This window comes from Paenibacillus sp. J22P143, from assembly GCF_059692035.1.
The window spans coordinates 1-230,686 of record NZ_JCAUAQ010000005.1 but is presented as its reverse complement, the minus strand read 5'-3'; the positions used below and the strand labels follow the sequence as shown (position 1 = coordinate 230,686).

Annotated in this window: 206 protein-coding genes, 4 tRNA genes, 3 pseudogenes and 2 other annotated features (1 of these 215 cut by a window edge); of the genes and pseudogenes, 177 read left to right on the top strand and 36 right to left on the bottom strand. The window is 42.7% G+C overall.

All coding sequences use genetic code 11. The annotated features are described in order from the left end of the window. The 13 genes from gltB to AC58PQ_RS11950 all read left to right on the top strand — a co-directional run. Positions 1 to 3,364, top strand: partial view of a glutamate synthase large subunit gene (gltB, locus tag AC58PQ_RS12010; protein ID WP_497242163.1) — the 3' portion only. The gene continues 1,229 nt to the left of window position 1, outside the view; the window shows 3,364 of its 4,593 coding nt (coding positions 1,230-4,593); its start codon lies beyond the left edge, outside the window; the stop codon is at positions 3,362 to 3,364. 106 nt (positions 3,365 to 3,470) lie between these two features. Beyond that, positions 3,471 to 4,955, top strand: coding sequence for a glutamate synthase subunit beta (locus tag AC58PQ_RS12005; RefSeq protein WP_477587886.1), 1,485 nt, complete (start codon positions 3,471 to 3,473; stop codon positions 4,953 to 4,955). A gap of 164 nt (positions 4,956 to 5,119) precedes the next feature. Then, positions 5,120 to 6,589: a S41 family peptidase gene (locus AC58PQ_RS12000; RefSeq protein ID WP_497242162.1), complete on the top strand. Its 1,470-nt coding sequence runs from the start codon at positions 5,120 to 5,122 to the stop codon at positions 6,587 to 6,589. Between the two features lie 5 nt (positions 6,590 to 6,594). Continuing rightward, the gene (locus AC58PQ_RS11995; RefSeq protein ID WP_497242161.1) at positions 6,595 to 7,761 is read left to right on the top strand and encodes a copper amine oxidase N-terminal domain-containing protein; all 1,167 of its coding nucleotides are present in this window, start codon (positions 6,595 to 6,597) and stop codon (positions 7,759 to 7,761) included. Positions 7,762 to 7,946: 185 nt separating this feature from the next. Then, the gene (locus AC58PQ_RS11990; protein ID WP_497242160.1) at positions 7,947 to 8,654 is read left to right on the top strand and encodes an HAD family hydrolase; all 708 of its coding nucleotides are present in this window, start codon (positions 7,947 to 7,949) and stop codon (positions 8,652 to 8,654) included. Between the two features lie 238 nt (positions 8,655 to 8,892). After that, positions 8,893 to 9,642 carry a hypothetical protein gene (locus AC58PQ_RS11985; protein WP_497242159.1) on the top strand — a complete coding sequence of 250 codons (750 nt, stop codon included), beginning with the start codon at positions 8,893 to 8,895 and terminating at the stop codon, positions 9,640 to 9,642. Next, positions 9,617 to 10,153, top strand: coding sequence for a response regulator (locus AC58PQ_RS11980; RefSeq protein WP_497242158.1), 537 nt, complete (start codon positions 9,617 to 9,619; stop codon positions 10,151 to 10,153). Before AC58PQ_RS11985 ends, AC58PQ_RS11980 begins: the two co-directional genes overlap by 26 nt. A 150-nt stretch (positions 10,154 to 10,303) precedes the next feature. Further along, positions 10,304 to 11,125 carry a helix-turn-helix transcriptional regulator gene (locus tag AC58PQ_RS11975; protein WP_497242157.1) on the top strand — a complete coding sequence of 274 codons (822 nt, stop codon included), beginning with the start codon at positions 10,304 to 10,306 and terminating at the stop codon, positions 11,123 to 11,125. 306 nt (positions 11,126 to 11,431) lie between these two features. Next, positions 11,432 to 11,665: a hypothetical protein gene (locus AC58PQ_RS11970; RefSeq protein ID WP_497242156.1), complete on the top strand. Its 234-nt coding sequence runs from the start codon at positions 11,432 to 11,434 to the stop codon at positions 11,663 to 11,665. Between the two features lie 150 nt (positions 11,666 to 11,815). Then, positions 11,816 to 11,989 (top strand): hypothetical protein, encoded by a 174-nt coding sequence (locus AC58PQ_RS11965; protein WP_497242155.1) that lies wholly within the window; start codon positions 11,816 to 11,818, stop codon positions 11,987 to 11,989. Further along, on the top strand, positions 11,974 to 12,183 hold the full coding sequence (locus AC58PQ_RS11960; protein WP_497242154.1) for a hypothetical protein: 210 nt from the start codon (positions 11,974 to 11,976) through the stop codon (positions 12,181 to 12,183). The genes AC58PQ_RS11965 and AC58PQ_RS11960 overlap by 16 nt, the downstream gene beginning before the upstream one ends. 432 nt (positions 12,184 to 12,615) lie before the next feature. Continuing rightward, the gene (locus AC58PQ_RS11955) at positions 12,616 to 13,740 is read left to right on the top strand and encodes a hypothetical protein (RefSeq protein ID WP_497242153.1); all 1,125 of its coding nucleotides are present in this window, start codon (positions 12,616 to 12,618) and stop codon (positions 13,738 to 13,740) included. A 94-nt stretch (positions 13,741 to 13,834) separates the two neighbouring features. Next, on the top strand, positions 13,835 to 14,296 hold the full coding sequence (locus AC58PQ_RS11950) for a hypothetical protein (RefSeq protein ID WP_497242152.1): 462 nt from the start codon (positions 13,835 to 13,837) through the stop codon (positions 14,294 to 14,296). Between the two features lie 69 nt (positions 14,297 to 14,365). Here the strand turns inward: AC58PQ_RS11950 and AC58PQ_RS11945 are convergent, their stop codons facing one another. Together AC58PQ_RS11945 and AC58PQ_RS11940 are read right to left on the bottom strand one after the other, a co-directional pair. Continuing rightward, positions 14,366 to 15,061, bottom strand: a complete 696-nt coding sequence (locus tag AC58PQ_RS11945) for a response regulator transcription factor (protein WP_497242151.1) — start codon at positions 15,059 to 15,061, stop codon at positions 14,366 to 14,368. Between the two features lie 64 nt (positions 15,062 to 15,125). Then, complete coding sequence (locus AC58PQ_RS11940) at positions 15,126 to 16,328, bottom strand: sensor histidine kinase (RefSeq protein ID WP_497242150.1); 1,203 nt, start codon at positions 16,326 to 16,328, stop codon at positions 15,126 to 15,128. 163 nt (positions 16,329 to 16,491) lie between these two features. Between AC58PQ_RS11940 and AC58PQ_RS11935 the strand changes: the two genes are divergently transcribed. Both AC58PQ_RS11935 and AC58PQ_RS11930 read left to right on the top strand, forming a co-directional pair. Continuing rightward, positions 16,492 to 17,427, top strand: coding sequence for an ABC transporter ATP-binding protein (locus AC58PQ_RS11935; RefSeq protein WP_497242149.1), 936 nt, complete (start codon positions 16,492 to 16,494; stop codon positions 17,425 to 17,427). Then, positions 17,420 to 18,358 (top strand): DUF2705 family protein, encoded by a 939-nt coding sequence (locus AC58PQ_RS11930; protein ID WP_497242148.1) that lies wholly within the window; start codon positions 17,420 to 17,422, stop codon positions 18,356 to 18,358. Before AC58PQ_RS11935 ends, AC58PQ_RS11930 begins: the two co-directional genes overlap by 8 nt. Before the next feature lie 63 nt (positions 18,359 to 18,421). Here AC58PQ_RS11930 and AC58PQ_RS11925 read toward each other — a convergent pair whose 3' ends face one another. The 3 genes from AC58PQ_RS11925 to AC58PQ_RS11915 all read right to left on the bottom strand — a co-directional run bounded on the left by AC58PQ_RS11925 (position 18,422) and on the right by AC58PQ_RS11915 (position 20,836). After that, a complete protein-coding gene (locus AC58PQ_RS11925; protein ID WP_497242147.1) occupies positions 18,422 to 19,156 on the bottom strand; it encodes an HAD family hydrolase in 735 nt (244 codons plus the stop codon). A gap of 89 nt (positions 19,157 to 19,245) precedes the next feature. Further along, positions 19,246 to 19,701, bottom strand: coding sequence for a bactofilin family protein (locus AC58PQ_RS11920; RefSeq protein WP_497242146.1), 456 nt, complete (start codon positions 19,699 to 19,701; stop codon positions 19,246 to 19,248). Position 19,702: 1 nt separating this feature from the next. Then, positions 19,703 to 20,836 (bottom strand): peptidoglycan DD-metalloendopeptidase family protein, encoded by a 1,134-nt coding sequence (locus AC58PQ_RS11915; protein ID WP_497242145.1) that lies wholly within the window; start codon positions 20,834 to 20,836, stop codon positions 19,703 to 19,705. Positions 20,837 to 21,030: 194 nt separating this feature from the next. On the opposite strand from AC58PQ_RS11915, the gene AC58PQ_RS11910 reads away from it, so the two are divergent. Then, positions 21,031 to 22,122 carry a ParM/StbA family protein gene (locus AC58PQ_RS11910; protein ID WP_497242144.1) on the top strand — a complete coding sequence of 364 codons (1,092 nt, stop codon included), beginning with the start codon at positions 21,031 to 21,033 and terminating at the stop codon, positions 22,120 to 22,122. 82 nt (positions 22,123 to 22,204) lie between these two features. On the opposite strand, the gene AC58PQ_RS11905 is transcribed toward AC58PQ_RS11910, so the two are convergent. The 4 genes from AC58PQ_RS11905 to AC58PQ_RS11890 are packed head-to-tail and all read right to left on the bottom strand — an operon-like array spanning position 22,205 to position 26,652. Continuing rightward, entirely contained in the window at positions 22,205 to 23,704 is a 1,500-nt protein-coding gene (locus tag AC58PQ_RS11905; RefSeq protein WP_497242143.1) for a GerAB/ArcD/ProY family transporter, read from the bottom strand. Beyond that, positions 23,601 to 23,831, bottom strand: a complete 231-nt coding sequence (locus AC58PQ_RS11900) for a hypothetical protein (protein WP_497242209.1) — start codon at positions 23,829 to 23,831, stop codon at positions 23,601 to 23,603. The genes AC58PQ_RS11905 and AC58PQ_RS11900 overlap by 104 nt, the downstream gene beginning before the upstream one ends. Positions 23,832 to 23,834: 3 nt before the next feature. After that, complete coding sequence (locus tag AC58PQ_RS11895) at positions 23,835 to 25,013, bottom strand: Ger(x)C family spore germination protein (protein ID WP_497242142.1); 1,179 nt, start codon at positions 25,011 to 25,013, stop codon at positions 23,835 to 23,837. Next, on the bottom strand, positions 25,000 to 26,652 hold the full coding sequence (locus AC58PQ_RS11890; RefSeq protein ID WP_497242207.1) for a spore germination protein: 1,653 nt from the start codon (positions 26,650 to 26,652) through the stop codon (positions 25,000 to 25,002). Before AC58PQ_RS11890 ends, AC58PQ_RS11895 begins: the two co-directional genes overlap by 14 nt. Positions 26,653 to 26,874: 222 nt before the next feature. On the opposite strand from AC58PQ_RS11890, the gene cls reads away from it, so the two are divergent. Beyond that, entirely contained in the window at positions 26,875 to 28,296 is a 1,422-nt protein-coding gene (gene cls / locus AC58PQ_RS11885; RefSeq protein WP_497242206.1) for a cardiolipin synthase, read from the top strand. A 20-nt stretch (positions 28,297 to 28,316) separates the two neighbouring features. On the opposite strand, the gene ligD is transcribed toward cls, so the two are convergent. Further along, complete coding sequence (gene ligD, locus AC58PQ_RS11880) at positions 28,317 to 29,213, bottom strand: non-homologous end-joining DNA ligase (RefSeq protein WP_497242141.1); 897 nt, start codon at positions 29,211 to 29,213, stop codon at positions 28,317 to 28,319. A 151-nt stretch (positions 29,214 to 29,364) separates the two neighbouring features. On the opposite strand from ligD, the gene AC58PQ_RS11875 reads away from it, so the two are divergent. The 3 genes from AC58PQ_RS11875 to AC58PQ_RS11865 all read left to right on the top strand — a co-directional run bounded on the left by AC58PQ_RS11875 (position 29,365) and on the right by AC58PQ_RS11865 (position 32,487). Beyond that, positions 29,365 to 31,050 (top strand): hypothetical protein, encoded by a 1,686-nt coding sequence (locus AC58PQ_RS11875; RefSeq protein WP_497242140.1) that lies wholly within the window; start codon positions 29,365 to 29,367, stop codon positions 31,048 to 31,050. A 143-nt stretch (positions 31,051 to 31,193) separates the two neighbouring features. Beyond that, positions 31,194 to 31,760 carry an RNA polymerase sigma factor gene (locus AC58PQ_RS11870; RefSeq protein ID WP_497242139.1) on the top strand — a complete coding sequence of 189 codons (567 nt, stop codon included), beginning with the start codon at positions 31,194 to 31,196 and terminating at the stop codon, positions 31,758 to 31,760. 4 nt (positions 31,761 to 31,764) lie between these two features. Beyond that, positions 31,765 to 32,487: an anti-sigma factor gene (locus tag AC58PQ_RS11865; RefSeq protein ID WP_497242138.1), complete on the top strand. Its 723-nt coding sequence runs from the start codon at positions 31,765 to 31,767 to the stop codon at positions 32,485 to 32,487. Between the two features lie 17 nt (positions 32,488 to 32,504). Here the strand turns inward: AC58PQ_RS11865 and AC58PQ_RS11860 are convergent, their stop codons facing one another. Next, positions 32,505 to 33,797 carry an arsenic transporter gene (locus AC58PQ_RS11860; RefSeq protein ID WP_497242137.1) on the bottom strand — a complete coding sequence of 431 codons (1,293 nt, stop codon included), beginning with the start codon at positions 33,795 to 33,797 and terminating at the stop codon, positions 32,505 to 32,507. A gap of 185 nt (positions 33,798 to 33,982) precedes the next feature. Here AC58PQ_RS11860 and AC58PQ_RS11855 point away from each other — a divergent pair, with 185 nt between their 5' ends. Then, on the top strand, positions 33,983 to 34,927 hold the full coding sequence (locus AC58PQ_RS11855) for an ATP-dependent DNA ligase (RefSeq protein ID WP_497242136.1): 945 nt from the start codon (positions 33,983 to 33,985) through the stop codon (positions 34,925 to 34,927). A 133-nt stretch (positions 34,928 to 35,060) separates the two neighbouring features. Here AC58PQ_RS11855 and ku read toward each other — a convergent pair whose 3' ends face one another. Continuing rightward, complete coding sequence (ku, locus tag AC58PQ_RS11850) at positions 35,061 to 35,942, bottom strand: non-homologous end joining protein Ku (RefSeq protein WP_497242135.1); 882 nt, start codon at positions 35,940 to 35,942, stop codon at positions 35,061 to 35,063. A 158-nt stretch (positions 35,943 to 36,100) separates the two neighbouring features. On the opposite strand from ku, the gene AC58PQ_RS11845 reads away from it, so the two are divergent. The 7 genes from AC58PQ_RS11845 (at position 36,101) to AC58PQ_RS11815 (ending at position 42,208) form a co-directional block, all read left to right on the top strand. Beyond that, positions 36,101 to 36,286 carry a hypothetical protein gene (locus tag AC58PQ_RS11845; protein WP_497242134.1) on the top strand — a complete coding sequence of 62 codons (186 nt, stop codon included), beginning with the start codon at positions 36,101 to 36,103 and terminating at the stop codon, positions 36,284 to 36,286. Then, on the top strand, positions 36,283 to 36,465 hold the full coding sequence (locus AC58PQ_RS11840) for a small, acid-soluble spore protein, H family (RefSeq protein WP_497242133.1): 183 nt from the start codon (positions 36,283 to 36,285) through the stop codon (positions 36,463 to 36,465). The genes AC58PQ_RS11845 and AC58PQ_RS11840 overlap by 4 nt, the downstream gene beginning before the upstream one ends. A gap of 180 nt (positions 36,466 to 36,645) precedes the next feature. Then, on the top strand, positions 36,646 to 37,152 hold the full coding sequence (tsaE, locus tag AC58PQ_RS11835; RefSeq protein ID WP_497242132.1) for a tRNA (adenosine(37)-N6)-threonylcarbamoyltransferase complex ATPase subunit type 1 TsaE: 507 nt from the start codon (positions 36,646 to 36,648) through the stop codon (positions 37,150 to 37,152). Beyond that, on the top strand, positions 37,133 to 37,942 hold the full coding sequence (tsaB, locus tag AC58PQ_RS11830) for a tRNA (adenosine(37)-N6)-threonylcarbamoyltransferase complex dimerization subunit type 1 TsaB (RefSeq protein WP_497242131.1): 810 nt from the start codon (positions 37,133 to 37,135) through the stop codon (positions 37,940 to 37,942). Before tsaE ends, tsaB begins: the two co-directional genes overlap by 20 nt. A gap of 2 nt (positions 37,943 to 37,944) precedes the next feature. Next, on the top strand, positions 37,945 to 38,448 hold the full coding sequence (gene rimI / locus AC58PQ_RS11825; protein ID WP_497242130.1) for a ribosomal protein S18-alanine N-acetyltransferase: 504 nt from the start codon (positions 37,945 to 37,947) through the stop codon (positions 38,446 to 38,448). A 64-nt stretch (positions 38,449 to 38,512) separates the two neighbouring features. Then, a complete protein-coding gene (gene tsaD, locus AC58PQ_RS11820) occupies positions 38,513 to 39,559 on the top strand; it encodes a tRNA (adenosine(37)-N6)-threonylcarbamoyltransferase complex transferase subunit TsaD (RefSeq protein ID WP_497242205.1) in 1,047 nt (348 codons plus the stop codon). Between the two features lie 129 nt (positions 39,560 to 39,688). Beyond that, positions 39,689 to 39,940, top strand: a binding site (T-box leader). Between the two features lie 61 nt (positions 39,941 to 40,001). Then, positions 40,002 to 40,265, top strand: a binding site (T-box leader). A gap of 365 nt (positions 40,266 to 40,630) precedes the next feature. Further along, positions 40,631 to 42,208, top strand: a complete 1,578-nt coding sequence (locus AC58PQ_RS11815; RefSeq protein ID WP_497242129.1) for a 2-isopropylmalate synthase — start codon at positions 40,631 to 40,633, stop codon at positions 42,206 to 42,208. 519 nt (positions 42,209 to 42,727) lie between these two features. On the opposite strand, the gene abc-f is transcribed toward AC58PQ_RS11815, so the two are convergent. Continuing rightward, the gene (gene abc-f, locus AC58PQ_RS11810) at positions 42,728 to 44,695 is read right to left on the bottom strand and encodes a ribosomal protection-like ABC-F family protein (protein WP_497242128.1); all 1,968 of its coding nucleotides are present in this window, start codon (positions 44,693 to 44,695) and stop codon (positions 42,728 to 42,730) included. A 282-nt stretch (positions 44,696 to 44,977) separates the two neighbouring features. On the opposite strand from abc-f, the gene AC58PQ_RS11805 reads away from it, so the two are divergent. The 10 genes from AC58PQ_RS11805 (at position 44,978) to AC58PQ_RS11760 (ending at position 56,925) form a co-directional block, all read left to right on the top strand. Further along, on the top strand, positions 44,978 to 45,610 hold the full coding sequence (locus tag AC58PQ_RS11805) for a 5-formyltetrahydrofolate cyclo-ligase (protein WP_497242127.1): 633 nt from the start codon (positions 44,978 to 44,980) through the stop codon (positions 45,608 to 45,610). A gap of 16 nt (positions 45,611 to 45,626) precedes the next feature. Continuing rightward, positions 45,627 to 46,121, top strand: a complete 495-nt coding sequence (gene moaC / locus AC58PQ_RS11800) for a cyclic pyranopterin monophosphate synthase MoaC (RefSeq protein ID WP_497242126.1) — start codon at positions 45,627 to 45,629, stop codon at positions 46,119 to 46,121. An 86-nt stretch (positions 46,122 to 46,207) separates the two neighbouring features. Next, on the top strand, positions 46,208 to 46,699 hold the full coding sequence (locus AC58PQ_RS11795; protein WP_477587845.1) for a MogA/MoaB family molybdenum cofactor biosynthesis protein: 492 nt from the start codon (positions 46,208 to 46,210) through the stop codon (positions 46,697 to 46,699). A 42-nt stretch (positions 46,700 to 46,741) separates the two neighbouring features. Continuing rightward, positions 46,742 to 47,755: a molybdopterin-binding protein gene (locus tag AC58PQ_RS11790; RefSeq protein WP_497242204.1), complete on the top strand. Its 1,014-nt coding sequence runs from the start codon at positions 46,742 to 46,744 to the stop codon at positions 47,753 to 47,755. A gap of 112 nt (positions 47,756 to 47,867) precedes the next feature. Beyond that, positions 47,868 to 48,413: a twin-arginine translocase TatA/TatE family subunit gene (locus tag AC58PQ_RS11785; RefSeq protein WP_497242125.1), complete on the top strand. Its 546-nt coding sequence runs from the start codon at positions 47,868 to 47,870 to the stop codon at positions 48,411 to 48,413. 91 nt (positions 48,414 to 48,504) lie between these two features. Continuing rightward, positions 48,505 to 49,245, top strand: coding sequence for a twin-arginine translocase subunit TatC (gene tatC, locus AC58PQ_RS11780; RefSeq protein ID WP_497242203.1), 741 nt, complete (start codon positions 48,505 to 48,507; stop codon positions 49,243 to 49,245). A gap of 241 nt (positions 49,246 to 49,486) precedes the next feature. Beyond that, complete coding sequence (gene groES, locus AC58PQ_RS11775; RefSeq protein ID WP_497242124.1) at positions 49,487 to 49,768, top strand: co-chaperone GroES; 282 nt, start codon at positions 49,487 to 49,489, stop codon at positions 49,766 to 49,768. A 75-nt stretch (positions 49,769 to 49,843) separates the two neighbouring features. Then, positions 49,844 to 51,472: a chaperonin GroEL gene (gene groL / locus AC58PQ_RS11770; protein ID WP_497242123.1), complete on the top strand. Its 1,629-nt coding sequence runs from the start codon at positions 49,844 to 49,846 to the stop codon at positions 51,470 to 51,472. Positions 51,473 to 51,811: 339 nt separating this feature from the next. Then, the gene (locus AC58PQ_RS11765; RefSeq protein WP_497242122.1) at positions 51,812 to 52,429 is read left to right on the top strand and encodes an InlB B-repeat-containing protein; all 618 of its coding nucleotides are present in this window, start codon (positions 51,812 to 51,814) and stop codon (positions 52,427 to 52,429) included. A gap of 98 nt (positions 52,430 to 52,527) precedes the next feature. Then, positions 52,528 to 56,925 (top strand): InlB B-repeat-containing protein, encoded by a 4,398-nt coding sequence (locus AC58PQ_RS11760; protein ID WP_497242121.1) that lies wholly within the window; start codon positions 52,528 to 52,530, stop codon positions 56,923 to 56,925. Between the two features lie 122 nt (positions 56,926 to 57,047). On the opposite strand, the gene AC58PQ_RS11755 is transcribed toward AC58PQ_RS11760, so the two are convergent. Further along, complete coding sequence (locus AC58PQ_RS11755; RefSeq protein WP_497242120.1) at positions 57,048 to 57,233, bottom strand: hypothetical protein; 186 nt, start codon at positions 57,231 to 57,233, stop codon at positions 57,048 to 57,050. Next, entirely contained in the window at positions 57,202 to 57,372 is a 171-nt protein-coding gene (locus tag AC58PQ_RS11750) for a hypothetical protein (RefSeq protein WP_497242119.1), read from the bottom strand. Before AC58PQ_RS11750 ends, AC58PQ_RS11755 begins: the two co-directional genes overlap by 32 nt. Before the next feature lie 400 nt (positions 57,373 to 57,772). On the opposite strand from AC58PQ_RS11750, the gene AC58PQ_RS11745 reads away from it, so the two are divergent. The 3 genes from AC58PQ_RS11745 to AC58PQ_RS11735 all read left to right on the top strand — a co-directional run bounded on the left by AC58PQ_RS11745 (position 57,773) and on the right by AC58PQ_RS11735 (position 62,725). Further along, positions 57,773 to 58,015, top strand: coding sequence for a hypothetical protein (locus AC58PQ_RS11745; protein WP_497242118.1), 243 nt, complete (start codon positions 57,773 to 57,775; stop codon positions 58,013 to 58,015). Between the two features lie 118 nt (positions 58,016 to 58,133). Next, a complete protein-coding gene (locus AC58PQ_RS11740; protein WP_497242117.1) occupies positions 58,134 to 59,723 on the top strand; it encodes an SWIM zinc finger family protein in 1,590 nt (529 codons plus the stop codon). Beyond that, positions 59,720 to 62,725 carry a DEAD/DEAH box helicase gene (locus AC58PQ_RS11735; protein WP_497242116.1) on the top strand — a complete coding sequence of 1,002 codons (3,006 nt, stop codon included), beginning with the start codon at positions 59,720 to 59,722 and terminating at the stop codon, positions 62,723 to 62,725. Before AC58PQ_RS11740 ends, AC58PQ_RS11735 begins: the two co-directional genes overlap by 4 nt. A 53-nt stretch (positions 62,726 to 62,778) precedes the next feature. Here the strand turns inward: AC58PQ_RS11735 and AC58PQ_RS11730 are convergent, their stop codons facing one another. Next, positions 62,779 to 65,307: an O-antigen ligase family protein gene (locus tag AC58PQ_RS11730; protein ID WP_497242115.1), complete on the bottom strand. Its 2,529-nt coding sequence runs from the start codon at positions 65,305 to 65,307 to the stop codon at positions 62,779 to 62,781. A gap of 245 nt (positions 65,308 to 65,552) precedes the next feature. Here AC58PQ_RS11730 and AC58PQ_RS11725 point away from each other — a divergent pair, with 245 nt between their 5' ends. The 23 genes from AC58PQ_RS11725 (at position 65,553) to AC58PQ_RS11615 (ending at position 89,095) form a co-directional block, all read left to right on the top strand. Next, positions 65,553 to 66,368: an ABC transporter permease gene (locus AC58PQ_RS11725; protein WP_497242114.1), complete on the top strand. Its 816-nt coding sequence runs from the start codon at positions 65,553 to 65,555 to the stop codon at positions 66,366 to 66,368. Between the two features lie 98 nt (positions 66,369 to 66,466). Next, positions 66,467 to 67,210 (top strand): ABC transporter ATP-binding protein, encoded by a 744-nt coding sequence (locus AC58PQ_RS11720; RefSeq protein ID WP_497242113.1) that lies wholly within the window; start codon positions 66,467 to 66,469, stop codon positions 67,208 to 67,210. A 56-nt stretch (positions 67,211 to 67,266) separates the two neighbouring features. After that, positions 67,267 to 69,552, top strand: coding sequence for a glycosyltransferase (locus AC58PQ_RS11715; RefSeq protein ID WP_497242112.1), 2,286 nt, complete (start codon positions 67,267 to 67,269; stop codon positions 69,550 to 69,552). A 56-nt stretch (positions 69,553 to 69,608) separates the two neighbouring features. Continuing rightward, a complete protein-coding gene (locus AC58PQ_RS11710) occupies positions 69,609 to 70,688 on the top strand; it encodes a DegT/DnrJ/EryC1/StrS family aminotransferase (protein ID WP_497242111.1) in 1,080 nt (359 codons plus the stop codon). Further along, positions 70,685 to 71,392 carry a WbqC family protein gene (locus AC58PQ_RS11705; protein WP_497242110.1) on the top strand — a complete coding sequence of 236 codons (708 nt, stop codon included), beginning with the start codon at positions 70,685 to 70,687 and terminating at the stop codon, positions 71,390 to 71,392. Before AC58PQ_RS11710 ends, AC58PQ_RS11705 begins: the two co-directional genes overlap by 4 nt. After that, on the top strand, positions 71,393 to 72,352 hold the full coding sequence (locus AC58PQ_RS11700) for a hypothetical protein (RefSeq protein WP_497242109.1): 960 nt from the start codon (positions 71,393 to 71,395) through the stop codon (positions 72,350 to 72,352). It begins immediately after the preceding gene. Beyond that, positions 72,345 to 73,628: an ATP-grasp domain-containing protein gene (locus AC58PQ_RS11695; RefSeq protein ID WP_497242108.1), complete on the top strand. Its 1,284-nt coding sequence runs from the start codon at positions 72,345 to 72,347 to the stop codon at positions 73,626 to 73,628. Before AC58PQ_RS11700 ends, AC58PQ_RS11695 begins: the two co-directional genes overlap by 8 nt. Before the next feature lie 64 nt (positions 73,629 to 73,692). Then, positions 73,693 to 74,583, top strand: coding sequence for a glucose-1-phosphate thymidylyltransferase RfbA (gene rfbA / locus AC58PQ_RS11690; RefSeq protein ID WP_497242107.1), 891 nt, complete (start codon positions 73,693 to 73,695; stop codon positions 74,581 to 74,583). Then, the gene (gene rfbC / locus AC58PQ_RS11685; RefSeq protein ID WP_497242106.1) at positions 74,580 to 75,125 is read left to right on the top strand and encodes a dTDP-4-dehydrorhamnose 3,5-epimerase; all 546 of its coding nucleotides are present in this window, start codon (positions 74,580 to 74,582) and stop codon (positions 75,123 to 75,125) included. The genes rfbA and rfbC (AC58PQ_RS11685) overlap by 4 nt, the downstream gene beginning before the upstream one ends. Before the next feature lie 18 nt (positions 75,126 to 75,143). Next, entirely contained in the window at positions 75,144 to 76,166 is a 1,023-nt protein-coding gene (rfbB, locus tag AC58PQ_RS11680) for a dTDP-glucose 4,6-dehydratase (RefSeq protein ID WP_497242105.1), read from the top strand. Further along, a complete protein-coding gene (gene rfbD, locus AC58PQ_RS11675; protein ID WP_497242104.1) occupies positions 76,163 to 77,008 on the top strand; it encodes a dTDP-4-dehydrorhamnose reductase in 846 nt (281 codons plus the stop codon). Before rfbB ends, rfbD begins: the two co-directional genes overlap by 4 nt. Positions 77,009 to 77,135: 127 nt before the next feature. Continuing rightward, the gene (locus AC58PQ_RS11670) at positions 77,136 to 78,101 is read left to right on the top strand and encodes a glycosyltransferase family 2 protein (protein WP_497242103.1); all 966 of its coding nucleotides are present in this window, start codon (positions 77,136 to 77,138) and stop codon (positions 78,099 to 78,101) included. Between the two features lie 100 nt (positions 78,102 to 78,201). Further along, complete coding sequence (locus tag AC58PQ_RS11665; protein WP_497242102.1) at positions 78,202 to 79,068, top strand: glycosyltransferase family 2 protein; 867 nt, start codon at positions 78,202 to 78,204, stop codon at positions 79,066 to 79,068. A gap of 6 nt (positions 79,069 to 79,074) precedes the next feature. Continuing rightward, on the top strand, positions 79,075 to 80,481 hold the full coding sequence (locus AC58PQ_RS11660) for an undecaprenyl-phosphate glucose phosphotransferase (protein ID WP_497242101.1): 1,407 nt from the start codon (positions 79,075 to 79,077) through the stop codon (positions 80,479 to 80,481). Between the two features lie 82 nt (positions 80,482 to 80,563). Continuing rightward, positions 80,564 to 80,689 (top strand): hypothetical protein, encoded by a 126-nt coding sequence (locus tag AC58PQ_RS11655; RefSeq protein ID WP_497242100.1) that lies wholly within the window; start codon positions 80,564 to 80,566, stop codon positions 80,687 to 80,689. 165 nt (positions 80,690 to 80,854) lie between these two features. Next, on the top strand, positions 80,855 to 81,400 hold the full coding sequence (rfbC, locus tag AC58PQ_RS11650) for a dTDP-4-dehydrorhamnose 3,5-epimerase (RefSeq protein WP_497242099.1): 546 nt from the start codon (positions 80,855 to 80,857) through the stop codon (positions 81,398 to 81,400). Between the two features lie 104 nt (positions 81,401 to 81,504). Further along, the gene (locus AC58PQ_RS11645) at positions 81,505 to 81,747 is read left to right on the top strand and encodes a hypothetical protein (RefSeq protein ID WP_497242098.1); all 243 of its coding nucleotides are present in this window, start codon (positions 81,505 to 81,507) and stop codon (positions 81,745 to 81,747) included. 168 nt (positions 81,748 to 81,915) lie between these two features. Continuing rightward, positions 81,916 to 83,094: a LolA family protein gene (locus AC58PQ_RS11640; RefSeq protein WP_497242097.1), complete on the top strand. Its 1,179-nt coding sequence runs from the start codon at positions 81,916 to 81,918 to the stop codon at positions 83,092 to 83,094. A gap of 173 nt (positions 83,095 to 83,267) precedes the next feature. After that, entirely contained in the window at positions 83,268 to 84,596 is a 1,329-nt protein-coding gene (locus AC58PQ_RS11635; RefSeq protein ID WP_497242096.1) for a YecA family protein, read from the top strand. An 81-nt stretch (positions 84,597 to 84,677) separates the two neighbouring features. Further along, positions 84,678 to 85,868, top strand: a complete 1,191-nt coding sequence (gene alr / locus AC58PQ_RS11630; protein WP_497242095.1) for an alanine racemase — start codon at positions 84,678 to 84,680, stop codon at positions 85,866 to 85,868. 216 nt (positions 85,869 to 86,084) lie between these two features. Further along, on the top strand, positions 86,085 to 86,366 hold the full coding sequence (locus tag AC58PQ_RS11625) for a CopG family ribbon-helix-helix protein (RefSeq protein WP_326072266.1): 282 nt from the start codon (positions 86,085 to 86,087) through the stop codon (positions 86,364 to 86,366). A gap of 3 nt (positions 86,367 to 86,369) precedes the next feature. Then, complete coding sequence (locus AC58PQ_RS11620; protein WP_028553893.1) at positions 86,370 to 86,720, top strand: type II toxin-antitoxin system PemK/MazF family toxin; 351 nt, start codon at positions 86,370 to 86,372, stop codon at positions 86,718 to 86,720. A gap of 194 nt (positions 86,721 to 86,914) precedes the next feature. Continuing rightward, positions 86,915 to 89,095 carry a Tex family protein gene (locus AC58PQ_RS11615; RefSeq protein WP_497242202.1) on the top strand — a complete coding sequence of 727 codons (2,181 nt, stop codon included), beginning with the start codon at positions 86,915 to 86,917 and terminating at the stop codon, positions 89,093 to 89,095. Between the two features lie 143 nt (positions 89,096 to 89,238). On the opposite strand, the gene AC58PQ_RS11610 is transcribed toward AC58PQ_RS11615, so the two are convergent. The 3 genes from AC58PQ_RS11610 to AC58PQ_RS11600 all read right to left on the bottom strand — a co-directional run bounded on the left by AC58PQ_RS11610 (position 89,239) and on the right by AC58PQ_RS11600 (position 90,500). Further along, positions 89,239 to 89,646, bottom strand: coding sequence for a hypothetical protein (locus AC58PQ_RS11610; protein WP_497242094.1), 408 nt, complete (start codon positions 89,644 to 89,646; stop codon positions 89,239 to 89,241). Between the two features lie 262 nt (positions 89,647 to 89,908). After that, the gene (gene cmpA / locus AC58PQ_RS11605; protein WP_477587801.1) at positions 89,909 to 90,073 is read right to left on the bottom strand and encodes a cortex morphogenetic protein CmpA; all 165 of its coding nucleotides are present in this window, start codon (positions 90,071 to 90,073) and stop codon (positions 89,909 to 89,911) included. Between the two features lie 73 nt (positions 90,074 to 90,146). Next, positions 90,147 to 90,500, bottom strand: a complete 354-nt coding sequence (locus tag AC58PQ_RS11600) for a hydrolase/acyltransferase (protein ID WP_497242093.1) — start codon at positions 90,498 to 90,500, stop codon at positions 90,147 to 90,149. A gap of 138 nt (positions 90,501 to 90,638) precedes the next feature. Between AC58PQ_RS11600 and AC58PQ_RS11595 the strand changes: the two genes are divergently transcribed. The 8 genes from AC58PQ_RS11595 (at position 90,639) to AC58PQ_RS11560 (ending at position 94,220) form a co-directional block, all read left to right on the top strand. Continuing rightward, positions 90,639 to 91,112, top strand: coding sequence for a SprT family protein (locus AC58PQ_RS11595; protein ID WP_497242092.1), 474 nt, complete (start codon positions 90,639 to 90,641; stop codon positions 91,110 to 91,112). Between the two features lie 19 nt (positions 91,113 to 91,131). After that, positions 91,132 to 91,207 (top strand) — tRNA-Asn (locus AC58PQ_RS11590). Positions 91,208 to 91,210: 3 nt separating this feature from the next. Beyond that, positions 91,211 to 91,299, top strand: a tRNA-Ser gene (locus AC58PQ_RS11585). Positions 91,300 to 91,444: 145 nt separating this feature from the next. Continuing rightward, complete coding sequence (locus AC58PQ_RS11580) at positions 91,445 to 91,939, top strand: hypothetical protein (RefSeq protein WP_497242091.1); 495 nt, start codon at positions 91,445 to 91,447, stop codon at positions 91,937 to 91,939. Then, positions 91,855 to 92,361, top strand: coding sequence for a methyl-accepting chemotaxis protein (locus AC58PQ_RS11575; protein ID WP_497242090.1), 507 nt, complete (start codon positions 91,855 to 91,857; stop codon positions 92,359 to 92,361). Before AC58PQ_RS11580 ends, AC58PQ_RS11575 begins: the two co-directional genes overlap by 85 nt. Positions 92,362 to 92,533: 172 nt before the next feature. Continuing rightward, positions 92,534 to 92,605 (top strand) — tRNA-Glu (locus AC58PQ_RS11570). 16 nt (positions 92,606 to 92,621) lie between these two features. After that, positions 92,622 to 92,703, top strand: a tRNA-Leu gene (locus AC58PQ_RS11565). Between the two features lie 851 nt (positions 92,704 to 93,554). After that, positions 93,555 to 94,220, top strand: coding sequence for a hypothetical protein (locus AC58PQ_RS11560; RefSeq protein WP_497242089.1), 666 nt, complete (start codon positions 93,555 to 93,557; stop codon positions 94,218 to 94,220). Positions 94,221 to 95,445: 1,225 nt separating this feature from the next. On the opposite strand, the gene AC58PQ_RS11555 is transcribed toward AC58PQ_RS11560, so the two are convergent. Further along, positions 95,446 to 95,913 carry a DL-endopeptidase inhibitor IseA family protein gene (locus AC58PQ_RS11555; protein ID WP_497242088.1) on the bottom strand — a complete coding sequence of 156 codons (468 nt, stop codon included), beginning with the start codon at positions 95,911 to 95,913 and terminating at the stop codon, positions 95,446 to 95,448. 296 nt (positions 95,914 to 96,209) lie between these two features. Between AC58PQ_RS11555 and AC58PQ_RS11550 the strand changes: the two genes are divergently transcribed. From AC58PQ_RS11550 to AC58PQ_RS11515, 8 genes are all read left to right on the top strand, one after another. Continuing rightward, positions 96,210 to 96,521, top strand: coding sequence for a hypothetical protein (locus AC58PQ_RS11550; protein ID WP_497242087.1), 312 nt, complete (start codon positions 96,210 to 96,212; stop codon positions 96,519 to 96,521). Positions 96,522 to 96,590: 69 nt separating this feature from the next. Next, on the top strand, positions 96,591 to 98,396 hold the full coding sequence (locus tag AC58PQ_RS11545) for a site-specific DNA-methyltransferase (RefSeq protein ID WP_497242086.1): 1,806 nt from the start codon (positions 96,591 to 96,593) through the stop codon (positions 98,394 to 98,396). Between the two features lie 197 nt (positions 98,397 to 98,593). Next, entirely contained in the window at positions 98,594 to 99,367 is a 774-nt protein-coding gene (locus tag AC58PQ_RS11540; RefSeq protein WP_497242085.1) for a hypothetical protein, read from the top strand. Further along, positions 99,351 to 99,935, top strand: coding sequence for a hypothetical protein (locus AC58PQ_RS11535; protein WP_497242084.1), 585 nt, complete (start codon positions 99,351 to 99,353; stop codon positions 99,933 to 99,935). Before AC58PQ_RS11540 ends, AC58PQ_RS11535 begins: the two co-directional genes overlap by 17 nt. A gap of 205 nt (positions 99,936 to 100,140) precedes the next feature. Beyond that, complete coding sequence (locus AC58PQ_RS11530) at positions 100,141 to 100,911, top strand: NUDIX domain-containing protein (RefSeq protein WP_497242083.1); 771 nt, start codon at positions 100,141 to 100,143, stop codon at positions 100,909 to 100,911. A 79-nt stretch (positions 100,912 to 100,990) separates the two neighbouring features. Continuing rightward, positions 100,991 to 101,656: a nicotinamide riboside transporter PnuC gene (gene pnuC, locus AC58PQ_RS11525; RefSeq protein WP_497242082.1), complete on the top strand. Its 666-nt coding sequence runs from the start codon at positions 100,991 to 100,993 to the stop codon at positions 101,654 to 101,656. Beyond that, positions 101,632 to 102,675, top strand: a complete 1,044-nt coding sequence (locus AC58PQ_RS11520) for an AAA family ATPase (protein ID WP_497242081.1) — start codon at positions 101,632 to 101,634, stop codon at positions 102,673 to 102,675. The genes pnuC and AC58PQ_RS11520 overlap by 25 nt, the downstream gene beginning before the upstream one ends. Further along, complete coding sequence (locus tag AC58PQ_RS11515; protein ID WP_497242080.1) at positions 102,675 to 103,559, top strand: ADP-ribosylglycohydrolase family protein; 885 nt, start codon at positions 102,675 to 102,677, stop codon at positions 103,557 to 103,559. The genes AC58PQ_RS11520 and AC58PQ_RS11515 overlap by 1 nt, the downstream gene beginning before the upstream one ends. 193 nt (positions 103,560 to 103,752) lie before the next feature. Here AC58PQ_RS11515 and AC58PQ_RS11510 read toward each other — a convergent pair whose 3' ends face one another. The 4 genes from AC58PQ_RS11510 to AC58PQ_RS11495 all read right to left on the bottom strand — a co-directional run bounded on the left by AC58PQ_RS11510 (position 103,753) and on the right by AC58PQ_RS11495 (position 107,765). After that, a complete protein-coding gene (locus AC58PQ_RS11510) occupies positions 103,753 to 104,985 on the bottom strand; it encodes an ATP-binding protein (protein ID WP_497242079.1) in 1,233 nt (410 codons plus the stop codon). A 418-nt stretch (positions 104,986 to 105,403) separates the two neighbouring features. After that, a complete protein-coding gene (locus tag AC58PQ_RS11505) occupies positions 105,404 to 105,604 on the bottom strand; it encodes a hypothetical protein (protein WP_497242201.1) in 201 nt (66 codons plus the stop codon). A 51-nt stretch (positions 105,605 to 105,655) separates the two neighbouring features. Continuing rightward, positions 105,656 to 106,468 carry a WYL domain-containing protein gene (locus AC58PQ_RS11500; protein ID WP_497242078.1) on the bottom strand — a complete coding sequence of 271 codons (813 nt, stop codon included), beginning with the start codon at positions 106,466 to 106,468 and terminating at the stop codon, positions 105,656 to 105,658. Next, entirely contained in the window at positions 106,455 to 107,765 is a 1,311-nt protein-coding gene (locus tag AC58PQ_RS11495; RefSeq protein ID WP_497242077.1) for a helix-turn-helix transcriptional regulator, read from the bottom strand. Before AC58PQ_RS11495 ends, AC58PQ_RS11500 begins: the two co-directional genes overlap by 14 nt. Positions 107,766 to 107,973: 208 nt before the next feature. Here AC58PQ_RS11495 and AC58PQ_RS11490 point away from each other — a divergent pair, with 208 nt between their 5' ends. From AC58PQ_RS11490 to AC58PQ_RS11455, 8 genes are all read left to right on the top strand, one after another. Further along, positions 107,974 to 108,756 carry a nucleotidyltransferase domain-containing protein gene (locus AC58PQ_RS11490; RefSeq protein ID WP_497242076.1) on the top strand — a complete coding sequence of 261 codons (783 nt, stop codon included), beginning with the start codon at positions 107,974 to 107,976 and terminating at the stop codon, positions 108,754 to 108,756. Positions 108,757 to 108,766: 10 nt separating this feature from the next. After that, the gene (locus tag AC58PQ_RS11485; protein WP_497242075.1) at positions 108,767 to 110,350 is read left to right on the top strand and encodes a limonene hydroxylase; all 1,584 of its coding nucleotides are present in this window, start codon (positions 108,767 to 108,769) and stop codon (positions 110,348 to 110,350) included. Positions 110,351 to 110,378: 28 nt separating this feature from the next. After that, positions 110,379 to 111,605, top strand: a complete 1,227-nt coding sequence (locus AC58PQ_RS11480) for an RtcB family protein (RefSeq protein WP_497242074.1) — start codon at positions 110,379 to 110,381, stop codon at positions 111,603 to 111,605. A gap of 109 nt (positions 111,606 to 111,714) precedes the next feature. Further along, complete coding sequence (locus AC58PQ_RS11475; protein ID WP_497242073.1) at positions 111,715 to 113,304, top strand: AMP-binding protein; 1,590 nt, start codon at positions 111,715 to 111,717, stop codon at positions 113,302 to 113,304. A gap of 492 nt (positions 113,305 to 113,796) precedes the next feature. After that, positions 113,797 to 115,104, top strand: coding sequence for a plastocyanin/azurin family copper-binding protein (locus AC58PQ_RS11470; protein ID WP_497242072.1), 1,308 nt, complete (start codon positions 113,797 to 113,799; stop codon positions 115,102 to 115,104). A 73-nt stretch (positions 115,105 to 115,177) separates the two neighbouring features. Next, positions 115,178 to 116,920: a stalk domain-containing protein gene (locus tag AC58PQ_RS11465; RefSeq protein WP_497242071.1), complete on the top strand. Its 1,743-nt coding sequence runs from the start codon at positions 115,178 to 115,180 to the stop codon at positions 116,918 to 116,920. A 32-nt stretch (positions 116,921 to 116,952) separates the two neighbouring features. Next, positions 116,953 to 118,011 (top strand): DUF4198 domain-containing protein, encoded by a 1,059-nt coding sequence (locus tag AC58PQ_RS11460; RefSeq protein ID WP_497242070.1) that lies wholly within the window; start codon positions 116,953 to 116,955, stop codon positions 118,009 to 118,011. A gap of 84 nt (positions 118,012 to 118,095) precedes the next feature. After that, positions 118,096 to 119,814: a copper resistance CopC/CopD family protein gene (locus AC58PQ_RS11455; RefSeq protein ID WP_497242069.1), complete on the top strand. Its 1,719-nt coding sequence runs from the start codon at positions 118,096 to 118,098 to the stop codon at positions 119,812 to 119,814. Between the two features lie 102 nt (positions 119,815 to 119,916). On the opposite strand, the gene AC58PQ_RS11450 is transcribed toward AC58PQ_RS11455, so the two are convergent. After that, the gene (locus AC58PQ_RS11450; RefSeq protein WP_497242068.1) at positions 119,917 to 120,636 is read right to left on the bottom strand and encodes a GntR family transcriptional regulator; all 720 of its coding nucleotides are present in this window, start codon (positions 120,634 to 120,636) and stop codon (positions 119,917 to 119,919) included. Between the two features lie 351 nt (positions 120,637 to 120,987). Here AC58PQ_RS11450 and AC58PQ_RS11445 point away from each other — a divergent pair, with 351 nt between their 5' ends. The 10 genes from AC58PQ_RS11445 to AC58PQ_RS11400 all read left to right on the top strand — a co-directional run bounded on the left by AC58PQ_RS11445 (position 120,988) and on the right by AC58PQ_RS11400 (position 136,490). After that, a complete protein-coding gene (locus AC58PQ_RS11445; RefSeq protein WP_497242067.1) occupies positions 120,988 to 122,322 on the top strand; it encodes a 6-phospho-beta-glucosidase in 1,335 nt (444 codons plus the stop codon). Between the two features lie 113 nt (positions 122,323 to 122,435). Next, positions 122,436 to 123,443 (top strand): BadF/BadG/BcrA/BcrD ATPase family protein, encoded by a 1,008-nt coding sequence (locus AC58PQ_RS11440; protein WP_497242066.1) that lies wholly within the window; start codon positions 122,436 to 122,438, stop codon positions 123,441 to 123,443. Then, positions 123,418 to 124,155: a sugar isomerase domain-containing protein gene (locus AC58PQ_RS11435; RefSeq protein WP_497242065.1), complete on the top strand. Its 738-nt coding sequence runs from the start codon at positions 123,418 to 123,420 to the stop codon at positions 124,153 to 124,155. The genes AC58PQ_RS11440 and AC58PQ_RS11435 overlap by 26 nt, the downstream gene beginning before the upstream one ends. Continuing rightward, on the top strand, positions 124,152 to 125,837 hold the full coding sequence (locus AC58PQ_RS11430; RefSeq protein WP_497242064.1) for a protein O-GlcNAcase: 1,686 nt from the start codon (positions 124,152 to 124,154) through the stop codon (positions 125,835 to 125,837). The genes AC58PQ_RS11435 and AC58PQ_RS11430 overlap by 4 nt, the downstream gene beginning before the upstream one ends. A 1-nt stretch (position 125,838) precedes the next feature. Continuing rightward, positions 125,839 to 127,107: an ABC transporter substrate-binding protein gene (locus AC58PQ_RS11425; RefSeq protein ID WP_497242063.1), complete on the top strand. Its 1,269-nt coding sequence runs from the start codon at positions 125,839 to 125,841 to the stop codon at positions 127,105 to 127,107. Positions 127,108 to 127,178: 71 nt separating this feature from the next. Beyond that, positions 127,179 to 128,060 carry a carbohydrate ABC transporter permease gene (locus AC58PQ_RS11420; RefSeq protein ID WP_497242062.1) on the top strand — a complete coding sequence of 294 codons (882 nt, stop codon included), beginning with the start codon at positions 127,179 to 127,181 and terminating at the stop codon, positions 128,058 to 128,060. Between the two features lie 19 nt (positions 128,061 to 128,079). Further along, the gene (locus tag AC58PQ_RS11415) at positions 128,080 to 128,949 is read left to right on the top strand and encodes a carbohydrate ABC transporter permease (RefSeq protein WP_497242061.1); all 870 of its coding nucleotides are present in this window, start codon (positions 128,080 to 128,082) and stop codon (positions 128,947 to 128,949) included. After that, entirely contained in the window at positions 128,946 to 130,112 is a 1,167-nt protein-coding gene (locus AC58PQ_RS11410) for an ROK family protein (protein ID WP_497242060.1), read from the top strand. The genes AC58PQ_RS11415 and AC58PQ_RS11410 overlap by 4 nt, the downstream gene beginning before the upstream one ends. Positions 130,113 to 130,137: 25 nt before the next feature. Then, positions 130,138 to 131,544: a nucleotidyltransferase family protein gene (locus AC58PQ_RS11405; RefSeq protein WP_497242059.1), complete on the top strand. Its 1,407-nt coding sequence runs from the start codon at positions 130,138 to 130,140 to the stop codon at positions 131,542 to 131,544. Positions 131,545 to 131,825: 281 nt separating this feature from the next. Continuing rightward, positions 131,826 to 136,490, top strand: coding sequence for an S-layer homology domain-containing protein (locus tag AC58PQ_RS11400; RefSeq protein WP_497242058.1), 4,665 nt, complete (start codon positions 131,826 to 131,828; stop codon positions 136,488 to 136,490). Positions 136,491 to 137,107: 617 nt separating this feature from the next. Here AC58PQ_RS11400 and AC58PQ_RS11395 read toward each other — a convergent pair. After that, complete coding sequence (locus tag AC58PQ_RS11395) at positions 137,108 to 138,094, bottom strand: N-acetylglucosamine kinase (RefSeq protein WP_497242057.1); 987 nt, start codon at positions 138,092 to 138,094, stop codon at positions 137,108 to 137,110. Positions 138,095 to 138,354: 260 nt separating this feature from the next. On the opposite strand from AC58PQ_RS11395, the gene ade reads away from it, so the two are divergent. The 6 genes from ade (at position 138,355) to AC58PQ_RS11365 (ending at position 145,809) form a co-directional block, all read left to right on the top strand. Next, positions 138,355 to 140,151 carry an adenine deaminase gene (ade, locus tag AC58PQ_RS11390; RefSeq protein ID WP_497242056.1) on the top strand — a complete coding sequence of 599 codons (1,797 nt, stop codon included), beginning with the start codon at positions 138,355 to 138,357 and terminating at the stop codon, positions 140,149 to 140,151. Between the two features lie 307 nt (positions 140,152 to 140,458). Next, positions 140,459 to 142,003 (top strand): spore germination protein, encoded by a 1,545-nt coding sequence (locus tag AC58PQ_RS11385; protein ID WP_497242200.1) that lies wholly within the window; start codon positions 140,459 to 140,461, stop codon positions 142,001 to 142,003. A gap of 55 nt (positions 142,004 to 142,058) precedes the next feature. Then, positions 142,059 to 143,159: a GerAB/ArcD/ProY family transporter gene (locus AC58PQ_RS11380; protein ID WP_497242055.1), complete on the top strand. Its 1,101-nt coding sequence runs from the start codon at positions 142,059 to 142,061 to the stop codon at positions 143,157 to 143,159. Between the two features lie 88 nt (positions 143,160 to 143,247). Continuing rightward, positions 143,248 to 144,411 (top strand): Ger(x)C family spore germination protein, encoded by a 1,164-nt coding sequence (locus tag AC58PQ_RS11375; protein WP_497242054.1) that lies wholly within the window; start codon positions 143,248 to 143,250, stop codon positions 144,409 to 144,411. A gap of 42 nt (positions 144,412 to 144,453) precedes the next feature. Next, a complete protein-coding gene (locus AC58PQ_RS11370) occupies positions 144,454 to 145,572 on the top strand; it encodes a GerAB/ArcD/ProY family transporter (protein WP_497242053.1) in 1,119 nt (372 codons plus the stop codon). Then, on the top strand, positions 145,573 to 145,809 hold the full coding sequence (locus AC58PQ_RS11365; protein ID WP_497242052.1) for a hypothetical protein: 237 nt from the start codon (positions 145,573 to 145,575) through the stop codon (positions 145,807 to 145,809). Positions 145,810 to 145,986: 177 nt separating this feature from the next. Here the strand turns inward: AC58PQ_RS11365 and AC58PQ_RS11360 are convergent, their stop codons facing one another. From AC58PQ_RS11360 to AC58PQ_RS11345, 4 genes are read right to left on the bottom strand one after another with little or no spacing between them, the layout of a single operon-like run. After that, positions 145,987 to 146,754: an ABC transporter permease gene (locus AC58PQ_RS11360; protein WP_497242051.1), complete on the bottom strand. Its 768-nt coding sequence runs from the start codon at positions 146,752 to 146,754 to the stop codon at positions 145,987 to 145,989. After that, on the bottom strand, positions 146,755 to 147,516 hold the full coding sequence (locus AC58PQ_RS11355; protein ID WP_497242050.1) for an ABC transporter ATP-binding protein: 762 nt from the start codon (positions 147,514 to 147,516) through the stop codon (positions 146,755 to 146,757). A 55-nt stretch (positions 147,517 to 147,571) separates the two neighbouring features. Beyond that, positions 147,572 to 148,438, bottom strand: a complete 867-nt coding sequence (locus AC58PQ_RS11350; protein ID WP_497242199.1) for a pentapeptide repeat-containing protein — start codon at positions 148,436 to 148,438, stop codon at positions 147,572 to 147,574. 16 nt (positions 148,439 to 148,454) lie between these two features. After that, a complete protein-coding gene (locus AC58PQ_RS11345) occupies positions 148,455 to 148,784 on the bottom strand; it encodes a PadR family transcriptional regulator (RefSeq protein ID WP_497242049.1) in 330 nt (109 codons plus the stop codon). A gap of 173 nt (positions 148,785 to 148,957) precedes the next feature. Between AC58PQ_RS11345 and AC58PQ_RS11340 the strand changes: the two genes are divergently transcribed. The 8 genes from AC58PQ_RS11340 (at position 148,958) to AC58PQ_RS11305 (ending at position 160,414) form a co-directional block, all read left to right on the top strand. Then, positions 148,958 to 150,784: an APC family permease gene (locus tag AC58PQ_RS11340; protein WP_497242048.1), complete on the top strand. Its 1,827-nt coding sequence runs from the start codon at positions 148,958 to 148,960 to the stop codon at positions 150,782 to 150,784. Between the two features lie 556 nt (positions 150,785 to 151,340). Next, complete coding sequence (locus AC58PQ_RS11335) at positions 151,341 to 151,418, top strand: potassium-transporting ATPase subunit F (RefSeq protein WP_436241965.1); 78 nt, start codon at positions 151,341 to 151,343, stop codon at positions 151,416 to 151,418. 47 nt (positions 151,419 to 151,465) lie between these two features. Continuing rightward, positions 151,466 to 153,136, top strand: a complete 1,671-nt coding sequence (kdpA, locus tag AC58PQ_RS11330) for a potassium-transporting ATPase subunit KdpA (RefSeq protein WP_497242198.1) — start codon at positions 151,466 to 151,468, stop codon at positions 153,134 to 153,136. A gap of 32 nt (positions 153,137 to 153,168) precedes the next feature. Beyond that, a complete protein-coding gene (kdpB, locus tag AC58PQ_RS11325) occupies positions 153,169 to 155,211 on the top strand; it encodes a potassium-transporting ATPase subunit KdpB (protein ID WP_497242047.1) in 2,043 nt (680 codons plus the stop codon). A 28-nt stretch (positions 155,212 to 155,239) separates the two neighbouring features. Further along, the gene (kdpC, locus tag AC58PQ_RS11320) at positions 155,240 to 155,803 is read left to right on the top strand and encodes a potassium-transporting ATPase subunit KdpC (RefSeq protein ID WP_497242046.1); all 564 of its coding nucleotides are present in this window, start codon (positions 155,240 to 155,242) and stop codon (positions 155,801 to 155,803) included. 70 nt (positions 155,804 to 155,873) lie between these two features. After that, positions 155,874 to 158,177 carry a histidine kinase gene (locus AC58PQ_RS11315; protein WP_497242045.1) on the top strand — a complete coding sequence of 768 codons (2,304 nt, stop codon included), beginning with the start codon at positions 155,874 to 155,876 and terminating at the stop codon, positions 158,175 to 158,177. Positions 158,178 to 158,181: 4 nt separating this feature from the next. Continuing rightward, complete coding sequence (locus AC58PQ_RS11310) at positions 158,182 to 159,750, top strand: DUF4118 domain-containing protein (protein WP_497242044.1); 1,569 nt, start codon at positions 158,182 to 158,184, stop codon at positions 159,748 to 159,750. After that, positions 159,716 to 160,414, top strand: coding sequence for a response regulator (locus tag AC58PQ_RS11305; protein ID WP_497242043.1), 699 nt, complete (start codon positions 159,716 to 159,718; stop codon positions 160,412 to 160,414). Before AC58PQ_RS11310 ends, AC58PQ_RS11305 begins: the two co-directional genes overlap by 35 nt. A gap of 71 nt (positions 160,415 to 160,485) precedes the next feature. Here AC58PQ_RS11305 and AC58PQ_RS11300 read toward each other — a convergent pair whose 3' ends face one another. Beyond that, positions 160,486 to 161,160 carry a hypothetical protein gene (locus AC58PQ_RS11300; protein ID WP_497242042.1) on the bottom strand — a complete coding sequence of 225 codons (675 nt, stop codon included), beginning with the start codon at positions 161,158 to 161,160 and terminating at the stop codon, positions 160,486 to 160,488. A gap of 254 nt (positions 161,161 to 161,414) precedes the next feature. Between AC58PQ_RS11300 and AC58PQ_RS11295 the strand changes: the two genes are divergently transcribed. The 31 genes and pseudogenes from AC58PQ_RS11295 (at position 161,415) to AC58PQ_RS11145 (ending at position 191,147) form a co-directional block, all read left to right on the top strand. Further along, positions 161,415 to 162,437 carry an HD-GYP domain-containing protein gene (locus AC58PQ_RS11295; RefSeq protein WP_497242041.1) on the top strand — a complete coding sequence of 341 codons (1,023 nt, stop codon included), beginning with the start codon at positions 161,415 to 161,417 and terminating at the stop codon, positions 162,435 to 162,437. Continuing rightward, a complete protein-coding gene (locus AC58PQ_RS11290; protein WP_497242040.1) occupies positions 162,434 to 162,736 on the top strand; it encodes a helix-turn-helix domain-containing protein in 303 nt (100 codons plus the stop codon). The genes AC58PQ_RS11295 and AC58PQ_RS11290 overlap by 4 nt, the downstream gene beginning before the upstream one ends. A 215-nt stretch (positions 162,737 to 162,951) precedes the next feature. After that, positions 162,952 to 163,707, top strand: a complete 756-nt coding sequence (locus tag AC58PQ_RS11285; protein WP_497242039.1) for a YveK family protein — start codon at positions 162,952 to 162,954, stop codon at positions 163,705 to 163,707. Continuing rightward, entirely contained in the window at positions 163,688 to 164,359 is a 672-nt protein-coding gene (locus AC58PQ_RS11280; RefSeq protein WP_497242038.1) for a CpsD/CapB family tyrosine-protein kinase, read from the top strand. The genes AC58PQ_RS11285 and AC58PQ_RS11280 overlap by 20 nt, the downstream gene beginning before the upstream one ends. A 46-nt stretch (positions 164,360 to 164,405) precedes the next feature. Continuing rightward, positions 164,406 to 165,689 (top strand): efflux RND transporter periplasmic adaptor subunit, encoded by a 1,284-nt coding sequence (locus tag AC58PQ_RS11275; protein WP_497242037.1) that lies wholly within the window; start codon positions 164,406 to 164,408, stop codon positions 165,687 to 165,689. A 22-nt stretch (positions 165,690 to 165,711) separates the two neighbouring features. Beyond that, positions 165,712 to 167,421 carry a hypothetical protein gene (locus AC58PQ_RS11270; RefSeq protein ID WP_497242036.1) on the top strand — a complete coding sequence of 570 codons (1,710 nt, stop codon included), beginning with the start codon at positions 165,712 to 165,714 and terminating at the stop codon, positions 167,419 to 167,421. Positions 167,422 to 167,433: 12 nt separating this feature from the next. Continuing rightward, positions 167,434 to 167,640 carry a hypothetical protein gene (locus AC58PQ_RS11265; protein ID WP_497242035.1) on the top strand — a complete coding sequence of 69 codons (207 nt, stop codon included), beginning with the start codon at positions 167,434 to 167,436 and terminating at the stop codon, positions 167,638 to 167,640. Between the two features lie 83 nt (positions 167,641 to 167,723). Beyond that, positions 167,724 to 168,506 (top strand): hypothetical protein, encoded by a 783-nt coding sequence (locus AC58PQ_RS11260; protein WP_497242034.1) that lies wholly within the window; start codon positions 167,724 to 167,726, stop codon positions 168,504 to 168,506. Then, positions 168,506 to 168,775 (top strand): PqqD family protein, encoded by a 270-nt coding sequence (locus AC58PQ_RS11255; RefSeq protein WP_497242033.1) that lies wholly within the window; start codon positions 168,506 to 168,508, stop codon positions 168,773 to 168,775. The genes AC58PQ_RS11260 and AC58PQ_RS11255 overlap by 1 nt, the downstream gene beginning before the upstream one ends. Beyond that, positions 168,762 to 169,217: a signal peptidase I gene (locus AC58PQ_RS11250; RefSeq protein WP_497242032.1), complete on the top strand. Its 456-nt coding sequence runs from the start codon at positions 168,762 to 168,764 to the stop codon at positions 169,215 to 169,217. The genes AC58PQ_RS11255 and AC58PQ_RS11250 overlap by 14 nt, the downstream gene beginning before the upstream one ends. Positions 169,218 to 169,240: 23 nt before the next feature. Then, positions 169,241 to 171,031: an ABC transporter ATP-binding protein gene (locus tag AC58PQ_RS11245; RefSeq protein ID WP_497242031.1), complete on the top strand. Its 1,791-nt coding sequence runs from the start codon at positions 169,241 to 169,243 to the stop codon at positions 171,029 to 171,031. Next, a complete protein-coding gene (locus AC58PQ_RS11240) occupies positions 171,000 to 172,073 on the top strand; it encodes a nucleotidyltransferase family protein (protein ID WP_497242030.1) in 1,074 nt (357 codons plus the stop codon). Before AC58PQ_RS11245 ends, AC58PQ_RS11240 begins: the two co-directional genes overlap by 32 nt. A 117-nt stretch (positions 172,074 to 172,190) precedes the next feature. Then, positions 172,191 to 174,128, top strand: a complete 1,938-nt coding sequence (locus tag AC58PQ_RS11235; protein ID WP_497242029.1) for a lasso peptide isopeptide bond-forming cyclase — start codon at positions 172,191 to 172,193, stop codon at positions 174,126 to 174,128. A 14-nt stretch (positions 174,129 to 174,142) separates the two neighbouring features. Beyond that, the gene (locus AC58PQ_RS11230) at positions 174,143 to 174,274 is read left to right on the top strand and encodes a paeninodin family lasso peptide (RefSeq protein ID WP_497242028.1); all 132 of its coding nucleotides are present in this window, start codon (positions 174,143 to 174,145) and stop codon (positions 174,272 to 174,274) included. Positions 174,275 to 174,367: 93 nt separating this feature from the next. Then, positions 174,368 to 175,303 (top strand): aldolase, encoded by a 936-nt coding sequence (locus tag AC58PQ_RS11225; RefSeq protein WP_497242027.1) that lies wholly within the window; start codon positions 174,368 to 174,370, stop codon positions 175,301 to 175,303. A gap of 12 nt (positions 175,304 to 175,315) precedes the next feature. Next, on the top strand, positions 175,316 to 175,609 hold the full coding sequence (locus AC58PQ_RS11220; RefSeq protein WP_497242026.1) for a lasso peptide biosynthesis PqqD family chaperone: 294 nt from the start codon (positions 175,316 to 175,318) through the stop codon (positions 175,607 to 175,609). A 48-nt stretch (positions 175,610 to 175,657) separates the two neighbouring features. Further along, complete coding sequence (locus AC58PQ_RS11215; protein ID WP_497242025.1) at positions 175,658 to 176,113, top strand: lasso peptide biosynthesis B2 protein; 456 nt, start codon at positions 175,658 to 175,660, stop codon at positions 176,111 to 176,113. Positions 176,114 to 176,173: 60 nt separating this feature from the next. Next, on the top strand, positions 176,174 to 177,955 hold the full coding sequence (locus tag AC58PQ_RS11210) for an ABC transporter ATP-binding protein (protein ID WP_497242024.1): 1,782 nt from the start codon (positions 176,174 to 176,176) through the stop codon (positions 177,953 to 177,955). A 34-nt stretch (positions 177,956 to 177,989) separates the two neighbouring features. Continuing rightward, entirely contained in the window at positions 177,990 to 179,093 is a 1,104-nt protein-coding gene (locus tag AC58PQ_RS11205; RefSeq protein ID WP_497242023.1) for a nucleotidyltransferase family protein, read from the top strand. 173 nt (positions 179,094 to 179,266) lie between these two features. Further along, positions 179,267 to 179,998 carry a glycosyltransferase family 32 protein gene (locus AC58PQ_RS11200; RefSeq protein ID WP_497242022.1) on the top strand — a complete coding sequence of 244 codons (732 nt, stop codon included), beginning with the start codon at positions 179,267 to 179,269 and terminating at the stop codon, positions 179,996 to 179,998. A 22-nt stretch (positions 179,999 to 180,020) separates the two neighbouring features. After that, a complete protein-coding gene (locus tag AC58PQ_RS11195; RefSeq protein ID WP_497242021.1) occupies positions 180,021 to 180,626 on the top strand; it encodes an acyltransferase in 606 nt (201 codons plus the stop codon). Further along, positions 180,619 to 181,818: a glycosyltransferase gene (locus AC58PQ_RS11190; RefSeq protein WP_497242020.1), complete on the top strand. Its 1,200-nt coding sequence runs from the start codon at positions 180,619 to 180,621 to the stop codon at positions 181,816 to 181,818. The genes AC58PQ_RS11195 and AC58PQ_RS11190 overlap by 8 nt, the downstream gene beginning before the upstream one ends. Then, positions 181,815 to 182,852, top strand: a complete 1,038-nt coding sequence (locus tag AC58PQ_RS11185) for a glycosyltransferase (RefSeq protein WP_497242019.1) — start codon at positions 181,815 to 181,817, stop codon at positions 182,850 to 182,852. The genes AC58PQ_RS11190 and AC58PQ_RS11185 overlap by 4 nt, the downstream gene beginning before the upstream one ends. Before the next feature lies 1 nt (position 182,853). Then, positions 182,854 to 184,014 carry a polysaccharide pyruvyl transferase family protein gene (locus tag AC58PQ_RS11180; protein WP_497242018.1) on the top strand — a complete coding sequence of 387 codons (1,161 nt, stop codon included), beginning with the start codon at positions 182,854 to 182,856 and terminating at the stop codon, positions 184,012 to 184,014. A 13-nt stretch (positions 184,015 to 184,027) separates the two neighbouring features. Beyond that, positions 184,028 to 185,233, top strand: a complete 1,206-nt coding sequence (locus AC58PQ_RS11175) for a glycosyltransferase (RefSeq protein WP_497242017.1) — start codon at positions 184,028 to 184,030, stop codon at positions 185,231 to 185,233. Continuing rightward, positions 185,230 to 186,432 (top strand): glycosyltransferase, encoded by a 1,203-nt coding sequence (locus AC58PQ_RS11170; protein WP_497242016.1) that lies wholly within the window; start codon positions 185,230 to 185,232, stop codon positions 186,430 to 186,432. Before AC58PQ_RS11175 ends, AC58PQ_RS11170 begins: the two co-directional genes overlap by 4 nt. A 108-nt stretch (positions 186,433 to 186,540) precedes the next feature. Then, positions 186,541 to 187,731 carry a glycoside hydrolase family 88 protein gene (locus tag AC58PQ_RS11165; RefSeq protein WP_497242015.1) on the top strand — a complete coding sequence of 397 codons (1,191 nt, stop codon included), beginning with the start codon at positions 186,541 to 186,543 and terminating at the stop codon, positions 187,729 to 187,731. Next, complete coding sequence (locus tag AC58PQ_RS11160) at positions 187,728 to 188,609, top strand: glycosyltransferase family 2 protein (protein ID WP_497242014.1); 882 nt, start codon at positions 187,728 to 187,730, stop codon at positions 188,607 to 188,609. The genes AC58PQ_RS11165 and AC58PQ_RS11160 overlap by 4 nt, the downstream gene beginning before the upstream one ends. An 11-nt stretch (positions 188,610 to 188,620) precedes the next feature. After that, positions 188,621 to 190,183 (top strand): lipopolysaccharide biosynthesis protein, encoded by a 1,563-nt coding sequence (locus tag AC58PQ_RS11155; RefSeq protein WP_497242013.1) that lies wholly within the window; start codon positions 188,621 to 188,623, stop codon positions 190,181 to 190,183. Between the two features lie 165 nt (positions 190,184 to 190,348). Further along, positions 190,349 to 190,948, top strand: a pseudogene (locus AC58PQ_RS11150) (GT-D fold domain-containing glycosyltransferase). Between the two features lie 31 nt (positions 190,949 to 190,979). Further along, positions 190,980 to 191,147, top strand: coding sequence for a hypothetical protein (locus AC58PQ_RS11145; RefSeq protein ID WP_497242012.1), 168 nt, complete (start codon positions 190,980 to 190,982; stop codon positions 191,145 to 191,147). 39 nt (positions 191,148 to 191,186) lie between these two features. Here AC58PQ_RS11145 and AC58PQ_RS11140 read toward each other — a convergent pair whose 3' ends face one another. Next, complete coding sequence (locus tag AC58PQ_RS11140; protein WP_497242011.1) at positions 191,187 to 194,432, bottom strand: fibronectin type III domain-containing protein; 3,246 nt, start codon at positions 194,430 to 194,432, stop codon at positions 191,187 to 191,189. Positions 194,433 to 195,395: 963 nt separating this feature from the next. Here AC58PQ_RS11140 and AC58PQ_RS11135 point away from each other — a divergent pair. The 14 genes and pseudogenes from AC58PQ_RS11135 (at position 195,396) to AC58PQ_RS11070 (ending at position 209,180) form a co-directional block, all read left to right on the top strand. Further along, positions 195,396 to 197,225 carry a polysaccharide biosynthesis protein gene (locus tag AC58PQ_RS11135; RefSeq protein WP_497242197.1) on the top strand — a complete coding sequence of 610 codons (1,830 nt, stop codon included), beginning with the start codon at positions 195,396 to 195,398 and terminating at the stop codon, positions 197,223 to 197,225. Positions 197,226 to 197,241: 16 nt separating this feature from the next. After that, positions 197,242 to 198,117 (top strand): UTP--glucose-1-phosphate uridylyltransferase GalU, encoded by an 876-nt coding sequence (galU, locus tag AC58PQ_RS11130; protein WP_497242010.1) that lies wholly within the window; start codon positions 197,242 to 197,244, stop codon positions 198,115 to 198,117. 11 nt (positions 198,118 to 198,128) lie between these two features. Further along, the gene (locus tag AC58PQ_RS11125) at positions 198,129 to 199,283 is read left to right on the top strand and encodes a glycosyltransferase family 4 protein (RefSeq protein WP_497242009.1); all 1,155 of its coding nucleotides are present in this window, start codon (positions 198,129 to 198,131) and stop codon (positions 199,281 to 199,283) included. Further along, positions 199,268 to 200,377, top strand: coding sequence for a glycosyltransferase family 1 protein (locus AC58PQ_RS11120; protein WP_497242008.1), 1,110 nt, complete (start codon positions 199,268 to 199,270; stop codon positions 200,375 to 200,377). The genes AC58PQ_RS11125 and AC58PQ_RS11120 overlap by 16 nt, the downstream gene beginning before the upstream one ends. 4 nt (positions 200,378 to 200,381) lie before the next feature. Beyond that, complete coding sequence (locus tag AC58PQ_RS11115; protein ID WP_497242007.1) at positions 200,382 to 201,266, top strand: glycosyltransferase family 2 protein; 885 nt, start codon at positions 200,382 to 200,384, stop codon at positions 201,264 to 201,266. Between the two features lie 21 nt (positions 201,267 to 201,287). Then, positions 201,288 to 202,361: an EpsG family protein gene (locus AC58PQ_RS11110; protein WP_497242006.1), complete on the top strand. Its 1,074-nt coding sequence runs from the start codon at positions 201,288 to 201,290 to the stop codon at positions 202,359 to 202,361. 23 nt (positions 202,362 to 202,384) lie between these two features. After that, positions 202,385 to 203,446: a UDP-glucose 4-epimerase GalE gene (gene galE / locus AC58PQ_RS11105; protein WP_497242005.1), complete on the top strand. Its 1,062-nt coding sequence runs from the start codon at positions 202,385 to 202,387 to the stop codon at positions 203,444 to 203,446. Positions 203,447 to 203,466: 20 nt separating this feature from the next. Further along, a complete protein-coding gene (locus AC58PQ_RS11100; RefSeq protein ID WP_497242004.1) occupies positions 203,467 to 204,063 on the top strand; it encodes a sugar transferase in 597 nt (198 codons plus the stop codon). Between the two features lie 16 nt (positions 204,064 to 204,079). Continuing rightward, positions 204,080 to 204,712: an acetyltransferase gene (locus tag AC58PQ_RS11095; protein WP_497242003.1), complete on the top strand. Its 633-nt coding sequence runs from the start codon at positions 204,080 to 204,082 to the stop codon at positions 204,710 to 204,712. 21 nt (positions 204,713 to 204,733) lie between these two features. Continuing rightward, complete coding sequence (locus tag AC58PQ_RS11090) at positions 204,734 to 205,903, top strand: DegT/DnrJ/EryC1/StrS family aminotransferase (protein WP_497242002.1); 1,170 nt, start codon at positions 204,734 to 204,736, stop codon at positions 205,901 to 205,903. Positions 205,904 to 206,318: 415 nt separating this feature from the next. Continuing rightward, positions 206,319 to 207,515, top strand: a pseudogene (gene glmS, locus AC58PQ_RS11085) (glutamine--fructose-6-phosphate transaminase (isomerizing)); the annotation flags it as partial. Positions 207,516 to 207,523: 8 nt separating this feature from the next. After that, positions 207,524 to 207,865, top strand: a complete 342-nt coding sequence (locus AC58PQ_RS11080; RefSeq protein ID WP_497242001.1) for a helix-turn-helix domain-containing protein — start codon at positions 207,524 to 207,526, stop codon at positions 207,863 to 207,865. A gap of 20 nt (positions 207,866 to 207,885) precedes the next feature. After that, entirely contained in the window at positions 207,886 to 208,686 is an 801-nt protein-coding gene (locus AC58PQ_RS11075) for a class I SAM-dependent methyltransferase (protein ID WP_497242000.1), read from the top strand. Positions 208,687 to 208,838: 152 nt separating this feature from the next. Then, positions 208,839 to 209,180 carry a helix-turn-helix domain-containing protein gene (locus tag AC58PQ_RS11070; protein WP_057312984.1) on the top strand — a complete coding sequence of 114 codons (342 nt, stop codon included), beginning with the start codon at positions 208,839 to 208,841 and terminating at the stop codon, positions 209,178 to 209,180. A 19-nt stretch (positions 209,181 to 209,199) separates the two neighbouring features. On the opposite strand, the gene AC58PQ_RS11065 is transcribed toward AC58PQ_RS11070, so the two are convergent. Further along, positions 209,200 to 209,373 carry an anti-repressor SinI family protein gene (locus AC58PQ_RS11065; protein ID WP_497242196.1) on the bottom strand — a complete coding sequence of 58 codons (174 nt, stop codon included), beginning with the start codon at positions 209,371 to 209,373 and terminating at the stop codon, positions 209,200 to 209,202. A gap of 197 nt (positions 209,374 to 209,570) precedes the next feature. Here AC58PQ_RS11065 and AC58PQ_RS11060 point away from each other — a divergent pair, with 197 nt between their 5' ends. Then, on the top strand, positions 209,571 to 210,437 hold the full coding sequence (locus AC58PQ_RS11060; RefSeq protein ID WP_497241999.1) for a metallophosphoesterase: 867 nt from the start codon (positions 209,571 to 209,573) through the stop codon (positions 210,435 to 210,437). 52 nt (positions 210,438 to 210,489) lie between these two features. On the opposite strand, the gene AC58PQ_RS11055 is transcribed toward AC58PQ_RS11060, so the two are convergent. Then, positions 210,490 to 210,903, bottom strand: a complete 414-nt coding sequence (locus AC58PQ_RS11055) for a hypothetical protein (RefSeq protein WP_497241998.1) — start codon at positions 210,901 to 210,903, stop codon at positions 210,490 to 210,492. Between the two features lie 251 nt (positions 210,904 to 211,154). Here AC58PQ_RS11055 and AC58PQ_RS11050 point away from each other — a divergent pair, with 251 nt between their 5' ends. Continuing rightward, entirely contained in the window at positions 211,155 to 211,661 is a 507-nt protein-coding gene (locus tag AC58PQ_RS11050) for a tyrosine-type recombinase/integrase (RefSeq protein WP_497241997.1), read from the top strand. 31 nt (positions 211,662 to 211,692) lie between these two features. On the opposite strand, the gene AC58PQ_RS11045 is transcribed toward AC58PQ_RS11050, so the two are convergent. After that, entirely contained in the window at positions 211,693 to 212,061 is a 369-nt protein-coding gene (locus tag AC58PQ_RS11045; RefSeq protein WP_497242195.1) for a helix-turn-helix domain-containing protein, read from the bottom strand. Positions 212,062 to 212,685: 624 nt separating this feature from the next. Here AC58PQ_RS11045 and AC58PQ_RS11040 point away from each other — a divergent pair. The 14 genes and pseudogenes from AC58PQ_RS11040 to AC58PQ_RS10975 all read left to right on the top strand — a co-directional run bounded on the left by AC58PQ_RS11040 (position 212,686) and on the right by AC58PQ_RS10975 (position 225,019). Then, complete coding sequence (locus AC58PQ_RS11040) at positions 212,686 to 213,699, top strand: LCP family protein (protein ID WP_497241996.1); 1,014 nt, start codon at positions 212,686 to 212,688, stop codon at positions 213,697 to 213,699. Between the two features lie 361 nt (positions 213,700 to 214,060). Continuing rightward, positions 214,061 to 214,237, top strand: coding sequence for a hypothetical protein (locus AC58PQ_RS11035; RefSeq protein ID WP_497241995.1), 177 nt, complete (start codon positions 214,061 to 214,063; stop codon positions 214,235 to 214,237). Positions 214,238 to 214,366: 129 nt separating this feature from the next. Continuing rightward, positions 214,367 to 214,813 carry a hypothetical protein gene (locus AC58PQ_RS11030; protein WP_497241994.1) on the top strand — a complete coding sequence of 149 codons (447 nt, stop codon included), beginning with the start codon at positions 214,367 to 214,369 and terminating at the stop codon, positions 214,811 to 214,813. Continuing rightward, positions 214,807 to 215,465, top strand: a pseudogene (locus AC58PQ_RS11025) (tyrosine-protein phosphatase). The gene AC58PQ_RS11030 and the pseudogene AC58PQ_RS11025 overlap by 7 nt, the downstream one beginning before the upstream one ends. 68 nt (positions 215,466 to 215,533) lie before the next feature. After that, positions 215,534 to 216,289 carry a YveK family protein gene (locus tag AC58PQ_RS11020; protein WP_497241993.1) on the top strand — a complete coding sequence of 252 codons (756 nt, stop codon included), beginning with the start codon at positions 215,534 to 215,536 and terminating at the stop codon, positions 216,287 to 216,289. Further along, complete coding sequence (locus tag AC58PQ_RS11015) at positions 216,270 to 216,959, top strand: CpsD/CapB family tyrosine-protein kinase (protein ID WP_497241992.1); 690 nt, start codon at positions 216,270 to 216,272, stop codon at positions 216,957 to 216,959. The genes AC58PQ_RS11020 and AC58PQ_RS11015 overlap by 20 nt, the downstream gene beginning before the upstream one ends. A 255-nt stretch (positions 216,960 to 217,214) precedes the next feature. Next, positions 217,215 to 218,108, top strand: coding sequence for a UTP--glucose-1-phosphate uridylyltransferase GalU (gene galU / locus AC58PQ_RS11010; RefSeq protein ID WP_497241991.1), 894 nt, complete (start codon positions 217,215 to 217,217; stop codon positions 218,106 to 218,108). A gap of 11 nt (positions 218,109 to 218,119) precedes the next feature. Then, a complete protein-coding gene (locus AC58PQ_RS11005) occupies positions 218,120 to 218,812 on the top strand; it encodes a sugar transferase (protein WP_497241990.1) in 693 nt (230 codons plus the stop codon). 92 nt (positions 218,813 to 218,904) lie between these two features. Further along, positions 218,905 to 219,363, top strand: coding sequence for a PssD/Cps14F family polysaccharide biosynthesis glycosyltransferase (gene pssD / locus AC58PQ_RS11000; RefSeq protein ID WP_497241989.1), 459 nt, complete (start codon positions 218,905 to 218,907; stop codon positions 219,361 to 219,363). Beyond that, positions 219,360 to 219,839: a PssE/Cps14G family polysaccharide biosynthesis glycosyltransferase gene (gene pssE, locus AC58PQ_RS10995; protein WP_497241988.1), complete on the top strand. Its 480-nt coding sequence runs from the start codon at positions 219,360 to 219,362 to the stop codon at positions 219,837 to 219,839. Before pssD ends, pssE begins: the two co-directional genes overlap by 4 nt. Before the next feature lie 15 nt (positions 219,840 to 219,854). Further along, complete coding sequence (locus tag AC58PQ_RS10990; RefSeq protein WP_497241987.1) at positions 219,855 to 220,913, top strand: glycosyltransferase family 4 protein; 1,059 nt, start codon at positions 219,855 to 219,857, stop codon at positions 220,911 to 220,913. Between the two features lie 53 nt (positions 220,914 to 220,966). Further along, a complete protein-coding gene (locus tag AC58PQ_RS10985) occupies positions 220,967 to 222,277 on the top strand; it encodes an O-antigen ligase family protein (protein WP_497241986.1) in 1,311 nt (436 codons plus the stop codon). After that, the gene (murJ, locus tag AC58PQ_RS10980; protein WP_497241985.1) at positions 222,258 to 223,814 is read left to right on the top strand and encodes a murein biosynthesis integral membrane protein MurJ; all 1,557 of its coding nucleotides are present in this window, start codon (positions 222,258 to 222,260) and stop codon (positions 223,812 to 223,814) included. The genes AC58PQ_RS10985 and murJ overlap by 20 nt, the downstream gene beginning before the upstream one ends. Then, positions 223,811 to 225,019 (top strand): polysaccharide pyruvyl transferase family protein, encoded by a 1,209-nt coding sequence (locus AC58PQ_RS10975; protein ID WP_497241984.1) that lies wholly within the window; start codon positions 223,811 to 223,813, stop codon positions 225,017 to 225,019. The genes murJ and AC58PQ_RS10975 overlap by 4 nt, the downstream gene beginning before the upstream one ends. A 118-nt stretch (positions 225,020 to 225,137) precedes the next feature. Here the strand turns inward: AC58PQ_RS10975 and AC58PQ_RS10970 are convergent, their stop codons facing one another. Continuing rightward, complete coding sequence (locus tag AC58PQ_RS10970; protein WP_497241983.1) at positions 225,138 to 225,566, bottom strand: DUF2621 domain-containing protein; 429 nt, start codon at positions 225,564 to 225,566, stop codon at positions 225,138 to 225,140. A 122-nt stretch (positions 225,567 to 225,688) separates the two neighbouring features. Between AC58PQ_RS10970 and AC58PQ_RS10965 the strand changes: the two genes are divergently transcribed. From AC58PQ_RS10965 to ppnP, 4 genes are all read left to right on the top strand, one after another. Continuing rightward, positions 225,689 to 226,816, top strand: coding sequence for a deoxyribonuclease IV (locus AC58PQ_RS10965; RefSeq protein ID WP_497241982.1), 1,128 nt, complete (start codon positions 225,689 to 225,691; stop codon positions 226,814 to 226,816). Positions 226,817 to 226,851: 35 nt separating this feature from the next. Then, positions 226,852 to 227,751 (top strand): formyltetrahydrofolate deformylase, encoded by a 900-nt coding sequence (purU, locus tag AC58PQ_RS10960; RefSeq protein ID WP_497241981.1) that lies wholly within the window; start codon positions 226,852 to 226,854, stop codon positions 227,749 to 227,751. Between the two features lie 185 nt (positions 227,752 to 227,936). Further along, on the top strand, positions 227,937 to 229,958 hold the full coding sequence (tkt, locus tag AC58PQ_RS10955) for a transketolase (protein ID WP_497241980.1): 2,022 nt from the start codon (positions 227,937 to 227,939) through the stop codon (positions 229,956 to 229,958). Positions 229,959 to 230,036: 78 nt separating this feature from the next. Beyond that, on the top strand, positions 230,037 to 230,354 hold the full coding sequence (gene ppnP, locus AC58PQ_RS10950) for a pyrimidine/purine nucleoside phosphorylase (RefSeq protein WP_497241979.1): 318 nt from the start codon (positions 230,037 to 230,039) through the stop codon (positions 230,352 to 230,354). The last annotated feature ends 332 nt before the right edge of the window (positions 230,355 to 230,686 follow it).

The following is a 230,686-nucleotide window of genomic DNA, read 5'->3' as shown; positions in this document are numbered from 1 at the left end:
GGGACGCATGCTGCTTGTAGATACCGTAGAAGGTCGCATCGTGACCGACGAAGAAATCAAGAGCGGAATCGCTAGTGAACAGCCATATCGAGATTGGTTGAATGACCATCTCGTTTCCTTAGAGGATCTGGAAGATGCGCCGATTGTACTTGGTTCGGACCATGACACGATTCTTCAGCGTCAGCAAGCATTTGGCTACACATTCGAACAACTGCGTAAGACCCTGGAGCCAATGGGCAAAACAGGTGTAGATCCGATCGGCTCCATGGGTACGGATGCTCCGCTTGCGGTGCTTTCAGACCGTCCGCAGTTGCTTTATAACTATTTTAAACAATTATTCGCGCAAGTAACGAATCCGCCAATTGATGCGAACTTTGAGGAAATTATTACGGCGCAGGGTACCACAATTGGACCTGAGCGCAACCTGATTAAGCCAGAGCCGGAGAGCTGCCGTCAAATTCGTTTGAAATCGCCGTTCCTCTCCAATGAAGAGTTGGCGAAGCTGCGTCATATTCAGCGTGATGGTTTCAAAACGGTCACGTTGTCGACGCTTTTCGAAGCATCAGCAGGCACGGCTGGGCTAGAGAGTGCGATGCAAGCGTTGTACACGGCTGCGGATCAAGCCATCGTGGACGGAGCTACACTGCTCATTCTGTCTGACCGTGGTGTAGATAGCGTAAGCGCACCGATCCCAGCGCTTTTGGCGACGTCAGGTTTACATCACCATCTGATCCGTCAAGGCACACGGACGAAGGTTAGCTTGCTCGTGGAGTCCGGTGAACCGCGTGAAGTGCATCACTTTGCGTTATTGCTCGGCTACGGCGCAGGCGCGATCAACCCTTATCTGGCGTTAGAAACGCTAGATGATATGATTCAGCGTAAGCAGCTTGTTGGCGTTGATCATGAAAAGGCGACTTATAACTACATCAAAGCTGTCACCAAGGGTGTAGTCAAAGTGTTAGCGAAAATGGGGATTTCCACCATTCAGAGTTATCGCGGAGCGCAAATTTTCGAGGCAATTGGCTTAAGCCAAGAGCTGATTGACAGCTACTTCACTTGGACGTATACGCCAGTTGGCGGTATCGGCATCGATGTGGTAGCGAAGGAAGCTCTCCTACGCCACAGCCGTGCGTTTTCCGAGCAAGAAGGGCGCGATCGTGTGCTCGATACAGGCGGGGACTTGCAGTGGCGCAGAGACGGGGAAGATCACATTTATACCCCAGAAACGGTGCATGCTCTGCAATCCGCAGTTCGTACGAACAATTATGCGCAGTACAAAAGCTTCTCCAAGCTCGTCAAGCGCGAAGACGAGAAATATATGGCTTTACGCGGACTGCTGAGCTTCAAGGCAGGACGCACACCGATTCCGATCGAAGAGGTTGAGCCGATCGAATCGATCTTCAAGCGCTTCAAGACGGGAGCCATGTCCTACGGCTCCATCTCGAAGGAAGCGCACGAAACCATCGCGATTGCGATGAACCGCATCGGCGGCAAGAGCAACACCGGCGAAGGCGGCGAGCATCCAGAGCGTTTCACGCCAGATGCGAACGGCGATCTTCGCCGCAGCGCCATCAAGCAGGTGGCGTCCGGCCGCTTCGGCGTCACGAGCCACTATCTCGTCAACGCGGACGAGATTCAGATCAAGATGGCGCAGGGCGCGAAGCCCGGCGAGGGCGGTCAGCTTCCGGGAACCAAGGTGTACCCTTGGGTAGCCGAGGTTCGCGGTGTTACGCCAGGCGTAGGCTTGATTTCGCCGCCGCCGCATCATGATATTTATTCGATCGAGGATCTTGCCGAATTGATCCACGATCTCAAGAATGCCAACCCACGGGCACGGATCAGCGTTAAGCTGGTATCCGAGGTCGGTGTTGGCACCATCGCTGCCGGTGTAGCCAAAGGGAAAGCGGACGTTGTCCTCATCTCTGGCTACGACGGAGGAACAGGCGCGTCACCGCAGACGAGTATTCGTCACGCGGGACTGCCATGGGAGCTCGGTCTGGCGGAGACACATCAGACACTCGTACTGAACAACCTGCGCAGCCGTATCGTCGTCGAAACGGATGGCAAGTTGATGACAGGGCGCGACGTGATCGTAGCTGCTTTGCTCGGTGCCGAGGAGTTCGGCTTTGCAACGACACCATTAATAACGATCGGCTGCGTGATGATGCGCGTCTGCCACTTGGACACTTGTCCGGTTGGAGTCGCTACGCAAAATCCGGAGCTTCGCAAGAAATTTGCTGGAGATCCACAGCATGTTGTTAACTTCATGACCTTCATCGCTAACGATGTGCGTGAGATGATGGCAGAGCTTGGCTTCCGCACGATTGAAGAGATGGTTGGACGCACCGATATCTTGGAGTCCAAGCCAGCTGTCGAGCATTGGAAAGCCAAAGGCGTCGATCTTTCGCCGCTGTTGCACCAACCGGATATGGGCGAAGAAGTCGGTCGCTTCTGCCAAATGGAGCAGGATCACGGATTAGATCGCTCGCTGGACATGACAAAGCTGCTCGATATTTGCGAGCCAGCGATTGAGCGCAAAGAACACGTACACGCGATTCTGCCAATTACGAATGTGAACCGCGTTGTCGGAACAATTGTCGGCAGTGAAGTGACACGTCGTCACGGCGTAGAAGGCTTGCCGCACGATACGATTCGTCTTCACTTTGAAGGCTCTGCAGGTCAAAGTTTTGGTGCTTTCGTACCGAAGGGGATCACACTCTCCCTCGAAGGAGATGCCAATGACTACGTAGGGAAAGGATTGTCCGGCGGTAAGCTGGCCATTTTCCCATCGAGCAAGTCGACTTTTGTACCGGAAGATAACGTGATTATCGGCAATACAGCCTTATATGGCGCAACAGACGGGGATGTTTACATCCGTGGTATCGCTGGCGAACGCTTCTGCGTAAGAAACAGCGGTGTGCGTGCCGTCGTTGAAGGTGTTGGCGATCACGGCTGTGAGTACATGACTGGTGGTCGTGTCGTTGTACTAGGTCCAACTGGGCGTAACTTCGCAGCAGGTATGTCAGGCGGTATTGCCTACGTATTGGATGTGAATGGTGACTTCCAAAACAAAGTGAATAAAGAGATGGTTTACCTTGAGCAGCTGGAAGAAACGTATGAAATGAATGAATTGAAAACGATGATTCAGCATCATGCCACATTTACGGATAGCAGCGTTGCCCACCAAGTTATTCAGCACTGGGATGAGTACGTTTGGAAGTTCGTGAAGGTTATACCGAAGGACTACAAACGGATGTTTGATGCCATCGAGAAGGTGAAACGCTCCGGTCTAAGCCAACAAGAAGCCATCATGGTTGCTTTCGAGGCGAATATGAGGGATGTTTCCCGCGTAGGCGGAAATTAACAAATCAGTGTAAGGCTAACGAAGGCGTTTGTGCTCAGGTACGAACGCGAGTTATGCTAGGATGCCAGCTTTTCTGGCCAACATGCTCAGGAGGGATTAAACGTAAATGGGTAAACCAACCGGTTTTATAGAACACGCTCGTGAAGTGGCATCCGAAGCTTCTCCTCTGGTCCGAATCGGCCATTGGAAAGAGTTTGCGACACCACTAACGCAAGATAAATTACAGACACAAGGCTCCCGCTGTATGGATTGTGGGATTCCTTTCTGCCACACAGGGTCATTAATCAGCGGCATGGCCGCTGGTTGCCCCGTGAACAACCTGATTCCAGAGTGGAATGATCTCGTGTATCGCGGTCAATGGCGCGAAGCCTTGGATCGTCTCCACAAGACGAATAATTTCCCGGAATTTACGGGCCGTGTTTGTCCAGCGCCTTGTGAAGGCTCTTGTACAGTAGGCTTGAAGGACACGCCGGTTACCATTAAAGCAATTGAGAAAGCGATCATCGATAAAGGCTTCGATGAAGGCTGGATCAAGCCTGAACCGCCGGAAACGCGCACTGGGAAGAAGGTTGCGGTTGTTGGCTCAGGTCCTTCCGGACTTGCGGCAGCAGCGCAGCTGAACAAAGCAGGACACTGGGTTACCGTGTTTGAGCGTGCTGACCGTGTCGGTGGCTTGCTGATGTACGGAATCCCGAACATGAAGCTGGACAAAAAGTATGTCCAACGTCGTGTGGATCTGCTTGAAGCCGAAGGCGTGGCGTTCGTAACTAATGCGCATGTGGGTGTGAACTATCCGATTGAGAAGCTGCAAGAGGAATTCGATGCAATCGTCCTGTGCGGCGGGGCTACGAAAGGCCGCGATCTACCGATCGAGGGTCGTGAGCTCGGCGGCGTGCATCTGGCGATGGAATTCCTGAGCAAGAACACGAAGAGCTTGCTTGATTCCGAGCATGCCGATCGTGAATTCATCTCTGCCGAAGGCAAAGACGTTATCGTTATCGGCGGTGGGGACACCGGAACGGACTGCGTGGGTACTTCCATTCGTCATAAATGTAAGAGCGTGACGCAGTTCGAGATCATGCCGAAGTCACCGGAAACACGTCCAGCGAACAACCCATGGCCGGAATGGCCAAAGGTGTTGAAAGTGGACTACGGTCAACAAGAAGCGGCTGCTATTCAGGGCGATGACCCGCGCACGTACTTGATCAACACGAAGAAATTCGTGGGTGATGAGAACGGCAACTTGAAAGAGCTGCATACGGTTCTGATCGAGTGGCAGAAGAACGAGAAGGGTGCGTTCGTACCGGTCGAAGTGCCAGGCAGCGAGAAGGTTTACCCAGCGCAGCTAGTGTTGATTGCCATGGGCTTCACGGGACCAGAAAACACAGTGTTAGATCAGCTTGGCGTTGCCAAAGACGAGCGCTCCAACGCGAAAGCGGATTACGGGAAGTTTGCTACGAACGTAGACGGCGTTTTCGCAGCTGGCGACATGCGTCGCGGGCAAAGCCTTGTAGTTTGGGCGATCAACGAAGGACGCGCGGTGGCGCGTGAAGTGGATCGTTTCTTGATGGGATCATCGAATTTACCATAAGACTTATGAGACTGCTTGCAGGTGGATCTTTACCTGCAGGCAGTTTTTTTTTTTCACAGTTAGCCCGACCAGTTTCTATATCCCATATAGGATATATCCATGTAGCAGAACATCTCGTATGATGAGTTTTAGTGTGTGTTTATCAGAGAAATGTGTGAGGGATGGTGAGTACCGTTAGGAAATATCCGAAGTTCGTCGTCACAGCTGGTCTGTCTTTAACACTTTTACTTGCTCCACTTTCCTTGAATGCCGCTGAGCCCAATGCTAAATCCAAGTCAGCTTATCGCTTTGACGAGGTATTGAGTCTTCTTAGCTCCTTGCATATAAGTGGTACGACGCAGGATGAGCTATTAGATGCTGCTCTACAAGGCATGATAGATTCGCTAGATGATCCGTATACGGAGTATTACGAACCTTCCGAAGCGAGTAAATTTCAGAAAGCGGTCAACGGCCAAGCAGTTGGACTAGGATTTCGTATCACATCCAATGACAAAGGTATTTACGTAAATCAAGTATACCCTGGCACGCCTGCCGAGCAGTCAGGACTTCAAGCAGGAGATTATTTGGTAGCCCTTGGTGAACAGCCGGATAAAGCGCTGACGATAGGTTCTCTAACGAAAGCGATGTTAGGCAAAAAAGAGGGCGACACCATTGCATTTACGATCTCGCGCGGCGATGAAAAGAAAGTGATTGCTCTCACATTTACAAATATTCAATTCCCTATTCTTAGCCACCACTTGCTTGACGGAAAAGTTGGTTATATCGCTTTATATACCTTTGCATGGAACACAGAAATCGAGTTTGCCAAAGCATTGACCGATCTGCAATCGCAGGGAATGACTTCATTAATCATTGATTTGCGTAACAATGGCGGCGGTTACGTTGAGGCAGCACAGAAATTAGCAGGGCTTTTTATTGAAAACGGGACTTTTATGTACGAAAAGAAGCAAGGCGTGTTAGAACTTCACCCGCTGGAGATCAAAGAAGGCCACAGCTTGGGTCTGCCTGCCACTGTTCTAATCAATGAGAATAGCGCAAGCGCTTCTGAAATGTTCGCAGGTTTTATGCAGGATCATGAGCTCGCAACGATCATTGGTACCCGCTCCTATGGTAAGGGCGTGGCGCAACAGATATTCCCGCTGATTAGCGGCGGAACGCTTAAAGTCACAAGTATGGAGTGGCTGACGCCCGATAAACACGAGGTCAATGATGTAGGGATCGAGCCAGACATAGAAGTTAGCGGAGAGATCGAGCCTCTGATACGGGCGATGCTAGCGCTTGGGGCTCCCCAATTGGATTTGGAGCTTACGGACACCTTAACGCAAGTCAATCAGATTGAGTTACCGGTGAATGTTCCTTTTAAAAAAATAGAAGAAAGTTACTACGTGCCAGCGCGTCTATTGGCGGCTTTGGCTGAAGCTGATATTCACTGGGACGAAGTTAAACGTGCGGTATCGATCAAATCCAAGATCATAGATATTAGCTATCCTATGTCCGCCACAATGACAGGGGATGCTTTCCTAAACAAGGGGACAAGTTGGATTGAGCTTGGAGCATTTCAGGAGCAGCTATCCGGTTTGACGTGGACGGCAGATGGCCACAGTTTGCAATTACATTATAAGAAAGAAGAGTGATGATTATGAAAAAGTGGATCGTAACAGGCATGTTGGCAATTTCATTGATTGCAGGAGCGGCAAGTGTTAGCGCGGCCGATGCGCAGGACATTAAGGTTCTCGTCGACGATAAGGCATTGTCTTTCGAGGTACAGCCTTTTATTACAGAAGGGAATACGTTGGTGCAGTTCCGTACGGCTTTTGAAGCACTTGGTTTGAAGGTAGAGTGGGACGCGACCAAGCAAGAAGTAACTGGCAGCAGCGACAAGCTCAGTGTGAAGCTCGTTATCGGCAGCAAGACAGTCTTGGTCAACGGCAAGGCATTCGAGCTAGAAGTAGCTCCAGTTATCAAAGACAACGTGACCTTCATCCCGCTCCGTTTCGTGGGTGAAGCATCTGGGCGTGAAGTCAGTTGGGATGGTCTGAGCCGAACGGTTTATATTGCGAACACGGCACAGCAGATCAAGCATGTCCTGCAAAGACAGGTGGATGCCAGTGTCCGTGAAGATGCAGATGCCATGGTAGCAACAATAGATCCAGCAACTCCTGGATATGAGAATGCCAAAGCTGGGGCTATACAATTGTTCACCTTGTATGATCTTGCCTATGATCTTAAAGTAAGCGATACAGTTCAAGTGGATAAAGACCAAGCCAGTGTTGCTTATAAACAAAAAACGACAAAGGTGAAGGGCCCCGCGTTCGAAAATAACGAAATTGAAGCCATTGCGCTGTTAAAACGCGTTAATGGCGAATGGAAAACTAGCCAATCGGTTGTGAACAAGATTGATTATTTAAAGGCGGATCAATATAAAGAAGAGACGATTACCTTATCCGCTGATGAGCAAGCTAAAATTTTAGCCGTGGTCGAGAAGGATCGGGTCCTTTCTGAAAAAGAAGATTTTGATACACTTCTACCCATCTATGACAGCACATACCCTAATCTATCTCAGAAGGTAGTTCAATGGAAGCAACTCACCGCTGTGTTTGACTTCAAGTTAACGAATACAAACGTAAGGATTACGAAAGCTAGTGAGAAGGAAGCATATGTGCGTTCCCTAAGCAAGACTGAAAAGGTAAGCGGACCCGAGTTTAGAAATAATAGTTCTGACTGCATTACCGTTCTTAAGAAACAAACAGATGGTACATGGAAAATAGCCGACAGTATTTCGTTATCGATAGAGTTTACCCAATAATGATTACCCAAAGATCAATTCCCCTCTTGGTGGAATTGATCTTTCTTTGTGTAAATTTTGTAAAAAATAACTTGCAAATGACAAATTTCGACAACATAAGGTTGTCATTATATGTATAATCTTTGTAAACCTCACATGGGTTTGTTGTTTACAAAGAGAAGATGACATTCGGAGGAACCATAGTTATGAAATACATAACCGATTTTAACCCAATCCAGGAAGCGATTGCCCAAGGAGCTACTGATGCTTTAATTGATATAGACAATACATTAGCAAAAGCAAGAATTACGGATCTCTATATGTGGATGAAAAGAAAAGAATTTAAAAGTACGCTCCTATGGCAAGTTTGGTTTGTTTATTTTGCGGTTTGCTGGGGGCCTTTTTATCTATTATTAGATTTTATTAGCCGTGACTGGTTTCAAAGAGTGTTCTACTACCGGTACCATCGATATGCATTGGAAGAACTAGAGTCTAATGCAGAAGAACTATTCGAGTCCAAGTATAAGAATAGCTTTATCTCGTACACGCATGACTTGATCTTCTATCTCAAAGAGAACAACATTAACGTCACCCTGCTTTCTACAAATTTTACGCCTGTTGTTAAGTTGTATGCACAATACTTTGATGTACCCTATATATGTCTTCCAGTTGAAAAGCGTAACTCAGGTATAATTGTAAATTTGGAAAAGCTACCAGATTTTAAATTCAAAGCAGCGAAGGAGTTCGATTCTCTAAAGACAATAGCTGTTGCAGATTCTAAACATGACTTGCCTGTGTTAAATCATGTGAAATATCCGTTCATTGTTTCTAATAAAAAGAAAAAGTGGATGGCTAGTCTGGGCTCTGAGATATGTTTAATATCAGAAGATCTCAAGGTGAGGGGGGCGTTATGACAAATGGTTTTTACGTTTATCGTACTATGGCTAATCACAATCATTCTCATCTTAAATAACCCACGTAATGAGTCTACCCGTTGGGTGGCTCTTGTAACTTTTTGTGGGGGGGCAGGTGGGTTTGGTCGGGCCGTAATTGAGAACTTTATGCCCTATTTATCGGATCATCAACTTATGACAGCGAATGTTGAGCACATATTTCCAAGGGTTTAAAGTGTAGGATCGTTCATTAACACGTATGGATTACCCTATTGTTTATTTCATATTTTGCCTCTGTTACTCGGAATTGTTTGGATCTAGGGCAAAAGCAATTTGGAAGTTTGCTCTACTTATCCCCGTTCTCCTTATGTTTTATTTCACGCCTATCTTCCCAAAAATCATTCATCATTACGGAGTTGCTGCTTTATGGGTTGCTCCTTATATCCTAATCGGAAGTGGTTTGTTGATATATACCTATATAAAAGAAATCAACCCCCATTTAAAGAAAAATAGATTACTTACCCTAATGATTGCGCTGCCACCTGTGTTATTCCATTTGATATCTAATTATATCTTGCGCTTGTATCACGTTCACGAAGCATGGAGATTGAACGCAGTGATGATGTTTATCTTATTAGTACTGTTACTCATATTTATGATCAAATTCGATTTTTTTGGAGTAAAACTTAAATTCGAGCGGCGTCGAATTGACAGCACGATGAAAGCTGTGACTTCGGGCACAAGTTTCCTCAACCATGCAATAAAGAATGAAATTGGCAAAATAAATATACTCTCAGAAAGTATTAAGCATATGACTTCAGAGTCTGGACAAGATGAAATAAGAACCAATGCCTCTCATATTCTGGCCTCTACGGATCATTTATTAGGAATGATTAATCGCATTCAAAATCAAATACAAGACGTTTATCTGCAAAAAGAATCAAGCTGTCTATCTAAATTAATTCAAGATTGGGGACGCACCTATGAACTTAAAAATTCTTGTCGTTGAAGATGATCCCATATGGCGAACATGTATTTCGGACTATTTGGAACGCGAACCAGATATGAAAGAGACGTATAAAGCAGCTAATAAAGAAGAAGCACTTCAGTTATGCAGAGAAATAAACCCTGACGTTGTTCTGATGGACATCCATCTTACGGAGGGACTAATGGAAGGTATTGATGCTGTCTCTGAGATAAAACTGTTTATGGAAACCAAAATTATCATGATCACTTCATTTAATGATAAAGAATTAATTATTAATTCATTGGCTGCTGGAGCTGTAAATTACGTAGCAAAAACGGATTACAGACGGTTACCTAGTGTCATTAGAGCGGCCATGTGTGAAATAACCCCAGTCCAAACCGTCATGAATGACTATTTGAGACTTAAGAGGGATGAGCTCTTAGCACCACTTACTCAAGCAGAGAAGGAAGTGTTTGAGTTGATACAAGAAGGGTTTACACACAAATTGAGAAGAAGTTATTCAAATCGGGAAGTACAATTAAGAATCAAGTAAATCAAATACTGAAGAAGTTAAATGTGCGAAACTCCAAAGAAGCTATTGAGAAGGTTAGAAATAGGTTTCATAAAATTTAGTACTTATGGCATATTTATGTAGGAATTATACTAGGTAAAGAGAACTATATCGTGGAGAGGAGTTTGATCCGTGAGTGTCTTTACAGTGGAGAATATCCGCCAAAAAACTTGGATTAACTATAATGATTTACCCGCGGAAGAAAAAAGTAGATTACAACAACTTGTAGATAGTTACGGGGTTGTTATATCTGCTACAACATTGCCTTATGATTTAAGAGTAGATGGCAATGGTATCAGTGCAATATGTGCAAATCTTGCAATAGAGGAAATGAGAGAGCTGTCTGCCTCAATTCCTTGCACTCACTTTTTTATACTTACAGATATAGCAGGCACAGCTATCCACATAGAGGGTATTGAGTCTCTTCTTCAGGCATTGGAGCGGTACAAGGTTGTACCTGGTTGTTCATTTGCTCTTCACGCAGTAGGAATTAATGGAATATCTTTAGCCATGGAAACTGGCTCTTCTGCAGTTGTAGAAGGGATAAATCATAGCTTACAGATATTCTCGGATTGGACTTGTATATGTCACCCAATAAAAGTTAACGGTGAAATTATTGGTTATCTGGACTTGTCGATGATGGAAGGGATGGAGGTTAGTTTTGCTTGTGTTTTGGTGGAGCGATTAGTGAATGCAATCGAAAATAAATATAAGCAATCTAATCCTGAGATAAAAAAGGAAATCATGGACAGGCAGTTCCAATTGTATAAGTTGACTCCAAGAGAAAGAGAAGTTGCTTATGCTTGGTTGTACAATCAGAGTGCACTACAAATTGCCAATAAGATGGGGATTACAGAGGGTACTGTACGTAATATGCTGAAGAAAGTTTATGCAAAGACAAAGGTTGGGGATAAGGGGCAGTATTTTAGGAAGTTTATGGAACTTATAAATTAACTCTATGTCCTAAATGAGGTATAGTCGCTTCTCAATTCCTATGTCGGGGAAGGAGCGGCTTTTTCTTTCCAAAAATGTTGGATACATTGGACAAATGATTGGCGTTTGAGCCGGGCGAGGAGAGGAGAGTAGCTACGGACAATAGGTTAAGTGAAAGTAACAATTAAAGCATTGTAATATTACAATGTCATTATCTTAACGGCTCATTAAAACAGAGGGTTTGATTATGTCCCATTTGGGATATATTTCTATATGGGAAAAATTTGATATTCTTTTTTTAGAGAGTTGAACAAAGGAGTGTTCAATATGAACCAGAAGACCCAAATTGAAAAAGATAAAAGCATTAGATTTGAAAATGTGGTTTCTTTTCGTAAGAAAATGAGAGCTATAGAAATAAATAATGAAGTTGGAGAATTTATAAACTTGCTCCACCGGAAGATTACAGTTGCTTATAATGTTCAAACGAATAGTGAAAAAATAATTCTTGGAGAAGAACCAATTATAGACATATATATCGGAGTTAACCCATCGTTGTTATAGAGCATATGCTCTAAAAATTTAAATCTATTCGTTGAATAGATACAATACGTATCCAATGTAGATAAGGATATCTATCATAGTCAGAGACCAATAGAATTACAAATCATTGATTGAGGAACAAATTGGTGGGCTATTGCTGGTGGTGCGGTAGTGATAGCTGCTACCATAACAGTAGCAGCATTGGTACCTGTATCTGTTGCAAATCCTGCTGGAATGAAGATTGCTGAATCAATAATAGCGGGTGGCGTAACTCTTATTGGATTTGGCGTTGCGATTAAAAAAAGTAATAAAAGTGAGGAGGAATTACAATGGAGTATACATTAAAAATGCAGGAATTAAATCTTAGTGAATTGTTCGATATTGATGGTGGCACAAATTGGTGGGCGATTGGTTCAGGCGCTGCACTTGTAGTCGCCTCAGTGGCAGTAGCAGTTGCACTACCTGCGGCTTCCCCATTAGTAGCATATACGCTTTCAAGAACTGGAGTCGCAGTTGTTATTGGCGGAATCTTAGATTAGGCTTTAAAAAAATAGTTTAGAGAGCTATTCTCTAAGCTATTTTTTACTAATTAACTTCTAGTAAACCATACATAATGTTGAGTATTTGTATTGGATTCGAAATTAACGGAGGGAATTAAAATCTATATATTAGCCATTTTTTGGATGCTACTTCTTTTGTTCGTACTTTTTTATAGTTACAAGAAAATCGATAAAGAAAAAAGAATTGCAATTTTTATTTTAGTTATTAATATCTTCGTTGGAATTTTTGCTATTGTTATGTCTCAGTTTAATGATAAGTATCCACTTAGTTTTAAAGGGTTCGTAGTATTAATGAGTTATTTTGTAATAACATTTTCATATATTTTTTATAAAGCGATGAAAAAGAAATAGCAGTTTTTTTCTGCTAGGCGGAGACGTCACGGGTGACAATTACATTGGGAAGACAAGGATTTGCTATCTGCGAATTTAGTTATTAGCAACCCAAGTAGCAAGCTACTGTCAGTGCCTCGAATGACGGGATATTTCATGCTGGATGACAAGGTGAAAATAGAAGCTGCTATTGTTCAAACGGATGATGTAACCGGACTCGCTGGTCATTCGGAAATCCATTTTCAAGCGGTTGGAAAGATTGCGTATCAATCATCTGTAACGAGTGTAAAGTTTGTACTCCAGGAGCTGGATGAAGATAAGGCAACAAATGACTTAGCTGAATTTCTGTATGAAGGTGAACTCTCCGCAATTCCAGTTTTGGCACAACAGCAAGGGTGGAAGGTAGCTGGCATTGGGAACAAAGCGATTTATTCAATTAGAAATGTTAGTACATACACGAGTGAAACTACGGATCTGTTTATTACGGAACTGCTTATGGAGAATAAAGAATCGAGATATATCTATGCTGGTAATTTGACGGCTTTTTTGAAGGATACGAATGGTACGATGTATGCAACAAACATTGCTGTACCAACTAAGAAAATTGTACCTGGCGGTAAAGCTATGCTCTCCATTGCTGCTGTAGTTCCCAAAGATTTGTCCAAGAAGGGACTGCAATTACTAGTAGGAAAATCCATTAAAGAAAGCACAGTGGCTGGGCTAGGGGATACCCCCGATGCTTACTATGATGTGTCAGCACTTAAATTACCTGAGGAAGAAGACGAAACGCAACATGTTTTGAAAAAAATTAATCTATACCCGTTTGAACTTAGTTTATCGTCATTTAAGACTCGTGCTAACTTGTATTCAGACGAAGTGAGTATTAGTTTCCGCACGGATCTCACCAAGGATGGGAGTGTGGAAGCCAGTACAGAAGGTCATAATCTTTTTATAGAAATTAATGATAGTAACTCTGAAGTGAATTTCTCTGAACGTGTCGTGCTTGAGTCAAGCAACAATGTGAATGCACAACCTGAAAGTAAAATCATTAAACTGGGGAGTGGCAAATACACAATGGGGACACGTGATGAGGACTTCTATTCATCCTTCTTTTCAGGTGAATATCAATTGAATATTTATGATGAATATTTGGGCCATAGAAGACTAATAACAACTAAACCTGTAAGCTGGTACGGCTCATTATAATAGATAAACGTGAACATTTCCGAAATCTCATGTACAATAAGAAAAAGCGCAGTCCAAGTATGGGCTGCATGATGTACGGGATGGAGGAATGCGCATGAAGAAAGAAGATCTCCTTACAGCTGCGGAATTGCAAGCATTGCTGGCAGGCAATGAGGAGAACTCAGAAGAACTTGAAGAGCCGCTCGGTCCGCAGGATCTGAATTCTTTGCAAAAGGCAGTAAAGCTACTGTCCAAGCAGGTAGAGGAGCTCCAATTGCAACTTCATGAGCAGTTTGAACTCCAGAATAGGCAGCAAGAGCAGTTTTTACGATTATGTAGACACGAGCTAGAGAATAAGCTGCATGAGCAGCTAGTCAATACGATCGTGATCCATCAGCATGCGACAAATCAAGAAGATCAAGTGGCACTTCATGGTGTTATCGAGGAAGCTGTACAAGATGTAGTAAGCGTAGCTGACACCAAAGAAGAGGAGACGCAAGCCACGTTCTCAAGAGTGAAGAGTTATAGTAAGATTCGCAAAAGAAAAAAAGGCTTTCTCGAGAAGCTATTCGAGTAATATAGCGTAAACAAAGACCGCTTCTTCCAAGGTGAAGAGCGGTCTTTGTTTGTATCATGGACTGCCAACCTATAGCATTCCTTCCTCATGCGCCTTCTTCGAAGCCTGAACCCGATCCCGAACGTCCATCTTCGAATAGATGTTGGAGATGTAGTTCTTAACGGTGCCTTCGGACAAGAATAGCTTCTCGGCAATTTCACGGTTGTTCAGGCCGTCGGCGATACTGTGCAGCACTTGTAATTCACGTTCACTGAGGCCGTAGGTCTCTGAACGAACGGGCGGCTCACCCTTATCTTCAGCAGAGAGAGTCCCTCCGCCCAACTCAACCCCGCCACGCGCCTGCTGCACGAGCATTTTGGCGATATCATGCGGGATTAGTGTGCCGCCTTGATGGACCCATTTGATTCCTGTGGCGAGGTCTTTAGGGTGAATAGCCTTTAGTAAGTAGCCTTCTGCCCCTGCACTTAGCGCGTCTACAACGTAGCTAATTTCCTGAAAGGTAGTCAAAATAATAACACGGATGTGCGGCCAAGCAGCCTTAATCTGGCGAGTGGCTTCGACACCATCCATGATTGGCATATGAATATCCATGAGCACGACATCAGGCTGCACCTCTGCACATTGATGAACCGCGACTTGTCCGTTCTCGGCTAAGCCAACGACATCAATATCAGGGTCCATACCGAGCACGATGTGCAAGCTTTCGCGTATTAAATCCTGATCATCGACCAGGAGTAGTTTGAGCGGAGCTTGGTTTACAGTCATTGGGAAACAATCCTCCTCACAGTGATATAGCCTCCGCATTTCGCCGAGGCAGATGGGACCTGATTTAATAGGTTGGGAACCGTTTGACGGGAATGAAACAATGGACAACTGTCCCTTGCTCAGGCAGGGAGCGTACCTGTAACGTACCTTGCAGTGCTGATATGCGTTCTTGCATGCTTTTAATGCCGAAACCTAGTGTAAGTTGCTCCGTTCCAACACCATCATCTTCAATTCGAAGGGAGATTTGGTCCTCGGCATATGTCAGCACAATATCGATAGAAGTTGCTCGCCCATGACGCTTCGCATTCGTCAAAGATTCCTGCAGACAGCGAATAAGTGAAAGTTTGGTTTGCTTGGGAATCTCGAATTCCTCACTAACCGTCGTGAAATGAATCTTGGTGCCAGTGTGCAAAGCGAATTCGTTAGCAAGCCGGGATAACTGCTGGGAGAGCAGTATATCTCCTTCTTTGGGAACCATCTGATGGATGCTGCGTCGCACCTCTTCGAGGCCGCCGCGTGTCACATTTCGCAGAACATCGAGCTTCTGTTTGGCCTTTTCAGGGGATGCTTCGATCAGATAAGAAACGGCATCCATCCCCATAATGACGGAGGTAAACGTATGGCCTACCGTATCGTGCAATTCACGAGCCATTCGATTGCGCTCTTCTACCAAAGTAAGCTGCTCGATCTGGTTAGCGTATTGCTCTAAGACGTTATTCTGCTCATGAATCAAATGATACTGACGTTGGTTTTCCTCTAGCAGCTTCTCCGTCTTCTCGTTGGAGGTGACGGCACGTTGTAAGCTTAATCCGATTGCGAAGAAGAGGACGGCATTCAGGATAAAACTAAATAATTGACCAACCCCCATGCCGCTGTGAAGAAGGAAAAAATAGGTTACAGGCATCCCCAACATGAAAATTGGGGCGGTCCACCAAGCATTTTTTCGGTCGGTGAGGAATCCAATGACCATAATTGGGCAATTAATGGTAAGTAAGGCGTCTTGCTCCATCCAAGCCAAGTAAATTTGCAGAGGGATACCGGTCAGTAGAACGGCAATTGGATACCCTGTCGGGTTAATATACTGGGGACGCCAGAATGAAAAAGGAACCCCGTAAGAGAGTAAAATAGCCAATATGGTTAACAGGATGTGGGAGAAGGGCTGTTCGTAGATGTGAAGGCAGCTATACAGCAAACCGAGCAATGCAGCACCAGTCAATACGATGAACAGTGACCACTCTACACCATGCCAAGGTCTTCTTTGGATCATAGATGAGGTGCTCCTTTACACACGGGTCTTATCCTTCTATTGTACATAAAATTAGGGGAAAGCCATAGTGAGCACAGTCATATGACTTATTTTATCAGTAGGCAAGACAGCGAAAGTAAGGTAAAATTGGATTATATTGGATTTAAAAGAGAGGGGAAGTCGAATGTCAGCAGCACAAGAGGCGAATATGCCCATCGTACAGGTGGATCATATTTCGAAACGCATTGGTTCCAAGACCATTATTGATAAGTTAAGCTTCGATGTACCGCGCGGCGAGGTGTTCGGTTTTCTCGGGCCGAATGGCGCGGGCAAAACGACAACCATCCGCATGATGGTTGGACTGATGTCGATCACAGAGGGGGATATACGCATTGGCGGGTATTCCATTCGTACGCATTTTGAACAAGCGATTCGTCATGTTGGGGCGATTGTTGAAAATCCGGAAATGTATAAATTTCTAAGCGGCTATAAGAATTTGGTGCATTATGCCAGGATGATTCCTGGGATAGAAGAGGATCGTATTCAAGAGGTGATTGATCTCGTAGGGATGACGAATCGCATTCATGACAAGGTGAAAACCTACTCCCTCGGGATGCGGCAAAGATTGGGTATTGCGCAGGCACTTCTACATAAGCCTTCGGTTCTTATTCTGGACGAGCCCACCAATGGCCTAGATCCAGCAGGTATACGGGAGCTTCGCGATCATTTGCGAAATCTTACCCGAGTAGAGGGGATATCTGTTATTGTTTCTTCTCACCTATTGGCAGAAATGGAGCTCATGTGTGACCGCGTTGCCATTATCCAAAATGGAAAATTAGTAGATGTTCGACTTATTAAAGAATTTGTCCCGGAGGATGGCAAACAGCGGGTCGTCTACGAAATAGATGCCGCCCAGCAAGCGGCGAAACTAGCCTCTGAACAAGGTCTACATGTAGAAGTCGTTGATAACGAACTTGTTATGAAACTGGACAAAGAAGAAACGGCGATCTGGAATAGGCGATTCGTCGAAGCTGGGATTGCTGTATATGGCATCCGTAAAACTGCGAAGTCGTTGGAAGATCAATTTTTAGAAATGACGGGAAGTGATCCTATTGCTTAATCTCATCAAGAACGAGCATATGAAAATTTATAATCGACTCCGAACATGGATTCTAGCAATCTTATTAATTGCAATTGTTGTGCTCACCGGGATATTATTTCATTCGGATACTCACAAAGACGATAGCTGGAAGCTAAGGGCCGCAGAAAGCATCGAGCATAATAAAACAGAACTTGCAAATCCAGATTTATCAGAAAAATTTAAGAAGAAAATGCGTGAGGATAATGCGCGTCATCAATATATGCTGGACCATAATTACCCGCCTGAGGAGAATACGCTGTGGGGTGGTATGATGACTGCCACAGCAATAATTGTGCTAGTAGTTACCTTATTCGCTGTCATTATTGCGGGTGATATGGTGGCAGGAGAATTTACTTGGGGGACCATTAAGCTGCTGCTCATTCGTCCCGCAAGCAGGTCGAAGATACTGTTGTCGAAGTACCTGACCACATTAATATTTGCGGCTACATTAGTGATTCTCTTAATTATTACAGCTCTGATTGTCAATGGCTTCTTATACGGCTTTGATCGGTTGAGTCTTCCGCATTTGACTGTCAATGCAGCCGGAGAAGTGCAGGAAAAGAACATGCTGCTCTATGTACTCTCAACGTATGGACTCAAGCTGATTGAGCTCGTCATGGTCGTCACGTTGGCCTTTATGATTTCAACGGTGTTTCGCAGCGCCTCACTTGCGATAGGTATTAGTATCTTCCTTATGTTCGCAGGTCAAATCATCACAATTGTGTTTATGCGTTACACATGGGGCAAATACTATCTATTCGCGAATACAGATCTTACACAATATCTGGATGGACAGCCGTTAATGGAGGGAATGACGCTGGGGTTCTCTATCACGATGATCGTTCTCTACTTCCTATTATTCAATGCACTTTCCTGGGGAATATTCCGCAGACGCGATATCGCGGCTTAACAACAAAAAGAACGATCCTGACGGTGCGACTTTCACCGATGGATCGTTCTTTCTCGTTCTTTGTCATTTCTGAAGATACGTGTGTATCGTATCTGGTACTTCCAGTAGCGACGGCAATTGGTAGAAGGCTCCCTTTGGCGCGATATCGATCGTTCCATTGTTAAATACCCAGTCATCCACAACAGGAATGTGAATCGCATGGATACCAGCATGCAGTGCTGGCAGGACATCTGTTGTGATTGAGTTTCCGATCATCCACGTATGCTGGCGGTCAAAGTTCTGCTCATGCATCAGCGTGTTCATAAACTCACGGGTCTTGTGCACCGTAACGAAGATCCGATCCTGGAAAAATTCATCGAGGCCTACAGCCTTGATTTTCTTCATTTGGATGGACACATCACCGCCTGTATACAGAAACAATTGGTGTCCAGCTTGCCCAAGCTTATGAAGGGTCTCGTTCATCAAAGGATAAGGCTCTACCGTGTAACTATAGACTGAGTGGCCGAGTTGCATGAGCCAATCCATTTCTTTGGCACTAACAGGACGGTTGTAGTGCTGTGCGAACCATTGATACGTCTCAACGAACGATTGTGGAAATCGCTCCGGCATAAAGCCATGAATTTGAATGCCAGCAAGGTCGATTTGAAGCTGTTTTTGCTTGATATCCTGCATGTGTAGTCCATGTCCGGCGTACCAAGTCAGCATCAGATCTACGAATTGCTCAATAACAAAGTCAAAATATTTATTGCAATGCACCAACGTGTCATCAAGATCAAATAGGATGGATTGTTCTCTCATAGTTCCATGTCTCCTGCATCAGTTAGAAATTAGAAATGAATTTCCAACTAGTATACCATGCAGCTAGCTTCAATCCTAGCAGAACGGAGTTACATGGCAACCGTGTTGCCTTTATACATAGGTTCTGGCGCAGCAACAGGTCGATTCCCAGTCTCAGGCTCGTTGTTAGGTACGGGCACAGGGGCGGTTGCTTTCGTTGTTTCCATTTTGCTGCTGCCTTGGAATACGCCGCCTTCCTCAATGATGAAAGAGGCTGCGCTAATATTGCCATGCAGGGATCCTGTAGAGGTAATAGTCAGCTTGCCCTTGGTCGTAATATTACCCTGTACACTTCCTGCCAAAACGACATCTCGCGCTGCGATATTGGACTTCACAACACCATGCTCGCCAATAATAACATCGCCAGCGCAATCGATATCTCCGGTAATTCCGCCCTCAATGCGAATGCTTGCCTCCGATTTAATACGGCCTTCAAAGCTAGTTCCCTCACCTATCAGCGTATCGGTTGTATTTGGATTCATGAGGTTTTTAGTTTTTTTGAACATGTTAGTTGTCATCCTTTCGAATCGATTTAAGATAAGGCTTGGGATCGACGCTTTCGCCGTTTTTGAGTACTTCATAATGGAGATGTGCCCCTGTGCTGCGGCCAGTGGATCCGACTAAGCCAATCTTGCTGCCTTTGTCTACGGAATCACCTTTGTTTACTAGAATTTTATTTAAATGCATATACCAGGTGCGTAAGCCCTTGGAATGCTCAATCACAATGTTGTTGCCGTGATAAATGTCTCTCCCTGTGCTGACGACTTTACCAGCCGCTGTTGCAAATACGGGATCATTCTCATGAGCACCGAAATCAATGCCAGAATGATAACTCGGTATTTTGGTAAATGGATCTGATCTGTATCCAAATGGCGATGTAACAACCTTTGTGCTAGTTGGCCACAGCGTTGGTGTTATGCGTAGCTGCTGCTGTTTGTCGGCAACCTTCTGCTTCGTTTCAGTCAAATTCGTTTGCAAGGTTTGAACTTCCCCATTAAGCGCAGTGAAGGAGGCAATTGTATCTTGACCCAGCTTGAGAATGACATCTTGTGATACGGGATTTGGACTTCCGCCCACACCTGTTGAAGCCGGAGTTGTATCCGCGATGGGTTGATTGGCATCTTTCTTAGCCTTATCTGCCGATGATTTACTTGCAACGGCGACGTTACTAGGTTCGTGATCGATCCCAGCTATAGTTTTGAGATCACTTTCGAGCTTTTTTACTTCTTCGACCTGAGTTTTCATTTGTTCGGCTTGCTGGGACAGTTGAATGACTTCATTTTGCAATTGTTCGATAGCTTCATCTTTAGAAGTTAGCGCTGCGCTCCATTGTTGATTGGCACCACTCAGCTTCGATTGCAAATCACTTGCCTGTTTCAAGGAATGTGTATGCAAAATATATATCGATATGGAAATCAGCATTAGCAAGGATAAGCATGCTGCAGCGATGTAGGCTGCTAAATGAGGAATACGAAACCTGACGACTGATTGATTAGCGTCTGGAATGATAACCAGTGTCAGTTTCTTGAAATATAAGGATTTATATGTTCCACCTAATAAGTTCGCTATATTTTTAGATAAACGCACCCGTCCTGGAAGGACGGCGGAGCCGTTTATTTCAGGTTTCCACTTAAGCTTCATAAGGGCTATATTATCTCCTGTCGTGGTTGAATTTGGTAAAGGTCTGTACATCATTCGTCACAATGTGCTAAAAACCTGCCTTCCTGCCTACTAGTCCTAGGAAATTGAGTCTGAAGTAGGAAGGAATCCTGTCGTATCTGATCGAATTTACTAATACAATTACAGAAAGCTGTAGATTTGGAGTGGAGGCACACATGATTAAGCTTGCAGGAATTGACATAGGGAACGATAGTATTAAGTTGGTGCTAGATGGGTCTAGAGAACCACTGGTGATACCGAATATCATTGCGCCTGGCTACGAAAGACACATTTTGCAGGAAGAAGATTCACCGTGGAAAGCGTTGGATGTTGTCATCTACAGTCCGAGTCTTTCACAAAGGAATCAGCGTTATTTCGTAGGGCAGCTTGCCCTGGAGCACGAAGATAACCTAGAGCTGGAAGATACGGATAATAAAGCGTTATCGGATCAATCCCTCATTGTTGCATTGACTGCACTTGCTTATCAGGGTCTCACGAACCAAGCAGCGGGCCCTGGCTACGCCAATGTTGACGAAGTTGAATATACATTGGGCACGGGTTTACCCGTTCGTTCTTTCCCGAAATACAGTCAGACCTTCGAGCATCGGCTTCTGGGTGAGCACGAAGTGACGTTCCTTTCGACACCGCAATTCCATAATCGTAAAATCAAAGTTTCGATCCGCAAAGTAGCTGTCTCCATTGAAGGTGCTGCGGCCATGTTCCACATGGCGACACATGATAGCTTGCAGGTCAAAGACGAAGAAATATACAACGGCTGCATAGGCGTTTGCGAAATCGGCGCATTGACGACAGATTTCCCAGTTATCAAACGCATGGCGATTGATAATCACTTTAGCCATGGCGAGCAAATCGGTATCGCTACTTACTTGGATGCCATCATTCGTGATGTCGAAGATGCGTATGGTCATTTGTTCCCAAGTCGTGCGAAGCTAGCACAACGCGTGAAGAATCGTCAATTTACGATTCAGCTTCCAGGGGAAGGCCAAGTGGATATTCGGCCGATCGTGGATCTGCATTTCCGCCGTGCTGCCGTACGCATGGTCGAGATGATCAAGAAACGCTGGCGTAAATGTCCAGATATCCAATGCTTCTATGTGATTGGCGGCGGTGCAACAGCACTGAAACCGTACATCCAAGACGCTGCAGGAGCGATGAAATTACGCTTCACGAACGATAGCGAATACTTAAACGTGCATGGCTACTTGAAAGTAGCAAAAAGCCGGTTAAACCAATCGGTTCCAGTATAAGGTTACGAGGCACCCGCTGAGGCGGGTGCTTTTCATTTATATAAGCATTCCTCCAAATTAAAATTCACGAAAGCAGCTCCCCTTAGTTACTGCTTTCGGCTTGCTTTAGCTTGGTAAGTTCCATGTAGGTAGTCAAGACCGAAAGAAGCAGACAACCCCCGAAGCCAACCGCACAAATCGAACCCATGAGGGGGGATTTCTCGCCAAACATGAAGCCTATTAGGATCCATATAAAACAACTGGCTAATAACGCATTTCCGCCCCACAACCAATGGGAATAGCTCAAACGTTGACTGAGTTTACCGGCTTTCTGTTCAGGCTCATTCTTGGGTTGCGTACCTTCTGGGGAAGGTGGGGATATGCTTTTGCTTTGTGATTTACGCCTCTTCATCAACCCTATAACAAACAGAAGAACGATGACGATCGGCTGATACGCAAGCACAATGACAGGTGAGCTGAAGTTGGAAAAGGCGAGCAGCTCGGTGGTGCTTTTAAAGGAAAAGCACGTACTCATGGTTATTAACAGGGCGATGGGCTTGTTGATCATCGGATAATTCCGATCCTTAAATAGGGAGGAGATTCCGATCAGAAGCGCCAAGTAAATAGCAATGATTTTGCACATAACGGTGGGATACCAGATCATGAGCATGACGAGATCAAGGCGATCTAGAAAGTCTGTTACATGAATCATTTGGACCAAGTTATAGCTGGGATATGAGAAATTTGCAGGCATTTTGGGTCCAAGTACAGCAATGATTAAGAATAGAACAAGGGTTAACAGGACAAAACCCAGTAAAGAGCCATGACGTATTGCGGATCGAATATGATTGGGATTGGACAGCAAATGCAGAAAGGCGCCAAGAATAAATACATCGCCAGCGCTTCCAAGTGTCAGAACGGAACTGGCCGTCCAGTTCTGGATCGGCATCGTCAGGATCGGCGTCGTAAGCCTTAAGAAAAATTCGTTCGATAAGAGCAGTGGCATAAGGGCAAGGGTAACGACAAAAAGCGGGTAGAACAGGTCATTGACTCTTGCGATGACCTCTATACTCGTTTTACCAAAATACATGAGTAAGAGGCAGCTCAGCAAAATTAAAACTTCTAAAGGTGTTTGATGCAGTAATAGGGTTGAACTAAATCTCGATATGGAGGAAATGTCCCGTATGACAATTTGCCAGAAATGGAACAAGATCAGCAAATTGACGCAGGTGCCTGCCCATGGTCCAAGTATTTCTTTGGATATTTCGAAAATATGCCTCTGCGGGTAGAGCATGACCATATAGGCGAAAAAGCCAGCAATCAGGAAGACGTAGAACATCGAGAGCAGATAACTGAACCATGCATCCATTTGCGTAATACGAATTAAGACATTTTGTAAGGTAAGTATGCCTCCGCTTGTAACAATGGATGAAGCCAGCCAGGAAAGCTGACGCTGGTTAATGACTTGCTTCGTATCGATGGGAAAGACCTCCTTTCTGTTATATTCCGAGAACCTGGGCGAACCAAGGAGAAACCTTGTGGATGAAAAAGGTTGTTGGCATCGGTAAGGTCGTGTGGAAATAGGTGCTAAGAAGACAAACAAGAATTAAACCAATCGCAATACCATAAATCATCTTGTTTCCTAGATTTGATTTCTTTAACATTTTGCGATCCATCCAGAATGAGCCTGCTAATATGATGAGAAAGCCTATGATAAAAATCCCATTCATGGCCTAAACCCCTTCTTCGGTTACGTTACGGTTAATCACACCTGTATCGGGAATGGTAGCATTCACGTGGATATTGAACTCAGCTTCTTTAAAATAATGCTCCCAATCCTGCTCGAATTGCGCTTTCCATCTCTGAGGATGGGTGCGCCAAACCATTAAACCGAGTTGAGCTGAATCGGTGCCTTCCTTTTTCATTTGTTTAATCGCAGCAATCATGGATTCTTTAATTTGCTCCGCGAATTTGTTCTCGACTTTACGCAGAATGGCAGCTTGGTACAAGTCATCATTGGATAGATCTTCTCGCACAGAGCCACGGGCCTCCACCGTAATATCGAAAATAACTTTGTTTTCCTGCAGCTTGGGGGTAATGGCCGTCGTGCCGCCTAAAACAACAATGGAAATGTTTTTCCCTTCTTCTACGGGGAAGGTGAGTTGTTGCGATTTCACTTGATTTCGAAGCCACATGAGTCCGTTTGCTTCTTGCTTCTTATAAATGCCCACCATGCGATTTCCTTTGAATTGGGCATAGCCAATTAACTGGACTTCATGAGAGGTTTCTTTGGTCCCTTTCGACTCGCGGGGCTCCAAATAACTCATGATCGGATCGCTATGAAAGCTCAGTGACATACCGACATCTTTCATCGATGTGGGCATCGCTTGTCGTGACTTGGCCAGCTCACGAAACACCTCTGCTGGAAAGCGTTCGAATTTCGGTTCTGCATTGAGCAGGTCATAGCCCTTACCTTTGGTGGCAATCAGGAAGGTCGTCATCCGATTCTCGGACGAACGCGGGATGACATCGAACAGGGATTCGATGCCAGCTGCAGCGAGCTTCTCGCCAATGACGATCGTTCTTCGGTGGGCGAGGAAGATGCGCCTTGCCATACGTAATTGAAGCTTGCTGATCGCATCCCGAAAGGTGGTTCCAATCTCAGAATCAATGTAATAGCTTTTGCCTCCCGCTGTGCCTCCGCCACCTCCGCTTGCGCCACCCATAGATCCAGGTAAAGGGAACATGTAGGCAACGCGGTATCTGCCATCATCCTCCAAATCGACCGATGACGTAAGGACAAAAGCGATATCATTCGTTTCCGTACGGTCCCAGCACCCTGTTAGGAGTGTCGTGGAAAGCAGTAAAGCTGCCACTAACCCTGGCCTAAGCGACTTTTTAGGATGAACCATTGGATTGCTCCTCCTTGCTGGCTTTGTGTACGTGATCGATGTTACTGCCGTCTAGGCCACCTTGTTTCTTGATTTGCTTAGGCAGATCACTACCCTGACTTACGTTATCCTGAACAGCCATAAATTCGGGACGCTTCTGCATTTGCCATAGTGGCGCACGGATGAGGACATCCTTCATATCGCCAGCAGATAAGGGACCAAAAGGTGATAAGTAAGGAACTCCGAAGGAGCGAAGATTCGCCATATGTCCGATTAGGATCATTAAAGAGAACAAAATACCGTAGAAACCAAAAATGGCTGCGGCAATTAAGATCGGAAAGCGCAACATCCGAATGGCAATCGCGCCGTTAAATCGCGGGATGGTGAAGGAGGCAATTCCCGTAATCGAAACGACAATAACCATCGGTGCCGAAACGATACCCGCTTGAACGGCTGCTTGTCCAACGACGAGCGCACCCAAGATGGAAACGGCGGACCCGACAGCCTTGGGGAGTCGAATGCCGGCCTCTCGCAAGGCTTCGAAGGTAATTTCCATGATGAAAGCTTCAACGACGGAGGGAAATGGAATGGCCTCTCGGGAAGCAGCGACGCTTAGCATCAAGGCTGTAGGTAGTAGTTCTTGGTGGTACGTCGTTATAGCGACATAAAGAGCAGGTGTTGTTAACGATAGAAACATGAAAATATATCGCAGAAGACGTAAAAACGAACTGATTTGGAAACGCTCATAATAGTCTTCGCTCGTTTGCATGATCTGAATGAATACGAAAGGGGCGATGAGGACAAAGGGTGTCCCGTCCGTGAGAATCGCAACTCGTCCCTGAAGGAGTGCGGAAGCCACCACATCTGGGCGCTCCGTATATTGCAGTTGTGGAAATGGCGAATAAGCGTCGTCCTGAATCAGTTCTTCAATCATGCCTGATTCCAGAATGGCATCGATTTTGATTTGCTCTATTCGTTTGACGATTTCTTCAACCAAGGAAGGCATTGCTAGGTCTTCCATATAGCAAACGACAAGATTGGTGTTGCTTTCTTTGCCAACACTCATGGATTTCATCTTGAGTCGAGGCGTCTTTAGCTTGCGGCGAATCATGGAGGTGTTCGTACGGATACTCTCTACGAAGCCCTCCTTAGGTCCACGCACGACTGTTTCGGTCTCAGGTTCACCAACGGAACGTTTCTCCGTACCACGGATGCCGAGCAGAATAGCTTTCGCGTTCCCCTCAACAAGCAGGGCAGCATCACCCCCTAAGACAGAAGTTAGCAAATCGCCGTAGTTATCGGAAATTTGCGTCTGTGACACGGGCAGAATGACATTGGCGATGCGCTCAATCGAGGTTTCACCGCCTCCGATCAGCATGAGTGATTTCATCGTATCGTTCAGGAGCTGTGTATTGGTTAATCCATCTACGAAAAACAGCAGTGCTGGGATATGTGGGTCAATCTCGAATTCTCTGACAACAACATCGGAGCATTCATGGAACAGGTCTTTGATGAATGTATGATTCACTTCTAGTAGCAGTGAAAGCTTAGTCTCCTTAAGATCTTCGATAAAAGGGATATCGAGGGCTTGTTCCAATTCTGCAGGAGGATTGCCTTCACTTGATTGTGTAGTTGTACGTTTTTGCAGGATGCTTTTCATTAAATATTTAGGTGTTTTGGCCAAGCGAGAGGCACCTCCTGCCGCGATCGAGTTGAAGTAAATAAGAATGCGTAGATTATGTTCTGCGAAACAGAAGGATTTTATTACGAAAGTTGGAAAATTTTAATTGCACTGGTCTCGATGGAAATAAAAGGTATAGCACGGATGGCATTGGCAAAAACTATTTCAGCATGAAGATGCGTGGGATAGGAGATGGTGTTTCTGTTATGGATAGTTCTGTTATTGTTGATATTCATTTTTCAAGCAGCTACGATTCTAATTTGCGAATATAAACGGCCTGCTAAGTCCGTAGCTTGGCTGAGTATTCTTTTTATTTTTCCGATTATTGGATTTGTTATGTATTATTTCGTTGCGAGGGAATATGTAAGACGGAAGAAGGTTCATGGTCATAGCTGCGAATGGGAAGAGCGGCGACAACATCTAAGCCCTCAAGCCATTTCGGTGTCAAAAAAGGGCGAAGAGGGCTTCTTGTCAGAAGAACCGCGGCTGCGCGGTTGGCTGTATCATGTGCCAGAAGCACCGATTACCGCGCTCAACCGGGTTGAGGTACTCTCGAATGCCGATGTCACGTATGAGGCCATGCTTACGGAAATAGGGAAAGCCAGAGACCATATTCACTTCGAGTTTTATACGATTCGCGATGATGAGATCGGCAGGGAATTTCAAGAAGCTTTGCTGCAGAAAGCGAAGGAAGGTGTAACCGTTAGGGTCATTTATGATGGCGTGGGGAGTCACTCTCTTTCTAGAGCCTACATTGACAAAATGAAGCATGCGGGCATTGCTGTACACCCCTTCTTAAAGCCGTTGATTGCTTTCTTTGATAAACGACTGAATTATCGGAACCACCGTAAAATTGTGGTCGTTGATGGCTTGGTTGGTTTTGTAGGGGGCATTAATATCGGCAATGAATACGTCGGTGGGGATCCTAAGCTGGGCTTTTGGCGAGATACACACTTGATGCTGAATGGAGACGCGGTTTACGATCTACAGAGCACCTTTCTGACAGACTGGTTTTTCGTTAGCGGGGAAAGCTTGGAGGGAAGAAGTTATTATCCAGCTCATATGGAAGAACAGCCTTCGTTCGTTCAAGTCATTTCGAGCGGTCCTGACGCCAGATGGGATGCGATTCAGGAGATGTATTTTGCGGGATTGATCGCGGCGAAGAAGCGGATTTGGATCACGACGCCATATTTCATTCCCGATCCGAGCATCATCATGGCGCTCAAATCAGCAGCGATCAGCGGCGTTGATGTGCGTGTCATCCTTCCATACAAGGCAGATTCGCGCATCGTACAATACGCTTCAAGGTCTTATCTGAAGGAGTTATTACAGGTAGGTGTTCGATTCTACTTATATCGGAAAGGGTTCATTCATGCCAAAATGATTATCGTAGATGAAATTATGGCGACAGTAGGTACAGCGAACGTGGATATGCGCAGCTTTTTCAGTAATTTCGAGTTGAATGCTGTGATGTTTGATCACAAGGTTATTGCCCGCTTGGAGAGCGATTTCGAGATGGATCTGAAGGAATGCACGGAAGTTAAGCTAAACGAATTTGAACAGAGGTCACGGAATGAAAAAAGGAAAGAGAAGATTGCGCGATTGTTGTCACCCTTATTTTAAATGAATTAAGAGTAGTTCCATTAAGGGCTACTCTTTATATTCGACAAAATAGCATCTAAATTTTGAGGTGAAACACGGTCGATCAGATCCCCGTAGGTTCGTAGTCGATTCATAATCGTCAACTGATTAAACTCACGAGGGCTCGGGCGAAGCTCAACCTCTTTCCAGAGTAAGGGCGTCGAAACAGTGGCGTCCTTTTTGGCGCGCGGCGTATAGGGGGCCGAAAGTGTTTTACCATACCAGTGTTGCAGATAGTCGATATAAATCTTATCGCCACGATTCTTCTTGAAGCGCTCAATCGTAAACAGCTTCGGATGCATCTTAACCGCATACGCAGCGATAAAATGTCCAATCCTTCGGAGTTCCTCGAATGTATAACCAGGCTGAATGGGGATGTAGATTTGTACTCCGGTTGCTCCTGAGGTTTTGGGGACCGACTGAATGCGCAGTGAATCCAGCACCTCACCGATAATAAGAGCAGCCTCCATGATGCGAGGTTCCTCCTCCAAAGTAGGATCAATATCAATCAGCCATTCTGCTGGCAGTGACTCTCCGATGTAATGGAAGGAAGGATGAAACTCCAAGCAGGTCAGGTTCCCAAGCCACATTAACGTAGATAGGGAATCCAAATTCACATAGTTAATGCCATCAAGCGGGGCTAGCTTAACGAAGCTAGGCACGGGATCGGGAGCATTTTTCTGATAAAAGGACTTGTCATCATACCCATGCGGAAATCGAATCGTCGTTAAATGGCGATTACGGCAGTAACGTAGGAGGTAGGGCGAGAGCTCACTTAATTTCGTGAGATAATCCGCTTTCGTGATACCTAAATCGGGCCATAGCGGCTTATTCGGATTCGTGATCGTCAACTCGTTGCCTTCAACGAGAAGCGTTGCTTTCTCCGCTTTGAACGCCATTAGAATCGCTCCTTCTGAGCTTTTGTCGTATGTTCAATTATTGCCTAGGCGCACACTTCTCAAACTGGGATAAAAAAGCTTTCATTCCATTCAAACCACTAATAGCTTGCCTACGTTTCCTTACTTAGAAACAAGAAGGAGGCATTGTAGTATGGTCAATTATGTGAAGAAAATAGGGTTATCCTCATTGGTGTTGCTAGGCATTGTAACAGGAGTGACAGCCATATCAGCCATGGCGGCTGAACCCCTGAAGGTCCAAAGCGAAACAGACGTTGCTGGTAATTTAGGTATTCTGCAAGGTGAAGGCAATGGACTGACTGCGGAGTACTTGAACAAATCAACGACTAGGCTGCAAGCTGCCGTGATGTCCCTCCGATTGAAAGGACTAGAAGCCGAGGCGCTGGCTTATCAAGGAACATCTAGCTTCAAAGATGTAGGCGGTATATCGACAGACAATCAGGCTATTCTCGGCTACTTGAGTGCGCATCCTGAGCTTGGCTGGCAAGGTACAGATGACCATAGCTTCAATCCGCTCGGAAACGTGACTGCACAGCAGTTTTATAAAGTGCTTTTGGAATCGTTGGGCTATAAGCAAGGCATGGATTTCGAATATGCCAATGTGTTCGATTTCGCAGCTAAGCATGGTTTATCCAAGTTAACGACGGTAAAAGACTTCAAAAACTTACATATTGCATCTGGAACGCTTGAGGCGTTAAAGGAACCGATGAAAGAGACGACGGTAACCTTAGCTGCTGATTTGGCAGGCAAAGGGAAGCTAGATAAGTCGAAGTTAGATGAGCTTGCTAAGCCAGCATTGAAACTAGTACAAAGCGATACGCTTGGCAGTTATCTCACTGACGATAAAGGAATGACGCTGTACTATTTCTCGAAGGATGTTGTAGATGTGAACGCATGTGTGGGAGCGTGTTTAACCAATTGGCCTATTTTTAATTCGAATAACTTTACGGTCCCGGCTGAGTTCAATGCTGCTGACTTCAGTGTCTTCACACGTAAGGACGGTAAAGATCAGCTCACGTATAAAGGCTGGCCGCTATACTCCTTTATCAAGGATGTAAAGCCAGGAGATACCACGGGCGATAACGTTAGCAAAGTGTGGTTTGTTATCAAGCCGTCGAACGGCAACGTGGCCTTGGGTACAAAAACGGATCTAGGCAATTATTTGACAGATGGAGCCGGAATGGCGCTTTACTACTTTGACAAGGATACGAAAGGCGTTAGTAACTGCACAGGCAAATGCTTGGAGAAGTGGCCTGTATTCTATGCCCCTGCGATTTCTGCGCCGACAGGCATGAACGCCAATGACTTCGGTACACTGGTTCGTTCAGATGGCCGTATGCAATCCACGTTTAAAGGCTTCCCGCTGTATTACTGGGTGGATGACAAGAAAATGGGCGACACCTTGGGTCAAGATGTTGGTCATGTCTGGTACGTGATTGATCCAGCGAAATTCGTGGGAACCAAAGCTCCGAACACAGCGGTGAAAACAAGTAAGTCCGATGCGTTGGGCACTTATCTGGTGGATGCAAATGGCATGGCACTCTATATGTTTACTAAGGACAAAGCAGATCCTAATTCCTGTGTGGGTTCTTGCTTAGTGAACTGGCCTATTTTCTACGATGCGAATCTGACCGTATCCTCCGATCTTGGGGCAAGCGACTTTGGCGTATTGACACGGAACGACGGTACATTGCAAAGTACTTATAAAGGTTGGCCGCTGTACTACTGGATTAAGGATCATCAACCTGGTGATACAACTGGACAAAATGTAGGAAAAGTTTGGTTTGTTATCGATCCTTCTCAAATGACTGCAAGATAACAATTGAAGTAAGGTGCTCCAACATGCTGGCAGGTTCAGATGTGTTGGAGTGCTTTTTTCTTCCAAACTATTGCCAAGACTTCCAGCTGAAGCTATGGTAGAGGGATAATAAAAGTCATTTCGACTCGGGGTGTACCTGAACAATGCGAAATCGAACAGATGGAGAACTCATGAAGCTGGTCATGGGTAAACACCATTCAGCCTTAGAGGAGCTATATGATAGATATGCGAAGCTTGTGTACTCCTTTGCATTGAAATCCACCAAGGAAGAATTAGCGGCTAGAGAAATTGTCCAGCTAGTATTTACACGGTTATGGACGACGGAGAAGGGTTATGATGCGAGCAAGGGAGCATTCGTCAATTGGATCATCACCATAACTCGGAATATGACGATCGACGTTCTTCGGAAGAAGCGGCGAACCGACCAAGATATCCATTTTGAGCCCAAGGAATGGGAACGATCATTCGTTTCCAAGGATCAGGATCCAGAAACAGTGATGTCTCGCAAATGGATCGGGGAGCAAATTCAGGAGGCTTATGTCCATTTATCTGAAAGTCAGATTGAATTAATCAATAAGATGTATTGGCAGGGCTATTCGTTGAGTGAAATTGCAACCCAGACCAATGAACCCATAGGTACGATCAAGAGCCGACTGCATCAAGGCTTAAAATTACTTCGCAAGCATCTGACATCACTGAGGGAGGGATGACGTTATGGAAGAACGAGAGACTGTAGATTGCAGTTATCTGGTCAATTATTTGACAGGCGATTGCACAGAGTGGGAACGCGCTGCTTTCGAACGGCATCTGCGAACCTGTGTCACCTGCCGCGAAGAGTTAAGCGAGTTACAGGAAGTATGGGAGTCGTTGCCTTTTGACATGGAAGAAGTTGAAGTGCCTGCTGATTTGAAGGGGCAGGTCATGCAATCCTTACAACCGAATCGTATAGAACCCGCTGAGCGTAAGAAGAAGCGTTCTTTCATGTGGATATATGGCACTTCCGCCGCGATTGTCCTAGGCTTCGTTGTAGGCATTTGGTGGAATAATCAGCAGCAAGCTGTAAGCCCGATAGCGGGGGCGGCATTAAATCAACCTGCAGAAATCGTGCATACGTTTCAGTTGAAATCCTTTGATACCACCATGCCTGCAGCTTCAGGTACGGCGTATGTGCTGCAGAATGGCGATAGCCATAACGTAGTTATCAATTTGCAAGGGCTCAAGGAAACGCAGGGGGACTGGACCTATCAGGTGTGGTACAACAAGAGCGGGAAACGATATAATTGCGGGACACTGCGTGTGGATGAGAAAGGCACAGGTGTGCTCACCTATGCCATCCCAGTGAAAGTAAAGGATGCGCAAATCGACTCATTTGGGGTAACTTTAGAGCCAGATCCGAATGGAACAACGCCGCGCGGGAAGAAGATATTAGGCACTTAACATGAGATGTCTAGCAATCAAGAAACCACCTGCAACCACAGATACAAACCAATTAGCGTGATGAGCAGCGTAGGAATTGTCAGGATAACGCCTGCTTTCATATAACCGCCCCACGTGATTTTTACACCTTTTTTGGCTAGCACATGGAGCCAGATCAGGGTTGCTAGTGATCCGATAGGCGTCATTTTCGGTCCGAGATCGGTACCAATTATATTTGCATAAATAAGGGCCTCTCTCAGAGTGCCCTCTGTTTGTGTTCCCTGAATCGCTAATGCATCAATCAGCACAGTTGGCAAATTATTCATGATCGAGGACAGAATTGCCGCAAGGAAACCCATGCCAAGTGTGGCTGTCAGCAAGCCTTTGCCAGATATAAATTCGATGAGATCCCCGAGAGCATCGGTTAGACCGACATTTTTGAGCCCATAGACAACTACATACATACCTATCGAGAAAATAACGACAGCCCACGGAGCTTCTTTCAAAATCTTCTTCGTATCTATCACGGGGCTCGAACGGGCGATAAGAACGAAGGCCAGTGCGGCAGTTCCAACGAGTAGCGAAACGGGAACTCGGATAAAACCACTGCAGATATAGGTGATTAACAAAATGCCAAGAATCCACCACGAGAGTCGAAACAGACCCAGATCCTTAATCGCTTCCGATGGACGTCTCAACTCAGCCATATCATAGCTTTTAGGAATTTGTTTACGATAGTAAAGGTAGAGGACGAGCAAGCTCGCTCCTAACGAGAACAAGCTCGTCACGAACATTCGGCTTGCATAGGTGACAAAATCTATCTTGAAAAAATCGGCCGATAATATATTCACCAAATTGCTGATGATAAATGGAAGTGACGTTGTATCTGCGATAAACCCGCTTGCCATAATGAACGGGAGAACAGCAGCATCCGGTAATTTCATTGCTCTGACCATGGCCAGCACGATAGGCGTCAGGATCAGAGCTGCACCGTCATTGGCAAAAAAGGCTGAAACCGCCGCGCCAAGCAGGATGACGTAGACAAACATGAGCTTTCCGTTGCCTTTGGCTAGGCGTGCCATGTGAAGAGCGGACCATTCGAAAAATCCAATCCCGTCTAAAATAATCGAAATCAAGATAATGCCCACAAAAGCGAGTGTCGCGTTCCACACGATGCCTGTTACTGTAGCCACATCCTGCAGCGTAACGACTTGGAAAGCGAGGGCAAGTAAAGCTCCGGCTGATGCAGACCAACCAATACTTAAGCCTTTCGGCTGCCAAATGACAAAGGTAATCGTAAGTAAAAAGATGATAATTGCTAAATAAATCATGCGATCCTCCTAGCAGACAACAAATGAATGACGTTGTTAATATCTCAAATTTATGCACGTCTGTATAGATAAAAATTATAGGAGTGGTTGGACTAGCCGAAAGTTTGCAGCCATTTCAGAATGGCAAGACTAGAAACATCCAAACAAAGAGTGAATCAACCGTATGGATGAGGGAGGCAGGGCGAATGGAGCTTAAGCCGGTATTTCCTTTTGAACCGATCTCAACGGAAACAATTCCAACCGCTGCCGATTGGATTGCACAAATTAAATGGGATGGCGTACGTATGCTAACTTACTACGATGGACGGGAGGTGCGATTGTGGAATCGCCGCTGCCATGAGCGGACGGAGCAGTATCCTGAGTTATTGGATATTCAGTCCTACTGCAAGGCTTCTTCTGTTATTTTGGATGGAGAGATCATTGCATTTGATGATACAAAGCCTACCTTTCATGAAATTATGAAGCGGGAATCGCTGCGAAAAAAGTTGAGCATAGATCGAGCGGTCACGCAGACGCCCGTTACTTATATGATTTTCGATATCTTGATGTGTAATGGGAAATGGTTGCTAGATGAACCTTTGTCAGTCAGACAGAAAGTTCTTCAAGACGTGATTATACCGCTGCCTCATTTTCAATTGACACCGAATATACCTGATGCTCATCAACTCTATGAGGTCATGAAAGCACATGGGATGGAAGGGATTGTGTGTAAGGATCTGCAAAGCACCTATGCGTTAGGCGGGAAAGACCGGCGTTGGGTGAAAAAGAAGATTTTCCATGACATTCATACGGTCATTGGGGGAGTGACCTTGCGTGCAGGTATAGTCAATGCAATTCTAGTAGGGCTATTCGATCGGGAGGGCCGATTTGTTTACATCGGTCACGCGGGGACAGGCAAATTAACGCGCGAGGAATGGCGCCAATTAACCAAGCTCGTCGAGCCGATGGCGAGGAAGGAGAAGCCTTTTGCCAATGAGCCGGAACGGAGCAAAGATGCGATATGGATCGAGCCGAAGCTAACGGTGAAAATCCAATACATGGCGTGGACTCCTGGCGGTGTGATGCGGCACCCGAGCATTCAGGCGTTCACGCAGGTGGAGTTGGCGGCGTGTACGTTTGATCAGATTTAGGTGAGTAGGGGTGGCGGGGACGTGAGAAATCCTCGGACTATCTCACTCTCCAGTGAGAGAACTACATCGGCCCAAACAAACAACAAAACCCCCATCTTGGAAGCCGAGATAGGGGTATTTCAATTCATAACTATCAAGTAACGGGCTCTTTTGCTTTTCTCGCTCGAGGCTTCGCTGCGGGCTTCTTCTCCGCCGTTTTCTCCACCGTTACCGAGGCATCCTCGCCAAGCGTCACTTTGCCATCGGATGGTTTGGTCGCGTTTAAGCTGGCTTGAAGCGCTGCCATAAGGTCGATGACGCTTGTCTTTTGCAGCTCAGGTGCGCTCTGGATTTCTTCGCCTGCCACTTTATGCTCAATGGCATCAAGTAACCGAGCGCGATACTCGTCTTTATACTTTTCTGGTTCAAAAGGAGTGGAGAGTTGATTGATCAGCATCTTCGCCATCTCCATCTCACGTTCATTTACGGTAACCTTCTCGGGAAGGTTCGGTACTTGCGAAATCGGACGAATTTCATCCGGATAAAATATCGTTTCCATCGCTAGGCAATTTTCGATGACGCGAATAGCGGCTAGCGAGCTTTTGGAGCGGATCGACACCTTAGCGATACCGATTTTGCCTGTTTGGCGCATGGAATCGAGCAACAGCATGTAGGCACCGGCACCCGTATCGCCAGGACCGAGGTAGTATGTCTTTTGAAAGTAAACCGGGTCTATGTCTGTTAAATTTACGAAGTCTAAAATCTTAATTTCCTTGTTCGCTTCTCCGGAGATTTCCTCCAACTCGTCCTTTTCAAAAAGAACAAAGCGCCCTGGCTCATACTCGTATCCCTTCGTAATCTCCTCCCACTCTACTTCCTTTTCGCAAGTCTGGCATTTCCGAACATAGGATAGCGGGGTAATACAAGTTTTGTGAATATAGCGCATGGAGATATCTTTATCCTCAGTGGCTGAAAACATTTTAACGGGAACATGAACAAGTCCGAAGCTAATGGCGCCTTTCCACACGGTATGCATCGATGTAATTCCTCCCCCAACATACGTAATTGTACTAGTATTCTCTTGATATTCTCCCTTTATACGGCAGTCAATTAAGAGAATGGTTCGGGGCGCGATTGGAGATGTTAAAGATGCAAGATGATAACCCAAATAGCGAACCTAAGGAGGGATTACGGATGGCATCAGAGTCGAATTTGTCGCAAGATACGAGCAATGAGGATAGGGATGATTGTTTCATGGACATTGATCGTATGATTAATGAGGGGCTTGGAGGCGGAAACGTCACCATGCAAAATGGGTTGATTGAACACTCAACCACGGATACGATGGATGCTCCGGAATCCGTACTGGATGAACCATGAATGTTCACCGTGCTCAAGAAATTTTAGCTGCAGATGAGAAAATTGACGTTGATCTGAATGGGATGGCTGTCTGGATTGACAGTGTAGACTCTGGTAAAGGTCTCGTTAAAGTGCATGCGGAAGGAAATCCCGCAGATGCTCGGGTCGTACCAGCTAAGGAACTTGAAGAGGTACACTAAGGTCCGCTTGGGCAAAAAAAAAGCCTTCTCCGATTCGCTGAAACGGGGAGGGCTTTTTGTGCTGTTAGCATTAAACGGCCGTATCTTTCTTTGTTAGCATTAATTTAATACAGTGACAGGTTGCTGTCACCTGCTGGCGAGGACTATAATAGAAGCAGCACGCGCACGCGGAAGAAAGGGATGAGATCATTGACTCAATCCACATTTAGGTTTCAATCTCAGCACGAAGCAGATACAGATAAATTGGGAACATTATTGTCGACGTATCTACAGCCCGGCACGGTCTTAACATTAGACGGTGATCTAGGTGCGGGAAAAACAAGATTCTCCCAAGGTTTCGCCAGAGCGATGGGGATATCGGAGCACGTAAATTCGCCTACATTTACCATTATCAAAGAATACGAGGGAGCTGGACTCCCTTTCTACCATATGGATATGTACCGCATTTCGCAAGAGGAAGCAGATGAGTTGGGATTAGAGGATTACTTCTATGGGGCAGGCGTTACGCTGATCGAATGGTCGAGCTTAATTGAGGATCTGCTGCCACCTGACAGACTCAGTATTACGATCACCCAAGAGGTTGATCAGACCCGCGTATTTCACCTGACTCCGCACGGTTCGCCGTATGAGCGCTGGTGTGTACAGATGAAGGAGAACGGATATCTACATGACGGAACGGATAACTAACATGGGTCGATGCTTAGCCATCGATACCTCAACATCGGCAATGACAGTTGCTATTTTGGAAAATGGAAAATTACTCGGAGAGGTTAGCTCCCATGCGGAACGGAATCATTCTCTCGGATTGCTTCCACACATTCAAGATTTACTCTCTAGCCTTGGAATGAAGCCGAGAGATCTACGTTCGGTTGCTGCCGGCCAAGGGCCAGGCTCGTATACAGGCGTGCGAATTGCCGTTTCTGTAGCCAAAACATTTGCTTGGTCGCTTGGACTAGACATGATCGGTGTGTCCAGTTTAGCGGCTATGGCTCTTGGTGGTTCCGTGCAGAACGACTATTTGGGAAGCGGATTAACGTGGGTCGTACCTCTTATGGATGGAAGGCGTAAACAGGCTTTTACAGCTGTGTATGCCTACGAAGGGAGAACTGCGGTTACAGCCGAACGAGAACCAGATGCTAGTTGGCGTGAGGTGTTGCCCGACGGTATTCGGGTTATCGGGGCATGGACGGAGCAAATTCTGACTTTGGCAAGATCAGCAGCGCCTGAGAATATCTTGTTCGTTGGTGAAACGGCAGGCTTTGCGGCCGAGCTGGAGCAGTTTACCAAGGATTTTGCTGGCAGGGTGAGTGTTGTTCCTTATGGCATTGAAGCGGAGTATATTGGATTACTCGCTTATCCGAGATTAGCGAATGGCGAGAAAGCTGACGTTCATACGTTCGTGCCGAATTACACAAGGCTTCCGGAAGCGGAAGCTAATCTGCTAGCGGGCCTGCAGACAAAGAAAGGGGAGCATTGATCATGGAACAGAGACAGCCGCATGCCATAGAGAATTCGTTGGTATTCCGCTCGATGACCATGGAAGACATTCCTTTTATTTGTGAGATCGAGCAGGAAGCGTTCACGACTCCTTGGACAAGAGGGGCGTTTGAGAATGAGCTGACGAACAACCAGTTTGCGCATTATATGATTATGGATATCGATGGGGAAGTTGCTGGATATGGCGGCATGTGGCTCATCATGGAAGAAGCACATGTCACGAACATTGCTGTCAAACATACGTATCGTGGTCGCAAGCTCGGAGAGAGGCTGCTGCGTGAGTTGATGAAAACATCAGCTTTCTTAGGTGCAATTCGTATCACGCTTGAAGTGAGAGCTTCGAATTATGTGGCGCAAAATTTATACGAAAAGCTAGGCTTCCGCTCCGTTGGTATGCGAAGAGGCTATTATACAGATAATCGCGAGGACGCTGTCGTTATGTGGGCAGATCTGCCCAATCGTAGAAAGGATAGTCTCAGTGACTGAGGCTTTCAAATAGGTGAACATTGTGAGTAATGAACAGAAGATGCATCAGGATAGACAAGAAGAAATGGTGGACAACGGTCAAAAGAAAACTGCGGCAACGAAGCCAATCTATATACTCGCCATTGAAACGAGCTGCGATGAGACTTCCGTGGCGATTGTTGAAGATGGGAAAATCATTCGTTCTAACGTAATTTCTAGCCAGATTGAAACACACCAACGCTATGGCGGTGTTGTGCCTGAAGTGGCCTCCCGGAAGCATGTGGAGTCGATCACATGGATGCTGGAGGAAGCCGTCACAGAAGCGGGGGTCTCGCTCCATGAGCTCTCCGCCATTGCCGTAACCGAAGGCCCCGGACTAATCGGGGCCCTGCTAGTCGGCGTCGTCGCGGGCAAAGCGCTCGCTTGCGCCCTAGACCTCCCGCTCATTGGTGTGCACCATATTGCGGGACATATTTACGCCAACCAGCTCGTGCACGAGTTGGTTTATCCTTCGATTTCGCTCGTCGTGTCCGGTGGACACACCGAGCTCATTCTGCTCGAAGGCCCCGGCCAGTTCCGTATCATCGGGCGCACGCGCGATGATGCAGCCGGCGAGGCCTACGATAAAATTGCCCGGGCAATGGGATTGCCGTACCCGGGCGGACCGCACGTGGATCGGCTTGCACAGGAAGCCGATTCCGAAATCAAAATGCCTCGCTCCTGGCTCGAGGCAGATTCCTACGACTTCAGCTTTAGCGGATTGAAATCCGCGGTGCTGAACGTCGTCAACCAAAGCAAAATGCGCGGCGAAACCGTTCAGGTCGCGCAGATTGCGAAGGGCTTCCAAGCATCCGTCATCGACGTGCTTGTGGAGAAAGCGAGCCGCGCCGTGAAGGAATACGGCGCGAAGCAGCTCTTGCTCGCGGGCGGAGTCGCCGCGAATAAAGGGCTTCGCAGCAGGCTCGCCGAGCGCTGCGAGCAGCTTGATGTGCCGCTGCTGGTGCCGCCGCACCGGCTCTGCACGGACAATGCGGCGATGATTGGCGCCGCCGCTTTTCTCAAGTGGGACAAGCAGGAGTTCGACACCATGGAGCTGAAAGCCGAGCCACAGCTCAAGCTGGAAGAGTGGTAGTTGTTAGTAGTTGTTACACACTCTTGGCACTGGAATCGGTTGTTAATTACCAGTGAACGAATAAAATAAATTTTCTGACAACGGTATTGACTTTGAAAAAAGTGCATATTATAATCACAATCAATACTTTCAAACGCAACGAACGGGAATAGTAAGGCATGATCAGTTTCGCTCAGAGAGCTGTGCGCTTGGTGAAAGCACAGACGAAACGTCACCTGAACTCGCCCGGGAGCGGTAGGACTGATAAGGATGCCAAGGATCCAGCACCCAAGTAGGTCTTGACGGTTGACCCCCGTGATCAGGTACATGAGTGGTTTCGAGTGTAACAGCTCGGATCAATTAGAGTGGTACCGCGGAAGGTTCAAGCCTGTCGTCTCTTTTATAGAGATGGCAGGCTTTTTTGGTTGTTCTGAAACTGATTTAATCGAGGAAAACACATATAAATAACGCAATGAACAAGAGTAGTAAGGGCTCTTTTCTCTGGTACAGAAAGCTGCGGGTTGATGCGACGCAGACCGAGAACCCCCTGAACTCGCTTGGAAGCGGTCTTCCTGATCGGCTGTAGATTAGCTGTTAGGGATGAACGGATGACCTCCGTGATCGGGTGATGTAGCGAGCAGCAGCTTGCTGGCTATATCTGAGGTGGGCTCCTTGACGGAGTCAACAAGAGTGGTACCGCGCTGGGTGAAGACCCGTCGTCTCTTATGTGGAGATGACGGGTCTTTTTGTCGTTTGTGGAAAGTGCGCTGCAGCCACAATTCACATCTGATGAAACACTCCGCATCCCACCAATCGCACGCCGAAGTGATGAAAACCATCACTACAGCAGCACAATCATCAGAATCACACGCTGAAGTGATGATTTTCACGCTTACAGCGACGAAAACTCGCCGAACACGCCAAATTCACACGCTGTAGTGATGAAAACCATCACTAGAGCAGCATAATCATCAGAATCCCATGCTGTAGTGATGAATTTCACGCTTACATTAGGCGGAACCCGCCGACGTCAGGCGATACGCCCTAAAATTTCACCGCCCCATACGGGCATACCTGGAGGAGGAATTAACCATGGAAAACAACACAAATACCAATCGACGCATTTGCATTTTTGATACGACACTACGAGATGGCGAACAGGCACCGGGTGCATCCCTGTACCCAGAAGAGAAAATCCGCATCGCGAGACAGCTTGCTCTGATGGGGATCGACACCATTGAGCCGGGCTTCCCGATCTCAAGTCCTGGCGATTTCCAAGCGGTCCAGCAAATTTCACGCGAACTGCAAGGCATTGAGATCTGCGGCTTCGCCCGTGCGGTCAAAGCGGATATCGACGCAGCGGTCAAAGCGACACAAGACGCAGCTTCGCGACGCATTCACATGTTCCTGTCCTCGTCGGACATCCACCTAGATTTCCAGCTGCGCAAATCGCGCCAGCAGGTTGTGGAAATGGCTCGCGCTATGGTCGGATATGCGAAGCAATTCGTGGACCGGATCGAGTTTTCACCGATGGATGCGACACGTACCGGAGATGAGTTCCTTTTCGAAGTGCTGGAAGCTGTCATTGCCGAAGGTGCCACCATTCTTAACATCCCCGACACAGTGGGCTATGCGCTTCCTGAGGAATACGGCGCGATGTTCCGCAGAGTGCGTCATAGTGTGAGAGGCGGCGATACCGTGGAATATAGCGCACACTGCCATAATGATCTAGGGCTAGCCGTTGCCAACAGCCTTGCGGCTATTGCAGCAGGAGTCACGCATGTAGAAGTAACTGTGAACGGAGTCGGTGAGCGTGCAGGGAATTGTTCACTGGAAGAGCTCGTTATGGCGATTGAGACGCGTAAGCATTCGATGGGCGTGGAAACGGGCATCGTCACGAGTGAGATTTTTAACACCTCCAAAATGGTCAGCCGCATCATGGGCTTCCCGATTGCGTACAACAAGCCGATTGTTGGCCGTAATGCCTTCCAGCACGAAGCGGGCATCCATCAGGACGGACTGCTGAAAAACCGCAATACGTACGAGATTATGGATCCAGAGAAGCTAGGCATCCCGCGCTCTATGATTATCCTTGGCAAGCACTCTGGCCGTCACGCACTGAAGCATCGTGTAGGGCAGTTTGGCATCGAGCTTACTGGAGAAGAACTAGATACACTATACACACGTTTCAAAGAAAAGGCTGACGAGCAAAAGATGGTCACAGACGACCAACTGATGGAGCTTGTAGGCAGCACAGTTGATGGGCAAATGGAGCCCTTCACGCTAGCGCATATGCAGGTCATTTCGAGCAGTGATCGCAATCGCGTCGCTTCCGTCTCGGTAAGAAATAATCAAACAGGCACGGAGAGTATCTACTCTGGTACTGGTGAAGGCCCGATCGAAGCCATCGTTCACTGTCTGCAGCAAGCCATCCCGATGGATGTTGTGTTCTCTGATCTCGAGCTTCACTCACTATCCACAGGAGAAAAAGCAACCGGTGAAGCTGAGGTTACAATCTCAGTAAACGGCCAAACCTACAAGAATACAGGGATCGACCAAGATGTCCTTGTCGCGGTAGCCAAAGCGTTCATATCGGCTTGCAACCAAGCCATTCGAATGCAAAATAGTGTCACGTCCGGAGAACCTTCGAAGGTGATAACAGCTTCGTAATCAACTCGTTTTCGCCCCAACACTTAAATTGTAAGAAAACTTAGATATATACACAGCTTGTGAGCAAAGTTATACACATGCCCTGTGTACAATGTGTATAACTCAAAGAAAACCCGAAATATCAACCTTTTTAAAGGAGGGTTGGGAGGGATAACTTTTTCACAAAAAAATGTGGGTAATGTGGATAACTTTGTGGAAAAATAAGAAAAAGGCTGATAGGGGGCGTAAATTGCCCCCATTTTTCTGTGGATAACAGTGTGTACAACTAAAATGGGCGAAAATGCGATCAGGTGAAATTATCGGAACAATTCGTCATTATTTTTCTGTGTATAAGAAGACCCTGGCATAGAGAAAGGTAGGCGCTAAAAGGTGCGGTGAATGAAATTCGCTATGAAATTTACCGCCTCTGTGGGTAACTTTGAACATTTTGTGAACTTGTCCACAGGACAACCGCCAGAAAAAAAGACGAACAACAAAAAAGTCCACGTCAACCGACGTGAACTCCTTCTACAACCTTTTTCAAGCCAATAAAACTTCCCATTCCTCATAACAAGCCGCAAGTGAACTCTTACGCTTATCAACCTCTGCCGTTTTCTCCTGAACAAGCACATAATCGTTATACACAGCTGGATCAGCAAGCTCAGCCTCAAGAGCGGTAACTTCCTCTTCAAGACGAGCGATATCGAGCTCTAGCTGCTCCAGCTTCCGTTGACGACTGCGTTCCTCGCGTTTAGCCAGCTTGTCCGCTTCGTAACTTCCACCGCTAGCAGGTTCGGCTTTCCCAGCAGCTACAACTGGTGACCCTGATGATGAACCGCCAGTTGCTTTCTTTTCAGCCTCTTTCGCCAAACGCTTCGTTTCCATTTCAGCAAGCTCCGCTTTTTTCTCCACATAATCGTCGTAGTTACCCAGATAGCTGGTTAGGCCATCCTTTTGCAGATCAAGCATGCTCTCCGCCATTTTATTGAGGAAATAACGGTCATGAGAGATAAAGAGTAGCGTACCCTCGTAGTCCATCAAAGCAGACTCAAGCACTTCTTTACTATATAAATCGAGATGATTGGTAGGCTCATCGAGAATCAATACGTTGGCTTTCTGCAGCATGAGCTTCGCTAGGGAAACACGGGCTTTTTCTCCACCGCTCAAAGCAGCAATCTTCTTAAACACATCCTCGCCGCTGAAAAGAAAGCTGCCAAGCACGGTACGAATACGCGCTTCTTCTAGATGAGGATACGTGTTCCACACTTCTTCCAACACGTTGTTGGACGGATTTAAACCTTTCTGCTCTTGATCGTAATAACCGATCGTGACGCCAGCACCCCATTTGAACGTACCTGCATCTTGCTTATGCAGCCCGATCAAGGTCTTGAGCAGGGTAGATTTCCCTACGCCGTTAGGCCCGATAAGCGCAGCGGTTTCGGAACGACGAAGTTGGAACGAGACACCGTCGAGAAGGCGCTTTTTGCCATCATACGAAAGGGCTAGTCGGTCTACTTGCAAGACTTCTTTTCCCGAAGTTTGCTCGATTTCAAAGGAGAAGGAAGCACGTTTCAAATCGCCCATCGGCTTATCTAGACGGTCCATTTTCTCCAATTGCTTACGGCGGGACTGCGCTCTCTTGGTCGTCGAAGCACGAACAATGTTACGCTGCACGAAATCTTCCAGCTTAGAGATTTCCTCCTGCTGCTTTTCAAACTGTTTCATTTCAATTTCATAGTTCGCTTCTTTAATCTCGATAAAACGGGAATAATTGCCCGTATACCGTTTGGACGCATGGCGTTCAATCTCATAAATGGACGTCACCAGTGCGTCAAGGAAATAGCGGTCATGTGAAACGACAAGAATAGCGCCTGGGTAGCCGCGTAAATAGCCTTCGAGCCACGTCAATGTGGCGATATCCAAGTGGTTGGTAGGCTCATCGAGCATGAGCAGATCAGGTTCCTCTAGCAGCATTTTAGCCAGAGCCAATCTGGTTTTCTGTCCTCCGCTGAGGGTGTTTACCAAGGTTTCTGGAGCGAACTGCCCGAAGCCCATTCCGTGCAAAATGCCGCGTATTTTGGCCTCGATTTCATAGCCGCCATGCTCACGAAACCATTCGGAGCGGAGCGCATACCGATTCATGGTGGACTCATACTTCTTCTCATCGGAGATGAGGTCAGGATCAGCCATCTGGGCTTCCAGCTCACGCAGCTCGCGTTCGGTTTCCAATAATGCATGGAACACGCTCAATAGCTCGTTCCATATGGATTTGTCGGTGTTAAGTCCGCTGTTTTGCTTTAAATAGCCGATTTTGGTTTCCTTCGCTTTGAATAGATCGCCAGTATCATATGACATCTCACCCGCAATGATTTGAAGCAGGGTAGACTTCCCGGCACCATTGACACCGACGAGCCCGATACGTTCCCGATTTTCAATCTGAAGCGTTATATTAGAGAGTACGGAGCGTACCCCGTAGCTTTTGGATATGTTAGAAACTTGTAATAGCATGTTGCTGCTACCTCCTGCGATTTAGATACATATTCATGTAAGAACCTTTTTAAGGTGACCCTAGGGAGCTATTTCAATCCCATCAAATCATTAGTATACACGAAGTGTGTGGGTAACGCCTGCTTAATTTAGGCATGGAGTGAGTAGGTATAGGTGAGAAATAGAGTGTCAAATGACCTGGAATAAAGCCGATTCGACAGGGTCTTAGGCACGAGTATAGTTTTTTAGCTTATTTATGTTAAAATGGGGGAAACCACTCCTCGCTAGGAAGGGCTGTAGCTTATGATGAACATCCGAGAGCGGAAAATAGAATTACGCAAGGAAATGGAAATACGACGTGCTTCGATTGTTGCAGAGACACGGGATGAGAAGCAGCAACTGATACACCAGAGAATGGTGAAGCTATGTTCAGATAAGTTGTTGGATCAGGGGCAAGTTCCGTCCAGTCCGCAGCCGACGTTGATGAGCTACATGCCTTTTCGTTCAGAGCCGGACGTTGCGCCATTAATGGAATGGTGCTGGCAGCAGGGAATTCGTGTGTTGATACCGAAGGTAGTGGCGGATACGAAAACGATGAACTTGCATATCATAAGCCGTTATGAAGATCTCGAAAGCGGGACCTATGGGATCAGAGAGCCGCGTAACGATATTCCGATTGAACATGATTTAGCTACGATTTCAATGATAGTTGTGCCAGGGCTGGCGTTTGATCTGGATTTCGGACGTTTGGGCTATGGCGGCGGTTTCTACGACCGCTTTATGCAATTGTTCGCTGCGCGTGGTCTGAACCGACCTTTTGCTGTTGCGGCTGCTTTTGATAAGCAATTGATTCCTGCTGTACCTTCCTCTTGGCATGATTTCCGAGTGGATGGCATCGTAACCGAAAGTAAGATGGTGTTCAAATCAGAAACCTAATATAGAGGTGATTGCCGTGCCCGATTCTTCACCATTGACGCATTTTAATGAACAGGGAAGAGCGCGAATGGTCGACATATCGGATAAAGATGAGACGAAGCGCATAGCCACTGCGCGTTCTACCTTATTAATGAAGCCAGAAACACTTGATTTAATCCTACAGGGTAAAATGAAAAAAGGCGACGTCCTCGCCGTGGCTCAAGTGGCTGGCATTATGGCCGCCAAGAAAACGTCAGACTGGATACCGATGTGCCATCCCATTGCCTTAACTGGGGTAGATATTCAGTTTTCGAATAACAGCATCAATGAACTATACATAGAAGCAACTGTACGAACAACGGGTCCTACTGGGGTAGAAATGGAAGCATTAACAGCTGTTTCCGCCGCGGCATTGACCGTGTACGACATGTGCAAAGCTGTAGAGAAGGACATGATCATTAACTCGACGCTGCTTGTTATGAAAACAGGCGGTAAAAACGGGGATTTTCACAGGCAAGAGAATAAAGCGTGATGTTACAAGTGAAATGCCAACAATAACAATCACGTAGGTTAGTGGGTTGATCTCATTCAGTGAACACAAGGGAGAGGTGACGAAGGATGCACTGGAAAGTTGCGATTTTGACAGCCAGTGACCGCGGTTACCGAGGAGAACGAGAAGACACTAGCGCTCAGGTAATCCGCGAGCTGATTGAAGAGGAAATTCAAGGTGTGATCGTCGAGTATCGGGTTGTACCGGACGAGATGGACGAAATTATGGCTTCCTTAATAGAAATGACTGATTATTATCAAGCTGATTTAATTTTAACAACAGGTGGGACCGGGCTGGCTCCACGGGATGTAACACCAGAAGCGACACTCAATGTGATTGATCGTGTAGCACCAGGCTTTGCTGAAGCGATGCGCATGATCTCGATGCAGAAAACGAAGAAAGCTATGCTTTCTAGAGCTGTTTCTGGTATTCGCGGACGTACGCTGATCATTAATTTGCCAGGAAGTCCGAAGGGTGTTCAAGAGAATTTGATGGCTATTATTGATCAACTTCCTCATGCGCTAGGTATTCTGACAGGCAAAGAAGGCGATCACGGGTGAGCAAAGTGAGGAACGCAAGCCAAGGCAAGAGGGTGACTCATGATGAGTAAAAACACTTCTATGCTGCGCGAGGTCAAAGTGGAAGATGCGATCGGCATGATTCTGCCGCATGATCTCACGCAGATTCTGCCAGGTGAGTTCAAAGGCCGTCTGTTCCGCAAAGGTCATCAAGTGACGGAAGTGGACATTCCTGCCCTGCTGAGCATCGGCAAGGAACATATCTATGTGATGGAGCTGCACCCCGGCTATCTCCATGAGGATGAGGCGGCTTTGCGCATGGCGAAGGCCATTGCGGGAGAGAACCTCAAGCTGACGGAGCCGCATGAGGGCAAAGTGAACGTGAAGTCGGAGATTCACGGCTTGGTGAAGATCGATAAGGCGTTCGTGGACAGTGTGAACGCCATCGATGAGGTCGTGTTGTCGACGATTCGCAGCAACACGGTCGTTCAGTCGGGCGCTTCGCTGGTCGGTACGCGGGTGATCCCGCTGATCGTCGACGAAGCGAAGGTTGAGGAGGTCGAGCGGTTGGCAGCGGCTCGACGTAAGGAGGGCTTCACCTTGCTCGAGGTGAAGCCGTTTCAGGCGCTGCGCGTCGGCGTGATTACGACGGGCAGCGAGGTCTTCAAGGGCCGAATTAAGGATAAATTCGGCCCGGTTGTGAAAGAGAAGGTCGCGCAGCTCGGCTCCGAGGTTGTCGACCAACGCTTCGCGCTCGATGATAGCGAAGCGATTGTGGGTGAGATCCACGCGCTAGCGGCGCTGGGCGTGGATCTGGTGTTGGTCACGGGCGGCATGTCCGTGGACCCGGATGATCGCACGCCGGGTGCGATCAAGGCGGCCGGCGCCCGCGTGGTCAGCTACGGCACGCCGATGCTGCCGGGCTCGATGCTGATGATCGCCTACTTGGGCGATCTACCAATCATGGGCTTGCCGGGTTGTGTGATGCACGACCCGTACACATCCTTTGATGTGCTGCTGCCGCGCATCTGCGCAGGCGAGGAGATCGTACGTAGTGACATCACGGAGATGGGCTACGGCGGATTTTATCAATGTTAATGATGACGATGACCTGGATCAAGCCTGTCATAGGATGTATCCAGTCATTTTCATGTTTTGAGAGATGTATTTGCTTGTATTCATAACGCAACACATATTGGAGATGAAGTCCATGTTTCAAAATATAGGATTCACTGAGCTCATATTGATCGCCGTCGTTGCCCTTGTCATCTTCGGACCGCAAAAGCTGCCAGAGATCGGCAGAATGCTTGGCAAGACACTTAGGGACTTCAAACAAGCCACGAATGAGCTGATGAATGATGAGCCGAAAGCACCTTTAGCATCAAACACACGCGTTGTACCCGACCCGGTTACACCGGTTGCGGTGGCCAGTGTGGTTGTACCAGATGACGATTCGATAGCCTCTCTTACGCCGACACAACAAGACTCGATGAGCGCGGAAGCCGAGGCTGAAATGACAAGCTCACCCGCAGTGAAGCCTGCTGTGGCTTTCGTAACCAACAAGTCTTCCGAGGTTGTTCAGGTTATCGGTACGCCTGTTGAAGCTGCAGAAGCAATCTCAGCTCCACTCGCACAATCAGCCTCACAAGCAGCAAGCGATGTGTTGTCCGCCGCTCCTGCGCAGGCCTCGGCTCCTACCCCGGCGCCATCCCAGCAGTCAGGCCACACAGGCAATTCCCGGAGGTTGCCGGATTAGTAGTCGTTGTTTTTGCAGATTAGCAAGTGGTACAGCCGTACAGGTTGTATCCACTAGATTAGGTAGGTGAAATAAGTTGGAAAATGAAGAAATGTCACTCATAGATCACCTTGGTGAGCTGCGTAAGCGGATTATGTGGATATTAGTTGTTCTGGTCATTGGCATGGTGGGTGGACTCGTTGCTGCGAAACCGGTCATTCGTTATCTGAAAAGTATCCCCCCAGCTGATGGCATAGGGTGGAACGTATTCTCGCCTTGGGATGCCCTGCGGTTGTATATGAATTTTGGTTTAGCTGTGGGTCTTCTCATCACATTGCCTGTAATTCTCTATCATATCTGGGCATTCGTTAAGCCAGGCCTGCGGGAAACGGAGCAAAAGGCTTCAATTATTTATATTCCTTATGCATTTTTACTATTTTTACTCGGACTTTCCTTCGGGTACTGGGTTGTTTTTCCGATGGCGTTTTACTTTACTTCGTCTATTAGTAAGAGCCTTGAGATAACGGAGATGTATGGTGCTGCGCAATATTTTACTTTTATGTTTAACATCATTCTTCCGTTGGCCTGTGTTTTTGAGATGCCCATCGTGGTGATGTTTCTCACGAAGATTAAGCTGCTGAACCCGAAGCGCCTGCATAAGTTTAGAAGGTATGCTTACATGCTGATGGTGATTCTGGCGACCGTTATTACGCCGCCGGATGCGATTTCTGCCATTTTAGTTTCAGTTCCGCTTATTATTTTGTATGAATTCAGTGTCTTTATGTCCGGCTTTATTTATCGCAAACAGCTTGCGAGTGATGCCGCTTGGGAACGGGAGTTTGGTCCTAAATGAGGAAATGAGTGAACATAGTCTGCCTTCGAGGTAGGCTATTTTTTTTCATTTTTTAAGGGAATATTTGGTTATCATTTGGGTAGAATGAGGGGGGTGTCCTAAAGAATGAAAAATGTGTAAAAGGACTTGCAAATTACTCCCAGAATGAGTATCATAAGAGGTGTTGTTAGCACTAAACACATTCGAGTGCTAATAAATGAAATTTAACTAAGACCAATTTTCTAAAGGAGGCTATTTTTCCATGATCAGACCGTTAGGTGATCGAGTAATCATTGAAGCCGTTGCGAAAGAGGAGACTACAGCAAGTGGCATCGTGCTGCCAGATACAGCTAAAGAAAAACCACAAGAAGGTAAAGTTGTAGCCGTAGGCGCAGGCGCGTTGAAAGATGGCGTACGTGTTCCGCTTGAAGTAAGCGAAGGCGACCGCATCATTTTCTCCAAATACGCTGGAACTGAAGTGAAGTTCGAAGGCCGCGAACTGTTGATCTTGCGCGAAAGCGACATTCTCGCTGTATTAGCCTAAGTTAGAGCAGCATATAGATCGGCTAGACGTACTTAACAATTTATCTAGGTTTTTAATTAGAGGAGGTTTCCTATCGTGGCAAAAGAAATTAAGTTCAGTGAAGACGCACGCCGCGCGATGCTTCGCGGGGTAGATGCTTTGGCGAATGCCGTTAAAGTAACACTAGGTCCAAAAGGCCGTAACGTGGTTCTTGAGAAAAAATTTGGTAGCCCGTTGATCACAAATGATGGTGTTACGATCGCGAAAGAAATCGAGCTTGAAGATGCTTTCGAAAACATGGGAGCTCAACTTGTTAAAGAAGTTGCTACTAAAACTAACGATGTTGCCGGTGACGGTACAACAACTGCAACGGTTCTAGCGCAAGCGATGATCCGCGAAGGTCTGAAAAACGTTACTGCAGGCGCTAACCCAATGGTTATCCGCAAAGGTATCGAGAAAGCTGTTAAAGCGGCTGTAGAAGAGCTTCAAAAAATTGCTAAGCCTATCGAAGGCAAACAATCCATCGCACAAGTTGCAGCAATCTCTGCAGCTGATGAAGAAGTAGGCGAGTTGATCGCTGAAGCTATGGAAAAAGTAGGTAAAGACGGTGTTATCACAGTTGAAGAATCCAAAGGCTTCTTGACGGAGCTTGAGGTTGTAGAAGGTATGCAATTCGACCGTGGGTACACATCCCCATACATGATCACAGATACGGATAAAATGGAAGCAGTTCTGGACAACCCGTACATCTTGATCACAGATAAAAAAATCTCGAACATCCAAGAGATCTTGCCTGTTCTTGAAAAAGTGGTTCAATCCGGTAAACAACTTCTAATCATTGCTGAAGATGTTGAAGGCGAAGCACAAGCAACGCTTGTTGTGAACAGACTTCGTGGCACATTCACTTGCGTAGCTGTTAAAGCTCCTGGTTTCGGTGACCGTCGTAAAGCTATGCTTGGTGACATCGCCGCTCTAACAGGTGGTCAAGTGATTACAGAAGAGCTTGGATTGGATCTGAAATCCACAACTCCTGATCAATTGGGTAGCGCTCGTCAAATCCGTGTTACCAAAGAAAACACAATCATCGTTGATGGTGCTGGTAACCCGCAAGATATCAAAGCGCGTGTTACACAAATTCGTTCCCAATTGGAAGAAACAACTTCCGAGTTCGATAAAGAAAAACTGCAAGAGCGTTTGGCTAAACTTTCTGGCGGCGTAGCTGTTATCAAAGTTGGCGCAGCGACTGAAACTGAATTGAAAGAGCGCAAACTTCGCATCGAAGATGCTTTGAACGCGACTCGTGCAGCAGTTGAAGAAGGTATCGTTTCTGGTGGTGGTACTGCCCTAGTTAACGTATACAACGCAGTAGCGAAAGTAGTAGCAACAGGTGACGAGCAAACGGGTGTTAACATCATCCTTCGTTCCCTTGAAGAGCCTGTTCGCACAATCGCAGCTAACGCTGGTCAAGAAGGCTCCGTTATCGTTGAGCGCTTGAAAAACGAAAAAGTAGGCATCGGTTATAACGCAGCTACAGGACAATGGGTAAACATGTTCGAAGCTGGTATCGTTGACCCTGCGAAAGTAACACGTTCCGCACTTCAAAACGCAGCATCTGTTGCAGCTATGTTCTTGACGACAGAAGCGGTTATCGCTGATAAACCAGAAGCAAGCAAACCAGGTATGCCTGATATGGGCGGCATGGGTGGCATGGGCGGCATGATGTAAACTAGCCTGAAATCCCTTGCGTAGCAAGGAATCTCATGTTAGAAAACGTCATTTAAGCACATAGAATAATAAAGAGGCTTCTCATGAGTTCAATTGAACTCATGAGAAGCCTCTTTTTATTATGTATTGTGTAGATCGTCGAGCATTCATGGTAGTTCGTATTGTGTTAAAAGAAAAGAAATTGTTTCGCAACATTGCTAAAATTGTTTACTAATACTTTTATATTATTATCGTAAGGATAAGGATTCAAACTATCCTGAGCTAGTTGGATAATCAAATAATTTAATTATTTTAATAATTATCGATAAAATTCTATGAGATAAGAGGGAGGAAAAAGTCATGAAGAGCAAACGAACTAAAAAAATAGTAAATATGATGATAATCTTATTTGTTATTTTAGGTCAATTTGTAGGGATTACTAATTTTGCAATCCAGCAGGTATCTGCAAGTGCAGATGCCTACACGTTAACTTATGTAGCTGGAGAAGGCGGCAGTATAGATGGAACCGCAGTACAAACCGTTACTTACGGAAATTCTGGGACCACAGTAACAGCAGTACCCGACACGGGTTACCGTTTTGTAAGCTGGAGCGATGAATATCCAACTGCAACAAGAACTGACATTAATGTTGATGCAGATATAAGTGTAACCGCGACATTTGCAATCACCACAATTACAAATCAATACACGTTAACTTATGCAGCTGGAACAGGCGGTAGTATAGATGGAACTACAGTACAAACCATAACTTACGGAAATTCTGGAACAACAGTAACAGCCAAACCAGATCAAGGTTATCGTTTTGTAAGCTGGAGTGATGGAAAGACAACTGTAACAAGAACGGATACTAATGTTAATGAAGATGTAAGTGTAACCGCGACATTTTCTGATTTTACTCCTTCGCAAATTGTGAATGGTAATTTTACTGCTAACGTACTGCTAGCTCGTATGTTGTAGCTGATAAACCAAATAAACCAAACGCAGCTTTCGGATGGCGTACAGTACCTGATACAGATGTACTTACGGGGAATTATAACAATGATTATTCTATTGAAATGGGCAGAGCTAAATCCCCTTATGGTATGAACAATCTTCCTGCTATCGATCTGACGAAACTACCTGGTATGAATAATGGTACTGATGTGTGGGTTGCAGAAATTAACGCCTATCTGGGATCAGCATTATTTCAAAAAATCAAGACCACGCCAGGTGAGGTTATTCAATGGTCATTTTATCATGGCGGGAGATCTACTGGTAACCCTGGAATTCAAGAGATGAATGCAATCATCGGTTTCTCCGAAACGGTTGATGCCAATCCAACATATGCTAGTTTTAAAGATCTTGGAAATCAAGCGAATGGGAACACAATCACAAAAACGAATGATAGAGTAAATCAAAATCAGTGGCATCTTGTCAGTGGAACATATGTAGTTCCTAAAGGTCAGAACTATACGTATTTCATTTATCAAAGTGTTCGACCTAGTAATTCACTAGGGAACTTGATAGCAGACGTTCAGTTTAAAACATTAATGTCTCCAATAAAAGTCAATACTGAAGATAATGGAACGACAGCTACAGCTACAGGTTATTATACGGGTACTTCGAACGAGTTATTTTATGAATATAAAGATAAGAATGGAATCGTAGTTTCGAGTGGTAGCACGCTAATTACGCAAAACGGGACTGATTTCTCAGCAAAAATGGATATTCCAAGTAGAGATAAACAAAATCTGGGGACGCTGTTAACGTCTTTTGATAGCAGTTTTCCGGCTAATACAACATCGGTGAGTTCCTTTCCTTTTTTAGACCCACCAACGACAGGTGGTTGGAATGGGACTTCGGCAATATGGTATCCAGTGCCTAATGCGTCTGGCTATAGTGTTGTATTATTTAAGGATGGTGTTCCAGTTAAAAGCGTAGCATCGCTTCCAGCTTCATCTACTGGTTTTGATTTTCAAAATTTCACAAACACCTATGGTTCAGGAGTATTCACGTATCAAGTAACCACAGTGGGAGATGGAACAAATTACTTGACAGGTGATCCATCACAAATGAGCGGTCCATTTTCCACTCAGTTACCAGCTCCACAAATTGCTAAATGGGGAACAGGATCACTTGCTACAACTGCAATTTGGGATCAAGTTCCAAATGCTTCAAGTTATAAAGTTCAATTATATCGAGATGGTGTTGTAGTTGGTTCGCCAGTATCATCTTCAATTTCTAGTTTAGCATTCCCTGCGATAGCAGCTTATGGTGCTGGAAATTACACATTCACTGTAACTGCAGTCAGCGGCTCGATCAATTATTTAGTTAGTAATCCCTCGTTACCAAGTAGTAATACGTATACAATCTATAATTTAAAATATGCAACAGATGGAAATGGTACTATAACCGGAGGATCAGCGTCACAATTCGTAGCACTCGGAGCTTCTGGGGCAGCAGTTACAGCAACACCAAATACACACTACCATTTTTTAAATTGGAGTGATGGAATTACAACTGCAACAAGAACAGATACTAATGTGGTAGCGGATAAAAGGGTAACTGCGACATTTGCAATAAATCAATACACGTTGACATATACGACAGAAGGAAATGGTAGTATATCTGGTCCTGGATCTCCGACACAATTAGTAAATCGCGGAGCTTCTGGTACAGAAGTAACAGCAGTACCAAGCGAAGGCTACCATTTTGTAAGTTGGAGCGATGGAAATCCAAGTCCAACAAGAACAGACAGTAATGTTATTGCCAATAAAACGGTAACAGCGACATTTGCAATAAACGCATACACGTTAAATTATGTAGCCGGAGCAGATGGTAGTATATCTGGAAACCCGTCACAAACAGTTAATTACGGTGATTCTGGTGAAGAAGTTACGGCAGTACCAGACACAGGATACCATTTTGTAAGTTGGAGCGATGGTATTACAACAGCATCTAGAACAGACAGTCATGTAACTGCAAACGTAGAAGTAAGCGCGACATTTGCAATAAACCAATACACGTTGATGTATACGACAGATGGAAATGGTCGTATATCTGGATCATCGTCGCAAACAGTAAATCACGGTGATTCTGGGGCAGAAGTCACAGCAGTACCAAACACTGGATATCATTTTGTAAGCTGGAGTGATGGCAATACAAACGCAACAAGAACGGACATGAATGTTGGTTCAAATAAAATGGTTACTGCGACGTTTGCAATTGGCGATTTGCTATTTGTTCCGGGCAATAGGGTGCTTCAAGTTGGAGAAACGGAGTCTATGATCGTGAAAATGGTTTACTCGGATCAGAGCGTTCTCGATGTGCCAGCGACAGATCATGTCATGTACGTTTCATCAGACCCAACCGTAACCACGGTAGATTCGAATGGCGTTGTTACGGCTATTGGGAACGGAACCGTAACGATCACAGCAACTTACGGCGGCAAATCGGCTACTACGACATTTCTGGTGCAAAGCGGCATCCCCGATATCACACTGAGTCTTGAAGCATCTCCGGCTTCGGTTGTAGGTGACGGGAAGTCAACAATCACTTTGAAAGCAAGTGTAGTCAATACGAAAGATGGAAGTCCGGTAGCGGGTAAGCCGATTACGTTCCAAGGCATCGATAATTCAATGCAAACGGAAGTAACAGATTCGACTGGAATCGCAACGGTAACGTACACCGTACCCGTGATTACAGGGGTTAATCCTGAGCATTCTTCCATTTTAGCCTCAGCCACTGATTCGAGTGGACGGATGGCACAGAAAAGCATAACGGTTCATTATATGCCTTCCTCGGTTCAGGGTATTTTGATCGATAAAGTGACAAGCAAACCGATTGCAGGCGCGATCATTACGGTTTCGGCCGACTTTAACGAGGATGGAAACGTGGATTTCTCTCAAGAGACTACTTCCATGCAAGATGGTTCGTATCTGATTTATGTGCCGCGCGGTAATTGGACCTATACCCAGAATATCCAAACCGAACTACAAATCGGCGATCAAACTGTAAAGTTGAATACAACGCAAAATGCACAAGTAGGGGAAATAGACGGAACAGGTCAAACTTTTGTTGCTGCAAACAAAATTAGCGGTCAATTGTTTGTACTGAAATCCGCTTCCGACAACTCGAATTCCCAACCAACGATTGATAGTATGTTCGGAAGTAATAACGTACAAATTATGGTGAAAGGTAATGGCAAGGATCAACAAATTCCATATAATCCAGACGGCACTTTTGATGTGGAAGACGTGAAGCCAGGACAGTATACGCTTGTGTACCAGATCACAGCTCCTGATGGTACGGAATTAGCCAGTCCTTCGGTAACCATGAATGTGGATCAAAACGGGGAAATGAGCGTTGTCTACTCGCTGATCGACCCTTACGGCATCGTCACCGATGAGACAGGAAAGCCTATTAGCGGAGTTTCTATGAATCTGTATTGGGCGGATACTGACCTGAACAAGGCGAAAGGTCGTATACCGAATTCACTCGTAGACCTGCCGGTGTTACCTGACTTTCTGCCAAATCAAAACCATAATCCGCAGGTCACCAATTCTGCGGGAGAATATGGTTGGATGGTATTCCCGGAGGGTGACTACTATATCGTAGCGACGAAACCGGGGTATGAGTCCTTCAATACGCTAACTGCTCGACCACCCTATGTAACATTTGGTTCGGACAGCTATATGAAAGACGGAATCATTCACGTAGGGCAAACGATTGTAGAGTATAGTTTTTCCATGAAGCAACAGAAGGATGAGTCATCTTCTAATTCTGGCAGCGAGGGCTCAAGTGGCGGTGTTACTACAGGGCCTTCAGTGCCTGTAACAGGTAATGTTACTGCTGATCCGTTGGTTGGTAATCATGAAAAGTACATCTTTGGTTACCCCGACGGCACGTTTAAACCAGATAATGGCGTGACACGCCAGGAAATTGCAGCTATGTTGTTCCGACTCTATCACCTTGAAAAATCCGGATTAGTCGGTATAACCTATTCGGACATATCGATGGCGAACTGGGGAGCGGAAGAAATCGTCGCCGTGTCGAAAATAGGACTCCTGAGCGGTTATCCTGATGGAACATTTCGTCCGGAACAGCCAATTTCAAGGGCAGAAATGGCGACTCTAGTAGCTAGAATGAAGCATTTGCAAGGAAAAGGAACTGGAAAAGATGCTTTCTCTGATATTCCAGACAATTGGGCGCGCGATGCCATCAATGCAGCAGCTGAAGCAGGTTACTTGAATGGCTATCCGAACGGAAGTTTTCTCCCACAAGCTTTTATAACCCGAGCCGAAATCGTTACGCTAATGAATCGTCTGATGAATCGCGTTCCGATCGACGGGGGGAATACGCTTAAATGGCCGGATGTTGATCTGAGCTATTGGGCCTATAACGATGTGGAAGAAGCGTCTAGGGATAATGACTATCTCATTCTGAGTCCAATAAAGAAACCATACGGGCTATAACATGAAGACAATTAAATGGACTATCCTACCCGCCTGCTGAAAGGTGGGGAGGATAGTCCATTGTTTATTGCAATATAGAGGACGGTGTAGCGGTTTTTCTTAAATTTGCAAAAATCACCATTCTAAGACCCATAATAACGATTTTGGAACGTATGTTCTATTTGTGGTGAAAATAAAAAGCCCATTGGGGCTGCGGGAGTTATCTGTTCTTTAACTTTGGATAGCTTTTGATCTGTTATCATTTCTTTCTGGTCCGTTTTGATTTCTTTTAACTCTTCAAGAATTTGTATCAATAGTTGCTCGTTCATGTGGGTATCCTCCTCCATTCCTAATTTTTTGGTGTATTACAATATCGATAAGTTGCACAAGTAAATTTTCTTGCTGATCTAACCGAGAATTAACTTTCTGTAGTTCTCCAATGAGAATATCTATTTTTTGTTCGCTCAACTTGCACAACTCCTTATACAGCTGTTCTTATTGCTTTTGCTTCTCGATATGTTGTGAATCCATAGTATGCTGGATACGGTCAATTTTTGTGTCCATCGATTCTAGCCTTGTATCCATCTTATTATTTCGTTTAGCTTCATGCCAAAGTGTGACAAGCTCCTGTTCCTAATTATACTTCGTAATTCCCAGACTGTGAACGATAACCTAATTTTACTTATGTTTACTCCCGTTTACCGATAGGTATTCATCAGATAGCCTGGCTCTTTTCCGTTTGCTTGGACCCCATGCCTGCTTGGCCTATTCGCAATAGCCCATTTGTGGATAAGATAGGCATTGGTACACTCTCTGGACTAGGGTTAGACGTATACTATCTCAAACTAACAGAGGAGTTGACTCATTCATGGCTTTACAATCTAATCAAGGTAAACAATTTCAGTGTCCACCTGCTGACCCGATAATGACAGATCCAGAAAGAGTTGTCAGAGACTTTTACCATCCACAGAAGGTTCAAGTCATTCACCCGATTCAAATTGTGAATCGTCATCATTGTGTTCCAGTTTATGAGCATGTATATACATGTAGTGAAACCGATGAGTACTGTGGCACTCACCCGCATCCGCATCAAGGTATGCTAAGGAAGTAACAGATAAGCACTTCCCGTGAAGAATCATTCATGATTCTGGCGGGAGGTGTTTTTTGTAAGGAGAATTGATTATATAATAAGTGAAGGAAGTTGAGTGGGTAACGGGGGATAGGAAAACATGCAAGAGTTAGAAATAGACTGGCCGTTCTGGATCGAACGGATACGTCCTAAATTTGATAAAGTGATCCTCGAAAGAGGTTGGACATATTTTAAGGAAGGTGCTGTAAGGGATATTCAAGCGGAAGGCACCTCGATCATAAAAGCAAGGGCGGACGGAACAAGCAGGTACAAGGTTACCTTGGATCTCAAAACCTTCACGCGGAGTAGTTGTACGTGTCCGTACGGCTACTATTGTAAGCATATGGCTGCCGTGCTTTATGAAGTGGCGAAGCAGAATGGGTATGATCCAGAAGATTTTAGATTTCGTGCCAAGAAAGCTACGCAGATCACGCAATTGGAGTTAGATGTTCCTGTTATAAAGACGTCAAAGCAGGCTGAGAATTTACCACAACCGACAGACAGCTGCGAAAAGTGGCGTGCTTATTTTTATAAGCAATATGGTAATTCGAAGATTTATAATGCGTTCAGCCTGGAGGAAGTGTGTATCCGCGCTTGGAGAGAACTGAATAAACTTGCGGACACATGGGAACCGACGATTCGAAGTCTATATGACATTCAGGTGGCGTTATATGTGATGCAGCTATGCGATACGATGGCAGGGTCTAAGGCGACTACGTATGATTTTTATCAAAATACGAATTATTATGTTAAACGTGTCTTGAAGCATGCTCGTGAGCAGTTGGAACTTTCGCTTCAAACGCTTGATGTCAAAAATGCTTACAAGCAGTATGGGGAGCATGTAAGGGAATTATCGGTTTATCTGACTGACATCTGTGAAAACGGCTCGAACATGTACCTGTATGACTGGATCGATTTCTATAAGTTGTTATGGACGCAGTTATTTCAGAATAAGGACATGGTGGAGTTAGAAAAGACAAGGCTCAGGCAGCTGCTGTCGGATCCACAAGCGAGTCAACAGGCCCGCCAAGTCGCGACGCTCGGTTCTATACATTTGGATATATGCAAAAGTGAGGATGAGAATGCCAGGGAACGAGCAGAATCGGGTATGTTCGAGATTGAGCCTGATTATTGGTTTGATTACTTAAGCGAGTTTGTTTTTGAGAGTCAGTGGGATCGTTTATTGAAATGGTTGCGGTGGTTAAAGCCGAAGATGGCGTGGAATGATCGTGTTTATGCGGACGATTTTTTGAATTTCTGGCGTTTGGCAGCGGAACAGCGAGATGTAGAGAAAGAGCAGAGGGAAGTCATGATTTCACTTTTACCTGCGAGTTACGATCACTATGCGAAGTTTCTAATCATGAAGGGGGATTATCAGGCGTGGGCAGATCTCTGTCTGCTCTTGGATCTTACTACAGTACATATCGATTCAGCGCAGCTAAAAGTCGTTGAAAAGGCGAATATCCGATTCCTCCTGCCCATTTATCATCATGCGATTGAAGCGTGTATTCAGGGTAAAAATCGTCCCGATTATGTACAAGCCGTTAAACTGTTAAAGAAGTTGGCGGCTGCTTATAAAAAGCTGAAGCTAACGCCTCGTTTTGAAGCGTACCTGGCGCAAACCGTTAAGCAATACGCTCGGTATCGCGCTTTCAATGAGGAATTACGGAGAGGAAATTTGATTCCATGATGACCTTGTCACCGGTTTATATGAGAATGCAGAGACTGCCTTCGGGAAGCTTTGCTCTTTATGGAGAAACAGAGGAAGCGAACGCGATTCCGGGGTATATGCTGCGGAAGCTGCTTTTTGCTTGGCATGAACGCTCGTTCTATGGTACGCAATTGGAAGTGACTCGGATTAAGTATGGTGACGCGATTCTGCTGTCTCCTGCTATGGCTTTGGATTATTTGCGTGCACCTGGGATGCTTTTACATAGTAGATTATCTTGGGAAGATGGATTTGCGGAGTTGCAAAAAGGAGCGGTCTTTCTAGGTGAGGCACTGGATGGTGGTTGGTATCTGCCTTCTTATAAGCTTTGGCGCGAAGGGAAAAATGGCTGGAAGCTTAGGGTACCTGTGGGACAGGCGGAGAGATTTTCGGAGTTGAGCTCGGGAGCGTTTCCGGAAAGCTTTTGGCAGAGTTGGTTTACTCATATCGTTGAAGAGTTGCTGGTTACGGATCCGGATTTCGGTTTAACTCGGATGTGGAATGGACTGCTTAATGCGAATAGGTTGCTGCGAGTTAACGAGCTAGGGTTCGAGGCTTTGCTGGCAGAATCGGCTTGGATGCAGGAAGAGGATTGGCTCTTTGCGATTGGGTGGGCGCAGGATGATGCACCGTATCGGATTTGTGTCCAGCTCGTTGAACCCTATGCGGAGACGTATATCGATGGGACGACGACGGCCAAAGATAACGCAGCGGATTGGCGGTTACGTTTTATTGCCCAGGATCGCCGAGATGCGAACCGATTCGTTGAGTTTAGCACGGCGGGCAATGTGTTAGTTGGCGAGATACCGCATGCGTGGAAGGCCGACATTGCGGATAAGCTTCAAGAGCAAATAAAGCGTGTTTTGCGGATGATGCCAGAGCTTGAGAGTGCGTATCAACCAGGCAAAATTATCGAGCAATTGTCGGATGATGAGGCGTGGACTTTCCTAACGGAATCGAGTCTGCAGCTGGTGGCGGCGGGTATATCCGTCTTTTTACCATCGTGGTGGGAAGAGATTCAGAAGCTGGGTCGTCCTCAGTTGAAGGCGAAGATCAAAAGCTCGGTGGGATCAACGCGCAAAGCCATGTTTGGGATGGATCAGATCGTGCAGTTTGATTGGCGAGTAGCTCTGGGTGGCGTGGATTTGTCTGAGGAAGAATTTGGGCAAATGGCATTGGAAAAGAAGCGCCTGATCTATATACGTGGCAAATGGGTGCAGCTGGATCCTGCGCATTTGGAGCAAATTCGCGATGCTATGCGGCAGGTTGAGAGGAAGAAGGGCCTTTCTTTCCGGGATGTTTTGGAAATGCATCTAGTAGAAGGAACTGACGACGAGGAAGGGTTAGCGGCGGAAGGCGATGAGAAGGACAAGGCTGTGGAGGTCAAAATAGAGCTCAATCGTCATCTGCGTGGTTTGATGAAACAGTTGAGTCAGACGAAGTCTTTTCCACTTGTGGAAGAAATTCAGGATTTAAGAGCAGAGCTTAGGCCATATCAGGTGCAGGGGGTGTCGTGGCTTTTATTCCTGCGTAACATGGGGCTTGGTGGATGTCTGGCGGATGACATGGGGCTGGGGAAGACCATTCAGTTTATTGCTTATTTGCTGAAGGTGAAGGAGCAATTAAAATTAAAACCTTCGTTGCTCATATGTCCGACCTCTGTGCTTGGTAACTGGCAGAAGGAGTTGACCCGCTTTGCGCCTACCTTACAAGTGCATCTGCATTACGGCGCGCAGCGAGCAAAGGGCGAAGCTTTCGAAGCTTCGTTTGGTGATGCTGATTTGGTGATTACCTCCTATAATCTCGCGCAGCTCGATGAAGAGGAACTGTTTAGCGTCACGTGGGACACGCTATGCTTAGATGAGGCGCAAAATATCAAGAATGCTTATACGAAGCAGTCGCAGGCGATTCGGTCATTTACTGCGGGGCAACGAATTGCCTTGACGGGGACGCCGATTGAGAATCGATTGACCGAGTTGTGGTCGATTTTTGACTTTGTGAACCCGGGGTACCTCGGGACTTTGACTCATTTTAACCGACAATATGTAGGTCCTATTGAGAAGAATGGGGATGGGGCTAAGGAACTGACAGCTCGCGTTCAGCGTTTGATTAGGCCGTTCCTGTTGCGGAGATTAAAGAAGGATCCCGCTATTCAGCTGGATTTACCGGATAAGTACGAGGGCAAAGCGTATGTGCGGCTCACTCCTGAGCAGGGGGCTTTGTATGAGAATGTTGTGCAGAGCTTGATGGAGAAGATTGAGGGCTCAAATGCGGTCGGGGAAAGTTTAGGTGGCATAGAGAAGAAAGGCTTGATCCTTACCGCTTTGATGAAGCTGAAGCAGATTTGTGATCATCCGGGGTTGTTTTTGAAGGAGATCGGAGAGAAGGCGGGGCGCGGCGCATTCGCCGCCGCGGGAATGAGAGCACGCTCAGCGAAGCTGGAGCGGCTGGTTGAAATGATTGACGAACTTAGGAGCGAAGGAGGCAGCTGCCTCATCTTCACCCAGTTCGTCGAGATGGGCCACCTGCTGCAGGCTACGCTTGCGCAGGCGTTAGGAGAACCCGTGCAGTTCTTGCACGGGGGGTTAAGTGCAGTGAAGCGCGACGCGATGATCGCGCGCTTCCAGGATGAGGCGCTCCCCGCGGAGGAGCGCTGTCACATCTTCATCCTCTCGCTGAAAGCAGGAGGAACCGGTTTGAACCTCACAGCGGCAAATCATGTGTTCCACTATGACCGCTGGTGGAATCCAGCCGTGGAGAATCAGGCCACGGATCGCGCTTTCCGCATCGGGCAAACGCGCAACGTGCAGGTGCACAAGTTTGTTACGCTCGGCACGCTCGAAGAGCGGATCGACGAGATGATCGAGCGTAAGCAAGGCCTCAGTGACCAAATCGTCGGCACCGGCGAGAACTGGGTCACCGAGATGTCGACAAGCGAGCTGCGCGAGCTTTTCGCCTTGCGGCGTGAGTGGATGGAGAAATAGGACGCGGCACAAAAGCGGAATGAAAAAAGCGCCACATCGCTGTGGCGCCCTTTCTATTTTACAGGAAAATTCGTCGCAATAATCGCATCAATATTTTGCTTTTCAGCTGGATCTTTCGCGATCAATTTGTCCATAAGCGCTTGATCCTTGGAGCCCTGTTTCTGCAGCACAGCCAAATACCAGCGAATCAAAACGCGGTTCACTTGGTCATCCATATTCTCAGTTATACGTGGCTGAATCAATGCAGCTGCACCTTTGTAATCACCACGCATGTAGCTGATTTGCCCAACATTCAAAACCATGTTCGGTGTGACCGCAAATTCACGGCCTTGGGCTTGCTCTTTTGGCAGGTTTTTCAAAGAGTCAATGCGAGCGAGCACATCGTTATATGTGGCAAGTGCATTGTCAAGTCTTGTGTTGAACTCTTGTGTGTTACCCTTTGTAGTTGCTTGACTCGCAAGCTCAATATTAAGCGAGATGCTCTTCTCATACATATCCATATACCAAGGATAGTTAGTGATTTGAGCGTTCGACCAATCAAGAGCTTTCTGCTGCTCCCCTTTCATGAGAAGCATATTTAGCTGTTGCATGGCTACGACGCGGTTATGGGGCTCTTTTTTCAAAAGCTGATCCATAAGGTCCTGAGCTTGATTGAAAAACGGATCACTCTTCTTAGGATCGTTCGGGTTTTCCTTCTGCGTTTGATTGTAAACACTAAGGAGAATCCCAATTCTACTAACCTGCCCTGTTAACAAATAGTCTGGATGAGCAGGATGCAGAGAAAGCGCTTTGTCAAGCGGTGACACGATCTGATTGTAATCTTTGCTCGTTTTAACAACTTCAATTGCTTGCTTATAAGAACCATTGGCAGAGAGAAGCTGAGCGGAAATAAAGAACATAACAAGAGATAGTACCCCGATACTTGCAGGGAAAAGCTTGTGGATGACAGCTGACTTCGACTTCAACCGCAGTTCACCAGAGGAACTGTTGCTCAGCATCCCGCCAAGAGCGAGGAATAGAATCGCGCCCAAGTACACATAGCTTAAATCAAAGTCGATCATACTGTGGACCAAAAGAGAAATCATGATAATGAAAAATAGGAAGTGAAGGTCTCGCTTTTCCTGTGAACTCTTGATATAGCTCCGAATATAGAAAACACTAACTGCAATGACAAAACCAATAAAAGCTAGGAAGCCCAGCGCGCCTGCTTCAACCAAATATTGAAGGGCGAAATTATGAGCCTGACGGCTCGTGTATGGATTGTTTTGATACTTTTCATAAAGGGAAGCCCAAGCACCGCCACCGGCACCAATGATGGGATAGTCTGACCAAAGTTTCACGGCATCTTTATAAAACGTACCACGTTCCAAAACACTGTGTTGCTGGAAGTTGATATTTTCAACACGTGTTTTTACGTTGTCAGGTAGAATGTTCTTTAATCCAGTGTCACTCAGAATAAGAATTGCACCAAGCACCCCAATGACAACAGCGGCGATCGGTAGAATAAATGTAGCGTATTTTTTGGCATCGAAACGAGCCGTAATGCGCTCCAACCAAGGCCCGGCGTAGCGTTGAATAACTACAGCTAGTCCAGCGAAAACTAAAGAAGCAAGAAGCAGAATCCACCAACCGTGCCAAGATTCAGAAGCACTAGGTTGTTTCTGTAGTCCGATTCCAATATCCGTTACTTTTTGTAAAATAACAAGGGAAGTACCAAACGCCAATCCAAGTTGAACGAGCGCTAAGATCTGCCGGCTCATCTTGAAGAAAAACATCATAATGAGGAATACGACCGGGATTACCACAATCGCACCGCGGGATAACGTCAACCAGAACGAAACGATCGTTGGGATTAACAAGAATGCATTTACAAGCACCACGTACCATTTTCGAGATTTAATGATGAAGAATAAAGAGCTTAGTGTTAGTGTAATTAAAAAAGCTGCATAAGTGTTCGCATATTGGAAGACCGAAGTCAACCGAAAACCGTTGGAATCCGTCATGACGGCATCGCGGTATATATTCACATCCGTTCCATCCATAAGAGCGAACCATCCGACTAGGTGACCGGCAAAGGTTTTGTTGCCTAACCAGTACAAAAGTCCGAATAACACGACAAAATATCCCGAGATCATGAATAAACGGGCAATAATCGACGCGCCAAGCTTGTTTTTTGTCAGAAATACACCTAAAATGAAGAAGGTTGCATACAACATTTGGATGTAAACCATATTTGTTGCCAAATAATGCGAGGCTGAATTTGACAAAGATATGACATAAGTAAGAGGAATGATAAAGACTAGAATTGTAAGGAGATCTTTCTTTTCTTGAAGCTTAAACACAAAAAACGCAAGGATCGCAACAAGCAATAAGATGATGGAGGACCACACCGAAGCGGAGTAAATACTTCTCTCAAACTCAGCTGAACCGCCATTAAACAGCGCCCTTTGAAAAGGTGCCCAGAACATAAATAAGCCCGTAAATACAGCTAATACCCAAAAGATGACAGAGCTCTTATCAGTCGTTATTGTTCCATTTGATTTTGCACGCGAAGCCGCGTAGGCATTCTTACTTGCACTCATTCCAGATAGTCTCCTTCTTCGCTAAAGTTCGACTTTATTTTAGCATACTGGAAGAGGGTTTCCAAATTGGTTTTTTATAACTCAATTTTTTTAAAGATGAGTTCTCGTTATTCATAAGAAACCATGACAATTAATAACTAATAATAAAATACTGAATCAATACTAAGGTTTGGGTTCTGATTGTTCAAAGAAATCTCTTTGATATTGTTTGATATTAAGAAATAACCTAGAAAAAAATGATGGGAGTGACTAAAAAACTACTTATGGAATTTAAAGTAAAAGGATATATGGAGAATTTAAAAACTTTTAAGAAATATTATTATTTACTTACATTACTTGTGAGTAGAGATATTAAAAAAAAGTATAAAGGGTCAGTGATAGGAATATTGTGGAGTTTATTAAGTCCTTTGCTTCAGATTGTTATATTGACTATTATTTTCTCGACATTATTTAAAACAAGCATTGGTAATTTCCCGTTATATGCAATCACTGGAAGATTAGTTTTTGAGTTTTTTTCAGCAGCAACGAATGCATCAATGTATTCAATACTTGAATCTGCTGATTTATTGAAAAAAGTATATATTCCAAAATATATTGTGACGTTCGCTAGAGTGTTATCTAATTTTATTATCTTTTTTATTTCTTTATTTGATTTATTATTAGTGATGATATTTACCAAAGCACATTTTACTATTAATTTACTATACATCCCAATTTATCTAGTGTTACTACTTATGTTTACATGTGGGATTAGTTTGGTACTTGCAACAGTTACTACTTTTTTTAGAGATATTGTACATCTTTATGGGATTTTTATAATGATGCTAATGTTTTTTTCTGCTATATTTTACCCGGCAGAAATTGTTCCATTGAAGTATCAACCATTATTAGAATTAAATCTTTTATATCACTATATTCATGGTTTTAGACAAATTATTTATAATGGTTCATCTCCTGATCTCAATAATTTAATATCTTGTTTCATCATAGCAGTTACGAGTCTAATCATCGGTGTTATTGTATTTAAGAAAAATCAAGATAAATTTATTTTGCATATTTGATGCTATTAAATTACTATTTCTTGATTCCCGTTATCTCTCAACGGTCAGAATTGCTATCGAGAATGCTAGTTATTATTTTTTACGGGAGGTAAGTTGCCATGAGAGAAATAGCTATTAAAGTAAATAACGTATCGATGTGTTATACCTTAACTAGAGAAAAAGTGGAGACACTCAAAGAATACATAGTACGTTTATTAAATAGAAATCTTGCATATTCAAAATTCACTGCTCTTAAATCAATAACTTTTGAAGTTTATAAAGGAGAACGACTAGGAATAATTGGACATAATGGTGCTGGAAAAAGTACATTATTAAAACTAATTTGTGGTATTATGAAGCCTTTTGAGGGAACTGTGGAAGTTAAAGGTACAATAGCTCCCCTTTTAGAATTAGGTGCTGGATTTGATCAGGATTTTTCTGGGGAAGAAAATATATTTTTAAATGGGGCAATTTTGGGTAAATCCCGAAAGTTTTTGGAAGGAAAATATGAAGAAATTATTAAATTTGCAGATCTGGGTGAGTTCATTAATATACCAATAAAAAATTATTCTTCTGGAATGAGGGCTAAATTAGGGTTTGCCATTGCTTCACAAATTGATCCGGAAATTCTAATACTTGATGAGGTATTAGGTGTCGGAGATGAAGCATTCAGAAGAAAAAGTTCACAGAAGATGAATGAACTAATGAGTGATGGAAGAACAGTTATTCTTGTTTCCCACAATTTGGAACAAATGGAAAGTCTTACTGATCGGATTATTTGGTTGGAACAAGGGGAAATTAGAGAAATAGGGGATTCAAAGGAAATATGCGCTAATTATAGACTAGCAATGTTGAACAGATAGATAGTATTTAATTTGAAATATCGATAATTTAAATATTGCGAGTCGGTGAGGTTATATTGAAAATAAACGGAAAAGTAAAGAGAATTCTAAAAGAAATAATGATAAATCCGTATGAAATCAAACATTATGCTAAAAAGGTTGGTGTATATATTTTGTCCGTATTATCTAGAGAAGAGATAATTAATCGTCAAGACTTAAAAATAACGCAATCATATTCAAAAGATGCGAAGAAAATTATTGTTTTTTTAGTTCCTGGATGGGATGGAGTAAATGGCGGAGTAATGTCAATTTGTTCTATTGCTGCAGTGTCAAAAAGTTTAAAAATCGTGCATGAAAGCGAAGTGCTTATATCTACACTACCTCAGAATACACTTTTCGCAAAATATTCTGGGTTTGATAATTCTTTTGATATCTTTAGATTTGAGCAATTATTTGATTATTTTAATGATTTGGAAGATTTAGTTTTACACATTCCTGAAAATTTTGTAATTCAATTTCTTGAAAAAATAAGCCATGAAGATTCATTAAAAATAAAAGGAATTCGAAACCTTCAAATAAATATTTTGAATCAAAATATTTGGTATATGCCTGAATCAAAATATATAGATAAACTACGTGAGTATACACCAAATGTTACTATTACAGTAGCACATAGACGTTATTGTACTAAAAGGCTTCGAGATAAATATGATACACCGGTTCATTTATTTTCCACAAGTAATTTAACTGAGTACTATTATAGATCTTTTATGGAAAAAGAAAATATTTTACTTACCTCAATTGATAATCACCCATTAAAAGAGAGAATTCTAGAAAAGATAAAGAAGGATTTTCCATCACTGGGGATTAAACAGATTGAAAACATGTCATATGAAGAATACAAACATTGGATTTCAAGAGCAAAATGGATGATAACATTTGGTGAGGGGATAGATGGATATTTCTGTGAAAGTATTAGATCGGGAGCGATTTCTTTTGCAGTATATAACTCGGATTTCTTTAGTGAGACCTATGATGGAATCATAAATGTATATGAAAGTTATCAAGAAATGTTGAATAGAATTACAGATGATATTAAAGCACTAGATAATCCTGAGCCATTTAAGAATTTAAATGATCAATTAATCTATTTAGATCAAATTGAATACAATGATGAAGAATACAAAAATAATATAAAAAATTTCTATCTTGGAAAGTATACTTTACCTCATGTGGGTAAGCACAAGTTAGAAGTGTTTAGAGAACAACGATTAAAAAACTTACCTCTTGTTTCTATAGTAATGGCAGTTTTCAATGGTGAATCCTATTTACAAGAACAATTAAATTCACTAGCTAAGTTAACATATAAAAATATCGAATTAATTATAAGTGATGATGGATCAATAGACTCGAGTGTAAAAATAATAAGAGAGTTCCAGAAGAAATTCCCATTAACTTTAGTTGATAATATCAACAAAAAAGGTGTGAATGGAAATTTTGAGAATGCTTTACAATATGCTAAGGGCGAATATATTGCTTTATGTGATCAAGACGATATTTGGTTTCCAAATAAAATAGAAATATTATTAGAAAATATTGATGATTATGATATTATTCATTCTGCAGTTGAAATAATTGATATAAATGGTCTTCAGCATAAAAACAAAGAATTAGTTAAAGAATACTCAGAAAATCATTCTGATAAAACAGATTTTATTGATTTTATTTCATCAGGATGGTTATTAGGATGTACCTCACTAATTCGAAGAGAACTTATCGAAAAGGCTATGCCATTTCCAGAAGATATTTTTTTTCATGATTGGTGGATGACATTTGTATCAATTAAAGAAGGAAATGGAATTAAATATATTAATATACCAACAATTAAATATAGACAGCATTTTACTAATACAGCGCAGGCTGCTTTTTCAAATCCTGAATGGTACAAAAAAAAGATAAAGTTTAATCGCCTATTGGAAAATAGATTTAATAAAAAACTAACTAAAAGTGAAAAAAATGAATTAAGAAAAAACACGAACTATTGTGCGACAAAATATTTTTTGACTACTGATTCCAAAGGTAATTATAAGCAGGTTGATTTATTTATGGAAGAAAATAAAGATTTATTCACTCGATATTTTCTCAATAATTTCGTTGAAGTTGTAGCTGAGGAAATATTTGGTCAATATGGTATTAATGAAAATGACGATGTAAGTATAAAAAGATTTTTAATCAAAGTGGCAAAGAAAAAAATCAAACATCCTCAGAGTGTTACTGACAAAGCTATATCTAATATATATTTTAGAATATTTAAGCCATTAATTGTAACACCTTATAGAAAACGTATCAAGAAAACTATATAATTATGGTTTTGAATTGTCAGTTATCTAATTCTTATATCTGAAAGGTAGCGAATTAAATGATAAATGTAACCCAACCATTTCTACCACCAATTGAAGAATATTATGATAAATTGCATGGGATATGGGATAGGAAATGGCTAACAAATCAAGGCCCATGTGTTAGTGAGTTAGAAAATAATCTTAAGGATTATTTAGGAATAGAATATATAAATTATGTTACTAATGGAACAATTGCAATTCAACTTGCATTACAAGCTTTGGATATTACCCATGGAGAAATAATCACAACTCCATTTTCTTATGTAGCCACTACTTCAGCAGTATTGTTAGAAAAGTGCGAGCCGGTTTTTGTTGATATTGATCCTATGACACTTCAAATTAACCCTGATCTAATCGAACGGAAAATCACCAAAAACACCAAAGCAATATTGGCTGTTCATGTATTTGGTATGCCATGTGAAATTGATAAGATTGAGAAAATTGCTGAGAAACACAATTTAAAAGTAATTTATGATGCAGCGCATGCTTTTGGGGTCATTCATAATGGCAAATCATTATTAGATTATGGTGATGCTTCAACATGTTCTTTTCATTCTACGAAGTTGTTTCATACTGTTGAAGGTGGATGTGTAGTATCTAGCTCAAAACAAATATACGATAAAACTTCATTAAAACTAAGATTTGGTCATAATGCTGATGAACATATTTGCTTAGGAACCAATGCTAAAGTATCTGAATTTCATGCTGCTATGGGCCTAGTTAATCTCAAGTATATTAATAAAATTATTTTGGAAAGAAAGCGAGTTAGTGAGAAATATGATGATCTTTTAAAAATGCATGTTCAACTTCCTACTAAACCTGATAATCTACAATATAACTATGCTTATTATCCAATAATTTTAAAAAGTGAAGATGAACTATTTGAGGTAATTAATAAATTAAATGAAAAAAGCATCTATCCTAGAAGATATTTTTATCCTTCTTTAGATACACTTCCTTATCTTGAGAATAAGGTTTCAGACTGTTTTGTTTCACAAGATATATCCAGAAGAATATTATGCTTGCCATTATATCCCGATTTACAAGATAGAGAAATTGAGTTAATTTCGAAAATCATCGTTGAGGTGATTGAATGAAAGTAGCTCTTATGCAACCTTATTTTCTTGCATATATTGGATATTATCAAATGATAAATGCGGTTGATAGATACATAATTTATGATAATGTTAACTATATAAAAAACGGCTGGATAAATAGAAATAATTATTTAGAGCGTGATCAAGCAAAACTATTTACCTTACCTCTGGAGGGTGCGAGTTCATATAAAAAAATTAATGAAATTAATATTAATGACAATGAATCTTTAAATATGAGAAGGAAAATTTTCAAAACTCTTAATATTAACTACTTAAAGGCTCCTTATTTTAATGAAACAATTACTTTATTGGAAGATATATTAATGAATCCAGAACCTAATATAGCAAAATATAATGAATACTCTATTCGTAAGATATGTAGCTATTTAAGAATAAATACTGAAATACTACTATCCTCTGATTTAAATAGCTTTGAATATTTAAAAGGGGAAGAGAGAGTTATATCTATTTGTAAAAATGCAGGAGCAACTATATACGTAAATGCAATTGGCGGGAAATTGTTATATCATAAGGATTACTTTAAAAAATTTAATTTAGAATTGCTGTTTTTAAGGTCGAAAGATATTGATTATAGACAATTTAATGAAAAATTCACACCTTTTCTATCGATAATTGATGTTTTAATGTTTAATGGGGCAACGAACACTATTGAATTGCTAAATGAATATACATTGGAGGAATAAATGAGAGAATTTGGTGGATTTTTCGAAATAGAATTATCGAAAGGCACTCATTACCATAAGGATTCCCTTCATTTGAATTCTGGACGATCTTGTTTGAAATATATATTAAAACTAAAGAGATATTCAAAAGTGTATATACCTTATTATATTTGTAATAGCGTAGTGGATACAATTGTATCTGAAAATATTAACTATGAATATTATGTTATTAATTCTAATTTTTCACCTGAATTTGAAAAAAAAATATTAGATCATGAAGCTATACTTTTTGTGAATTATTTTGGATTATGTGATCAGATTGCTATTGAAATAGTTGAAAAGTACAAAAATGTAATAATTGATAATACACAATCTTTTTTTTCAATGCCAATTAAGGATACTGATACTTTTTATTCTACAAGAAAGTTCTTTGGAGTAAGTGATGGCGGCTACGTATATTCTAAGGGTAAGTTGAAAATGAAAATAGAACAAGATATATCTTATGACCGAATGGAGCATTTATTAAAAAGACGCGACTGCTCTGCTCAAGAATCTTATGATGCATACAGGAAAAATGAAATTTATCTCTGTAATGATGAAATCAAACTAATGTCCAATCTAACTTCTAATATTTTAGAAAGCATAAATTACGAAAACTGTATAAACAGTAGAAATTCTAATTTTATGCATCTTCATTCGGCATTTAAAGAAATGAATATGCTAAAATTGCCCATAAATAATTTTACATGTCCAATGACATATCCATTGCTAATAAACCAAGATGGAATAAAGGATAAATTAATATCTAAAGGTATTTATATTCCTACTTATTGGCCAGAAGTGGAAATAAGAGCACCAAAAGATTCATTTGAACAATTATTATGTAAATATATGATTCCCATTCCTATTGACCAACGATACAATACTAATGATATGGATTACTTGATTAATGTTGTGAAAGGAATAGTGAAAAGTGGATAAAATTAATGTACTAATATTTCCAGCAGGTGCAGAAAATGCACTAGAAGTTTATAATTCTCTAAAATATAATTTACATTTAGAAATATATGGATTATCTAGTAAATCAGATCATGCTAAATTCGTTTATCAAGAAGATAGGTATTTCGAAGGTAGCTACTATATTAATGATGTTAATTTCATTGATAATATTAATGCGATTATTGTGAAATTAAATATTAATATTATCATACCAACTCATGACACAATTGCACTTTATCTAGCAAAACATAAAGAACAAATAAAAGCTAAAATTGTCGTTTCAGATTATGAGACTGCCTTAATAGCCAGAGAGAAAAGATTGACATATGAATTGTTCAATAAAAAGGAATTTTGCCCCAAAATTTATGAATCACTTGATAATGTAACAGAATATCCAATATTTCTGAAACCAAATATCGGAGAAGGTGCTAAAGGTGTTGCAAAAGCTTCTGATTTTTATGAAGCTAAAAGATTATTATTGAATGATAATGATATGTTGATTTGTGAATACTTACCTGGGCATGAGATAACAGTAGATTGCTTTACTAATAAGAATGGTGAATTGCTCTTTATTGGGCCAAGAACACGAGAAAGAGTTCAAATGGGAATTTCATTTCATTCTGAGACTATTGAGGTTACAGATGAGATTAAAACAATTGCAAATGATATAAACGAAGAATTAACTTTTAGAGGCCCATGGTTCTTTCAATTAAAACAAAATAACAATGGTAGTTACAGATTACTTGAAGTGTCTGTTAGGCAAGCAGGAACCATGGCTTTGTATCGGCAACTTGGAGTGAATTTTGCACTGTTGGGAATTTTCGATGCATTAGATAAAAAGGTTTCTATCATGAAAAATGATTTAAACTTAATTTTAGACCGTTGTTTATATAATCGATATCAATTTAATTATGAATATAAAATTGTGTACATTGATTTTGATGATACCTTGATTGTTAACAATCGAGTGAATGATTTATTAGTAAGGTTCATCTATCAAAGTATTAATGATAATAAACGAATAGTGCTTATTACGAAACATATTTTTTCATTAGATGAAAGCTTAAATAAATATAAACTTCACCCCATTATGTTTGATGAAATAATTCAAATAAAAGAACAAGAAAAAAAAGCTGATTACATCGTATCCGAAGGAGCAATATTAATTGATAATTACTTTTTTGAGCGTAAAGATGTAAGTGAAAAGCTAGGGATTCCTGTATTTGATGTTGATGCAGTAGAGGCTCTAATTAAATAATATAAAAAAATATAAATGGCCATATCAAAAAGGATTTTATATTGAAAAGAAAAGGGGAAAGCACGTGAAAGGAATTATTCTAGCTGGCGGAAGTGGAACTCGACTTTATCCGCTAACGAAAGCAGTTTCGAAACAATTAATGCCGATTTATGATAAACCCATGATATATTATCCCCTTTCAGTGCTTATGTTAGCGGGGATTCGAGAAATATTAATAATTTCTACGCCAGAAGATACTTCTAGATTCTCACAACTTTTAGGAGATGGATCTGATTTAGGGATATCAATACAATATGCTATCCAACATTCACCAGACGGAATAGCTCAAGCTTTTATTATAGGTGAATCCTTTATTGGTTCAGACTCCGTTTCCCTAATTTTAGGTGATAATATATTTTATGGACATGGATTAACAGACTTGCTCTTAGAAACTACAGAAAATATTAAGGGTGCTACAGTATTTGGTTACAGGGTTAAGGATCCTGAGAGATATGGGGTTCTTGAATTTAATTCTACTGGTAAGGTTGTTTCAATTGAAGAAAAACCTATTTTACCCAAGTCTTCATATGCAGTAACTGGCATTTATTTTTATGATAATAAAGTTGTTGATTTTGCTAAAAATATAAGTCCCTCAGCAAGAGGTGAGCTAGAGATTACTGATATTAATAAATGCTATCTAGAACTTGAAGATTTACATGTTAAGTTACTGGGCCGAGGGTTTGCATGGTTGGATACTGGCACACATGAATCGCTTCTCGAAGCATCTCAGTTTATTGAAATGATTGAAAAAAGACAAAGTCTTAAAGTGGCATGTTTGGAAGAAATTGCATACAGAAATGGATATATAGATGCAGGACAGCTTTTGCGATTGGCAGAACCATTAAAAAAGAATGATTATGGGAAGTATTTGTTACAACTAATTGATCAGGAATCGTTTAAGGGTGTACATCAATGAAGATGATTTCAACCCCCTTAGAAGGTGTTTATCTAATAGAGCCAGATGTCTTTGGAGACCATCGGGGCTTTTTTATGGAGAGCTATAGTAGCTCGAAGTTTGCTGAACTTGGTGTGGATCATCTCTTTGTTCAAGATAATCATTCCCTTTCAGTGGAAGCTGGTGTACTGCGTGGACTTCACTATCAGTTGACGCCTAAAGCACAAACGAAGCTTGTTAGAGTGGCATCTGGTGCTATTTATGATGTAGCGGTCGACATTCGCAAAAGTTCTCCAACATTTGGACAATGGATTAGCGTTATTCTTAGTGAAGCTAACAAGCGTCAGTTACTCGTTCCACAAGGCTTTGCTCATGGTTTCTGTACGATTGTACCTAATACGCAGGTTCTTTATAAAGTCGACGAGTATTATTCCCCTGAGCACGATCGGGGCATTCTATGGAGCGATCCAGCATTAGGTATTGATTGGCCAACGTCCAAACCTTTACTTTCCGATAAGGATCAGATACACCCTCATCTTAAAGATGCGGATATTAACTTTTAAATAGGAGTAATAACTCATATGAAAATTCTCATTACTGGCGGAGCCGGCTTTATCGGCAGCAACTTCGTTCACTATATGCTAGATCGCTATCCTAGCTATGAAATCATTAATCTGGATGCATTGACGTATGCAGGAAACTTAGAGAATTTGACATCCATCCAAGCGAATAGTAAATACACATTTGTCAAAGGGGATATTACCAATACCGAACTTATGAACAGTCTGTTCGCTCAAGGTGTAGATACGGTAGTTCATTTCGCCGCGGAATCGCACGTGGATCGTAGTATTCTAGAGCCAGACGTTTTTGTGAAAACGAATGTACTGGGTACACAAGTATTGCTGGAAGCTGCGCGGAAGCATACTGTTAAGAAATTTGTACATGTTTCCACAGATGAAGTGTATGGAACTCTTGGTGAGACTGGACTTTTCACGGAGGAAACGCCACTAGCTCCGAACAGTCCGTATTCAGCGAGTAAAGCAGGATCTGATCTGCTTGTGAGAGCTTACCATGAAACATTCGGACTTCCAATAAACATCACGCGTTGTTCCAATAACTACGGTCCTTATCAGTTCCCAGAAAAGTTAATTCCTTTAATGATTGCCAACGCTTTGAGTGATAAGGATCTACCCGTTTATGGAGATGGTCTTAATATTAGAGATTGGCTTTATGTGGAGGATCACTGTAGTGCAATTGATTTAGTTCTGCATCAGGGAATCAGCGGTGAAGTTTACAATATTGGTGGGAATAACGAGAGAACGAACATTCAAATCATTCAGACGATACTTCGTGAGCTTGGAAAGCCTGAATCTTTGATGAAATTCGTGAAAGATCGTCCAGGTCATGACCGTCGTTATGGCATTGATGCAATGAAGATTACGAATGAGCTTGGGTGGAAGCCAAAGCATAATTTTGAGACAGGCATTCAAGAGACAATTCGTTGGTACTTGGACAATCAAGACTGGTGGAAACGAATCCAAACTGGTGAGTATCAAAAGTATTTCAACGAGCAATACGGTTCGAGGTTAGGTGTTCAGTCATGAGGATTGTTGTAACAGGAGCTAATGGACAGCTTGGACAAGATGTTGTTAAGTTGCTTGGGCAAAAAGATGAGGTACTAGGTCTAACAAGAGATCAGTTAGATTTTACGAATGAAGCCCAGTGTCTACAAGAAATAACGGAAATGAATCCGGATGTTATTATCCATTGTGCGGCTTACACGGCTGTTGATTTAGCAGAAACCGAAGAAGAGATGGCATTTCAGGTAAATGCTGAGGGAACTAGATATCTCGTACTTGCAGCTGAAAGTGTTGGTGCGAAATTCGTCTATATCAGCACAGATTATGTCTTTGATGGTACGGCTTCGCAAGCTTACCGTGAAGATGATGCTACTAACCCTCAAAGTGTGTATGGGAAGTCGAAACGAGCTGGAGAAATTTATGTTCAATCGCTATCATCGAAACATTTTATCGTAAGAACGTCTTGGGTTTATGGCATTAATGGCAATAATTTTGTGAAAACGATGTTGCATTTGGCGAGAACAAGAGACTACTTAAAGGTTGTTAGTGACCAGTTTGGATCTCCTACATATACGATTGATCTTGCGGTTTTCCTTGAACAACTGATTCAAACGGATCGTTACGGTATCTATCATGCTTCTAACTCAGGTGTTATTTCATGGTATGACTTTGCGTGTGCCATTTTTGAAGAAAGTGGCGTGAAAGTCAAGGTTGAGCCATGTACAACGGAGGAGTTCCCGAGACCTGCTCCTAGACCCCGGAGTTCTGCTATGGATCATGAAGCGATTCGAGCGAATGGATTTGAGGATTTGCGACCTTGGCGGGACGGGTTACAGGCTTTTTTGAACGAGCTAGGGGAGAACTAAAAGAAAGCTGTTAGTGTGCTTAACTGCATACTGATGGCTTTTTTGATGTGAGAGACTTGTTGGAAAATGTCGTTTTGTTTCGGTTATCAATTCCGTATAATGAATAAGGAGAGGAGGTTGATTTAGTTTGGATACTAGTAACAAACGAACTGTCAGCGTCCATATCGTTACCTATAATAGCGCTGAACATATCGATGAATGCATAGAAGCAGTTCTGAGACAATCCCATCCAATTGACCATATCATCGTCATAGACAATGCATCCAAGGATGACACTATTCTTAACCTGGTGAAATGGCAAGCTACATGCACCATCATTGAAAATAAGCATAACAATGGCTTCGCCGGCGGACACAATCAAGCGATCCGGATGACGGAAACGGACTATTGCTTGATCCTCAATCCTGATGTTGTCCTAGATCCAGATTATATCCGTAATACGCTGAATGCGCTGCAGAGCAACGCTCAAGCAGGCAGTGCAACAGGTAAGTTACTTTTTATAGCTGAACCTAATCATATTGATAGTACAGGCCTTATCATTAACAAAGCGCGAAGAGCCTTTGACCGCGGCGCACATCAGTCGAATAATCACTTCACTCATTCTGAAGAAGTATTCGGTGTATCTGGAGCTGCTGCCATGTATTCTCGTGAGATGATCAATGACATTAGTCTTGATGGTGAATTTTTTGATGAAGACTTTTTTGCATATAAAGAAGATGTGGATGTAGCTTGGCGTGCGCAATTATTTGGCTGGAAGGCGATTTATGAGCCTACTGCGACAGCGTATCATGAACGGGGCTGGAAGGAAGGCGGGAGAAGTAGTAAACCGCTTTTTGTAAGAAGATTATCCTATATTAATCGCTATAAAATGATGATTAAGAACGATGACTTCTCGATGCTGATGAAGCATATCCTTTCATTGTTTGTATATGAATGCCTTAGTCTTATTTACGCACTAGTTCGTGAGCCTAAATTATTAGGGGCTTGGCTAGATTTCTATCGTAAATATACAGAATTGAAGCGAAAAAGAAACATCATTCGTAACAAGCAAAGAGTGGCAGCGACCGAACTAAGCAAATGGTTCGTCAAATAAATTTACCTAAGATTAGCATGTGCTAGTCTTATTTTTTTAGGCTAATTTTAATATTCCCGTGTTATAATGACAGATATCAAGCCAAAAATGAGGTCATCTCTTGGATTTATCTATTATCATCGTGAACTACAAAACGAAAGATCTGACGCTAGCTTGCATTGAATCGGTCTTTTCGTCAACTACATCATACACATACGACATCATCCTTATTGATAATGCGTCCAACGACGGCACAGTCCAGGTAATGAACGAGCGGTTTCCACTTGTGACTACAATCACAAATAACGACAACGTCGGTTTCTCCAGAGCCAACAATCAGGGTATCCGCATTGCCCAGGGCCGTTATGTGCTGCTTCTAAACTCCGACACGATCGTTCAACCAGACACATTAGACATCATGCTCCGTTTCATGGACGAGAACCCCACTGTAGGGGCCAGCGGCTGTAAAATCGTGTTACCGGATGGTACACTCGACAAAGCCTGCAAGCGGGGCTTCCCAACGCCTTCTGCGTCATTCTACTATGCGTTTGGATTCGCCAAGCTATTCCCTAACATCCCGCGGTTTAATCAATATCAACTTGGTTATTTAGATCCAGACCAATCTTATCCCATCGACTCTCTTGTAGGTGCCTTCATGCTAATCCGCCGCGAGACGATCGAGCAGGTGGGAATGCTGGATGAGGAGTTTTTTATGTATGGAGAAGACATTGATTGGTGTTATCGGATAAAGGAAGCCGGTTGGGTTAACTATTATTATCCTCGCACACAGATTGTTCATCACAAAGGGGCTAGTAGTCGTCGTAAGCCGTATAAAATCATCTATGAGTTCCATCGGGCGATGATTTTGTTTCATAATAAGCATTATCGCAAGAAGTATTCTTGGCTAACTAATTACGTGGTTTATGTAGGGGTAGGTTTGAAGTTTGGCCTGTCTCTAGCTCGAAATAAATTACGTCCAACGAGGTGATCACTTTTGATACGTCAGAGTCAAGGATTCTTGACCCAACTATATGCACTAGCCGATTTCATATGTATTCAGCTCATGTTTCTCCTTTCATGGTGGTTGAAATTTGAAAGTGGTTGGATTCCGTACGGTTCTCCTTTGCCTTTTAAACACTATGTGATGTGGAGTATAACTTACGCGATTATCGCGATTTTTATAAGCTATTTGGTGAACTTCTATACGCCGAAGCGGAGAAAACGATTCTCTTTTGAGGTTTTGAAAATCATTCAAGTACATGCGTTTAGCTTATTGATGCTGCTCAGTGTTTTGTTCATCTTAAAAGAGTTGGATGTTTCTCGTTCGTATCTTTTACTCTTTCTGGTAAATAATATTCTATTCATAAGCTTCTACCGCTATATGATCAAAATCGCGCTGAAACGCGTCCGTCAAAAGGGTTATAACAAGCAATTCATTCTGATTCTTGGTGCGGGCTCTTTAGGTCGTCAGTTCTATACGAAGTTGAAACAACACCCGGAATTAGGGTATGAAGTGGTTGGTTTCCTCGATGATTTTCAAGAAAAGCATGAGATGCCTTATCATAATTTTAAACCGGTCCTAGGAAAGATTGAAGAATTAGAGCCTATTTTGAATAAGCTTATCGTGGATGAGGTCATTATCGCCCTGCCACTGGACGCTCACACGAAGTACGGCAGTATCATTAATGTTTGTGAAAAGGCTGGGGTCAAAACACTCATTATTCCAGATTTCTATGACTTCCTGCCATCTCGCCCTTATTTCGATAATTTCGCGGATATGCCACTGATTAATGTGAGAGACATTCCACTAGACGAATTCAGAAATCGTATTTTTAAAAGAGCATTCGACATCGTTTTTGCTTTCGTAGCTATTATCATTACACTTCCTGTTATGTTAGCCGCAGTCATAGCCATCAAATTCACCTCCGATGGTCCCATCATCTTCAAGCAAGAACGAGTGGGACTGAATCGCAGAAACTTCATGATGTACAAGTTCCGCAGCATGAAGGTGCTCGGTGATAATGTTTCGAATACGGAGTGGACGGTGGAAAATGACCCGCGGCGAACGAAGGTCGGTACATTCCTACGCAAAACTAGCCTCGACGAGCTGCCGCAGTTCTTCAATGTGCTTTTTGGGCATATGAGTGTGGTGGGGCCAAGGCCGGAGCGTCCTTATTTCGTGGAACAATTTAAAGAAGAAGTGCCGAAGTATATGGTGAAGCATCACATTAGGCCAGGCATTACGGGTTGGGCGCAGAGCAACGGCTTGCGCGGAGATACGTCAATCGAGGAACGAATTAAGCATGATATTTTCTACATCGAAAACTGGACTTTTTTATTTGATATCAAAATTATTTGGAGAACAGTTATAAATGGCTTTATAAATAAGAACGCATATTGAAAAAAAATGAACTTACCCGCATGATTCGCCAACATTTTCCCCATACTATTGCATATACTGAGTAGGCGGGGAGGTTTTGGCTATGATCGATCATGAAGACGCTTACCAAGATGATCAATTGTCGATAGGCAAAGGCATGATAGTTGGTGTGGTGTTCGGTTCCCTGATTTGGGCAGGTATTATTGCGGGTATCGTGTATATGTGGTAGTTGCATCTCATACAAGAAAAAGGCTGCTGGAGCTGTGAAGCTCTTGGCGGCCTTTTTACGCATGAATAGAGTCAAGCTACTGGAAGGGCGGTCACCTGCCTATAAACCATTGTCTGAGGCTTTCTACAATTCTCTTGCATATGTTAGAACGAGGTGAGAGGAAGTATGCAGATTACAACAACAGCGTTATCTGGACTGGTGATCGTTGAACCTGAGGTTCATGCGGATCATCGGGGCTTTTTTATGGAAAGTTATCATGCCGCGAAGCTGGCAGAGCAGGGGATTACGATGGTTTTTGTGCAGGATAATCATTCGCTTTCGGAAGAAATTGGCGTGCTGCGCGGACTGCATTATCAGTTGAACCCGCATGCGCAAACGAAGCTTGTCAGGGTTATATCAGGTTCAATCTATGATGTGGCTGTAGACATTCGTCCAAGCTCTCCGACTTTTGGTCAATGGGTTGGTGTTACTCTAAGTGCCGCCAATAAGCGCCAGCTGTTAGTTCCACAGGGCTTTGCCCACGGTTTCTGTACATTAGAGCCGAGGACGCAGGTGCTATATAAGGTCGATGCCTATTATTCGCCGCAGCATGACAGAGGAATTCTGTGGAGCGATCCAGCAATCGGCATAACGTGGCCTACGACGTCTCCGATTTTATCATCGAAGGATGAAAAGCACCCTGTATTGAAGGTTGCGGAGGTTAATTTTTGACGGAAATTAAGTCCTAATGCTGGAAGTCGAAAGATGGTGCTTTTTAATATCATTCTTAGGTATAATGAGAACATAACGCTTTATTTTGAAAAGGAGCGGATGTCGTGGCTGAGATGACGGATCGTGAGTTTTTAAGTACAATATTGGGTAGAATCAATGAAATTGGTGCAGATATAACATCGATGAAAGACCGACTTGAAAGTATGGATAGAAGATTAGGCCGAGTAGAGGACACATTACAAGAAGTTAAACAAGTTCAAATTCAGCAGGGTGAGCAAATCGCAGGCATTGCAGTGACGATGATGGAGCATGCTGCCAGCATTCGAACACTGAAATTAGTCAAATAAGAGCAGGATTAGAGATCATTCTAATTCTGCTCTTTTTCCTAACTAAGTCATGAGGCATCCAACAGCAACTCTTTTCAAGGTCAAGCCCCAACTCGTCTGCATAATCGAACAAGTCCCCTCATATGCATGTACTATGTTGATGTTAATCATGAGTGAGGGGATGATCGAATGCGCCGGGTCACATGGATGGTAGCAGTGGTAATGTGCGTAGCATTGATTCTCGCAGGGTGCGGGATGGGTAAAAAGGATGCAGGATCTATCGTAAAGGATTTGGATCATGTGATGGGTAAGTCGAGCAGCTATCAAGCATCAGGCAGCATGATTCTTAACACGGGGCAGCAGCCACAGGAGTACTCGGTGGAGGTTGCGTATTCGCCGGAGCATTTCTATCGGATTTCCCTGACAAATGCAACGAAGGATGTTACTCAGATTGTTCTGCGTAATGAAGAAGGCGTGTTCGTCTTGACGCCGCATTTGAAGAAGAGCTTCCGCTTCCAAAGCGATTGGCCTGAGAATCAAGGTCAAGTGTATCTGTTCCAATCTCTAGCGAAGAGTATCATTGCGGATAAGGATCGCCAATTCACGACGGACAAGGATGCCTACGTGTTCGATGTCGCCGCGAACTATCAGAATGAACAGCTTTCCCGCCAGAAAATCTGGCTGAATAAGAAAACACTCGCGCCTTCACAAGTTCAAGTGTCAGACGCGAATCAGAATGTGTTGGTGCAAGTGAATTTCACGAATTTTGAATTCGATACGTCTTTCGATAAGGATTATTTCCAAATGGAGCGCAATATGACTAGCTGGAATTTGCAGCAAACGATGCCGACCATGTCTGATGTTGCTGTCACGGATGCGGATCACCCAGCAGCAACTGGGGACAAATCAGTAACGGACAAAAACCTGTCCGCGACTGGTGGACAATCCGATCAATCCAAAGCCACGGGTGCGACGAAGCCTGATGCGACGAAATCGGCGTCAACAGCTGCCAAAGCGCAAAAAATTGGTATTGTTGAGCCGTACTACTTGCCTAAAGATGTTGTGAAGCAAGACATCAGTGATATGAAGCTTGGTGAGGATGCCGCGGTGCTTTTACGATATAAAGGGAAATATAGCTTCAATTTGATTGAGGTTAGACCGCAAGCGAAATCCGTAGCGTTGCCACCAGGGGACATCGTAGATCTTGGGTTCACCGTTGGGGTGATCACGGGGAATGAGTCGAAGGATGAGCCTAGAACACTTACTTGGACGAACGATGGTGTTGAGTTCCGTATGTTCACGGGCGATATGCCAGTAAATGAAATGATTCAAGTCGCGATGGCAACAGACGGACAGTCTGGGAAATAATCTCGATTTTATGTAAAAAGAGAAAGGCTCTGCACCTATGGTGCAGGGTTTTTTCGCATCTATAGTAATAATATTCGCAACAAATTTACAAGAAGATTTAACCAACTCCCACGAACGGTCGTTTTTTTGGTATAATGCAACTTTGGAGCGAATAGATAATTGGAGTGTTTGAGATGAATACAATTGATAATTTAACATGGGAAGAGCAACGGCAGTTTTGGGAAAATGAGACGAAAGCTTTTGCGACGTTTTTGAATGATGAAGGAAAGTTGAAGCAAGAAACGGCTAACAAACATGTGGATCGCATGGACTTCGTGATGACGGAATATTTTGTGCGTTACGGAATTAGCTATGAGGATGTACAAGGTGAAACGATTGTCGATTTTGTAGGCCGTTTCTTAATCAGCCATGTGCTCAGCACAAGTGCATCCGATATTGGGGCTTATTTGACGTCTTTCAAAAAGTGGATTCAATTCCTGCAGGCGACATCAAGAATTTCAAAAGTACAATCTGCTTCTCTAAATGAAGTATGTAAATATAAATCTTATTTCGAAGAACGTTTCGAGCAGTACATGGAAGCTGACAATGACTACGCACTGGAGCGTTGGTTGAACTCGAATAACATAGAAGATCATATCGAAGAACAGACGCCGCCTGCCAAAAGGAAGTTGAACCCACTGGTGGTTGACCCGAAGCTGCTTCAGCTTTGGATGGATGGGCATACGACAGTACCGCAAATCGTTCAGGAATTTAGAGCGTTTCTGGAGGCTGTACAGGACGGGAAGAATGTCAAATTGTCCGCTGCGCGCAAGCATTTGCCGCGGAAGTTCTGGAGCGAGTTCGATCAGCAGCAGAATCTGCAGCTTTTTCGTAAGCCAACACTGAATCAGGACCAAGAGCCGGTGTATCAATTCTTTTTCTATGTAGCGTTAGTATTAGGAATGACAGTAGAAGGAACACAGCTTACGGTAAATGCGAAGCAAGTGGCTAATTACTTGTCGCTTTCGGAGCAGGAACAAGCCGCTGTTCTCTTGGATGCGCTCTGGAATCGCGTGAACTGGGGGATTCTCGAGGAAGTTAACGAAGGCGGTCGTCCAGAAGATATTCAGGCTTGGAGAAGAGCCATCGCAAGTGTGTTAGCAAGCTGGCCAGTTGGACATGAGCATAATGTGAAAAAAGAATGGGATAAGCATCGACAATCTGGGATCCTGCTGAATACGAGTGTTGATGTGTTTTTACATGCAGTCGCCACAATTTTGGTGCGTTTCGGATTGATCCGTGCTGTGTACCTTCCAGATGCTGAAATGAAATATGCCAATGAAAGACAACCAGTAGTTATGACGGTACTAGAATCAGGCAACCGCGTATTCCGCTATTTTGTGAATGAAGCGGCTTATGTCCTGAAGAGTGCCCCAACATCTGCTTCTGAACAAAGCAAAATTGGACGTAATGACCCTTGCCCATGCGGCAGCGGCAAAAAATACAAAAAGTGCTGCTTGTAAGCACTATTACGTAATGAACAGCATTTTGAAATCAGAATCAACATAAATTTACTTGGAAGTGGATAGAAGAGGTGAACGCTGGTGGATGCTTTTTATCGTCCCACGTGGGTGGAAATATCGTTAGATGCGCTGCGAAGCAACATTGAACATTTTCAGAAGGTACTGCCTGCGGGCATGAAGCAGATGGCAGTCGTTAAAGCGGATGCTTACGGACACGGGGCTGTAGAAGTATCCAAAGAGGTTCTCGCCGCGGGTGTGGATTATTTGGGTGTCGCCTTCTTTGATGAGGCGTTGGAGCTCCGAAATGCGGGGATCACTGCGCCCATACTTGTACTCGGCTACACGCCACCTGAGGGGATTAATCGGGCACGGGAGCTGGATGTAACCATTGCGGTGTATAGTCGTGATGTGTTGGAAGCGCTGCGTGAGCAAGGACGTAAGCAGGAGAACGCGGCACGGAAAAAGTTGAAAATCCATATCAAGCTGGATACCGGTATGGGGCGACTTGGCTTGCACACGGAAGCAGATGCAATTCCTTTTATCGAGGAAGCATTAACGCTGCCCGATGTGGAAGTGGAAGGTCTGTTCACACATTATGCGAATGCAGATGAGGTCGATAAGACTTATACGCTGGAGCAGTATGCCCGGTTCGAGCGGATTGTGAGCTATTTTACAGATAAAGATGTGAGCTTCCCTTATATTCACGCTGGCAATAGTGCGGCGGCCATTGATTTGCCAGGCTTGACCTATTCGATGGTGCGTCTCGGGATTTCAATGTATGGTCTCTATCCTTCTGAAGATGTTGATCAAACGAAGATCGAACTAAAGCCAGTGCTGAGCCTGAAAACAGGGATTGTCCACCTCAAAACGCTGCCAGTGGGCTCAGGTGTCAGTTATGGAACGATTTATCACACCAAGGGTGATGAGCAAATTGGGACATTGCCGATCGGCTATGCGGATGGGTATTCGCGTATGCTTTCGGGTAAAGCGGATGTACTGGTTCGTGGCAAAAGAGTGCCAATCGTCGGCAGAATCTGTATGGATCAATGTATGATCAACGTATCGGATGTGTCGGACGTGCAAGCACTGGATGAGGTTGTCCTCATCGGCGAGCAAGGTGAAGAACGAATTACCACGGAAGATGTGGCTCGTCTGCTTGGGACGATCCCTTATGAAATCATTTGTATGATTTCACACCGTGTAGCACGTGTCTATGTACGAAATGGGGAACGAGTTGAAGCTTTAAATCCTCTCATGCGACACCGTTATTAGGACGGGGCAAAATACTTCATGAATTTACCATGTGAATTTTGCAGGCATGGAAGAGGGATTCACAAATAGCGTATAGAATACTTAGTAATAACAATCTTATATCTTAAGGTGTAACATATTTGATATACCAGAGGCATATATTCTATTGTATAATTTGGTTTTTGGAATGACATACTGGTAATATTGTCTTTGTATCGTTTCTGGGGGTGCGAGAGTGTGAGCAATGCGCATAATACGAAAAGGATCATGATTAGCTTGCCTGACAACCTGTTGCAAGAAGTGGACGGGATTGTTGAGAAGGAGAACTCCAATCGGAGTGAATTCATTCGTCAGGCAATGAAGCTGTATTTAATTGAACGCAAAAAGCGCAGTCTACGCGAATCCATGCAGCGTGGGTATATGGAAATGGCGAAAATAAATCTCAGCATGGCATCTGAAGCTTTTCAAGCGGAGGAAGAAGCGGACGATACGCTTGATCGCTTAGTAAGCGGGGTGTAAGACGTGATTGTGAAACGTGGCGATGTATTTTTCGCAGATCTTTCGCCGGTCGTGGGATCGGAGCAGGGAGGAGTCCGTCCTGTTCTAGTGATCCAAAATGATATCGGCAACCGCTTTAGCCCCACTGTGATTGTTGCAGCGATTACAGCTCAAATCCAAAAGGCAAAGCTTCCCACGCATGTGGAAATCGATGCGGAGACGCACGGTTTCGATCGAGATTCGGTCATTCTGCTTGAGCAAATCAGAACAATCGACAAGCAGAGGCTGACGGACAAAATTACGCATTTGGATGAAGAAACGATGCGAAAGGTTGACGACGCTTTGCAAATTAGTGTGGGACTGATAGAGTTTTGAATAAGGTCTGGAACGGACGAGGGCGATTGGGTACCCTCGTTTTTTGGTTTGTACATAGGTATACATACGTTGAATAGAGGAGAGGTATGACTGTGGCAAATGTGGACGAGCTGAATGTGAAATCAGGGTCAGAAGGACAAGCAGTAGAGGGGCAAAAACCAAAAGCAAGTGAGTATGAGGCACCGAAGGAGAAGATACAGGTTCCTGCGGAGAAGAAAGCGGAGATTCAGGAGCGGATCCTGAAGCAAATCTCCGCTGAATTGCAGCTGCCTAGCGACAAAGTGAAGACAACGATGGAGCTGCTGGATGAGGGCAACACGATTCCGTTTATCGCGCGTTACCGGAAAGAGATGACGGGCGAGCTCGACGAGAACCAGCTGCGAGATATCGAGGAACGCTTGCAGTATTTGCGTAATCTCGAGGATCGGAAAATCGAGGTTGTTCGATTAATCGATGAGCAGGGCAAACTGACGGACGAGCTGCGCAGCTCGATTGAGCGTGCTGTGAAACTGCAGGAAATCGAGGATCTCTACAGACCTTACCGCCAGAAGCGGAAGACGAGAGCTAGTGTTGCGAAAGAGCGCGGTTTGGAGCCGCTGGCGATGTGGATTTGGAAGCAGCCTCGTCAAGGCTCACTGGAGCAAGAGGCTACGCGTTACATTAACGCGGACAAGCAGGTTGGAAGCGCCGCAGAGGCGATTCAAGGCGCGATGGATATCCTGGCGGAGAATATCGCGGATGACGCGAAAATACGGGCCTGGGTGCGTCGATACACGCAGGATAACGGCATTATGCGGACAGAGGCCAAGGATGCGAAGGCAGAGTCTGTCTATGAGATGTACTATGCCTATCAAGAGCCTGTGAAGCGCCTGCCGCCGCACCGTATTCTCGCGATTAATCGCGGGGAGCGGGAAGAGATTCTGAAGGTTGGTTTAGATGTACAACCAGATAAAATTCACGACTACATGCTGCGTCAAATCGTGAGAGGTGATTCGGTTGTAAGAGATGTGTTACGCAACATTGTAGAGGATGCTTATAAGAGATTGTTAGCCCCTTCCGTCGAGCGCGAGGTGCGCGGTGAAATGACGGAGATGGGCGAGGAGCAGGCGATTAAGATTTTCGCGGAAAATCTGCGGAACCTCCTGCTGCAAGCGCCCATCAAGGGCCATGTGGTGCTTGGTGTCGATCCAGCCTACCGGACAGGCTGTAAGCTGGCCGTCATCGACGACACCGGTAAAATGCTTGAAATCGCCGTGACCTACCCAACGCCACCGAATAATAAGGTGGCGGAAGCGAAGGCGAAGTTCAAGCAGCTGATCAGCACATACAGCGTGGAGCTGATTGTGATCGGGAATGGGACGGCGTCCCGTGAAACGGAGCAGTTTGTTGCGGAGCTGATCGGTGAGATCAAGGAGCGGAAGCTCAAGTACTTGATCGTCAGCGAAGCGGGCGCGAGCGTGTACTCCGCGTCGAAGCTAGCGCAGACGGAGTTCCCTGAGCTCGACGTCGCCGAGCGCAGCGCGATTTCCATCGCGCGGAGGCTGCAGGACCCGCTCGCGGAGCTTGTAAAAATCGAGCCGAAAGCGATCGGCGTCGGGCAGTACCAGCATGACGTTTCGCAGAAACGTCTTGACGAGAACTTGAAGGCCGTCGTAGAATCGGCCGTTAACCATGTCGGGGTGGACTTGAACACGGCGTCCCCGTCCTTGCTTTCGTATGTGTCGGGGGTCAATGCGACACTGGCGAAAAACATCGTGAAGTATCGCGAGGAGAATGGCAAGTTCAGCTCCCGCCAGGAGCTGTCGAAGGTTCCGCGCCTCGGCGCGAAATCCTTCGAGCAGTGTGTCGGGTTCATGCGGATTGCGGGCGGCCGGAACCCGCTCGACAACACCCCGATCCATCCGGAGTCTTACGACGTGGTAGATCGGCTGTTCAAGGAGCTGCGCATCGAGCTCGCGCAGCTTGGTTCACAGCAGCTCCTAGCGCTGCTGCAGACGCTGGAGCCAGAGGAACTGGCTCCTAAGCTTGGCGTTGGTGTCCCGACGATGCGGGACATCCTAGACAGCCTGCAGCGGCCTGGGCGAGATCCGCGGGACGAAGTCCCTGCGCCGATCTTCCGCACAGACGTGCTGCAGCTGGAGGACCTTGTGCCGGGCATGGAATTGACCGGCACGGTGCGTAATGTGATCGACTTCGGTGCATTCGTCGATATCGGCATTAAGAACGATGGGCTGGTGCACATCTCCCAGCTCAAGAACGGCTTCGTGAAACATCCGATGGATGTGGTTTCCGTTGGAGATATCGTCCAAGTATGGGTACTGAACGTGGACCAGAAAAAGGGCCGCGTCGGCTTAACCATGAAGAAGCCGCAATAATAGGTGTAGGATAGTACCGAGTTGTTGGGAATTGTTAGTTGAATGTTCGTAGAGGCAGTTGGGAGTTAGGTCCCAACTGCTTTTTGCGTACCTTCGTGGTTGCTGATCTGTAACTCCTTGCTATCGGTTTCACCAGCCCCCGCCTACTTCTGAGCCCCTCCCACCTCCTTCACCAAATAAGTCGTCGAATATCGCTGGCCAGCGACAAGTGAAAGTATTCCTTCCATCGAGAGGCGGATGAGCCACTCAGCAGCGATACGAATGTTCACATTACACTCCGCTGCGACTTCTTGAAGCCGAACTTTGCCATTACGCCGATTGGCGATTTGAAGAATAAACTGCTTCCGCAGCTCCCAAACGTCCGCCTCAAGCTCAGCGATGGTGAGGGGATGCGGTTTACTGCTAGTTGATGACCTTCGTTGTTCCAGTGGGATCACGTTGCTTTTGAAGCGGGCAGAGGTGCTTTCCTCGTCCCGCAGGCGGTTTTTCTTTCTTCTCTGCTGATGCTTCTCGCGCATCCTACGTAGCCACTGACTACTATTTTGCTGCATGTCATTAAGCCCCCTTTTTTAGCCAATACGCAAAAAAAGCACAAACGAACGGCAGAAGAAACTGCAAGTTCGAGTGTGCTTCACTCAGGTTTTGGAATTTGTTTGTATTTTGCTTTTACTATTTGTTACATTTATTTACAGTATAGAGGGCATATTTCAAATATGCAACTATTTTTCTTCCAATGTTTACTCTTGCTATTTGTGCTCTTATGTATCCATGGCAAAAAAGCCAGCACTTGTGGCACAAGTACTAGCTTTTTGATCAAAATTTACGTTTGCTCGGTCCGTCCGTCGATTGGCTGTCAGGCCACTCCTCTTGTGAGCGGCGAGTGCGGTAAAAGTACCAGCTATCATTCAATAATCGGATTTGTCTAAGGTTTTTGTTCTGGAAGGCACGCATTAATTGATTACAAAGCCATTGAGGCATATGCCCATCCCCTTCTTCGCCATGTACTTATAGCATATGAAGGTTTAGGAAATTGGGTGCAGGTCCTTTATTTTTAGAGCTCAAATTCCTCTTCGTACCACTGCTCAAGCTGAGCTTGCAATGCGCGGATTTCAGTGAGCAAGGAAATCAAAGGATACGATTTTTCTTGGATGCCTGCGAATGTTTTTTCGAGACCATTGATGTAATCCAAGCCTTGAATCAACGTATATGTGGCACCGATCAATTCCAAGTCATCACATTCAGCAATAACGCGTGGAAGTTGGGGGATATGATCAGCAGTCAACTTCTCTAATTCCTTGTGCAAACGTTGGTTCAAAGCCGTTAATTGATAGGAATAGGAGGAAGGCATTTCGACGAATTCCAGTTGCTGGTCAAGCTTCAATATCGCATAGCGCATTTGTGGCATGGGAACGGTTCAAATCCTTTCTGTATAGGGCGTTCGATCTTCTTTTCTACTTGACAGTATAGCCGTACATACGGTACAAATTCAAGTAAGAACTTGTCATTAGCCGTGCGCGTGACTTGTCATTGGGAGTGTTCGTGGATGGAAGATCGAGAGCTGCAGCAATGGATCGAGCAGATTTCTATGGAATCGTTTGGACGACCCTTCGTTCATCAGGCGCGTTTTAACCGAAGATTGCGGTCGACGGGTGGGCGTTATTTTATGAAATCACACGATATTGAGATCAGTTGGAGTCAGTGGGAGACCTACGGCCGAGATGAAATCGAGAAGATTATCAAGCATGAGCTGTGCCATTATCATTTGCATATTTTGAAGCGAGGCTACAAGCATCGTGATCATGATTTCAAAACCTTGCTAGCCCAAGTTGGTGGTACCCGATTTTGCCAATCATTACCTCGACCCAAAGCGAAACAAGCCTATAAATACAGGCTGGAGTGTGTGAATTGCAAGACGGAATATTTTCGTAAGCGTAAAATGGATGTACGTAAATTTGCCTGTGGGAATTGCAGGGGAAAATTGAAATCGTATACACTTGACTTACCGGCCCCTTCGTAATAAAATAAAACTTGTTCATTCCCTGATAGCTCAGTTGGTAGAGCACTCGACTGTTAATCGAGTTGTCACAGGTTCGAGTCCTGTTCGGGGAGCCATATGGAGAGATACCCAAGTGGCTATAAGGGGATCCTCTGCTAAGGGATTAGACTGCGTAAGCGGTGCGAGGGTTCGAATCCCTCTCTCTCCGTCACGAAATAAGTTCAATGGCAATCTTGCCGTTGGGCTTATTTTTGTTCACCTCAATCTCAACCTAATCTAACAATTTTCTAATACCCGTTAAATGTTTGTCCTCTATAGTGAATAAAAAAAGCTTCACGATGGAGGAACGCCCAGTGACTAAATTATTTTCGATACGTGTACGTCTCATCCTATTGCTATTGATTCCATCCCTGTTATATTTAGGCACGAGTGTGTATCTGCTACAGATAAACAAGACCAATACGGATGAACTAACCTCATCATTGTATGAGACATCCGAGAGGAGCACGTCACTCATTCTGAATGCCGATCGTGATATGTATCAGGCCTTAACTGCCTACCAGCTGTTAGTATCGGGCATGTTAACGGCAGAAGAGAAGACGGCTCAGCTGAAGGCGCTCAAAGACAATATTGATCAAACGCATACAAGGGTCGGTCAGGCTGTTACCATTTTAAAAGATAAGCAATTACTGCAAACCGCACAAGCTGAGAAGAACGTGACGATTGAGCAAAGTGCAGCGAGCTTCCAGGTTTCCTTCGATCAGTGGGTCAAAGAAGCGAATGCGGTTGTTCAAGCGGGGAGCATGGCAAAGGGTTCAATGTCGTTGCCCAAGAAATCCGTAAACTAGCAACACAATCGATCGAATCGGCTGATGGCATCAATCAGTTAATTCACGAGACGAGAGTCGAGATTGAAAGTGTATCTCAGTCGATGAATGCGACCAAGCAGGAAGCGAGCGCAGGCTCACAAATGATGCAGGAAGTGAACCTAAGCTTCGAAACGATCATGCAATCCGTGACGCATATCGTAACACAGATCCATGAGACATCGGCTATTACACAGCAAATGTCAGCAAGCTCGGAAGAAATTTCTGCGACGATGGATCATTCTGCTGCAAGTTCGTCTCAGATTCTTACGAGATCTCAAACTGTAGCAGCGGCTACTGAGGAGCAGCTTGCGATGATGCAGAACATTGCTGCTGCGTCGGAACAGCTGAGGTCTGTGGTGAATACGTTGAATGAATCCGTGTCTTATTTCAAAATTAAATAGTGGAATGAAATAGGGGCGCTTTCATGGTTTTTCTAACGTGGACATGGGGCTCCTTATTTTTCATTGTTTGACTGGATTTGTTTCCATAAATTGGGCTTGTCAACGGAAGCGGAATCCTTTATAATAAAACTTGTCGTCCTTACTGAACTGAATTGTTCAATGATGATATTATGGCCCGTTGGTCAAGTGGTTAAGACACCTCCCTTTCACGGAGGTAACAGGGGTTCGAGTCCCCTACGGGTCATTGTTTTATCTCTCTTGCGGTCGTGGTGGAACGGCAGACACACCATCTTGAGGGGGTGGCGCTCACAAGGCGTGGGGGTTCAAATCCCCCCGACCGCATCCCGTAAGGCTTTACAGGTTTTATAAGGTTAAATTTAGATAGTGTGCATACCTGCACATGATTTCGATAAATTAGACCACTTACCTATCAGAACATTAAATTCTGATTAGGGAGTGGTTTTTTTGTTGCTAAAGTTTGCAATCCAAGAGTTCAAAGATGATCGTGAATACAAAAACTTGTCACCTAGAACGATTGAATCTTATCTAATGACCTTGAACGAGTTTCGTTCGAAATTCGTTTTATTCCTAATTCAAACCATCGTGGATACGGTGCGACGAGTTTACTTCGTAATGGTGAATACATTTACAGAGCAAAACATATCAGAAAAGAAGGTATTGTTAAGGAGAGCAATTGAAAAGTATCTTGAAGATAGATAGGACAGATAATCACCCTGCACTATTTATCAGCAACAGGCAAGAGCGAATTAGTGTTAGAAGCGTTCAGCATCTAATGGAGACATGGTCACAATGCCCATCAGACACGTCACAGCTTCATTACAGGACTTGTTAGGGCAGGTGAGGACATTATAGTGTCATTCAGAGTCTTAGTGGTCACAGTTCAGCAGATATGATATTGCGTTATAGTATGCCTAGTGAGGAAGATAAACAAAGAGCAGTTGAGCGTATATTTAAGGATTAGCCACCAGAAATGGTGGTTATTGTTTTTCTTGGAGAGGGTGGGGGGGGGGGGGGGTTACATCAAAATGAAGTTGTTTGAATGGTGAAAGGGTCATAGCACTTCCACCGCTCGACTATGAGTGAAATTTGAAGCGATACGGTAAAGAATGGAATACCATTATATGGTATAATTGAGAAAATCAACAACAGTACATAAGATAGGGATGGTATATATGCTTGATTGGATTGAGGAGTTTAAACCAACAGATAAAGGTTTGAAGCAAATACATCATAGACGACGATTTAATTTAAAAAAGGTTTCCTTTGCATCCCCTGCAACTATGACTGAATTAGCACGATTACTTTCTGCTGGCAGTGTGCTTTTAGCAGACAATATGATGAATGTCTATTCTGCGAAAGATGAAACTGCTCGTAGTCTGATAATGAATGACATTGCACCTCATTTTGAAGATGTAAAAATTGTTTATGTTGAAGATGAAATTGATGTTGTTAATATGCAATATCTAAAGAAAGATTCAAAAAAAATGTTTAACAGCACAAACACTGGAATTATTCAGGTTATACATGACTTATTTAGAACTAATGACATGAGTATATGGACAGATGGTAAAAAAAGAGAACTTACTCGTTACTCCGTTAAACTCAATGCGTTAAATAAGTATGATATTGACAATACAAATGACATTCAGGATTTTTTCACAAAGGGATATTTTGACTTGGGTGAGGAGTTTTGCTTTATTCCAACAGGTTGGACGCTTGTAGATGAATTGAAAGAATCAATATCATTGAGGTTCTTTGCCACTTTTATTCCATGTATAACTTTAGTTGTTGATGCGAGTAACAAGCAAGTAGTGGGGATATTGCTTTCAGGGGATTGAGGGATGAATAGACAGATGAAAGAATGATTTTATGACGATAAAAATTTATTGATTTGACATCTATTGCTTATGTTGAACTTGTATTATTTCCTGATTATAGAGTGACAATTCTCTATTTTTGGTAAGAAAACATAAGAATGGAGGTTTGGAAGTGAAAAGGATATATAAATTTTGGGATACCTTAATAATCCTAGCTATCATATTTCTATTGTGGTGGATAAAATCTTTCGGAAATGAACTTACATTCAAGAAGTCAATAAATTTGGTTTTTGTTACATTATTAGTCATTGCATTGGCTAGGTCAATTTACGTTTATCTTTCAGATAAATCAATGAATAACCTCATAGTGCCAGCTTCTTTATTGATAGCAATCATAGGTATTATATTTAATGTGTTCAATATCATATTGACAATTCTTATGTATTTATGGGTAGGGTTGACAGGTTACAATTTTTACAAACGACAGAGAAGAAAATAATCAATGTAATTGCTAGTTTATTGATTCTATTTTTTGTAAGTACTAGATTTATCCAGCGAGGTAAGAAGATGAAAATATTAAAGAAGAGAGTCATTTTAATCTGCCTTCAACTAATTCCCCTTGGTCCCTTTTGGTTTTTTGGATTTTCTCTTCTATTTGAGTTTAAAGATGTATGAAAGCAAGTTCCTACGTAATGAAAGCTGACATTTACTAGGATGCAGAAATTAAAATGCAAAGTAAAACAAAGGTGGCTAAAGACTTTGAAATTTAAATTTAAATTCAATAATAATCCAGCATGGTTTAATATAGTTGCTGTTTTAACGGCAATCGTCTCGTTCATTGGAATATATCATATACAAAATCAATACTATCGAAGCTTCAGTCAGTTTACAATGGTCATTTTTTGTATATCTTACGCAATTAAAGAAAGGAAATCAAATCTATTTTACACTTTCTTGTTTTGTTTCTTAGCTATTGTTTTTCTTTATTTATCATGGAGTACTCTACAACTTCCACAAAGATAAAATAATTTATAACTCATTTCTCATAACAAATCAGGTTAGGCAAAATGAAAGCACGATTTTATTTGAATTATGGAGGTACTAATGGTTATATATAAAAACCCGATATGGGTGTTGCCATGGGTGGCGCTCACAAGGCGTGGGGGTTCAAATCCCCCAACCGCATCCCAGCTTTACAAGCCTAAACCCGTACCTTCACCCATTCCATTCGACGGCGATTGTTGCATCAATCACAAGGTCGATATCGGTAATCAGGATAAGTACCTTTTCTTAAAACAATGGCTAGTTTACCTGTTATTGTATTTCGAGAAATCGTATAGACGACGGTTTCTTCTTCCAGGTCTGAAGACTGTAGAACAGCTCTAACTACAAGTCGGTTGCTTGCACGGCTTATAACAGTAAGTCGAACAACTCGCTGAGGTAAAGGTCCTGTATCTCCTGCTGGTATATACAGTCTTCCGCGAATGGATCGTGCACCAGTAGAACAAATCATTCGTGTAGTGTAGAGCGTATTCCAATATTGGCGAAAATAGGCCGCTACTTTAGCACGAGTTGAAAATTTTATTGGAAGTCTAAAGTATTGATCACCTCGTATAACGATAGATTGCTTTTCTGCTGAGATAATGACATCCTCCCAAGCTAACTCTGCATTTCGAATAAAAGATATAAGTTCACTCCTTGTCGGTACAGCCATGGAAATCCCTCCACTGTAAATATAGTTAGTGTTGTTCTATCCATTAAAATATGCAAGGGATATTGTTAAAGATTGTACGTATATTCTCGGCCATTCACATATGTTCATCCTTTTCAGATACTTAAAGTAGGTAGGTGAATTTATCAGGATGTGGGTCGAAAACAAACATGAACACCAATGGGTTGAAGAATTGTCTCTTAGGAACTATATTAAATGACGTATGGTCGTAATAGGCAGAGTTATATTTGGTCAGTGAATGAGGTTGGAATGGAAGAACATTAACAAAGGAGCACCCTATGGATCCGAAAGTCAAACAAGCTTTAGAGATTGCACTTTACAACTGGCAGTCAATGACCACGTATCAAAGCGATGAGAAGGAAGCTGTTGCAGATCAATTTCAATCTTCGTTCTATGTATTCATTGACGCGGTCCGCGATTGGGTACTCCGTCAAAACACCGTGCCTCTAACATTGGATGATATGCTTGAAATCGATATGATTCAAGCTATATTCGACCTGCTTCCTGCTCCATTGCATCTGAATTTCGAGACCGAAATAGAATTAATTATCGATCGTGTTGAACGTGTTGATGAAGATAAATACGATTAATGACAAGAAAAATCCAGCTCAGCCCATGTCACACTAAATAAAATTGACTAAGGAACTGGAGGTAAAGCCATGAACCAACTGACCATGAAATCAACTGATTTGACTCAAGTAAATATAGATAAACTTGCTGATCTGTTCCCTAACGTCATTACCGAGGCAAAAGATGAATATGGAAAGCTCAAACGAGCAGTCGATTTTGACTTACTAAAGCAGGAGCTATCTGATTTTCTAGTTGAAGGTGACAAAGAACGATATCAATTGACTTGGCCGGGCAAGAAAGAAGCCATTCTCAAAGCGAATAAGTCTATTAATAAGACATTGAGGCCTGTAAAAACAGAAAGCATCGACTGGGAAGGTACTCAAAATCTCTATATTGAAGGTGACAATTCAGACGTATTGAAGCTTTTACAGGAATCTTACATAAACAAAGTTAAATGTATGTATATTGATCCGCCATACAATACTGGCAAAGATTTTACCTATAAAGATGATTTCAAGGAATCGGTGGATGAATATTTAGCAAAATCGGGACAGGTCAGTGAAACAGGGATTCGATTGCTTCAGAATACGGAGACTAACGGTAGGTTTCATAGTGACTGGTTATCTGAAATGTATCCAAAGCTAAAACTAGCAAGAAATTTGCTTAGAGAAGATGGCGCTATCTTTATCAGTATCGACGACAATGAGATGCATAACTTGAGAAAGGTATGTGATGAGATATTCGGGGGTGAAAACTTTGTTGCCTCCATTGTCTGGCAAAGGGCATTTGCTCCCAAAAATGATGCTAAATACTTTTCAGTTAGCCATGACTATATCCTTGTATATGCCCGCAATATTGATAATTTCAATATTAAACTATTAACAAGATCAGCAGAAACCAATAGTAGATATAAGAACCGCGATGGAGATCCCAGAGGTGCATGGGCTCCTGATAATCTAACCGTTAAAACCTATTCTGAAAATTATAATTATGCAATAACAACGCCAAGTGGTAGAGAGATTTATCCTACTAATGGAAGGTGTTGGTTTACCTCAAAAGAAAAAATGAAGAAACTAATGGATGATAATCGAATCTGGTTTGGGAAATCGGGTAGCAATACACCTCGATTAAAAAGATTTCTAAGCGAGGTTCAGGACGGGATGGTACCACTGACCATATGGTTGCATCAAGAGGTCGGACATAATCAAGAGGGCAGGCAAGAGGTTAAAAGGTTATTTGATAATAAAGGCTATTTTGATGGGCCTAAACCGACACGCTTATTAAAGAAGATTCTGCAGATTTCGAATTGCAAGAATGACGACATCATATTGGATTTCTTCTCCGGTTCTGCAACAACAGCTGACGCGGTCATGCAGTTGAATGCTGAAGATGATGGCAATCGCAGATTTATTATGGTGCAATTACCAGAAGCTATAGATGAACAGTCGGAAGCATTTAAAGATGGGTATAGAAACATCTGTGATATTGGCAAAGAACGAATTCGTCGTGCCGCCAAGAAAATTAATGAAGAAACCAAGGCATCGATTGACTATGGTTTTCGGGTTTATCGCTTGGATGATTTAGCTTCCAACATGAAAGACGACCGTACAGGTGAGGACTTGCTGATCCAGGTGATGCTAAGATGCGGCTTGGAACTGCCGTTGCCAATGGAAGCAAGAAACATGGAAGGCATGACCGTCCATTACGTTGCGGGTAATTCTTTAATCGCTTGTTTCGATGAAGAGGTATCCGAATCAGTCATGAAGAAGATTGCAGAGGATCGACCTCTTCGTGTTGTATTTCGTGGAAGCACATTCAGGGACGATTTTGCCCGAAATAACGTGGAAGAATTGTTCAAAATGCTCTCTCCACATACAGAAATTCAAGTGCTCTAAATAATAAGGCTAAGGAAAAAAAGTGAATGTAAAACGAAGTCGAATAAATATTACAAAATATTATTTGTCCTGAGAACATACATTCCATGACAAATAGATGACTCACTCCTATGATTTAATGGTAGTAATGATTTTACTATAATGAGTTTACACGGAGGCATTCATGAATATGTGGTCCAAATCAAGGAGGTGTTCGGATGCTCGCTGAAATCCACAATAAAATTTCCCGTTCTGGAAGCAATCTATCTGACCGGCTCGAGGATCAATTAACGGGCGATTTCTTTGGTGCTATTCGATATTTACCAATGGAGATGGGGCTTCACTCTGCTTTGTCCAAGGTCCAATTTATTTCGGATGGTGCAGCAATGAAGTGGAAACACGCTTTCGAAAACACCATTGGTTATGATTATGAGATAGATTTTTGGCGGAGGCATACGGAAGGTGAAATCGATCTGATCGTGAATTTGCCCGATACTATGATTGGTATTGAGGTGAAGTATAGAAGTGGTCTATCTTCAGACGATGAGGATCTTGAGGAATCCGTTGATCCCGAGGAAAGTAGACATCAACTCATTCGGTATTCACGTATGCTTGAAGATATAGGCGGCACAAAAAGTAAATATTTGATATTTCTAGCGCCATTTCAAATGATGAATTCCGTGCGGAAATCGATCGTGGATCGTTCTTTGCATATGGCTAGTGTGAATCTTGGATTCGTACCTTGGGAGGATGTTCTTGAATCAATAGAGAGCATTAGCCTTGAGTCCCTGGATCAGGGGCAACAGATAATTATTAGGGATTTGATAGCTTTATTGATAAAGAAAGAATTCTCGCGTTTCTCAGGCTTTTCCAAGGACGCATTAGCACCCATCACCAACGAAGTATACCAATTCAACAGCTTATCGCATAAGCGTATGTCGTGGCCAACCCAAGCCGTTAATCAGGAGGATGCGTATGTCTTTACAAATTAGCAAATCCAAAGGTGAAAATATTACCACAGCTGTTACCGTATTGAAAGAAACCTATAAGAGTTTAAACACATTATTCCATGAAATGGATCGGATTGCTGAAGAGGAAGGTTTTACAACGATAACGCCCAAATTTCTCAGATGGAAGTCTGACTCGGATTACGATGGCTGGTTAACGAATAACTTCATCAAGTTGTATCAAGTCTCAGGTAATTCCGTAATTCCCCACATGCAAGAACTGCAAGATGCAGATTTGTTTGGGGTGGAGGTTGATTTAGACGGAGAAGAATACCCTCAGATAGCCCTAACTAGATATACGTTTGACTATGCATGCTGGACCAGAATGCCTGCCATCTCCGACCATTGGCTCTTTTATCATCCTTTTCGTGATGATAAAAGCTTTGATATTGATGAATGTGATGGAATTTGGAAGAGTAAGCCTTACGCCAAATCTATAAAGAAATACTGGGGGATCCAGCGCGCTGTTAGTAGATCAATTCCACTTTTAGATGTGGATTCTTCTGAAGCTGTTCGCTCGCAGATCTTTCAGGAATTGTTGTTGTTGCCTTAGAGGAGTTCATGTGGAGTGAATTTTAGTTGGAATAATGATAAGACGACTTTGGGGTCGTCTTTTTGATTGTTTTCTAACTCACCTTGATGGTAAAGTGATCTCACAAGGTAGGGGAAATTTTATTTGAGCCACTTGACATCTCCGACAAACATGTCATAATGATAATATCAAATCAACAATATAAGTTTTGAAAGCAGGTGCCACAATGGACGCTAACGACAATCAATCCAACTACACTTCCCGTAGATATCGGACACCAGATGGCGCACCTAGTGACATCGTCATCTTTACCATTACCTCAACAGAGAAGAACACGACCAAAAAAGCGCTGCCCATTCGGGAACTGCAGGTGCTGCTGATTCAAAGAAAGCAATGGCCGTTTGAGGGACAATGGGCTTTACCTGGCGGGTTTTGCAAAGAGACAGAGAGTATGTATGAATGTGCTCGGCGGGAGCTTCAAGAGGAGACTGGCGTTGCTGATGTTCATATGGAATACCTTAACGTCTACAGTACACCCGGACGTGATCCAAGAGGTTGGATCATCTCTCACGTCTTCTTCGCCTTAGTTCACGAGAGGTGGTTGGCTGAAAGGCGCGCCGACACGGATGCGTCTGATGTGCGCTTATTTACTGTCGAGGAGGCCCTTGGGCTCGAGTTGGCTTTTGATCATAGGGAGATTTTGGCGGATGCTTTGCATCAAATTCAGACAAAGATGCTCACAACGACGATTGCCAAGGAGTTTCTTCCTGAAGAGTTCACCATTGGTGAACTGTATCAGGTGATCCAAACGGTAGCTCCGAATTTTGAGGAGAGTAACTTCATCCGCAAAATCACATCTACGCAAAGCCGCAAAGGCATTATTGAAGAAGCGGTGGATCGTAACGGGGAGCGAAAGCTTTCGAATCGCTACTCGCAGAGAGCAGCACAGTTATACCGGTTTACAGATCTGACGCCACAGCTGTCCATTTACAGCTAGGCGCTTCTCTTTTAACTTTTGATAATGTCATATTGAAGGTATTGTTCGCTGAGGGTTTAGACATAAGGAGGCGTTTTATATGATAAAAGTATGGTCATTACTGGCATTATTTATCTTTATGGTTGCCATTGCTATCTACACGTCATCTACGGCTATTGAAATCGTTGCGACTACGACAGGCTTATTGTGTGTATGGTTGACAGCTAAAGAACATATATGGGCATGGCCGATTGGTCTGGTCAATGTTGGTTGTTTCTTCTTCATGTTTTGGGAAGCCAAACTTTATGCGGATACGATGTTACAGGTACTTTTTTTCCTATTAAGTGTGTATGGTTGGATCATTTGGTTGACGAAAAGAGAAGGCACGAAGGTTCGCCCCACTCGCCAAATAACACCTCGGCTTATGTTCATTTTAAGCATATTGGGTGTGGTTGTGACCCTGCTCTGGGGCTATGTGCTACAAACGTACACGGATGCCTCGATCCCATATGCAGATGCTCTCATTGCCACACTTAGCATCATAGCGCAGTATTTACTCTCATCTAAAATACTAGAGAACTGGCTCATCTGGATTGCCGTCGACGTGATGTCGGTAGCCATGTATGCATATAAAGATTTGTACGCTGTAGCCTTCTTGTACCTTATTTTCTTGTTTATCGCCATTGCTGGTTATGTCGGATGGAAAAGAGACATACAACTCGTAGATCGGAGGCAGCCACGATGTTACAACACAGAACAGGCCTGACACTTGGGAAGTTCGCGCCGCTGCATGCGGGTCATCAATTCATGATGGAGACAGCGATCAAGGAAATGGATGAAGTGATCGTTGTCATCTACGATTGTCCCGAAACGACGGATATTCCTTTGCGAGTCCGTTCTAACTGGATTCGAACCCTCTATCCGCAGGTGCAGGTTATCGAAGCATGGGATGGTCCCCTTGAAATAGGAGATACGCCTGAAATTAAAAGCATGCATGAAGCCTATATACTGCGGAAGCTGGAGGGGCGGAAGATCACACACTTTTACTCCAGTGAGTTTTATGGAGATCACATGAGTGTGGCTTTGGGGGCGGAGAATCGTCAGGTCGATCCTGATCGGCACGCATTTCCGGTGTCTGGTACCCAAGTGCGGGATAAACCTTTTGACCATAGAAGGTTCCTGAGTCCGGTAGTTTATAAGGATATGATTGCAAAAGTTGTATTTCTTGGCGCTCCTTCAACTGGCAAATCGACACTTGTCGCTTATATGGCGGAACAGATGAATACCGTCTGGATGACGGAGTATGGCCGAGAATATTGGGAGAAAAACCAAGTGGACCGAAGATTATCGTTAGAGCAGCTGGAGGAGATTGCGGAGGGACATTTGGAAAGGGAAGAGCTTCTAATGAGCGAAGCACGAGATGTTCTCTTGGTCGATACCAATGCGATTACAACCTATATGTTCTCACACTACTATCACGGCAAGGCAACGCCGCGTTTAACTCAAATGGCAGTGAATGCAGCGTCACGGTATGATCTTGTTTTTGTATGCGATACGGATATTCCCTACGCGGATACGTGGGATCGCTCAGGAGAGGTACAGAGATTTGTGTTCCAGAAGCAGATTGTTGCCGATCTCCAAATGAGACAAATCCCCTATTTCCTGATAAAAGGCACTCTTGAAGAGAGAGAAGCAAGTGTAAGTAAGATTTTGAAGCAATATCGTAAATATCGTAGTTGGAGTGAATGTTTCATGACGCGTACAGCAAACGGTGGGAGGGAGTAATGAGTATGAATGAACACGACTTGTTGGATAAAATCAAAGGTGGATTGTATGGCGTAGCCGTAGGCGATGCTTTGGGTGGCACAACTGAATTCATGAGTGTCAGGGAAATTCAAGCGAGATACGGATATTTAACGGAGATTATTGGCGGGGGCGCTTGGCGATTAGAGCCAGGTGAAGTGACGGACGACACGATGATGACGTTGTGTGTAGCTGAGGGTATATTGGAGAATCCAAGGGATCCGCTAGAGGCTATTGGGGTTCAGTTTATGAATTGGTATCAATCGAGGCCCAAAGATATCGGCAACACGATCAGGCACACTTTTGAAAATTACGAAGGGAATTGGTTCGAGGCTGCCTATATAACGGATCTCGATTGGGGGCAGAGTGGGGGAAATGGCTCCTTAATGCGTTGCTTGCCAGTAGCGTTGGCGTATACGGACTTAGATGAGATCGAGCGCATATCCCATATGCAATCGAAGATGACCCACTATGATGAGAGGTGCAACCAAGCTTGTATCATCTATAATCGCATTGCTTTTCGACTGCTTCAGGGAGCAGACTTGAAAGCCGTGATCCAGCAGGAGCTGATCGGAACAGAGTATGAAGGTATGCTCACATCTGAGCCGAATTGCAAAGCAAGCGGGTTTGTCGTTCATACGTTTCGTTGGGTGCTCCACATATTGCTGGAAGCTTCCGACTTTAGTGAAGTTGTACAACGAGCAGCCAATTTAGGTGATGACTCCGACACGATTGGCGCCATTGCCGGTGGGTTGGCGGGCATTTATTATGGCTATGAGCAGATACCTGCTAAATATGCGGAGGCGATTTTGATTAGGGATCGGTTGGATGAGGTTGCGGAGCGGTTGGTTGGGGTTCGGGGATAAGCGCAGCGAAAACACAAAACGGGCTTACGAAAAGGACATGAATGATTTCTTTGTAACGATGACTGGAAGTGAAGCTTAATGTTATCAATACAAAAAAGAGAGTGGTGTCTTCCACCCATTCTCCATTAGCTTCAACCGCGAACATCCAATTCAACTGGATTCATAAACCGAGGTAAAATATGAGTTTGCTTGTTCATCCAACGACGGCGCGGTACTGAACCGTAATCGTTACGGTTGTCCCGACTCCCAATTCACTCTCATACTTGATCTGTCCATGCATACTTTTAATAATGCTGAACGCTAGGGCTGTCCCAATGCCGGTTCCCACTTCTTTTGTCGTAAAAAATAAGGTGCCGATTCTAGAAGTTTGCTCCTTCGTCATACCTTTTCCATTGTCCATAATGACGATTTGGGCGTAATGATCGTGACCAGTCAAGCAAATGGAGACCATACCTTCCGATGGTGTCGCTTCTACGGCATTTTTGATTACATTAATTAAAGCTTGCTGCAGTTGCCCTCGATCGGTTTCGATCACGATGTCATCTTGAAGATTCGAGCTTAGCACTACCCCATTGTTGGTCGCCATTGGTGTATAAAGCGAAATTACATTGTCGACAAGGTCAGTCAGTGAGAAGGATTCTACCTTTGTCAGCTTAGGTTTGGCAAAAAATAAGTAGTCTTTAATAATGGCTTCCGTTCTCTCCAGCTCACCCATTGCAATGTCCAAATAATTTGCATTTTTCCCGTTTTGATGTGGACGCATCATTTGAAGGAACCCTTTAACGACCGTTAAGGGATTACGGACTTCATGTGCCATGGAAGCTGCGAGCTGCCCTAATGTTTTCAGATTCTCGTTTTGCTGAATTTCCTGCTTCATCACAATCCGTTCATGGAATACTTCGAATATCATCGCAGAGAAATAACATGCCAAAACTTGGAAAAAACCAAACGAAATCATGCTGCTCATAGGGATTTGGTTGAATAAGATAACCCAGAAGCCCAGAAGCACAAGAAAAGGAATGAACGATATCATTAGCGTTCCACGCATGCGGTATTTGCCGGTTAACCCGACAATTTTTCTAGATGCAAACAAAATAAACACGAAGACCAATGTGATATAGATGTATCCAACTATTAGCGCAGGGCCGCCCAAATAGGTACGGTTCGCTATAATGAACAAGTAGATTACTGCCCCTGCAGTTGGCCCACCGTAAATCGTAGAAATCATGAGAGGAACATATCTTAAATCCCAGTAATAATGCTCGATTTGATATGAAAAAAGCATACAAAGTATAGACGATAATCCTTGGAACAAGCCTATGCCGAATGAAGACCGCACAAATCGCCATTTTTCACCGATCGCTGTAAGAATAAGAGTTGGAGCAAGAACGATTAGAATGTTGAGAAACAATTTTTCGATTAGCATCAGCTCGCGTACACACCCTAAGATTGTAATTTACTCATTCAACTATTATTTCTACATAAATCACCATTTACCTGTATTTATGACCTTCATGCCAGAATTTTTTCTTATTTACGTCCTTCCTTTTAGTTTCCGATTAAGAGGATGGTAGCTCTCTTTTGCCGGCGGAATCTTACCTGAAGTAGATGGAGATGTTGCTCTCGACAATGGTGTGAAGTCACGATGAGTTAACAATGCGTGATATCACAAATTTGGGTCAAAAAATGTTTAATTGCGAGAAACATGAGGAAAAGCCCACTCATAACAATAAAGAGGGCACCTGCAATTGCAATCCATATATGCTTCTTCGTTCTCACAATTTTGTCTGTCTGTTCATGCTTTCTTACATCTAATTTTTTCATTTTTGATCACCATTCCTTGTCTAAATAGAATCGTGCTCCGCCAGCTTATTTAAATAAATATTGTAATTGTCATCATCAAAACAAACAAAGTAAATATGATCAACCGTTTGCTGTTCGGAGGTAATCGAATTCAAATGTACAATTACAGTCTCAAGCGCAATTTCGGCAGCAAGTTGTTTAGGGAAATGATAAATACCTGTACTGATATTTGGGAAAGCAATACTCTTAGCAGGATCGCTGTTCCCCCAGTAAACAAAATCTCACAAAGATAACTACTCACCAACCGAACTAACCCCATACCGCGCCAAAGCCTTCGTCGACGACTCCAACATACGTCTTTTCAAAAAGTCCCCCTCAATGACCCGAACGCGTTTCCCTAGAAAACGGATCTTGGAGAGGAGATACTCTATTTCGTCACCAAACAAGCAAATACGCACGCGGTACAGATCATTCTCCGAATCGAATTCAACGTCTTTCTCGAAGCTGGAGAGGGCGTAAAGGATACGCGACAATTCTCGGTTGTAATCACGAACGACTTCAAGGACGGCTTCGCCTTTCCGAGCGTCCAACGCATTTTTGATTTTCACGAGGATGCTCTCTGAATCCAATGTTTGCAATACCTCAGCAGCGACGGAAGCAACCTTATCCAGTTTGGTACGCATGAACATGTGATGTAGAAGGTGAAACCAGAGCAGGTACCATTCTCTTTTGACCATGGAGTATTCTAATTTATAGGGCATTCCCAATTGGTCCGCATGTAGGCGTCCACCTTTGATCTCATACGTAATACGGATTCCGCTCTTCTCGGTAATTAGCCTTCGTAAAACTCGCAGGAGCGGATGGTAGACTTGTTTCTCCCTACTGCGTGCTTTTTCAATGAGATGGTCGGAGGTATCCATGACCTGCTCTTTCCCTAGAATCGAGCGCAATTTACCCAACGTGTCAGGAGTGAAAGCTTCATCCGCCGCGGGATGGCTCAGCATCGTTTTCAGCCAGGCTCTTTCGTGTGAAGTGACCATGAACGTACCAGAATCCTCTAGCCTGGAAATAATTTGGTAATTAAAAATCTTCTCAAACAGATTCATAGTAAGCTTGAATCTCCTTCCATTCGGCGATCATTTCCCTGCGGAACTGAACAGGCTCGAGTATTTCACAGCTAGACCCGAAGCTGCGCAGCCATGGCTTAATTTCAGTTGTTCCGTTCACCGTGATCTCATAGATAAAAGAATGTTCATCCTCGGGCACAATTTGTCCCCACTGTCCTTGCAGCAATACGCGCTCCCTAACGAAGTTAGGTGCAGAACCTTCGGGATTGTAAAATCGGGCTCGAACCGTCACAGGTTGCCCCGTGTCAATCAGCCAGCTATACCGAATTTTCTCCTGAAGCTCGTTCGTTCTGATCGCAAAGACATCCTCAGCCACGGATTCATCTTCTTCGATCTGCGTAATCCCTTCCAAACGATACTTCCGAATTCCCTCTCTGCCATTTGAGAGGAGATACCATCGCCCGTATTGGTGATCGTAGACTACTTTCAGCGGGAGTGTTTTCTCCACTTTTCCGTTCGTATCCCGCTCGAATAGCGGGTTGGTGTTCTTTGAAGCGTAGCTTTTTTCAGACTTCGGTGAGAAATATAAGAAGCGAACCTTACGACAGCTGCGGATGGCACTCAGGATCGTGAACAAATGCGCTTCATCTAAGATACGGGAATAATAGTGATACTTATATAAAAAAGGCTCAATGGCATGCTTCTCGTCCTGTTGGCGTGTAAGATGCTTCTTCAAGCCATCTCGCAGCAAATAGCCTTGAACAGAGGGCACCTGCGTGTTCGCCATGACATCTACGAAATCATAGAGGTCATACAGCTCCTCGTCGGAGAGTTCATGGATCAAATCATTCTGAATCCGGTAACGATAAGGACGGGCGCCGGGTTGTCTTACAACAACACCAACTTCCTCCAAATACTTGAGATCGGAACGAATCGTCTTCTCATCTGGCAGAGATAAATCGGAAGACTGACTGGTGCAGATGATGTCTAACAGCTCCATGGCTGTCAAAGCTTGTTCGTTCATAGCGGTTAAAAGTAATGAGATTCTCTGAGATTCCGATTCCTTCAGGGACTTGGCCCGAAATAAGAATAACAGCATCGGATCCGTGGACTCGTAATAGCTGAAGCGAATCGTTTCGGCGAACTCCTTACGCTCCTCCTGCGGTAAGTGCTGGTAGGTGGAGCTCACGATCTCTTTTAACCGTCGAATGGTCTTGTCAAAGGTATGGATAGAGATACCGAGTCTCTCTGAGAATTGCTGTCTATTGTAGGCGCCACTCGTTAGCACGAGCATGCGTAGAAACTGTATCTCTTTATCAAAGCTTTCTTTAGCCACGGGGATCCTCCGTTCAAACTACATCCTATTTCCATTGTAACAGGGGATGGATTTGGGCGAAATGGAAAACTTTCTCTGTGGTCGTAATACTTTTGCCATGTTCGCCCCGTTAGAAATGAGCGAAAATTGGTACATAAGGCTTTGTATTTGGAAGGAATTAACAACCTGTGGTTGAATACATACATGTAAACAAAGGAGGTAAAACCTCATGTCCGATGTTCATCAACAAATCCTAGAAGAATTGAAACGCATTGAAAAGGAAGAAAATGTTCGTATCTTATACGCCTGTGAATCGGGTAGTCGAGCGTGGGGCTTCCCGTCCAAAGATAGCGATTACGACGTAAGATTTATATACATTAGGCCAGTAGACTGGTACCTATCGATTTTTGAGAAACGCGATGTCATCGAACGGCCGATCAGCGATATGCTGGATATCAACGGTTGGGATTTGAAGAAGGCTTTAAATTTGTTTCGCAAGTCGAATCCGCCATTACTAGAGTGGCTACAGTCTCCAATACCGTATAGGGAGAACTTCTCGATAGCTGATCAAATCCGTCACATTTCACCTTTAACCTTCTCGCCAAAATCTTGTATGCATCACTACCTGCACATGGCGAAAGGGAATTACCGGGAATACTTGCAAGGTGATCATGTCAAAATCAAAAAGTATTTCTATGTCCTGCGCCCGATCTTGGCCTGTGAATGGATTGAGCGAAATAACACAATGCCGCCTATGGAGTTTCAAGAACTTGTCGACAGTTTAGTGCCAGAGGGCAGTCAACTAAAGGCGGCTATTCAAGAGCTGCTTGCTCGTAAAATAGCAGGTGACGAGATGGATTATGAGCCAAGGATTCATCCGATTAATGAGTTTTTAGAGGCAAGAATAGCTTACTATGAACGAACGGCGTCCAGCATGCAGGTGGGCGAAAGTGGTCAGGATAGCCAGTTGGACGATTTATTCCGCTCGGCATTGAAGGAAGTATGGGGATAGGGTGAGATAAATGTTGAAATTTTTTGGTAAAGTAAAAAAGGCTCCATGGGTTGGGGAGACCTCAATTTACAGATATATTAAAGAGCAAGTAGAGACACAAGGGCAGTTAGTGGATGGATCTTTGCCCGATGATGAAGAATTTTGGTCAGGAAGCAAATTACGCTGGGTGGCTGGTGGTTTAGATGGCGCATTTGGACATCACTCTTCTAGTTCTAACAATTTAACCGATGAATTACGCGAGCTAATTCAATTGATAGCCAAGCAAACTAGAAAACCAAGCGATTCTACGCGAAAAGCTATTTACACAAAACTGATCAAGCAAGAGATTGGAAGTGTGATTGACGCTGTCTTGAACGAGTTACGCAAGCATCCAGGTATACAGCCAAATCAATTATTCCATGAAGCAAAATGGCTTGCGGAGAATGCAGGACATCGGAATGTTGTTAAATTTGGAATTTCGTTACTAGGTCTTTTTCAAAATGAACAAGTAAAGGAATTACTTGTTACACTTGGTAGGCATGACGAGTTTACTTTATATGCGGCAGTGGCTATTCAAAACGGGATGGAAGATGTCAGCAACCAAGTCCTCTTTGAGTTAGCAAAGTGTGTTAATGGCTGGGGGAAGATTCAACTTGTCGAGAGATTAGAGCCAAGTACGCAAGAGATTAAAGATTGGTTATTACGAAAAGGTTCCCAGAATAGCGTAATGAATGAGTATTTAGCATGTATTTGTGCTCGAAACGGAGATCTACACGAAGCACTCAAATCAGAGGCCGTGGATAGCGAATTGTTTGAAGGTGCAACCGATATTATTCAAGCACTGTTACATGGAGGTCCAGCTGAGGATATTAATGATTACGAGTATTCTCCGCAGGTAATTTCCGATTATTTAAAGCACGCATTGACGGAGTGTCGGACCTTAAAACAATTATCAGTAATTACAGAGATCCTTTCATTCCTGATGCGACCTGATAAGGAGTGGGAGCACCGGTGGTCAAATGGATGGACGAATCAAATACGAGAACAAGATGTGGAGACCTGTCGACTCATTATCTCTCATTCAAAATGGACTAGTATGATTTTGGGGAATATTATCTCGAGTGATTCTTCGGAAAGATATTATGGTGCACTTTGCGCTGCACAGCTTAGCGTGGACATATGGGATCTGCTCTACTCACAGCTTCCTGCTAATCCAATGCAACTTTCGAGTTATATGGAACTCATGAAATCGCAAGATCCAGATAGGATACTCAAGGTTGTGGAGTTCGCAGAAGCTCATTTACCTTTGCAACAAATCGCCACCGGTCCAAAGGATGAAATGGGATTGGGTCAAGAATATACCCCACACCGAATCCTTGGTAGTATTTTGCAGAGTTTAGATCGATATGAAGGAATTGGCAGAGAACTGATTATCGCAGGTCTTAACAGTCCAGTGAACAACAATAGAAATATGGCTCTTCAAGTACTGGAAGCATGGGAAAAAGGCTCATGGGGGGATAATGTAATTCAGGCGTTGACTCAGGTATCGAGTAGTGAACCAACTGATTCTATACAGGAACGTATACAAAAGCTTAAGGAAGTTAAAGATTTTTAACTGAAATTACTTACAGGAGCTGAACTACATGGCCTATCAAAATATAAACGGCGTACGCGTCTGGGGTCAACCCGATGAAGGCGCTTTGTCACAAGCGAAAACATGTTCAGAAACAGGAAGAGTTGTTCAAACTCTCCTGATGGCTGACCATCATAAAGGATATAGCCAGCCGATCGGCGGAGTTGTCGTATACGATGGTCAATTATCGCCATCCGGCGTAGGCTACGATATTGCTTGCGGCAATAAAGCCGTAAGAACTAACTTAATGGCAACGGATGTTAAGCCTCAGATCGCAGCCTTGATGGATCAAATTGCACGTAAAATTTCTTTCGGTATCGGGCGTGTAAACAATGAGAAGGTTGATCACGCGTTGTTCGATGACCCGGATTGGGATGTATATAAAGCAATTGGTAAACAAGAGCATGACAAATTAAAGGCACTAGCTCGGGATCAACTCGGTACAGTGGGCAGCGGGAATCATTTCGTGGATGTGTTTGAGGAAGTGAGCACGGGACGAGTGTGGGTGGCGAATCACTTTGGCAGCCGCGGGTTTGGTCATAAGACAGCGAGCGGTTTCATCAATTTGACTGCTGGCCGCGACTTTCTGGGTAACGCACCTGGCGAAAAGATGGATCAGCCGCCAATCCTCTTAGATTTGTCGAGCGAACTGGGCGACATGTATTACAGAGCCATGAAGCTAGCAGGACGGTATGCGTATGCGGGGCGAGATTATGTGATGGAGCAAGTGCTCGCTATTTTAGGAGCAGAAGCGGATTTCGCGGTGCATAATCACCACAATTTTGCGTGGAAAGAGATGCATAATGGTCAGGAGACCATAGTAGTTCGTAAAGGGGCTACGCCTTCTGCACCGGGGCAGCTTGGTTTTATCGGTGGCAGTATGTGTGATATCTCGGTGATCGTCAGAGGGAAAGATACCGATGAGAATAGGGACGCTTTCTACAGCACGGTGCATGGCGCCGGCAGGGTCATGAGTCGGACGCAGGCGGCAGGCAAAATGAACTGGAAAACCCGCACTAGAAGCGGCGGACAAATTTCACCAGATCGCATGATGGATGCGGTCAAAGATTACGGCGTTGAGCTCCGTGGAGCAGGAACGGACGAAAGTCCCTTTGTCTATCGGAAGCTGGAAGATGTGCTCCATGCGCATGAGGAGACGATTGAGGTTCTGCATGTGCTGAAGCCTATAGGTGTTTGTATGGCAGGAGCGGATGAGTTTGATCCGTATAAGGATTAAGATGGGAAGCCCTGAGAAATCAGGGCTTTTTAAAGCGTTAACGTACTGTCAGGAACTATCGGTTATGCTATACTAATAGATGCTAGTTTACGAGAGGAAGGCCTATTTCATGACATTCAATGACCGACACAATTCATTAAATAACCTAAAAACGATTGAGGCTAATTTCATTCGTTCCTTACAATCGAAATCTAACGTAAATCTCTACAACGAACTCATTGAAATTTCTAATAAAGTGGGGGCTAACACGAAAATAGTAGAAGATATCAGCGCTTCCATTTCGTATAAAAAACTAATTCTATCTATTAATGTGTTAAGTATCAAATTAAAATTGGTTTTGGCAAAAGAGCAACACATTGGTGTCTTTTTACCGAATGCTATCGGGAACATTGTTACGATTTTTTCGTTGTTTCGGATCGGGAAAACGCCGGCCATGCTCAATTTTTCAATGGGAGCTGAATCGCTAAATGATTGTTGTGAAACCGCTTCCATACAAACGATTTTAACCTCCAGGCTATTTATAGAGAAAGGCAATCTTCATGGCGTAATTGACCACCTTTCAGCAGGGTATCGTATTCTGTATTTAGAGGATATCCAGAAGGAAATTACGTTTGGCGATAAACTGAAGGGCTTGTTGCTGTATGTAACTGGGAAAAAAGCCTATTGTGAGGTAAACGAGATCATCCAGTTTACTTCAGGAACCGAAAGCAAACCGAAGGGCGTTGTGCTCAGTCATGACAACCTGTTTATTAATGCTAAGCAGGCACTTGCTGTGCTGGATATTAACAGCCAGGACAAAGTGTTCAATTCTTTACCCATGTTTCATTGTTTCGGTTTAATGCTGGTCATCCTGCCGGTGTTGACGGGATTACCGCTATATTTGTATCCAAGTCCGCTGCACTACAAGGAAATTCCTCAAATGGTGCGAAGAACGAAATCGACGATCATGTGCGGAACTTCCACGTTTTTGGAGGGGTATGCTACATACGCAGGGGATCAAGATTTTGCAAGTATGCGTTATGTGATTGCCGGAGGAGAGAAGCTTAAAGAAGAAGTTGCTGGACTATGGCACCATCGTTTCGGCATTACGATCCTAGAAGGATATGGCGTTACGGAGACATCGCCGATTTTATCGCTCAATACGCCTGAGGCTATTCGAAAAGGAACAGTTGGACGTTTTGTGCCTGGCGTCGAATTTAAGATTGTACCGGTTGAAGGTATAACAATGGGAGGCAACCTTCATGTAAAAGGTCCTAATGTCATGAAAGGGTATCTCATCCATGGAAAAGGTTATGTACCACTTGACGAATGGCATGATTGTGGAGACATAGCTTCCGTAGACGAAGACGGTTTTATAAGTATTCATTCAAGACTGAAGCGCTTTGCGAAAATTGGCGGCGAGATGGTATCGCTGAATCTGGTTGAGAAGCTGGCGATGGAATGCTTTAGTCATACAGGATTTTACGCGGTCAGCGTGCCCGCAGAGAAGAAAGGAGAGCATGTCATTTTGTACACGACCAAAGAAGATACCGATGAAAAGGTACTTCGAAAATACATTATTCAGCAAAAGCGCTCAGCTCTGCTGATTCCAGCTAAAATGACGTATACGCAATCCGTGCCCCTTCTTGGAAGCGGGAAAACGGACTATGTGACTTTTGCCGAAAAAGCGAAACAGTTGGTACCACGATCAGATCGATGACTGGACGACCGGCGGATACCATGTGACCAGCATGACGCCATCGGTTTATCAGATCGGAAGCTATCATCTGGAATTGATTCCTGAATAAGATGTAAAAGAAACCCGAAAGAGAGCACTTTAACAGTGCCGATCATTCGGGTTTCTTTGCATGGCGAGTGGGAATAACTCATGCAAATAAGTGATTAAAGTCAATTTTTTAGAGCGGAAAGCACGAAATGAAACGATTACAATTGGACTAAGGGATAGCGAAAGCGGCAATCTCAAATAAGTACTAAAGCGAGGGCATATGTAGAGGATTCACTTCTTTTTTTTATCAAAATTTTATGGAGATTTTGTAAGTTTTGACATACTAAACTATTGATTAAGTTGAGTGTGATCTGATACAATCTGTATCTGTAAGCGTAATCAATACGGAAATAATAAGTCTTCACAAGATCCGGTGTTATCCAACTATGGATTACATAATAATTATTTAGTGAGGAGAATTGTTGCATGCGCAAAAAGGTATTGGCTTTATTATTATCTTCTGCTTTAATGCTCACTTCGTTCGGAACTGCATTTGCGGCAGATAGTGCCGCCGCTCCACAAACGTGGAATGTTTCCGTAGGAAAGGAGCAAGATCAAACGTCTTTGGATTCGATGTTTCCGAAAGTCATTTATGTTCATGAAGGGGATACTGTTAAATTTACGGACGGTGCGAAGTTTACGCCGCACACGGTAACTTTTCTTGGAGGGGCAGCACCGATCAGTCCGGAAGATCCGAAAAATCTAGCGCCATCCGCTCCTAGTGGAAGCAAGTGGGATGGTAAAAGCTTGATCAACTCAGGTATTCTGACACCGGGTCAAGATTATTCGATTACATTTACGACAGCTGGGGCATATGGTTACGCTTGTATTCTGCATCCGCTGATGACGGGGACGGTTGTTGTTCTCCCAGCAGGTGCTGCAATTCCAAATCTAATCGAGCAAATGGCTGGTGTGAAGTCAGATGTAGATGATCTTCTGGCGCAAGTAGAGGCCTTGAAACACATGGATATGGACGATCATTACATGACCCATGCAGATGGCAGCACGATGTATATGGTGGATGCGGGGATGGGCCATCGCGGCTTCACGTTAAATACGATGATGCCAGAATTTCTATACATCAACGAGGGCGATTCCGTAGAATGGACGAACGACAACTTATACGAACCCCATTTCGTTACCTTTAATAAACCGGCTGATCTAAACTTTTTTGGTCCGATGGGGGATATGAATCCCGCATTTTTCGCTCCTGCTGGAGGAGATAAATTCGATGGCAGCGGGTTTACCAATTCTGGCATGATCATGGCACAAAAGTCCTACACACTGACATTTACCAAAGCTGGCAGCTATGTCTATGAATGTTACTTGCATTCAGGCGGCAAAATGACAGGTACGATTGTTGTTGCTCCAAAAGGTGCAGTTAAGCTTATGGTGAACGGCAAGCCATTCACCACAGCATCGGCACAGCTGTATCATAATCATGCGTATGCGGCGATTGTCCCCGTGATCGAAGCTTTAGGCGGGACTACGGTATGGAATGATGATCTGCATGCCGTGGTTGTAAACATCGGAGGCACACATGACCTGCCTGCACAGCTATTACCTGCACCAGGCGTTAAGCTTATCATCAACGGCAAACAGTTCTTCTCCGATCTTGCCCCACAAGTAATTGAGGGTCGCAGTTACGCTGCGATTCAAGACATGGTCAGCCTGCTTGGTGGCAGCTATAGCTGGAACGAAGCATTGAAATTAGCCACAGTTACAATTAAATAATTGATTATCCATGAAGGGTATGAGAGAAGCGTTGCTGCTTCTCTCATGCTTTTTACCAGGAGGACTGCAAGCGATGAATACGATAGGTTCGAATAGATGGCTGAGCCGAGCATGTCTCCCCTTCCTTTTCGCAGCGATTATTATGTTAACTGGCCTTCTATATTTCCAATCCCAGTTCGCTAAGGCTGAGGGTGCTGTGGCAGTTAAGAAGTTCCATTTGTATGCGACAGACGGCTATTTAACATTACCTGATCAAACGCAGGTGTATGTCTGGGGGTACAGTCTAAAGAACGAACAGGGAACTGCCGTATATCCTGCGCCAACTTTAGTTGTGAACGAAGGGGATCAGGTAGAAGTTACGTTAACCAACATCGGGCCGAAAAAAGCGGGCATAAAGCGGTTAGCACATACGATCCATTTCCATGGACTCGACACGGATCAAGCCAATGACGGGGTACCGCATACCTCAACAGATATTTTGGTGGGTGATAGCTTTACTTATCATTTTACGGCAGACCATGCAGGTACTTATTTTTATCACTGTCATGTGGATACCGTGGAACATTTGCAGATGGGCATGCATGGTGCATTTATTGTAAAGGCAAAGGGCGGGGCAAACCAAGCATGGACCGACGGCCCGGCCTATGACAAAGAATACACGTTTGTTATGAATGAAATTGATCCTGTTTGGCATAAAGCTGTTGAAACGGGCACCGCTTACGATCGTACCGATTTCCATCCCCGTTATTGGACAATCAACGGAAAGGCTTTTCCAGATACAGAAGCGGATCCAACAACCTTAATTGAGGGCAAAGTTGGAGAAACGATCCTAGTTCGTGTGATTAACTCGGGCTATCAGGCACATGCTTTGCATTTGCATGGGCATCATTTTCAAGTCATTGCTTCGGATGGGCGACCACTGCCGGCTTATATGGAAAAGGATACAATTAATGTCGGTTCCGCGGAACGGTACGACTTGCTAATCACCTTTACACAGGACGGCGATTTCCCTCTCCATAGTCACAATATCGTAGATAATACGAATAATGGTGTGTATCCGGGTGGATTGCATACGATGGTTAGCGTTGCTTCCGCTGCGAGTAAATCAATCGTTTTGCATGCCGGAGATGCGAATGTACAGGTGAACGGGCAATCAACGCAGTTGGATGTTCCCCCGCAATTGATCGACGATACGACATATGTCCCGCTAAGGTTTATCGGGAATCAGCTAGGAGCCGAGATTCGCTGGATCGATGAGGAGAAATCGGTTGTCTATACGACCAAAAATACTCGAATTCAACTATGGATTGATCGCAACAACGTAGTAATCAATGGCAAAGAACTTACAATGGATAAGCCTCCGATTAACCAAAATGGATACAGTATGGTTCCGCTTAGATTTGTCTCTGAGAACCTCGGAGCTAAAGTTAGATATGATCCAGCAACGGGGAATGTCACGCTCATATATGATCCGGATAAGCCTGAAATGAACATGCATGCGGGCATGAACATGGATATGGGCACACACTCGCAAACACCTGAGGATGCATCCGCTACAACACAATCAGGTGAGCAAATCGTGACGATCAATCAAGCAGCTTTTTCTATCAAGGAGCTTAAGGTAAAAGCAGGTACCAAAGTGACCTGGATCAACAAGGATACGCAAATTCATACCGTTACAGATCTTAACGTTCAATTTGAAAGCCGAAACATTATTCCAGGTGATAAATTTAGTTATACTTTTACTCGGGCTGGCACCTATACGTATTATTGTTCCACTCATCCAAGCATGCAAGCAACAGTAATCGTTGAATAACACTTTCTAATGTAATGGAGGATTTAATACGCATGCGTATGAAGAAAATAGGAGTCATCGCGCTTACCGCAGCGCTCACATTCAGTCTGGCGGCACAGGCGTTCGCCCATGATGGTTGGTCTCAAACTAACGCTCCAATTATGGCTCAGGGCGAAGTATCCTATGTGGAACTGCTGCTTGGCAATCACTCGAATGAGCATAAGAGTTATCGGATCGCTGGTCAGTGGAGCCCAGATACCTCCAAGGTATATGTAACGACCCCTGCAGGTAAAAAGGTAGATATTACAGCCACGCGCTTCTACACAGGCGAAGCAGCTACGGACAAAGAGCCAGCGGTTAACAATAGCTTTATCGCCACCTTCACATCATCTGTACCCGGAGCTTATATTATTACGGCTGAAGCAGACAGTATGAACACGACAGCGGCAAGCCGGTCCCTCCGAAGTGCCAAATCATTTGTGGCTATAAGCGACATTCCGACGCTCGACCGAGTGAAAGCATTGCGTGGCTTCGCTAAGCCTGTCAATCTTGACCGTGCTGAATTTGTACCGCAATTTAACCCAGCCGCTGTTACACCGAATGAAAGGGTTGCTGTCCAGCTTCTTATGAAAGGGAAACCAGTAGAGAATACGGAAGTATTTCTCATTCGTCGAAGCAATTCGGAGGCGGAAACCTTTCAAACAGATGCAAATGGTCTGATTACCTTCCAAACAGGGCCGGCAGATGACTATTTATTGAGAGCTTCCATTTCAACGGACGAAAGCAAAGCGGGTGAGTACTCCAAAGTAAATTATTCGCTAACGATGACATATAGGGTGCAGAAGGGTTCTGTTCATTTGCCCTTGGGTCAGGTAAATCCGATTCCTCATGTTTATGTGAATGGGAAATTAATTGAAGGGAAGGACATTTTCAACCAAGACGGTGTAACTTATGCTAATGCGTCGTTTCTGCAGGAACATGTGGATACAGCTTATAGCAAAGAGGGGCTAGTCGGACTTCGAACCGCTGCAGAAAGCTTGGGAGCAACCGTCGAATATTTGCCTGCAATAGGGGAATCTCGAGCAGCGGTTCTGATTTACACCAAGCTGTAGAACCACACAGACAGAGCCTGTCATTTCATATCATGCGGCTCTGTTTCTTCTAGAAGGAAGTGATGTTTATTGAGGTTCCCATGGATGAGACTTGCTGTATGCCTGATCGTTGTCTTGCTGGGGCTGCCCTCTCAAGTATGTGCTCATGCTAATATGGAGCGATCTACACCGTTGCAGGATGCCGTTCTGAAAGAATCACCTCCTGAAATCCGTATTCAGTTTACGGAAGGGATTAATTTGAAGCTGAGTCAAATTACAGTCGAGGATCGGAATGGGAAACTAATTGGCGGCAAGTTAAGTGCTGCAGACGATCGATGGTTAATCTATACAATCCCGAAGCTGGATGATGGAATCTATAAGGTGAAGTGGCAGGTCCTGTCTGCTGATACGCATGTGACTGAAGGCTCTTTCCGCTTCTCGGTTGCGGTTCCGATAAACAAAGAGAAGCCAAGTGAAACCATTTCACTCGAGACGGCCGTACCCTCATCAGAGCCAAGTGCAGCGCCTATTAAAGCGGAGTCAACGCCAGAGATAAAGCCCAAAGTAACGCCTGAAATAAAGCCCGAAGTAACGCCTGAAATAACGCTCGAAGTAACGCCCGAAGCAAAGCCTGAGATCGAGAAGTCTGCTCCTTCATCGCCTCAACCACAATCGAATCCCAAACAACCGGCAACGACTTTGCAAGTTGAGGCCCAGGAAAAGAAAGAGGAGATCATTAGCAGGACTACTTCAGCTATCACTGAAAATCTCATTCATTTGGACAATGTTAAGGATTCAACACCAGTTATCGAGAAGTCACCGGAATCCGAAGTAGGAAAGATGAAGGAGACTCCAGAGAGTGAAGTAGAGTTGGAGTCAAATGTACAGCATCCCGAAACTTGGCGAACTAGCATCTATCATCTACTGCGGATTGCAGAGGTGCTGGCAATGATTGGTCTCTCAGGTGCACTGTTTTTTAAATTTGTTAGTTGGGATTTTCCTCAGAAGGCTACAAGGGACATACGTTCGCGAAACAATGAGCGTCGGATATATGTCATCGCATTGATCCTTTTGTTTTTGTCGGGGGCTTTGCATGATTGGATGTTGGCGGACCAGTTGAGCGGAGGCGGTTTGAAAAGTGTTTGGAGTAACTTGCGAACAATCATAGCCTCAACGATGATCGGTATGACTTCGTGGATACGACCTGCTTTAGTAGGTTGGATGCTTGTATTAACCTTTGTCCCGACACGGGATGAACGCAGGATTTTCTTTTTGAAAGCTACATTAGCCATTCTACTCATTGTCACATTTCCGTTAACCGGACATGCTTATGCTTCTGTATCTGGAGTTGGGTATGGCGTTTTGACACACGGACTGCATATGATTGCCGCAGCTATATGGTTCGGAGGATTAACTGCTGTATTGGCTGCAACAAGTAAATGCGATCATACGCTCGATAATTTCACCGCATTGAACAAACTGATTGGACGATTTTCCTCAATTGCACTCCCGGCCATTGGTGTCGTATCCATTAGCGGAATTATACTTTCTTTGTACCGTCTACAAAGTTGGGAATCACTATTTCAGAGCGATTACGGCCAATTAGTGCTGGCTAAATCATCGACATTGGTAGTCATTATTGTGATTGCCAGCTTTCACCGACTGATACTAGTGCCTCAATTGAAAGCTATGATACTAGGGAATAAAGGTGCTGACACGATATTCAAAAGATTTGTATGGGGAGTTCGTCTGGAAATTGTGCTAGCTATCGTAACTTTTTTGCTTGCTGGCATGCTTTCAACAACAGCTCCTCCTGAAATGTGAAAAACTGAGGAAAACAAAGGGGAAGATAGGGGGAAGAGGGGGTTAAGTGAGAATTTATTCTCACTTAGCCCCCTTTTAGTTGTTGTTATATTGAAATAGGTATTAAAAATATCTTTCGATCGTGTAATTAGAGAAATCACCTCTAAAAATACCGAAGCTGTATTCGATTAGGGTATTGTCGGATGAATACGTGAAGGTCTTGACTTGGAGACATGGCGAGCCTTCTTTAATTTGAAGCAATTTGCTAGCTAATTTGTCCGCGAGCACAGGCTTCAATTGCTCGGTGGAACGGTGAAGCTTGATATCGTATCTCGTTCCAAGGAAGTCAAATAAAGATCCAGAGCCATCCGTATATTCATTCACTAATCCTGGCGCTAGACTCCAAGGAATATAGGTGCGTTCGTACAATACAGGTTCATCATCAGCATATCGTACGCGAAGCAATTGATTTAGCGGAGAGTTGCTAGGAATTTGAAAAAATTCATCAAACGGTGAATCGGAAGGAATTACTTTTGCTTCAAGAAGCTTATTGATAGGTTCTTTACCTTGCATAATCAAATCTTGGGCAAAACTGCGAGTTTGATTCAATTGCAGTTCTTTTCGTTTAACGAAGGTGCCCTTTCTTTGCGTACGCTCAAGAATGCCTTCAATTTCGAGCTCATTCAAAGCTAAACGAATGGTCGTGCGGCTAGCATTATATAGTTCGCATAGATCAGACTCGGTAGGAAGCTTGTCACCAACATTATAGATGCCTGTTTGAATTTGCTTAAGAAGTTGTTCTTTTATATTAAAGTACAAAGAATTTTTATGTCGTTTTGTCACTACAAATTCTCCCTATCTCAGATTAGTTAAACAAAGTAAGTATACCATGATTAAAAGTTAAAGCATAGGTGTAATATATGAAATCCATTATTATTTGTCACTACAAAAAAACGACAGGACAACGGACTTCCAAAACTCACTTCGGGTGTAAAAACCGCATTGGAATAGCTATTTAGTCAAAAAAATCCATATAATCTTACTGGTTTTCGCTAACCGAAATGTTGTGGAAAAAGCTTATAATTTCTTATTTGTAATAAAAAACAAAATGTCTTGACTTAATGTTACTTCAAAAACTATAATCAGTCTATATTGTTATAACAAATAACTTTATCATCACCGGGGGGATCATAAATGAATCATAAGAGGAATTTGAAAGTTGCGGTGATTGGAGGCGGTTCGTCTTATACACCGGAGTTGGTAGAGGGTTTTATTAAGCGCCATGCTGAGTTGCCAGTCAAAACCTTATATCTGGTAGATGTTGAAGAAGGAAAAGAGAAACTCGAGATTGTAGGTGCACTGGCCAAACGTATGGTTGAAAAAGCCGGTCTTGATATCGATATTCATTTGACACTGGATAGACGCGAGGCGATTCGTGGAGCAGATTTCGTGACGACACAGCTTCGGGTAGGACAATTAGAAGCAAGACAACGGGATGAACGTATTCCGCTTAGATACAACTGTATTGGACAAGAGACTACTGGGGCTGGTGGATTTGCGAAAGCGCTTCGAACTGTGCCTGTTATTTTGGATATCTGCAAAGATATAGAAGAGCTTGCACCAAATGCATTCTTGCTGAATTTTACGAATCCGGCAGGGATCGTTACGGAAGCTGCATTGAAATATGGGAAGATCCGTACCATTGGCTTGTGTAATTTGCCAATCGGCCAAAGAATGCAAATCGCTGAAACCTATGGGATAGACGTTTCGAGAGTCCAAGTGGAAATGATCGGGATTAACCATTTGAACTGGACGACGAAAGTGGAAGTCGATGGTGTAGATGTAACGACAGAATTTCTAGGTAAGGCTGCTGGAGCATCGGGATTGACCATGAAAAATATTCCGGATCTTGGCTGGGATGACTATTTCTTATCATCGCTTGGGTCTCTGCCATGTGGTTATCATCGTTATTATTACATGAAAGAGGTTATTCTAAACGAACAATTAGAAGAATTGGCGAGCACAGGAACGCGTGCAGATGTTGTGAAACAAGTGGAAGCGGAATTGTTCGAATTGTATAAGGATCCTAACTTGGCCATCAAACCTCCACAATTGGAGCAGCGGGGCGGAGCCTACTATTCCGAAGTAGCTGTTAACTTGATGTCTTCGATTTACAACAATACGAAGGATATTCAAACGGTTAATGTGAAGAATAATGGCATTATCGCATGCCTTCCGAATGATGCCAGCATTGAGGTCAATTGTGTGATCGACGCAAGCGGCGCCCACCCGATTCAACTCACAACACCGATTGGACCGGAAATCAGAGGTCTCTTGCAGGTAGTGAAAGCCTATGAAGAGTTAACTGTGGAAGCTGCGGTACACGGTGATTATGATGCAGCGCTGCAAGCTTTAACGATTCATCCGTTAGTAGGCTCGATAGAGAAAGCGAAGCTTATCTTAGATGACATATTAACTGAAAATGAGTCGTTTTTACCTAGATTTAACAAGGCGTTAGCATTATTTTAATAGTTATTTTAATACATGAAATTACCATTAGATTTAAACAGTTAAACGAGATATCCTTGATTGTACTTATTCGTACACACTTACAAAAGTGACTTGCTAGGGATGTGAAAACCATGTTGAACAGGAAAATCTTTTTGGGTATTGATGGCGGGGGGACGCGTTCGACGGCAGTCGCGGTAGATACCGAGGGTAATGTTATCGCAAAAGTTGTCGGGGATTCTATTAATTATTATTCGAACGGCATGCAACTTGCGCGCCAGCATTTGAAAGTGATTTTAGATAAATTGGCTGACACTTACGGGATAAATCATTATGAAACAGTTTTCATTGGTAATTCTGCATTGAATATGCGTGCCTCAGATGAGTTGATCAAAACATTCACGGGCGGTTTAGTAAATAGTAAATCTGTCTATATGCATAGCGACTCGTATATTGCCTTGATGTCACTAACAGCTGGAAAACCTGGTGTCCTCGTTATTAGCGGGACTGGCTCAATGGGAATAGCCAAAGGTCATAGTGACGAAATGGTGACGATTGGCGGCTGGGGTTATCTGATTGGCGATCATGGAAGCGCTTATCATATCGCTTTGGAAGGGATTAAATTGGCTGTAAAGGCACACGATAATCTTGGAGAAACGACGCTCTTGCAGCAATCGCTAACCCACTTTTTTGAAATCGAAAATTTGAATGATTTGGTTGAAAAATGCTACAACCCGCCTTTGGAACGGCATGTTATTGCGGGCTTTGCTTCTGAAGTTGCTCGTTGTGCAGAGCAAGGCGATAACGTAGCGCAGGGCATTATTGACCAGGCCGTGGAAGATCTGGTTAAACATGCGATAGCGTTGGTGCAACGGATTGAACTTTCCGAAATTACCATCGGTGCAAGTGGCGGTGTTTTCACAAATAACCCTTATATTTTCAAAGAATTCAAACGGCGTCTTGAACAAAAATATCCGCTGTCTTTTGTTACTTTGCTTGATTTCCCACCGGAATTAGGTGCTATATTTGCCTGTTTTCAGTACAACGGTATGCAATTGGATCCGTCAATCAAAGAGCGAATGAAAATGACCTATGAATTTACGGGGGGTGTAAAAGATGACAGCGGGATCCAGATATCTTAAAGGATTACGAACACTTTTTGATGAGCTAGAGCATGTAGAAATGACGAACATTCAACAAGCTGCAAAGGTGATTGCGGATGCCATCATGGCAGGACGCATGTTGCATGTATTCGGTACTGGCCATTCACACATGCTGGCGGAAGAATTGTTTTACCGTGCTGGTGGATTGGCTTGTATCAATCCCATTTTGGAAGAAGGTCTGATGCTTCACCGGAATGCATTTCAAAGCACGGATTTGGAGCGACTTGAAGGATTGGCGTCCATCATTTTCAATCAACAGTCTGCGAAGGCTGGAGACGTTATTATTATAGCCTCGAACTCAGGAAGAAATGCTGCCAATATTGAGATGGCGCTTGTTGCTAAAGCACATGGACTTTCTGTCATCGCCCTTACAAGTCTCAACCATGCGGGTTCGTCAGATTCCAGACATAGCAGCGGAAAAAAGCTGCATGAGATTAGCGATATTGTTATCGATAATCATGGTTGCATTGGTGATGCATCGGTTGACATCGCAGGTCTGGACATGAAAGTAGCACCAACTTCAACGGTCATTGGAGCGGCGATTGTAAATGCCATCGTGGCGGAAGTCGTGGAGCTGATTGTAAAGGATGGGCAAGTGCCAGAGGTATTCGCCAGTAGTAATACAGACACTGGAGAACAGGTTAATTCCCAGTTAATTCAAAAATATAAAGGGGTTGTTCGTAGTTTATGACGATTCCTAAGATGCCTACAATTTCTTCAATAGGTGATGGCAGCTCTATTATTCAAAGCTGGTGCCAACAGCATGGGTTTGAATATGTGGGGGAAATGGGTGGAGAGATTGCGATTGTTTCCATGCAATCTTCTGAGCCTAGATTCAGCTACATAGCCGAGACTAATTCGGTTTCAGATGAAATCTATGAACTGGCGATTGAAAGTTCCCTTTCACTAAGACAAGTGAAAATAACGTTCGGTGGACTTCGCGCTTTACGATATGCCATGAATGCGATCGGGGACATGGTGAAACGTCAGACATGGCAAGATGGCGTTCAATACGATTACCCGCGGTTTGCCCTAAGAGGTATTATCGAAGGATTCTATGGTCAGCCCTGGAATCAAGAACAGCGATTGGACATGCTTCAATTTATTGCTTCGCGCAATATGAATACGTATATTTACGGCCCCAAGGATGATGCTTATCATCGTGAACGCTGGAGAGATTTATATGACACGCAGTCTTACGAGAGATTGACTGAAGTATTCTCTAAAGCCTGCGAAGTGGGATTGGACTTCTACTATTGCATTGCACCAGGCTTGTCCATGCGCTATTCCAGCGAAGAAGACTATCGCATCTTGGTACGTAAGGTACGGCAACTGTTTGAGATGGGTGTAAGAAACTTCGGCTTGCTGCTGGATGACATTCCAGAGAAACTACAGCATCCAGAGGATATTGCAGCTTATCCGGATCTTGTCGCTGCACATATTCATCTAGTCAACCGATTCTACGAGGAAATCAAGCAATGGGATGCTGGCATCCGGCTTGTTGCCTGCCCAACGCAATATTGGGGAAAAGGAAACGAACGATATATCTCCAAGCTTGGCGGAGGGTTACATCCGAGTATTGACTTGTTCTGGACCGGTCGAAACATTTGCTCGCAAGAGATTACTTTGATGGAAGCAGCGGTGTTTACGCAAAATACCTATCGAAAACCGTTGTATTGGGATAATTACCCCGTTAACGATATGGAAATGACCGATGAAATGCATATCGGACCTTACCAGCAGCGAGACCCTCACTTATATCGATTCTCAAGAGGAATCATTGCTAACGCGATGGAGTTTGCGGAAAGCTCTAAAATTTCGATTAGCACGGTTGCTTCCTATTTATGGGATCCACTTCGCTATGATGCAGAATTAAGCTGGCGAGAAGCCATTGAAGAGATAGCCGGAAGTAAGGACTACTTGGACGTGCTTCGATTCGCGGACAATGTGCGCTACTCCTGTTTGTATCCAACCGATTCACCAACACTTGCCGCGGCCTTAATGCGATTCGATTTCGATTACTTCTATGGAGATCGAATGAAAGCGATTGATGAGCTCTCTGCCCTTGTCACAGAAATGAATGCGGTTGCAGTGAACTTGCAATCGGATCGGGTTGTCAATCAAGCGCTCCAACATGAGCTGCTGCGCTGGATCCGTAAGTATGCCGCGGGATGCGAATTATTGCAGGCCTGTATCGCCTATTTACGTTCAGGAAATATAGGAGCTTTAGAAGAAATTCGTAGCCAATACCTTACATATCGTGGTGATGCCACCTATGTATTCGCTGATGTGCTTGTTGCTTTCCTAAATAAAGTTACTGAAAATGGCTTCGACAATACCAAAAATATGGATCTAAAAGGGAGCGAATTTTAACATGAAAAAATTACTTGCTGGACTTACTGTCATTTGTGCCGTTACTGCATTAGTTGGGTGCTCGAAATCTTCAGAATCAGGTGATAAATTTACGCTTCGTATTGCCCAAGGATCGCCAGGCGAAGAAGTTGCTAAGGTTTGGGAGCAAGTAAAAGACAAGTACCAAGAGAAATATCCGAATGTCAAAGTTGAATTGATCATTCAAGATACGGATATGTACCAAACGATTGGCCTACCAAACTTGTTGAACGGCAAGAATGCACCGGATCTATACTTCGAATGGCCAGGTGAGCGTCTAAAAACAAGAGTGAAAGACGGTTTCGCAGCTGATTTAACAGATGCCCTCAAACAAGATGGATTGAAAGACATGTTCGATGCAGGGGATTTCAAAGGCATGGCGATTGACGGCAAAACGTACATGATTCCAACAGCGAGTGATGTTACCAACGTTATGTGGTACAACAAAAAAATGTTCAAAGACCTTAACTTAGAAGCGCCAAAAACATGGGATGAATTCTTGGCTGTATGTGCGAAGTTGAAAGCAGCTAAAATTACGCCTATCGCTTCAGGTAATAAAGATTTGTGGCCTGCTGGTAACTGGAATGCTCATGTGCTTTCAAGAGTCGTCGGCGAACAAGCTTATGCGGATGCAATGGAATTGAAAATCCCATTCAACTCCCCTGACTTCGTTAAAGGGATGACGGCAATGAAGCAGCTTTGGGATAACAAATATATCAATGAAAGTGTTAACGGAATTGGCGATACAGAAGGATCTGTACTGTTCTTCAATGGCGAAGCAGCGATGTATCCAATTGGCAGCTGGTTGGTTGCGATGGCGCAAGATGCGAAACCAGATTTCGAATATGGCTATTTCAATCTGCCATCAATGGCTGGCGGTAAAGGTGACCAAAACAGCGTTCTAGGCGTAATGAATGGTTTCGTTGTAAATAAGAAGTCTGCTCATTTCCAAGCGGCTGTTGATTTTATGAAAATGTACAGCACACCAGAATTCTCTGCTCTGCTTAATGAAGCAGGTCAAACACCTATCGCAAAAGGCGGCGTTGATCCGAAGGATGTAAATCCGATCTCGCAAAGCCTGATCATGATGCTGAAACAATCGAAAACAATGGTTTCTCCTCCAGACACGGGTTACAACATTGAGGTTGCAACTGCCCTGAACACGGCGACATCCGAAGTGCTTGGCGGCGTGAGCACGCCTGAGAAAGCTCTAGCAGATTTGGATAAGAAAGTAGCTCCATTGAAAAAATAACATCACAAAGATTATCCGGCGTCTGAATCTTTCTGCGCCGGATGATCACTAATGACTTCGGAGGTGATGAAGTGAATCGGAAATTTCGACTAACGCCATATCTATTTGTTGGTCCTGCTGTAATATTATTTTGCTTTACGATTCTAATACCGATCCTCATGACCCTAGCTTTCAGCTTTTACGATTGGAATGGCTTCGGTACGATGAAGTTTATCGGTTTCGATAACTACCTTCGAGCTTTCAAAGACCATATTTACCTGATGTCCTATTGGCACATCCTCATTTATATTGTCTTGACGATTATCCTTGAAGTTGCGGGTGGTCTGCTCCTTGCGGGGCTCATAACGGTGAAAATGAAAGGTACAGGCATTTTCCGAGTTGCTTTCTTTACACCGGTTATGCTTCCGATGGTTATTGTATCCTTCTTATGGAAGTTCGTATTTAATTCGGATTTTGGTTTGTTGAACGCGGTATTGAAAGCCGTAGGACTCGACAGCTGGACACACGTTTGGCTTGGCGATCCGAAGACAGCGTTGTTTGCCATTTGTGTGGTGTCAGGCTGGGTGTATGCTGGTTTCTACATGACTATTTTCTATGCAGGTATTCAACGTATTCCCAATGACATTTACGAGTCTGCGTATCTCGATGGCGCAACCGAAAGAGATATTTTCTTCAAAATTAAAATCCCAATGATCAAGAACCTCATAGAAGTTGCATTCATGTTATGTGTACTTGGTGGATTCCAAGGGTTTGATCTTTTCTACGTAATGACAAATGGCGGGCCTTATAATTCAACTGAAATTGTTACAACCTATTTGGTGAAAGTCGTATTTAGTAATATGAGCATCGGTTATGGCTCCGCGCTTGCTGTCATCATGACGGTAGTTATTGTTATTGTCGGTCTTTTATTTAATGGATTGAAGAAAAAAGACAAAGACGCGCTGGAATACTAACGAAAGGAGGGCTGTTTTCATGGCAGTTGCCTCGCAAACACAAAGCTTAGCAGGTCAAGGTAAGAATAAGAATAAATGGTCACTTCGCATCGTCTATTATACGTTTATGTCCTTATTAGCACTTGTTTATTTCTACCCGATGATTTGGATGGTCTTTTCCTCATTTCGAGAGAATCGCGAAATTTTCAAAACACCTTTCGCCTTGCCGAGCAAAATCAATTTAGGAAACTGGATAGATGCATGGAAGGTCGGTCATATGAGCACCTATGCGTTGAACAGTGTGATCGTCACTTCGCTTACGGTGGCATTTATCCTCTTGTTCGGATGCCTTGCTGCATTTGCTTTTAGTAAATTGAAGTTTAAGGGCAGTAAACTATTGTTGGCGCTTTTTGTATTTGGTTTATTTATGCCGCTGCAGTCCTTTTTCATTGCGCAAAGCTATATTTTTGAACAATTGCATATCAAGGATACCTATTGGGCTCTTATCCTTCCGTATATCGGAATGGGGCTTCCGCTTGCCATTTTTCTATTGAAAGCATTTCTCGATTCCGTGCCAAAGGAAATGATGGAGGCCGCGAGTATTGATGGATGCGGAGAATTAAGATTATTTATTCGCATTATCTTGCCCTTGATGGCACCAGGTATGGCTACTGTAGCGATTTTCTCTTCCCTTAATGCCTGGAACGAGATGCTGCTAGCCCTGCTATACATCCAGAATGATGCTTTAAAGACGATTCCTGTCGGTTTGCTTGCTTTCTCAAGCCGTCATGTGACGGACTATAAGCTATTGTTCTCTGCTCTCTCTTTGATTACGATTCCGATGATCGGCGTCTACGTATTGTTCCACAAAAATATTGTTAGCGGTCTGACAGAGGGATCCTTAAAATGAGCCCTTTCCAGCAGCCTGTAAGTATTCATCAAATTAAAATACGCAACAGGAAGCTTGTATTTAAGGATATGCAAGCGATCGGAGCGACGAATAGACTGGAAATCGCTAAAAGAACGCATTTGAGCGCGGCTACCGTTTCTACGATCGTCGAAGAATTTAATAAAAGAAACATGATTCAAGAGTCGAAGGATGACAAAGTTGCTATCGGCCGAAAGCCTAGTTTATTGCAATTCATGCCAGAGACGAAGAAAACGATCAGCATTGATTTAACTAGCAGAAATATGAGCTATGCAGTAAAGCAGCTCGATTTAGTGACCACGGAAAGCTTTATTTACAAATACAATTCGAATATGTCATATGGTGAAAATTTAGCTGGGCTATGCATCGAGATTCGAGACTTGTTGAATCGTTTAGAATTGGAATCTGAGATTCTCGGAATAGGCGTATCCGTACCAGGACCTTATCATGTGAGTCAAGACCGCGTAATCAATCGGCTGATTCCAGAAATCGGCGAAGTGCGGCTGCATCATGAATTTTCGAAGTATCTGGCTCCGTATGCAATCTTGATTGATCATGACGTGAAATTGGCAGCTGCGGCCGAGATCCAGTTCATCCCTAAATATGAAGAGAAGTCGGTTTTCTTCTTATATGTAGGAGAGGGCGTCGGTGGAGCTTTATCAATAGGCGAGCATATTTACAGTGGAGCACATGGCTTTGCCGGAGAAATTGGCCAGATGATCATTCAGGATGGCACTCGACTGGAACAACTGCTTTCTTGGACAACCTTTGTTCAAAGGGTGTCAGCGACTTGGGGGTTATCTGAAGCCGAAGGCGCGGAAGGTAAGCTGGAGGCGCTTATTTTGAGCGAGTCCAATGAAGAAGATGCTGCATTTCTACAGGAACTAGGACGAATAGCAGAATGGTTCAGTGTCGCTATTACGAATATTGCTTGGCTGTATAATCCGAATGTCGTTCTGATAGGCGGCTCTTACAATAGGTTTGGTGACAAGCTATTGAAGATGATCTCCGAAGGTTTGCGCCATAGATTGATGCCAGAATTATTCGAGAGCCTGACGCTGGGTTATTCCCATTTCCAAGAAAAAAGTTCATTGGTTGGAGCGGCCATTATGACACGCGACTTCTGGCTGGAACACCTAGATTGATACTACAGGCGCGGAGGTATATGAGATGAAGACGGCTGTCATTTTGGCGGCGGGTGATGGTACCCGCGTATGGCCTTATGCGGAGATCAGACCCAAAGCTATGATTCCATTAGCGAATAAGCCTATTATCGCGCATCAAGTCGATATGCTCAAAGCGCTTGAGTTCGAGCATATCATTATCGTTGGCGGACGTTTAAGTGAGCAAATGACGAATTACTTCTGTAGAAGTGGCTCGCAAGACGCTGAATCAACATGCAAAATAACCGTAATGAAAGCCAATGCCAGCGGCCCGCGGGGAACAGCGTTCTCATTAGCCTCTGCCATGGGGTTGATCGGTGAGGAACATTTCCTAGTTCTGTACGGAGATACGTTGTTGGAACGAGCCGATATAGCTGAATTAATGGCGGCAATGCAATCTGGCGCCGACGAGGCAGCAGTACTTGTGACACCGCTTCGCAATGAGGCTCCGCAGGATTGGATTTGCTGCCGTTTAGACGCGGATCATCGCGTTGAGAGCATTATGGGGCATCCCCGAGGAGATTACTCGCATCGGATGTGTGCTTTCGGCTTTCATAAGTCGTTCTTGTCGTACGCTGCCGCGAATTCCGGCATCTTTACGAATGTACAGGTTGGCATGATGCCGCCGGTAGAAGGACATTTGGAAATGTCTCTGGCCGATTGGATGGCTGACGGGTTTAAGGTAGCTGCCGTTGAAGTCAAAGGCATGTTTATGGACATCGATAAACCTTGGCATATTCTACAAGCCAATGATTTGTTGGTACAAAAGCAATGTAATGAATTGACGCAGCATGAGTTGGCTACTGGTGCATCTATTGATGAAAGTGCAACGATAAAGGGATATGTGAAGCTAGGTGAGAACAGCAGAATCGGGAAAAATGTCATTGTTGAAGGCAATCTAGTCGTTGGCAACGATACGATTATCGAGAATGGCGCGATTTTGCAAGGGAATCATGTCATTGGCAACGGCACATATATCGGTAACTACTGCTTTCTGTCTGCTGGTTCAACAGTGGGTAACCGCTGCGTTATTAACCATTGTGCGGAATTGGACGGTATGATCCTGGATACCGTGTATTTGTACCATTACATGGAGTTCTATGGGATTATTGGGACTTGTACAGATTTAGGTGCAGCTACGGTTTGCGGTACGCTTCGCTTTGATGATGGGGAAACATCGCACCGCATCAAAGGGCGCAGGGAAACACCGCGTGAGCATTCCAATGCTACCTACTTGGGCGATTACGCTAGAACGGGCGTCAATGCGATTCTGATGCCAGGGGTTAAAGTTGGCGTATATAGCTTAGTAGGACCTGGGGTGTTACTAGAGGCAGATCTTCCTAATCGGACAATGGTCAGTCTCAAACAACAGCTGGCAACCAAAGAATGGGGACCTCAACGATACGGTTGGTAATGGTATATTGTAGTAACAAATATTGATTGACAATTTGTTACTACAATATATATAATAAGGAAGTAATGTTACTACTAAACGAACGTTGGAGGGGTCGCCTTTATATTAAGGTTTTTGGTAGTCAGGAATCGTTTTGCTTCGAATCGTGACGCGCATCAAATCCAAGTCAATACAGCATTCGGATTAAGTTGAATAGGTTATGCATGTTACTTTACATCAATAATGTAAGCGCTTCAAACGTCGGTGTTACAAAAAAAAAGTAACCAAAAGGGGCACAGAGAATGTCGAGAAAAACTAAGAAAGTCATTTCTTCAATCGTGATTGGTAGCATGTTGATGTCAAGTACTGCTATCGCAGGTTTGTCAAGTACTGCTATCGCAAGTTCAAGTTCATCTCAAGATATCTCTACGAATTGGGCATCGGAAGTATTGCAAAAATGGGCATCCAATGGTTTGTTGGAAGGTGATATTAATGGTAATTTAAACCCTGACAACGCTATAACTCGTGCGGAATTTGTTACGATTCTTAATCGTGTTTTCAATCTTCAAAGCACTTCTGGTGCGCAAACTTTTTCTGATGTCAATCCAAACGATTGGTATTATGTAGAGCTTCAAAAAGCTTCTGCAGCTGGATTATTAAACGGCGACGCAAACAACCATGCTAATCCAAATGCACCGATCACTCGCCAAGAAGCGGCTGTTATCATTTCAAGAGGATTCCAAGTTGTTTCTGGAACAAAAGACAGCAGCTTTAATGATCTTTCAGAAATAGCTGATTGGGCTTCAAAAGCAGTTTCTACACTTACTTCTAAAGGTTACTTAAACGGAAGGGGTAATGGTGGTTTTGAGCCTCTCGCTAGTATAACTCGAGCTGAATCTTTCACTATGACTGATAGAGTAATGGGGATATTAGTTAGAACTCCTGAAGAACTAGCAAAACTTCCATCCACAATCACTGGTAACATTACAATAGCTTTCCCTAATGCTATTCTTAAAGGTCTTACCATTACTGGTGATGTTATTGTGGCTGATGCTGCTGGAACGGGTCCTGTTGTTTTTGAAAATACAAAAATAACGGGTGATCTCAGTGTTGTGGCTGCAACAAGTGTAAATTTTGTAGCTTCTTCTGTCACTGGTACTACTAATGTAACCAATGTACATGCTGCAACGACGCTAAACCTAGATTCTACATCTTCTTTTAACATACTGACGCTAAACACATCTGCAAATGTTACTGGTACTGGTAGTATCCAAACTGCTAACATTAATACAGACGGTGTTACAATTGCTGAACAACCTGTTAATGTAACAGTTGCATCAGGTGTTACTTCTACTGTTGCTGGTAAACCGGTAGACAATACGACGCCAGTAGTACCGCCAGTAGTACCGCCAGTAAAACCGCCAGTAGAACCGCCAGTAGTTCCGCCAGTAGTACCGGGAGATCCTGCTACACCTGTTGTTGCAGCTATTTCAACTGGAACGACTGTCAACATGCACAGCACACAAATTACTCGTTTGCAACCTGCGGGGTTGGATGTAGCTCTACCAATCCAATGGACAACCTCAGATCCTTATGTTGCTTACGTAGATACAATCGGTAACAGCGAAGGCAACTACGCTGGTAAAGTTTTAGGCGTTACTGCAGGAACAGCTACAATTACAGGTAAACAAGGTGCTACAACTGTTTCTGTTACTGTGACTGTTAACAATGATCCAAAACTAGCAACGAATTTGGAAAAAATCGTTTACTATTATAAAACAGGTGATTCTAGTATCCCTGCTGCACTTAGTTCAACAGTGTGGAGTACAACTAATATCCCTACAGCTCCTGCAGGAAAAGATTTCCCATCTGCAACTTACGCAGGTTATGTTGATGGTGAGAATGGTGTGAAGTGGTTAGTATCTAAAGATACTTTAATCAAGTCAAATGGAAAAATGGAATTAGGTTCTACCACACCTTATGTAGCGACGACTGGTATCGTATCCGATGCAGTCACGTTATACGACCCTAACTTAGCTTCTGCTGACCAAGTCCAGTACCTTCAAGGTGGAAGATATATTCCCCAAACGGGTGTTGTTGGTCCTGCAACCAACGCACAAGAAATTATTACAAATATTATGCCTGATGGTGCTAATGGACTTTGGATATTAGGTTCTACTGGCAATGCAACTCACATTGTTCGCAAGCCTATGTCTTTAATGGCTAAATCATTAGTTCAAGAAGAAATTTCCAGAAACTTTAATGATCGTTTCGGCTTCCAATCGGGCACTGTATCTTTTGCAACACAAGCCGATATGCTTAAAGCAGTGATGAACGCTGATAAAGGTGCTGGCTCCTCACTCGGTGATACAGATAATGATGGTCTTTGGACGACTATGTATGCTTCTGGTGAAATCTGGAGATATAACTACATGAAGGCTACGTTTGGTGATAATGACGCTAGAACGAAAGATGCGAAAGCATCTGCTACTCGCGCTATTGAATCGATCGTTACTCTAGGCTATATCTCAGGTACGCAGCTTAAAGTACCTTCCAAGAACAATGTAAACGACCTTAGCATCTACAACGTATTGGGTGCAAATCCTAATGATGAAGGAAAACCTGTCTATATTGATGCTACTACAGGAAACTATACGTTATCAGCTATAGGTAATGCTCCTGCATCTTCCGGTTTCTTCGCTAGAACCTATAAAGTTGCTGGTAAGAACAACGGTGCTATTTCACCTGACAGTAATCCAGGCTTAAACACTGCTTGGTTGAAAAAGAAGGCAGGAGAAACTACTGACATCAATGGGAAATTGGTCAGCTATTCGTCTCCAGGAGCAAAAAACGGTGATGTACCGTATACAACATTGTTAAAAGCTTATGACACTGTTCCAGTTCCTTCCAGACTTGTTCAAGTTTATGCTGATTTAAACGGTGGACAAAATGAAAATAATCTGGACAGCAGCAATGTTTACTACAAAGCTACTACTTCAACGGATGAGCTAGTAGGCCATTACTTTACACTTGATCTCGCGTATAATGCATTCAAAGACAGCGATCCTGAACTTGCTGCTCTGATCAAGAATGATATGATTAACCATACTAATGGGGTTATCTTGAACAACTACTATCAAGTCAGTATAACGGGTGAAAACCCTGTAGAGTCTCGTTTCAATCCTGATAACACTACGGAATATGCTGCAAAAGGTAACGGGTTGAATTATCCTTCGGTACCTACTAAATGGGCGAATATGAACCCTGAATTCCTTGATGGTGTTTCTAATGCTTGGGGAAGAAATGATTATGAGGACGGCCCTCTGAATGCGACTCTTGCGCTACAAATGCTTGCAGTTGCAAAAGATATGGGCAATTACACACAAGCTGAGCGAGCTGCACTTACTGCTCAAGGTGTAACACTAACCAAGCCACTTGATTATGCGAATGAACTAAAAGTTATGAACGGCGATGCTCCAACTGGGGCTCCAACTGCTCATAATGATTACGAAACAAGATATCCTAAAACGTATTTCTCCACTTCTCTGCTGGAAATGAGCCTGCATTACCTCTCAAGATACTTTGGTATTTCTGCTCATAACGGAAGTGGCATGGGTGAGAGCGGCACATCTTACCAATCTTATCTGAACTATTCGGATGAAGAAGAAGCTGCGCTGGCATACTATACATTAGCTCACCATACGGATACTGCTCATGCTCAAGACATTTTATCTGGTATGAATCAGTGGTGGTTCCACGAGAAGAGACAGAAAAATCCATTCGTGACTACTTTCTATGCAGCAGCTCTTGGTGCATTGAAAAACAAAGGCGTTAACATTGGAAATCCAACTGTTGATCTTGCTGGTTCAACTTGGCAGATGACTCGTATCCCTAACAGTTTCATGAACTGGGATGTTCTATCTGCTAACAGAAACGATGTAACGCATGTTATACCTGATGGCATGGTTGACCAACTTATTCCTCGTGATGAAGTTATGATGTCTAAATACAATACAAATATCTTCGGTACGATGGACAGAAGAACAATTGACTCTGGTTTCTCAAGAAGTATGGAATCTTCAACAGTCATTTCTATGCCGTATTGGTTGACGATGAATCCTTCAGATGCAGCTAATGTAACTGCTCTGGGCGCGGCTATTACAGCTCCTATAAACAATGGAACAGAGAGCATAACTTATCCTACCAATGTTGCGGCTATGAACCCAAATGGTAACTACAATGCGAATACGCACACATTTACCATTAATGTCGGTGATTCTGTAAGGCTTGATGCGAAGACTACTGGCTATATCAGAAGCGTTTCTTGGCTAACGGATGCTTGGGACGTAGCGGGATATGCTAATGGAAAACCTGCTATCATTAATGCTGATCCAAGTAAATTCCAAGTTATTGACCTTAGAGATTTGGCTGCTTTTGGTGAAGTAGGAAATGTTGATCCAACCGGCATCAGCATAGCAGGCGAATATACAGGAGCTTATGCAACAGGACTTAAACCAGGAACAGTTACGGTTACTGCATATGTGATCGACGGATTCTTTAGAACTCCTGAGAAACTAACATATACAATTAATGTTGTTGATCCTAAAGCAAGTGCAACACCAGCACTAACAGCTACTGTTGTTAATGCAACCTACTTTGCTTATCCAACTTGGCTGCAAGCAGAAATGGCTAAATCTAACCTAAACACAGATGGAAATCCATTTGTAAGTGTTATCTATTCTTCTTCTTCTCCGTCAGATGGTACTGTTGACCCTAAAACAGGTGCTATCACTTATCTGACTGGTAATGTATTCAAAGTAATTGCAACTGTTGCCTATTCGGGTAGAACAGTAAATGCTGACCCTAGCGCACCTGCTCATAAATATGATGATTTGGGTGCTCGATTTGAAGAAGATAGCCATGTTATGACGTTTGTATGTCCTGTTCAAGGAACACCAACTCCGTAATTTGGTGCTAGTAATCTTCCCACTGCCAAGTAAACAATTTTAAAAATTGAAAGAGCGAAATAACCTTAGCGGTGTTCAACCGGACTAAGGTTATTTTGTTTACATGGGATATCTCAATTCAAGTGATGGAGTCTATTGCGCTACATTCTCTGCGTAATCTGCAACGTACGATCCGTTAGATGGCATGCCCAGCATTATGTTATGTACTCTTCACTGCCGGATCCGCTTACTCCTATCTCCGATTGGGGTGCCACTTAGCGGAATTGTGTACGATTAAAAACCAGCTTACTGTTCGTCGATGTTCACGTTTTGAGCTGACCTTGGGGTTAGCACTCTTGATTTATAAGAATGAAAAATGGACACATTATATTAACTATTCCGTTACAAAGCAGGTACGATGGAAGGCGCTACCGTATTCCTACTGCCGTATTGGTTAGGCCGTTATTTCGGAATGATCCTAGAATAATTGAAGTTTAAAAAGAGGTTGTTCCAAAAGTAGATTAATCTACTTTTGGACAGCTTTTTTTGCGTAACGGAAAAAAAAGAAACCGCTCCTTGAGTTAGATGGTTGCTCCACGCGCCCATTGTTCCAAGGTTTGGTTTCTTACAAATTAGTTCTATCCGTGCATCGCTTCAAAATCAGAGAATTGCGATAGTTTGAGGTGAACATCCTCACTTACTTCGGTTCCTGTTGCTTCTATGGCCATGAGTAGAGCGCCAATGACCGGTTCAACGGTGAGTTTCTTAACCACAGCCTGTGGTGCTGCAGCAGCAACTGCTTCTTGAATGTATTTCAACACGAAGTCTCCCTCACCGCGCGTTAGAATGCTACCTGCAAGCACGACATCGAAGGCATCGCCTTCCATGCCTAATCGCGTGATAGCAGCAACGGCTGATCGGCCAAGTTCTTCGCCTTGTTGGCGCAGAATCTGAATGGCAACCGCATCGCCTGCCTGAGCCGCAGGAAACAACAGTCTTGCTAGTCTGGCAGGAGGTTGTAGATCTTGGTCCAGATAATCATTGAACATGGCAGAGACGGAAGAATAACCAAGCTCCTGCAGCAGAGGTTCTGTTAGAAGTGTTTCTTCCCCACGCTTGTCCCATGCACGTGTAACAGACCGGAATACTTCTACGCTCAGTGAACTGCCTCCACCAAAGTCGCCGTACATATAATTAAATCCGCCGATTTGTATGATTTCACCTGAGGGACTGCGTCCCGCTGAGTTTACCCCCGTACCGCAGATGAGAGAGATGCCATACGGTTTATCCGTACCAGCTCTGAGTCCGATGATCGTATCGCATACGAGTTCATATCGTGAGATCTCGAAGCCAAGTTCTGAGAGCATTTTGTGCAAAATTACGAAATCATATTCTCTGTCCGCTCCTGCAAGGCCAAAGCAACTGCGTGCTACCTGATCTATGCTTATAGCTGCTTGGCTCAGTGCTTCTGCAACCGCTTTGTGAATGTTTTGTTTGGCTTCCTCGTAATTGAGCTGATGGTTGCCATTTCCTGCTTTTCCTTTGCCTGCGATATTCCCGTGCTCATCGACGATTACCGCATATGTTTTGGTTCCGCCTCCGTCAACACCTAATACATATGTCATTTGTTAGCTCTCCTATTAGATAGATTTTTCATGGATTAATTTGTTATTACATATTAATAATATATATTATGTAGTAACATTTCAATGAATTCTTTTACGTATAGGTAATCCTAGATAATGGTTTGCACGTACAACGCTATTGGTATACATTTATAAATTGAAAAGTATGCTAATATTGGGGCAGATTCAAGAGTTATGTGCCCAAATGCGAGTTTGCTTGTTGTCATCATCTTATTTTCACAAAGGAGTACTAGACATCTATGACCTATGCCAATGAAAGAAATAAACGAACCGACGTGAGCCGCACACTGGCCAAAGTTGCCTTAGGAGAAGCCAACGCTGATCTCGTCATCCAAAATGGCACACTAGTCAATGTTCACTCCGGCGAACTCATTCCACATATGGATGTCGCGATTGCGGCTGGACGCATTGCTTACATAGGGAAGGCAGACCATACGATCGGGGCTCAAACAACCGTTATTGACGCCACTGGGAAATACATAGTGCCAGGCCTGTTAGACGGCCATATGCATGTGGAAAGCACGATGCTTTCCGTGACGGAATTTGCCAAGGCGGCGATCGTCAAAGGGACGACGGGCATTTTCATGGACCCGCATGAGATTGCGAATGTGTTTGGTTCGGAAGGTGTTCGGCTTATGCATGAAGAGGGGCAGCAGCTGCCGCTCAAGGTATTTACGACGTTCCCATCCTGCGTACCAGCAACGAATGATTTGGAGGATGCGGGCGCAACGCTGGAAGTGGCGGATATTCAAGCGGGTCTGCAGTGGGATAACGTGGTCGGACTGGGCGAAGTGATGAACTTCCCTGGTGTCGTGTACGGGGATTCCAAAATGTGCGGCGAAATCGAAGCGACGCTGGAAAGTGGGAAGACGGTTACAGGCCATTTTCCAAGTGATGATGATCGGATGTTTCAAGCCTATCTCGCGTCGGGTGTAACTTCCGACCACGAAACGGTCACTCGGGAGCAAGGTTTGCACAAGGTTCGCATGGGTATGCACCTGATGATTCGTGAGGGCTCTGCCTGGCATGATGTCAAAGAGGTCATTAAGATTGTCACCGAGGATGGCGTGAATACGTCCAATATTTCGCTCGTCACGGATGACGTGAATCCGCAAACACTGGTGGAGAAAGGGCATCTCAACCATGTGGCGCGACGCGCCATCGAAGAAGGGGTTAACCCGGTCACAGCGATCCAAATGGTGACGATTAACGTGGCTCGCTATTTCAAGCTCGAGCATGATCTGGGCAGTATCACACCAGGTACATGTGCGGATATTCTGTTGATCGATGATCTGCAAAGGATGGAACCATCCACCGTCATTACGGATGGCCAAGTCATTGCTGAGCAAGGAAAGCTCGCGGTGGAATTCCCAACATTCACATACCCCGCGCATATTCGGAACTCCATGCATGTGAAACAGGCCCTACAGGCTGATGACTTTACATTTGCAACTGCGACCCAACAGGAGAAGACGAAGGTCAATGTGATTAAGGTCATCGAGAACAGTGCCAGAACAGAGAAAATGACGGCAGAGCTCGCTATTCAACATGGCATCATTCAACCGGATACGACGCAAGATATTGTCCGATTAGCGTGTATCGAGCGACACCGCGGTACCGGTCAGATTTCACTTGCTTTTGCCCATGGCTTTAACGTGAAATCTGGAGCAGTCGCCTCGACGGTCGCACATGACAGCCACAATCTCCTAGTGATGGGGATTGATGAAGCAGATATGGCTTTCGCAGCGAATGAGCTTATTCGATTAGGAGGCGGCACGATCGTTGTAGAGAACGGGGCTGTACTGGCTCTAGTTCCCTTAACGATTGCAGGCCTGATGTCTGATAAATCCTTGTCTGAAGTCGTAGCGGAGGTTGCCCAGCTGGATCAAGCCTGGAAACACATCGGCTGTTCGATGAACGCACCGTTCATGACCTTCTCCCTCATCGCCCTGCCCGTGATTCCGGAAATTCGGATTTCGAACCGCGGGCTTGTCGATGTGACCCAGTTCAAGCTGATCGATGTTGAGCTAGTCTAGGAAATCAATACAATCCTTTTCTGAACATTAGAGCATGATTCTAATGTTCTTTTTCTATTGAAGCAGATTGTGGGGAGCAGGTGGAACCTAGCGAATTGGCTTACAAACAAAGGATCGAATGTTGTCTTAGTGCTATGGATCCTTAAAGCTCATTTTTACAAGCCTTTCTGAAGGAAGGGCATACTCGCGGTAATGCATAATACTGGATCTTTTTCCACATTATAATCACAGAGTCTAATCCGTAAAGGTGTGATGAAAAATCAAAAGTTTCATTAAGCCATGGTTGAATACATCTCAATTTACGAAAATGAAAGATTCCTTAGAGCTTAATTCCAATTTGAACGTCCCCTTTAGCAACGATATGAACGCCAATCTGATGCTTTTGGAAAAAGTTTTCTTAAATTGCTCGGATGTCATGTATCAACCCGTAAGTTTATTAAGTGGGCAAGCCCTACTCATATACATAGACGGTATGGTCGATCAAAAAATACTTGATGATGTTGACATATTGCAGTCGATTATTGCTTCCGAAGGAAATTCAGGTTCATTCGGAAAGTCACAAAAACAAGGGAGAATTAAGAAACCTCAGGGATTGAACGATTTCGTACTGAGTGTCTTAAACGGAGCATTAGGCCTCATCGCATTTGGTGAGAACGACATCCAATTAATCGAAGGTGTCAATAAGCTGCCTATGCGGAACGTGGATGAACCAGATGCGGAACCCCTCGTGCGGGGACCGCGCGAAGGCTTTATTGAACAAATTCAAACGAATATCGTTTTGTTGCGAAAACGTCTGAAAACATCTCGTTTAAAGACGGAATCCTTTACGCTGGGGGAACTATCTCAAACCAAAATTGTCATTACTTATATTCAAGGAATCGCAAACGAGTCTGTCCTGCAGGAGGTGCGTAACCGCGTCTCGCGGATTAAAATTGACGGTATTATTGATTCTGGCTATGTCGAGGAATTTATTGAAGACACACCATTTTCTCCTTTTCCGCAAGTGCAAAATACAGAAAGACCTGACATTGTTGCTGCAAGTTTACTTGAAGGCAAGATTGCCATTTTGATCGATTGCACACCTAGCGTTCTCATTGTTCCGATGACATTTTGGACAGCCCTTCAAAGCGCAGAGGACTACTACGAACGCTTTGTGATTGGAACATTTCTTCGCTTGGGTAGGATTTTATTATTTTTTATTGCTCTCTTTTTGCCCTCGTTATACGTAGCAATATCCGTTTTTCATCCAGAGATGATACCGACCAAATTGCTGCTAAGTATTGCCGGGGCCCGGGAGTCCAGTCCTTTTCCAGCTCTTGTAGAGGCTTTAATCATGGAGATAACATTCGAAGCGATTCGCGAAGCGAGCGTGCGCTTGCCTAAACAAGTCGGTTCTGCAGTGAGCATCGTTGGCGCACTCGTCATTGGACAAGCTTCGGTGCAAGCAGGCATCGTTTCAGCTCCCATGGTTATCGTTGTTGCCTTTACCGGCATAGCGAATTTCGCCATACCTCGGTTTAATATGGCGATTAGTACACGCATGCTGCGGTTTCCGCTAATTATTCTAGCTGGGACATTGGGCCTTTACGGAATCGGGATCGGTTTTCTTGCAATTCTCATCCACCTTACTTCACTTCGTTCCTTTGGTATACCGTATTTTGAACCGGTTGCGCCATTTGCTCTTAGTGGTTTAAAAGATGTATTTGTGAGGGCGCCTCATTGGGCCTTAAACCTCCGACCGAGATTAACTGGTTCTCAGGACCCCGTACGCGTACCGCCTGGCCAAATGCCAATTTCCAACCGCTCTATGGGGTTGCAACAGTTGGATGATCCGAAATATCCGGAAGAATAATGCTTGGGCGTCTTCGTTTTTGTTATTCAAGTCATAATGGTTAAAGGGGATATTAATGAATACACCCAAGCTGGAGCAATTCTCAAGTTCGGGATTAGCGATGATCATGTTTATGTATGTCGTAGGAACGACATTAACCGTACCGCTAGCTGCCGAAGCCGGTCATGATGCTTGGATCTCCATTATTATTGGAGCAATTGTCTCATCAGGCATTATTTGGGTATTCACTCACCTATGTATATCCTTTCCAGGACTCACACTGATTGAAATCGGAGAACAATTGTTAGGCGTCTGGGGGGGGCGCATTCTCGGCTTGTGCTACGCTTGGTATAGCTTACATCTCGGTTTTCTCGTACTGCGCTCGTTCCTTAATTTTTTATTGCAAATTGCTCTTCCTCAAACTTCCCCCCTGGTAGCAGCAGCATTAATGATGGGTATCGTACTTTGGGTTACGTACGCAGGCATAGACGTGATTGCTCGCTGCTCATACCCTCTTTTTGGATTTGTAATGATGGAAATCGTACTGTCAACTTTCCTTATGTTAAAAGATTTCCAAATTGAGAATCTTTCCCCTGTTATCGATCGCGGTTGGATGCCCATCATGGAAGGATCGACAGAATTAGTCGGATTCCCCTTCGGTGAGACGGTCTTGTTTGCAATGATCATCCCTCATATTAAATCTTTCCATCAGGCTAAAAAAACGATGCTGTCGATGCTCCTTGTCACCTGCTTTATCCTTGTACTCGTCAATATTCGAAACACGATGATTCTGGGAGAGTTGTCATCTAAACTGGGTTATCCTAGTTACACGGCATATCAGTATATTTCAATTGCAGATTTTATTGAGCGAGTCGAACCGGTTGCCATTGTGACTTGGATGATGGGGGTATTTATTAAAATAAGTGTTTGTTTATTCGTTTGCTCGAAATCAATTGCCTCTGTCGTATCATCCAAGAATCATTATCGCTTATACTTGCTCCCTTTAACGATATTACTATTGGAATTCTCCTTCATCGTGTATGAGAATAACGCTGAACTCGTCCAATTCGCGACGAAAATATGGCAATGGTATTCAGTTCCATTTCAAATCATCATACCATTCCTTTTACTGCTACTGGCGAGAATCAGTAGAAAGCAGGTTCAAAATACGAACTAACACAGGTCCGAGGTAAGTGTATATCTAACATTTATTTCCAACATACTTAAGGTTGGCCTTGGTTGGCATATAACATGGGAGGTTGATTATGCATCTTGTAAAAACTCTTGGAATGGTGTCCGTATGTATGATCATTTGCACAGGTTGTTGGGATCGTATAGAAATTAATGATATCGCACTAGTCATGGCATCATCACTCGATTTGAATAAAGATGGCAGCTATGATGGTGCGACACAAATAGCTATCCCTTCCAGCCAAGGTGGTAATACATCCAATCAGAGTAATCAGTTTTTTGTCGAGTTAGGCAAAGGAAGAAGCATCCAACAAATTATGTTCAAAGAGCAGGAAAAATTGTCGCGAAAATTATTTCTTTCCCATCGGCGAGTCCTTTTCATTGGAGAGAACCTTGCAAAGCATGGAATTACCGATCTTCTGGATCATTATGGGCGTAATCCAACGACTCGACTCCGCACTTATATCGTGGTAGTTAAAGGAAGTGAGGCTAAAGAGGCGCTTAGAATTAAATATCCTATCGAGTTTGTTCCAACGGAAGCTGTACGAGAGATGGAAATCCTGCTTGGAACTACGGCAGTAACACTCCGAGATCTGTTCAATGCTTCTTCCGGAGAAGGTAGACAGCCTGTAATGGCCGCATTAAAGCTTAAATCAAGCACGGATGGTGATAAGAAATCATCTTTCGATTTTACAGGCACAGCCGTTTTCAAAAATTTAAAATTAGTGGGATATCTGAATTCGCAAGAGACTCAGATCCTGCAGTGGCTTAACGGTAAACTAAAGCAAGGAGCTCTAAGCGTTAACTTGCCTAATGAAAAAGGATTAATCAGCATAAAATTGACCAAAGCGGAGCAAATAATTAAGCCTGTTATAGTTAAAAGCAAAGTTAAATTTCAAATTCAAATGCTTGGCGAAGGAAGAATCGAAGAAAATAATGGGAATTTAGACTTGTCAGATCCCAAAAATATTAATTTAGTCGAAGAAGCTTTTAAAAATAATATTCAGAACCAGACAAAGAACTTGATTCAGGACGTTCAAAAAAATTTTAATTCTGACATTTTCGGCTTTGGCGATGTCCTCCATAGAAAAAATAAAAAAGCATGGCAACAGCTGAAACCAAATTGGGACGAAACTTTTGCAGATGCCGAAATTGTCGTTAATAGTAGGATCATAATCAGACGCGCAGGATTGTCTGGACCCTCGCTTCAATTAAAAGAAAATGAAGTGATGAAATAAATTGGAACATTCACCAGGATTCAGAAGCGGGAGGGGATGTATATGCAGCGATCAGGAGAGCAGATTTCTAACACTGGGTTTGGAGTAGTCATGTTTTTGTTTATTGTGGGAAGCTCATTGACTGTCCCGTTGGCCTCAATTTCAGGACACGATTCCTGGATTGCCATCCTCCTGAGCATATCGCTCTCCTGCATCATGGTTTGGATGTATGCAGTCACTCTGCAGATATTTCCTGGGCTGACGCTTATTGAAATTGGCGGGAAATTGTTTGGCGTATGGGTTGGGCGGATCATCGCCTTGTTATACACGTGGTATAGCTTTCACTTGGGCAGCCTTGTCCTTCGTAATTTCACTGAATTTATTTTAATGGTCGCGTTACCACAGACGCCTTCTCTCGTAATTTCGGCCATGATGATTGCGATTGTCCTATGGGCATCGCAGTATGGCATTGAAGTGATATATCGCTGCGCACAGGTTATTATCATTTTTATTCTAATCGATGTCGTGTTCTCCTCGGTTCTAATGTTCAAGGAGTTTCAAATCGTCAATCTGCTACCGATCATTGATAAAGGCTGGATACCAATCATGAAAGGATCAACAGAACTTATTGGGTTTCCGTTTGGCGAAACGATTTTATTTATGATGATCGTTCCTCAACTTAAACAAATCAATAAAGTACAGCGAACCATGATAGGGGCCACGATTTTTGGAGGGGTATTCCTTTTGATAATAAACTTGCGCAATACATTGGTACTCGGGGATATTTCATCCCGATTAATGTATGCCTCCTACACAGCTTATCAATACATTTCAATCGCCGACTTTATAGAGCGCATAGAGCCTATTGGCATTATCACATGGGTATTAGGCGGTTTTATAAAGATAAGCATATGTTTAAGTGTATGTACAACATCATTCTCAGCGGCAATATCCAGCAAAAAGCACAAATCTTTCCTTATGCCTTTATGTATTCTAATGCTGGAGCTTTCGATCATCGTCTATAAAAATAATGTAGAAATGATTGAATTTGCAACCAATATATGGAATTGGTACTCCGTTCCATTTCAATTTGTAATTCCTTCTGTGATATTCATAACGGCATTGTTAAGTACACGTAAAATGAGAAATAAAGGACAAAAATTGCCGGCAGGTGCTGAATAAATGATTATTATAAAAATAGCATTATTTGTCATAATAGGAGTACTAATTATTTTCGTTCAACTAAGAAATATGATTAGTTCTACCACGAATATAGATAAGGTTGCATATATAGGGCTTATGGCAGCTAGTTTGACAATTGGTTCTCTGCTCATTGCAGGTGTTCCTGTTCCAAACCCCACCATACCGATCAAGGCGATTTTTGAACCAATCGCGAAGTTTTTTTTTCCTAATCAATAGGGCAGGTACAGCCAGAACGATGTAAATATTGCCAATGCCAAAAAGCACCGCTTGGGTGCTTTAAGCTGAGCTGATATATAGACGATAACTCGGATAAATACCCTCTTGATGTAAGTCCAGTATACATGCTTATAACGACATTCGTACTTTTACACTGCTAATCAGTTGTGCCCTTTATCACACCCGCTTTTTATACACCCTCATTGCAAAGAAATACGCTACGAACAAAATCCCGACGCACCACGCAAGAGCGACCCAAATATCATTGCCCACCGGCTGTCCTGACAGTAGCGCACGAATGGCTTCCACGATCGAGGTCACCGGTTGGTTTTCGGCAAAGGCTCGAACGACCGACGGCATCGACTCGGTCGGCACAAACGCCGAGCTAATGAACGGTAGGAAGATAATCGGGTAGGAAAAGGCGCTTGCGCCATCCACCGTTTTTGCGGATAGTCCGGCAATCGCCGCGACCCAAGTTAATGCCAAGGTAAACAGAGCGAGTATGCCTGCTACTGCAAGCCAAGACAGTATCCCCGCGGACGAACGAAAGCCCATAATTAACGCTACAAGAATGATGACGAGAACCGATATGGCGTTGGATACCAGCGAAGTCAGCACATGCCCCCACAGTAAGGTGGAGCGTGAAATCGGCATGGAGTGAAACCGTTCGAATATGCCTCGCTGCACATCCGTAAACAAGCGGAAAGCCGTGTAGGATATGCCGCTAGCAATAGCAATCAGTAGTATACCGGGCAACAGGTAATTCACATAGTTATCCGTTCCGGTTTGAATGGCACCGCCGAACACATAGACGAACAGCAGCATCATCGCGATCGGCATGATGGTGACCGTGACGATGGTGTCCATACTGCGGGTAATATGACGCATGGAACGTCCAAGCATAACGCTCAGATCGCTGAAAAAATGTTTCTTTACCATCTCCATTTATTTTCCCTCCTTTTTGCCGATGATGGCGAGGAAGATCTCCTCTAATGTAGGCTGTTTTTCAACATACTCCACCTTTGCGGATGGGAACAGCTTTTTTAGATCCGCGAGTGTGCCGCTGGCGATAATTCTCCCCTCATGCAGAATGGCAATTCGGTCGGCAAGCTGCTCAGCCTCATCCAAATACTGCGTGGTTAGGAGTACCGTCGTGCCGCCGCCCGCCAGCTCCTTAACAATCTTCCAAACCTCGATGCGCGCCTCGGGATCAAGCCCAGTAGTCGGCTCGTCGAGGAAAATGATCTGCGGTTTTCCCACAAGGCTTAAGGCTATGTCGAGCCTGCGGCGCATACCACCCGAATAAGTAGAGGCCCTGCGGTCGGCGGCATCAGTCAAGCCAAAGCGATTAAGCAAGTCGTCCGCAACCTGACGCGGATTTTTGAGGTATCGCAGCTTGGCAATCATGATCAGATTTTCCCGTCCGGTTAAAATTTCGTCCACGGCGGCAAATTGCCCGGTTAGACTGATCGCCTGCCGCACATTCTCGGGTTTGGACGCAACATCGAATCCGTTTACGGTGGTAGTTCCGCTGTCTTGTTTGAGCAACGTGGTGAGGATTTTGACAACCGTTGTCTTGCCCGCCCCGTTGGAGCCGAGCAGGGCGAAAATACTGCCCTTTTCCACCTCGAAATCAACGCCCTTTAGGACTTGATGCTGCTTGTAGGACTTGTGCAATCCAATGACTTGGATCGAATTATTGTGCATAACTTCGCCCTCCTAAACGTTTTTCGTCAGAAAAACTGGCATCGAAAGCATACGCTTATCGAACAGTAACCTTAGACAAATCGGCGCCCATGCCCTTAAGCGAAGCATAGGTCAGCTTATCCATGACTGCACCGTCAAAGCAAATGGTTTTGAAGGCACGGTAATACTTATTGGTCAATGAAAAGAACGCCTGAAAAGACACATTCTTGAGTATAGCGCCCCTGAATGAAACTTCGTGTACTGCCGATTTGTCAAACTTAACGCCGATAAAGGTTTGCCCGTCAAAACGCAGCCCGCTCAGGTCGCAGTATTCGAAGTCCACGCCGTCAAAGATACAACCTTCAAAGATTGTTTTCCTAAGGTCGATCTTGCTTAGCGTGACGTCGGTCAGTTTTGCACCTGTGAATTTGGCTCCTTCCATCCCCGAAACGCTGAAGTTGGTGCGTACAAGGATCGACTCATTGAAGCTTACATTCGTAAGGTCAGTTGCAGTTAGCGTACAGTCAGTTAGATTCGCGCCGTCAAAATTGGCTTCACGTACGTCGCTGGTCTTAAATGAGCTACCGGTCAAGTCTGCGCCCGCAAAGTCGGCACCGCGTAACGCGCTAGCATTAAATTGACCTTTATGAGCCTTAACGCCTGCAAAGTCGCTCATTGCCAGGTTGCTTGCGCTAAAGTTTGTCACTACCTGCCGTTCCAGCGAGCGGGAGAGGTTGGCGACTTCCAGTATCGTTTCTTCAATGTCGCCGATGCTCTCAATGGTCATTTTAAACGCTGTTTCATCGTCTTTACCCTCGGCTTTGAGTTCACGATATCGCTCCTGCAAATCGGAGTGCAGGTCCGTCTTTAATTCGGTGACGCTTTTTACCCCATCGTATGGTGTAAAAACACCGTTCAAATAGTTTGTCAATTTCTGATTCATCATATCAATCTCTCCTTTATAATAAATTTTCGAGTACGCGCTTCGAGTACTCCCAATTGCTTTTGTTACGGGCGTACGCATCTTTGCCTTTTTCGGTAATCCTAAAATACTTTCGACGTCCGCCTTGAGATTCATCGCCCCAATACCACTCAATATCACCGTCTACCTCTAGCCGCCGGACGCTGGAGTACATTGTGGCTTCCTTTAATTCATATTCGCCGCCCGAGCGCTCGGCAATCAGTTTGACGATCTCGTACCCGTAACGGTCAGCTTCAGATAGAAGCCGTAAAATCATCGTATCGGTATGTCCGCGCAGCAGGTCGGATGTAATTTTGTTCTCGCTCATATAATCACCTCGCATATTTATAATACGACACACTACTATGACTGTCAAGGTAGTATTTCAAGTAAAATACTTTGTTTGAAAAGCATCGGGGATGGTGTTACCAATATTCATAATTGTTTTTGAAGAAAAGGGGCAAACTGAAACGAAGATATCACAGCTGGGTGGTGTACACATTGTTGTCTGATCTGAAGCGTTTGTTAATTGGTCAACCCTTGAAGTCCCATGAGTTGGGAGAGCAGAAGCTTAATAAAAAGAAAGCCTTGGCGATTCTGTCTTCGGATGCACTTTCCTCGGTTGCTTACGGGCCTGAGCAGATTCTACTTGTCTTAATCACCATTAGTGCAGCTGCTTTCTGGTACACAATTCCCATCGCAGTTGGTGTTCTGTTTCTTTTAGTAGCCCTCATTTTGTCGTATAGACAAATTATTTTTGCTTATCCGCAAGGCGGAGGCGCTTATGTCGTCTCGAAGGAAAATCTCGGCATGAACGCGGGGTTGTTCGCGGGTGGATCCTTATTGGTTGATTACATCTTGACCGTAGCGGTAAGTATATCCGCGGGTACGGATGCGATAACGTCAGCCTTTCCAAGTCTGCATCGATACACAGTACCTATTGCGTTAGTCCTTGTTTTGTTTATTACGATTCTCAATCTTCGCGGGATTACGGAGTCTGCCTCTATTCTTGCATATCCCGTATATTTGTTTGTGGTGGCACTGTTCGTTCTCATTGGTGTTGGTTTGTACAAAATCGTTAATGGCCAAATCTCTGCCGATTTACATACGCCCTTGGGGACACCCATTGCGGGAATATCACTATTCTTATTGCTAAGAGCCTTCTCCTCGGGGAGCTCAGCTTTAACTGGGGTTGAGGCGATCTCCAATGCGATTCCCAACTTTAAGACGCCTGCCCCGCAAAATGCCTCCAAAACATTGATGGCCATGGGCTTGTTATTAGCCATTCTGTTCGCAGGCATTATTTACTTAGCGTATTACTACGGCATTGCACCGCGGGAAAAGGAAACCGTCGTTTCTCAGATCGCGGCAGTTACATTTGGCAGAAATGTCATGTATTATATCGTCCAAGGTACAACGGCCATGATTCTTGTTCTTGCAGCGAATACCGGGTATTCTGCATTTCCTTTGCTAGCGGTTAATCTGGCCAAAGATAAATTTATCGCCAAAATGTTTATGATGCGCGGCGACAGATTGGGCTATTCGAACGGGATTATTTTCCTAGCCGTCACCTCAATGCTGTTAATTATCGCCTTCAAAGGACAAACAGAGCAGCTCATCCCTCTCTATGCGGTGGGGGTGTTTATCCCATTTACACTAGCGCAGACAGGCATGTTGGTGAAATGGATTCGCGAGAAGCCGCGAGGCTGGTTACTCAAGTTAACGGTCAATTTGGTAGGGGCCTTCATGAGCTTTATTGTCATGATGATCTTCTTTATCACTAAGTTTGGACAAGTATGGAGTGTACTCATTTTCTTACCGCTCATCGTATTCATTTTTCATCGAATTAAAAAGCACTATGATGCAATCGCTGAACAATTACGCCTATCTTCTTGTGAACCATCCTTCCCGATTGAAGGAAATGTCATGATCGTGCCTGTTGCGGGCTTCACACATGTGGTGGAGAATTCGTTGAACTATGCCAAATCGCTTTCCCCGGATCAAATTATTGCGGTATATGTGGCTTTTGAGCGGGAAGATGAGAAGAAGTTTGAGGAGAAATGGCAGAAATGGCAGCCTGATGTGCGTTTAGTCACGTTGCATTCCCATTATCGAAGTATTGTTCATCCACTGACGAAATTTATTGATACGGTTGAACATAAAGCTACGGAATCCAATTTCCGGGTAACCGTCATCATCCCCCAGTTTATCCCTAAGAAAAATTGGCACAACATCCTCCACAATCAATCGAGTTTGTTGATTCGAGCTTTCTTGCTGTATAAGCGGAATCTGATCGTAACGACGGTACCGTATCATTTGAAAAAATAGAAAGGTTGGAATGGGTAGCTTTTACTTCAAAGTGAAGCTACTTATTAACCACATAAGAATTTATATGTTTCCGGTACCCGGAAAAACAAATTCTTATTGGCGATATAAACAACATTTAAAACGCGGTCGCTTATCCTCGAAGGACTTCGATAGAAGTTTTTTTCATTAGTGCCGTATCACTTAACGAAATAGCAAACAAAGCGGAGGTTCCTAAACAGTAGGAACCTCCGCTTTGTTATGAGGTGCTTTTTCAGTTTCAGCAACACCGGCATTTTTATGTTTTTTTTATACGGAGGCGTAGTTTCTTTACCCCATTTTTATACGGTCCAGCGTTACAATGATTCAGGAAAGGGAGCGGTAAACGCGTTTTAAAAACAAATAAAGTATGAGGCTCTTTCTACTACGAGGAGGTGCGCTATGTACAACGATGTAACGATGATCTTACTATTTGCAGTAACCTTTCTAGGGTTTTGGGGATTTGCAAAATATTGTGAAAAAGCTTAACAGCATATGATTCGAAGTCGTTTTCCAAGAAAAACCGTTAGGAGGTAACCCCATGATTGTTATTGGACTCATCGCATGTGCCATTATGGTGTATCTCGGTTTCGTTTTAGTGAAGCCAGAGAAATTTTAAGATTAGAATATGAACTTATGTAAGCAGGGGGAGAACCTACTATGGGTATGGGATTGTTACAAGTAGTCATCACACTAGGGATTATCTTGCTATTGGTAAAACCTATGGGTAGTTACTTGGTCAAAGTGTTTGGCTATGAAAAGAGTGGCCTTGATCGTGTGTTTGCTCCTTTTGAGCGTGCATCCTATCGTTTAATGGGTGTTAAACAAGAGGAAGCAATGGGCTGGAAAAAGTATCTAGGAGCTGTGTTATTACTCAATTTGGTTATGATGCTTCTGGTATATGCGGTATTTCGACTTCAAAAATACTTACCTCTAAATCCTGATGGTATTGGTAATATGCCTCCGGCATTAGCATTTAATACGGCTGTTTCTTTTATTACAAATACGAATTGGCAAGCCTACAGCGGTGAAAATACACTCTCGTATTTCTCCCAAATGGTAGCCATTACGTTCCCGATGTTTACATCGGCCGCAACTGGATTTGCCGTAGCGGTTGCCTTTATTCGCGGTTTAATTGGCCGACAAGATAATCTCGGTAACTTCTACATTGACATTACTAGGGCGATTACAAGGGTATTTCTACCGCTTAGCTTCATTGTTGCTTTAGTCCTAGTGTTTCAAGGTATTCCACAAACCTTACTTGGAGCTGTACAAGCGACAACCATTGAAGGTGCTCAGCAAACCATTACTCGTGGTTTAGTGGCTTCGCTAGAATCCATTAAACATATAGGTACCAACGGTGGTGGGTGGTTCGGTACGAATGCCGCGCATCCATTTGAAAATCCGACGCCTGTGTCAAATTTAATTCATATTATTTGTATGATGCTGCTGCCTACATCTCTGGTGTACGCATTCGGACTCATGATTAAGAACAAAAAGCAAGGCTGGACGATCTTTGCTGCGATGGGAATCATCTTTATCGTCATGTTGTCCACCGTATTCTATGCTGAGTATAAAGGCGTTGCTGCTGTTGATGCATTAGGTGTACATGGCAATATGGAAGGAAAAGAAGTGCGATTCGGGATATCAGAAACAGCTTTGTTTACAGCGGTAACCACGGCTGCGACAACAGGCAGTGTCAATGCGATGCATGAGTCACTTACTCCGCTCGGAAGCATCGCACCTTTTGCAGAAATGATGTTGAACAATGTGTTCGGCGGTAAAGGGGTAGGTTTGTTAAACGGATTACTTTACCTGATATTATCCGTCTTTATCTGTGGACTCATGGTCGGTCGTACGCCTGAGTTTCTTGGGAAGAAAATTGAAGGCAAGGAAGTCAAGTTAGCAGCCATTGCTATTCTGATCCATCCACTTATCATTCTGGCACCAACAGCTTGGGCGCTGATTCGTCCTGAATCTGTTCATTCCATAGCGAATCAAGGCATGCATGGTCTTTCGGAAGTGTTGTATGCTTTCACGTCAGGTGCTGCAAATAACGGATCTGCCTTCGGTGGTTTAACCGCCAATACGAACTTCTACAACTTAGGCAGTGGTATGGTCATGCTGTTTGGCCGTTACATTTCAATCATCGCGATGTTGGCCATTGCGGGTTCACTTGCAACGAAACGAGTCGTTCCTATTACGACTGGTACATTGCGGACAAATACACCTATATTTATGGGGATTATGATCATGATTATTCTAGTTATTGGTGCTCTAACGTTCTTCCCGGCGCTGGCATTGGGGCCGATTGCTGAACATTTGGCGGCGCGTTAAAAGGATAGACGTAATAGAGATGGAGGATTGATTTGACTGTGGAACGTAAAAAAACATTAACAAAAGACATGGTAAAGCAAGCAATCATGGATTCGTTCAAAAAATTAAATCCTTGGATAATGTTCAAGAATCCAGTCATGTTTGTGGTTGAGGTCGGCACGGTGATTACCCTGCTGCTTTCATTCGCACCTGAGCTATTTGGCAACTCAGAAGTAGGGCGAGGTTATAACATCGCGGTGTTCTTGATCTTGCTTTTCACTTTGCTATTCGCTAACTTTGCTGAAGCTTTGGCAGAAGGTCGAGGCAAGGCGCAAGCGGATTCCCTGCGGAAAACGAAATCCGACACAATGGCCCGCTTGGTTCAAAAGGATGGTTCTTATAAGCAGGTATCATCTACTTCTCTTCGTAAGGGTGATGTTGTCCGCATTGAAATCGGAGAGATTATCCCGTCCGACGGGGAAATCATTGAAGGTTTAGCCTCCATTGATGAATCAGCCATTACAGGCGAATCGGCTCCGGTGATTAAGGAAGCAGGGGGCGATTTCTCTTCTGTGACAGGCGGTACGCGGGTAGCTTCTGACTATATCGTTGTCAAAGTAACCACCGATCCCGGCGAATCGTTCTTGGATCGTATGATCGCACTCGTCGAAGGTGCCAAACGGCAGAAAACACCGAACGAAATTGCGTTAACCACGCTGCTTGCTGTATTGACACTGATCTTCTTAATCGTCATTATGACCATGGTTCCGATGGCGAAGTATTTAGACGTGAAATTGGAAATCTCCACGTTGATTGCATTGCTTGTCTGTCTCATTCCGACGACAATCGGAGGTCTCTTGTCAGCGATCGGTATCGCGGGTATGGATCGTGTGACCCAGTTTAACGTCCTAGCGATGTCAGGTAAAGCGGTTGAAGCTGCAGGCGATATCGATACGATGATCCTAGATAAAACAGGGACGATTACTTTCGGAAATCGGATGGCTTCGGAGTTTGTGCCTGTGGGTGGCATACCGGCTAAAGATATCATATTTACAGCTCTACAATCATCTGTGAAAGATGAAACACCTGAAGGACGTTCCATTGTAGAGCTTGCGAATAAACTCGGCGCGACTTGGCAAGCAGATAGCTACGCTGGTGCAGAAGTGGTCGAGTTTACCGCTGAGACCCGTATGTCGGGGCTTGATTTAGCAGGCGGTATGAAAGTCCGTAAAGGTGCGGTTGATGCGATCAAAAAATATGTAGCTGCGCTTGGCGGGAAAATCCCAGATGACCTAGAGACGACTACGAACAGAATTGCGAAAGCCGGAGGCACGCCGCTGGCTGTTGCGATTAACGAGCGGATCTATGGCGTTATTTACCTCAAGGACACGGTAAAACCGGGCTTGAAGGAACGCTTTGCTGAGCTGCGCGCCATGGGCATCAAAACTGTGATGTGTACGGGGGATAATCCTTTGACAGCCGCAACGATTGCGCTTGAAGCTGGTGTAGATGAATTTATTGCTGAGGCGAAGCCGGAAGATAAAATTGCAGCGATTAAGAAAGAGCAGCAAGAAGGCAAACTCGTAGCCATGACGGGCGACGGAACTAATGATGCTCCTGCGCTTGCTCAAGCGGATGTTGGACTTGCGATGAATTCAGGCACGATGGCTGCCAAAGAGGCCGCTAACATGATCGATTTGGATTCCGATCCTACCAAGCTTCTTTCTGTGATTTCCATCGGTAAACAGTTGTTAATCACTCGCGGAGCTTTGACGACGTTTTCCATCGCTAACGACATTGCCAAATACTTCGCGATCATTCCTGCGATGTTCATTCTAGCCATGCCACAGCTGCAGGCCTTGAATATTATGAATCTGGCGTCGCCAGAATCGGCTATTTTATCTGCGCTCATTTTCAATGCCATCATCATCCCGCTTTTGATTCCAGTTGCGATGAAGGGTGTTAAGTACCGGGCGATGTCAGCTAATAGACTGTTATCACGTAATATTTTGATCTATGGTATCGGCGGTATCGTTGTTCCATTCATTGGGATTAAAATCATTGATATGGTGCTTCACGGATTAAACATCGTGTAAAGAGAAAGAGAAACGAGGAGATCGCGTTATGAAATCGGTAATTATAGCTGTTCGTGTGTCGTTATTGTTCATGATTGTCTGTGGGCTCATCTACCCACTTGCTACGACAGGTGTGGCTCAAGTATTATTTCCCAAACAAGCAAATGGAAGTCTCATAGAATCGGACGGCGTTGTGATTGGATCGGAATTGCTGGCTCAAGCTTTTGAGTCTCCGAAGCTTTTTCATCCAAGAGCATCTGCAGCCCAATATGATCCTACGGCATCATCAGGCTCCAATACAGCAGTAGCATCAAGTGATTATGCTGCGGCAATGGCTGAGAAAATTGATGCCTGGAAGAAAGAGAATCCAAATCTAACTGAAATTCCGGCTGACATCGTGACTGTTTCTGGTTCCGGTTTTGACCCTGATTTGTCCCCAGAAGGAGCGAAAGCTCAAGTTCCGAGAATTAGTAAGGAATCAGGGGTCTCCGAGAGCAAGCTCAATGACCTCGTTGATCAGCTGTCCAAAACGCGGCAGCTTGGGATTTTCGGTGAGCCTAGGGTCAATGTGACTGAATTGAATATGGAACTGCTGAAGCAAATGAAATTGTGAAATAAGCAGTCAACCACTCTTCCCTTTGGGAGGGTGGTTTCTATCCATTTTAGCGGGGGGCATGGGACGGTTGGAACATTTCAAAAGAAAAACACCTGAAGAAATCCTGTTATCTATCTCTAAGTTGCACCGGGGCAGCTTGAAAATTTATATCGGTGCCGTCAGCGGATCCGGTAAAACGTATCACATGCTTCGAGAGGGACATAACCTCAAGGGGCAAGGGATCGATGTGGTTATCTGTGCCGTATCGACGCTCCAAAGACCGGAAACCGTGGAACAATTGGGGGATCTGGAAAGGGTGCCGAGTATTCATTGGTTGAAAGACGGCGTGGAACAAAAGGATCTAAACGTGGATGCCTTACTTGAACGAAATCCGGAGGTTGTCCTTGTCGATGGGCTAGCTCATCGCAATCGGGAAGGTGCCGTTTTTCCAACTAGGCTTGAAGATATTAAATATTTACTCTCTCACGACATTAGCGTGATTACCACGGTGAATGTCTATGAGCTGGAAGGCGCGATGGAGGTTGCGCATAAACTGACAGGTATTGAAGTGGGTCACTGCGTACCCTCGGATACACTAGAACTGGCAGATGAGGTGAGGCTCATTGATGTGACGCCGGAGACGATTTTAACTCGAATGGAAGAAGGTCATTTAAAGGGGAACAAAGATGCAGCCTTATTTAAACGCGGGAATTTGGGCGTATTAAGAGAGCTAGCCCTCCGACTCGTCGCAGAAGATGTTAATGATTCTTTGGAAGCACATCGTGAACAAATGGGCTTTCAGGGGCCATCAGGAGCGACGGAACGCATTCTGGTTACGACTCAGTATCACTGGAATGGTTCTATTTATGTGCGCCGAGGGCAACAAATCGCGAAGCGATTGAATGGTGATCTTCATGTGGTCACGCTGCGTAAAAAAGGTAAAGCGCTTACCAAAGAAGCGGCTACTTTTCGTAGGTCGATTATGAAGCTTGTTGAAAAGGTTGGCGGAAAATTTGAAGAGCTGCCACTTTCATTTCGTCGTTGTATCCCTCAAATCTTAGTGGACTATGCGAACGCACATCATGTTACACGCATTGTGTTAGGTCACTCCAAACAAATGAGATGGCAAACATTTATCCAAGGCTCTGTCATCAATGGCTTGTTAAAACATGCAAAAAATGTTGATGTATTCCTGGTAGCCGATCGTGCCTCTCAGGAGGGAGAGCGCATTCTGCCTGCCCATATGCATACGCCCAAGGAGCCATACAAATATAAACGTCTGAGTAAGCAAGAAGTGGAGGCGAAAATCGAAAAAATCAGACGCGGCAGATTCAAGGTTTACATTGGCGCTGCGCCTGGTGTTGGTAAAACGTATACGATGCTGCGGGAGGGCAATGATCTGCTTAAAAAGGGGATCGATGTGAAAATTGGTCTGCTTGAAACGCATGGAAGAAAAGAGACGATCGGGCAAGTTGGTGATCTCACCATTTTGCCGCGGGCAGAAATACAATATCAAGGTGTGAAGCTTGAAGAGATGGATACAGAAGCTATCATTCGTCTGAGACCTGAAGTCGTCTTGGTTGATGAACTTGCGCATTCCAATGTACCCGGAAGTAAAAATAAGAAACGCTGTGAAGATGTGTTGGACCTTCTTGAAGCTGGCATATCGGTTATCTCAACTGTAAATGTTCAACACTTGGAGAGCTTAAATGATGCTGTTGAGCATATAACAGGTATTCGCGTGCGGGAAACCGTGCCAGATAGCATTCTTCGTACAGCAGATGAAGTTCAGTTAATTGACGTTTCCCCAGAGGCTCTACAGCTTCGAATGAGAGACGGCAAAATTTATGCGATGGTCAAAGTGGATCAGGCATTAAACAATTTTTTTAAAACGGGAAATCTCATCGCCTTACGTGAATTAGCGCTGCGTGAAATCGCAGATGATGTTGATGAGCGACTGGAGTCCATGGAGCGTAAAAGTTCTTTGCGTGGACCATGGCGAAGAAAAGAAGTTATTTACGTGTGCGTCACGGACATCTCGCAAGCCGATCGTTTAATTCGGCGGGGGTTTCGCATTGCGCATCGACTTAAAGCAGCTTGGCATGTAAGCTTTATTGCGGCAAGGCATACGGATGACGATTGGATGCCGAAGCTAGAGGTGCTAGAGAAGCTGACTAAACGCTTGGGAGGCGAATTCTCCTATCAAGAGGCTGTTAATCGCAATCAACTCCCACGCGTATTTGCAGCTAAAGCAAGTGAAGCTGGTGCTACGCAACTCATCGTATGGAATGATGCTACCGTCAAAAGGCTTCTACCGCATGCTGGACAAATGGATGTTCTCATTGTTGCTGATTATGATTCGTGGCAAACTTCGAGAATTAGGGTAAAATAAGCCTATGGAAACTCAAAAAAATGAACATATGAACTGGAAGTCGTATGGTTTGACTGCTCTTTTTATCGTCTTGTTGACGATTTTCCTTAAAGGTTTTGAATTTTTCTTTGATCTAGTCAATATCTCGCTTCTCTACATTTTTCCTGTTCTGTTTAGTGCAGTTCGGTGGGGGAAGGGACCTTCCTTTTTTGCTGCGGGATTAGGTGTTTTGGCTTTTGATTTCTTCTTTGTTCCACCTCAGCTCAGTCTTACGGTTGCTGATCTGCGTTATATCCTAACCTTTATTGTGTTCTTATGTGTAGCTGGCCTTACCGCAAGCCTTGCTTCAAAGCTTAGGGATCAATTCCAACAAGCTCAGAAGAAAGAAGCGAATACCGCTGCCCTTTACGCATTAAGTCGCAAGATTACAGCGATTTCAGACTTAGATGTATTGCTGGAACAGATTGTACAGCACGTTTCCGATACGTTGGATGCTAAGGCCGCTATTATTTTGCCAAATCAGGATGGTGAACAGCAGTTAGAAGCTTATTCGAAGGATGGTGGGGATTGGGCCAGAGATGAAGCCCACCTAACTATCGCCGGATGGGTGAATAATAACAATACGATTGCGGGTCGAGGGACTCGAACATTGCGTGGATCATCGGATCTGCATGTCCCCTTAGCTACAGACCAGCAGGTACATGGTGTGCTCGCTGTACAAGTTGGCGATAGATTAATGTCCGATATGCCTGAGCTTATTCGGATCATCGAAGCGCTCTCGGATCTTGTAGCCGTTGCGATATCTCGCGTGAAGCTTGCAAACGAAGCGAAGGTGGCGCAATTGACCGCGGAGTCGGAAAAGCTGCGGACCGCGCTGCTGGACTCGCTTTCCCACGAATTGCGAACACCCTTGGCAACAATCATTGGCTCAGTAACCGGACTTCTGGAAGGGGAGAATGTCTTTAGTCCTGAAGATCGACGAGAGCTGCTGCTGACGATTCGTGAGGGTTCCACACGGATGAATCGACTCGTTGGGAATTTACTCGGCATGGTTCGGATTGAAAGCGGCATGTTACGCTTAAATAAGCAATGGTGTGTGATCGAGGATGTTGTGGGTGTTGCCTTAACGCAGCTAAAAGATTCTCTGCAGAATCGAATAGTGCGGATAGATCTGGATCCGGATCTTCCATCTGTACCGCTGGATGAAGTTCTCATTGAACAAGTGTTGATTAATGTCATCAGTAATGCCATCAAATATTCGCCTGAAGGAAGCACAATCCTTATCCATGGGGAGGCGATGGGCGGAATGCTTAGGCTGACTATTGCGGATGAAGGGGAGGGCATTATTCCGGCCGATCGGGAGCGAGTATTCGAGAAATTCTATCGCGGTAATCGTACGTCGCATATCCCTGGCACAGGGCTTGGACTCGCTATATGCAAGAGCATCGTGGAAGCGCATGGGGGGGCGATTACTGCCAGTGCGAGGAGAGACGGTATTCGGGGAACCGCCATTCAAATAAGCTTGCCTACACAATTCGCTAAGAGGGACGGAGAGAACCATGACAACCACAGGGGCGAAAATTTTAGTCATTGATGATGAAGCACAAATACGCAAATTACTGCGGGTTACCTTAACCGCACATGGCTTTGAGACGGCTGAAGCCGCAACAGGAGAAGAAGGCCTGCTGCGGGCCACGATGGTCCGGCCGGATCTGATCGTACTGGATCTCGGACTGCCCGATATGACCGGCATGGAGGTTCTTGATGGTATTCGTGAATGGTCGAATGTTCCGATCATCATCTTAACTGCACAGGATCAAGAGGCTGATAAAGTCGCCGCCTTAGATCGAGGTGCAGACGACTACGTGACGAAGCCGTTCGGCATGGGTGAATTCATGGCCCGTATGCGCGTTGCCCTTCGGCATATCGCCAAAGCTCCTGATGAGCCTGTGCTGAAGCTCGGGCAACTTGTCATTGATTTAGCCAAACGCAGTGTCGAGCTCCAGGGTGAGAAGCTGAAGCTAACGCCAACGGAGTATGATTTACTCAAAGTGCTCGGTGTTAATGCAGGACGTGTCATGACCCATAAACAGCTGCTCAAACAAGTGTGGGGCGGTCAGCAGTATGAATCTGACAGCCAATACCTTCGGGTGTATATTGGACATTTGAGGAAGAAGATAGAGATAGATCCGACGAGACCTCAGTATATTTTGACAGAGCCGGGTATCGGGTATCGGTTTGCTTGGCAGGAGAACTGAATACATGGAGCGCAAAAAAAAGCTTCCTACTCCACGATGACGTGGAGCAGGAAGCTTTTTGGCATGCGGAATTAACAAGTAAACGAGTCGATAAAACGTAAATCAATACCAAAGAACATCCATGAGAATCCGGTCCAACGGAATCCAGAAACCGATGTCCGTCCAACGAACACTGGAAAATACCAGTATTGTTGTCCGTTGCTTTGCCATATATACGTGAATCGGAACAAGCAGCGAGAGATGCCCCCTGGATCTACGGCGTATACACCTGGCGCTTTAAGCGGCTTTTGCGGTGTGTGAGCTGGTGGGGCAGAAGTTGGCGGTTGATATCCGCCAGTACCAGGACCTGGTCCTGGTCCGCCCGGCATACCTGGGAATCCACCCGGCCCGCCAGGGAACCCTGGTCCACCTGGGAAACCGCCTGGTCCTCCAGGAAATCCTGGCCCACCCGGGAAACTGCCTGGTCCGCCAGGCATGCCTGGGAATCCGCCCGGTCCACCAGGGAAGCCAGGCATCATGCCGCCAGTTCCTGGGAAGCCAGGCATACCGAAACCACCAAGACCACCCAAGCCGCGTGGATCATAGGCAGGCACCCAACCATAATATTGCGGTACTGGATAGCCGTAAGGGTATGGCGTATTTTGCGGATAATAGGCAGTTGGATAGTCCGATTCCGTTGCCGCGCTTTGTGAAATCTCAGTATCAAGCTCTACGTCGCGCAGTTCTTGTTTTTTGTTCGAAGCCATTCGTGAAGTCCTCCTTAGGTAAATGCGGATAGTCGATACTTACTATATGCAGAGGAATAGACGGATGTCACGGATAGGAATTAACAAAAGTATAAGGATCATTAGACCTATTTGTCATGGTGTACTAAGTTTAACTGGGAGATTTAACCTAGGAGCAATGTCGAAATATAGGTTGAATTTCCCATATATTATGAAGTGAAATGTCGTATATAATTGAAAATGGAACGATTTTGAACTTACTGGAGCGGGATTTCTTGAGAGACCTACTAGGTAAAAGATTAAGATATGATGTGACAACAAACTATGGGCTAGTCTTAGTCCCCATTCATACCGTTCTCAATCAAGAGCACTTGGATATATTTAAGCAGCATCGTATTGATACCATGGATATCGTGACGACTAGCATGCCTGATCGCCAGCTTGAAACCGAACCCTCTCAAGATACGAATCGTCATGTTCAAAAAGCTACACAATATGCCAAAGACGTATTTGAACGTATTCAGACACATAAGAAAATACCGCTGCTTGAGATCAAGCATGAATTAATTCCCATCATCCAACAGGCGGCTGAGAACCCTGATTTATTTCAATTGTTTCAAGCTGTGAAAGCCAAAGATGAGTACACCCATCAACATAATATCGGTGTGGGCATCCTATCAACACTCATTGGTAAATGGATGGAATTAGCCGATACAGACGTTGCTCTATTATCTTTAGCAGCTACTATGCATGACGTGGGTAAAATCAAGGTTTCCCAAGAGATTCTGATGAAGCCAGGCAAATTAACGACAGCAGAGTACGAAGAGATTAAAAAGCACACCATTCTTGGTTATAATATGCTGCGTGAAACTGTGGGCATTAACTATCGTGTAGCGCTGGTTGCCCTGCAGCATCATGAACGAGCAGATGGCACCGGATATCCCTTGCAGCTGCAAAATAGTCAAATGGACAAAATGAGTCGAATCGTCGCTGTTGCGGATGTGTTCCATGCGATGTCATCCAAGAGACCTTATCACGAAATGATGCCTTTTCACGAAGTCGTCAGCCGCTTAAGGAAAGGTTTTTTTGGGGAATTAGATCCACATATTGTATCTGTCTTTTTACAAAATATCATTTGCAATTTAGTAGGCAGACAAGTACTTCTCACCGATGGTCGCTGGGGCGAAGTCGTCTATATTAATCCAACAGATGATACGAATCCACTTGTGAAAATCGAAAATACCTTTCTTGATCTCAGTCGAGAAAGACACATTCATATAAAGGAAGTTGTCGTATGAAGCCAATGATCTCAGATAATCCAGACGTTTTACTTCGATTTTATTCCAATTATGGTCTAACCCAACGTGAATCCGAAATTCTTTCGTTACTAGCGACATATGGGTACACGAACAAAGAAATTGCCGAAAATTGCTGTATCAGTGAGAAAACAGTGAAGATTCACCTTGCCAATATCATGAGTAAAATCGGCATTGGCTCCATGCGGAAGCTGCTAGCTTTGCTGCTGCAGCAAGCTCTGCTGGTTTCTCGACTAGGTACGAGTGAGTCTGTACGCGTTGCGTCGATGGGAATGAGATAATCAAAGAGTGTTACCTTAGTAAAGCAGCCTATCCTCCAGCGAGGAAAGTGCTGCTTTTTGATTTCTACAGCTCGTTTTAATTTGATACGATTTGGAACCAAAAACCATATAATTGTGTTGACATGATACGAAAAGTATCTTAAAGTAAGAGTAACAATTAAGATACAAATAGTATCATAGTGAATCGAAATTTAGACTTCTATTGGAGGGGAATCATGGAAATTAATATGAAAGAATATTTGATGGTCATAATGAAGCGATGGTGGTTAATCGTTATTATCGTTGGTATGTGTACCATCTTCACAAGTATGTATACAACTTCGAACTACGTTCCGGTCTATCAGGCCTCAACGAAATTAATCGTGAATAAAACGTATGAGCAAGATCAACTGGGTACGGAGCAGATCGATTATGGTGCGATCGGTGTTAATATGGCGCTCATTAATACGTACAAAGAAATCATTAAAACGCCAGCTATTATGGATAAAGTCGTCCAACGTTACCCTGATTTACGGGTTTCAACAGATCAATTAATTTCAATCGTCAATGTGACCAATTTGAATGAAACGCAAGTGATGTCGATTGTCGTGAGACATTTCTCACATGAAAGAGCTGTTGCCATCGCGAACGCCGTTTCAGATGTGTTCCAAACAGAAATCCCTCATATCATGAAGGTTGATAATATTACGATTCTGAATCGAGCCAAAATGCAGGACAATCCTACTCCTGTTAATCAGAAATCGAATCAATTGATCATCCTTAGTTTTTTTGCATCCTTGGCTGCTACAATTGGTATCATTCTTCTATTGGATGCGTTAGATGATACGTTGAAAACGGATGAGGATATTCGAGAGATGTTCGAAGCTTCAACGTTAGCTTACATACCAAAAGTGAAGTACAGGAAATTGAAACGGAAAAAGAAATTAAGTAAAAAAGCAGAGGAAATTTCATATGCGAAAACTATCTACTAATTCGGTTTCAACCGCCTTGATGCAAATAATCCAAACTTCCTCTACCTCAGAAGCTTACAGTTCCTTGCGATTTAATATTGAATGCTCGGTGTTCGGTCGGGATGCTAAGACCATTACGATTACATCAGCAAGTAGAGGTGAAGGCAAAACAACAACCGCGGTTCAATTAGCTGTCGCCTATGCTCAAATTGGCAAAAAAGTCATGCTGCTTGATGCGGATCTGCGGAATCCAACGATTCATTTGGTATTTGGCGTTGAACCAAGTAAGGGGCTAACCAATTATCTGGAAGGTCAGATTTCCATTCATGAGATCGTTCGAGAAACGATCGTAGAGAATCTCGAGTTAATTACATCGGGATCACGAATAAAGAATCCTTCGGGTCTATTGGCATCTAAGCCGATGGATACACTCCTCGCCATGCTGAGAGAGAACTACGATGTTGTCATTATTGATACTCCTTCGATACTGACAATTACGGATGCCAAGATTATGGGGAGCAAGAGCGATGGTGTACTACTCATTGCCCAATATGGCAAAGTCAAACGTGATATTGCGAAGAAAGTGAAAGAAGAGCTTACGCTAGCTAATATCAAATTGATCGGCGTAGTCCTTAACGAAGTGAAAAACAATCAAGCAGATGCTTATCTCTAATCAATTCTTTTGAAAAATTAAAGTAAGGGGAGAGAGTTTATAGCGAATGAGACAAAAAAGAAAAAAGCCACAGTCGCGAACGGTTAGAATTGCTTCTATTTTGACGCTCAGTATAGGAATTTTGGCAGGATGCTCGGACACCGCGGTTGAGAGTACAGACGCAAAATCAGTTTATACAGACCAAACGCAACAAACGGTTAGAGCCTTCAAAGTGATTAAACAAAAAATCGGAGACTCGCTTGAGCGCGCCGGTGAAGTACAATTTTCTGCTCAATTTAAGATCATGGCTAAAGCAACTGGGGAAATTGAGCAAATTATGAAAAAGCGTGGCGATATGGTTCAAGAAGGCGATGTTATTGTCAAATTAAAATCTAGTGAAATTCTTGCAGGGCGAGAAGCCGCAGCGGCAACCGTTAAGACACTGCAGGACGCAATTGAAAAAGCAAGAGTAAGAGGACAGAAAGAATCAGATAATCAGAAAGCTGAACTGAGGAATAGCATTCAGAAAATGGAAATTGGGATGACCACACTTGTACGCAGTTACAACAAAATGAAGAATGACTATGATATTGGATTAGCGACCAAAGCTCAACTGTACCAGATGGAAACCCAGATGATGAATGCTCGGATGGATCTGGATCAAATGAAGGTAAGATTGAACACATTTGAACCTATTGACATGACATCCGATATGGAGTCCCAACTGAAAGCAGCTAGACTTACCTTGCAGCAGGTTGAGCAATCTATCCAGAGTCTTGAAGTGAAGGCTACGGTTAGCGGTCTTATGACAGAGATGCCACTTGAGGCCGGAATGGGGATACAGGCAGGAGCCCAGATTGCCCTGATTCAACGACTGGATCCTATCAAAATTAAGTCCCAGCTATCAGATGAAGAAATGAAGCTAGCCAGTGGTAGGACGGCAATGTCGTATTTACTTCCTAACAACAAAACGATGTATCAAGGCGCCATTAGCTACCTTTCAAAAGTCATCGATCCTGAAACGAAAGCTTATGAAATTAATCTAGAAGTACCTAATAAGGATCTTCTCTTGAAGCCAGGTATGAAGTTGAAGCTCCAACTGTCGGAGGAAAAGGATCTCATTGTGGTGACTGTACCAACGTATAGTATCGTTAGAGAAGGCGATAACGCTTATGTGTATGTAATTTCGGGTGATACCGTCGAGAAACGCAGCATTCAACTAGGCCGATTAAACGAACCTAAGCAAGAAGTGCTCTCGGGTCTTAAGGAAGGCGAGTTGGTTGTGAAAAACAATCCAAGCTCATTAATGGATAAAGCGAAAGTTCAAGTAGCGGCAATTGAAGAGCAATAAATAAAAGATGGAGTGACTATCATTGAAAATAAACTGGAAAAAAACAACGATTATGTTCATCCTAACGGTCTCTTTGGTCATTCCATCGGCATCCTTCCGCGTTGCTGCTGATGAGAAATATGGACAGATATCCACACTCAGTCGCTACCAGCTTACAGACTCTCTTCAAGTTGAGGTTAAAAGCGTATTGAATGAACCTACCACAGAGGGAACGAAAATTGGTGCTGTGATTCGGTACTATAACGCAGGAGAGCGCTTAGTAGGTGTTCCTGAGTATGAAGTTCGTGTCAAGACAGATGAGGGTTTGGAATACATAATGCGTCCAAGTCTAACAAATGCGAAAAATATTCAACCCAAAGAAACCATAGAGCTGAGCTATTTGAACGTAGTAGATCGATATGACGTATTTGCCTTAAATGAGTTGTCGTGGTCGGACGTGGATGAATTCGTCTATCCGAAGGAAGAAAAGCGGATTATCTCATTGCCTATCGGAGACCTAGAGTGGAAAGGGGAGAAAGCGAATCTTTCGGACCCCGCTCAAATTAAGCAATGGCAGGATACCTTCACAATCCCAACGCAATCGGAGAAGATTACCTATCAACCTGTGAGCTTGAATGAACAGAATACGGCGAATGGCCTCAAAACAGTAGTGGGCTTCATAGCGACTAACATTGGAGACAAGCCTATCACAGTACCTGATTTTCGAGTAAATGGGAAGTCAGTGAATAAAGTACTCGTTGGTGAAAGACTGGAGCAAGATGAACTTATCCTAGAGCCTGGTGAGAAAAATTATGTGCATTATGCTATTCCAGTCAAGAACCGTGCAGAGTTGAAAAGCTTAACTGTTCTAACACCAGAGGACTTTGTGGCAGAGGATAGATCACATGTCTCCTATACCATTGGCAGATTAATGATTCAAGTAGGAGGCGCCATCAATTCAACTCGTCCTACGAGTCAAATGGGGTTATATGAGTGGAATAAGCCGATTCAATTCGATCCAATAAGTCAATTGATTGGGTCGGATGTTGAGGTATCCATGGTTGATCTGAATATGAGCGAAAGTGCTGGCGGCGGATTTAAAGCCGTAGTGGCTAAGTTTAGATTGCTGAATAAAGGTGGCGATTCCGAACCCGTTCCCCCATTCCAGACCGTGTTGACACTTGCTAATGGTAAAAAGTTCTCGGGAACTAGACAAGAAACGAAGGTTGATACACTGATTCCCAATATTAGCTACGTCATCTACTACACGTATATCGTGCCGAACTCAGAGACGGGTGAGCGCCTAACGATGGAGATACTGGATGGCAAAAGGGTTGAGCCCTATAACTTCACGATTGCTGCACTTAACACGAAAGTCATGGATACAACGGATAGTACCCTTGCTTTCTATCCATTTCATGTCGCATTAAATGATTCGTCCTTACAAACGAACTTCAACTTAGGAAAAGGTTATTCCTATAAGTTAGGGTTGAATTTTGATATTAAGCTGCAGGATGAGGTTGTCGTGGATCAGAACTTTTCCAAAATGAGATTAGAAGTAGCGGATGAGTCAAACCTAATTATGGCGTCGAAAGTGCTAGCGTTTACCGGTGAAAATAAGCTGGTTAGCGGCACAGAAATCTTTAACTTCGATGCGGATCGCTTTGAAAATACGTTGAACATTCGTCTGTATGAGATTATAGATACCCCATTCGGTGAAGTAAGAAGACTAGTGCAAACGTTGAAACGATAGGAGCGATAAACGATGGAAAATCAGTCCCAGAAACAAAAAGTGTATTCACCTCCGATGGTGTTAAGCCAGCAACCTGTGAGGTTTGAAACCGCCCAGAGTTTTAATAAAGGTCATGGTAATCTAAATCATCCTGGTAAGGGGAATGGCGGCATTAACTATCCTAATCCGCCTTATACAGGGCCGCACAACGGAAACGGCAAAGGCAAAGGTAAGCACTAGAAATAGTCAGACTGTGGAGGTCAATAAGATGCGTTACTGCGTAACCTGGCCTCCCTATTAATGAAGTCCCGAGGAGTAGAAGCATGGAACTCATTTATACGACAATTGGTGAGCATTGTATTCAAATTCAGACTCCGTCAAATAAAATCATGAATTGGATCCGAAGGAATTTCACAATTACTCCGCCAACACAGCGAGCACCTCATTTGTGGATTCATCTTCAAGATGGGTACGGCGTTCCTTTTGTTAATTACGAAGTGTCAATTACAGAGGAAGGCAATCAGATCATCTATCAACGTGCTGACTATCTGATCGAGGTTGATGTGGATTATCGCGAAGCGTCGGTCTCCGTATATAACGAATTGGCAGTCAAGCACGCTTTGATGAATCTCTACAGCTCTTTTCTAGTGCATATACAGTGGGGACTTTTAATACATTCGTCTTGTGTGATCGAGAATGATAAGGCCTATTTGTTCGCTGGACATTCTGGTGCTGGCAAATCAACCGCTGCGAAATTGTCGGATCCTCGTGAGCTACTCTCCGATGAAGCAACCATTGTCAAAATTACGCCAGATGCCATAACGGTGTTTGATTCTCCTTTTCGAAGCGAATTATCTAGATCCGGTATTAAGGAGAAGAGTTCTTTAGCAGGCATATATTTGTTGAATCAAGCGTTCAATAATCAAAGGGTAACACTAAGTAAATCGGATGGTTTTCTACAACTTATTGATAAAGTATTTTATTGGTCACATAGCTTGGAAGAAACCGTTCGTGTCCTACATTTGTTGCTCGATTTAGCCAAAACGGTCACGATTTGCGAACTGCATTTTCAGAAAAATGATACATTTTGGGAGTTGATCTCGTAATGGCGCAATATGTAAGAATGAATGATTATGAGTCCATTGAACTGGATATGGAATGGATTATCCTGAATACGGATGAATATACGTTAACGAAGCTGAACGGTGTCGGTGGATTTTGTTGGTCCATGCTTGAATCAGCACAAACAATAGGTTCAATCAGCGATGCGGTACGCAATGAGTTCCAATCGGTTGATGATAATGTGGAATCAGATGTTGAAGTATTTTTGCATGATATGATGAATCGGGGGCTTGTACAGCTTGCAGCATCCTAAGGAATTAGAGCAGCTCATTGCGCAGTCCATGGAGAACAGAGGTTGGATTGAACTCCCTGCTCATGGCATGAGTATGTATCCTTTCATTAAAAAGGGGGACATTTGTAGGTTTGTACGCGTGGAAGCGTCACGGCTGAAGAAGGGGGATATTCTCTTATTTCGTGCACGTCACGGTCATTTAATCGCCCATCGGTTGTCTCAAATCGTGATGAAGAATCAACAACCTCATTATCTGTGCAAGGGTGATACCAATGTATCCTATGACGAATTGATTTCACAGGATCAGATCATCGGAAGACTGATTTGGAAATACCGTAAGGGGCGAAGAATTCACATCACCAATCTAGCTTCAAGTGCCTGGGGCTGGGTTATTCTGACAATCCCTCCGTTATCGCGATTAGTACAATACTATTTGGTTCGAGTTAAACTTACGAAATCGTAGAATTAGTATGGAGTGTCGATGAGATGAATGATGTATGGCTAATGAAAGATGTCCGTAGAACATATGATGTGTTGAAGCCCTATATTAGGCAACATCGAAGACCCTATATCGGTCTATTCCTCTTGCTCTTCATAGACATTGCGCTAACTATTGGATTCTCATGGTTCTTTGGGACGATCACAGATGCCGCCATACATAGTAATTTCACACGGATGAAATGGTTAGTCCCGCTTGGTATCGTATTTGTACTCATAAGTATTACCTCCACCTATCTGAGCACCCTTTGGGAAACAATTGCCACAAATGCGGTTAAAAGGGACTTCTCCGAGCATTTATTCAAACATATTCTGCAATTGCCAGGCCAACACGTAAATCGCATTCATTCTGGTGATTTATTAGCTCACTTTACGAACGACTTGCATAATCTGGATGGCATTATTGGTAGCAGCCTCATTAATTTGATCAAATTACCCTTTATCTATATCGCAGTTCTCCTATATTTACTTCAAATCAATTGGAAATTAGCACTTCTATGCGTCATTGTAGCACCGATAGCTATGGTTTCTGGGGTTATATTTGGCTTATTACTTCGTAATAACAATAGGCGAATTCAGAATTTGGTCGTTCAATTCAATGTGCTGTTGAATGAGACATTCCAAGGTTTTTTCGTGATTCGTTCCTTCCTTATGGAGAAAGCGGTGTTCACGAAGTATGCCATTAAAAACAAGAAGCTTTATGCGTTGGAACTGAACAATGCTAGGCTGCGTGGATGGTTTTATGTGGGGAGTCAAGCAGCAGCTTCTACGACATTTTTAGTTAGTCTGTGTTTGGGTTCCTATTACATCTCCATTGGCATATTATCCGTAGGCGCTTTACTAACCTTCATCAATCTCGTGAATCATCTGGTGTATCCATTAACAGAGTTCGCTGGACAATGGGCCGGAATACAGAAATCGATGTCTGCTATGGAACGAATATTTAAAGTATTGGAGATCGAGGCGGAATCCGATGATTTCCCAGCCGCGATAAAAGTAGAGACTTCTATGTCCTCTATTGAGTTCAGAGATATTACTTTCCATTACGATGGACAAAATCATTTATTTGAACATATGAATCTACGAATTCCAGCTGGGAAAATCGTAGCGATCGTAGGCCTAAGCGGAGCAGGAAAGACCACGCTGTTCAATTTGCTCCAGGGCTTCTACAAACCACAAGCAGGTGAGATATTAATCAATGGCCGGTTAACTTCAAGCTTATCGATTTCCGAACAGAGGAGCTTATTCGCGCATGTATCGCAGGAAACCATGCTATTCAGCGGAACAATAAGAGACAATTTGTTAGTTGCGCGGCTCGATATAACCGATAGACAAATGATAGAGGCAGCGATAATAGCGGGAATTCATGCCTATATTTCTACGCTTCCTCATGGCTATGATACAGAAATCGGAGAAAACGGAATGTCATTATCAGGCGGACAACGTCAACGATTGGCGATCGCAAGGGCCATTCTAAAGGATGCACCGATACTGTTATTAGATGAGGGCACCTCAGCGTTAGATAATGAAACGGAGTATCAGGTGAAATCTGCCTTGGATCGCCTTATGCATAATCGAACCACACTCATCATCACGCATCGACTAGCGTCCATTCGCAAAGCTGATTACATTATCGTGATGGACCAAGGGGGAATTGTGCAAATGGGGAGACATGAGGAAATCGTAAAGCAGGAAGGCGTGTACCGTCGTTTGCATGGAATGGAATCAAAGAGAGGAGAATGGAGCTATGCAAATGCCTTTGATCAAAGCGTTGTATGATCCTCGGACGCCACTTCCGGTGGAATCGCAGTATTATGAGCATGCACTCGTGGATATTCAACGTTATTCCATAGCTCCACCTATCTATACGTTGCTCAATGAGCAGGGACAATGGGGCCAAGTTCCTGCTTTTTTTCAAGAACGGCTAAAGCAGCTATACGACGAGACGCTCTATCTTAATTTTTTTATCAAAAATCAATTAGACCAGCTCCTTCGAAAGTTCGAGGCGTCGCGTATTGCCGTCATTCCGTTAAAGGGAGTTCGATTTGCTGAGAAGTATTTCGGCCATTTTGGCGCTAGAGCGACATCGGATATTGATGTATTGATCCAGAAATCCGATTTGAATATCGCGATTAGTTGTCTAAAGTCACTCGGCTTCGACATTGAGGAGGAGAAGTCTCGCTCTCATTTCCATTGGAGCTTCTCTAAACGATTGCCCTCTAGTCCAATTCCATTGACCGTGGAGCTGCATTGGAATGTACTTGTTGAACAAACGTCCAATATCAATATGAGTGAATTCTGGGAGCAGGCTGTGCCATTAGCGTCTTATCAATTTGTGAAGGAGCTTTCCGTCTATCACACGTTCTATATGATTTGCTTGCACGGTTGGAGTCATTATATGGACTCACCCAAATATTATATGGATATTATGCAATTGATCCATCATCATCATGAGAACATTAATTTTGATGTGCTTTTTCAGGATGCTGCGTCTCACCAAACGCTGAGAAGAATACACCGCACGTTAGTGAAAGTGTATTGCCATTTCCCGCATCTCGGTGACATGAAGGAACTGCCTGTTTCTTATAATAAAGAGATTCGTGCGTCTGGCAGCCATTATTACGTTGAACTAGTGAATAAGATTCATAATAAGTTTTTTAACTTTGATTCTGCTTCGCATACTTGTGCTGCGCTGATCCACGCCTTCTCAAACTTGGTAAATTCCAGGTTTTCTACCAGAATAAAAAGTTTTAAAAGGCAGTTGACAGTGAAGATAGAAGATGATATTCTGATATTGTTCTCGATAAAGAACAAAAGGTGATCGAAAGAGAAACTTACGGACGAAGTGAAATTCACTAATATACAGTTGAATTGCACGGCATCGTTCTTTAATAAGAATTAAACGGTGGTATAACTATTTTGTGATGAGGGTGAAATGATGAGTGCTATTGCTGGAATATACAACTACAATCAAGAGCCAATTCAAATTGAGCATGGATATCGCATGATGTTCGATTTAGAGAAATTTCCAGCAGATGATATTCAAACATGGCACCAAGATCACGTATTCCTAGGCTGTCATGCACAATGGATAACGCCAGAATCCGTCGGAGAACGATTACCCTACTATGATTTTGCAAGAAAATTAGCAATCACAGCTGATGCAATCATTGATAACCGTGATGAGTTATTCGATAAATTACAAATTGAACGAGAACGAAGAGCGAAGATGCCGGATAGCGAGCTGATTCTGCTGGCGTACCATAAATGGGGCGAAGATAGTCCGAAGCACTTAATTGGTGACTTTGCCTTTATGATCTGGGATGAGCGGAAGCAGAAGCTGTTTGGGGCTAGGGATTTCTCGGGATACCGAACCCTGTACTACTGTAGAAATCAGTCCTTTGCATTTTGCTCAACCATTGAACCATTACTCTCATTATCTAATGTCAAAAAGCAGTTAAATGAGCAATGGCTTGCAGAATATTTGGCTATCACAGGTATGATTGATACGGTCGATGCTGCTTCAACGCCATATAAACATATTGAACAGCTTCCTCCAGCTCATAGTATCTCGATTATAAATGGAAACATTACTCTTCAAAGATATTGTATACTAACACCCGGTAAACCACTGAAGCTAAAATCGAATGAAGAATATGTTGAAGCTTTTCAAGACGTGTTTCAAAATGCCGTAACTGCTAGATTGCGAACACATCGTAATATTGGCTCTCAGTTAAGTGGCGGATTAGATTCAGGTGCTGTCGTTAGCTTTGCTGCAAGGGCATTACGAGCTGAGAATAAAATAATTCATACTTTTAGTTATATCCCTCCCAAAGATTTTGTTGATTTTACAGCTAAACAATTAGTGCCGAACGAAAGTCCATTTATACAATCTACTGTTGATCATGTAGGTGGTATTTCCGCTCATATTTTGGATTTTGAGGGGAGAAATTCATATTCCGAAATCGATGATTTTCTTGAGGTTTTGGAGATGCCTTATAAATTTTTCGAGAACTCGTTCTGGTTGAAGGGGATGTTCGAGAAGGCCCATGAACAAGGAGTAGGCGTGTTGTTGAATGGAGATCGAGGGAATTATACGATTTCTTGGGGAAATGCTCTTGACTATTATGCTTCTCTTTTGAAACAGCTGAAATGGGTAAGACTAGTAAAAGAGCTTGACCAATATTCAAGGAATGCCGGCGGTGCAAGATTGCGAAGATTGCCAAAGATCGCTAGAGTCAGTTTTCCGTTAATTAACAAAATTTTTCCAGATGGTACGTTATATCAACTTCCAAGATTGATAAATGAGAATTTTGCAAAGCGCACAGGCGTTTATGAGAAGCTGAAAGAGTATGGTGTTGATCAATCAGGATGGTTTAACTCAACTAACATCTATGAGGAACGCAAGAGTCTATTTGAAGATATTTTTCCGTGGAACGCTGGCAACACATTTAGCGCTAAACTTTCGCTAAGATACCGTTTATGGAAACGCGATCCAACCAATGATTTACGAGTGGTTCGTTTTTGTCTATCCGTACCTGAGGAACAATATGTTCAGAATGGTATGGACCGAGCCCTCATTCGTAGATCCACTAAACATTTATTACCAGATAATGTGAGGTTAAATCAACGTGTTCGGGGGCTCCAAGGTGCAGATTGGGTTCATCGAATGGTTCCACACTGGCCGAATTTTGTACATGATTTACATGAGTTGCGTACAGATCAACAATTTTTAGAACATGTCAATGGTGAATTAATTCAGTCGGCTTTAAAGAAGGTTGAGCAAGGGGGGCGAACCGAGTATTTCACAGATACGGATTATAAGATTTTAATGAGAAGCTTAATTATTCATCGATTTCTGAAAAAATTTGCATGAAGGGAGGTGAAACTATGAAAAAAGAATGGAAAAAACCTGAATTAGAAGTACTAGAGGTGAGCATGACAATGGGGGGAAGTACAGGCGCGCATTTGGATGCTGATTTCCCAAATGGAACGCCTTTTGATGACTTAACCTTTAGCTAACAATGAAAGCTTGCTACATATGAAAAAGGCCCTTATACATAAATTATCGTATAAGGGCCTTATCATAACTATTGTTATAATGGAGTGAAAATTATGATTGGTACAGAGAAGAAAGTCGTATATCGAGCGTTTGGATTATCCATGGTGAGTGAAATCCAAATGACTGAATTACCGAGCATTCAGAAGAATATGCAAGACATAGACATAGACATAGACATAGATATTGAAGTTGTTTATGAAGATTTATCTCAACGTTGGTCGAGGCTATCCAACCTACAGCAAGATTTTATTGTTGGTGACAACTTCATTATGTTTTATATTAAGGGGATTGCTACATTTTGTATCGAAGGAGGCAGGAAAATATATGTGGATCCCGTCGATCAAGCGGTCGAGGATGAGATTCGACTTCTGATACTTGGAACTTGCATGGGCATTATTTTATTGCAAAGGAACATCTATCCGCTTCATGGCAGCGCAATTGCTATTGAGGGGAAAGCCTATGCCATTATTGGAGAGTCAGGTGCAGGGAAATCAACCCTCGCAACGGCTTTATTAAATCAAGGGTATCAACTGCTAACTGATGATGTCATTGCAATTACTTTGAATAAGGATAACATTCCCATAGTGACGCCATCGTATCCCCAACAAAAACTATGGATCGAAAGTTTAACCAAATTCGGTATGGAATCGAATGACTATCGATCTATTTATCAGCGTGAAACGAAATTTGCTGTCCCAGTCCCTTCTAAATTTCACGCTAAACCGCTCCCTTTGGGAGGTATTTTTGAATTAGTCATTTCTGATGATAATGAAATGGCGTTAGTACCGATCGAGAAGTTAAATCGCTTCAACACTCTTTTCACACATACATATCGAAACTTCATTGTGCCTTTACTAGGGCAGGTGGAGTGGCATTTTACAACCTCAACGAAACTCCTATCTCACATCCAGATGTTTCAATTACGTAGACCGCCTGCTCGCTTTACGGCAAATGAACTAGCTTCTAGCATTGTAAGCACCATAACTTAGGAGGGAAAATAGATGTTGCATACACAACGCATAGTATTAGAAATGAAAGTCGTACAGGCGGTAGGGAATTTGGTTAGCGATATGGATGGCGAGAAGGTCATGCTGAACATCCAAAAAGGTAATTATTATAATCTAGGCACAGTAGGAGGAGTTATCTGGGAAAGAATTGCTTCACCAATTATAGTGAATGAACTCATTCGCAACATGATGGAAGAGTATGAAGTGGCTCATGAGGAATGCCAAGAGCATGTCATGTCGTTTCTGGAAGTACTATCGAAAGAAGGACTTATTGAAACTCAGGAATAGCTCAGTTTGCCTAATGATGTTTGTTGACGAAGAAAGGGCTGATGTTGAGTGAATAAAATCGGGATTTTTTTTTCCTATGATTGGAGAACCAGGCTCATTTACTTGGAAGCCTTTATCCTGTTGGGATGGGCTCGGGTTATGAAAAGCAGAGATTTGGCCACTATTGCTCCAGATCTCGGTGAGGTGATGGGTGAAACGACATTCGCTTCAATTGAAGCCAATCAGCATGTATTAGGACTGGTATCCCAAGCGGTCAACCGAATGAGTCGTCATACGTTCTGGGAAAGCATGTGTTTAGTTAAAGCGATAGCCGCTATGAAAATGCTAGAGAGACGCAACATCGAAAGCACCTTATATTTCGGCACAGCCAAAGATGAGGAGGGCAAATTGATTGCACACGCTTGGCTACGTAGTGGTCCCTATTACATTACGGGGCACGAAGTTATGAATAGGTTCACGGTCGTGAACAAGTTTGCTAAACATTTGAAAAAAAAGGGAGGGTAATTGCAGTCTGATAGTACATTGCGTACAGTGAGATACAGCCTTGCCTTAGGAGGAAGTTCATTGAGACATGTCCTTTACTTTGCCAAAAGAATTCATTCCTATTCAGGACGAATTCTTTACTTCAACCTCATCGGTATGGTGATTAGCAGTTTGCTAGAGAGTGTTGGGATTTTCCTTCTAATCCCTTTAATTAATCTAACTGGTATGTTAGATGTTAAGTCTAATGAAGTTGCAGCCATTTCCTGGGCGCAACATGTTCTTCAAAAAATACCTGCAAATATAAGCTTGCTTCTAATTCTTTCCTTATATTTATGCTTATTGATCGGACAAAGTTTTTTCGTGCGAAAACAAACGATCCTTAATGCGAAAATCCAACAAAGCTATACGCGGCATTTAAGAGAGGAAACCTACCAATATGTACTCCAAGCGAATTGGAAATTTTTCTTGAAAACGAGAAATTCAGATTTAATAAACGCATTGATTTCCGAGATCTCCCGCGTAAGTGCTGGGACGCAAATGTTTTTACAGCTACTGGCGTCACTTGTATTCACAGCTATCCAAATTGGCATAGCTTTTTGGTTATCTCCAACGATGACCATGTCTGTGTTTTTTTTCGGTGCAGTGCTTATTCTCTCTTCCCGAAAGTTTATAAGCAAATCAAGTGTTATTGGTGAAGAAACGACGCAATTAAACAGAGCTTATCTAGCGGGAATTACGGATAACTTTAATGGTATTAAAGAAATTAAAAGCAATTCCTTAGAAGAGTCACAGATAAAATGGATTGGAATACTGAGTAAAAAAATAGAAAATAACTTAATCGAAATGATTAAATTGAATACGAAATCACAGTTACTTTTCAAGGTTGTATCGGTATGTTTAATGACATCATTTGTATTCTACTCGATCAAGATGTTTCAAGCACAACCTACACAATTATTGTTAATTCTCGTTATTTTCTCACGATTATGGCCGAGATTTAGCGGGTTGCAAGCCAATTTAGAACAACTAAGCGGAGTGATTCCTTCGTTTAAGGGGATTATTCAATTGCAAAAAGAATGTCAGATGGCGAAGGAATTAAGTGAAGATGATTATCGAGCAATTGAGCCACTTTATATGAAACAAGCCATTCAATGTCGCAATGTCTCGTTCCGATATCATGCTAATCAGTCGAAATATACACTTCATAACATTAATCTGACGATCCCAGCGAATCAAATGACGGCAATTATTGGTCCTTCAGGTGCTGGAAAGAGTACATTAATTGATCTACTTATGGGGTTGAATCTTCCTGAGAAAGGTCAAGTTCTGATCGATGGAGTCCCATTAACAAGTGATAATTTATTAGCTTTACGACGCTCAATCAGCTATGTGCCGCAAGATCCGTTCCTTTTTAATGCAACTGTACGAGAAAACTTACTCCTGATGAATCCAGAGGCTAGTGAGGAACATCTGTGGGAATCTTTACAATTTGCGGCTGCCGCAGACTTTGTTGCGAAATTACCTCAAGGACTCGATACCCACATCGGTGACCGCGGCGTGAAATTATCAGGCGGAGAACGACAACGGATAGTCATAGCAAGAGCCATTTTGAAAAAACCTTCCATTCTCGTTCTTGATGAAGCTACAAGTGCGCTAGATACCGAAAATGAAGAGAAAATACAGCAAGTCGTACAGTTGTTAAAAGGGGGCATGACGATCATTGTGATTGCACATCGGTTAACGACCATTCGCAATGCGGATCTAGTCATTGAGCTGGATCAAGGCAGGATTGTCAAGATTGGCGGATTCAATGAGATTGTTCAGAATACGCACATAGTTACTGAGCATGTAACGAACTGGTGAGGTACTTAATGAGAAAGAGAAAGGAAGAGTTCTATTGATCAATGAGCTTATCAAGTCATTATATGATTCTAACATCAAGCTGCCTCAAGAAGAATTTGATTATGAGCAATTATTAGGTGCAGTTGTAGAGAATGGCATCTCCCCACAAGTGTATTATTTACTTGATCAACAGAATCTGCTACAGCATACTCCCAGTTCATTTCAGAAAGTGTTGAAGCGTAATTATAAGGGCGTCTTCTACTTCAATATGTTCCTGAAGGGTCAGACAGATCTATTGCTCGGACAGTTTGAAAAGGCATGCATTGAGGTTATTCCGATCAAAGGCATTTATTTTGCGGAAAAATACTTTGGACATTTAGGGGCAAGAGGTACGACAGATATAGATATATTAGTTAGAAAAACCGATCTTGATAAGGTCATTGCTTTAGTGAAATCATTGGGATTCGACAAAGAAGAAGAAGTAGAACCTGATCACTTCCACATTAGTTTCAGTAAAATCGCATCTGGTACATCATTCCCAGTGAAAATAGAAATTCACTGGGATGTGTTGAAGATAAGAACCTCGAATTTCAAAATCGAAGAATTTTGGCATAAAGCTGAAGCATGGGTTAATCACAAGTATGTCAAGTCATTATCGGACCAGCATACGTTTTATCTAATGTGCCTCCATGCATGGAGGCACAATTTGGATTCTCCAAAACATTATTTGGATATTATTCAAATGATCACTATGATGGGTGAGCGTTTAGATTATGAGGAACTGTTAAGGGATGCGAAAGCTCACCAGACGTATAAGCGGATGAAGAGAACATTGTCTATTGTGTATGGCGAGTTTCCGATGTTGCATCGGTTTAAGAAACTTCCTTTGCATAAGGTTAAGTCACAGTGGGGATCCAATCTGTTCTCACCAAAAAGAGGAATGGGCAAATATGTAGATTTTATTGATTATCAGTTCCTAAGTTATGATGTAACAAAGCATAGCTTAATTGAAATATCAATATGGCTCTTTCCAACTAGATCGGATGTTGTTTCACAATTAAACCATGATTATAAGAATAGTTCATACTGGGTTCAATTAATGTATCTGTATAAACAAAGATGTGCTAGTGCAGCAAAGGCAGTGATATCAAAATCTTAAAATGGATGTTCAGCAGCAAAGAGAAAATGATGTTGACATGTTCTCTATAAAGAACTACAATTTAAAGTAATTAGGAAGATTAATTCGAAAATCAGCAAACTTTTACAAGTTAGTTTGTAAGGTTGTTCTTTATTTAGAACATTAGTCTTTGTAGATAATGAAGGAGAATGAACATGGATACAAACAAAATACCTAAGATCATTCACTATTGCTGGTTTGGCGGAAAAGAAAAGCCTGATATTGTGAAGCGCTGTTTAGAAAGTTGGCGTAAACAGCTAACTGGCTATCAATTAATAGAGTGGAATGAAAACAACTTTGATATCAGCGTTAACTTATATGTCAAAGAAGCTTATGACGCAGGCAAATTTGCGTTCGTTAGTGATTATGCTAGGCTGTATGCTCTTTTTCACTTTGGCGGTATCTACTTAGACACTGATGTAGAGGTTTTCAAATCCTTTGATAACCTGTTGCATCATGAGACATTTTGGGGATTTGAGCAAGAGAATTTTATCGCGACAAGTACAATTGGTGCTGCCAAAGAAAATAAACTGATCCAAGTTTTTATGGATTTCTATCAACATAAGAACTTCATTCTTACAGATGGCTCCTTTGATTCGCTCACCAATGTAGCCGTGATAACGGACATTCTTGGTGAGAGGGGAGTTATCCCTAACGGGAAATATCAAGAGATTGAGGGCATTGGAACTTTTTATCCCCAGACCTATTTTTCATCCTATGACTATATTAATTGTAGGTATTTGAAGACAGAGAACAGTTATGCGATGCACCATTTCCATAAAAGTTGGCTGCCGCCGAAAGAGAGATGGAAGGGACGATTGAAGTTCCTGCTAGCGAGAGTGATAGGCGGAAATAATATAGCGAGATTGCGAAAATTGCTACATTAAAATAATTCACTAGGAGAATCCTATGATACGAATTGTAAGGAAAATCATAGCTACGCTTCTTGCGGAGAGTCGCGGACGAGGATTCTATTATATGCTTATTATGAATGTCTCACACAGTATGGGGATGCTGCGGGCATTCGTGAATAAGCTCCTGTATTTCAAAAATATTCAATCCACCATTTTCTCTCTTCAGTCCAATAGTAGAATTGAAGTATTTAGCAAAAATGCAAAAATCGTCGTGGGTACTTTCGTGTTCATTCGAAAGAACACAAGTATTCGAGTCGACCATGATGGAGAGTTATATTTGGCGGATAAAGTATTCATCAATGATAACTGCACCATTAATTGTGCGCACCGAATATCCATCGGGAAAAATACCAAGATAGCTCCCAATGTAAGTATTAATGATCACGATCATAATTATAAGCATCATACTGACGGTCATCTCCTTAAAGGAGCAGTCATAATCGGAGAGAATGTATGGGTAGGATCCAATGTTGTCATTCTTCGAGATACGGTCATCGGTGATAATGCCGTGATCGCGGCGGGAAGTGTCGTGAAAGGACATGTGCCAGCTAATACGGTCTTCTTAAATAAACGAGAAAAGAGCTACATCCAATATGCATAAAATATTAATTACTGTTTATGACATGGAAATTGGAGGCATTGAGAGAAGCTTAATCAACATGCTGGAGAGTTTTGACTATGATTACTATGAAGTCGATCTCTTCATCTGCCATCATTCTGGTGATTTCCTAAGCCTAATTCCTGAGAAAGTCAATATTCTTCCACAACTACCTGCGTATACTGTGTTCCGTAAATCCATGCGCCAGTGCTTACAGGAAGGTCAAGTCTCAGCTGTCTTGATTCGATTATTGGCCAAAGTCGTTTCAAGTTTGAAGGCAAGATCCAGACAACTGAAAGAGGGATCGGGCTATATCCAAATGCAGCTGGTGCCTAAATACATGTCGTATGTACTGCCGACTTGGGAGAAAAAGTACGATTTAGCTATTAGTTATGCGTGGCCGCATGATCTTGTGGCGAATAAAGTGAACGCGCGGAAGAAGATCGCATGGATTCATACCGATTACAGTGAATTAGAGATTGATAATGATATCGACTTGGCTGTCTGGAAAAAATATGATGTGATAGCCTCGATCTCGGATGCAGTAACGGACGCCTTTATCCAAACATATCCCACCTTGTCGAATAAGATCCAGCTCATCGAGAATATTACTTCGCCGGTGTTCATCAAAAAAATGGCGGATGATCCTATTAGCTTGGATGTTGCAATGCCGAATCAGTTCAACATTGTATCAGTAGGACGTTTGTCATATGTCAAAGGATTTGATATGGCGGTGAGTGCATTAAGACTACTGCATGATAAAGGGCTAACGCATATCAAATGGTTCGTAGTGGGGTATGGCGGATATGAGGAACAGCTGAAACAACTCATAGCGGAGAACAATTTAGTCGATAGCTTCATTCTGGCAGGCAAACAAATGAATCCTTACCCTTATATGAAGCTATGTGACTTATACGTGCAGCCATCTCGCTATGAAGGAAAAGCTGTAACGGTGACCGAAGCCAAAATCCTGGGTAAGCCGATTCTCATTACGAGATATCCGACAGCTAGCAGTCAAATTGAGGATGGTGTGGACGGCTTGATTTGCGATCTTAGCGTGGAGGGGATAGCGGAGGGGATCGAGCGGATGTATACGAGAAGTGAATTACGCAATGATTTAATTCATAACATTCAGCGACAAGATTATGCCAACACCTTCGAGTTAAATAAGTTATACGGAGTGATATCCTCATGAGTATTCAAGTAAGTGTTGTCATCCCTGTTTATAACGCGGAGAGATACCTGATCGCATGTATTGAGTCCTTACTAAGACAGACTCTTCAAGAATGTGAGTTTATTTTTATAAATGATGGATCGAAGGACAATAGCGAGCAAATCATTGAGAATTACAAAAAGTTAGATTGTCGAATAAAACTTATTACACAAGAAAATGAAGGTGTCAGTTCTGCAAGAAATGTGGGGTTAAATACAGCAGTTGGAGAATATATCGGATTTGTCGATGCAGATGATTATATAGAACAAGACATGTATGAAACCTTGTATGTTGCAGCAAAACAAGGCGATTGCGATGTTGTCATTTCAAATTTTGAAAGTGAGATGAATGGAAGAAAATCTATTACAAACTATTCTTTTCCATTAGATAAGGTTCTAAAAAAAGATACGATAGAAGAAGAAATATTACCATACTTCCTTAGAGCAGATAACCTAAATAGTGTGTGTAATAAAATATATAAAGCTAAAGTAATTAATAGAAACAATCTTAAATTCCCAGATAAGGTTGCATTAGGTGAAGATGGCATATTCAATATTTATTTCTTTAGTCACGCTACGGCAATAAAATACATTGATTATATAGGATATCATTATAGGGAAGTACTGGGTAGTGCTACCAGGAACTTATCCAAGCAGGATTATTTTACAAGAGCTGTAGAGATCTATAAGTTGGAATTGCCAGAAGTATTTGAGAGGCAAACAGACAAGAATAAATTGCTGCAGTTCAAGTCAATAAGATTAATAAATTGTGTGATGTCTTACATTCATATTTATTTCACACCTACGAAAGTTGTAGGTTTCGGTAAAAGGTACAGATATGTAAAGAAAATGATAGGCAATAAATATGTTCGAGAGGCATTGCCAGTATATTATAGTGAATTTTACCATTCTCTAGGAAGATATGAAAAGTTTATTGCAGATATGATAAGGATTAAATCTATTTTCGGATTATATATTGCTACTGCTTATAGTAGATTCAGAAATGGAGGAGTTTAATATGAAGATTATGATGTTTGCTCATGGTGGGAGTCTGAATAGAGGATGTGAGGCAATTGTTCGTTCCTCTACAACTATCATTAAAGAAAACATAAATGGAGCCAAAGTGTACTTAGCTTCAGATAAACCTGAAACGGATAAGGTCATTTCGAAATTAGATGGGATCTATAATGGGGCTGATAGCCCAATTAAGAGGTACTCCTATAATTGGTTCGTATCTTCACTGAAAGTGAAGGTATTTAATGATGAGTCTTATGCATTAGGAAAAATTCATAATAATGTAATACAGCATATTAATGATATGGATATCTGCTTATCAATTGGCGGTGATAACTATTGCTACGGTGAGCAGCCTGGATGGTATGAGGTCAACAGGAGAGTTAAAGCCCGAGGGAAAAAGTTAGTATTATGGGGCTGTTCGATTGGACCAGAAGATCTGTCTGACAGAAAACTTGAAGATTTAAAATCGTTTGATTTAATTCTAGCTCGTGAATCCCTCACTTATCAGTTGCTAAAAAGTAAAGGCCTTGAAAATGTTAAATTATGTGCTGACGCTGCCTTTACTATGGAAAAAGAAGAATTAGAACTACCATCGGGATGGCATGAGGGAAATACGGTAGGACTTAACTTTAGTCCTCTTGTTTGGAAAAGGAATCAGCAATCTCAAATGGCTGTAAGAGATCTTATCAATCATATACTGAAAACTACGAATCTAACAATTGCTCTTACCCCTCACGTTATCCAAAATGGAAATGATGATTATGAAGTATTAAACGAATATTATGAAGAGTTTAGAGATACTGAAAGAGTAATCCTATTGCCAGGTGATTTAAATGCCATCCAGTACAAAGGATATATTGCAAGAATGAGATTCTTTATAGGTGCCAGGACTCATGCAACGATAGCTGCTTATTCATCATGTGTTCCGACGATGGTGTTAGGTTATAGTATAAAATCAAAAGGAATTTCAAAGGATATTTTTGGGGAAGAAAAATTAGTCTTAAATATTGATGAGATTTCGAATAGTGATAAGCTAAAGAGTAAATTTAATGAAATGGTAAGTGAAGAAAAGGAAATCAAAGAAAAATTACAGAATTCAATTCCGCATATTAAGAAAATGTCTTACAAAGCGGTTAAGTATTTAAACGAGATAATAAAATAAATTGAGGTATATGATGAAAAAAAATCTACTTTTTATAATGCCTAGCTTAACTTCTGGCGGTGGAGAAAAAAGCTTAGTGACTTTGCTAAGTAAAATTAACTTTAATCTATACAATGTCGATTTATTTTTATTAAATCATGACGGGATATTTATGGAACTAATTCCTAATGAAGTACGTCTGCTGCCTTTATCTAGTATCTATCATTTATTTACGTTACCGTTAGGAAAATCGCTAAAAGGACTTCTATTAAAAGGTAAAACATCATTGGCTTATAATAGGACGATGTTCTCTATAAGGAACAGGAATGCAGAAAACATGTCCAGAAGAGAACAATATAATTGGAAATATCTCACTAAGTCATTGGATAGAATTCCTGAAAAGTATGATGTTGCAATCGGGTTTTTGGAGAAAACCTCGACCTATTTTTGTGTAGATAAAGTAAATGCAGTTAAAAAAATTGGATGGGTGCACATTGATTATGACAAGCTTGGAATGGATCCAGACTTTGATAGCGAGTATTTTAAAAAGCTTGATCATATCGTAACAGTATCGGAGGAATGTGCCAATATCTTGAAGAAAAGATTCCCTGAGCAAAAACATAAAATGGATGTTATATATAATATTGTATCACCTTCTATGATAAAAAAAATGGCTAACCAGGACAATGGAGATGTTTACAATAAAGTGAAGGATGAAATAATCATCCTTTCCATAGGCCGGTTACATTATCAGAAAGGCTTTGAAATGGCTGTTGAGTCTTGTAAAAAATTAATCAATCGTGGGTTTAATATAAGGTGGAATATTATCGGTGAGGGTGAAGAGAGAGAAAAGCTAACGCAAATTATAAAAGCAAGCCAGTTGGAAAATTCATTTAAATTATTGGGCTTAAGAACAAATCCCTATCCATACATACAACAAGCTGATATTTATGCGCAAACTTCTAAATTTGAAGGGAAATCAATTGCTATAGATGAAGCCAAAATATTGAATAAACCGATCATTGTGACTAATTTCAGCACTGCAAAAGATCAAATCCAAGATGGGGTAGATGGTTTGATTGTAGATATGAATTCAGATTCTATCGTAAATGGGATTGAAATGCTTATAAAAGATATCAACCTAAGAAAAAAACTTACTAATAACTTATCCAAATTAAAATTAGGTACGGAAGAAGAAATTCATAAACTGTATGGACTAATAAATGGAGATCGTCTATGAAGAAAAATATATTATTCGTGATGAATAATCTGACCTGCGGTGGGGCAGAAAAGGCCCTTATCTCTCTATTAGAAACTATAGATTACTCTAACTATAATGTCGATTTATTTCTATTTAAGCATGAAGGATTATTCTTTAACAAACTTCCCAAAGAAGTTAATTTGCTGCCAGAGCCCATGAATTATCGATTTTATGATATGCCTTTTAAAAGGGCGCTAATTGAACTTACAAAATCAGGGGAGTTTAAAATAGCCTTTTTCAGAGTCGTGTTAGGGTATTTAGCAAAAACTGAAAAAAATGGATCTGTCATTGAACAAAAGCTATGGGGATTAATATCTAATTCATTAGTTGAAATAAAAAAAGAGTACGATGCAGCAATAGGATTCTTAGAAAGAAGTCCTATTTATTTTTGCATTGATAAAGTAAGAGCTAATAAAAAAATTGGATGGATACACACTGATTATAATAAGATGGGCACTAATCAAAGTAAAGATACATTATATTTTGATAAGTTAGATTACTTAGTTACTGTATCAGAAGAACTGGTTAATATTTTGAAAAGAAATTTCCCGATGTTTGAAGAAAAAGTTATTTGCATACATAATATTACCTCATCAAAAACAATTAAGAAATTGTCCCAAGAAAATGTTGATTTTATACCAGAAGAGGACAACTGTGTATCAATAATATCTGTGGGTCGATTAGCTAAAGAAAAGGGGCTTGATATTTCTTTTGATGCTATTGAAATCCTTGTTAATAAAGGATTCAATATTAAATGGTATTTAATTGGAGAGGGTAATATAAGGGGGTATTTGGAGGGGAAAATAAAAGAAAAGAACCTCGAAGAAAATGTGAAGCTGTTGGGCATTAAGGAGAATCCTTATCCATATATAAAACAGTCTGATATTTATTTACAGACATCTAGATATGAAGGGAAATCCATTTCAATCGATGAAGCCAAAATATTGGCAAAACCAATAATAATTACAAACTTTGATACAGCAGCTAATCATATTATAAATAATGAAAATGGAATAATTTCAAATATGGATGCTGTTTCTGTAGCTAATCATCTCGAAATATTAATTAAAGATGCATGTTTAAGAAATAAGTTTAGTCAAAATCTTAATAATGAAGAATTTGGGACAGAAAATGAAATAAATAAACTATATGAAATAATGGAGGTAACAACTGCTTGAACGAAGTTAAAAAGACAGGATAAATGCATTGTAGCTACTGGAAGCGTAAGCGTAGTAAACTGCTGATTATGTCAAATAAACATTTATTGTGAGAGGAATTTAATAGACATGGTCTTACAAATTTTGATTTGCACAATCTTTGTCATTATTTTAATGACTGTTATTTTAGATTTAATGCCATTATTAAAAGATTGGACCAGCAGAATCCATATAGGGAGATATGGTGATCAATCAGATTGGAATAATGCTATAACAAAGAAAGGAGTTAGTTGGTTAAACAGCACACCGAAAATAAAGGTTACAGATAATACAAGACTAGTTGCAATAGATATTTTAAAAGGAAATTATACGAATAGTACTATCCAATACTGGCAAGAGGCATCTTTGATTTTAGGATTAACTGAATATTGTAAAAGTAATGAGGATAAAGAAATTAAAAAAAGAATAATGAGTTTTTTAAACTTAAAATTTGACAATAATGGCCAGTGGATAGAAGAACCCAAATATGTGGATGCAGCTATTCTCGCCTATGCGATTATGAAGTTAGATTTTATAAATACAGATAAGTATAAAAAAGCATTTGATTACATATGGAATATGATCCAGGAACACATAGGGAAAGACGGCACTGTTGAATACAGAAAGTTTATGCAGAGCTATAGGTACGTGGATACAGTAGGTTTCATATGTCCTTTTCTGGTTTCATATGGAATCAGGTATAAAGAAAATCAGTGTGTGGATCTGGCAATTAAACAAATTAAAGAGTACGAACAATACGGAATATTAGGCAACCATTTTATACCAAGTCATGCTTATAAAATTGAAAATAAGGAACCTCTTGGAATTTACGGTTGGGGAAGAGGGCTTGGGTGGTTTGCTATAGGCTTAATAGATGCATGGAATGAATTGCCGGAAAATAACAACTATAAGGATGTATTAGGAGATTGCGTTAAAAAATTTGCGCAAGCTGTAATGAGCTTTCAACAAAATAACGGAAGCTGGAATTGGACTGTAACAAGAGGTGAATCTAGAGCGGATTCTTCAACTACAGCTACGTTAAGTTGGTTCTTGTTAAATGCGTCGAAGATAGATGAGATTTCAAATGTGTGTTTAGATCATTCTAAAAAGGCTATCAGTTATTTAATGAAGGCTACAAGAAGAGACGGTGCTGTAGATTTTTCACAAGGTGATACGAAAGATATAGGGGTATATTCAATGTTATTTAATATTTTGCCCTTTACCCAAGGCTTTTGTATTAGATCTATTAATCTTTACAAGCGTATAGGGGGACTACAATGAAAATAACTGTGTTTACTCCTGCTTATAATCGAGCATTTATCATTGAAAAATTATATAAATCGTTACAAGAACAAACATATACAAATTTTGAATGGTTAGTCATTGACGATGGTTCAAATGATCATACAAACGAACTATTCGATAAATGGACAACAACTAATGCTGCCTTCCCAATTAGATATTATAAAGTCGAGAACGGAGGTAAACATAGAGCTATTAATAAGGCAACTGAATTAGCTAAAGGTGAACTTTTTTTTATTGTTGATTCTGATGATCATCTTACAGAAGATGCTTTAGAGAGCATTCTGGAATGGGAAAAAACACTGGTAAATAAAGAATTATTTTGTGGTGTTTCTGGAAATAAAGGAAAGTGTAAGGATGAATTCTGGGGAACAACATTTAAAGGGGAATATATTGATGCAACTTCACTTGAACGGAAAAATTACAACATTACAGGAGATAAGGCTGAGGTTTATTATACTCATATTTTAAAACACTATAAATTCGATGAATTTGAAGGGGAAAAATTTATTACAGAAGCTACAGTTTGGGATAGAATGGCCCATGATGGCTTTAAAATTAGATGGTTTAATAAAACTATATATATATGTGACTATCTGAATGATGGCTTAACTAAAAATATAGAAAAAATATTTTCCGAAAATCCAAAAGGTACAGCAACTTATATTAAGCAGCAAATCCAGTTTTATAATTATGATCTAATAGGTAGACTAGCTAATTATAATTTATATTATAACTTTGTTAAGTCCAAAATGGGTATGATTCAAGCAGCTAAGTTCCTAGATATTCAACCCGTTACTTTAATTTTGGCAGTATTTTTAGTGAATTGCAAGAAAATAATATTGAATAAGTTTTAATGGAGAAAACTATGAGGACAAAAAATTCAATTATTAATATTTCTGTAGGACTAGGAAATCAACTTATTATAACGTTTCTGAGTTTTTTTTCCCGTACAGTGTTTATACATACAATGGGAATGGAATATTTAGGGATAAATGGACTGTTCACAAATATTCTAGCCATGCTCTCGTTAGCGGAGGCTGGAATAGGATCTAGTATCATCTATAATTTGTATAAACCTGTTGCAGAGAATGATAAAGAAAAAATCAAAATGCTTATGAAATTGTATAAAAAGGCATATCTTATTATAGCTTTAATTGTGTTTTTGATGGGCATATCTGTCATGCCTTTTCTTAATTATTTCGTTAAAGATACGAATGTTGAACATATTCATCTGATTTACTTAGTATTCGTAATAAATACTGTGTCGCCTTATTTGTTTCAACATAAAAACTCCTTCTTAAATGTGTGTCAAAAGGGTTATGTGATTACAGGGATATTTTCGGTCTCATCCGTATTATCAACATGCCTTAAGATTGGAATCCTTTACTCTACACAAAACTATATTTTATATCTATTCATTGATAGTTTCATAACGATCTCAAACAGTATTATTTTGTCAGTTATCGTCAACAAATTGTACCCATATTTGAAGGAAAAAGTATCAACTAAAATTGATGCAATTACTAAAAGCAATATAAAGAAAAATATCAAAGCCATCGTATTACAAAATATAGGCTCGTACTTAGTTTTTGGCACCGATAATATAATCATATCTTACTATGTAAATGTTGCCGCGGTTGGACTATATTCTAATTATTATATGATAATTGACATTTGTCGGACTTTTATTAATCAGATTTTCAATAATATCTATCATAGTGTAGGAAACCTAGTGGCGAAAGAAAGCAAGGATAAAATTTTCAGTGTATATAAAGTAACTATGTTACTAAACTTTTGGCTTTATTCTCTTTTTACTATATTTTTGTATATAATCTTGGAACCTTTAATTAAACTATGGATTGGTCCAGAGTATATTATGGGAAAAATGGTTTTGATTGTATTAATGGTTACTTTTTATGAAAGAGGTATGAGAAACTCTATCAGTACCGTGAAAACTACAGCAGGAATCTTTCACGAGGATCGGTATGTTCCATTATGTCAGGCTGCTGTAAATCTTGTCTTTTCAATTGTACTGGTTCAATACATAGGGTTAGTTGGTGTTTTCATAGGAACACTACTTAGTGCGTTGCTTGTTCCATTTTGGACGACACCTTATTTCGTTTATAAGAAAGTGTTTAACAAGCCTGTTATTAGATATTTTTTAAGTTATTTTTACTATGCAGCTGTAGGGTTAGGGACTTGTCTACTAACAAGTTTATTAAGTAATTTATTCGAATCGAATACTTTAATTACATTAGTACTTAGAGCCCTTGTTTGTTTAATTATTCCCAATGTAATCTATGTAGCTCTTTTTTATAAGACTGAGGAGTTTAAATATGTTCTTGGAATTATTGAACAGATTTTGGGTAACTTGCAAAAAGGACTTAAACGAGGACCCAGTGGAAATGTTTCCTCAGGCAATTCTTGACCAAGATCAGAATATATCGAAAGTAATCAGACTGAATACAAAGAAATGAGGTATGTGAACTTGGGAGGTGAGAAGTAGAATGATAGAAAAAATTAAGTGGTTTATTAAAGTTAAAGTGTTGAAACGTGATATAAGGACACAAATTGAACGCTTAATGATAATGGAATAATAATCGGAGAAAAAGTTTATATTTTAAATTCAACAATCGATGAGGGACATGCATTTTTAATCGAGATCGGAAATGATGTTACGATTACAAATTCTACAATCCTAGCACATGATGCAAGTTTAAAGAAAGATCTGAGCAAAGTATGGTTTAAAAGATTAACAAACTTGTGGGAAGGGAAAAGAATACTCATTGTTGAAGGGAATAATAGCAAATTAGGAGTTGATAATTCATTGTTTTCAAATTCTAATAATATAGGTAGAATTATATGAACTTCAAAAAATGCGTGGTCGGTCTACGACTCAATTAGGCAGTGTGTTTTGAAATACGCCAAAGAATATGATTTAATCTTAGCGTCACTGGGGCCTAATGCAACTGTATTAGCAGCCGATATCTCAAGGGAAGGGTTTCAAATAGTTGATATTGGACATTTGAATTTGGAATATAATAAATTCATTGAGGATGGGGCTATAGACAACTTAAATAGTACAATAATAAATGAATCAATATATAGAAATCAAATCATTGCAACGATAGAAGACGGTACTGGAGTGGTGTTCGCTTCTCGTGAGGAGAATGTGGTTGCATACAGAAAGTAATAGGCACTCTTAGACTCAAGGGGGTTGTAAGGTGAACAGTCGAATGGAGCAATTAGCTGACCTTGTTGCAGTAAAACAAAAAATCAAGGCTACAAATATCAAAGTCGCGAAGGTTTGGCGACCTGATTCAACAAAAAGAGCCATCTGTTTGAAGAAGATGACTCTTTCTATCTTTACATTTTTCTTCTTAAGCAATTGAAGTATTATTTAACTGTTTGTTTAGCTCATAAAACGGCTATTAAATCAAAGTATTGTTTTCATCACGAATTTTATAATTAGCTCCTGCGTGGTTTAGAGATTTTGAATAAACGATACTTTTTAATATGTTTCTTGAAAAATACGATTCAGCTTGAGAAGATAAACTTATAGTGCTTTGTCCTCCTCCTTTTTCATTAAAGGAGTTATTGTATATCCTCCAGTTTTGACTTCTTCCCCACATTGTCAGAGTTGAGTGATCAAAAGTATTGCCGTATAATGCCAAACTACATCCCGCCGCTACAGATACACCAAGATTTGAATTAAATGAATTGTACCTAACAATATCACCTACCATGGTTTCCCAGCCATCTTCCCAGTCAATATCACAAGCTGGCATACGCTTTCCATTTCTAGCAAAGTGGTTGCCCTCCAGAATCCATCCTTGTCCTCCACACATTGCAAGACCACAGCTAGAATTATCTTCAAATGTGCAATTTCTAATAAAACATTTTATAGGCATTCCACAGGTTCTTATAAATGCAACTGCACTAAAATCAATATTTTGAGATGTTGGAGCCACTTCTTGATAAATGACGATTTTAGCAAATTTAGCATGAACAGGTTTATCATAGTTATAAAATTGTAGGTTATTTATTTGGGCATTAATAAAAGTTTTATTAGCATCATAGAAAAATATACTATACAATCTTGATCTTAGATAATCATAACCAAAATATCCTTGTGTATAACCTAATAAGTAATAGTCGCCTAATGATGATATATTCAAATAGGTTTTACTTCTAAAAGTGTTGGTAGTTACGGTATTATCGATATCACCATTTGCGCTTATACTCCCTGCTTCAAAATTATCCTTACTAATATTTGTCCAATTTGTACCAGCTTTAGTTAATCTCACACTAGTTATCATATTGAATCCTGGCGATTTACTTATTACGCAATTTTCCAATCCTGAATTATAAGCTTCTTTCATTTCTATGGATACACAGCGCTCTTTAGAATCTGCTACAGTCGTATAGTCTGATTCTCCATAGATCTTAACATTAATTAGCTTCGTATTGGATACATAGTCCATTAAAAACATTGTATAGCCTGTACTAGTAGTCTTTAAGTTGGGTTCGATATTTATTATAGAATTACTAAAATCAATAGTCATTTCTGTTGGTAGCAGTATTGTTCTTGCATCTGGAGTTACGAGATAAATTCCTTGAGGAAACACTATTTTCTTAAAACCGTTACTTGATGCGAAGTTCAATGCCTCTTGTATACCATTGGTTGTACTCATTGAATTTGTATTGTCTGATGATATTCCATGATTTTTCAATACAACATTATAATTCTGCCCCTCAGTTAATGTTACAGGTGCGGAAACAGTTAGAGTAAAACTTTTTGAATAAGTTTTAGTACCATCATAAGCAGTTATAGTACTTGTACCAGCCGAAATAGCGTCTAAAACGCCAAAGTTCACAGTACAAACATTAGGATTAGAGGATGCCCAAACAACTATATTATCATTTAAAACATCAAAAGGAAGAGTGGTAGCCATAGCTGCAAAGCTTTCCCCTACCTTTAAATTATCAGTTTGTCTGTTAATTGATATTCCAGTTACTGTTCTAGCTGAAGTAGGGGGTGGTGTATTTGTACTACCCACTTTAACGGTTATATTATTAACAAATTGCTGGTTTTGATAAGTTGAAGTTACAGATATATTAGTCTCTCCAGCATTAATACCAGTTAGTAAACCATTTGAATTAATGTTAACAAAACCATCATTTCCACTTTCAAATTTATTAGATAACAAAGGTGAATAATAATTCGGACTAGCAAAAACTGCTAAAGATTGACTTCCTCCTGACTCAATGGATACTGATGATGGATAAATAGATACCCTCCGTAACGCTTCTACATCTTTAAAGTTCTTATAATTTTGCAAAGCTTCCTCGTTAGATAATACTTTATTAAATATTGCAAATGCTCTTATTACGGTTGTACTTTTTCCATTTATTTCAGTTTGATCTCTTCGCAAGTACAATGGGGAGGTCGATAACATATCGACATGTTTGATAAAATCAGGTGGCTTACTTATAGTCACTGCTGGAAATCCATTTACAACCATATCATACTTACCATCTGGATGAATTCTTACAGCAATCACATTAAGTTCATCTGAACCAAGCAGGGTGTCTTTCAAAAGTTTATTTGACCCAACGGAAGGAATATAATATGTGGATCCGCCAGCATTTAACTTATCAGCCCCGTTTGTAGCCGTGTACTTAATAGTTGTGTTAGCACTTGTTGTATTACTACTAATATACGATCTAAGGTTAGCTGGCTCAGTTCTAAATAGAACACCAGCAACATTATAAGCTACATATTGGAAAGTTGCTCCAGTTTTATTAAAATCTATAGAGTTGTAAATAACCCCAGTGTTAGAAGGTATACTAACATAATCATTTGTATTAAGAAATAATCCTCTATTCTCTAACCATCCATCAGTGCCATCATGAGCAACACCATACAAGGTGCATGCAAGATTATTTATAGTATCATAAACTATATTTGATTTAGACCCTGTTTTTCCACTAAAATCTACATTGAACACTAGATGATTCGCTATTGCACTATTCGTGGTTGCAACATTTATGATTTCGCTACTCGATGTTCCAGCGTTATTTTTTGCTTTAACTGAAAAATTGTACGTAGTTCCTTCAATTAATCCAGTTACAACAAAAGATGTAGGTATGACATTCGTCAAAAACTCTCCATTTTTAAGAATATCATAGCTTGTGGCACCCCATGAAGCTGTCCATGATAAAGTTAACGATGTGTCTGATACACCAATAGGCTTTAAATTGGTAACTGGCTGTGGTATAGACTGTAAAGTGGTTACATTGACACTTGTCCCACTCGACGAGCCAGCGTTGTTTTTAGCTATAATTGTAAAATTGTATTGAATTCCTGATACCAATTCAGTTATATGGCAATGATTGGATCTCGTGTTGACTAGGAAAGCGCCATTTTTTTCGATATCATAACTTCTAGTTCCGTTTGACTTTACCCATGTTAAATCTAATGTTGTTTGTGTGAGATTGATTACTTCTATATTCGTAACTTCCTGAGGAATAATATCACCATTTGCTGCCGATGGCATCCATACCCCACCTATAAATTTTAAAACGTCTCCTTCTATTGGAGGATTATCGACTAAATTCAAACAACCAAAGACGTTGATACAAGGCATTCCAGAACTATCATCTTCAATAGACACATTTTTGTCCCCCTTCTCATAATATTTACTATAAAACTACAATATTAGTAAATCAATCTTAAGTTTGTGTTCAAAATACAAATTACATGTTATAACACTATCTAGAATTTATATATTCATATTGACTGACTTTCGTTCCTGAAATACATATAAATGGTAAATTAAATAGCATCACTAATCACCTGTTTTTCATAGGGGAATATAAGCGATACTAAGTTTATTAAGAGAATGAGGGATTGAGCTCACCCATAATATCGGGATTGATCAAGCAAAGGAGGATTAGATAAGATTTATTGACAGTGATGAATATATTGAAAGCGATATTTATTAGTAACTCTATCAACTTGTGATTAACTAAATTACAGATAATGTTAAATGCAGCCTGAACATTATTAAGGGAGATTCAAGTGTACCCAAAAGTATCATGGAAATATTGAGACTGGCGATAAACTTATTAACATTAAAACATTTGCTAGAGATACATTATCGCAATTACGCGTTTGGGAAGCTATTAATAACGCATTGGCAAGTGAGTACTTTTCTTTATTTCTGTTCATACAAAGTGTAGGTATCAAATATTTTGTTATTGACACGTTCTTTATAAAGAACTACAATTAAAGTAATTCAAGAGATCTATTTTTCAAGTCTATTTTTTTACCAAAAATGTTCTTTATAAAGAATGTTAATAAAGAAAACGTTCTTTAAATTATGTTGCAGGCAGAGATGCACACCATCGTTCTTTATAGAGAACTATTCGTGATCGTGAATCTCTCCCGGTGATGCCTCCTTACCGTTATCAACGGAGGCACTCGATCATGCTGTGGGTTGTACAGACCTTAGACGCGAGTCGTCGAAAGTGTGGTGCGAGGCAGGGTTAGATGCCCTATTGCTTAAAGGGTTTAATTATAAGGTCTTTTCCCAAAGGCCCTATACTTAAGAACTTTAAAGAAAGGGTGGATTTATCTGTCATATAGCCAACGGTTGTCACTTTTAATAATAGCAGACTCCTTTATTGTATTAACCTCAATTTTCTTTAGTCGATTTCTATTAAGCGCGGATTTACGGGTCATCACTTTACCACTAGTTGTAAGTTCAATTGCCTTATTAGTAAGTCATCATGTATTTGCACTCCAGTACAAACTCTATAAAAAAGCCTGGGAATACGCGAGTATAGGCGAGTTACTAATTGTTTTAAAATCCGTTACATTCACCATTATTACGGTTGCGTGTGTTCAACAGGTCATTGTTCAGGATGTCTACTTCCGGTTGCTTGCTGTTACATGGATGCTGCATATTTTGTTAATCGGCGGCTCTCGCTTCTGTTGGCGATTACTACGCGGCACGTTGATTAAGAAGTCAGACAATAAGAAGCGAACGCTGATTATTGGCGCTGGATCCGCAGGTACTATGGTTGCAAGACAGCTAATTAAGAATAGCGAAACTGAGCTTCTGCCGGTTGCGTTTATTGATGATAATGTGCGTATTCATAACCTAGATATTATGGGAATTCCCGTTGTTGGAGGCATTAGTCGAATTGAGAAGACAGTCGACGAGCTAGGCATAGACAACATTATTATCGCGATTCCTTCCTTAGGAAGGAAAGATCTGAATGTGATTTTCCAAGAATGTGCCAAAACAACGGCCAAAACACAAACCTTGCCTATGCTAGAGGATCTTGTTACGGGCAAACTTTCGGTCAATCAATTCATGGATGTTCATGTTGAGGATCTATTGGGTAGGGAGCCGATTGAGCTCGATATCGCAAGTATTTCTGAGTTTGTCACCCACAAGGTGGTCTTGGTAACGGGAGCAGGAGGCTCTATTGGCTCTGAAATTTGCCGTCAGGTTTCTAAGTTTCAGCCTAGCAAGCTCATCTTATTAGGGCACGGGGAGAACAGTATCTACTCCATCGAAATGGAATTGAAGGATATAAGCGAATACGCACAAACGGAATTTATTACTGAAATTGCTGATATTCAGGACTCTCGTAAAATGATGGCTATTATGAACCGACATCGCCCTGATGTCGTGTACCATGCGGCAGCTCATAAGCATGTACCGCTGATGGAACGCAATCCCGAAGAAGCGGTTAAGAACAACGTGATGGGAACGATGAATGTTGCGATTGCAGCGAGTAAGTATGAAGTGAATACCTTTGTCATGATCTCAACGGATAAAGCCGTGAATCCAACTAGCGTCATGGGAGCCACGAAGCGTATGGCCGAAATGATTATTCAAGACATGGATAAAAGTAGTGCTACGAAGTTCGTAGCCGTTCGATTCGGCAATGTCTTGGGAAGCAGAGGCAGTGTCATTCCAAGGTTCAAGCATCAAATTGAAAAAGGCGGTCCTGTATCTGTTACCCATCCGGATATGATTCGCTACTTCATGACGATACCGGAAGCCTCTCGGCTCGTTATGCAAGCTGGCGCATTAGCCAAGGGAGGAGAGATTTTTGTCCTCGATATGGGTGAACCTGTAAAAATTGTTGATTTGGCTAAAAATTTAATTAAGCTTTCGGGTAACTCGGTGGAAGATATCGGTATTGAATTTACCGGCATGCGGCCTGGAGAGAAGCTTTATGAGGAGCTTTTGAAGGCTGATGAAATTGAAGAACAACAAGTATATCCGAAGATTTATATAGGTAAAACAGCGGATCTATATATGGAAGAAATCAAAGAGATCATTTCTATTTACAACACGTTAGATAAAGATAGCTTAAGAGAGCATTTGCTCAATATTGGAAACAGCAATGTTCTTCTGTTATCAAAGAAACTATCATCTGTAGGCTGAAAGGGAGCATTCACTTATGAAAGTTAGAAAAGCAATTATTCCAGCTGCTGGTCTAGGGACAAGATTCCTACCCGCAACCAAAGCAATGCCGAAAGAAATGCTACCCATTGTTGATAAACCGACTATTCAATATATCGTTGAGGAAGCTGTTGAATCGGGTATTGAAGATATTATCATTGTGACGGGTAAAGGCAAAAGAGCGATTGAGGATCACTTTGATAACTCCTTCGAGCTTGAGCAAAATTTATTAGAGAAGCAGAAGTTCGAGCTGCTATCGGAAGTGAAAAAGTCTTCTAATGTAGATATTCATTATATTCGCCAGAAGGAGCCTAAGGGCTTAGGGCATGCGATCTGGTGTGCACGCAAGTTTATTGGCAATGAGCCATTCGCTGTATTGCTCGGGGATGACATTGTTCGAGCGGATAAGCCTTGCTTGCAGCAATTGATGGAACAATATGAGCACCACGATGCTTCCATTATTGGCGTGAAGCACGTACCTGATGAAGAGGTATCCCGATACGGGATAGTGGATGGCTTTGAGTTGGAGAAACGCCTACATAGCGTTAATCATCTTGTTGAAAAACCATTTAAAGAGTTAGCACCTTCCAATTTAGCGATCATGGGACGTTATATTCTAACACCAAGAATTTTCGAGATCCTCAATAACCAGCAACCAGGAGCAGGAGGCGAGATCCAATTAACCGATGCGATCGCACAACTAAATCGGATTGAATCGGTGTATGCGTACGAATTTGAAGGTACCCGTTATGATGTTGGGGAGAAAATGGGATTCATTCAAACGACGATCGAATACGCGTTGCAGCGTAAAGATTTAAGATACGGACTATTGAAATATCTTTCCGAACTCATGGAGAAAGAATTAATTAAATAGGTGATGACACGATGTCTAGAAAAGTTTTGTTTTGCGCAACGGTTGATTATCACTTCAGGGCCTTTCACTTGCCTTACTTGAAATGGTTCAAGGATCAAGGCTTCGAGGTCCATGTTGCTGCTAGCGGGAATATAGAGCTTCCCTATGTTGATGCGAAGTTTGACATTCCGATACAGAGATCGCCTCTCAATCGTAGAAATCTTGATGCTTATATCGCATTGAAGTCAATACTTGCTGCGAACAATTATGATATCATCCATTGTCATACGCCAATGGGAGGCGTATTGGCTCGTTTTGCCGCACGGTCTGCTCGTAAGAAGGGGACGAAGGTCATTTATACCGCGCATGGCTTTCATTTTTGCCAAGGCGCCCCCTTGTTTAGTTGGTTAGCTTATTATCCGCTAGAGAAATTCTTATCTTATTTGACGGACTGTTTAATTACGATTAATGAGGAAGATTACAAGCTTGCTGTGAAACATGGATTCCATGCTAACCGGATAGAACACGTGCATGGGGTTGGTGTTAATACAGAACGATTTCAACAGATTGACGAATTGCATAAAGTTGAAAGGAAAATATCTATGGGCTATCAACCAGAGGATATTCTTTTATTTTATGCGGCAGAATTTAATCAGAATAAGAATCAGCAGCAGCTAATAAGAGCTTTAGCCTTGATTCGGCATGATGCTCCTCATGTCAGGTTGCTGCTCGCTGGAGAAGGAGCACTACAAGTGCAATGTCAAGAGCTTGCTAAGGAACTTCAAGTAGAGAATCAAGTGGATTTTCTAGGCTATCGTAAAGATATCGATCGCTTGTTACCTATGTGTGATATCGCTGTTGCATCCAGTCTTCGCGAAGGATTACCGGTGAACATTATGGAAGCGATGGCCTGCGGTCTCCCTGTTGTTGCAAGTGACAACAGAGGTCACAGAGAACTTGTGCAAGACGGCGATAACGGTTGGCTAACCTCCTCTAATGATCACGAAGGCATGGCAGAGATGCTCCTGCTCTTAGCTCGTGATAAGAACTTAAGAAATAATTTAGGCTCTAGAGGCAGAGAGATGGTTGAGGCTAAATACGCAATAGAGCAAGTATTACATGAGAAAAGTGCGATATATTCTCGATTTATGGACGAAAAGGTGGAGGTCATGTGGGCGATCCAATAAGAATTCTACATATCGTTGTAAATATGAATAGGGGTGGAGCAGAGACCCTTCTAATGAATTTATATCGAAATGTAGATCGTACGAAAATTCAATTTGATTTTCTTACTTGTAAAGCAGGTGCCTATGATTCAGAGATTACCGAGATGGGAGGGATTATTCATAGAATCCCCTATGTGTCGGATATTGGACATGCGAAATATATCCAAGCATTAGATCAATTCTTTGTCAATCATGCGAACTACAGGATTGTTCATGCTCATATGGATAAAATGAGCGGTTTTGTGTTGCGTTCAGCCAAAAAGGCTGATATTCCCATTCGTATAGCACATAGTCACAATACAAGCAGTGAGGGTGGCTTAGCGGTTAAAGCTTATAAATGGCTTGCAGGTACATTTATCGCTTCCTGTGCCACTCATTTTCTGGCTTGCTCCAATAAAGCAGCACAGTGGTTATTCACTAACCAGCGAAACAAAGTTGTGCTGATGAAGAATGGGATCGAGAGTGAGCAATTTGCATATTCACCCTTTGTAAGGGAAGAAATAAGACGAGAGCTTCAGATTTCACCGGAGTCTTTCGTACTGGGGCATGTCGGCAGATTCAACTATCAGAAGAATCACACCTTTCTCCTGGACGTGTTTGCCCAATTGAATCGAGAGAAACCAGATACGATTCTTGTATTGGCAGGTGACGGACCATTGCGAGAAGAGATCGAGAGAAAAGTAAATACTCTTGATTTGCAGCATAAAGTCAAATTCCTTGGCGTGCGAAGCGACATCGCCCGCTTACTCCAGGGACTTGATATGTTTGTATTTCCATCCTTACATGAGGGTTTGCCTGTGACTCTCATCGAAGCGCAAGGTGCAGGCTTGCCTTGTATGATCTCGGATGAGATTACGCAGGAAGTGGATATGGGGATTCGATTGGTAGAGAGATTACCGCTGGCGGATAAAGAGATTTGGGTCCATCACATGAAGCAAGTGATGGTAAGAAACAAGTCTAGACAGATCCCTACTTTTTCCTTATCTGACCAGGGGTATGATATTCGCAATACAGCGGCTTGGACAGAAGGTTTTTATCTAGGCATCGTGAGGTGATGAGATGAAAAAACTTACTATTTTTACTCCTACATATAATCGTGCGTATTGTCTTCCGGTTTGTTATGAGAGCTTGAAAAAGCAAACTTCTAATGATTTCGTATGGCTCATTATAGACGATGGCTCTACAGATGATACGCAACAGGTCGTTGCAGGGTGGATCGAGGAGAACGTGGTTCAGATCCGATACCACCGACAGGATAACCAAGGTATGCATGGCGCCCACAATACAGCCTATCAAATGATTGATACAGAACTGAATGTATGTATTGATTCGGATGACTACATGCCGCCAGATGCTGTAGAACACATTCTCACTTTCTGGAAGAAACATGGCAGCGAGCGGGTTAGCGGTATTATTGGGCTGGATTCCTTTACGGATGGGCGGGTTATTGGCACCAAACTTCCAGAAACACTTCAGCGATCGACACTTTTTGAGCTGTATAGTAAGCACGGAGTGAAAGGTGACAAGAAGTTAGTATATCGAACAGAGTTGATACGTACTAACCCCTATCCCATATTTGAAAATGAAAAATATGTTGGCCTAGCTTATAAGTATTTTAAGCTGGATCAACAGTATAAAATGCTTCTCTTAAACGAAGTTCTCTGTTGTGTTGAATATTTGCCAGATGGGTCCTCATTGAACATGTTGAAGCAGTACTCCAAGAATCCAAACGGATTTGCCTTCTACCGTAAGGAGCTTATGAAGCTTCCCTTTGCTTCTTTATCATTTAAATTTAAACAGTGTATTCATTATGTATCTAGCAGTATTATCTCGGGTAATCGTAGGTACATGAAAGAGACGCCTGCCAAACTCCTAACTTTCCTAGCGATTCCGTTAGGCTTTATTCTCTATTGGTATGTGAGTAGAAAAACAAGAATCTCTTAAGCTATTCGGAAGGAACTTTACATGGCTATATTATGGCTTAACTTGGTCGTTGTATATATTGCATCCTACTTTTCGAGGCAAATAGCAAAACCTGTGTCTGTAAGCTCGGGTCAGTTATGGATGAAGCCTAATCAGTGGCTGACGGCTATTGTAATGGTGACGTTCGTCTTAATTGCTGGATTGCGTAACAACATAGGAGATACTTTCTTCTATATGTATTCCTACAAATTAAGTGACTTTACTTGGGAAGAAGTGAAGGCAGATAAGGATATTGGCTTCGGTATTCTACAAATGATATTGAAATCATTTACCAATGATCCTCAGTTATTAATTTTTATAACAGCTTTAGTGACGAATGTACTCATTGTTTATGTCCTGTATAAGTATTCCAAATTATTCGAATTAAGTATCTTCATTTACATCACATCAGGACTATACATTGTATCAATGAACGGCGTTCGGCAATTTCTGGCTTCAGCCATTGTTTTCGCTGCTACGAAATTTTTATTCGAAGGAAATTGGAAGAAGTATTTTTTAGTGGTTGCCTTCGCATCTTTATTTCATGGTAGTGCTCTCATCCTTATTCCTATCTATTTCATTGTGAGAAGAAAAGCTTGGACCTCATCTACGATCATTCTCTTAACGCTAGCTGTGATTTTAATTATTGGCTACAGCTTCATATCTGAAGCCATTTTTACAGCTATTGCGGATACGCATTATAGTGAGTACCAGAACTTTCAAGAAGGTGGAGCTAGCATTATTCGGGTGTTCATTGGGGCCGTTCCTTTAGTATTCGCCTACTTAGGAAGAAATAAGCTCCGGGAAATATTCCCCTATGGTGACTATGTCGTCAACATGTCTCTGTTGAATTTTGTCGTGATGGCTGTTGCAACTCAAAATTGGATTTTCGCTAGATTTACGATCTACTTTGGTTTATATAATGTCATTCTGATGTCGTGGGTGATTATCTTATTTGCCAGAAGACAACAGAAATTGATGTACTATTTAGTGTTGGGGTTTTATCTGATCTATTTTTATTTTGAAAATGTGGTCACGTTAAACATTATTTATACAAGTGATTATTTAAAATTTTAAGTAAGAGGTAGGGGGAGATCGCGATGGCAATTCTCGTAACAGGTGGAGCAGGCTACATTGGAAGTCATACATGTGTGGAGTTATTGAATGCGGGGTATGACATCGTCGTCGTAGATAATCTAAGTAATAGCAGTGCTGAATCTTTGCTGCGAGTAACGGAGCTTACAGGCAAAGAATTCGAGTTCTATCCCATCAGTTTGAACAATCGACCGGATATGGAGAGCATCTTCCGGAACCACAGTATTGAAGCCGTGATTCATCTTGCTGGGCTTAAAGCCGTTGGCGAATCCGTTTCTGTACCTCTACGTTATTATCATAATAATATCTCGGGTTCAATTGTCCTATGCGAAATTATGCAAGAATTTGCAGTGAATAAGATTGTGTTTAGTTCATCCGCTACGGTTTACGGAACGTCGGAACGTGTACCGATCGCTGAGAATGCGCCGCTTGGAGCAACCAATGCCTATGGACGTACGAAACTCATGATCGAAGAAATATTGAGAGATCTGTACGTATCTGATCCAACATGGAGTATTGCGCTACTGCGTTATTTTAACCCAATAGGCGCTCATGAAAGTGGTCGATTAGGAGAGGACCCGAATGGGATCCCTAACAATCTGATGCCTTATATCACGAAAGTAGCGATAGGTGAATTAAACGAGTTGCAAATTTATGGCCATGATTATGAAACCGTCGATGGTACAGGTGTAAGAGATTATATCCATGTAGTGGATCTAGCACGTGGACACTTGAAGGCACTTGAGAAGGTTATGACAAACGCAGGGGTAGAGGCTTACAATCTGGGAACGGGTCACGGATTCAGTGTCCTCGAGATGGTTACTACTTTCGAGCGTGTAACTGGCATGCGTATTCCTTATAAGATAGCAACTCGAAGGCCGGGAGATATCGGTATATGCTACTCAGATCCAACCAAGGCAGCAAGAGAATTGGGATGGGTTGCTGATAAAGGTATTGATGAGATGTGTCTCGATGCTTGGCGTTGGCAGTCCAATAACCCCAATGGTTATCAGGAAGAAACGGACACCTTTGACGGGGTTCACAATCCACGACTTATTGTGATGTAGGAGTTAGGAGTAGATCATTTATGAAAAGATTGTTTGATGTGATTGTCGCTATCTCGTTATTACTAGTATTTCTACCGATTATTGGTATCGTTGCCCTTCTGATTAGACTGAAACTAGGATCGCCAGTCATCTTTAAACAGCAAAGACCAGGCTTACATGAAAAGCCGATTAATCTACTAAAGCTGCGCTCCATGACGGATGCCAGAGATAACGAAGGAAACTTATTGCCTGATGCAATGAGATTGACTCCCTTTGGTCGTTTTCTTAGGAAATTCAGTCTGGATGAATTATTACAATTGATCAATGTGATCAAAGGGGATTTAAGTCTAGTTGGGCCTAGGCCGTTACTAATGGATTATTTATCCCTCTATTCAGAAGAACAGGCAAAGCGTCATTTAGTCCGGCCCGGTATTACGGGGTGGGCGCAAGTGCATGGCAGAAATGCGATTTCATGGGAAGAAAAATTCAAGTTCGACATTTGGTATGTAGAGAATAGAAGCTTTATGTTGGATCTCAAAATACTAGTATTAACGGTCGGCAAAGTACTGAAGTCCGAAGGTGTCAGTCATGGGAATCATGTGACGATGGAGAAATTCTCTGGATCTAATCTTTCGTGAAAAGAAGTGATAGGTTGTGCAGTTTGTCGTGATTGGTGAAGGTGGTCACAGCAAGGTAATTAGAGAAATAATTCGAGTAAACAAAGCCAATGAAATCGTCGCTATTTTAGATGATAAGTATGATGCCCTCATTTCGAACAATGGTTTGTATCAGGGGCCAATTTCCTCAGCACATCAACTACTTGGTCTCGGAAATGAGTTGAAATGGGTTGTTGCCATTGGCAATAACGAACGAAGAAAGTCAATCATTGCGTATCTAGGCATACCCCATGAGCACTTTGCAACCCTAATCCATGAGACAGCAGTCATTAGCTCAAGTGCGTCCCTAGGTCATGGAACAGTCATTATGGCTAACACGGTTATTAATGCAGACGCACATATTGGTCACCATGCCATTATTAATACAGGGGCAATCGTCGAGCATGATTGTCGGATTGAGGATTATGTTCACATTGCACCTAGGGCAACGTTGACTGGCGCTGTTGTTATCAAGGAAGGAAGCATGTTAGGGGCAGGAGCGACAATCATCCCTGGCAAACAGGTTGGCGAATGGGCTATGGTAGGAGCGGGAGCAACGGTTATCCATGATATTCCCTCGTACCGGACAGCCGTAGGAACCCCAGCGATACTAATTAACCAAAAGAATTGAATGAAAGGTGTGGTTCATCTCATGTTTACCAACAAAAAAAGAATCTATCTGTCCCCCCCGCATATGAGTGGTAATGAATTAGCGTATATCCATGACGCCTTTGATACAAATTGGATCGCTCCGCTAGGCCCGCATGTCGATGCCTTCGAGAAAGAGCTAGCAACTTATGCGGGTCTTGTTGATGCGGCAGCAGTTAGTTCGGGAACAGCAGCCATTCACCTTGCGTTGCGGTTATTGGAGGTTACAGAAGGGGATACCGTCTTTTGTTCAAGTTTAACTTTTGTGGCTAGTGCCAATCCAATTGTCTATTTAGGAGCAACGCCTATTTTTATCGATTCAGAGCCAGAAACGTGGAATATGTCCCCGCAGGCTTTGGAACGTGCTTTGAATGATGCAGCTCGTAGTGGGAAATTGCCTAAAGCGGTCATTGTCGTTAATTTATATGGTCAAAGTGCCAAAATGGACGAAATCTCAGCCCTATGCAAATCATTTCAGGTGCCAATCGTTGAAGACGCGGCAGAATCCTTAGGATCGACCTATAAAGGAAGAGCAAGCGGATCATTTGGCAAGTTTGGCGTCTATTCCTTCAATGGCAATAAGATTATCTCCACATCAGGCGGAGGAATGCTGGTCTCTAACGATATTGAGGGGCTGAACAAAGCGCGCTTTCTAGCCACACAGGCTCGAGACTATGCTCCTCATTATCAGCATAGTCAGATCGGCTATAACTATCGTATGAGTAACGTGTTGGCAGGGATTGGCCGGGCGCAGCTCGCTGTTTTGGAAGAGAGAGTTATCGCTAGACGTGTTGTATTTGCACGCTATTATCATGAATTGGCTCATTTGCCTGGTATTCAATTTATGCCGGAGTTGGCGGATACGCGATCTAATAGATGGCTGACAGCATTGATAATCGATGCCAAGGAGGCCGGTGTGACAGTTGAGTCATTAATAAATCTCCTGGCGGAAGAGAATATTGAGGCTCGTCCAGTTTGGAAGCCGCTGCATATGCAGCCTCTCTTTGATGGGGTAGCATATTACCCGCATAGTGAAAATGACAATGTGTCGGAGCGATTATTCCAATCAGGCTTATGCCTGCCATCGGGTTCTAGTATGACGGAAGAAGAGCAAGATCGAGTCATTGCTTGTATTCAGAAATCTATACTTAAAGCCAAGAGTATTAGTGCGTAAAATTGAGCTTGCCTACTTATTTTTGTCCATTTTGGCGCGATGATGAATTATTTTCTGGAATAAAGTTATTTTCATTTGTATGTCAAGACAGTCTCGATAGAGGATATAATTGTAGTCATGCATGAATTTATGGTACGCATGTATCACCTTTTTCCATACGTTGATCCCAAATGAGGTCATGTCATGATCCCCCCTTCTGTACAAACGTATGAGTAAATAGATAAATCTATTCAGGTATAACTAAATACTGTCTTGTTGTTCTTTATTAAGAATCATGGATGAGGAGGCTATACGAATGTGCGGAATTGTGGGATATATCGGGAGTCAGGACGCGAAGGGAATTTTGGTAAAAGGATTAGAAAAGCTAGAAAATCGAGGGTATGATTCTTCGGGGATTGCGATTTTAAACGACAGCGAATTGATGGATGAAGAGATGGTTATTCTTCGCCAGCACGCCAAAACAATCAAAAATTTGAATGGAGAAATCATTCAAAGAAGACCTTTTCAAGTAAAGCTGGATGCCAGCGATATGGAGAAAGGTCTATACCCGCACTATATGTTGAAGGAAATCGATGAACAACCATTGGTGATACGCAAGGTGATTTCCAAATATCAGGATAGCCAAGGCGGAATGCGAATTGACCCGCAGTTGCGTGAACGCGTGAAAATGGCGGATCGTATCTATATCATTGCTTGCGGGACTAGTTACCATGCAGGATTGGTCGGTAAGCAACTGATCGAGAAAATTGCAGAAATTCCCGTTGAAACGCATATCGCCAGCGAGTTTCTGTATAATAGGCCCATTCTCTCTGCAAATCCACTGTTTATCTTTATTTCGCAGAGTGGTGAGACAGCAGATAGCAGGGGGGTATTGGTAGCGATTAAACAGATGGGCTATCCGAGTGTGACGATAACGAATGTACCAGGCTCAACGTTATCTCGCGAAGCAGACTATACGTTGCTGACACATGCAGGGCCGGAGATTGCGGTGGCTTCAACTAAGGCCTACACGGCACAAATTGCCGTATTAGCCTTATTCGCCTTCGATAGTGTAAGAGGGAAAGGCAGGGAGCAGCTGCAGGACATCAATCCTTTCCATGAGTTGAGCATCGCCGCGAACGCGACGGAAATCTTAATTAATAAGAAAGAGATGATGGAAGAGGTCGTTTGGCAATATCTCACTTCCTCGCGGAATTGTTTTTTTATCGGTCGAGGGGTAGATTATTATGTTGCTTTGGAAGGCGCGTTAAAGCTAAAGGAGATTTCCTACATTCAAGCGGAAGGGTTTGCAGGTGGAGAGCTCAAGCATGGCACAATTGCTTTAGTGGAGGAGGGGACGCCAGCCATTGCACTCATCACGCAGTCTCATATTCGCGCGAATGTTCGAAGCAATGTACAAGAAATGAGGGCACGTGGCGCTAATGTTTGTATGATTAGCATGGAAGGAATAGAGGAGAGAAGTGATCAGATTGTTCTGCCTGCCGTTCATGAGCTTCTAACTCCCTTGGTTTCCGTTATTCCCTTACAATTAATCGCGTATTACGCAGCCAAATATCGAGGCTGTGACATTGATAAGCCTAGAAATCTTGCCAAAAGTGTCACTGTGGAGTGATGATAACGATGATTGGACACAACATATCGAGTATTCGTAAGCAAAGGGGGTATACGTTGTCCGAGCTTTCGGAACGGACAGGTATTTCCAAGTCATATTTAAGTAACATTGAGCGGAATTTAAAGCAGAATCCTTCCATTCATGTGATAGAGAAAATCGCCTTGGTTCTCAAGGTTGATTTGAAAATACTCTTAAAAATTGCTGTTGAAGTGGAAGCTACACAGCAACATGATCAGGAGTGGTTGGATTTTGTTGCAGATTTAAAAAAGTCAGGAATCAAAAAGGAACGAATCCATGAGTTGAAAATTTTAATAGAGTTTATGAAATGGCATAATGATAATGTGACTTAGTTTTGAAGGGACTTGGGCATATGAATGCTAAAATAGGTATGCAAATTTTTGGAACTGCGAAGAAGATGGTTAAGGAACATCGATCTTCCAAAAGTCCAATCATTAGATTTGGAGTATCCATCTTGTATGTTTTATGGAATGCATCCAAAACTACGATACGCGTGTGTGTCGATGCGAATTTTCGCTCTATCCTTTTTTTGCAATTGTTAAACTCTATGAATGTTCATCAAACGACAACCTTTACCTATATGGATCGGTATCCTAGAATTTTCTCAGCATGTCGCGACTATTTTAATGGTAAACAAGATCTAAAGATACTTTCTTACGGGTGCTCGACAGGAGAAGAAGTTTTAACCCTTCGTAAATATTTTCCTACTGCGCACATAATAGGTGCAGATATTAACAAAAGCAACCTTGAAATATGCAGAAAGCTTCCTGTAGACGAGAAAATTACCTTTGTATATTCTAAACTTAGTGAAATTCAAAAGTATGGAGATTTCGATGCAATTTTTTGCATGGCAGTTTTGCAACGAAAGCCCCATTACATTGCAGAAAAAGGCATCAGTAGTCTAAAAAAAATCTATCCCTTTGAAAAGTTTGAGCGACAGATTTTAGAGTTCAATGAGTTGATCAAACCCCAAGGATTACTGATTGTGCACTTCACGCAATATTCAGTTTGGGACACTACTGTAGCCTCAAAGTATGAAGCCTTAGGTAATCATAATCAGAATGAATATTTATCACCAGTATTTGATAAAAATAGCGATGTAGTAAGAAACCCAGCCCCAATGAACAGTATTTTTATTAAATTGCACAAATAAAATCCTAAAATATTAATTAAAGGTAGGTAAGTAAAAACTAGCCCCTCAGGGGGCTAGTTTTGTTCTTTATTAGGAACAATATTTGTTCTTTACAAGGAATTCTGTTATACTAATAGAAGCAACTACTACATTTAAATAAGGGAAGATCTAATATGATAGGTAAACGAGTACAACAATTAAGGAAAGAGAAGGGCTTGTCTCTCACCGAATTAGCTGAACGGGCAGGCGTGGCTAAATCCTATATTAGCAGCCTGGAGCGAGATATCCAGAAGAATCCTTCTATTCAGTTCCTAGAAAAGATTGCAGCTGTATTAAAGGTGCCTGTTGACCGACTTATTGATGATCAGGAAGAAATCGTTGTAGGTGAACGAGAGTTAGATGAGGAATGGTATGAAATCATTAAAGAAGCAATGACGTCTGGTGTAGATAAGCAGCAATTTCGGGAGTTTTTAGATTTTAACAAATGGAGAATGAAGCGACCTAACGATGAATAACTAACGTTGCTTTGCGAATCTATGGGGACATACAAGGATCATTTTCATTCGTGTTCAGTATTTGTTTCTTAGGGTGGAGGGGGCTTCTTAGGAATGCGCGGATATCTTCCATAGTAAGTCCCATCTTACGCGCGCTCATGATGAGATTGATCCACTCTACATCATATTCTTCTATATCCATCTGCTTTAGCATGTTCACAACCGACCCCTCCAAAACTTCCTGTGTAAGATACGCTTCGTATCGTTACAAGTATTATCGCATGTTTTTTCTCCGAAATCAATCCCACTTACATTAAAATTATACAAACTGTATCATTACTTGAGATGGAGTTTTTCCTTTATTTTGTAGAATAGAGATGTCTTTAGACCTATTAAAGAAGGGGATGCAGCATGGACGATACACCCTTAAGTCGCAGGTCATTCCTCAAGCATAGTCTATTGACTGTTGGCTCCTTAGGGATGTTAGTGGGGATGAGTGGTGCATATGGTATTTTTGGTGAGCGGAATTGGATTGAGACAACAACGGTAAAATTATCATACAAGCGCTACCCAACTTCGTTTGCAGGTATGCGAATCGTACAGTTTAGCGATACGCATATTAGCAAGTATTATGGTTTATCTCATTTATCTAAACTGGTTGAGCTGCTGCAGCGACAAGCGCCTGACATCCTTGTCTTTACTGGTGATTTATTTGATTCCAGTCAAGGAGAAATAACGAATGACGTTATCCCAATTCTATCTCGACTCCAGGCTACACATGGGAAATTTGCAGTATTAGGCAATCATGATATGCGTATGGATGCAGAACGAATAACGGATGTGCTGGAACAATCTGGTTTCAATGTGCTAATCAATGATAGCCGAACAATCAGCCGAGGTGACGATAGCATTCATATCGTGGGCATAGATGAAATGTTCCAGGGTAAACCTAATTTACCCCACGCGCTGCGAGATATCGAACAAGATGAGTTCGTTCTCTTACTTGCACATGAGCCGGATTTTGCCGATATGGCTTGGAGATATCCTGTCGATTTACAGCTTTCGGGTCACAGTCATGGTGGACAGATTCGTATTCCATTTTACGGCAGCGTATTTACGCCAGATCTAGGCCAGAAGTACTCGATTGGCTTATACAGCTTCGAAGATAGTGAGTTCCATGTGTACACTAATCGCGGTATAGGTACAACACTATTTCCCATTCGATTTAATTGTCGACCTGAAATCACTGTATTTGTTCTCGAGACAAAGATCACATAAACGCAAAAACTCCGCTGCTGGGAGATTTCAACAGCGGAGTTTTTCTATCTAATTAATAGCAGAACCATTTTTTCCAAATATCGTAGGAATCTTCGCATTCAATATCTTCGAAATCGAAATCATCCCAACAATCTTCCCAATCATCATCGTCCCAGTCGTTATTGTTGTGATTGTTGTTGTCTTTGTCCTTGTCATTATCCTTGCCTTTGTCCTTGTCATTATCTTTGCCTTTGTCCTTGTCATTATCTTTGCCTTTGCCTTTGTCCTTGTCATTGTCATTGCTGTTACTATTGTTGCCATATGTATTTGAACTGAAAACTTTACTTAAATTATTCATAAATTGGGATAGTAGACTATTCTTCTGTGAATTTCCGTTATCATAGCCTGAAGCAAAGGCTGATGCAGGAAATAGAATGGTAGTCAGCAGCATGACAATAAGCGGTATTCTTAGCATTTTCTTGAACATGGATGGCGCAACCTCCTTTCTTGAATAGTATGGTAGTATAACAGAAAAGTTCTTTATTAAGAATTATACTTTGAATTTTCGGGTTTGAGAACAGCGAAAGGCATAGATCATTTCTTAAATTTATGATACAATATGTAACATAATAGTTATAAAGGGAGTGGTGTGTCAAAAAAATGATATATTTACCCATCGACAGATACATAACGTAACATATCCTGTGGAACTAATTAAAGTATGGTGAGGTGCAAAGGATGCAAGTTGTTCAACCCATTAGAGAACAAGAAAAGATTGAGCAGATTCAGGAAGTATTGAAGGAACAATCCGTTCGTGACTGGCTTCTTTTCACAATTGGAATTAATTCAGGACTCCATCTGAGTGATATTCTCTATTTAAAAGTGAAAGATGTGATGGATCGAAATGTTGTGAGCGTAAGAGAGGAGAAAACGGGGAAAGTAAAGACATTCCAGCTTTCTTCGCAGCTGAAGGCTTATATTAAGGAATATGTCCAATATATGGATGAAGACAATTACTTATTTCCTTCCCAACGCACCGGTTACCCTATCAAGCGAATTCGTGTGTATCGGATTCTTAATCAAGCTGCAAAGCAGGTAGGCTTAACAGATATAGGCACGCATACCCTTCGGAAGACCTATGGCTATCATTACTACCTCAAAACGAAAAATGTCTCTGTACTTAGAGATTTGTTTAATCAGTCAGCACCATCAGTGACTTTAAAGTATATCGGTGTCAACAATTAATGGAAGGCTGAGCGTTGTAAGCAGTTAGTGATTATTCTAACGAACGCTCAGCCCTAACAAAAGCAATGAATCGTCTAGCTTCCTCAGCAGATAATCGCTTTCCATCTACAGTTAATGAAAACTTTTGTAAGATGCCTTCATCTGTTAAATCCAGATTTTCGACAAAGTCACGCATATCTTCATCCAAGACGGTCTGTTGAAGGTTCGTACGCCCTAGCAAATAGTCGATAGAAACATTGAAAAAGTTAGCAATCTTATTAATAGTTTCATAATCGGGTTCGCGGCGATTGGTCTCGTAGTGAGACAGGGATGCTCTGGAAATCCCTATTTTGATTGATAAATCCTCTTGGGTTAGTCCTCTTTTTTCACGTAAGAGTGCAATACGATCTCCATACTTCAGCTTGATCAGTCCTCACTGTTCGTAATTACTTCAATTATTATATCCACTATCATGAACGAAATATACCAGGAGATAATTATATCAAAGCATAGATTCATTTGACTAGATACAAAATGTATTAAAATGATTCCTCATCTTGAAAAGATACGAAATGTATCATATAATGAATGATAAATACATATTGTAACAGGTTGCGACATTTAGTCATATATCAAGGGGTGAGAAGTCATGATTAATTTTGAAAAGGTCTTTTGTATCGAATGTAACGAATTAATGGATAGGTGTAATGCAAAGAAGATCTTTAAGACAGGCTACTATCAGACAACAATTCCCCTGGCTCATTGCATGAAGTGTGAAATGATGAATGCCGTGTACATTCCAAGCTTTATCGAAGGAATGGCTACTGCAAGTTGGATTTGAATGGATAAGGCGGGATCAACATGAGAGACTTGAAATGGACTTGTATTCACTAATAGGCCACGTTCTCTTTGAGGCATAAGAGACGTGGCTTATTGTTTGTTTCACTCTCTGATTTATTGGTTACGAGTAACGTACTTGTATTTCTAACTTTGCAATGATACAATACGTATCTAATAAATGGATAAAGTTAAAGGGAGTGACTACATGCGTCGTTGGGTAGTGTACACTGCAGGCTTTCTCTTTGTTGGATTCCTAGGTGTCGGAGGGAGGATTTATTGGAAGTATGAGCCGAGTCATCATTTTGATCAAACCGAATTGCCTGTTTTGAGTAAGCCAGCAGCAGTTGAACAGAAGACCACAACAGAACCAACACCTCAATCTACACCTCAATCTACATCTCAAACTACGCTACAATCTTCGCCATCAGCAACGCAAGCAAAAACGATCAAAGCTTTTAATGTCCTCCTCCTAGGGACGGATGCAAGAGGAGACGAAAATTCGAGGTCAGATGTCATCATGGTTTTACATATCATCCCGGAGAGCCGCAAGGTGAACATTGTCTCTATACCCCGAGATAGCCGAGTTCAGGTGGAGGGTGTCGGTTACACCAAAATCAATCACGCACATATTGTTGGTGAGATGAAAGGAGGCAACGAAGCGGGAACACAAGAAGCGCTTCAAACCGTTAGTGATTTCTTAAATGTCCCGATAAATTATTATTTAAAAACTAACTTTAAAGGCTTCGAAGATTTCATCGATACCATTGGAGGTGTGGATGTCGAGGTCACCAATGACGTATATTTATTACATTCGCAAACGACGTTAGCCAAAGGACGGCAGCATATCGATGGTAAATTGGCCTTGAGCTTAGCACGGGAGCGATACGCATTCTCGGATGGTGACTTCGGCAGGCAAAACGAGCAATCACAGATTCTAAAAAATGTGGCACAGGAAATATTAAGGCCGGAGCATATTGGTGAAATTGCAAGCTTGTTAAGCAAAGTTAGGAAGGATATCGTCGATACCAATTTCAGAGACAGCGATCTCATTAGCTTAGCTTGGCTTTTTAAGGGGATGACAGCAGCGGATTTTACAACGAAACAGATTCCAGGACATAGTGGCTATGAGATGGATCCTTTGGTGCAATCACGTTTGTACTTCTGGATTCCTGATATGGATCAGGTTAAACAAATCAGCAACACGTTACTTAAGGATTAGCATTAAACGGTGAATTTTACGAGTTAAGTACGTATGTGTAGATACGAAATGTATCTAACAACAAGGCAATTTTCAAAAAAAAGAAATAGTCCTTGCCATAAAGAATTCTATCAGAATTGGGTGCGCTTACAAGATTGCTTTTCAAATAGTTGCTTGATTCTTATCATATCCAATGGGATATTGGCATAACTTTGAAAACAAACGATGTTACTTTCATGAGAGAAAAGCTCTTGATTTTTGATCTAGCGAACGCTGAAATTTGCAAAAAGCCCTTGACAAGATACAATATGTATCATAAATTGGGGATATATTATCGAAATTATGTCAGAAAACATTACATCGTTGAGGGTGGTGTTCTTTTATGGCAAAAGATAAGCCGGTATCACTTGACATCAAAGATGTTTTAAGACATTTGGGATTGGATATGAAGCAATTTATATTGTGGAGTGAAAGCCAATCTAAGCATGAACCCCTTGCTACTCAAGCGGAAGTCTCCTCTACCACAAGTGGAAATCCTAATTGCCTTACGGGAAATTAGATTCTACACACCCACGTTTCATGTTAAATACTCCAGTGGTTTCTCAGGCAGTAAGTTCCATTCACGTAAAATGAAAGTCTGTAGTCGGGTCCATAATGATACACTATGTAACATTTAGGAGGAAAAAAGATGACTACAAGCTTTGCTGAAGGTTACAAGGAAGAAATTCTTTTGCAATATCCCTGTTATGGGTTGATGAACATTAAGCAGATCAATCACAGACAGATGGCCACCAAGAGTGCACCTTTCAAAGTAATCGGTATTAGCCTGTGGAGAATGGACTTTATTACTTATTTAAGCCTACCTATTGATGAAAATGTAATTTGGTATTTTCAATTTAAGTTTCATAACGAAGAAATATCTCTATGTGGCATCATTCGTGAAAGTAGCCAAGTAGAGAATGGATATCTGTATCGTGTGGAGTGGTTGGAGGAAGAACAATCTCTCGGTGCAATCCTGTTGCAATCCTTAAGAACTTGGGAAAGTAAATGCAGGCTCAATTTTAAGAAAGCTGTACAGGGATATGTCAATTCCATGCCTGTAGAGAGAGCAAGACTGGTGGATATGTCATGTTGATTGATACCCATTGTCATATTCTTCCTGGCCTTGATGATGGTGCCGAAAGTCTAGAAGAAGCCATTGCGATGGCTAAAAATGCTGCTGATGAGGGGATTTATACAATTATAGCTACCCCGCATCATGGTGATGGTCGACACGAGAATCCCGCATCGGTTGTCGACCATGCAGTGAATGAACTCAATACGGAACTCGAGAGGCGACGGATTCCGGTCCACGTTCTTCCGGGTCAAGAGGTAAGGATCTACAAAGAGTTGTTGTATGAAGTACACTTACTAGGTCTTACGGTTATCCTTGCGCATCCCGAAAGGAATATTGATTTCATGAGCAATCCTCGCCTTCTCCATCAACTCGTTGAGCAAGGCTGCTTATGCCAGATTACTTCGCAATCCATTATAGGGCTGTTTGGGCGTAAATTCAAAAGTTCGCTATTCAGTTATGTAAAATGAATGTAGCTCACCTCATCGCATCTGACGCTCATAATGTGAGGAATAGAAAGAATCGTATAGTCGATGCATTTGCCTACTTGCATAAACATTTGGGCCACGATGTTGTAGAGAGTTACAAGCGTAACGCTGCTTGCGTTGTGCGTAATGAAACGATTTATGGTGAGCCTACTCGCTACCAGCGGAGGTTGTGGTCGTTCGAATGATGTTTATTCTCTATTTATTTAACAATGGTTAATAATTCAGTACATCAAATTACTTAGTGGAGGTCACCATGGAAATTGAATTAAAACAATACTTGCTTATTGTTCAGAAGAAGTTATGGCTAATTGGTTTCATCGTGCTTCTATCCAGTATCGTAACGGGTATTGTGAGTTATTACTTGATTGCACCACAATACGAAGCGAGCTCTAAGATCATTGTAAATAAATCAAGTGAAAGTCTAGGCAAAGATAGCATCGACTATGATTCTTTACGAACGAATGCCTTGCTGATCAAAACCTACAAGGAAATTATTCAAACGCCTGCGATTCTCGATAAAGTCGTGGAGAAATATCCGGAGCTTGGTCTAACTAGTCGCGAATTAGTCGACATGATTAGCGTGAACTCAACAGTAGATACCCAAGTTATGACCCTAACGATCAAGAGTTTATCCTTGGATAAGGCATCACGGACGGTAAATGCAGTTGCTGAGGTATTCAAGAATACGATTCCTTCCATTCTGAAAGTAGATAACGTCATTATTCTCAATGAAGCGAAGCCAGCAGATCATATGGCCCCAGTTTCCCCCAATATAAAAGTAAATATCGCGATTGCGTTCGTCGTTTCACTCATGCTTTCTATTGGTATTGTGTTCCTTATAGATTATCTAGATGATTCCATCAAGTCAGAAAGAGACATTGAAGTGTACTTAGGCTTACCTATACTTTCAACGATTGCCAATGTGAAACCGGAAGAGTTGCAAGGCAAAGTACAATCTAAATCACAACGAATGGTAGGGGATACGGTATATGCGAACGCCAATCAATAAACATCCACTGATCACAGAACTTCTCCCCAAATCTCAAGTATCCGAATCGTATCGGACCTTACGAACAAACATTCAGTTCTCTTCCATTGATCGCAAGATTAAGACGTTACTCATCACTTCCTCACAGCCTGGTGAGGGTAAATCAACGACAGTTGCTAATTTATCAGTCGCTTATGCACAGGAAGGAAAGAAAGTACTAATTATTGATGCCGATTTAAGGAAACCAACGCTCCATCATTATTTCGGTGTTTCCAATCGATATGGATTAACGAATGCCATTGTGAATCGCTCACATGTAGATGAAATAGTTTTAGAAACGCTCATTGAGAATTTATTCTTAATTCCATCAGGTCCAGTTCCTCCGAATCCTTCAGAATTGCTCATGTCTCAGAAAATGACTTCCTTCTTAGCGGATATGGGTACTAAATTCGATGTCATTCTTATTGATTCCCCGCCCATATTAGCGGTAACAGATGCGCAAATTCTAGCGACGAAATGTGATGGCGTCGTGATGGTGATTCGGGAAGGTAAAGTCAAACGGGATGTGGCTAAGAAAGCGATTGATAACTTGGATAGAGTGCAAGCCAAGATCCTAGGTGTCGTGCTCAACAATAAGCATTATAAGAAAAGAGATGCGGCTTACTACTATTACTACGGTCAGAAGGAATAAAGAAGCTGCATTCAATGAGCAGTGGGTCATGTCTACTATACCCTTATCAAGGAAGACACTCGTTCATGCCGTGGGCTTAGTGCCTTAGACGTTAAGCGTCGGTGGTGTGGAGTGAGGCGGGGTTGAATGCCCTATCATTTCTTTATTAGAAACTCGAGGCATGTTGTTTTCATCTGTAAAACAACATGCTTCGTTTTTTTAAGGCATTCCTAGAGAGAGAACTAGTAGATAAAGAACTATTTTAGGAGGAGTACGATGGAGAGAACCGTAAGAAAAGCCATTATTCCTGCAGCTGGTTTAGGAACCCGATTTTTGCCGGCAACCAAAGCAATGCCTAAAGAAATGCTGCCAATCGTAGATAAACCTACGATACAGTACATCGTGGAGGAAGCGATCGAATCAGGGATTGAGGACATTATTATTGTTACGGGTAAAGGAAAGCGTGCCATCGAAGACCATTTTGACAATGCCTTTGAATTAGAATACAGCTTAGCGGAGAAAGGGAAGTTAGAGCTACTGGAGGAAATTCTCAGGCCCGCGAAAGTAGACATTCATTATATTCGTCAAAAGGAAGCCAAAGGGCTAGGTCATGCAGTTTGGTGTGCGCGTCGATTTATTGGTAACGAGCCTTTTGCTGTGTTGCTAGGCGATGATATTGTAACGGCGGACGTACCTTGTCTCAAACAGTTGATGAATCAATATGAAAGGACACAATGTTCGGTCATAGGGGTGCAGCCTGTTTCTGAGGAAGAAACCAAACGTTATGGGATCATAGATCCTATTAATCGGAATGGGAAATTATATCAGGTTCGAAATCTTGTGGAGAAGCCACTGCCAGGGACAGCGCCTTCCAAGCTTGCCATAATGGGACGTTACATTCTTACACCTGAAATATTTGAATTTCTCGACCTCCAGGAGCGAGGGGCCGGCGGAGAGATTCAGTTGACAGATGCCATTTCCAAACTGAATGAAACACAGAATGTGTATGCCTATCATTTTAACGGGATTCGGTATGATGTGGGTGAAAAACTAGGCTTTATCCTTACTTCCTTAGATTTCGCTCTCCGAAATAATGAGTTAAGAGTACCACTTTTACAGGCGCTTAATGAAGTTCTGAAACGTGAAAAGTCACCTCGTGCAATTGGTTAGGAGGGGAACGAATGTCCAATTTATCCAACGATACATCGGTGATAGAGACAAACCAATACTATCCAAGAACAAAATGGAAAAACGCAGATAGTTCGATGGTTTACTATTTATTTGCTAAACGATTATTGGATATTGTGGGTGCGAGTTTCGGATTGCTCTTTTGTTTACCCTTGTTCATTGTGCTAGCTATACGAATTAAATTAGAAGATCCAAAAGGACACATTTTCTTTCATCAGCAGCGGGTAGGAAAAGATGAGAAAGTGTTCAACATGTATAAGTTTAGATCGATGGTATCGAATGCGGAAGAGCTGCTGGAAGATCTACTCGATCAAAATGAAGTTGAGGGTCTTATGTTTAAAATGAAGGAGGACCCCCGCATTACTAGAGTAGGGAAGTTAATGCGAAAAACAAGCATGGATGAACTTCCACAATTATGGAATGTGTTGAAAGGCGATATGAGCTTAGTAGGGCCCAGGCCGCCAGTTATTCGTGAAGTTGAGCAATACAGCACATACCACAAGCAACGTTTGCAAGTTACTCCTGGCTGTACAGGGTTATGGCAGGTTAGTGGTAGGAATGATATTGGGTTTGAGGAAATGGTGGAATTGGATTTGAGGTATATTCGTGAACGTAGCTTTGTATTTGAATTGAAAATTATTTTCAGAACATTTGGTGCCTTGCTCGGTTCTAAAAATGCATACTAAATAGCGTCCGAATACATCCATTAGCGTGAGGGTAACTGGGGGTACATTACCCAGTTATCTTCGCTTGTTTCCACAAAAAGGAGAGAATGAACATGAAAATTTGTTTAGCTAGTTCTACTGGAGGACACTTGGGTGAATTGAGGAAGTTAATTCCGGCAGTTGCCGAACATAACTACTTTATTATTACGGAGTTAAGTGAGATGAGTAGAAACTTAGAAAACGAAGAAAGGGTATATTTTTTTGCTCAGCAGGAAAGAAAGAATCTACTCATCCTTATGCATTTGCTCATTAATCTGTTTATGTCCATGTATATCTTAGTTAAAGAACGGCCCAAGGTTATTATAACTACCGGAGCAGGTGCTGTACTAGGGCTCTGTTTGCTAGGGAAAATTTTCGGGTCAAAAATTGTATATATTGAAAGCTTTGCCAAGGTATATACGGCAAGTGTAACTGGTAAGCTGATTTATAGAATTGCAGATCAATTCTATATCCAATGGGAGCAATTAAGTGAAGTTTATCCTGAAGGAATGTACAGGGGGAGCTTATATTGATTTTCATAACGGTAGGTACACAGAGATTTCAATTCAATCGATTGTTAAGTTCAGTAGGTCAATTAGTAGAAGAGGGAGTAATTACAGATTCCGTCATCGCTCAGATTGGATATTCCGATTATAAGCCCAGGAATTACACGTATTCCGACTTTTACAATCCAGAAGAGATCGATCGATTATCAAGCGGGTGCGATGTATGTATTACGCATGGTGGCATCGGTTCTATTCTAAATGCGCTCAAGTATGAGAAGAAAATAATTGTCATGCCTAGACAGAAATCATTTGGCGAGCATGTAGATGATCATCAATTTGAAATTTCAACAGCTTTTCAAGAGAAAGGCTATATCAAAGTTGCTGAAAATGTGGATCAATTAAGGGCACTTCTTACTCAGATCGACGATCTGCATTTCACCAAATACATACAAGAGGAATCAAACCTCCTTTACGCAATTAAGGCTTATATACAAACCTTATAATAAGAGGGGAATAAGATGAAATCTAAAATACTCGTTGTAGGTTCATCGTTAAAGGATATGGGTGGAATCGTTACTGTAATTAGAAATATGGAACAATCTGTTCTCGCCGAAAGATATGATCTAATCAGGGTCGAAACGTATATTTCAGGGAGCGTATTCGCTCGCTTGCACATTTTTATAAGGGGACTGTTTCGTTACTTATTTCAGTTAGTATGGAATAGGCCAGATATCATTCACATTCATATGTCAAATGGTGGGAGCTTTTATAGAAAATCGATTTTGGTGATGATTGGTAAAATAGCTAGATTACCCGTAATCCTGCATATACATGCAGCCAGCTTCGATGATTTTTACAATGCCAATATTTTTCAAAAAAAATATTGTCAGTTCATTCTCAACGCCGTTGATGTATTAGTGGTCTTGTCGAAAGAATGGCATCATTATTTCTCTACCATTGTACCTAATCAGCGAATAGAAATTCTTTACAATGGTGTTTTTAAAATGGAGGAAGAAATAAGCAGGACGAATTCGACTCCGACTTGTCTGTTTCTTGGGAGACTAGGGGAGCGAAAAGGAACGTATGATTTGCTTATCTCCATAAAAAAGTTGAAAGAACAAGGGGTTCGAAGTAAATTCCTATTAGCTGGGGATGGGGAAATTACTGAAGTCACAACTAAATTGAAAGAATATAACATCGAAGACATGGTCGAGGTGCTAGGTTGGATTAATCTCGATGAAAAGGAAGAACTGCTGAGAAAAGTAGATTTGCTAGTGTTGCCCTCGTACAATGAAGGGCTGCCGATGGCCATCTTAGAAGCCATGAACTTTTCGTTGCCAGTCATTTCAACTTACGTAGGGGGAATACCGGAGCTTATCAAAAATGGGGAAAACGGTTATCTCATTGAGCCCGGTGACATTAAGGGATTAACCAAATCATTAGAATTGCTAATCAATGACAGAAATACGATTGTTTACATGGGAGAAAAGAACAGGAAACTGATTCATTCTAGATTTGATATCAATATGTTAATGAATGAATTAGCTCACATCTACCAAAGACTCATTTTTAAATAACAAATAGCATCTAAAAGGACTGATCCATAATGAGCTTGACTATGAGATGTACCTTGTGCTTTTTTTTATTCATGTTTGTCCAGGATCTTATCAATGTCAATATTAACAGCACGTTAGGTAGCTATTTGTCTTATGTAGATGAATTATTCGTCATAGGCGGCATATGTATCATCCTTGTTAAATCCAATTTTAGAATTAAGAAAAGTACACTGATCTTGGCGTTAGTCATGATGGGTGTTCTATTTTTTGGACTACTGTCTAGTGCCCTTCATCAAGTACCAATAAGTACGACATTAGCAGGAGGATTATTAACGATAAAGGGATTTCTATTATTTTTTATTTTTAAAAACCTAAAAATCAACGAAATGAATATTCAGAAAATGATACGTCTTTTCAAGGTGCTTGGTGGTATAGCAGCGATTTTTGCGATTGTTGATTTCTTGTTTCAAGAGCGTTTTCGTAATTTCTTGCATACGAATAATCTAGTAGATGCCAGATCTAATTTAGTAAGTGTTCAATCCATTTTCATTCATCCGGGAACATACGGCTGGTTTATGGTATTTATAGGCTTGTATTATTTGGCCAATTATCTAGTTCGAAAACAAAAGAAATCACTTGTCTATACGATTGTTTTCTTCGTGTTCGCGTTTCTTTCACTGCGATTTAAGGTGTTGCTGGCTATAGTAGTTATTTTAACTTTAGTTGCCATGAAGAAACGCGTATACACGTTAGCGCTTGCGTTCTTAGGTATAGTCATCTTTTTGTTTTTTGGAGATGTGATACAAAATCTGACCACGTTAACCATCGACAGATACATTTCTGTAGACTACATGGAATCGGCCCGTAAGGCCTTGTATCACACTGGATTTACAATTGGTCTACATGATTTTCCTCTAGGTGAAGGCTTTGGAAGATTTGGTAGTTGGATTGCCAGAGTGGACTATAGTCCTGTTTATTATGAATACGATCTACAACGCGTATACGGTTTGAGCCCAGATGATCCGAAATGGGCTACAGATACGTACTGGCCATCCCTCATTGGGGAAGTTGGTATATTGGGAACGATCCTATTCATTACTTTCTTCATCTATGTCATGAGAGGTATTTATGTGAAATTGCATGACGCCAGTGTCAGCAAGAATGGGAAAGTGTTTCTACTCTTTTCCTTATTCATCCTTATTCAGAGTTTGATTGAATCATTGGGTGAACAAATATATAATGGCTCTCCACAATATATTTTTATTTTTGCTGTCATGGGGATGGCTGCCTCTCAGATGGAAAAAGAAGAAGTCTTACAAACTAGCCATTCGAGCGTACAATTATATACCAGAAGGAAGTATTCCTATGACTCGAGTCCTGTTTAAAACCGGGTTAGTCTTATTTTTGGTTACAATGGTAAGTAAGTTACTTGGATTTACAAGAGAAATACTGATAGCCAAAAATTATGGAACTTCTTCTCTTGCGGATGCTTATTATGTTGCATTAACGCCATGTATGTTAGCCATTACGTTTTCTATCACACTTAGCAGCGTTTTTCTTCCCTTATTCGTTAATTTTGCTTCTGATAAAAAGAAATCAAACTTATTCACGAATAATGTCCTATTCATGTTCTTCTCTATTTTTATTGTGGCTTATACGATTGTGATCGTATTTACGCATCACTTCATTTATTTTCTTGCGCCTGGCTTAACAGAGGAAGCAGAAAACATGGCTGTAACACTTGTGAAAATATTATTCCCTCTAGTGTTTATTGTCATAGCTATTCAAATCTATACCCTAATGTTGAATACCTTTCATGATTATATTGCTTCAGCTGCTAGCATTCTTCCTAATAACCTCATTATTATTGCTTATCTTTGGTTATTCGCAGATAAGTACGGTATTGTAGGTGTCGCTATTACAATCCTGGTCTCTTATGTACTACAGCTTGTCATTCTTTACGTACTGATCAGGCGTCATAAGTATAAAGTCGTTAAAAATGTGGAGGTTTGGCATACAAGCTCTAAGAAATTCTTACTATTGCTGTATCCCATCTTGATTAGCTCTGGCTTCACGCAATTTAATTCTGTCGTAGATCGGATATTGGCTTCAGGAATATCTGAGGGGGCAATTACGGCATTATCCTATGCATTTAATTTAAGAGGCATAGCGACAGGTATATGTATTACTCCTGTCATTACACTTACCTTTCCTGAACTGTCACGGCTTTCGCATAACAAAGATTACGAAAAAGTGATAACACTTACTCAAAATAGTTTGTTTTCATTGTTTATTCTTCTTATGCCTCTTACCGTCATATTTATGTCGTTCAGTCATGTCATCGTACAAACGCTCTTAGAAAGAGGGAGCTTCGATTCGAATGCTACGAATATGACTTCCACTATTTTTTGGGCTTATTCCTTAGGGATCATCGCAATAGGATTTAGAGAGGTGACATTGAGAGCTTTCTATAGTTACGGAGATACGAAAACACCAACGTATACGATGATTTCTGGAGCATTGATAAATAGTGTACTCAGTTATTTCTTAGTGAAAAGCATGGGGGTAATAGGGATCGGTTTATCAGCAAGTATTTCTTTTATCATCATAGCTATTATTATGACGATCTTACTTAAAAAGAAGCTAACCTCCATATGGTCGAAGGATTTTATCACCAAAGTGATTAAACTAACTGTGGCCATGGGGGGATGTGGAATAGCACTCTATTCACTCAAAATGGTCCATGTATTCGGCAGCTTATTACTAGAGAATAAATATTACGCATTAATTGGATTGAGCCTATATACACTGTTTGCCTACTTCATTTTTATAGTTCTATTAATTGTCATGAAAGAAAAAGACATTGTAGTCTTAATGAAGAAGCTAGCATTGAATAGAAAAAAGGAGATGAAACTCGGATGAATATCTTAATTATTAATGCCCATTCTTCCAAGAATAAAGGAGATGCAGGAATTGTTCTTTCGATGATTGACGCAATAAAAAAACACAATATGGAATGCAGTATTCGAATTCATAGCAGATTTCCGGAAATCGACAATGAATTCTATGAAGAACCAGTTACATCATGTGTCGATAACGTCTCTATTGACCCGGATACTTCGAAGATAGAAAAGATTGGATCGGTGTTAAAGCTGTTACCGTATTTGAAGAATCTAAGAAAAATAAAGTCTGATGATTATGAATGGGCTGATGTGGTTGTAAGTTGTGGAGGGGGATTTTTACTTTCACATCGATTTAGTGTAGCGCTTATGCAGCATTTGGTTCAAATTAAAACGGCTTTTAACTATGGCAAGCCAGTTGTTATTTATTCACAATCCATTGGCCCTTTTTACAATAAGTATATGCAAATGTTGGCTAAGGAAATTCTCGATAAAGTGGACAGAATCTTTCTGAGAGAAGCGGTTTCCAAACGATGGCTTGAGAAAATCGGATGTAGGAATAAGAACGTAGTATTAGTTCCTGATTCCGCTTTCTCTATGCGTGAAATTATTTCTCCGCGTATAGATAGAATTATAGATGGAATCAAGGAGTCACATGATGGCCCCATAATTGGCTTCACGGTTAGGGACTGGAATTTTCCAGAAGTGAAAGATACCCAAGCATACAAGTCCAAATATATGGAAAGCATAAGATCTGCGATTCAGTATCTTCATCAGAAGTATATGGCGAAGGTATTGTTAATGCCTCAAGTGCTGGGGCCCAATGCTTTTAATGATGATAGAATCATTAGCAGAGAAGTTCTAGAAGGTGTAGACGCTCAAATTGCTGAATTGCTGGAGTTTGATTTCCATCCGCGGGAATTGAAATATTTATATTCTAAAATGGATATGTTTGTCGGAACTAGAATGCACTCCAATATTTTTGCGCTCTCCAATCATATACCTACTGTAGCTATAAATTATGAACACAAAACAAGAGGCATTATGGAAATGCTTGATTTACATGATTATGTGGTAGATATCTCGGAAATTGAGCCCGAGTCATTCATTCAGATGATAGATAACTGTTGGCTGAATAGGAAAGAGCTGCAGGCTAAGCTTGCCAAAGAGATTCCTTTCGTTGTGGAAGAAGCTGAGTTACCTGCCCAAATTCTTAGAGCCTTATAAACTAGCTTAATAGTAATATGATAAATGAACTGTTGATACAGTTCCTAAAGAAATCTCCTTTTAGCGCGCTCATTCATGAAAACACGCCCTCTTCAAAAAAGAGGACGTGTTTCATTCACTAACTCAACAAATGCTTATATGCACTATAATCAATCTCCTGCTTCTCCAGAAAACTCGTCAAACTCCTATAATCGCGCTTCGGCGTTGCTAGGATATACCCCTCAATGCAATGCTCCCTTGTAACTTCCTCTGCATTAGCCTCTAAAGCAACTTGTCCAATTCGCGCGGCAATCGAATGCTTGGCAATATCACGGAAAGCTGTCGGTACAGGTGAAACTAACTGGTCGAGGAATGCTTTGGAATCCGCTGTCCAGAGATGCCGTGAGTTGTCCACGTAATGATTCTGCCAATCGAGCTTGGATTTGCCATCCTCTTTCGGGAGTACCTTGAGAAACTTGCGAAACATGAAATATCCGCCTACCGACATGAAGAATAGCAGCACGCATACCCAGAAAATGATGAACCACATGAAAAAATCATTCGCCATTTATTTGTCACCTCACTAATTTGCTTCAAATAGATAGTAAGAATTATACCTTATTTCTAGATTTCTTGCGACAATACGAGTAAAATAGGAGGGTAGCAGCTACTAATAAAGGAGTTATGACCATGCCTAAAATTGGATCACACGTTTCGTTCTCAGATAAAGGCTTACTAAATGCAGCAGAAGAAGCCGTTTCCTACGGATCATCTACGTTTATGATATACACAGGCGCACCGCAGAATACGCGCCGTAAACCGATTGAAGAACAGTATATTGAAGAAGGCAAAGCTTTGATGGACAAGCACGCGATGAATGAAATCGTTGTCCATGCGCCGTACATTATCAATTTGGGTTCTTATAAGGATGATACCTTTGAACTCGCAGTGCGTTTCCTTCAAGAAGAAATCCGTCGCACGGATTATATTGGGGTACGTAATATTGTACTTCATCCAGGTGCTTACACGGACAAGGATGCGGACTATGGGATTGACAGAATTGCAGATGGTTTGAATGAAGTGCTTGCTGGCGTCAAAGATACGAATGTTAACATTGCCTTGGAAACAATGGCAGGCAAGGGGACAGAGATCGGCCGCAGCTTTGAAGAAATCGCGGAAATTATGGAGCGCGTAGAGTTCAACAACAAGCTGACAGTTTGTATGGATACTTGTCATATTCATGATGCCGGTTATGATATTGTGAATGATTTGGACGGGGTTCTCCATCATTTTGATCGTACGATTGGTTTGGAAAAGTTAGGCGTTATCCACTTGAATGACAGTAAAAACCCGCGTGGAGCAAGCAAAGATCGCCATGCGCCGCTCGGTTCAGGTTGGATCGGTTTTGAGGCGATGAACAACATCGCGAATCATGAGAAGCTGCAGCATTTGCCGATGATTCTTGAGACGCCTTGGATTGGGAAAGAAGACAAAACCCAGCGTCCGATGTATGAAGTGGAAATTGCGTTGCTGTCCGGTAAATTAAGTGGACGTTTCGGTGGTGAATTTCTGGATCACGTGGAGCGAATTGACTTTTTGATGAACAAAAAGGATATTCACTTCCGTGATTTCGTTCTCAAAACATGGGAACTGCTCAAAAATGATGCCAAAGCGAAGAAAGCAGACGGACGCGAGCCGTTGGAGCGCTTGTACGATATTCTTCATGAGGAGCAACTTTTCGCTGATCTTAGCGAAGAACAAATCAATCAACGTCTGATTGTCTGGCTTGCTGGGAATGACATCCTGAAGAAGGCTTAGCCTTCGCTCAGACAGAAATCGCTAGGGGGATAAACATGGAAGCGGGAACCACGAATAACTCAATTCGCCGGGAGAGCGAATTGTTGAATAGAGCAAGAATGCTAATTTCTTGCCCGGATCAGCCGGGAATTGTTGCAGCCGTATCGCAATTTTTATTTGAATACGGTGCGAATATTGTGCAATCTGATCAATACACGATGGATCCAGAGGGCGGCATGTTTTTCATCCGAATTGAGTTCGATTTGGCGGAGTTAGCGAGTCGAGTCGAGATGTTAAGAAGTGATTTCTCAATCGTTGCAGATAAGTTTTCGATGAACTGGAGCCTTTCCTTGGCAAGTCAGAAGAAGCGGATTGCGATCTTCGTATCGAAGGAAGACCATGCGTTGCTTGAGCTATTATGGCATTGGCGTGCAGGGGATCTCAACGCCGACATCGCGATGGTGATCTCTAATCACGATGACATGCGATCACTGGTTGAGCCGTTCGGGATTCCTTTTCATCACATCCCTGTTACCGCGGCTACCAAAGCGGAGGCGGAGCAGCGCCAGCTAGAAGTGATTGGCGATGGCGTCGATGCTATTGTGCTTGCTCGCTATATGCAGATTGTTTCACCATCCTTCATCACACATTATGCGAATCGCATCATCAATATCCACCACTCCTTCCTACCTGCGTTCGTAGGTGGAAAGCCTTATGCCCAAGCGCATAACCGCGGGGTGAAAATTATAGGAGCTACGGCGCACTATGTGACTGACGAGTTAGACGGTGGACCTATTATTGAGCAAGACGTTCAGCGCGTTAGTCACCGAGATAATGTCGAAGATTTGAAACGAATCGGTCGCCATATCGAGCGGATCGTACTTGCACGAGCAGTAGCTTGGCACGTAGAAGATCGAATTATCGTGCATAATAATAAGACGGTTGTGTTTAATTAAAGTGAATTGGGTTGTATCCATTTATGGGTGCAGCCTATTTATATATAGGCGAAAAGTATAACATTTTAACGGGTTATTGTGGCAAAGCCTTAAAGCAAATGGTACAATAATGCAAGCGAGAATCGTCACTTGTATGTACAAGTACGAACAGACGACAATATAGTAATAATGGAGGGAATACTCGAATGACTGCAACAAATAAGACAATTGAACAATTAGCCGTCGACACGATCCGTACACTCGGTATCGACGCGGTCGAAAAAGCGAAATCAGGCCACCCAGGTATGGTAATGGGAGCTGCACCAATGGCTTACGTGCTATGGAAACAGCATATGAAACACAATCCTTCGAATCCAAAATGGGTGAACCGTGACCGCTTTGTACTGTCTGCAGGACACGGCTCCATGCTTTTATACAGCTTGTTGCACTTATGTGGATATGATCTTCCAATGGAAGAGATCAAGAACTTCCGTCAATGGGGAAGCAAAACCCCTGGTCACCCAGAGTACGGTCACACGGCAGGTGTAGATGCTACAACGGGTCCACTTGGACAAGGTGTAGGTATGGCAGTGGGTATGGCGATGGCTGAAGCTCACTTGAGAGAGACTTACAACAAAGAGAACTACCCAGTAATCGATCACTACACGTACGCGATTTGCGGCGATGGCGATATGATGGAGGGCGTTTCTTCCGAAGCGGTTTCCCTTGCAGCTCACTTGAAATTGGGCAAATTGATCATGATGTACGATTCCAATGATATTTCGCTTGATGGCGAATTGAATATGGCATTCTCTGAAAACGTGCAAGCACGTTTCGAAGCTTACGGTTGGCAAGTATTGCGCGTAGAAGAGCAAAACGACCTTGCTGCGATCTCCAAAGCAATTGCAGAAGCGAAAGCTGATACGACGCGTCCTACGTTGATAGAAGTGAAAACGACAATCGGTTTCGGGTCCCCGAACAAAGGTGGTAAAGGCGGACACGTTGGACCGCACGGTTCACCACTTGGCGGCGACGAAGTGAAATTGACGAAGCAAGCATACGGCTGGCCGGAAGAGCCGGATTTCCATGTTCCGGACGAAGTACGTGCACACTACGCAGAAATTCAAAAAGAAGGTACTGCAGCTGAAGAAGCTTGGAGCAATCTTTTGAATGACTACATAAAAGCCTACCCAGAGCTTGGCAACCAATTCAGCGCTGCTGTAAGTGGCGAACTGCCAGCTGGTTGGGATGCAGATCTTCCGAAATACACGACAGAAGACAAGCCTATGGCGACTCGTGTTGCTTCTGGTAATGCGATCAACGCTGTTGCAGGCAAATTGCCACAACTCATCGGGGGTTCCGCGGATCTAGCGAGCTCGAACAACACGATGATCAAAGGCGAATCCAACTACAGCGCTAGCAACTATGCTGGACGCAACGTATGGTTCGGGGTTCGTGAGTTCGGTATGGGTACAGCGATGAACGGTATGGCTCTTCATGGCGGAGTCAAAGTATACGGAGCAACTTTCTTCGTATTCTCAGACTACCTGCGTGCATCCATCCGTCTAGCAGCGCTTATGCAGCTTCCAGTTATTTACGTTTTAACGCATGATAGCATCGCGGTTGGTGAAGATGGACCAACGCATGAGCCGATCGAGCAATTGCCGGCGCTTCGCGTTATTCCGGGCATCACAGTGATCCGTCCTGCAGACGGTAACGAGACTTCCGAAGCTTGGCGTTACGCGATTTCCCAAGCCAAAGGACCAGTAGCGCTTGTCTTGACTCGTCAAAACTTGCCGATCCTTCCAGGTACAGTTGAAGGAGCCAAAGCGAACCTAAGCAAAGGCGGATACGTGGTATCCGACGCTGCTAACGGTAACCCGGATGCTCAAATCTTGGCAACAGGTTCCGAAGTTCAACTAGCTGTCGCGGCGCAAAAATTGCTGCAAGCTGAAGGCATCAACGTACGCGTTGTCAGCCTACCGAGCTTGGAATTGTTCGAGAAACAATCCAAAGAATACAAAGATTCCGTTATCTTACCAGGCGTGAAGAAGCGTCTTGCTGTTGAGATGGCATACCCACTTGGCTGGGAGCGTTACACAGGTGACGAAGGTTCAATCCTTGGAATCTCCACTTTCGGAGCATCCGCGCCAGGGGATACGGTTTTGAAAGAATACGGCTTCTCTCCAGAGAACGTAGCAGCACGCGTGAAAGCATTGTTAGGCTAATCAATTTGCAGGGGCTCAGCTTGTCTGAGCCTCGGCTTACACTTATTCGTAGTCACTTTAGAGGGGGAAATATTAATCATGTCCAGCTTTGAAAATGTAACCGTACTTACGAAAGCCAATGTTTATTTCGATGGAAAAGTAACGAGCCGCACTGTACAATTCGCAGACGGCACGAAGAAAACGCTTGGTATTCTGCTTCCAGGTGAATACGAATTCGGAACAGATGTAAAAGAAATCATGGAAATTCAAGCTGGTGAGCTGAACGTATTGCTTCCAGGCAGCAGCGAGTGGATCACGATCAATGGCCAAGGTGAATTCACCGTGCCAGCGAACACGAAATTCAAGCTCGAAGTGAAAACTGTAAGCGACTATATTTGTTCGTATATCGCAGAGTAATCTGCGAGTGTGAAATAGCTCTCGTCTTCCCTCGGTGCAAACCGGTGAAGGCGGGAGCTTTTTTGTGCCCGCCAGTGCTCGAACTGGCGGGAGGAGTGCCTAATATGAGTGGTGAACCACTCTTATTCCGCCTTAATCCGCGTGAAACGCGGAAATAAGAGCGGTCAGCCGCTCTTAAAGATCCCGCCAGCGCTCGAACTGGCGGGAGAAGTGCCTAATAAGAGTGGTGAACCACTCTTATTCCGCCTTAATCCGCGTGAAACGCGGAAATAAGAGCGGTCAGCCGCTCTTAAAGATCCCGCCAGCGCTCGAACTGGCGGGAGAAGTGCCTA

Bases quoted from the DNA above. Each gene is read 5' to 3' on its own strand.
- ppnP (WP_497241979.1), top strand. From the start codon at position 230,037: ATGTCCAGCTTTGAAAATGTAACCGTACTTACGAAAGCCAATGTTTAT.
- AC58PQ_RS11560 (WP_497242089.1), top strand. From the start codon at position 93,555: ATGCTTGATTGGATTGAGGAGTTTAAACCAACAGATAAAGGTTTGAAG.
- AC58PQ_RS11980 (WP_497242158.1), top strand. From the start codon at position 9,617: ATGAACTTAAAAATTCTTGTCGTTGAAGATGATCCCATATGGCGAACA.
- AC58PQ_RS11005 (WP_497241990.1), top strand. From the start codon at position 218,120: ATGTCCAATTTATCCAACGATACATCGGTGATAGAGACAAACCAATAC.
- AC58PQ_RS11350 (WP_497242199.1), bottom strand. From the start codon at position 148,438: ATGAATCAGAAATTGACAAACTATTTGAACGGTGTTTTTACACCATAC.
- pnuC (WP_497242082.1), top strand. From the start codon at position 100,991: ATGATAAAAGTATGGTCATTACTGGCATTATTTATCTTTATGGTTGCC.
- AC58PQ_RS11555 (WP_497242088.1), bottom strand. From the start codon at position 95,913: ATGGCTGTACCGACAAGGAGTGAACTTATATCTTTTATTCGAAATGCA.
- ade (WP_497242056.1), top strand. From the start codon at position 138,355: ATGACCTATGCCAATGAAAGAAATAAACGAACCGACGTGAGCCGCACA.
- AC58PQ_RS11200 (WP_497242022.1), top strand. From the start codon at position 179,267: ATGGATACAAACAAAATACCTAAGATCATTCACTATTGCTGGTTTGGC.
- AC58PQ_RS11175 (WP_497242017.1), top strand. From the start codon at position 184,028: ATGAAAAAAAATCTACTTTTTATAATGCCTAGCTTAACTTCTGGCGGT.
- AC58PQ_RS11470 (WP_497242072.1), top strand. From the start codon at position 113,797: ATGCGCAAAAAGGTATTGGCTTTATTATTATCTTCTGCTTTAATGCTC.
- AC58PQ_RS11970 (WP_497242156.1), top strand. From the start codon at position 11,432: ATGAACCAGAAGACCCAAATTGAAAAAGATAAAAGCATTAGATTTGAA.
- AC58PQ_RS11195 (WP_497242021.1), top strand. From the start codon at position 180,021: ATGATACGAATTGTAAGGAAAATCATAGCTACGCTTCTTGCGGAGAGT.
- AC58PQ_RS11710 (WP_497242111.1), top strand. From the start codon at position 69,609: ATGATAAATGTAACCCAACCATTTCTACCACCAATTGAAGAATATTAT.
- AC58PQ_RS11365 (WP_497242052.1), top strand. From the start codon at position 145,573: ATGATTATTATAAAAATAGCATTATTTGTCATAATAGGAGTACTAATT.
- AC58PQ_RS11795 (WP_477587845.1), top strand. From the start codon at position 46,208: ATGCACTGGAAAGTTGCGATTTTGACAGCCAGTGACCGCGGTTACCGA.
- tsaD (WP_497242205.1), top strand. From the start codon at position 38,513: ATGGTGGACAACGGTCAAAAGAAAACTGCGGCAACGAAGCCAATCTAT.
- AC58PQ_RS11245 (WP_497242031.1), top strand. From the start codon at position 169,241: ATGAATGATGTATGGCTAATGAAAGATGTCCGTAGAACATATGATGTG.
- tkt (WP_497241980.1), top strand. From the start codon at position 227,937: ATGACTGCAACAAATAAGACAATTGAACAATTAGCCGTCGACACGATC.
- galU (WP_497242010.1), top strand. From the start codon at position 197,242: ATGAAAGTTAGAAAAGCAATTATTCCAGCTGCTGGTCTAGGGACAAGA.
- AC58PQ_RS11280 (WP_497242038.1), top strand. From the start codon at position 163,688: ATGCGAAAACTATCTACTAATTCGGTTTCAACCGCCTTGATGCAAATA.
- AC58PQ_RS11300 (WP_497242042.1), bottom strand. From the start codon at position 161,160: ATGGCTTCGAACAAAAAACAAGAACTGCGCGACGTAGAGCTTGATACT.
- AC58PQ_RS11935 (WP_497242149.1), top strand. From the start codon at position 16,492: ATGTCAGCAGCACAAGAGGCGAATATGCCCATCGTACAGGTGGATCAT.
- AC58PQ_RS11070 (WP_057312984.1), top strand. From the start codon at position 208,839: ATGATAGGTAAACGAGTACAACAATTAAGGAAAGAGAAGGGCTTGTCT.
- AC58PQ_RS11370 (WP_497242053.1), top strand. From the start codon at position 144,454: ATGCAGCGATCAGGAGAGCAGATTTCTAACACTGGGTTTGGAGTAGTC.
- AC58PQ_RS11310 (WP_497242044.1), top strand. From the start codon at position 158,182: ATGGAAACTCAAAAAAATGAACATATGAACTGGAAGTCGTATGGTTTG.
- galU (WP_497241991.1), top strand. From the start codon at position 217,215: ATGGAGAGAACCGTAAGAAAAGCCATTATTCCTGCAGCTGGTTTAGGA.
- AC58PQ_RS11285 (WP_497242039.1), top strand. From the start codon at position 162,952: ATGGAAATTAATATGAAAGAATATTTGATGGTCATAATGAAGCGATGG.
- AC58PQ_RS11060 (WP_497241999.1), top strand. From the start codon at position 209,571: ATGGACGATACACCCTTAAGTCGCAGGTCATTCCTCAAGCATAGTCTA.
- AC58PQ_RS11900 (WP_497242209.1), bottom strand. From the start codon at position 23,831: ATGAATGGGATTTTTATCATAGGCTTTCTCATCATATTAGCAGGCTCA.
- AC58PQ_RS11490 (WP_497242076.1), top strand. From the start codon at position 107,974: ATGTCCGATGTTCATCAACAAATCCTAGAAGAATTGAAACGCATTGAA.
- AC58PQ_RS11480 (WP_497242074.1), top strand. From the start codon at position 110,379: ATGGCCTATCAAAATATAAACGGCGTACGCGTCTGGGGTCAACCCGAT.
- galE (WP_497242005.1), top strand. From the start codon at position 202,385: ATGGCAATTCTCGTAACAGGTGGAGCAGGCTACATTGGAAGTCATACA.
- AC58PQ_RS11080 (WP_497242001.1), top strand. From the start codon at position 207,524: ATGATTGGACACAACATATCGAGTATTCGTAAGCAAAGGGGGTATACG.
- groES (WP_497242124.1), top strand. From the start codon at position 49,487: ATGATCAGACCGTTAGGTGATCGAGTAATCATTGAAGCCGTTGCGAAA.
- AC58PQ_RS11075 (WP_497242000.1), top strand. From the start codon at position 207,886: ATGAATGCTAAAATAGGTATGCAAATTTTTGGAACTGCGAAGAAGATG.
- AC58PQ_RS11720 (WP_497242113.1), top strand. From the start codon at position 66,467: ATGAGAGAAATAGCTATTAAAGTAAATAACGTATCGATGTGTTATACC.
- AC58PQ_RS11790 (WP_497242204.1), top strand. From the start codon at position 46,742: ATGAGTAAAAACACTTCTATGCTGCGCGAGGTCAAAGTGGAAGATGCG.
- AC58PQ_RS11925 (WP_497242147.1), bottom strand. From the start codon at position 19,156: ATGAGAGAACAATCCATCCTATTTGATCTTGATGACACGTTGGTGCAT.
- AC58PQ_RS11435 (WP_497242065.1), top strand. From the start codon at position 123,418: ATGACAGCGGGATCCAGATATCTTAAAGGATTACGAACACTTTTTGAT.
- rfbD (WP_497242104.1), top strand. From the start codon at position 76,163: ATGAGGATTGTTGTAACAGGAGCTAATGGACAGCTTGGACAAGATGTT.
- murJ (WP_497241985.1), top strand. From the start codon at position 222,258: ATGACTCGAGTCCTGTTTAAAACCGGGTTAGTCTTATTTTTGGTTACA.
- rfbB (WP_497242105.1), top strand. From the start codon at position 75,144: ATGAAAATTCTCATTACTGGCGGAGCCGGCTTTATCGGCAGCAACTTC.
- AC58PQ_RS11180 (WP_497242018.1), top strand. From the start codon at position 182,854: ATGAAGATTATGATGTTTGCTCATGGTGGGAGTCTGAATAGAGGATGT.
- AC58PQ_RS11745 (WP_497242118.1), top strand. From the start codon at position 57,773: ATGGCTTTACAATCTAATCAAGGTAAACAATTTCAGTGTCCACCTGCT.
- AC58PQ_RS11360 (WP_497242051.1), bottom strand. From the start codon at position 146,754: ATGGAGATGGTAAAGAAACATTTTTTCAGCGATCTGAGCGTTATGCTT.
- AC58PQ_RS11225 (WP_497242027.1), top strand. From the start codon at position 174,368: ATGATTGGTACAGAGAAGAAAGTCGTATATCGAGCGTTTGGATTATCC.
- AC58PQ_RS11855 (WP_497242136.1), top strand. From the start codon at position 33,983: ATGGAGCTTAAGCCGGTATTTCCTTTTGAACCGATCTCAACGGAAACA.
- AC58PQ_RS11410 (WP_497242060.1), top strand. From the start codon at position 128,946: ATGAGCCCTTTCCAGCAGCCTGTAAGTATTCATCAAATTAAAATACGC.
- AC58PQ_RS11945 (WP_497242151.1), bottom strand. From the start codon at position 15,061: ATGACTGTAAACCAAGCTCCGCTCAAACTACTCCTGGTCGATGATCAG.
- AC58PQ_RS11445 (WP_497242067.1), top strand. From the start codon at position 120,988: ATGAATCATAAGAGGAATTTGAAAGTTGCGGTGATTGGAGGCGGTTCG.
- AC58PQ_RS11160 (WP_497242014.1), top strand. From the start codon at position 187,728: ATGAAAATAACTGTGTTTACTCCTGCTTATAATCGAGCATTTATCATT.
- AC58PQ_RS11035 (WP_497241995.1), top strand. From the start codon at position 214,061: ATGGCAAAAGATAAGCCGGTATCACTTGACATCAAAGATGTTTTAAGA.
- AC58PQ_RS11255 (WP_497242033.1), top strand. From the start codon at position 168,506: ATGGCGCAATATGTAAGAATGAATGATTATGAGTCCATTGAACTGGAT.
- AC58PQ_RS11165 (WP_497242015.1), top strand. From the start codon at position 186,541: ATGGTCTTACAAATTTTGATTTGCACAATCTTTGTCATTATTTTAATG.
- AC58PQ_RS11375 (WP_497242054.1), top strand. From the start codon at position 143,248: ATGCATCTTGTAAAAACTCTTGGAATGGTGTCCGTATGTATGATCATT.
- purU (WP_497241981.1), top strand. From the start codon at position 226,852: ATGGAAGCGGGAACCACGAATAACTCAATTCGCCGGGAGAGCGAATTG.
- AC58PQ_RS11440 (WP_497242066.1), top strand. From the start codon at position 122,436: ATGTTGAACAGGAAAATCTTTTTGGGTATTGATGGCGGGGGGACGCGT.
- AC58PQ_RS11995 (WP_497242161.1), top strand. From the start codon at position 6,595: ATGAAAAAGTGGATCGTAACAGGCATGTTGGCAATTTCATTGATTGCA.
- AC58PQ_RS11345 (WP_497242049.1), bottom strand. From the start codon at position 148,784: ATGAGCGAGAACAAAATTACATCCGACCTGCTGCGCGGACATACCGAT.
- AC58PQ_RS11990 (WP_497242160.1), top strand. From the start codon at position 7,947: ATGAAATACATAACCGATTTTAACCCAATCCAGGAAGCGATTGCCCAA.
- AC58PQ_RS11115 (WP_497242007.1), top strand. From the start codon at position 200,382: ATGAAAAAACTTACTATTTTTACTCCTACATATAATCGTGCGTATTGT.
- AC58PQ_RS11415 (WP_497242061.1), top strand. From the start codon at position 128,080: ATGGCAGTTGCCTCGCAAACACAAAGCTTAGCAGGTCAAGGTAAGAAT.
- AC58PQ_RS11050 (WP_497241997.1), top strand. From the start codon at position 211,155: ATGCAAGTTGTTCAACCCATTAGAGAACAAGAAAAGATTGAGCAGATT.
- AC58PQ_RS11460 (WP_497242070.1), top strand. From the start codon at position 116,953: ATGCGTATGAAGAAAATAGGAGTCATCGCGCTTACCGCAGCGCTCACA.
- AC58PQ_RS11235 (WP_497242029.1), top strand. From the start codon at position 172,191: ATGAGTGCTATTGCTGGAATATACAACTACAATCAAGAGCCAATTCAA.
- AC58PQ_RS11915 (WP_497242145.1), bottom strand. From the start codon at position 20,836: ATGAAGCTTAAGTGGAAACCTGAAATAAACGGCTCCGCCGTCCTTCCA.
- AC58PQ_RS11540 (WP_497242085.1), top strand. From the start codon at position 98,594: ATGCTCGCTGAAATCCACAATAAAATTTCCCGTTCTGGAAGCAATCTA.
- AC58PQ_RS11275 (WP_497242037.1), top strand. From the start codon at position 164,406: ATGAGACAAAAAAGAAAAAAGCCACAGTCGCGAACGGTTAGAATTGCT.
- AC58PQ_RS11600 (WP_497242093.1), bottom strand. From the start codon at position 90,500: ATGCCACAAATGCGCTATGCGATATTGAAGCTTGACCAGCAACTGGAA.
- AC58PQ_RS11940 (WP_497242150.1), bottom strand. From the start codon at position 16,328: ATGATCCAAAGAAGACCTTGGCATGGTGTAGAGTGGTCACTGTTCATC.
- AC58PQ_RS11655 (WP_497242100.1), top strand. From the start codon at position 80,564: ATGATCGATCATGAAGACGCTTACCAAGATGATCAATTGTCGATAGGC.
- rfbC (WP_497242106.1), top strand. From the start codon at position 74,580: ATGAAGATGATTTCAACCCCCTTAGAAGGTGTTTATCTAATAGAGCCA.
- kdpC (WP_497242046.1), top strand. From the start codon at position 155,240: ATGAAATCGGTAATTATAGCTGTTCGTGTGTCGTTATTGTTCATGATT.
- AC58PQ_RS11515 (WP_497242080.1), top strand. From the start codon at position 102,675: ATGAGTATGAATGAACACGACTTGTTGGATAAAATCAAAGGTGGATTG.
- AC58PQ_RS11400 (WP_497242058.1), top strand. From the start codon at position 131,826: ATGTCGAGAAAAACTAAGAAAGTCATTTCTTCAATCGTGATTGGTAGC.
- tatC (WP_497242203.1), top strand. From the start codon at position 48,505: ATGTCACTCATAGATCACCTTGGTGAGCTGCGTAAGCGGATTATGTGG.
- AC58PQ_RS11960 (WP_497242154.1), top strand. From the start codon at position 11,974: ATGGAGTATACATTAAAAATGCAGGAATTAAATCTTAGTGAATTGTTC.
- AC58PQ_RS11740 (WP_497242117.1), top strand. From the start codon at position 58,134: ATGCAAGAGTTAGAAATAGACTGGCCGTTCTGGATCGAACGGATACGT.
- AC58PQ_RS11550 (WP_497242087.1), top strand. From the start codon at position 96,210: ATGGATCCGAAAGTCAAACAAGCTTTAGAGATTGCACTTTACAACTGG.
- AC58PQ_RS11845 (WP_497242134.1), top strand. From the start codon at position 36,101: ATGGCATCAGAGTCGAATTTGTCGCAAGATACGAGCAATGAGGATAGG.
- AC58PQ_RS11090 (WP_497242002.1), top strand. From the start codon at position 204,734: ATGTTTACCAACAAAAAAAGAATCTATCTGTCCCCCCCGCATATGAGT.
- AC58PQ_RS11455 (WP_497242069.1), top strand. From the start codon at position 118,096: ATGAGACTTGCTGTATGCCTGATCGTTGTCTTGCTGGGGCTGCCCTCT.
- AC58PQ_RS11870 (WP_497242139.1), top strand. From the start codon at position 31,194: ATGCGAAATCGAACAGATGGAGAACTCATGAAGCTGGTCATGGGTAAA.
- AC58PQ_RS11875 (WP_497242140.1), top strand. From the start codon at position 29,365: ATGGTCAATTATGTGAAGAAAATAGGGTTATCCTCATTGGTGTTGCTA.
- AC58PQ_RS11485 (WP_497242075.1), top strand. From the start codon at position 108,767: ATGTTGAAATTTTTTGGTAAAGTAAAAAAGGCTCCATGGGTTGGGGAG.
- AC58PQ_RS11815 (WP_497242129.1), top strand. From the start codon at position 40,631: ATGGAAAACAACACAAATACCAATCGACGCATTTGCATTTTTGATACG.
- AC58PQ_RS11520 (WP_497242081.1), top strand. From the start codon at position 101,632: ATGTTACAACACAGAACAGGCCTGACACTTGGGAAGTTCGCGCCGCTG.
- AC58PQ_RS11425 (WP_497242063.1), top strand. From the start codon at position 125,839: ATGAAAAAATTACTTGCTGGACTTACTGTCATTTGTGCCGTTACTGCA.
- AC58PQ_RS11260 (WP_497242034.1), top strand. From the start codon at position 167,724: ATGGAACTCATTTATACGACAATTGGTGAGCATTGTATTCAAATTCAG.
- AC58PQ_RS11185 (WP_497242019.1), top strand. From the start codon at position 181,815: ATGAGTATTCAAGTAAGTGTTGTCATCCCTGTTTATAACGCGGAGAGA.
- AC58PQ_RS11535 (WP_497242084.1), top strand. From the start codon at position 99,351: ATGTCTTTACAAATTAGCAAATCCAAAGGTGAAAATATTACCACAGCT.
- AC58PQ_RS11290 (WP_497242040.1), top strand. From the start codon at position 162,434: ATGAAGCCAATGATCTCAGATAATCCAGACGTTTTACTTCGATTTTAT.
- rfbC (WP_497242099.1), top strand. From the start codon at position 80,855: ATGCAGATTACAACAACAGCGTTATCTGGACTGGTGATCGTTGAACCT.
- AC58PQ_RS11895 (WP_497242142.1), bottom strand. From the start codon at position 25,013: ATGGTTCATCCTAAAAAGTCGCTTAGGCCAGGGTTAGTGGCAGCTTTA.
- AC58PQ_RS11040 (WP_497241996.1), top strand. From the start codon at position 212,686: ATGCGTCGTTGGGTAGTGTACACTGCAGGCTTTCTCTTTGTTGGATTC.
- AC58PQ_RS11890 (WP_497242207.1), bottom strand. From the start codon at position 26,652: ATGAAAAGCATCCTGCAAAAACGTACAACTACACAATCAAGTGAAGGC.
- AC58PQ_RS11595 (WP_497242092.1), top strand. From the start codon at position 90,639: ATGGAAGATCGAGAGCTGCAGCAATGGATCGAGCAGATTTCTATGGAA.
- AC58PQ_RS11055 (WP_497241998.1), bottom strand. From the start codon at position 210,903: ATGTTCAAGAAAATGCTAAGAATACCGCTTATTGTCATGCTGCTGACT.
- AC58PQ_RS11510 (WP_497242079.1), bottom strand. From the start codon at position 104,985: ATGCTAATCGAAAAATTGTTTCTCAACATTCTAATCGTTCTTGCTCCA.
- AC58PQ_RS11530 (WP_497242083.1), top strand. From the start codon at position 100,141: ATGGACGCTAACGACAATCAATCCAACTACACTTCCCGTAGATATCGG.
- AC58PQ_RS11545 (WP_497242086.1), top strand. From the start codon at position 96,591: ATGAACCAACTGACCATGAAATCAACTGATTTGACTCAAGTAAATATA.
- AC58PQ_RS11860 (WP_497242137.1), bottom strand. From the start codon at position 33,797: ATGATTTATTTAGCAATTATCATCTTTTTACTTACGATTACCTTTGTC.
- AC58PQ_RS11170 (WP_497242016.1), top strand. From the start codon at position 185,230: ATGAAGAAAAATATATTATTCGTGATGAATAATCTGACCTGCGGTGGG.
- AC58PQ_RS11805 (WP_497242127.1), top strand. From the start codon at position 44,978: ATGATGAACATCCGAGAGCGGAAAATAGAATTACGCAAGGAAATGGAA.
- AC58PQ_RS11155 (WP_497242013.1), top strand. From the start codon at position 188,621: ATGAGGACAAAAAATTCAATTATTAATATTTCTGTAGGACTAGGAAAT.
- AC58PQ_RS11405 (WP_497242059.1), top strand. From the start codon at position 130,138: ATGAAGACGGCTGTCATTTTGGCGGCGGGTGATGGTACCCGCGTATGG.
- rimI (WP_497242130.1), top strand. From the start codon at position 37,945: ATGGAACAGAGACAGCCGCATGCCATAGAGAATTCGTTGGTATTCCGC.
- tsaE (WP_497242132.1), top strand. From the start codon at position 36,646: ATGAGATCATTGACTCAATCCACATTTAGGTTTCAATCTCAGCACGAA.
- AC58PQ_RS11910 (WP_497242144.1), top strand. From the start codon at position 21,031: ATGATTAAGCTTGCAGGAATTGACATAGGGAACGATAGTATTAAGTTG.
- AC58PQ_RS11015 (WP_497241992.1), top strand. From the start codon at position 216,270: ATGCGAACGCCAATCAATAAACATCCACTGATCACAGAACTTCTCCCC.
- AC58PQ_RS10990 (WP_497241987.1), top strand. From the start codon at position 219,855: ATGAAATCTAAAATACTCGTTGTAGGTTCATCGTTAAAGGATATGGGT.
- AC58PQ_RS11065 (WP_497242196.1), bottom strand. From the start codon at position 209,373: ATGCTAAAGCAGATGGATATAGAAGAATATGATGTAGAGTGGATCAAT.
- AC58PQ_RS11610 (WP_497242094.1), bottom strand. From the start codon at position 89,646: ATGCAGCAAAATAGTAGTCAGTGGCTACGTAGGATGCGCGAGAAGCAT.
- AC58PQ_RS11430 (WP_497242064.1), top strand. From the start codon at position 124,152: ATGACGATTCCTAAGATGCCTACAATTTCTTCAATAGGTGATGGCAGC.
- AC58PQ_RS11265 (WP_497242035.1), top strand. From the start codon at position 167,434: ATGGAAAATCAGTCCCAGAAACAAAAAGTGTATTCACCTCCGATGGTG.
- AC58PQ_RS11220 (WP_497242026.1), top strand. From the start codon at position 175,316: ATGTTGCATACACAACGCATAGTATTAGAAATGAAAGTCGTACAGGCG.
- AC58PQ_RS11335 (WP_436241965.1), top strand. From the start codon at position 151,341: ATGATTGTTATTGGACTCATCGCATGTGCCATTATGGTGTATCTCGGT.
- AC58PQ_RS11985 (WP_497242159.1), top strand. From the start codon at position 8,893: ATGGATTACCCTATTGTTTATTTCATATTTTGCCTCTGTTACTCGGAA.
- AC58PQ_RS11765 (WP_497242122.1), top strand. From the start codon at position 51,812: ATGAAGAGCAAACGAACTAAAAAAATAGTAAATATGATGATAATCTTA.
- AC58PQ_RS11240 (WP_497242030.1), top strand. From the start codon at position 171,000: ATGCAAATGCCTTTGATCAAAGCGTTGTATGATCCTCGGACGCCACTT.
- AC58PQ_RS11385 (WP_497242200.1), top strand. From the start codon at position 140,459: ATGAAAGATTCCTTAGAGCTTAATTCCAATTTGAACGTCCCCTTTAGC.
- AC58PQ_RS11920 (WP_497242146.1), bottom strand. From the start codon at position 19,701: ATGTTCAAAAAAACTAAAAACCTCATGAATCCAAATACAACCGATACG.
- AC58PQ_RS11755 (WP_497242120.1), bottom strand. From the start codon at position 57,233: ATGAACGAGCAACTATTGATACAAATTCTTGAAGAGTTAAAAGAAATC.
- AC58PQ_RS11305 (WP_497242043.1), top strand. From the start codon at position 159,716: ATGACAACCACAGGGGCGAAAATTTTAGTCATTGATGATGAAGCACAA.
- AC58PQ_RS11700 (WP_497242109.1), top strand. From the start codon at position 71,393: ATGAGAGAATTTGGTGGATTTTTCGAAATAGAATTATCGAAAGGCACT.
- AC58PQ_RS11865 (WP_497242138.1), top strand. From the start codon at position 31,765: ATGGAAGAACGAGAGACTGTAGATTGCAGTTATCTGGTCAATTATTTG.
- tsaB (WP_497242131.1), top strand. From the start codon at position 37,133: ATGACGGAACGGATAACTAACATGGGTCGATGCTTAGCCATCGATACC.
- AC58PQ_RS11355 (WP_497242050.1), bottom strand. From the start codon at position 147,516: ATGCACAATAATTCGATCCAAGTCATTGGATTGCACAAGTCCTACAAG.
- abc-f (WP_497242128.1), bottom strand. From the start codon at position 44,695: ATGCTATTACAAGTTTCTAACATATCCAAAAGCTACGGGGTACGCTCC.
- AC58PQ_RS11030 (WP_497241994.1), top strand. From the start codon at position 214,367: ATGACTACAAGCTTTGCTGAAGGTTACAAGGAAGAAATTCTTTTGCAA.
- ligD (WP_497242141.1), bottom strand. From the start codon at position 29,213: ATGGCGTTCAAAGCGGAGAAAGCAACGCTTCTCGTTGAAGGCAACGAG.
- AC58PQ_RS12005 (WP_477587886.1), top strand. From the start codon at position 3,471: ATGGGTAAACCAACCGGTTTTATAGAACACGCTCGTGAAGTGGCATCC.
- AC58PQ_RS11230 (WP_497242028.1), top strand. From the start codon at position 174,143: ATGAAAAAAGAATGGAAAAAACCTGAATTAGAAGTACTAGAGGTGAGC.
- AC58PQ_RS11380 (WP_497242055.1), top strand. From the start codon at position 142,059: ATGAATACACCCAAGCTGGAGCAATTCTCAAGTTCGGGATTAGCGATG.
- AC58PQ_RS11110 (WP_497242006.1), top strand. From the start codon at position 201,288: ATGGCTATATTATGGCTTAACTTGGTCGTTGTATATATTGCATCCTAC.
- AC58PQ_RS11640 (WP_497242097.1), top strand. From the start codon at position 81,916: ATGCGCCGGGTCACATGGATGGTAGCAGTGGTAATGTGCGTAGCATTG.
- AC58PQ_RS11100 (WP_497242004.1), top strand. From the start codon at position 203,467: ATGAAAAGATTGTTTGATGTGATTGTCGCTATCTCGTTATTACTAGTA.
- AC58PQ_RS11735 (WP_497242116.1), top strand. From the start codon at position 59,720: ATGATGACCTTGTCACCGGTTTATATGAGAATGCAGAGACTGCCTTCG.
- AC58PQ_RS11840 (WP_497242133.1), top strand. From the start codon at position 36,283: ATGAATGTTCACCGTGCTCAAGAAATTTTAGCTGCAGATGAGAAAATT.
- AC58PQ_RS11020 (WP_497241993.1), top strand. From the start codon at position 215,534: ATGGAAATTGAATTAAAACAATACTTGCTTATTGTTCAGAAGAAGTTA.
- AC58PQ_RS11395 (WP_497242057.1), bottom strand. From the start codon at position 138,094: ATGACATATGTATTAGGTGTTGACGGAGGCGGAACCAAAACATATGCG.
- AC58PQ_RS11730 (WP_497242115.1), bottom strand. From the start codon at position 65,307: ATGAGTGCAAGTAAGAATGCCTACGCGGCTTCGCGTGCAAAATCAAAT.
- AC58PQ_RS11635 (WP_497242096.1), top strand. From the start codon at position 83,268: ATGAATACAATTGATAATTTAACATGGGAAGAGCAACGGCAGTTTTGG.
- AC58PQ_RS11760 (WP_497242121.1), top strand. From the start codon at position 52,528: ATGGGCAGAGCTAAATCCCCTTATGGTATGAACAATCTTCCTGCTATC.
- AC58PQ_RS10965 (WP_497241982.1), top strand. From the start codon at position 225,689: ATGCCTAAAATTGGATCACACGTTTCGTTCTCAGATAAAGGCTTACTA.
- AC58PQ_RS11190 (WP_497242020.1), top strand. From the start codon at position 180,619: ATGCATAAAATATTAATTACTGTTTATGACATGGAAATTGGAGGCATT.
- pssD (WP_497241989.1), top strand. From the start codon at position 218,905: ATGAAAATTTGTTTAGCTAGTTCTACTGGAGGACACTTGGGTGAATTG.
- AC58PQ_RS11785 (WP_497242125.1), top strand. From the start codon at position 47,868: ATGTTTCAAAATATAGGATTCACTGAGCTCATATTGATCGCCGTCGTT.
- kdpA (WP_497242198.1), top strand. From the start codon at position 151,466: ATGGGATTGTTACAAGTAGTCATCACACTAGGGATTATCTTGCTATTG.
- AC58PQ_RS11705 (WP_497242110.1), top strand. From the start codon at position 70,685: ATGAAAGTAGCTCTTATGCAACCTTATTTTCTTGCATATATTGGATAT.
- AC58PQ_RS11950 (WP_497242152.1), top strand. From the start codon at position 13,835: ATGAAGAAAGAAGATCTCCTTACAGCTGCGGAATTGCAAGCATTGCTG.
- cmpA (WP_477587801.1), bottom strand. From the start codon at position 90,073: ATGCCTCAATGGCTTTGTAATCAATTAATGCGTGCCTTCCAGAACAAA.
- AC58PQ_RS10975 (WP_497241984.1), top strand. From the start codon at position 223,811: ATGAATATCTTAATTATTAATGCCCATTCTTCCAAGAATAAAGGAGAT.
- ku (WP_497242135.1), bottom strand. From the start codon at position 35,942: ATGCATACCGTGTGGAAAGGCGCCATTAGCTTCGGACTTGTTCATGTT.
- AC58PQ_RS11500 (WP_497242078.1), bottom strand. From the start codon at position 106,468: ATGAATCTGTTTGAGAAGATTTTTAATTACCAAATTATTTCCAGGCTA.
- AC58PQ_RS11125 (WP_497242009.1), top strand. From the start codon at position 198,129: ATGTCTAGAAAAGTTTTGTTTTGCGCAACGGTTGATTATCACTTCAGG.
- AC58PQ_RS11475 (WP_497242073.1), top strand. From the start codon at position 111,715: ATGACATTCAATGACCGACACAATTCATTAAATAACCTAAAAACGATT.
- AC58PQ_RS10970 (WP_497241983.1), bottom strand. From the start codon at position 225,566: ATGGCGAATGATTTTTTCATGTGGTTCATCATTTTCTGGGTATGCGTG.
- AC58PQ_RS11465 (WP_497242071.1), top strand. From the start codon at position 115,178: ATGAATACGATAGGTTCGAATAGATGGCTGAGCCGAGCATGTCTCCCC.